The sequence below is a fragment of the Paenibacillus sp. HGH0039 genome (assembly GCF_000411255.1).
Classification (GTDB): Bacteria; Bacillota; Bacilli; order Paenibacillales; family NBRC-103111; genus Paenibacillus_F.
Genome location: NZ_KE150412.1, coordinates 834,316 through 1,064,170, shown reverse-complemented (window position 1 = coordinate 1,064,170; position 229,855 = coordinate 834,316). Strand labels below are relative to the sequence as shown.

Here is a 229,855-nt window from a genome sequence, read left to right as displayed (position 1 = left end):
GCCGGGTTTACAGCTCGCGAAGCTCTTTCAAAATTTCCGTTTTGGATTTCGTTTTGTCGTCGACTTTCTTGATGACACGGGCAGGCGTACCGGCTACGACCGTGAATTCAGGCACATCTTCCACTACAACGGCACCCGCGGCCACGACGGAACCTTGACCGATGCGCACGCCTTCGAGAATAACGGCGTTAGCGCCGACAAGAACATCGTCTTCGACTACGCAAGGCTGTGCGGAAGGAGGTTCGATCACTCCGGCTACAACCGCTCCGGCACCGATGTGGCACATGTTGCCGATTTGAGCGCGTCCGCCGAGGATGGCGTTCATGTCGATCATCGTGCCTTCGCCGATGGAAGCGCCGATATTGATAACCGCGCCCATCATAATAACGGCGTTGTTGCCGATGGAGACTTTGTCGCGGATGATGGAGCCAGGCTCGATACGCGCGTTGATGCCTTTCAGGTCAAGAAGAGGAATGGCGGAGTTGCGGCGGTCGGACTCGACCACATAATCTTCTATGTTCTGCTGATTGGATTCGATAATGGCCTGGATATCCGTCCACTCGCCGAACAGGACACCGCTTTTACCGGAAATGAAGGATTGGATGCCCGTTCCGAAATCAACGGCTTCCAGGTTTCCTTTTACATATACTTTCACGGGTGTCTTCTTTTGGCTGGTCTTAATAAACTGGATAATTTCTTCGGTATTCATCTGTGTCATACTTCCACTCCTCCTGGGGTACGTTATCCTTATCATCATAGCAGATGAAAAGCGCTTACGCGATAGATTGTCCGAAAAAACGACAGGATACGCAGGATAACATTAAAATAACAGGGGTAAACACGCGGAGAAACGCGTAAAAGCATGTTTTTTTACGGTTGACTTCTTTTGTCGAAAGTGGGATAATGGGCTTCAAGTGAATAGGGTACCTTTAAAATCAGTCCAGAGAGGCTGGCAAGGTCAACGTTTAAGCAGGAGCAGACTCCGGGGGAGAGCGTATTGCGGCGGTTAGCTGCAACTTCCTTCGGTTCCAAGCACCCGTCTGTTTCTGCACATGCGCTAACCTTCTTGCCTTCGGAGCAAGGAGGTTTTTTTATGGCCGAAATTCGAGAAACGCGTACCCGACAGAAGGAGGCAGTCGACATGAGTGAACACATGCATGTGCTGCTGGATGAAATGGCAGTAAGAAGGGCTTTGACCCGGATTGCCCACGAAATACTGGAGAAAAACAAAGGGGTCGGCAACTGTATGCTGATCGGAATCCGTACCCGGGGCATTTACCTCGCACAGAGGGTGGCGGAGAGGATTCAGGAAATCGAAGGCGTTCCGGTTCCGGTCGGGGAGATCGATATTACCTCCTACCGCGATGACCGGGTGAAGGTACGGTCCGTAGATACGGTGCCCGACGGAGACAATCTGAACATTCAGAGCAAGAAAGTCATCCTGTTCGACGATGTGCTCTTTACGGGACGCACGGTGCGGGCTGCCCTGGACGCTCTGATTGACCTCGGAAGACCGGAGATGATCCAGCTTGCCGTACTCGTAGACCGGGGACACCGGGAACTGCCTATCCGGCCGGATTATGTGGGCAAGAACGTGCCGACATCAAAGCTTGAGAAAATCGAAGTTCACCTGACAGAAGTAGACGAACATGACCGAGTGGTCATTATCCAGCAGCAGAGGGGGAACGAATGATGGGAGCCGTTAAATCACGCACAGCGAACCATTTCATCGGTCTGAAAGGGGTCAGCGCTTCTGAAATTAAAGCGATCCTGGACCGGGCGGATTTCTGGGAAAATCATCCGGATAAAGTGACGAACCGGTTGAAGGGGACCTTTGTTTCGAATCTCTTCTTTGAGAACAGCACGCGGACCCGCTTCTCCTTTGAAATGGCGGAGAAAAGACTGGGAGCCCAGGTGCTGAATTTCTCCGCGGCGGAATCGAGCGTACAGAAAGGCGAGTCGATTTACGACACGGTCCGGACCCTCGAATCGATGGGAATCGACGCGGGAGTGATCCGGCTGAAGCCGGTCGGTCTGCTGGCCGAGCTGGCGGAGAAAATCAGCGTCTCCCTGATTAACGCGGGGGACGGAAACAACGAGCATCCGACGCAGGCGCTGCTCGACCTGTACACCATGCGCAGCCACTTCGGCGAATTGCGGGGGCTCACCGTCTCCATCATCGGAGACATTCTGCACAGCCGCGTGGCCCGCTCCAATCTATGGGCGCTCCGTGAGATGGGAGCGAACGTCAAGTTCTGCGCACCGGCCAACATGCAGGCGCCCGAGCTGTCCGCTTACGCTCCATACGTATCGATGGAAGAAGCACTGCAGGCTGACGTGGTCATGATGCTCCGGGTCCAGCTGGAACGGCACGAGAAGGGCATGATCTCTTCGGCCGAAGAATACCGCGCCAAGTATGGGCTTACGATGAACCGGCTGCAGCAGATGCCGGCGCACGCGATCATCATGCATCCGGCTCCGGTCAACCGGAACGTGGAGCTTGACGACGAGCTGGTGGAACACGCCCGCTCCAAGATTTTTACCCAGATTCATAACGGCGTACCTATCCGCATGGCTGTAATCGAACGGACACTCAGCTAAAGCAGGTCTGCAGAGAACGGTAAGAGCAGCCGGCAAACGGAAACGACTTGGACAAGTTGAACATATAAATTCAGAAGCGGCAACGGCGAGAGCAAATAACCGCTTTTCTATAGAGGAGAGGACAACGGCATGGGAATGTGGATCTTAAACGGAAAAATGCTGGACGCCTCCGGTAAGGAAACGACAGGGCATGTGCTGGTGGAAAACGGCAAAATCGCGGCGATCACAGACGGACAGGAGCAGCCGGACACAACCGGACATGAGGTACTAGAAGCGGCGGGCAAGCTGGTTTCTCCGGGCTTTATCGACATGCATGTGCATCTGCGCGAACCGGGTTTCGAGCACAAAGAAACGATAGCTAGCGGAACGCGATCGGCAGCACGGGGCGGTTACACCACGATCGCCTGCATGCCGAATACGAAGCCGGTTATCGATACCGTCGAAACGGTTAAGCTCATCCAGGGTAAAGCGGAAAACGAAGGGAACGGCGTGAAAGTTCTTCCTTACGGATGCATCAGCCGCAACCAGCTCGGCCGTGAACTCACCGATTTTGAAGCCTTGAAAGACGCCGGAGTCGTGGCGTTTACGGATGACGGAGTCGGGGTACAAAGCGCCCAGATGATGAAAGACGCGATGAAGCGGGCGGCTGAGCTCGGCATGCCGATCGTCGCCCACTGCGAGGACGAGACGCTGGTAGCCGGGGCTCCGGTTAATGAAGGGACGTTCGCCGATAAGAACGGGCTTAAAGGAATTCCGAACGAGTCGGAGGCGATCCATGTAGGCCGCGATATCCTGCTGGCGGAAGCGACGGGCGTGCACTATCACGTCTGCCATGTGAGCACGGAGCAATCCGTACGGCTGATCCGGCTGGGCAAGCAAATCGGCGTGAAGGTGACGGCGGAAGTATGCCCGCATCACCTGCTCCTTTCCGAAGAAGATATTCCGGGCATGGATGCCAACTGGAAAATGAACCCGCCCCTGCGCTCCAAGCGGGACGTGGAAGCGGTGATCGAGGCGCTGGAGGATGGCACCATCGATATCATCGTGACCGATCACGCGCCGCACAGCGAGGAAGAGAAAGCCAAAGGCATGCAGCTTGCGCCTTTCGGGATCGTAGGCTTCGAAACGGCCTTCCCGCTCTTGTATACAAAGTTTGTCGCGACGGGCAAATGGTCGCTGGGCTTCCTGATCGAACGGATGACTTCCAAACCGGCCGAAGTGTTCGGACTGGAATCCGGACGGCTGCAGGTTGGAAGCGACGCGGACCTTACACTGGTCGATCTGGAAACCGAAAAAGAAGTGGATCCGGCGGCATTTTTATCCAAGAGCCGCAACACGCCGTTCACGGGCTGGAAGCTGAAAGGCTGGCCGGTGCTGACGATGGTAGGCGGCAAAATCGCCTGGACGGAAACAAACGAATAGACAACACGAAACATATAGAGAAGGAGCTGAGGGGCATGAAGGCAAAGGCAAGACTGCTGCTGGAAGATGGAACGCTTTTTACGGGTAAATCTTTCGGGGCCGAAGGGGATTCGGTCGGCGAGGTTGTATTCAATACGGGAATTACGGGGTACCAGGAGGTACTGTCCGACCCGTCCTACTGCGGACAAATCGTGACGATGACTTATCCGTTGATCGGGAATTACGGTATTTCGCGTGATGACTTCGAGTCCGTGAGACCGTTTGTTCACGGGTTCGTCGTACGCCGGCACGAAGAGGCGCCGAGCAACTGGCGCGCCCAGTACACCTTGGGCAACCTGCTCAAAGAATACGGCATCATCGGTATCAGCGATATCGACACGCGCATGCTGACCCGTAAAATCCGTCATCACGGCGTTATGAAAGGTCTGCTGACCACTTCTGACCGCTCGGTTGAAGAATTGAAGGAAATGCTGCAGACGACTCCGCTTATGACCACGCAAGTATCGACGGTATCGACGCCGCATGTATTCAGCGCGCCGGGCAACCGCGAGCGTGTAGTCCTTGTGGACTTCGGAGCGAAGAGCGGAATTGTCCGCGACCTGACGAAGCGCGGCTGCGACGTGGTTGTCGTGCCTCAGGACTCGACAGCGGAGCAAATTATGCGCCTTGCGCCGGACGGTGTTCTGCTTTCCAACGGCCCTGGGGACCCTAAAGACGTTCCTCATGCGGTTGAAACCGTCCGTCAGCTTCTGGGTCAAGTGCCTGTCTTCGGAATCTGTCTGGGTCATCAGCTGTTTGCCCTGGCCTGCGGCGCGGACACCGAGAAGCTGAAGTTCGGCCATCGCGGCGGCAACCATCCGGTGAAAGATCTCATCTCCGGACGCTGCTACATCACTTCCCAGAACCACGGCTATACCGTTAAAGAAGAATCCATCGCCGGCACGGAGTTGACTGTGACTCACATCAACAACAACGACCGTACGATCGAAGGACTTAAACATAACCAGTATCCGGCATTTTCGGTCCAATATCACCCTGAAGCGGCTCCGGGACCTTTCGATTCGAGCTACCTGTTCGACGATTTCCTGACCATGATCCGCTCGCATCAAACCGACAACCCGCAGGCTCCGCGTCAAGCGCAAATGCTTGCCGCTTGGAAAGCCGAGCAGTCTGACAACACGTCGAAAGGAGAACTTCACTATGCCCAAAAATGAGAAGCTCAAAAAAATTCTGGTGATTGGATCCGGACCGATTGTCATCGGCCAGGCTGCGGAGTTTGACTATGCTGGCACACAAGCGTGCCAGGCCCTTAAAGAAGAAGGCTTTGAAGTTGTCCTGATCAACAGCAACCCGGCAACGATCATGACCGATACAAACATGGCCGACAAAGTATACATCGAGCCGATCACGCTTGATTTCGTTACCCAGATTATCCGCCAGGAGCGTCCGGACGGACTTCTTCCGACACTTGGGGGACAAACAGGTCTGAACATGGCGGTTGAGCTTGCACGCGCAGGCGTCCTGGAACAGGAGAACGTGAAACTGCTCGGCACACAGCTAACGGCTATCGAGAAGGCCGAGGATCGTGACTTGTTCCGCGATTTGATGCGCGAGCTGGAACAGCCGGTACCGGACAGCACCATCGTAACGACCGTGCCGGAAGCCGTGGACTTCGCTAACGAAATCGGCTACCCGATTATCGTACGTCCGGCTTACACGCTAGGCGGTACGGGCGGAGGGATCTGCCACAGCGAGGAAGAACTCGTGGAAACCGTGGCATCGGGTATCCGCTACAGCCCGATTTCCCAGTGTCTCGTCGAGAAAAGCATCGCGGGCATGAAAGAAGTCGAGTACGAAGTCATGCGCGACGCCAACGATAACTGCATCGTCGTCTGCAACATGGAAAACTTCGACCCGGTCGGCGTTCATACAGGCGACAGCATCGTCGTAGCTCCAAGCCAGACGCTGTCGGACCGCGAGTACCAGATGCTCCGCTCGGCATCGCTCAAAATCATCCGCGCGCTGAACATCGAAGGCGGTTGTAACGTTCAGTTCGCCCTGGATCCGTTCAGCTTCCAATATTATGTCATCGAAGTAAATCCGCGCGTAAGCCGCTCTTCGGCGCTCGCTTCCAAAGCGACAGGTTATCCGATCGCCAAAATGGCGGCTAAAATCGCAATCGGCTACACGCTGGATGAACTCGTTAATCCGGTTACCGGCCAAACATATGCCTGCTTCGAGCCTACGCTCGATTACATCGTGTCCAAAATTCCGCGCTGGCCGTTCGATAAATTCATCAACGCCAACCGTAAGCTGGGGACGCAGATGAAAGCGACGGGCGAAGTGATGGCCATCGGCCGTACATTCGAAGAATCGATCCACAAAGCGATCCGCTCCCTGGAAATCGGCGTACACCGCCTGTTCCTGAAGGAAACCGATCTGCTGGATCAAGAAACTCTTGAGCTGCGCCTGCAGAAGCCGGACGACGAGCGTCTCTTCTTGCTGGCCGAAGCTTTCCGCCGCGGCTACACCATCGAACAGCTTCAAGAATTGACCCAAATCGACTGGTGGTTCCTGCACAAGCTGGACGGCATGATCCGGTACGAAGAAGAAATCGCTTCGGAAGAGTTTGATAACGAGGTGCTTTACGACGCCAAACGGATGGGCTTCACGGATCGTGCCATCGCCGAAATCCGCAGTCTCGCCGGCCGCAGCACATTCGTCAAAGAAGCGGAAATCCGCGAGTACCGTCTGAACCAGAACATCAAACCGGTCTATAAAATGGTAGATACCTGCGCCGCGGAGTTCGAAGCGACTACACCGTACTACTACTCCACCTATGAGATGGAGGACGAAGTGCTGGAAACCGAGAAGCAAAAGGTGGTCGTTCTTGGCTCCGGACCTATCCGGATCGGTCAGGGAATCGAATTCGATTACTCCACCGTCCATGCGGTATGGGCCATCCAGGCTGCCGGATACGAAGCGGTCATTATCAATAATAACCCGGAGACGGTTTCCACCGACTTTAACACGTCGGATCGTCTGTACTTCGAGCCGCTCTTCTTCGAAGACGTCATGAACGTTATCGAACGCGAGAAGCCGATCGGCGTCATCGTCCAATTCGGGGGTCAGACGGCGATCAATCTGGCTGCTCCGCTCTCCAAAGCGGGCGTACGCATTCTGGGCAGCGACCTGGAAAGCATCGATAAAGCCGAGGACCGCAAAAAGTTCGAAGCTCTGCTCCGCAAGCTCGATATCGCACAGCCGCCGGGCGGCACGGTTACTTCCGTGGACCAAGCGGTCGGAACGGCTGCGCAGTTCGGTTACCCGGTGCTTGTCCGTCCTTCCTACGTGCTCGGCGGGCGCGCTATGGAAATCGTCTACTCCGATGAAGAACTTCTCAGCTACATGGAGTACGCGGTGAAAATCAACCCGGAACACCCGGTCCTGATTGACCGCTATATGCTCGGCAAAGAAGTGGAAGTCGATGCGATCTGCGATAAAGAAACGGTGCTCATTCCGGGTATTATGGAACATGTAGAGCGTGCAGGGGTTCACTCCGGCGACTCTATCGCGGTCTATCCGCCGCAGTCCCTTTCGGACGCGATCAAAAATCAGATTATCGATATCACGACAAAAATCGGACTTGAACTTCAAGTAGTCGGTCTGGTCAACATCCAGTTCGTTATCCATAACGAGCAGGTGTACGTGATCGAAGTGAATCCGCGCTCCTCGCGTACGGTACCGTTCCTGAGCAAAGTGACGAACATTCCGATGGCCAATGTGGCTACACGGGTGATCATGGGCCAGAAACTTACCGAAATGGGTTACCAGAGCGGCCTTTGGCCGGAAGATAGCTTCGTGTCGGTCAAAGTACCGGTGTTCTCCTTCGCCAAACTGCGCCGTGTAGATACGACGCTCGGACCGGAGATGAAATCGACGGGCGAGGTTATGGGACGCGACGTCAATTTTGCGAAAGCTCTTTATAAAGGTCTTATCGGCGCAGGAATGAAAATTCCGGCCGCGGGAGCCATCATCGCTACCGTCGCGGACAAAGACAAGGAAGAAGCCGTGGAAATTTTCGGCGGATTCCAGCGGCTAGGTTACAAAATCATCGCGACCGGCGGTACGGCTCAGGTACTCGAAGCCGCGGGCGTTCCGGTCACAACCGTTAACAAGCTGAGCGAAGGCTCGCCGAATATTCTGGATCTGATTCGCAGCGGGGAAGCGCACTTTGTCGTCAACACGTTGACGAAGGGCAAAACGCCTCAGCGCGACGGATTCCGCATCCGCCGCGAAGCGGTGGAAAACGGCGTGGTCTGCATGACTTCGCTGGACACGGTCCGTGCTCTGCTTCATATGCTCGAAGCGATCAACTTCTCGTCCCGCTCTATGCCGGTATACGCGTAAGCGGACGGGTTCAAACCAAATCAGGGGATGTGCGCATAACCGGCCTGCAAAGGCCGGGAGCGTAACATCCCCTCCTTATGAACGCAGGAATGAAACAAGCCATTTGAGAGGGGAATGCCGGATGGAAACCGCAAGAGCACAATCTGCCGGACGGATCATGGTAGCGCTCGATTTTGCGTCAGCAGTCGAAGCGGAGACGCTCATTCAGGAACTTCGGGGAATTCCGTGTTACATAAAAGTGGGGATGCAGCTGTTTTACGCAGCCGGGCCCCGTTTCGTAGCGCGTTTGAAGGATGAGGGCTATAACGTATTTCTGGATGTGAAAATGCATGATATCCCGAACACGGTCAAAGGCGGCTCCGAAAGCGTGACGCGCCTTGGAGTGGATATGTTCAACGTCCATGCTGCCGGAGGCATCAAGATGATGGAAGGCGCCCTGGAGGGTGTGGAAAAGGCCCTGGGCGGAGGCGCAGCGAAGCGTCCGCAAGTCATTGCGGTTACACAATTGACCAGCACCAGCCAAATGATGCTGAACGAGGAAATCGGCATTGCCGGCCGGGTGGAGGATGCAGTCGTCCGTTACGCGCGTCTGGCTCGCCAGGCGGGGCTGCAGGGCGTCGTCGCGTCACCGCTGGAAGTGTCCGCCGTCAAGGAAGCGTGCGGCGCCGATTTTATCACGGTGACTCCGGGAATTCGGCCCGCCGGGGCGGCATTGGGCGACCAGAGCCGGGTCATGACGCCTGCCGAAGCTTTCGCGGCCGGAACCGATTATGTGGTAATCGGCCGTCCGATAACGGCCGCACCGGACCCGCGCCAGGCGCTGGAACAGATTTTGGATTCGCTGGAGAGCTAAGATAAGCCTCTCATTATATAAACGCATAACTTTTATACACAGGAACGGAGTGATTGGATAATGAACACAGTGCAATCGACAGAACGTGAAATAGCGGCTTCCCTGCTTAAGATCGGAGCGGTAGCTTTGCGACCGCACGAGCCTTTTACCTGGACATCCGGAATCAAATCGCCAATCTACTGCGATAACCGTCTGACAATGTCGCACCCCGAAATCCGCGATGCTATCGCAGAAGCGTTTGCGGCCAAAATCCGCTCGGAATACCCGCAGGCCGAAGTAGTCGCAGGCACGGCGACGGCCGGTATACCGCACGCGGCATGGGTAGCCCAGAAACTCGGGCTTCCGATGATTTACGTAAGGGACAAGGCCAAGGGCCACGGCAAGCAAAACCAGATCGAAGGCGCTTTGGCAGCAGGGCAGAAGGTCATCGTGATAGAAGACCTGATTTCGACAGGCGGAAGCTCCCTCAAAGCGGCTCTGGCCGTCAATGAAGCCGGGGGTCAGGCGCTGGGCGTACTGGCTATTTTCTCCTATCAGCTGGACAAAGGCATTCAGGCGTTTGCCGAAGCCGGCATTCCGCTGGATACGCTGACGAACTATTCCAAGCTGCTTGAAGTAGCCGTGGAACAAGGGGCCATCGCTCAGGCAGATCTGGAGCTGCTCCGTTCCTGGCGCGAAGACCCGGCATCCTACGGCGTGTGAAGCGGTAAGGTAGGCAGCGGGCAAGTCGGGACCGCGGACAGGGATAAACCGAGGTCCCGTGAGCATCTGCCGGCATAAAGCCGGAATAAGGCCAGCATACGCCACGGGGCTGACGGGGATCTGGGATAGGCGCTTCCTGAAGCAAAAGGAACTGTTCGCGGTGACCACCGTCATGCGACGATGCGGCGCATGGGGAACTGTTCGCGGTGTGAACCTGATTCAAACAAATAGACCTCCATCCGCCATATTGCGGCGTTGGAGGTCTATTTGTTTTGGGCCGGATCCTTGTGCACGGTTGAGGCCCGCTCCACCGGTAAGTCCCATCCGGGGGAGCGGTTTACCTGCGTCATACGATACCGCGCCGCGCCGGGTACCCGCTCTGGTTTCTACTGCCGGCTTCAGCCTACGCGTTTGCCCATAATGATCAGATCCCGCTCGATTCCGTCCAGTTCCGCGATCCGCGGAAGCTCGGCCCATTTGGCAAAGCCGTAACGGTCGAAGAGAGCAAGGCTGTGCGCATTGTGGCCGAAAATAAAGCCGAGTACGGTTTTAATGCCGAGCTCCGGACAGGCGGCGATGGCTTTCTCCAGGAGATAACGTCCCAGACCGCGGCCGCGGCACTCCCCATCGAGGTAAATGCTTACCTCGGCGGTACCGTTGTAGGCAGGACGGCCGTAAAAAGACTGGAAGCTCAGCCAGCCCCAGATCTTGCCGTCCTTTTCAAGCACCCAAATCGGGCGGGTTTCCGGATTGTGCTCGGCAAACCAGTTTTCCCGGCTCTGGACGGTTACCGGTTCAAGGTCGGCCGTAACCATTCTTCCCGGAATGGTCGAATTGTAAATGTGTACGATGGCGGGGAGATCCGCCGGTACAGCGTCTCTGAGCTTGTAAGTATCCTGCTGCATATCTGTTCCTCCGTTTTCGAGTGCGATGATTTAATTTTATCATGGTTAACGGAGTTAGGCCGCATTTTTATTGATTGGCCAATTTTTCCCAGAAGCCGCAAACGGCCTGCAAGCCCTTGTCGAAGTTGTCCAAATCGAAATGCTCGTTGGGAGCATGGAGATTTTCGTCCGGAAGCCCAAAGCCCATCATGACCACCGGCGCCTGAAGCAGGCGTTCGAAAACGTCCACGATCGGGATAGAGCCGCCGCCCCGGGTGAGCGCCGTTTTCTCTCCGTAGGCCTCTTCCAGAGCCGCCGAGGCAGCCACCATAACCGGATGGTCGGCAGGTGTCAGGAAAGGGTTGCCCTGCAGCACTCTTTTGACCGAAGCCTTCAAACCGGCCGGTGTGTGGGCCGCTACATGACGCTCGATCAGCTCGAAAATTTCATCCGGGCGCTGATCCGCAACGAGGCGGCAGGCAATTTTGGCGGACGCGCGCGCCGGAACGATCGGTTTAATGCCTTCACCGGCAAAACCGCCGCTTATTCCCGTTACCTCCAAAGTCGGCCGCGCCGTCGTACGTTCGGTGAACGTATAGCCTTTCTCGCCGAAGAGCTCGGAGAGACCGAGGTCCTCCCGGATCTTCCCTTCATCCTGCGAGACGCGGGCCAGTTCGCCGCGTTCCTGTTCCGTCAGATGGATGACACGGTCGTAAAAGCCCTCAATCGAGACGCGGCCTTCTTCGTCGTGAAAGGAATCCAGCAGGCCTGCGAGCGCATGAACGGCATTCGGCACGCCGCCGCCGTACAAGCCGGAGTGGAGATCGTTTCTGGCCGCGAGCATTTCAATCTCGACTCCGGCGACTCCGCGAAGCCCGTAAAGCAGAGCGGGTTTGCCTTTCTCCAGCATGGGCGTATCGGAGATAACGATAGCGTCCGCTTTTAGCTTCTCCGCATGCTCTTTTACGAACGGGGCGAGGGAAGGGCTCGTAATTTCTTCCTCGCCTTCGAGAATAAATTTGATGTTCAACGGAAGGCTTCCGACCGCTTGAAGGAACGTTTCCGCCGCTTTGACGTGAATCCAGAGCTGAGCTTTATCGTCCGTCGCTCCACGCGCATAAATTTTGCCGTCCCGGATGACAGGTTCGAACGGTTCCGAATGCCATTCGTTCAAGGGATCGGCAGGCTGGACGTCGTAATGGCCGTAGACGAGAATGGTCGGTTTGCCGGGCGCATGAAGCCAGTCCCCGTACACAATGGGAAGTCCTGCCGTCGGCATGATCTCCACATTTTCCAGACCGGCATGGGTCAAGGCGCCGGACAGCCATTCCGCGCAGCGGTGAACGTCTTTCTTGTGCTCGGACAATGTGCTGATGCTCGGAATTCGGAGCAGCTCTTTCAATTCTTCAAGATGGCGTTCTCTATGCCGGGACGCATAAGATTCGGTTTTGGCTTTCATGGTGACAGGACTCCTTTTTTGACAATGGGTTAAAAAAGCTTATCCTCATAACTTCCCCATTTTCATTTAAAATCCTGCAAACTCTTTCAATAACGAAAGCAACCGCCGGAACTGAGGCAGGAAAAATAATTTTTTGGCCTAAAAAGAAACTTCCTGGAGATTCAATCGTCTTACTAAGTGGAAACAGGATGGAAATCTTTTCATCCGCGTTTTGGCAACAGGCTTTTCGGCTGTATTTAAATCATGGGTTGAGGTGGAAACTATGCGCAACAAAATGGCAGCACGTGCGACCGCACTGGCGCTGATTTTAACTTTAAGCACAGGAGGAGTGCTTGCGGCGACCCCCGCTGCGGCAGCTTCCGGACAACCGGCTCTGGGCTCGGTGGCGGCAGGGGCTTCCGGTTCGTTCGAGCTTCAAAATATCCAGCTGCTGCCGGATCAGGACGGCAATATCGTCACGTTCACGGTCGGCGTCTATAATAAAAGCGCTGCCGATTTATCGCTCGTGGACTACTGGGTCCGGCTAAAAAGCAAAACAGGCCATACATATACGGTTCGATTGATGCCTCTGGACAAAGAAGTGAAGAAGATCGGAGCCAACTCTTCGGGCCAGGTATCTTACTACGCCAAAGTCGGCAGCGGCGAGAAGCTTCAGGATCTTCAGGTGCAGTTTATCAAATGGGATTTCAGCCAGCCAAACTCCGAACGCATTCTCGGACAAGTGTCCGTGCCGGCTTCTTACACGGGAGTGACGCCGACGGGACAAAATGCCGACTTCCAAGTGGGAAGCAGCGAACTGCGCGCCTCCACGGAGAAGTTTACAAACGGAAAGAACGAGAAATATTACTTGCCCGCGATAAGCCTGCAGCTTGAAAATATCGGGGCGGCGGCGGTTACCCTGCCGGAAGTCAAGTTTTCGGTTCGAACGCCCGAAGGACTTTTGTATCCGCTGGATGCGAAGAACGCCAAGGATTTGAAAATCAGCCCGAAGGAGACGAAAACCGTTCAGCTGTCGGGGGCTATTCCGCTTAAAGCCGGAGAGAAGGGCTGGGAGCTTGTCATCACCCGGATTCATCCGGAGCTGAAGTTCAACACGCTGCTGGCCGCTTACCAGCTTCCGGCCGTCAGTAAACCTGCCGGCGGCGAGGCCGGCAAGGAAACGCAGTTTATGAATAAGTCGGGACTCTACACGGCCAAGCTGGGAGGCATCTACCGTCTTCCGTGGGAAGATCAGGATATTTTGACCGCCAACGTCACGCTGTCGAACAAAGGGGAAGAGTCGCTTCCGATTCCGGATATGACGGCTTACTTTCTGCTGGATAATGCCGTGAAAGTGGAGGCTAAGCTGGTCCGTACGGGCAAAGTGATCGGCATCGATCCGGGCTCCTCTCTTTCTGTCGAGGCGCTCGGTAAAATCCCTTATACGTATGCGTTTAAGGAAGTCAAGCTGGTCATCCAAGAAAAAGAAAGCGACACGCAGGTGAACGATCTGCTGGAGCTGACCGCGAAACCCGATCTGCAGCAGCTGCCTTTTGTGGGATTAGGCGCGAAGTACGCCCGCGAAGAAATCGGCCGCAAAGCGCAGTATACGGTTGCCGAAATCAATTCCTATGAGGGCTTGAGCGGGAGCATCGTTTCGGCCGAGCTGGAGATCGAAAATGCGGAGAAACGGTTTGCGCCGGTCACCGGTTTAGTCGCTCATTTTCAGATGAAGGACGGCACCGTATTCCCGGCTTCCGTATCGGATATCAAGAAAACGGTAGCGCCCGGAGGCAAAGCGAGATTGAACGTGTGGGCCGCACTGCCGAAAGGCACGGATATGGAGAATGTCCGGCTGCTTATCGGTGATTCCGTAACGCTGGAAACCGGGGAAGGCAAGCAGGGAGAGGGTCAGCAGACCGTAAAAACCGATGCTTACGTAAGGCCCGTAACGTTCGCGCTGCCCAAAGAGAAGAAGGATGTCAAAGACAAGCTGAAAGACATCACGCTGTTCCCGTACACGGTTTCCATGAGCCGGATCAATACGTCAATCAACAACGATGTGCTGACGCTGAAATTCGATTACGATATCCGCAAGCAGCTTTTGACCGAAACGGCGCCGGAAGGGCATAAGCTCGTTCTCGTGTTTGAAGACTATAAAGGCAACAAATCGTTCGAGAAAGCGTATGAGCTGAAAAATTGGGAGCCGCGCGACGGCAAATCGGCCGAGCAGGTGACCGACAATGAGCTGAGGATCGGCAAGAAGGAGAATTTCACCATTCAGCTCCAGGATGCGGACCTGATCTTTAAGCAGCGTTTTCTCGATAAGTATCATCTCAGCGTGTATCATGAATTCCAGGGACAGCGCAAGCTGCTGGCCAAGCAAAGTATCGACTGGTTTACTTATTCGGACTAATTATATCGATAATTGAGGGTTTTACAGCAAAAGTTCCATCTCCGGATGGAACTTTTTTCACATTTATCCGTAATTGTTGAAGTGGACACCTCTTTTTTGTCGTCAAAACGGTAGGAGGCAGCGTGAAGGGAAGAAAGAGCAGAGCAATAAATCATTGCAAAAAAATAAAGCCAGTTTATATTTTTTTAACCTTTACCGTTTATGATGGGGAAAGAATGGGTATGGCTGCCAATTCCAAGAGAGATTGTTCAATCGGTGCGGAGGAGTAGAGTGGATGAACAAAATGACTAGTTTTTCAATGAAAAACGTGGCGGCGCTTTTTATTATTATGCTGCTGGTATTTGCGGGCGGCATTTTCGCCACGACTAAACTGAAGGTGGAAAGCATGCCGGATATTTCGTTTCCGATGGTGGTCATTTCCACCCAGTACACGGCACCGCCGAAAGATGTGCTTGACCAGGTTACAAAGCCGCTGGAGAAAGCGGTCGCCGGTTTTGACGGCATCAAAAATTTATCGTCTACGTCGAGCGATAATTATTCGCAAATTACGATCGAACTCGATCAGGACATCAAGCCTAAGAATGCCAAGCAGGATCTTGAGGCGCTGGTTTCGAACGTCAAGCTGCCGCAGCAGGCTGAGAAGCCTAAGGTGCTGACGGAAGGATTCTCATCCCAGCCGGTTTATTACTTGGGGGTATACGGCAACGACGGGATGAACCAGGCGGAACTTGATAAAATTTACAAAGACACGATTCTACCGGGCTTTAACACGATCAAAGGCATTGACCATGTCGACTCCGTCGGCAACCAGGAAGCGACTCTTTCCATTAAGCTCAATGAAAACACGATCAACAGCTATGGATTGACGCCGACGGATGTCTCGAACAGCATCCGGGCCGCCTTGTCCGCGAGTCCTGCAGGAACCGTTGAATTCAACGGTACGACCCAGATGGTGCGGGTGACGGGCCAGATCGACACGATTTACAGCCTTGACAACCTGACGCTGACAACACCGAAAGGCAGCGTGCTCCAGCTTAAGGATCTCGGCAAAATCGAAGCCATCAGCGAATCCCAGTTTATCACCCGTTTGGACGGCAAACCGGCTATCGGCGTGCAGCTGTACAAAACGAAGTCGGCCAACGCGGTAAACTTCGCGGACGAAGCAGACGCTTTGATGGCAAACTGGGAGAAAACGCTGCCGGGCGTGAAATTCAAAACCGTCTACAATTCGGCGGTGGAAATCAAAAAATCGATCCACGGCATGGTGCAGGAAGGCGGCATGGGCGCCCTTCTTGCCTCGGTTATGATTTTGCTCTTCCTTAGAAATATTCGAATGACCCTCATCGTTTTGGTCTCGATTCCATTATCCATCCTAATTACGCTCTTGATGATGGTGCCGCTTAATATTTCACTCAATATCATGACACTCGGCGGTATGGCTATTGCGGTCGGACGCGTCGTGGATGACAGTATCGTGGTCATCGAAAATATTTACAGCCAGCTTCAGAAAGCCCAGGAACGCGGAGAATCCGTCATCAAGCTGGCGACCGCTCAAGTAGCCTCGGCGATTACCTCTTCGACGATTACAACCGTCGGCGTATTCGGTCCGATTGCATTTGTTAGCGGAGTTATCGGCGAAGTGTTCCGTCCATTCGCCCTTACGCTGGTCGTTGCGCTTCTTTCTTCGCTTCTCGTTGCGCTAACGGTCATTCCGATGCTGGCGAAACTGCTGGTGCTGAAAAGCAAAAAACTCGGCAACCACGACGAGAATCATGTCGGCAAATTTGCGCTTGTTTACAAAAGAGTGTTGGAATGGTCCCTGAACAACCGGATCAAGACACTTTTGTTCTCCGGAATTCTCTTCATTGCCTCGCTGGTGTTGATCGTACCGCAGCTTGCCGTAACGTACATGCCGGAGGATCAGTCGGCACGGCAGATGATTTTCCAGATTAAGATGCCGAACGACACATCGATCGAGACGATGGATGAAAAGTCCAAGCAGCTTGAGCAAATGATGAGGGAAGCGAAAGACGCTTCGGGTAATCCGCAGTTTACATACAATGAGTCAATGGTGGGCTACGCATTCAGCAAGGATGTAGCGCCTTACCGGGCGATGATGTTTACCGAAGCGAACGAAAACAGCAACGCCGAGCAGGTCTTCAAAGCTTACAAAGAGAAAATCTTATACGAACTTCCCAAAGGCTCCGAGGTCGACGGTTCACTGATTGCCGCGGGCGCCGGCGGAGGCAGCACGGATTTCTCTTACTCCCTGAAAGGCGACGACATGCTGTATCTGAAGCAGGCGGCCGCCCAGGTTAAAGAGAAAATGAAAGAATTCCCCGATCTGTACGAAGTCAAGGACAGCCTCAGCGATTCCAAGACGGAAGTCGAAGTCACGGTTGACCAGAACAAAGCGCGTTTGTACGGACTGAGCTCCGCCCAGGTGCTTGAAATGGTTAACTCTTGGATCGGAGTCAGCAAACTCGGCGACTTGAAGTTTGATAACGTTACTTATGAGACCAAAGTGGAGCTTGATCCCCAGTATAAAAATTCGGTGAATAAAATCGGCACGTTCCTGCTGAAATCACCGACGGGTCAGACGGTCCAACTGAATGAAATCGCCAAGATCACGCAGATTGAGGCTCCTACAGCCATTACCCGTGAAAATCAGACCCAAACGCTGAAAGTAACGGCCAAGATCAAAAGTGCGGATAAAGGCGGAGTCAGCGGCAAGGTGGCTGCAGAATTGAATGCGCTGGAGCTTCCTGCCGGCGTAAACCGTGAGGTCAAAGGGGTATCCGACGATATCGCTTCCGGGTTCTCGGAAATGTTCGCTGCCATGGGCGCGTCCATCTTTATCGTCTATCTGGTCATGGTTCTCGCGTTCGGGAACGCCAGCGCTCCTTTTGCCATTCTGTTCTCGCTGCCGCTGGCGGTCATCGGCGGATTGTTCGGCCTCCTGGTCACGGGAGAATCGCTCAATATTACTTCTCTCATCGGATTCCTGATGCTGATCGGAATCGTCGTGACGAACGCGATCGTTCTGATCGACCGGGTACAACAGCTGCGCGAGCAGGGAGTCGAGGTCAGGGAATCCCTTATCAGTGCGGGGTTAACTCGTCTTCGTCCCATCATTATGACCGCGGGAGCGACTGTGTTTGCGCTTATGCCGCTTGCGCTCGGTTTGTCCAAAGGGACCATTATTTCCAAAGGATTGGCGGTCGTCGTTATCGGCGGGCTTGTCACTTCTACAGTACTTACGCTAGTTGTCGTACCTATCATTTATGAATTGATTGAATCCTTTAAACGCAGAAGTTCGAACGCGTTCCACCGTAAACCAAAGAAAAATAAGGTGGATACGGTCCCTGCGGCAAAATCCTGAGTCAAGCAAAGAGAAGAGGAGAGTACAACTGATGAAACGTCCTTTAGCTACGATCGTAAAGCAGAGCACGAAACTGGTAGGCATTGTCGCCCTTACTACGGCCTTGGCCGTCGGCTGTTCGAACAAACCGCTGGCTGGTCCGCAGGACACTACACAGGGCCAGGAATCTCAGATTAAGACCGTAAAGACCGTCAAGGTGACGAAAGAAAAAATATCGGACCCGCTTGAGCAGGTTGCCAATGTCATCTCTTCCGTTCAATTGGAAGTTATTTCGAAAGCAGGCGGAGACGTTCAGCAGGTCTACAAAAAGAGAGGCGACATGGTCAAAAAGGGAGAGCTTCTGTTCCGCATTGACCCTTCCGATCTGCAGCTGCAGAAGGAACAGGGGCAGCTTGGCATCAAGAGCGCCCAGGCCCAGTTGAAGCAGGCTAAGGAAGAGCTGGCCAACGCGAAGACGGACCTCGATAACAACATCGTAAAAGCGGAGCAGGGAATCCGGGATGCCGAGAAGAATTTTAATAAGATACGTAACGATTACGATGAGGGCACTGTAACGAAGATCCAGCTGGAGCAGGAGGAAACAAAGCTCAACAGCCTCAAGCTTGATCTCAGCACCCTGAAGCAGAAGCGCAAAACGCTGGACAATACGGATTCGCTCGCTGCTGCTCAAGTAGCGATCGAAACGTCCGGCCTGTCTGTCAAGAAAGCGGAACGCGAGCTGGGAAATACGGAAGTGAAAGCACCTGTAAGCGGAGTGCTTACGGACTTCCCGGTTGAGGCGGGGATGACGGTCGGGCAAGGATTTAAAGCCGGAGTCATCCAGCAGCTGAATCCGATCCTGATCAAGGCCGATTTGACGGAAGAAGCCGTTAATCTGGTGCGCGACAAGAAAGAGCTGAATTTCTATGTGCCTGGCACGACGGAATTAACGAAAGCGCCGATTAAGTATATTTCCGATGTGCTGGATTCACAGACGAAAGCTTACACGCTGGAGCTGGAAGTTTCAAACGCCGACCAAAAGCTGAAGCCCGGACAGAAAGTTCAGATTCAGCTGACCGATGAGGCGGAGCAGACAGTGGCGGCTATCCCGACGCTTAGTATCGTGAGAGAAGGCAGCGACTCATTTGTCTTCGTTCTGAACGGGGATACCGTTGAGAAACGCAAAATCCAGCTCGGCCGTTTGAAGGAAACGATGCAGGAAGTGATTTCCGGCGTAAGCGAAAACGAGCAGATCGTCATTTCCGGTCAGCATCAGCTGAAAGATAAAGAAAAAGTCACGACAGCAGCCGCAGCTAACTAACAAAGGTACACATGGAGGAGAATACCGTGAAGAGCCAATGGAAAACTACCGTATCGTCCGTCTTTCTGTCTGCCGCTCTGCTCGCAAGCGCCGTTCCGGCACTTGCGGCAGAACCGGGGAAGCCAGCACCCGCACAAGCATCGGCTTCAGCGCCGACCGCTTATAAATTAACGAACGATCTGCAAGTCGAAATGAAAAGTGTCTTAAACGAAAAAACAGCCGACGGAACCCGTCTGGGTGCCGTTGTCCGCATGAAAAACACCAGTTCGAAAGTTGTACGCGTACCCGAGTACGAAGTGCGCATGAAAACGAAAGACGGCGTGGAACTCCGCTTGCAGGCAAGTCTGGGAAGCCCGCGCTCCATTCAGCCCAAATCCCAGGTTGAGCTTAGCTACCTGGCGACGGTTGACAGCGGAGAAGGCGTAGAACTAAGCGAGCTTCGCTGGGTAGACATCGATGTTTACGTGTATCCGAAAAAAGAAACGCTCCAGCTCAGCGTACCTGTGAGCGATCTTGTGTGGAACGGAACGGAAACGTCTGAAATTCCTTCCGCTTCCGTGAAGAAATGGGGAGAAGCTTTCACCATTCCTTCTTTGCAAACGCCGCTCGAATTCAAAACAACGAGTATCAGCCGCGATACGGTCGGAACGAAAACGAACTCGGTCGTTCAGATGCTCGTAACGAACCCGTCGACCAAGCGTCAAGCCCTTCCGAACATTGCTCTGGAAGGCAAAAGCGGCCTCCAGACTTACGACAGCAACCCATCCGACGCCACGCTAACTCTGGAACCGGGCGAAAAGAAGTACATTCACTTTGTTATACCTACGGAACTGAACACAGAGCTGCAATCTTTAAATGTGGTCACCGCGGAGAAATACATTGACGCGCAGGAGAAGCCGGTCATGTACAGCGTAGGCCGCGTTCATATTATGCTGCCGGCTAAGCAGGCCGATGCCCTGCCGGTTCAGGGAGTTTACGCTTTCGGTGCCTCCATGAAAATGGACCCGCTCAACGAGACGATTCACCCGAACCTGGATGTTTCCCTTGTGGAACTTCACATGCAGCAAAATGATGAAGACGGTTTTAAAACCGCCATCGCCAAATTTAAACTGACCAATAAATCCGGTAACCCTTTGGATGTTCCAGGATTCGCAACAGATCTCGTCAGCAGAGACGGTTATACGTACAACGGAAACAGACAGGAAAAGACATCTCAGCGCGTACTTCCAAACGCATCCCATGTCGTAACTTACTCTTATGTACTGCCGGCTTCTGAAACGGGAGAAGGGCTTAAAATGGCCTTGTATGAGACTTATGGGTTGTTCGCTGCTGAAGCGGCTTCGCCAGCACCTGCAACGCCGGTAGCTTCGTATAAATCTCTTCTGACGGCCTACAGCGTTAACCTTCAACCGCAACCGGAATCGAAGGATGAACTGAAACTGTATCCTTTGACGGTGAAAGTGAATAACTGGGAAATTTCGGCGATGTTTAATCAACAGCAGAATTATAATTATCGTCTGAAGCTTTCTCTGGACATTGAGCAGGAAAAAGATGTACTCATTGACCGTACGTTCTCCCAGCTTCAGTTTGACTTGTACGATAACGGCGGTACTCTTATAAACTCGGTCAAAAGTCCGTTTGTCGGGGAAAACAAATTGCAAAAAGGCTCCAACACCATTAATTTTGGTGCGGAATCCATGCAGTTGGATTACCCGGTAATGATCAAAGTCTACGAATCCTTCGTCAATGATAAAGGCGAGACGGCGAAGCGTCTTCTGACTACGTTTAAACAGTAGTTGAAGAGCTCGGCAACTGCTTCAGACGGAGCCGCGCGAGTTATGGCGGCTCTTTCCGCCGCACATCACCTAAAAAAGGCCTTTCCGGTTAATCCGGAAGGCCTTTTTTTATTGAAGCATTCATTACCCTTGAAGCGGGAATGAGCGGATAACGGACCATTCGCCGTTTTCCTGTTTTCCGAGCAGTTGAATACTGTCCACATTGAAGGAAAAATCCACCGGCGTGTTTTTTACACTGGCCAGTACGTCATGCAGCTCATCGGCTCCCAATTTCTGTCCGATGGTCAGATGGGGATGATAGTTGTAAGCTTTTTCCGTATCCACGAGAGGGCCCGTACAAAGGTTGTCGTGAAGATCGATGACCGGTTCCACTTGTTCCAGTGCCAGGTAAATAACGTTGTTAACCGGAAAATAAGAACTGAACCGGTTGAACGTAAGCTGGAATGGAGACACGGTGCGGCTCAGATCTTCCAAATGACTGATGGCAGCCTGAAGCTGCTCTTCGGTCCATTCTTCTTTTTCACGAACCGTAATGTGGGGCGAAATCACCCTATAATAAGGATCGAACCTTTTTCTATAACTGTTGGCAAATTCCTTAATCTCTGCGGATGGAAGAATGGCGATGCCGTACATCATATGGAATCCCTCCCTAAATTATGGTCGACTAGTTCTTATTATACCGTGTTTGTATCCCGCTCACAATTTCATTTTAAGACGATTCATTGTCCGCGTACGCCCATACCCGAAAATGTGTGAAGTCATATACTGAACATATCGTGGAAGTTTAAGGGGAGAAGACCGTGAAACGACAAGTTCACAGCCGGGAAATTAAAAAAGTCGTTATGCAAAGGCTGGCAGACCGGGGAGCGAGTCTGGAAGACATCGCAGAGATCGTATACGCCATGCAGGCGCCCTATCATCCCGGTTTATCGATGGATACGTGTATGCAGTCCATTCAGGCCGTATTGGGCAAAAGAGAGCTTCAGCACGCGATTCTGGTGGGAACCGAGCTGGATATGCTGGCCGAGCAGAAAAAGCTTACAGAACCGCTCCAAACCATTCTGGACACGGATGAGAGTTTATTCGGATGCGACGAAACGCTTGCGATCGGTTCCGTTTTCGGCTACGGCAGCATTGCCATCACGACATTCGGTTATCTGGACAAGGAAAAGACCGGATTGATCAAACGGCTGGATACAAAGACCGGCGGCGCGGTGCATACCTTCCTGGACGATCTCGTAGCCGCCATAGCCTCGGCCGCATCGGGAAGAATCGCCCATAGAAGCAGGGATGAAGTAGAACGGGAAGTACCCGATGAAGATAACGAATAGGTGTAAATTGCGCACCTCGATGCTTTTTTATGAAAAATTCTGCTGACCGTGTTGGCCTACAAATAAGTGAATGTCTTTTTGGATATGCTATTTCTAGGCCAATAACATCATCAACGGAGTGAGGACATGCAGTGGGTATATTGGGTAAAGCTGTACGACAGTAAGTTTCAAGCAGGTGTCCTTGCCAAGCGGATGGAGGAGGACTGGTGGATTTACGGCTACGAATGCCCGTCCGAAGTTGAAGTTTTCAAATCGAAAAAAGGACGTTTCGGTGTCCGTTACTCGGTTTATTAAAAAAAGTGTTGACTTAACCGTACTTTGTATTGTATATTTATTTTTGTCGCTATACGACATTGCTAGTTACTGACGCGGGGTGGAGCAGCCCGGTAGCTCGTCGGGCTCATAACCCGAAGGCCGCAGGTTCAAATCCTGCCCCCGCAATTAATCAAATTTTTTTTGCCTGTTTTTAGCCATACATAACATATTCGGGCCCTTAGCTCAGTTGGTTAGAGCGGTCGGCTCATAACCGATTGGTCGGGGGTTCGAGTCCCTCAGGGCCCATTGTAAGCCGGAGTGGCGGAATTGGCAGACGCACAGGACTTAAAATCCTGCGGTAGGTGACTATCGTACCGGTTCGAGTCCGGTCTTCGGCATCTAGGCAACAACGAGGTAATAAACAGAAAACTCCCTTCTTTCACTTATGCACACCGCAGAATGAGACAAGGGAGTTTTTGTAATTTATTTTTTCCTGTTAAGAAATGCCTGTAAAACGGGTAAGGGTATAATAAAACAAATAAGCGGGGAGGCGTTACCATGGCGATACCGTTTGAGATCGTAATGGATCAAAGCAATGTCATTCGCGGAGATTTTTATCCGGCGTCTTCTATAGCAAGGGGCATTCTCATTGTCTCGCACGGTTTTAAGGGATTTAAGAACTGGGGAATGTTCCCTTACGCGGCTGCGAAACTGGCCCAGGATGTGGATGTCATTACTTTTGATTTTACACATAACGGAGTGGGAGAAGACGGGCAGTCATTCAGCGAATTGGATAAATTTGCCAAAAATACGTACAGCTGCGAATTAGACGACTTGTCGACCTTGATCTCTGTGCTGACGGACGAGTGGGACTTTAAAAACAAGCTGCTGAAATCGGATCGCTTGAAGCCCGTTGTTTTTTATCCTCATCACAGCAGGGGGATTAATCTTTCCAACGAGGAGCATCAGCATAGGGGCTCCGCTAACCCGGTCAATAAGCTTCCGGTCTTTTTGCTCGGTCACAGCCGCGGAGCGGGCGTAAGTCTGATCTACGCGCTGGATCATCCCACGGAGATTGCGGGGGTCGTCAGCTGGAACGGAATTACGCAGGTGGACATTTTCGACGAAGCCTGCAAAGAGCAAATGCGCAGCGAAGGACGCGCCTATATCGCTAATGCGAGGACCAAGCAGCAGATGCCGCTCGATAAGGTCATCCTGGACGATCTGGAGGCCCGCAAGGAAGACTTCAACATCCTGGAACGGATGCGGGGGGCGGCGTTTCCGGTTGTGCTCATACAGGGCGAGGAAGATCACGCCAACTTGAGGGCAGGCTCGGAAAAACTCGTTGAGAACCAGCCGAAAGTCCAGTGGATCCAAATTCCCGGTGCTAACCATACGTTCAACACGGTCCATCCGTTTGCGGGTACTTCCGCGGAGCTGGAGCAGGCTATTGAACACACGCTGCAATTTTTAAAAAGCAGAGTGGTGCCGACAGAGTAAACCGAAAATTTACAGGTCCCGGGAGGGACCTTTTTTAATTCAGGGATTGGGTGCAGCGGTGCCTGCGTATCTACATTTGTTTCGTTTGCACTTGGGGTCGTGGCCATCTTTATTTCTTTAGTCTTAGGAGAACTAAGAGAACGAACAAGTCAAATGTAACATTAACATGATGAAATAACAGGAATAGCCCCTACTGCGAGACAAACAGTAGGGGCTTCTTATAGTATAAAACTTAATTGTTGAGTGTATAAGACCTTCAATGAATATTGACGAACTTGGGATGACAGACTGAGTTTTCCTCAGTCCAACGTATCAAAGACGGCATTCATAAAATAGGCGACCTCTAGATCTGCCCCAGCAGCATCGAAACCAATAAATATTAAAAAGCTTTTGTACCGATTATAAATATCTGGATCATCGTCAGCACGACGATGCTGGCGGTCATAGATCAAGAAATTATTAGTCATATTACTATACATGATTATCACCTCCGATTTTATTATATAAAACAGAATTTAGTATGTATAGCTAAATATTTCAAGTTTATGTCTCAAGACTATCAACTCCTCATACCGAGCGTTTTCATAGCCCAACTAATCAGACAAGCGACCAGACGGCCAGCATTGCCGTGTACAATACGGATATGGTCAACATGAGAAAAGGACTACTGCAATCGTATCGAGTAAGCTGTTAAACGGTTGCCGCGGCTGGAGCAACGCCTGATTGAGTGCCGGTATATGGGTACAGATAGCGACTATATTACGGGACTATAACGTATACAATGAGCAACTGAACCCGCCGAAGAGTGAGACGCGTTATAGTTCCATTAGAGGTAGAGCCTTTTATAAAATTGCCCTATACCTGATCGATTCAAAAATGGGTCAAAGTATCCCAAAAGTATCCCAAATCAGCATTTTCGGGCTTGGAATGGCTAAATGTAAACACCCCGTAAACAGCGAAAAACCCTTACAGAGTAAGGGTTTTTCTAGTATGACCTGAGCCGGGCTCGAACCGACGACCCCCACCCTGTCAAGATGGTGCTCTCCCAGCTGAGCTATCAAGTCATGTTTGTAAAATCTTCAGTTGTCTTAGTGACAAGTAGTATAATATCAAGAATTTAAAACACTGTCAACAACTTTTTATAAAATAGTTATAATAAGCTTATGGAAAAAGACAAACGACTGCAGAGTACGTTTTGAACGCATTAGACGGTTATTTGGATCACGCCTGCATGTATGGGAAGACGCAAGCTTTCCGGGAGAGGCGTGTGAAATTTTAAATTATACGAGGTGTCAAATGGAACGGATCATCTCCTCACGGCTGGCAGGGAATCTCCTGCTGCTGTTAAATGCGGGCATGCTTTTGGTTCACGTTCTGATTCTGCTTAAAGTCATCCCTTCTCATTTTATTTGGGGCGGGCGCATTAACGGGGAATCCGAGCTTGTTGCTCTGGAAAGTTTGTCTGTTGTCATCCAGATCGTATTTATCGCCTTAATCGCTTTAAAAACGGGCTATTTACTGCCTGGCAGGTTCAAACGAACGGCCCGGATAGGGATGTGGCTGCTGTTCGGTTTCATGGTTCTAAACACGGCCGGCAATCTGGCCTCCATCTCCGGTCTGGAAAAGCTTTTTATGACGCCGCTGACCGTCGTACTTGCTCTTCTATCACTTAGACTGGCGGTGGAGAAATAACACCGGGCCCAGCCCCGCAGCTGTCCGAAAGAAAATAGGCGGCTCTCGGGTCAGGGGGATTCGGATTTGACGGGCACGAAGTGTTTCTTGAACTTTCATGTTCCTTTATAATTAGAGAAGGGCGGTCAAGATAAGGCCCGATTTACAAAGAGAAGGGAAGAAAGAGGATGGAACGCTGGGAATATCAGACGCTTAAATTTTTCACAAAAGGTTTTTTTGTGGGTGGAAAATTAGATCTTGACGAATTCGATCAGAACCTGAACGAAATGGGGGCTCAAGGCTGGGAATTGATTTCCTGTTTTGATACAAGCCAGTATCAAGGATCTTCCAAAGAAGTGATCTGTGTATTTAAAAGAAAGCTATTTTAACATGCTCATACGTTTATCCCAAAAAGCCCTCCTGCCGCTTTAAAACGGTCGTGGAGGGCTTTTTCAATACCGTGAAGACAGTCAGCCGGGAGCTCGGCCGGTCAACGCTTGTCCGCCGGTTTGTCGGGGGAAGAATCAGTCGAATGCTCGCCGGAAAGATTGTCCATAATCTCCTCCACGATATCGCTCACGGGATCGGTTGCGGCTTTGTCCTCACGGTCCGGAGGGGTGTTGATGCCGCCCGCTGTATTCGAAGTTTCATTATATATGCCGACATCATCGTTCGATCGCTTGTCCATGTAAGAAAACTCCCTTCGCTATAAAATGAACGTACGGTTCTTCACCGTGACAAGCCGGGTTAACCGGTTTCGTCTCTTTAAGTTAACCGTTCCGAAGCTAATTTAAACCGCCTCAATCTAATTATCTAAATTTTCAGACAATTATATTGCAATAAATGGCAGGGTGTTTTATAATGAAAACAGAAGGAAGAACAAGAGAAAGGGTGAGAAATTATGATAATGATAGTCTGGTTCATCGTAATCGCCTTTATTGTCCTTAAATTGGCCACAAGCGTGTATAATCCTCCTAAGAAGCGTAAAAACAAGCATCACTATTCTGATTCCGGCAGCAGCGGCTACACGGATTCCGGTTGGAGTTTCTGGGGGGACAGTTCCGGTTCCGATTGCGACAGCGGGAGCGGAGGAGGCAGCGATTGTTCCGGAGGAGGAGACGGGGGAGGCGGCGGTGGCGATTGAAGCGCACCGGGCGCTTTTTTTAATGTTTACGGACTTTTGACGGGAAAATCAAATAGCTCCTGATGGAATCCGCTTAAAAAAGAAGCGGTTTTTTTGCGCTGCGTAAAAAACTAAGAAAATCAGGAGGGAAACTTGCTTCGTCTATTGTTTTGTCCCAAAATAAGGACAGAAAGAAGTTTACCATACCGAGAGGGGTAGAAGAGATGGCGGTTACAAAATTGGAACACGTGGGTGTAATGGTTACGGATATGGAAAAGTCGATTTCATTTTACGAATCCGTCGTAGGGTTGAAACTGAAAGATACGGTGATCAACGGGGCGATGAAGCTGGCGTTTCTTGGCTTCGACGTAAAAGGCGAAACGGAAGTCGAGTTAATCGAAGGATACGGCGGAAGCTTAACCGAAGAGGGTCGGGTTCATCATCTGGCTTTTACGGTTGACGATATCGAAGCGGAATTTGACCGGGTCCGCAAGACGGATGTCGTGATGATCGATACGGAAATTACAACGCTGCCGAACGGATCGCGTTATTTCTTCTTTCACGGGCCGGACGGCGAATGGGTGGAATTTTTTCAAAGCACGAGAGCCTGATTTCCCATGCCTGGCCTAATTCATTCACGGCGTTTTAAGAATATCCGGAGAGTGTCGACCGGATGTTGACAGCGTTTTTATTCCGCGTTATGCTACAAGAAAGTTAATAGCTGTGACGGAGACTATGGAGATTCATACGAAGCATCGGATATTGCAATCCGGTTGGTTTGTCGTGGATCTCTTTTTTTGCGGCCTATGGCCGGAGGTCTCCGCAGCTTTGCGAATGAATGCGGCCGAAGGCCGACAAAAGGCTGTTCCGGCAGCCGGTAGGGAGGATCGGACTTATGTCATCCTATATTATGTCCATCGATCAGGGAACCACCAGTTCACGGGCGATTCTGTTTAATCACGAAGGTCAGATCGTCCATACCGCCCAGCAGGAATTCCCCCAGTATTTCCCGAAACCGGGATGGGTCGAGCATAACGCCAACGAAATTTGGGCTTCGGTTCTGGCCGTCGTTGCAACCTGTCTGATTGAATCCGGAGTAAAGCCGGAGCAGGTGGCGGGCATCGGCATCACCAACCAGCGCGAAACCGCCGTCGTCTGGGACAAAAGAACGGGTGAGCCCGTGTATAATGCCATCGTCTGGCAGTCCAGGCAAACCCAGCAAATCTGCGACGAACTCAAGCAGCGGGGAATGGAGCAGAAATTCCGCGATAAAACGGGACTCCTGCTGGACGCTTATTTTTCCGGGACCAAGGTGAAATGGATTCTCGACCACGTGGAGGGTGCCAGAGAGAAGGCGGAACGCGGAGAGCTGCTTTTCGGTACCATCGATACGTGGCTCATCTGGAGGCTGACGGTCGGGGAAGCTCACGTAACGGATTATACCAACGCATCGCGGACTCTGATGTTTAACATCCACGAGTTGCGTTGGGACGAAGAGCTGCTGGAGCTGCTGACGATTCCGGCGAGCATGCTGCCCGATGTCCGTTCCTCCTCCGAAGTATACGCGCATACGAGCGAATCCCATTTCTTCGGCGCGAAAGTGCCGGTAGCGGGCGTCGCGGGTGACCAGCAGGCGGCTTTGTTCGGGCAGGCCTGTTTTGACAAAGGCATGGCCAAAAATACATACGGCACCGGCTGCTTCATGCTCATGAATACCGGAGAGCAGGCCGTTACATCCAGCCACGGGCTGCTGACGACGATTGCCTGGGGATTGGACGGCAAAGTCCAGTATGCTCTCGAAGGGAGCATCTTCGTTGCCGGCTCGGCCATCCAGTGGCTCCGTGACGGGCTGCGAATGATCAAAACGGCCAAAGACACCGAAACGTACGCGTCGCGCGTAGAATCAACGGACGGCGTTTACGTGGTCCCTGCTTTCGTGGGGCTGGGAACTCCCTATTGGGACAGCGACGTGAAAGGAGCCGTTTTCGGGCTGACGCGCGGCACGACCAAGGAACATTTTATCCGGGCGACTCTGGAAGCGCTCGCCTATCAGACGAAGGATGTGCTCGCGGCGATGGAGGCGGACGCCCATACAAGGCTGAAAAAGCTGCGCGTGGACGGCGGGGCCGTGTCCAACGACTTCCTGCTTCAGTTCCAGAGCGACATGCTGGGCGTGCCGGTCGAAAGGCCGCTCATCAATGAAACGACCGCGCTCGGAGCCGCTTACTTGGCGGGCCTGGCCGTCGGGTACTGGAAAGACTGCGCCGAAATCGCCGCGCAGTGGTCGGTCGGCGGCACGTTTGAACCGGAAATGCCGGCGCAGCGCAGCGGACAGCTGTACAGCGGCTGGAAGAAAGCGGTGCATGCCGCCATGGCTTTTAAATAACTCCACGTCTTTCGTTATTTTTACTTCTTACAATAGGTCCTCCGGAGGTTGCGCCTGAGTAGCCGGCACCGGAGAGACCTATTTGTGCTGCCTCGAAACAGCAGCCGGGCTTCCGCGGCAAGGACGAATTTCCTGGTTTTTACCAGCGGAGTTTGACTCGGAAGACAAACCGGGTAAGAAAAAGGAAACTGCCGCGTTTAGGCAGAGACATGTTGGCATATCCTAAATTATCGGATCAGGAGGTTTCATAATGCGAAAACCAATTCTGTCCCTGCTGCTCTCTGCAGCCGCCGTAGCGGCGATGACCGGCTGCGGCGGCGGCAACAACAAAAACGCGGGCCCGAACTCCACCATCACCCCGGAAGCCCTGCCTACCGCCGCGACAGCGCCTTCCGCTTCGCCGGGCGCAACACCGTCCGGTTCGCCGTCGTCCTCGTCCGGAGTCGAGATTGAGCTTAAGAACGGAGAGGGAAGCGTGGTAGGCACGGCAAAGTTTACCCAAGAGAACAAAGGGGTACGCGTCCAGGTTCAGGCTACGAAACTTGTTCCCGGAGAACATGGCATCCATGTTCATGAAAGCGGCGTCTGCGCCGGGCCGGATTTCAAGTCGGCAGGGGGACATTTTAACCCGAACTCCAAAATGCACGGGATGGAAAATCCCCAGGGGCCGCATGTGGGAGACCTGCCGAATCTGAAAGCGGAGGCAAACGGGGAAGCGAAGCTGGATACGGTGTCGGAAGCTTTTACTCTGGAGAAGGACAAGCCGAATTCGTTGTTGAAGCAGGGAGGAACATCGCTGGTCATCCATGAAAAGCAGGATGATATGAAGTCCGATCCGGCCGGAAATTCGGGTAACCGCATCGCGTGCGGCACGATATCCGAAGGCAAATAGGCGATTAAGCTGGATGGAGGCAAGCAAGCATGATCAAGACCCAGGAACTCAAGCAGCAGATGGACGATTTGTCCAAGCAGAACGATATGCTTCTTGTGGAGTTTGAACAATTAAAAAAAATGATTATGAACGGCGGATCTCAAAACTCCGACGATAGCTCGGGCAGTTCGGGCGGCGGCCAGTATGAATCGGGCCAAAGTACGGACAACGGGCAGCAGCAAAGTCAGGATCAAAACCAGAATCAAAACCAGAATCAAGATCAATCGGGAACCGGAGGCAGCCAGTCTGCCAGACGCAGCGCTTCTTCCGGTAAAAGACAGCAGTCCCAGGACGGCCAAAACCAGCAGGATTCTTCGTCCGGCGGCGGAAATCAGCAAGCCCAAGGCTACTCCCAGCAGCAAAACGGGAGCTCCGGCAACAACGGAAGCTCTGCCGCCGTTTCGGAAATGGCGGACGATCTTTACGTCATCAAAAACATGGTCGAACAGTTGGAGAGAAAGACGTCCCAATACGTTTCCGAGCAGACGAACCAGTCCTTGACGGAGAAGGATGTCGTTAATCTGGTCTTGTATCTGATGAACGGCATGATCGACTGGACCAGTGAATTTGTGGGAAAAAACCAGTCCTCATCGGGTTCGTCGGGACCGGTGCAGTAGCGTGAAAGCCGTGAGAACGGCTTTTTTTCTTGCCAGAAAACTGGGAAATTCATTGATTCATTCTTTAGAGAATTCGACAAGATACACTTATTTACAGTTATCGGAAGTCCATATAAAGTAATGATAGTGTTGTTTACTCACAGGGGCTTGACCCGCAAGAACCGGACTATTAGAGAGGATGAGCAGGGAGAATGAGAAACATCGATATTCGAGTCATGAGCAAGCAGCTTGGATTTGGCACCGAATCCTTGGAGTCTTGGCTGGCCAAAGAGCGGCAGCAGGAACCGGAGAAACAGCCGGCTTATCGTCTGGAAAGCCTTCGTTCTTGTTACGAGAACAGGCCGTCGGATGAGTTTGTCTCTCTTTCCGTTTAACACGGATGTCAGCAGGATTCGGACCTCAACCTTCCTACTCTACCATCTTCCTTCCTACACACTCCCCCCGTCTTAGTACCTATTCGACTCCATACAAAAAAGCCTCTCCAGACAGGAGAGGCCGCGAACATCTTCATCCCGCAGCTTGCCGCTAAACGGGTGCCTGAAACATTTGCTTGGCACAGTATTCGATAATGTCACTGCGGCGCACGATTCCGATGAAATTACCTGCGTCATCCACGACCGGTACAAAGTTCTGCACCTTGGCAAGATCAATGAGATCTTCCATGTTCGCATGAATGTGTACCGGTTTATTTCTCATCCTCAGGGGAACCTCCTCCAAAGTATGCCTATGGGCGTTATCGAAGGTAATGCCCGGAGAATTTTTCAAAAACCAGAGCAGATCGCCCTCGGTTACCGTTCCCATATATTTGCCATCCTCCGTAAGGATGGGAACCGCCGTATAGCGGTGATATTCCATTCTTTCCAAGGTTTGTCTTAGTGTGGCATCAATCGTCGTTGTGATTACTTCAAGTTTGGGCAAAAGAAAAAAGGCAATATTCATGAATAATACTCCTTTGCGTAATAAGCGCAATTTATCATTTCTCACGATCTATTATACTATATCGGGGAGTCAGAAACGAATCCGCGGAAGTGGAAAGTTTGGAGTAACACCGGATGAGCCTATAGGAGAAACCGGTCGAGCGGGGGTATGTTCCGTCTGGACAAGGATGCGCGGATAAGCTATCATATCTCGTATCGTTTGGACGAAAGGGGAACAAGACAGATGGAAATTATTCGCGTTACGACAGATGAACAACTTAAAGAGTGCCTGGGCGTCCGCAAAGAAGTCTTCGTTGATGAGCAGAACGTGCCGCTGGAACTTGAAATAGACGAGCTGGACGCATCTCACCAAAGCGGTCATCATTTTCTGATCCGAGAAGGGGGGAAGGCGATCGCGGCTGCCAGGTGGAAGCCGTTTGAAGAAAACCGGGCGAAACTGCAGCGTATCGCCGTCCTCAAGGCGAACCGGGGAACCGGCCTCGGATCCGTACTCGTGCAAGCGATGGAAGCCCATGCCAAAGAACTCGGCTATAAGGGAGCGGTTCTCGATGCACAGTGCCAAGCCGAGCCTTTTTACAAAAAAATCGGGTACGAAACGATTCCCGGGGAGCCGTTCGATGACGCCGGTATCCCTCACGTAAGAATGGTCAAATCTTTATAAGCCTCACACCGCGTCCTTGCGCCGGTTAAGCGGATAGCAGGGAGACGATTCCGGTTCGGCCAGAGGAAAGGTCATAATGAACGTCGTGCCTCTGCCGATAAAGCTTTCCACTTCGATCGTACCGTTGTGATCCTGCACAATTTTGTGGCAGATGGACAGGCCAAGTCCCGTTCCGCTGTCTTTGGTCGTGAAAAAGGGATTGAAGATCTGGTCCAGCTGCTCCACGGGAATTCCGCTGCCCTGATCTTCGATTTCAAGTACGGCATGGTGATCGCGCTCATATAGGCGGATCGCCATTTTTTTATTGTCTTCCATAGATTCATACGCGTTTTTAAAGAGATTAATGAGCAGCTGCACCATTTTATCCGGGTCCATCCAAATATTCATCGCTTTTTCAGGAGGATCATACACGATTTCATGACCCAGCCGGGACATCTCGGATAAGGTCAGCGAGATGACGCGCTGTATACAAACCTGCATCGACAGCACTCTGAACTGTACGGCGTGAGGCTTGGAGAACTGGAGAAATTCGGCGGTAAGCTCGCTCATTCTGCTGATTTCGTCCATGATCAAAGGATACCAGGTTTCGATGTTGTAACCGTTCGATTTCGAGATCTGCAGGAAACCCTTGATTGTGGTCAGGGGATTCCTGATTTCATGCGCCATGCCGGAAGCGAGTTCGCCGACGATTCTAAGCTTTTCCGAGCGAAGCATATGCTCCTCGCGCTTCAGCCACATTTCCCGCTTCATACTGAACAGACTGTTTTCCGCGACGAGCACGAGATCGTCCTTCGAAGAACCGTCATCGGGCAGCACCGCGATGCCGTAAGTGATTTGAATCCCCGTCAATTTGGGGAGTTCGGATCCGAGCTGCTGATCCACATAGGCCCGCATCGTTTCTTTGTCCTCATACGTAACAGCTACCGCGAACTCGTCTCCTCCGTACCGGGAAATAAAAGCCGCCTGGGAAAACTTGATTTTCAGCAGAACCGCGATCTGCTTCAGGATCTGGTTGCCCGCTTGAAAGCCCTGCGTTTTGTTCATCGCCTTCAGATCGGTGCAGTCAATCAGGATAAACAGCAGCCGGCTTTCCTTATCGACCAAGTTATGGAGCATCGCGTGGCACGCTTCGAAATTGGGCAGTCCGGTCAGGGAGTCATGGGTCATCAACTGCCTTCTTTCCCCGGCCAGTTTGTCTCTTTGTCTAAATGTGTTGAATACGGTCAAAGCGAGCCCCATAAAGATGGCGAAGTTGCTTAAGTAGAGCAGAATCATCCAGAGAGGCGGATACACGGAAAAGGCGGGAGCGGTTATCAGCGCGATAACGGCAAAGGTGATGAGATTGAGCGTAACCAGCATCCAGACGGTTTTCCGCGACTTGGACTCGTAAACTTCCGATGCGAGCAGGAGCAAGTACAGGGTGAAGCACCAATCGGTTTGACTGCTCCAGTGGAACAGCGTAAGCAGAACCAGTTTGACGGCTGAAAAGGCGACGGAGGATCTCTTGAGGCCGAGGACGGCGGCAGCGAGGAACAGCAGGCTGAGCGGGAGCCATCCGCTAACGGACAAACCGAGCTTCCACGAAGCGATGCTGATGACCGAGGCATAGAAGATAACGAACCATTTGTATATCACACAATCCACCCCACTTGAAAAAGACCGTGCCGCGCAGCGGAGCGAGCGAACGGGGCCGGCTCACAAGCGCGAAAGGCCAAAGTTTTTGGATTAGTACTTTAGTCCTGTCTTCATTGAAAAACACGAAAACCAGGTAGGTCACCTGGTTTCTTAAAGCGGATGCGGCTTTATAAAGTATAAATTTGATGCTGCTTGATAAACGACATTTTTCCCGTTTTGCCGACATAAGCGGGCATACTGTCCCCATAGTGCATAAGCCGAATCCTGGACTGGACCGACTCGGGGAGCGTGAGCAGCTCTTCAAGCGCGGCGTGAACGACGCCGGGCCCTTCCAACTGGCAGTCGTGGAAAATATGGCGGCAGTCTCTTTGCCCGACGACTTCGTTTAAAATCAGCTCGGGCTGAAAAATCATATCCGCACTGTAGAAAATGGTGTCATTAACGAATAGGGAGAAGCTGGGCTTACCGGCGATATGAGGCGTCCGGATAATCTCGATACGGAATCCCGGATGAATTTCAGAAGGCCGGCCTTCTTCGAGCAGTTCGACGTCGAAATAATCCGCCAAGCGGTTTAAATGTTCTCCGGTGTTCTCCATTCCGCCCTTCAAGGTGTGTTCCCAGATAGGAGCCTCCAGCGCCGCGGGCAGCAGCAGTCTGAGCTTTCGCCCGTATACGTAACGCATTTGCAAGGCCAGCTCTTCAAGCCCGCCGACGTGATCGGAGTGAAGGTGCGTAATCAGGACAGCGTCCAGTTCATCCGGCTTCATATTCAGCTCATGCAGAGCGCGCGGTGCCGTATTCCCGGCATCGACCAGGAGAGCAAAGCCGCTGCAAGTCCAAAGTGCATTGTTGTTAAAATATTTCTTGGCAAACGCACTGCCGGTTCCGATCATTTGCAACTGCAAGCTCACAGAATAAGCCTCCGATCTGTAGAGTGACGTACTACCCACACTCTAGCACGGAAAAAGTTGGATTTCAACCGCTTTCATCTGTCAAATCCATGCGACATTCAAGTAAAACGGCTTCTTCCCGAAGCCAAGGAGTGGTATAATAAAGGATGAAAGAATTGCAGCGATGTGAGGGAAGGAAGGGGAAGGAGTTGGCTTTCTCAGTGGGTTCGAATTTACACGCGATTTCCCTGTTCGGAACGCTCGGTATGGCGCTTCTCGTAATTGCCATCCGGATGAAAGCGTCCAAGCGGCCTATAAACGCGATGAAAATATTAATGCCGCCAATCGGCATGAGCACGGGGTTTCTTATGTTTGTCGCTCCGTTGACGCGAATACCGGTTACTTGGGGATTGATCGCTTTTGCGGTGGGAGCGGTCGTGTTCGCCTATCCGTTAATCCGGACATCCGGATTTTCCAAGCAGGGCGATCATGTGTATCTTCATCGTTCGAAAGCGTTTTTAATCATTTTGGTCGTCCTGCTCGCCATCCGCTTATTTCTTCATTCGTATGTGGAGGAATACGTGACGGTGTACCAAACGGCTTCCATATTCTTTATCCTGGCGTTCGGAATGCTGCTTCCTTGGCGGGTGGCCATGTACGTGCAGTACCGCAAACTGATGAACAGCTGAGTCCGGCGAGCCGCTTTACGGCCTGAATAAGGTTAGGAGGCGGCCCGTTTTTTCATTTGTTCCACAATGAGGCCGTCCAACTGCTGGCTGACTTCGACGACACGCGGATGATTCAATTCGTATTTGTATTGCGCGGCCATATAAGTCAGGACGCTTTTGAGGTATTCGATTTCCAGGTCAAGTGATCGGTTCATGGTTTTGAGCACGGGAACTCCTCCTGCATGATCGGAATTTTATAAAGCCGACAACTGAGGCTGCAGACTAGATAGGGTACGGAGAGTGAACGCATTGATATGGATCGTGTGGAGCGTCCTTCTGCTCCTTTTTGCCGGTTTTCTTGCTTCGGTCGGTATTGCCGCTTATGTGGGCTGGCAGCTGACGCATCCGAAAAGGCAGCCTGTCGACGACTCGCCCGCGAATTACGGGCTTGTTTTCGAAGAGGTGGAGATACCCAGCCGTACGGGAGACATTGTGCTCAGCGGCTGGCATCTTCCTCCTCCCGATACGGCGGTCAGGCAGAACCCGATGACCGTCATTCTGTCCCACGGATACGCTGGAAACCGGCTCGAACGCGGGCTTCCGTCACTCGCGTTAGCGCGGGATCTCATTGCAGCGGGTTTCCGCGTGATTATGTTCGACTTCCGGAATTCCGGGAAGTCCCAGGGAAGCATGACCTCCGTGGGTTATTACGAAAAGTACGATCTCCTCGGCGTCATCGACTGGGTAACGGAAACGTACCCGCGGGAAGCCGTAAGTCTGATCGGGTTTTCGATGGGAGCGACGACTTCTCTTCTGGCGGCGGCCGAACACGAGAAGGTTGCCGCGGTAGTGGCTGACAGTCCTTTTCATCATCTCAAAAAATATTTGAAAACCAATTTGCCGGTATGGTCGGGTCTTCCGAACATTCCGTTTACTCCGCTTATCTTGCTTCTTTTTCCGCCGCTGCTTAAAATCGATCCCGAGGGAGTCGATGCGGTTAAGGCGGTTGAAGCGATCTATCCGAGGCCCGTTCTTTTTATACACAGCAGCGACGATCGCGCTATTCCCCAAGCTTCATCCGAAGAAATGTGGAGACGCCATCCCGATGCGTTCGATTTCTGGCGGACGGCCGGAGCGCCTCATGTGGGCTCTTACCATTTAGAATCGGCAGAATATGCCTGTCGTGTTATAGCGTTTTTGGAGAAAACGGTTTCGGAAGAGACGATAGATCCCCGTAAAGTTGCTATATCCTATAATTCCCATTAACCTCAATTGATTCCTTTTGAATCGGGTTGCCGACAATTTTGCAAAGCATGGATTTATAAGGAAAAATCCGGTGCGGACGGGCGTTTGACCTGTTCCGCTTTCCGTGATACGATACCATCGAAAGATGCAAATTTAAAACGAAACGAGGTTCTACAATGAGCGATCACAAACACGATCATGATCAGGATTGCGGCTGCGGACACGATCACGACCATGAACATGAAGAAAGCGTGTTTATTGTAACGGACGAAGAAGGCAAAGAGCATGAAATGGTCATGGTGTACACGTTTGACTCTCAGGATCAGCTGTATGCGGTACTGCTGGACAGAAACGATCCCGAAGCAGACGGTGTTATTTTCCGTATAGAAGAAGAAAACGATGACGCCTACCTGGTGAACATCGAAGATGAAGCTGAATGGGAGCGCGTCGTAGCGGTCTACAATCAGATTATCGCGGAAGAAAACCGCGAATAGGTTTCGTATCCGGCATACATACGTACGGCAAGCGTGCGTACGATAAAAAATCCCTTTTCCTGTATAAGGAGAAGGGATTTCTGCATTTCTCGTTAAAGTTTGTTATTTGCGGGGATTGAAGTACATCGTACGCCCGTTGAACAGGTCCAGTCGGGCTTTCCAGTGGCGGGCCAAATATTTCCCGAGTTCGTTGGCCTTGGACTTATCCCCGTGTGTTGCGGTATCCGGAAGAACGATCTGCACGTAATGCTGAAGGCTGTCTTCCCGCATTTCGCTTCCGACACCGAGCACGATGCTGCGGTAACGGGGCGTGGTTCCTTTCAAATAGAACCACTTGCCTTCCCCTTCGGGCTTCGTCTCCACCGTATAAGGAAAGCCGGCCGAATCGTATTCCCAGCTCAGCTGGACGCCGGTTCTGGAAAGCTGCTCGCGGTAATGCTCGAGCTGGCCCTTCAGTTCGTCCAGGGTGGGGGAAGTCATTGTGGAGCCTGTGACAAAACGGATAAATGCGCTTTGACTCATTGCTTGGCACCTCCAAAACTGCAATCCCCCACATCATAGCATCCGTGGACAATTTTGACAATCTTGCGCTGCTTCGAGCAGAATTAGAAAATCGGCTGCGTTTCCACGATGACTTTGACGAACTGGCAGCTGCGGTCTTCCGGCCCTTTTACAGGCAGCCCGACTTCCACGTGTTCCACGATGTAGTCGATGTTTTCCTGCGAGATGACTTCGCCCGGCAGCAGGATAGGAATACCCGGCGGGTATACGTAAATGAATTCGGCAATGATTCTTCCCGCCGATTCCTTTAACGGAACCACTTCCGTATCGCCGTAGAAAGCGTCGCGGGGGATCAGGGAAAGCTGCGGTATTTCCGGGATAATCACGATCAGATCGTCTTCGGCATTGCCGGTGTAGTGCTCGGCGGACAATTCGCGCAGCGCCTGCAGAAGCACGTCGATGTTATCGGAGGTGTCGCCCGGCGTGACAAGACAAAGAATATTGTACATGTCGCTCATCTCGACCTCGATGTTGTAACGGTCTCTGAGCCAGTTCTCCACATCGTAGCCGGTCAGTCCGAGATGACGGATATGAATCGTCACTTTGGTTGCGTCGTAAGCGTAAGTGGCTTCCGTGCCGAGAATTTCTTCCCCGAATGAGTACAGGCCGGGGATCTTGTTGATTTCGCTGCGCGCGTATTCGGCTAGAGCGATCGTGCGCTCAGCCAGTTCATGGCCGTTCAAGGCCAGATGGCGGCGGGCGGTATCCAGTGAAGCGAGCAGGATATAAGAAGTCGAAGTCGTCGTCATCATGCTCATGATTGTCTGAATACGCTTCGGGTTTACGCGGCTTCCCTGCACATTCAGCACGGAGCTTTGCGTTAAAGAGCCGCCGAGTTTATGTACGCTCGTAGCCGCCATATCGGCCCCGGCTTCCATTGCGGACATCGGAAGTTTATCATGGAAATGGATAAGCACTCCGTGCGCCTCGTCGACCAGAACGGGAATGTCGTAACTGTGAACGAGATCGACAATCTCTTTCAAGTGCGTGCATACGCCGTAGTAGGTAGGGTTGATTACCAGGACCCCTTTGGCGTCCGGATGCTTCTCCAGCGCGCGGCGCACGGACTTGGTCGTAATTCCGTGGTCGATCCCGAGGTTCGCGTCACGGGCGGGCGATATGAAGACCGGTTTGATTCCGGCGAAAATGATAGCGGCCAGTACGGATTTGTGCACATTCCGCGGTACGATGATTTTATCTCCTTGACCGGCTACCGACATAATCATGGTCATGATAGCGCCGCTCGTGCCCTGGACGGAGAAGTAGGTATGCTCCGCGCCGAAAGCCTGGGCGGCGAGTTTCTGGGCTTCTTCGATAACGCCTGTGGGCTGGTGAAGGTCATCCAGCGGTGCGATATTGATCAAATCGATGGACAGTGCGTTTTCGCCGAGAAATTCCCGGTACTCAGGGTCCATCCCGACTCCTTTTTTGTGGCCTGGAATATGGAACTGGATCGGATTTTTCTCTGCATGCGTGCGCAAGGCCGAGAATAGGGGTGTGCGATGTTGATCCATCCGGCAACCCTTCCCTTCTGCGTGGAATTTCTGCGAATCGCTGATACGAATCACGAGATTGAACAAACAAAATAGAGTATAACAAAAACGGACGGGCATGCAAGTATATTTTTTGAAAATAGTTTGTCCATCCTGGGGAAAACCTAACAAAAGAACGCTGCAAGAGAGGGGCGAGAGATATCATGATGAATCTGGCCGGATGGAAAAACAAGGCGGGGGCGGCCGCGCCCTTTGTCGTACAACTGCTGGTTATTATGTTTGTGGTGGAATTCGTGAAGGGGGCGCTCCTTCTGACGATTCTTCCCGTTTATATGAAAACGGTCCTGGGCGCGACGGCGTTCGTCGTAGGCTGGTCTCTGGCCGCCCAGTACATCGGGGACAACGTGTTCCGCACGCCGGTCGGATGGCTGATCGACAAAGCGGGCTACCGGTTGTCCATGCTGATCGGCATTCTGCTCTCGGGGAGCTCCGTGCTGATCATGGCGACCTTCACGCATCACGCTTGGATGGTAGCGGCATGCGCCATGCTGGGAGTCGGTACGGCTCCACTGTGGCCGGCCGTCATTGCGGGAACGACCGAGGTCGCGGGAGACAAGGCGAAAGGAACGATCATGAGCGTGGTCTACATGGCATGGCTCAGCGGCACCGGCCTTGGGCCGGTCGTGATCAATTTCTTTATTCACGGGTCCAATTACGGTCCGGCTTACCGGCTGCTGCTCATTTCTATGGGCGTTGTTTTGCTGATCGCCCTGTTTTTGCCGCGCAAACCGCTGCTTCGCGAAGGCGGGGAAAAGAGGGAAGAGAGCCGGCATGTTCCGGCTGGCGCCGCATTCCCGGCGGTTGCAGCGATGGAAGCGGGCGCCGATCCCCTCGGGGAGGCCGTCACCGCAGCCGGAGGAGGCGCGGCCGCTGCCATGCCGGCCGCGGACAGGAAGCCGCTCGGGGAACGCGTGCGCCTTTATGTGCGGGAAGTCCGCGCGTCTCTGCGGGAAATGAAAGTCAGTCGGCTGCTGTTTCCGGCCATGTTTATTCAGACGTTCGCGCTGGGAGTTCTGACTCCGATCCTGACGCTGTACGCCCGTGAAGTTCTGCATCTTTCGCCGAGTCAATACAGCATGCTGCTCATTGTCGGAGGAGGAGCGGCAGTGGCCCTGCTCGTTCCGATCGGGAAACTCGTGGACCGCAAGGGCATTAAGGGACTGCTGACCGCCGGGCTTATTTTCAGTTCGGTCGCCCTGCTGGCCCTCGGATTTATCAGGCAGCTTGCGGCCGTTTACGTAGTCGTCGGGCTGCTTGGAATCGGCTACGCGCTGATCATTCCGTCCTGGAATGCCTTGATCGCGTCCTGTGTGCCCAAGGAGAAGAGAGGCGCCGTCTGGGGCTTTTTCCTGACTATAGAAGGGCTCGGGATGATCGTGGGTCCCATCGTTTCGGGCAAGCTGTGGGATGCGTTCGGCCCGTCCGTACCCTTTACGGTGAGCGGATCGGTGCTGCTGCTTCTGCTTGCGCTCCAGTGGAGAATTTTGGCGAAGAGCCGCGGGAATGCCGCGCCCCGGACAGGCTGAACCGACCTGGGTCGCTTCTTAAGGCTCTGTTGCCGGAGCGCTTTCCCGAAAGTCCCGCACATGCTGCGGGACTTTTTTATATTGAGGCAAGCGGATTCCCGAGGGCAAGTCCCGTGATGATCCGCCTCAGGAAGAGGTGTATAAATCGGAGCAGATGCATGTAAATATCGTAAGAAAACCCATCCAGTACCAGCGAGGCGCTGTGCTATACTGAAAGCAGATCGGAGAGGGGAGGTGGGGAAAAGAAGTGGATTAAACGCCAAAAATTAAAGCGTTTTAATTTTGAATCGCCCAATTAAAAGGAGGCTATTGTGATGAAAACCAGGTTAACCCCGACAAGGCTGCTGCGTAAGAGCCTGCTGTCCGCCGTCCTGCTCGGCGCCGCGTTTGCGCCCGCCATGTATGCCGCCGTGCCCCATGAATCCGGGGTCTCGGCGGATCAATCTGCCGCCCGCATCAACGAAGAGGGCGCGGCCGCGCTTCGCACCGTATCGTGTTCGTCCGTATCGTGCCTCCAGAACGCCTTGAAAAACGCGCTGCCCGGGGACCGCATCCTGCTTGCGCCGGGTACGTACAAGGGGACGTTCTCCTCGGCTGTCAACGGCACCCAATCGAATCCGATTACGATTGAAAGCCGGGACCCGGCCAATCAGGCCCTCATATCCGGCACTTCAGCGGGAGGCGGATACTGCCTGAAAATTACGGGCGACAACTGGGTGATCCAAAATCTCAAGTTTACGAACGCCCAGAAAGGCATTATTCTGGACAATTCGAACGATACGCTAATTTCCGGGGTTGAAGTGTACGGCATCGGCTATGAAGGTGTGCACTTCCGTGACGGAAGCTCGCGGGGCATTCTCGAAAATTCGTATATTCACGACACGGGTACCGTAAATAAAGGATTCGGAGAAGGCGTATATGTAGGGTCCGCCGAAGGAGCCGGCTATAACCAAACCGTAAACGATACGATTATCCGGGGCGTGCGCATCGGGCCCAATGTGACTGCCGAGCATATCGACATCAAGGAAAGAACGAGCGGAACGCTTGTCGAGAACTGTCTATTCAACGGCACGGGCATCAGCGGCGAAAACTACGCGGACAGTTTTATCGACGTCAAAGGCAACCATGCCGTTATCCGCAACAACACGGGATGGAGAAACGGGAACACGGTGATTACCGACGCTTTTCAGCTTCACCAGATTGTGGCGGGCTGGGGCGTGAACAATGATTTCTCGGGCAATACCGTCAACCTGGATCAATCTTCGGCTTATGTCATTAACGCTTCTCAAGGGACAGAGGCCAAGGCGCACGACAATGTCAGGTATCCTGCGGGGAACCTGTACAAGGGCAATGTGACGACCTATTAAGAATCCCGAACCGGCAAAAGGGAGTGCCTCCTGCAGGCACTCCCTTTTATCGTATGGGGCTGAAGCGGTCGGGAAGTCCGCATACGGACGGGCAAGAAGTCAGGATTCCCGCGCCGGAACGCGCTGCTCGACGTATTTTTCAAGGTCCGGAGCGAGCAGGGACTGGATGCGGCTGATAAGCTGGCTTTTCGTAATGCCCTTGCTTTCGGCGATCTGCTGCAGCGATTTGCCCTGCCGGAGCTCGCGGTGGAGCTCTTCTTTGCTGATACCGATGGCCTGGGCGAGTTTTTCCTGATCCGGCTTGAGGCTGTGACGCATTTTCCCGTGCTGGTGACGGTTATGGTGGTTCAGCAGCGCCTTATCCTGCAGCATCCGCTTCAGGTGCTCCGCCATTTTCTGTTTGAGGGCAGCTGCGTGTTCCGCGTCGAGCCGTCCTTCTTTGACCGCCTGGTCGATCTTTGAGTCGCGGATCGCAAGCAGTTTAGCCGTCAGATCCTTTTCGCTGATTCCTTTTTCTTTGGCCACGTCGGAAAGGCTTTTGCCTTTGTTCAGCGATTCTTTCAAAGAAGGGACGGTGGTGCCGAGAATAGAGGCGGCTTCCTCAAGAATCGGAAGACCGGGGACGCTGCTGTCTTTCGGATTATGTGAGTCCTGGCGTCCGGGCATGCCCGCGGATGGGGTTGGCTGACTGAGGACGGCTTCGTCGGGCAGTTCCTCCGGAGAGCCGAAGGCGGCGGCCTGTCTGGCGCCTAGGGATACCGAACCGAGCAGAAAAGCGAGTGCCAGAGTACCGGCCCATTTTTTCTTGGATGGCTGTAAAAACATAGGAAGAACCTCCTTGTAGATCGGATGTCCTTCCTAGTATTTCCCAAACGGGAGCGGATTATTTGCGGGCGGCGTTTCTTTTTAAAATCGGTTCGGCGGGTTCACACTTTGTGCGGAATTGCCGATATAGGGGGTAGGAGCAGCCGATGGCTTATCCCCGGGCCGTCCGGTAGAAAGGCATCAGGGACTCGAACGTTTCCTTCGCCATCCGGGTGAATGCGTCGCCCTTTTGCAAAATCGGGTCCTGCCGGTCAAAATGCCTTCCGACGAGAAACTCGGCTTTTTTCACATCCCGAAAGCGGGCAAGAGCGTCACCGAACGTTTCGGCCGTCAGGTCGCCGGCGGGCACGCTGCGTTTTTGCATATGATCGAACGACAATACATAATGCTCCGGGATGCTCCGGTACAGCTCGTCTTGGTTCGCGAGAAGACGTCCGGCGATCGCCTGCTTGTCCGGCACCTCGTAGATCAGGGCGAACCAGAGGAAAACGTGATCGTCGAACAAGCCGATCTGGAAGTGAGGGTGCTGCTTATATCCGCGTTTATTGGCGGCGATAGCCAGCCAGGTGTCTTTGGGCGGATTCACGGTACGCCGGGCATGTTTGGCGATATGTAGGTGCATTTCGGTTCCGGCATGCAGGGCGATATCTTCGCACAGGGTTTCGCCGAGCATTTTGAATTTCGGCTGAATCCGTTCCTGGATCGCTTTCATGCGCTCGTCCAGACCTTCAATCGCAAACGTTTCGAAATCGGATGAATCAAACCCCCGGAAAGCGGGGCGAATGGTTGTGGAGTTGGACATGGGACCTCCCTAGCATGGATGCTTGTAGAATTTAAGTAAGGCAAATGAAGCGTGCTTACGTAATTTACTATACCATAAACGCTTGACATGGCCATAACGGGGAAAGTGCGGCCTGATCACAGCTGCAGGATTCAATTGAAAAGGAGAGAGAACCATGAACATTTCAAGCAAAAAAATGATAGCCGCGGCAGCCGGAGTGCTGATGAGCGTTTCGTTCGCGGCAGGCGTTTACGCCGATGACTGGATTCAGAAGGTGACGGCTTATGTCCGCAGCGATTTTAAGGTAGTCGTGAACGGGACACCGGCCAATTTGAGCAGCCCGGTTCTTATTTACGACAACAACAGCTATCTGCCGCTCAAGGAGATCGCTTCCCGCCTTAACGCGAACGTAAACTGGCAGGATTCCAACCAGACGATCTACGTGAATACCCGGTTGTACCCGCAGCAGCCTGAAACGGGCGATGTCGTGTACGATGAGATCATACTGGAAAATCCGACCGCTTATATCATGAAGTATTTGGGCGGGGATTATCCGGTGCTCGTGACGCTCAGCAAAGGGATGTACTACCGGCAGAGCGACGTGCAGAAGATGGGCATGGATACGAAGGGGCTCCGGAAAGCCAAAGAAAAGTACACGGAAGAGATCTACATCAACGAGACGGAACTCCGGAAGGTTTGGAAAGAAAACCCGATCCTCACGTACGGGGAGGAAATGCCTCCGATTATTGCCGGGGAGAAGGATGATTTTAAAATCCGCGCCATTCGGGGATACGTTAAAGACATGTCGAATTACAAAATCGGCGATACGTATTTTTTCCACAATCCGATTTTTATCGAGAAGCTTGAAGAGGCCAATACGTACCGGTACCTGCTGACAGAAAACGGCCAGTATTATCAGGTGATCCTGAAACTGACCGAGATGCAGAAAGATCTTTATATCGTAGGCAGCTCTTCCAAACAACTGCTGGGCAAAACCGCCGTAGACCCGTATTGACGGGAACGGATTCACCCACCGGAACCGGCCGGAGCATAAGATTAAGGCCGCGCCTGCTTCCAGTAGAAGATGGCGATTTGCGTCCGGTCTCTAAGCGCCAGCTTTCCTAAAATATCAGAAATGTAGTTTTTGACCGTCCCTTCGCTCAGGAATAATTCCTGGGCGATTTCTTTGTTTGAAAGGCCGTCCGCCATTTTGGTCACGATCGTCTGCTCGGTCTGAGTCAGACCGTGGGCAGACAACACCGGAGCGGGGGAAGCGGGAGCCGGTACTGGGGAAACCGTCTCCCGCTCGTTCTGCTGATTGCCGGCCTCGTGATTCTGGTCTCGATGTCGCTGTCCGTCGTGCTGTCTCTTCTCTTCCCGAACGGGGCAACCGCGAAAGCCCTGCTTCAGGTGCTCATCATCACGATGACGTTTTTGAGCGGCGGATTCTCGCCCGTGCCGGGAGAGTTTATGCGGCAGTTGAGTCTGTTTACCGTTAATCACTGGGCGTTCCAAGGACTCCTGCGGAATATGCTGGCCGGAGAACTTCCCGGGGTTATCTCCAGCATTGTGCCTTTGTTTTGGATTGCGGCGGCGTGTCTGCTGCTGATGGTGGTCGTTTATCGGAAGGTGGGATACCGTGAATAGCTTTTATATCGCCTGGAATATGGTAAAGCGGACGCTCGGCAGCAAAAAAGGATGGTTGGCTTTTCTGCTTATACCTTCTCTGGTCGTCTCCGCTGCGATCGGCTTTATCGGGAGAGAGGAAGGGCGTGTTACCGTTCTGGTCGTCAATGAAGATCAGGGGAGTTTTGGCGGGTATGTGTTAAAAGAAATGGCGGCCAGGCCGGAGTACACGGTCAAGCTGCTGGACAATGTCTGGGAGCTTAAGGAAGCGATTATCGAAAAACGGGGGCAGGCCGGATTTGTTCTGCCCGCCGATTTCAGCCGGGAATTGCTTGCCGGGGGCAGCCCTGTCATTCAATCGTATGAGCTTAACGTGAACGAAGCGACAGCGGTTATGAACGTTCATCTGGACGGGATTACGGGAAGGATGGTGTCCGCAGCGGCGGTGGCAAAAGCTTCTTCGGGCAGCGCGGACAGCCGCAGCGTTGCGCTCGCAAACATCCTTGAGCAGGCCGGGAAGCATACGGTAGGTGCAGAAACCGGCGATCTGAAGCTGGCTTCCAAGCCGGGCCTTACTACCATTACCGGCTTTACGCTAATGTTCCTGATGAGCCTCGTGCTCAGCACCGTGTCGCTTGTCCTAGAAGACCGGACGAAAATGACGATGGCCCGCATGTATACGGCTCCGGTCAAGGCTGCCGAAATCGCCGCCGGGAATTTTTTAGGCAGCTTCGTCGTGGGAAGCCTTCAAATCTTTTTTGTGCTCGTGATCACCCGTGTAGTGATCGGCTACGATTACGGGGTTCCGTTCCTGTCCCAGTTCGCGGTGTTGGCCGCATTTATGCTCGTCAGCCTCGGACTGGCCAGCACGGTGGCCGGCCTTATCAAAAATCCGGGCAACGCGAGCATGATCAACTCGATGGTCGTGACGCCGACCTCGATGCTGGGCGGGTGCTTCTGGCCGATATCCATTATGCCGGACTACCTGCAGAAGCTGTCCAACTTCATGCCTCAGACATGGACCATTCAAGCCATCGAGAAAATGGCTGCCGGAGCGTCCCTGGCCGATGTGCGTCTGCCCCTTGCGATTTTGGGTCTTATGGCGGTCGTGCTGCTCGCCGTCTGTTCGGCCATCTTGCAGCCGAGTGAGAACAAGGTGAGAATGTAGGCGGCAAACGGTTCAATCAAGTTTAAATGCGATACGCGGCATACCCGAAAAAGACGCTCTTTTCCCATCAATAAAAATTGATGGGGAGAGAGCGTTATTTTTGTTGGGAATTCGGGTAAAAAATTGTCAATATCCAAGTTGCGAAAACATATGAATCATAATAAGATAAAGTAAACCTGAAGTTGTCTGAAATTTCTGTCAAAGAAGCTAATCGAAGTCTTCGGGAGGGGATTGCCGTGAGCAAAAATCACGAAGTCGAATACTGCAATCTGGAATTAAGATTCGACCGCCGGCTCATCCGGCAGTTTATTAAAGCCTTGATTCAAGAGGGATATTCTCTATATTGGAACGAAAACGACCACCAGTTTGTCATTTCTATCCGCTCCGGAAGAAAACTAGTCAAGCTGAAATTCGAACGCATAGGCGAACGGTATAAAATCGTCGGGAACTATTCTTTTAAAGATGAGAAGCTTGCCGAAATGATGGAAAAACTGATTGGAGACACACGCGGGCATGCAGTCGTCAAGCGTTTCAAAGACCGTCAGATCCTGATCGAAAACATCATGTTCGGCGAAATTATCCGCATGGTCGAAATTTCGGGCATCGAACATAAAGTGCTGTTTCAGAAAGAACCTGTCATTACATTCGAGGAAATGCTTCAAGCTTTCCGCTCCAGACGTATCGAGGAACGGATCCCCGTCCTGCGGCTTGAGCTTGACTATGAGCTGGCCGTGTTGAACGAAGCGATTCAGAAGGGCGATGTCCAGGCTGTCGTCGATTCCAAAGAGAAGCTGATCGAACTGCGCCAAGAGATGCTTCTGCTTGAATTGTAACGGTCCGGAACGGAGGTTTATCCGAAATATAGGGGTTTTGGAAAATATTGTTGTCAGGACGGGCCGGGTATGCTATCTTAAAAAAGAACAGAATGAACCGGTGCGGAAGAACCGCCCATGAGTGTGCTTAAGTGCATGCCGTGGGCGGTTTTTTGTGCTGCGCCGGGAAAAAACAGCAAAAGGAGAGACGGCAGCGGTGAAACCCGATCGAGGCCGGCTGTATGCGGGAGATATTCTCGGCAGCCGCTACAGAATCGTTTCAACCGTCGGCAGAGGCGGCATGGGAACCGTGTATCTGGCCGAAGATTTGAAACTGAAAGGAAAGCGCTGGGCGGTCAAAGAGACTCTTCAGCAGGTGCAGGATTATCAGCGGTTCGTAGACGAAGCGGAGATGCTAATCCGCCTTCATCACGCTCATTTGCCGGGTATTGTAGATTATTTCCCCCCGGACGATGAAGGCTACAGCTACCTGGTAATGGATTATATCGCAGGGGAGACTCTGGCCGAGCGATTTAGCCGCACGGACGGACAAGTGGGGGTTGCGGCTGCGGTGAATTACGCGCTGCAGCTTTGCGATCTGTTCCACTATCTTCATGACGAGCTGCCGGTTCCGATGATCTATCGCGATCTGAAGCCTTCCAACATTATGATCGACGGCCAGGAACAAGTCAGGCTGATCGATTTCGGCATTGCCCGGCATTTCAAAAGCGGCAGACAAGCGGATACGGTCCAAATAGGAACGATCGGTTTTGCCGCCCCGGAGCAGTTTCAGCAGCTTCAAACCGACCGCAGGACCGATCTGTATTCGCTGGGCGCGGTGCTGTACTACCTGCTGAGCGGAGGGAAGTATCCGTATTCCTCCGGCTTCCCGCTCGCGCGGTTGAATGAAGAAGTCCCGCACAGCTTGTCCGTCATCATCGAGAAGCTGCTGGAGCACGATCCGGACCACCGTTATCCGAACGCAAGAGAGCTTCGGGAAGCGCTGAGCGGAGTTTACGCGGCTTTGTGCGGCGGAGAGGGGCCGCCCGCCCGTTCCGGCGGCTTTCTCGGCCCGGTTGTGATCGCGGTCTGCGGGACGGGGCGCGGTGTGGGCTGCACGCATACGGCCGTTTTACTGGCCCATTTTCTAGCGCGTAAACGCCGCACCGTGGTGTTGGCCGAGGCTAATGCATCGGCGCATTTCAGCCGCATCGAGGCCGTGTACGAAGGCTCAGACGAGCCCCTTTGCGGCAGCGCGGCATTCGACTTACGGGGGGTGCGGTATGCCAAAGCGGGCGATGGGCTGGACATGATCGGGACTTTGTCCGGATCGTACGATTTTGTCGTTCTGGATCTCGGAAGCTACGACGAAACGGAGTGGTTCGGGGAGTTTATGCGCGCCGCCGTCCAGGTCGTCGTTGGTACGGGCTGTGAATGGAAGCGCCGGGACATCGCAAAGTTCTTCCGCAGCTATCCCGTACCGGAGCCCGCCAAGTGCAGCTTGTTCGTGCCGCTTGCGTCCGCACAAACGCTGAGGGATATCCGCCGTATGCTGCCGGACGTGCGGCTGCTCGGCCTGCCGGCGCATACGGACCCGTTCTGCCATCAGCAGGTGACGGCCGAGCTGCTCGACGGGTGGTTGGGGCTCCCGGAACCGCGCACGCGGGGGAACGGCCTGTTTATGCGCCGATGGTTCCGTGCGCGAGTGCCGAAATAACGAAAGGAGAGAGAACGTGTCCATTATTCGCCAGAGAACGAAACATCTGATCTACTCGGGCCTGATAGGTGCCTTGACCGCAGGACTGCTTGCTTCGGGGGGATTTGTTTATACGGGGCTTCAGCATCGTAAAAAGCTCACCGAGCTGGAGTATCGTTACCAGGCCGACCTGTCGGAGGCTAAATCTTCGACGGCCAAGACCGAAAGGAGGAAGGTGGTTGTGTTAACCCGGGATATCGAAGCGGGAACAAGGCTTGAAGACGAAGACATTAAGTATCTGGAAATGAATGCGGCTGATGCGCCTGCCGGATCGGATCTTGATCTGCGGCAGGTCGCCGGCAGGACGTTCAAGCTTGCCGGCGTTAAAAACACGCCAGTACTGGCTTCCATGCTGTATGAGGAAGGCATGCTGCCCAAAGATGTCCGTCAGGAGGAGTTCAACGTAATCGGGCTGCCGAGTCTGCTGAAGAAAGACGATTTCGTCGATGTGCGCATCAGCTTTCCGACCGGTCAGGATTATATCGTACTGGCGAAGAAAAGAGTGGACAACGTCTCGGAAAGCACCGTGTGGCTCAAGCTCAGCGAGAAGGAGATTCTCGATATGTCGAGCGCCGTCGTCGATGCCTATCTTCATGGAGCGAAGCTCTATTCGCTTCCTTATGTGGATCCCCAGATGCAGGACAAAGCCGAGCCTACTTACCCGGTCAACGCCAAGGTGCTTGAGCTGATTCGCACGGACCCGAATGTGCTGGAGACGGCTAAGCTGGATCTGATGAAAAGTATGAGGCTGCTGCTGGATAAGGATCTGCAGAATATGGACGACGCTTCGAAGCAGAAAATAAACGCCGGTATAAACTCCGGCCGAACAGGCGGTAACCCGGCCGGAATTGGCGCCGTTCAGGGAGAGGAGCCCCCTTCGGTCTTCGGGCCTTCTACCCGGCCGTCCGCTAAACCTGAGGTGAGCGCGAAACCGGGCGGCTCCTCGCCCGGGTTAACCGGATCACCCGATAAAATGCCGACGGAAAGCGTCGGGCCCGAAACGCCTCCCTCTGAAATCAGGGAGAGGCAGGAAGATATTTTCCGGGAAGCGGTACAGCCATGACCCGCCCGGCTTATAGAGGAGAGATACGCCGATGAAGCTGCTTTGCGTGGGAGCGAAGGAACACAGTGACCTGCTGCTCGGCATTTGCCGATTGGCGGCGGTGGGGGGAAGACGCGTACTGCTTATAGACGGAACGGCATCCCGCAGGCTAAGCTGCCTCGTCGCCCCCGAACCTGTTCCTGAACTGGTTCAGTATGATGAAATTGATGTGGCCTGCCATTTCGCCAGCTTGGATGAAGCCTTGGAGCATACCGCCGCAAGCGGATCGGTTTTGGAAGAATACGACATCGTGATGGTCGATACGGACCGGGCTGACTTTCCGGGGGCCGCAGGCGCTTATCCGTTCGAAGGTCTCTTCCTGACAACGGCCTACGATAAATATACGATGAGGAGAACGGCGGAACTGATCTGTTCATTGAATGATGTCTGCCAGGTGAACATCCTCACAAGTACGGTCATCATACGGGATGCGGTGGAATGCGGCATTGACGAAGCGTATGTGGATAAGGTGCTGGCTCCGCTGCCGTTCATAACGCCTGACGAATATCACAAGCTGCCGTTCGATGAAGTGGATCTCGCTGTACGCATCGACAGTGAATATCAGGGAAAAGTCGGAATCAGGCGCATGTCCAGAGCGTACAGGAATGTGCTGCTGGCTGTTACGAACGAAATAACCGGAGAGGATAGAAGTGTTCTCAAACGGATGATCAAACAAGCCATGAGGAGGAAAACAGGATGAGTCAGGTAGCGTTTTGGGCGCCCGTACGGGGGCATGGAGCCGCAACATCGAATGTGCTCGCGGTCTCTACGATGATCGCGCTTGATTATTACGCACGGATTATGATTACTCATACGAAAAGAACAAGAACGGCGCTGGAAAACGCCTTCGGTCGGCCTTCTTCGGACGGCAATCTGCTGTCGTTCAGCGAGTACGGGCTGGATGCGCTGGAACGGCTGCTTCAAAGCGACAAGATGACGCCCGAGACGATCCAAGATTACACGAAACCGATCGTAAAGGACAGGCTGGACCTGCTTCCCGGTTCGAGGAAGCCGCTTGCAGACCCGGATTGTTTCCGGGAAGAAGCACTGCCGTACATCGTAAACAGTGCCAGCCGTTACTATGACCTTACCTTTGTTGACGTCGGAGACGGGTATAAGGAAGGCAGCTCCGAGGCTATTCTGCGTAATTCGGATTTGATCGTCGTCAATCTCAGTCAAAACCTTGAGCTGCTGGAGCGATATTTCAACAAGGAACTCTGGACGGAATCTCTGCAAAATAAACCACTTCTCCTCGTGCTGGGCGATTATGACGGAAGCTCCCGCTTTAATGCGGTTAATCTGGCCCGGAAATTCAAATGGAGGCAGCCGCTCTATACCGTTCCGCACTGCACCGGTTATTTGGATGCCTGCAGCGATAAAAATGTGCTTGAGTTTTTTTTGAGGAGCCGAAATGCGGGGCCGGGTCATCCTTCGTATGCATTCATTACGGAGGTCAGGAAGCTGACCAAAGCTCTTCTACACCGGCTGGGCCTGGATTCGAAGCTTATGCAGGAAAGGGGAGCCTAGCCCTCCATGCCCACGGACAGGTTAAATCTCGCTTTGATCTTCATGGTGGTTATTTTTGCGGCAGTGTGGTTTATTACCAAAACGGGAGGCTGGCGCGGCAGAAGACCTTCCGGTCCGAGACGGGGAAAAAGTTACTCTATCGAGGCAATGACTGCCTTCATTAAAGAAGCTTTTGCCGAGATAACGGCGGGCGGAGGCAGCGAACTCCGGTTGTCCGAGGAGGAATACCGGCGCAGCCGGAACAAAAGACTTCAGCTGAAAAGAGCTCTGAAAGGCTGCGGACACGGCGATCTGAAGGACAAACGATACGTAAAATCCGTCATGCTGGACCTGCTGACCGGTGTCTACGGACTTGGTGAAACAACAATTCACCTCTCTCTGCCTTTTCATAAGCCCGAGCAGCTCGCGACACAGGACCGGTTTGACATTCTGCTTCATCTGTATCGGAAAAAGTACGGTTACAACGGCCTTCATGAGTTAATCCGGAGGCATAAGCTGGATGCCGTTAAACATGTGATTGAAGACGGCCGCACGCCTTCTTATATCGTAACGGCGGAAGAGATTGCGCACGTATTCCGCAAGGAAGCCGGGCTGCTGTCGTTTCAGGATAAGCTGGAAATTGTCGTGCAGCGGATCTATCAACATTACAAAGGCTTCGGCGTGATCGATGCCATCCGCGAGATGAACATCGACGGTGTATCGGGAGGAGTTTCCGGAGCGCTTCCGGACAGTGCCGGGCATCGTGGAGCTCCGCTTGCGGAGAGAGAGGCTGACGGGAATCACCGGCATAGGAAAGAAACCGCGTCTTTCGATAGCGTTTGGGTTTTCTACCGGGGAAAACCCATCCACTTTTCGTTCCTAAGTTTCGGCAGTAGTGAAGAACTGCGGCGGGTCTGTCAAAACATCTACAAATATAATTATCCGGGTCAGCTTTCCGAAACGAACGGCTATAAAGTGAACGATATGAAGGACGGATCCCGTGTCGTTGTGGTCCGGCCTCCCTTTTCGGAATCCTGGGCGTTTTTCGTCCGCAAGTTCGATCTGCCCAACGCTTTGCTGGACCAGCTTGTCCAAGGCGGCAATGCCGGGCTGGCTGTGGAACTCATTCGTCACCTTGTCAAAGGCTGCCGGATAACGGCCGTGACGGGTGCGCAGGGCAGCGGGAAAACAACCTTGCTGATGGCTATGGTCCAATCTATCTCCGCGACCTTGACGCTTCGCGTACAAGAAATGGCGTACGAACTGCATCTGAGGAATTTATACCCGCAGCGCAATATTTTAAGTTTCCGGGAGACGGATCACATTACGGGGCAGCAGGGTCTCGACGTGCAGAAAAAAACGGACGGAGCCGTTCATATCCTGGGGGAAGTGGCAACCGACACGGTCGCCGCCTGGATGATTCAAATGGCTCAGGTAGCCAGCTTGTTCACCCTTTTTACCCATCATGCCAAAACGTTTGCCAGCCTGATCGACTCGCTTCGCAACTCACTGCTCAAAACGGGAATGTTCCAAGATGAAGTCATGGCCGAAAAGCAGGTTATCCGCGTGATTCATTTTGACATTCATCTGCGTAAAAGTGCCGACGGAACGCGTTTTATAGAACGGATAACGGAATGCGTTCCGCTGGATAGCGATTTATATCCGAGCGAAAAAGCGGGCATGACCGACAAGGATAGGGTTGAATTCCCGGGTTTTCTGGACGATGCTTCCGAATTTTTTCGGAGGACAACGGACCGTAAACTTTACGAACAACGAAACATTGTGGAATACCGGGACGGTGCCTACCGGGTTTGCCGGCCGATCAGTCTCCGCAATACCGAGGAAATGCTGGATCATATGACACCCGCGGATGCCCGGGCATTCGAAAGATTCTTGGAAACGCATTGGGGAGGCGATGTTATTGCCGCTTCGTGATTGGCTGCTTGCGGTCGCTTTATTCAGTGGGGGCGTCGCATGCGTAATTTGGCTTCTGTACGTATACGCGGTTAAAAGGCGGGCCAAGCTGAGCGGTTACGGGGAGGACGAGCTTCAAAAACTGCTCTCTCCTTTAAACGGAAATGGAAGAAAACAGATCGAACGGTTGTACGGGAAATGTTACGAAATTATAAGCAAAACTCCCGGGATTTCCCGTTATACACAGCGTATACGCCGGAGGATTGCTCCTTTATACTCCTACGACGAGAGCGTGATCCGAATGGAAACCGGGCGAATTACGCTGCTTGCTCTCCTGATCGGCTGGCTCACCGCGGGATTTGTTTTTCTTTTTTACCCGGATGTTTCTTACATGCTCATGATTTTGCTCGGAAGTCTTGTTCTCCACGGCATCCTCATCGATACGCTCGTCCACCGGGCCGAAGACCGGCTGCTTCGGCAAATGACCGAGTTTTTATCGGATGTCCGGCACTTTTATCACCAGCACGGGATGGTGGATGAGGCGGTTTATGACGCCGCTCAGATCGCGCCCAGGCAGTTGTCGCTCCATGCGGATGCGGTATACGGCACTTTGACCTCCGACCATCCGGAGAGCAGTCTGGAAATCTACTATGAGCATGCGCCGAACCGTTTTTTGAAAAGCTTTGCGGGCGTCTCCTTTTTAGTTAGGGAATTCGGAGACAAGCTGCTTCCGCATGGCTCCATGTATCTGCATGCCCTCAGCAAAATCACCTCTGAAATCCGCCTTGAAATACTCCGTAAGGAAAAACTCCATTATCTTTTAAAAGGACTCGCTATTATTGCCATCTCCCCGATTTTAGCTGCCAAGCCCATTGAAACGTGGGCGCGCAATAACTTCCCGGCTATGGATGAATTTTATACGGGGGCAGCGGGATTTGCAGTCAAAACAGGCATTTTCGTGCTGATCATCGTCTGCTTTGTCCTACTCAGAAAGCTTCAGGATACTGCAGAGGAAGCAGGAAAGCGCAGAACAGGCCAGAGACCGCCCGAGCAAAAATGGCTGGGTAACCGGCTTGTCAACGCGGTCACGCAAAGATTCGTCCCCGCAGAGCATTCCATGGAACGGGGCAGGCTGCAAAAGCTTCTCAGGGAAGCCAATTCCCCTTTGCTGCTTGAATGGCTTACCCTCCGCCGCCTGCTTACGGGGCTCGCTTGTTTTCTTCTCGTGCTGGGAATGTTTCTGATTATGCAGAGACTGACCCTGCAGCAGGTTTACTTTTCGCCGACCCGCAATCAGGCGATGTTCGGCAGCCTTTCTCCGCAGGAAAAACGGAAAGCGCTGGAAGCTGCGGCCTTTGACCGGAACGTCATTCAGAAATTGGAGCGGTCCGGCAGAGAGCTTCGTGAAATGATAGCCGAAGAAATGCGGCAGCAGGGATTCCAGTCCGATCCTGCCGCCCTCAACACCGCGGGAGAACGGATTAAGGCAAAACTGGACAGTATTGCGGGGGCATATTTAAGCTGGCGGGAGCTTTTGTTCTGTTTTATTTCCGGTTGGGCGGGCTACCACAGTCCGGTTTGGCTGCTGCACATGCAGAAACGAATGCGCAGGATGGAAATGAAAAACGAGGTGGACCAGTTTTATACGTTGTTGACCATCCTCGCTCATTTCGAAAGAATGTCCGTCGAGCACATGCTTGAATGGCTGGAACGTTTTGCAGTCTTGTTTCAGCCCCCGCTGTCCGCATGTCTGCTCGACTACGAAGCGGGGGCGGAGGAGGCGCTGGAAAAGCTGAAGGAGGAAGCCGCCTATGCTCCCTTTGTCCGTCTCGTTGAACGGCTCCAGGCTGCCGTTAACCATATTCCGGTCAAGCAGGCGTTTGACGATCTGGAAGCGGAGCAGCAGTATCACTTCGAACAGCGCAAGCAGGACTATGAGCGGATGATCGAAACCAAAGCCGGCTGGGGGCGCTGGATCGGTTTTGCCCCTATGTATGCACTTGTTTTCCTCTACCTGGTCATTCCGCTCGTTTATATGAGCATGCAGCAGATGAACTTGTATTATCAGCAGATCGGTAAAATTTCTTAATCACAAAGGAGCTGGATTACAATGGGAAACGCACAGAAGGCACTGATCATGGCGGCAGGTTTTTTTCTGGCCATTGCTCTGATTACGATAGCGGTGGTGATGTTTATTTCCGCACAGGATGCCACGAAAGCGGCGCAGAACAATTTTTCGGATATTCAGACGGAGCTTTCCCAGACGGCTTTTACCGTATACGACAATACCGTGGTTTCGGGGAGTCAGGTTGTAAACGCGCTGCGTAAATTTGCCGACAAGGAGCAGTTCGGGATCCAGGTTCAAACGGGAAAAAATCCGGTAGGCTCCTGGTATACGAACAAGATTGATACCACATCACCGTCAAGCAGCAATTACGGTACAGTAATCGCCTCGATATCCAGGGATGCTGTTGCGAACGCCACCTTGGAGTCTCATATGGATTACGTGAATCCGAGCGGAAAATTCAAAGCGCACATCATTAAGGATAAAAGCAATGTGATCCGTGCGATTGAATTTATGCAGCAGTAGACGAAGCGATGAATCATGCGGCACGCTCCATGCTGTTTGCCGGTGTTTCGGTCTGCATGTTCGTCTCGGCTTTAGTCACGGGCATGATGCTGCTTCAAAACGTACGGGGAGCCATTGCGGACACTTATTTATCCCGGAAGCTTCTCGATTACAACCAGCAGCCCGCAAATGCCGCGCTCGAAGAGGTTTTGGTAAAAGGATCTGATCTGATCATGTCCATGTATTTAAACGCCGGAGAACCTTACGACATTATGGTAAACGGCAAACGCTACCCGGGCGGCCGGGAGAAAGAAGAAACGGACCCAGCCGGCATAGATCCGGCTGCAGCTTATCGTTTTTATGCGGTGCGCGATACCGGAGGAACGTTAAAACGAATCGTATATACGACGCCTTGAATTGTAAGGCGTAACGGGGAGGGAGCAGGTGGATACGCTCAGCAAGGCCTTTGTCCTCATTTTAACGGTTATGCTGCTGTACATTTATCCGCTGTCGGATTCGGCGGCCAGGGAGGATGATCTTTCTCGGGTGATCGCTTTCGAGACGATGACACGTTTTGTCGACAACGTGCGCGATAAAGGACGGCTGACGCCGGCTATGTACGAACAATTTCAAAAGGAGCTGACAACCTCCGGCCAGGAGTTTGATGTCAAAATGGAGCATATGCACAAACGGTACGTGCCCGTATATGACGACCAAGGGCGGTTCGCGGAGAAGTATACGGTGGAGGACGAAGCTTTCTATAAGGCCCAGATTCTTCCCGTGCTGTTTCCCGAAAACTCGCTTCCGCCGAACCATGCGGATCGTACCTACAAACTTGGCGCCGGTGACTATTTCACTGTGACCGTGCGCAGCCCGAACCGTACACCGGCAGTTGTCTGGCAGGACGCTTTAAACGGGACGAACACGCCCGGCGGACAGCTTTACATGCCGTACGGGGGAATGGTCCGCAATGAAGACAGCTAAACTGGCCATTTTCTTTGTTCTCATTTATGTGCCCTTCGCCTGGACGAACAAATTCGATGCAAAAGCCCAGTTTCAAATGCTGTTTCTGGAGACGAAATACGATGCCGCTGTGAATGCGGCCGTCCAGGACGGCGCGGCGGCTCTTGCCGTCAATGAAAAGCAGGGGGAAGAGGCGCGGTATGAATCTTCGAAGAAGGTCCGGGTCAACCGGAAAGAGGCTGTCGATAGCTTTTATAAAACCTTCTTTTCGAATTTCGGCGTGTCGGAGAATGCGGCGGGCCGGCAGGTTCTTGATTCTTATCTTTCCGCTCTCCTCATTGTCGGCTACGACGGCTGCTACTCCTACACATTCGAATCCTATACGGGGGAAGACGGCTATGAGCGGAGCCGGAGACTGGAAGGGCCGAAAAGGCCGTACGTCTACCAGGACCCGACAGGAGAGGTTATAGCCTTTACGCTGGACGAATACGTAACCGTGAAAAATGCTTCGGGAACCGGCTGGATAGAAGGGTTCCGGAGCGAGATCCAGCCTAAAACGCAAACGGCGCTTTTAAAGCCGGGGGCACGCTTTGACGAAGTCAGGAGAGGCGCGATTATAAACACGATCCAGCGCGAGCTAGAAAATGCGATCCGGGAGCACAATATTCAGACACGCCGTTTGGGAGCTGCCTATACGTTCACGCTGCCCCTTCTGTCGGACGAAGAATGGAGCAATACGATCGACGATGTGGGGATGCTCGCTTTTGTACAGGGCATTCCGATCGGATACCGGACCTATAACAATTATGCGCTGGGAGGGGCAAGGATCGTGAAGCGGCCCGTGTTTTATGGATACCGGCAGAGCAACCTTCCTTATTTCACGAGCAGCCGGTGCCCGCGGCCCCAGGAGATTCTGGAAACCTTCACAAGCTCCAAAGCCGCTGCTGCAGCCGGTTATTACCCGAAGGAATGCGTCAACGGACGGACATAAAACACTCGTTTTCCGGACGGAACAAAGAAAGCGCTCTACCGAAAAAGATTGTCAGATAAAATTGACATCCGATCCGCGGAACGTTTATCATCAAGTCAACGATGAGTTCGATGCGGCTTCCGCACATTTGTGATGCCACGTTTCATTTATGACTGCAGTGGTTTAACGTCATAATGCGGTTCACGGGCGGAATCAGCATGTTGGGCGGTTTGACTGATCTGTGCTATCGGGGGCGCTCGGGTCCATGTTAAGAACTGGAACATGCGGCACGCGGAATCAGGCGCAGATGCTTTGGGAAATCTACGGGAATGTGGAAACCACCGGGCAATGTGCTTTTTTTCACACAAATTTTCGGCTGTTCTTACACGTGTAACGCCCCGAATTTTGATCAGCAAACGCAAGCCCGGAAGCTTTGCCTCGAGCCGTGAGCAGCGGTCCTTGCATGATCCGTAACGGAAAATGCGCCGTTTGTTCCCGAGCGGGTCGAATCCATCCTTCGGCAGCCGTTCTGACACCAAGTGGGAGCGGTGACGATCTAATACAAGAGGAAAGGGTGTTTGATTCATGTCCAAACAGCAAATTGGTGTAATCGGTCTTGCGGTCATGGGTAAAAACCTGGCGCTTAACATCGAGAGCCGCGGCTTTACCGTTTCCGTTTTTAACCGCTCGCCTGAGAAAACGAAAGAACTTCTTGAAGAGGCAACCGGTCGCAACCTGGTCGGTACTTTCAGCATGGAAGAATTCGTGCAGTCGCTCGAAACTCCGCGCAAAATTTTAATTATGGTCAAAGCCGGACAAGCGACCGACGCGACCATTGAACAACTCGTTCCGCTTCTGTCCGAGGGAGATATCCTGATCGACGGCGGAAACGCCTACTTCCCGGATACCCAGCGCCGCAACAAAGAACTGGAAGCACGCGGCATCCGCTTTATCGGCACGGGTGTTTCCGGCGGTGAAGAGGGCGCGCTTAAAGGCCCGTCCATCATGCCTGGCGGACAGAAAGACGCATACAAGCTCGTGGAACCGATCCTGACGGCGATCTCCGCCAAAGTGAACGGCGATCCATGCTGTACGTATATCGGTCCGGACGGCGCCGGTCACTACGTTAAAATGGTACATAACGGCATCGAATACGGCGATATGCAGCTGATCTGCGAAGCTTATCAACTGCTTAAAGACGTGCTGAACGTCAGCACGGAAGAACTGCACGAAATTTTCACGGAGTGGAACAAAGGCGAGCTGGACAGCTACCTGATCGAAATCACCCGTGATATTTTCACGAAATACGACGAAGAAACCGGCAAGCCGATGGTCGACGTTATCCTCGATTCCGCAGGTCAGAAGGGCACGGGCAAGTGGACCAGCCAAAGCTCCCTGGATCTGGGCGTGCCGCTTTCCATCATTACGGAATCCGTGTTCTCCCGTTTCCTGTCCGCCATGAAAGAAGAGCGGGTAGCTGCAAGCAAAGTGCTGAACGGTCCGGCGGTGAAGCCGTTTGAAGGCAAGCGCGAAGAGTTTATCGAAGCGGTCCGTAAAGCTCTGTACGCGAGCAAAATCGCTTCGTATGCACAAGGCTTCGCTCAAATGCGCGCCGCATCCGAAGAGTACAACTGGAATCTGAGTTACGGCGAAATCGCCATGATTTTCCGCGGCGGCTGCATTATCCGTGCTCGTTTCCTGCAAAACATCAAGGATGCGTACGACCGCGATCCGGAACTCCGCAACTTGCTGCTGGACGATTACTTCAAAAACATCGTGGAAAACTACCAGGATGCTTGGAGAAACGTCGTTTCCGTAGCGGTAACGCGCGGTATTCCGGCACCGGCTTTCGCCTCCGCGCTGGCTTATTACGACAGTTACCGCACAGAGCGCCTGCCGGCCAATCTTCTGCAAGCCCAGCGCGATTATTTCGGCGCGCACACGTTCCAGCGTGTGGATAAAGAAGGCACCTTCCACTACAACTGGCTCGAAAGCTAACAACGGAACCCGAACCGGCTCCGTTCCGCCTTACCGGACACTGCGTCCGTTTCGCCGGCTTCCAGTGGGGTACGGCATCGCCCGTGCTTCCTAATCGTTTGCCGGTGAGGAATCCCGCTCCGAAAGGGGTTCATTCTCGAAGAGACCGTACGAAGCTTCTTTCAGACAGCTTTTGATACGGTCTGCTTCCTGATCGAAGGCGCTTCTGCGATGGACAAGCATCATGGACACTTCGGCGAAAGATTCAAAGTTTTTCAATAGACGCGGCTGAGTGAGTTCCTTTAACCGGGGATCCTGCTCAGCCATTTTTTTGCGTATAAACTCGAGCGCCCAGACTACGTCATCTCTGCACAGCATGTACGAGGGCTGAAGCATCTGACTCAGCCGACCGGAAGTATTCCGGCCGGGATCGGGAATCCTGGGATGAGGCATCAATCGGACATCGCTCCTTGTAATCTACTGATCCTTCTACGGATTGCGTACGTACTCTCATTTTTGCTGTCTTTGAAAAGGTTTATTCACTATACCATATGAAATTGATGCGATTTGTATTCATCCGGGGCTTTTGCTGTGATATGATAGTGGAAAGTTTAAACCGAGAGAGGATCGACGGGCACGATGAGCACACAACCGAGATCAAATATAGTGCTGATTGGGTTTATGGGCACTGGTAAAACGACTGTCGGGTTAAAGTTGGCTGATCGGTTGGGTTGGCCTATGATAGATACCGATGAGGAAATTGTAAAAAAAGCCGGAATGTCGATTCCGGAGCTGTTCGCCACGCACGGGGAAGCTCATTTCCGGACTTTGGAGCGTGAGGTCATCCGGGAGACGCTGGCCGGCAGCCATCGGGTGATTTCAACCGGAGGCGGTGCCGTACTGGCGAAGGAGAACCGGGCGTGCATGAGCGAGCGGGGCTTTGTCGCGGCTTTGTCCGCAAGTTTGGAGACCATCGTGGAGCGGGTTAAAAACGACTCCAACCGGCCTTTGCTGCAGGGAAGCGGACTGGAAGAAAAGGTCCGTACGATGCTCCAGGAACGTCAAGATGCGTACAGGTTTGCCGACCTTACAATCGATACGTCACCGCTTGCCGCGGACGACATTGCCGAACACATCTTTAACGCCTGGACCAAAGAAAGGCTGAAGCGGGAAGAACTTTCAGGCTGACCGGGCCGCTCGTCAGGCGGCGGGCTTAAAGCTGTTCCCAGGCGAGCATTCCGCCCTCCATGTTTTTCAAATTCGCAAAGCCTTGGGACTCCAGGAAATCGTATGCTTTCCCGCTCCGGTTGCCACTGCGGCAGACCAGAATGACTTCGCCTTCTTTAGGGATTTCGTGAAGACGGGTGTGAATTTCCATCAAGGGAATCGATTTGGCACCGGCAATTTGACCGGCCGCGACTTCTTCGGGCTCGCGTACGTCGATAACGCACAGCGGCTCACCCGCCGCAAGTCGGGCTTTCAATTCCGAGGGTTGAATCTTATTCATATCAATCGCACCTCCTGTATTCTCGTTTTCCCTGTAACTATACAAAACCCGGAAGCACGGAGTCAAACCGTCTCCGGACTTCACCGAATCTATCTTCAAAGCAAAATACGGGACAGAATAGGTGGTTTGCCCATGAAAAGTTGGATCATCGGAACAGCCGGCGTGTTCGGAGCCCTGTCCCGGTATGGGTTATCCGTTCTATGGAACGAAGGGAATGGTTCCTTCCCGTGGGGCACGCTGGCCTGCAATATGATCGGCTGCATTCTGCTCGGTTATTTCAGCGAAGCTCTGCTGCCTAAATGGCCGCAGGAGCTGCGTACTGCCGTTACGACTGGTTTTATCGGAGCTTTCACGACTTTTTCCACCTTCAGTATGGAAACGGTCCGGATGCTTCGAGATAATCAGGTGCCGGCAGCCCTGCTTTACATCGGGGTCAGTCTGTTGGGAGGGCTTGCTGCCGTCAGTCTGGGCACGGCTGCCGCGCACCGCAGGAAGGAGAAAGCCCTATGAATGCGGGCTGGATGAATGTACTGCTGGTAGGGGCCGGAGGATTCGTCGGCTCCATCGCCAGATATAAATTAGCCGGCTGGGTCCAGAGCCGTTCGGCTTCTCCGTTTCCATTCGGCACACTGGCCGTCAATCTCACAGGATGTTTTTTCCTGGGGTGGCTGTTCGGGCATGTGACGGATGCCGCCTTGCTTATCGGGCTGGGAACAGGCTTTACCGGCGCCTTTACGACGTTTTCCACTTTAAAGCTGGACAGCTGGAAGCTGAGAAAGAAAAAACTTTTTAATCTGGATATGATCTATCTGGCCGTAAGCTATCTGGCCGGAATCGGCTTGGCTTTTGCCGGCTTTTACATATAAACAGAAGGCCGTACACAGACCACTCATCGACCAAAGGAGAGAACTACCATGAATTCCATGAAAGCCATTGTAAAAGCGACACCGAACCTGCAGGGAGAAATTCAGGCGCTGTCTTCCAAAAACTATACGACCCGTTACCTCCTTCTTGCAGCGCTCGCTGACGGTACGAGTACGATCCACTACCCGGCTCACAGTGAAGACAGTGACGCCATGCGCCGGTGCATCCGGGATTTGGGCGCGGTTATCGAAGAAGACGAGTATAAGATGGTGATTAAGGGATTCGGCAAAAACCCTCTCCCGATCAAAGAATTAAACGTCGGCAACGCGGGAGCGGTTCTCCGTTTTCTGATGTCTACGGCAGCCCTCTGCCAAAGCGAAGTTACTTTCATTAATCAATATCCGGAATCGCTCGGCAAGCGGCCGCATATGGATCTCATTGAAACGCTGGAACAAATGAACGTCCAAGTCGAACATAATGAGGGCCGTCTGCCGATAACTATTAAAGGGGGACAGCCCCGCGGCGGCAAAATTACCGTGTCGGGCAGCGTAAGCTCGCAGTTTTTGAGCTCCCTTCTGTTTTTGACTCCTCTGCTCCAAGAAGACAGTGAAATCGAAGTGCTTCACGATTTGAAGTCCAAAGTGATTGTCGGACAAACACTGGAAGTGCTCGAACAAGCAGGGATTCGCGTGGAAGCCAGCGAAGATCTTATGCATTACCGGATTCCCGGCAATCAATCCTACCGTGCGCAGGAGTATGTCGTGCAGGGGGATTACCCCGGATCCGCGGCGATCTTGGCGGCTGCGGCCGTCACCCGCTCGGATGTTACCGTTCATCGTCTCGACGAGAACAGCCGTCAAGGCGAGAAAGCCTGCGTGGACGTTCTCCGCGCCATGGGAGTCTCGCTGACTCACAAGGATGGAATCGTGCGCGTACAAGGCACGGGCAAACTTAAAGCCGGCGAATTCGACGGCGATCATTTTACGGACGCGGTGCTTGCTATGGTAGCGGCCGCGGTGTTCGCGGAAGGCACCTCGCGTTTTTACAACGTGGAGAATCTCCGCTACAAAGAGTGCGACCGGATTACGGATTTCCTGAACGAGCTGCGCAAAGCCGGAGCCGACGTGGAAGAGCGTCAAAGCGAAATCATTGTCCACGGCCGGCCGGAAGGGCTTGAAGGCGGCGTGGAAATTAACGCGCATTATGACCATCGCGTCATTATGGCCCTGTCCGTGGCAGGGCTGAGGAGCAAGCAGGGTCTTGTTATCCGTGACGCCCACCATGTGGCCAAATCTTATCCGCAGTTTTTCGATCATATGATTTCACTCGGAGCGCACATCGAATTAACGAACGAATGAATGGGTGAATAGGATGCGCATTATTTGGAGGGGCATGAAAGTAACGTTCGGTTTCTTTCTGATCCTCGGGTTATTGTTCTCAGGCGGTTTCATGTCTGTGATGCTATATGCCAAAATAAGCGGGCAAGACGTTCAGACTGTCATGGCTATGGACGCGAAATTGGAAAAACAGCCTCTGCCTGAACCTGAGCAGCCACCGGCGGCGGAACAGGTTCCAGAGCAGCGGAAAACGAAGGCTATGATCGATGCGCCCGTTATCGCGCAGAAACCGGAACTGCCGTCCGGCTGCGAAATTACTTCGATTGCCATGATGCTTCATTATAAAGGCATCAAATTGGACAAGATGCAGCTGTACGACGAAATGCCGAAGGACCCGACTCCTATCGTTTGGAACAAAGACGGGACGATTGCTTCGTGGGGCCACCCGAACATTGGCTATGTGGGAGACGGTACCGGGAAATCCAAAGGCTTCGGCATTTACCACAAGGCGCTGTTTCCGCTGTTGAAATCGCATATTCCTTCAGCCGTAGATTTAACGGGCGAGTCTTTTGACGCGTATGAAAAACAAATCGCAAACGGCCGCCCGGTTGTCGTTTGGACGACCATCGGTTTCACGATGCCGACCCGCTGGTCCGAATGGAATACCTCCATCGGTCCGATCCGCGCGACATTTTCCGAGCATGCGGTATTAATGGTCGGTTACGACGAGACGTCCGTTTACGTGAACGACCCGTGGACGGGCAGCAAAAATGTTCAGCTGGACAAAAAGCTGTTCATCGGCATCTGGGAAGCGATGGGCAAGCAGGGCTTGTCCTATACGGCTGATTAAGAACAGACAACGAACAAGGCCGGTTCTTTAAATAGCGAAAGGGAGTGTTCTCATGCCTTTTGAAAATCCGTCCAGAGACGAAATCAAAACCTTGCTGGCTTCGGCCGGCCCCATTGCCGTAGTTGGTTTGTCCGATAACCCGGAAAGGGTGTCGCACATGGTATCGGCAGCCATGAAATCACGCGGATACGAGATTATTCCGGTTAATCCGAATGCGGATGTCATTTTGGGCGGCCAAAGCTATGCCAGTCTGTCCGATATTCCGGGTAATGTGGATATCGTGAATGTGTTCCGCAGAAGCGACCAGGTCGTGCCGATCGCGGAGGAAGCGGTCCGCATGGGAGCCAAAGTTCTTTGGCTGCAGCAGGGCGTCTATAATGAAGAAGCGGCTGAAATTGCGCAACGCGGCGGGCTGACGGTCATAATGGACCGCTGCATCAAGGTGGAAGATGCGATTTTGAATCCGAGAGGCAACTGAACCGGTGCGGCACAGCTGCTAAAAGTGTCAAAACCCGACTAAAGCGCAAGCTCTAGTCGGGTTTTGTTTTTTCTGAAAAAAATTTCTGGGACGGTTCATAATTTCAGCGGCTCCTGCAAACAATAGTGGAGGCTTCAGAACAAGGAAAGACTTGTCTGGAAGACTCATTAATTTCCTTAAAGGAGGAACTCCGCATGTACAACCAGTATCAAAATCAAGCTGGTATCGGCTCCCAGTCCCAATACCAAAACAAGTTCCAGCCGACCGGTTATGTTCAATCTTCGTACGGTCAGAACCAGTTCCAAAATTCCCAATACGGCAGCTACCAAAACCCGCAATCGTTCCACACGGCTAACTACCGCGGCAACCAACCGGGTCATGACAGCTACCTGCGCTCGGATTCCCAAACTCCGGCCCAACAACAAGGCTTCGGACAAGCTTCCTACGGCCTGACTCAATCCTTCGGTTCCCAAGCTTACGGCAACCAAGGAAATCAATCCTACACGAGCCAACAACAAAGCTACGGACAATTCGCTTCCCCTCAGTCTTATCACACGGCTAACTACCGTGGCGATCAGCCGGGACACGACAGCTACCTGCGTTCGGATTCCCAGACTCCGTCCCAGCAAGGCTACGGCCAAGCTTCTTACGGGCTGAGCCAATCCGCTATCGGCCAAGGCTACGGCTCTCAACAAAATTACGGTTCCCAATCCTACGGTCAATCCTATGGCCAAGGCTACGGCACGCAAAGCTACAGCCAAGCCGCGTCTCCGCAGTCTTACCATACGGCTAACTACCGCGGCGACCAGCCGGCCCATGACAGCTACCTGACTTCGGATTCCCAAACTCCGGCTCAGCAGCAGTTCGCCGGTTACTCCAGCAGCGTTGGTTCCGCTCAATCCGGCCGTTTTAACACGGGCATTCCGTACACGACAGGTACGTTTTAATTAAAGGCTGACGATAGCTCACAGCATCGTTATGCTGCATGACGCCAACAAGCGGGTCTTCGGACCCGCTTATTTGTTTTTGACAAAAAGTGCGGCAGCCATTAGGATCGAAATAGAGAGGAGGCAGGGCTTAAGTTGAACTGGATGGGAAATTTGCAGCAATTCGGGCGTTCTTTAATGCTTCCGATGATTACGCTCCCTGTTGCCGCAGTACTTATACGACTGGGAATCCTGCCATGGGATAGTATGGGGGCGGCATGGCTCGGCGACATGATGCTGCTTGCGGGTCATACCATATTTACATATTTGCCGCTCGTGTTCGCGGTAGGCGTTGCTCTCGGTTTGACGGAGAATGCGGGTATCGCCGGACTTTCCGCACTGATGAGCTACTTTTTATTCACCGTACTGACCCAGCATCAGCTGGGCGAAGCGTTTCAACTGGGTGTCGCGGGAGGAATCCTGATCGGTCTGCTGTCGGCGGTCGCGTACCACCGGTGCAAGCGAATCCAGCTCCCCGAATACGTACAGTTTTTCGGAGGACCGCGGATGGTTCCGCTTATTATGGGAGTCGTTACGCTCGTGCTGTCCATCCTGATGATCAAGCTGGGCCCCGTCCTGGAGAACGGGATGGAGCAGTTGACGGCATGGGTTCTCAGCCTCGGCGGATTCGGTGCTTTCTTGTACGGCATCGCGCATCGTCTTCTTGTGCCTTCCGGGCTTCATTATATCCTGAACAATTTCTTCTGGTTTCAACTGGGTGCTTACAAAGAACCGAACGGTGACATGGTTTATGGCGATCTGCCCCGTTTCTTCGCGGGTGATCCGACGGCCGGGGCCTACATGGCCGGACTGTATCCGATTATGATGTTCGCGCTTCCCGCCATTGCCTTCGCCATTATCCACGAGGCCCGGGAAGATTTGAAGCCTCATGTCCGAGTGACTTTTATGACGGCGGCGCTGACTTCGTTCCTGACCGGCGTCACGGAGCCGATTGAGTTTGCCTTTCTGTTCGTCGCTCCTTACTTGTTCGTGATTCATGCCATTTTATCCGGCTTTGCCATGTGGATCGCATATGCGCTGAATATCTCGCACGGCTTCTCTTATTCCGCCGGAGCTATCGATTTTGTCATTAACGAGCATTTGTCGCGCAACGGTTGGATGCTCATTCCGATCGGACTCGTGTTCGGAGCGGTGTACTATGTCATGTTCAGGTACGCCATCCGGCGTTACCGCATTCCGACCCCGGGGCGGGAGGAAGGTTCATCGCTGGAAGAATGGGCAGGCGATATCCCTTACCGGGCGCCGCTTATCGTCCAAGCGCTCGGAGGCAAGGGGAATATCAAAAAAATCGAAGCCTGCATCACACGGCTGAGATTGACGCTCGAATCCGACCGCCTCATGGATATCGCCGCACTGAAGCACCTTGGAGCGGCCGGAGTTATCCGCTTAGGCGGCGGCAACGTGCAGGTTGTTTTCGGCACGTTCTCCGAACTGATCCGGGAAGAAATCATGAAGCTGCTGCGCAAAGACATTCAGCTTGTGCTCTTCAGTTCCCCGATGGCGGGGAGAATGATTCCGCTGGAGGACGTTCCGGACCGCATTTTCGCGGGGAAGATTGTCGGCAACGGGGTTGCTTTCATACCGGATAAAGGGGAGTTGTTGTCGCCGGTAGCCGGTAAAATCATGCACGTCTATCCGACGATGCATGCGCTCGGGATTCAGACAGAGGAAGGACTTGAAGTTCTGCTGCACATCGGCATCGACACATCCACATTAACCGGAAATTTCTTCGAGGCCCAAGTACAGCCCGGAGACGAGGTGGAGGCGGGGCAGCTGCTGATCCGTTTTAACTACAATCAGTTGAAGAAGCACGCCAAATCGCTGGCCACCCCTATGGTGATTACCAATTCGGACCGTGTCAAATCATGGAGCTTCGCCCCCTATAAATCCGTGAAAAAAGGGCAGGCGTCCGTGATGTCCGTTGTGCTGAAAAAACCGGAACAGAGCGGAGGGACTTCAAATGTTTAAAGGGATAGGAGCTTCATCGGGGATCGCCATGGGTCCCGCTTACGTGATCCCCGCCTGGGATTGGGAGTTCCCGGATAAGATGGTGGACGCCACCGATTTGTCGTTTGAATTCGAACGGCTGTATGACGGGATCCGTTCGTCCAAAGACGAATTGGAACATATCAAACAAGAGATCCGGGACGTCTTGGGCCAGGAGCAATCGTACATTTTCGACGCTCATCTGGCGATTTTGGAAGATCCCGTGTTTATGAACGAAATTCAGGGCATCATCAGCCGGCAGTACAAAGCCGCAGAGGTGGCCGTCAAAGAAGTGATCGACAAATTCGTCGAAATGTTCGACGTGTTGGACGATGATTATATGAAAGAACGGGCCATGGACATTAAAGACGTAGGCAACCGTCTTCTGAAGCATCTGCTGGGCAGCGGGGACGATACACCGCCGCCGACGGATCATTCCTACGTACTCGTGGCGAAGGAGCTTACCCCTTCCCAACTGGTGCATCTGGACCCGGCCCGCGTTCTGGGTATCGTCACGATGATGGGCGGACTGACCTCGCACACGTCGATTATGAGCCGCGCGATGGGAATTCCTTTCGTGCTCGGGCTGGAAGGCAAGCTTATCCGGCCTATTCAGAACGGAGACTTGATGATTGTGGACGGCGAGGAAGGGATCGTCTACGTGAACCCCGACAGCAGCACCGTGGAGCTGTACGAGTCGCGTAAGACGGACTGGCTCATGCACCGCGAGCGGCTGCAGGAAATCGCCCACGTCCCGTCCATGACTCAGGACCGCAAGCAGGTCCGGCTGGCGGCGAATATCAGCTCGATCAAAGAAATCGACCAGGTGCTCAAGAACGGCGCCGTCGGGGTCGGTTTATTCCGCTCGGAATTTCTCTACATGGACCGCGACTCCCTGCCGGATGAAGAGGAGCAGACCGAGGTGTATAAGCAGGCGGCGGTCAAGCTGGACGGCAGGCCGCTCATTATCCGCACGCTGGATATCGGCGGAGACAAGAAGCTGGATTATCTTCCGCTTCAGGTGGAGGAGAATCCGGCGCTGGGATGCCGCGCCATTCGGATCTCGCTGGATCGCCGCGAGCTGTTCAAAACCCAGCTCCGCGCGATTTTGCGGGCCTCGCACTTTGGTCAAGTAAAGCTTATGTACCCGATGATCTCCTCGCTAGGCGAGCTCAGAGAGGCCAACGCTCTGCTGGCGGAAGCCAAGCAGGAGCTGAAAAGCCGGGGCAAGCCGTTTAACCCCGACATTGAGGTCGGCTTGACGATCGAAGTGCCGGGCGCGGCCCTGATTGCCGACGTTCTGGCCAAAGAAGTCGATTTCTTCAGCATCGGAACCAACGATCTGATCCAGTTCGTTTTGGCGGTGGACCGGATGAACGACAGCATCGCCCATTTGTACAATCCGTATCATCCCGCCGTAATCCGCCTGCTGAAGCTGACCATTGATGCGGCCAAGGCGGCTGGTATACCCGTTGCCGTATGCGGGGAGTTCGCCGGGGATATCCGTGCGCTGCCTCTTTGGCTGGGGCTAGGCATCGAGGAGCTGAGCATGTCCGTCCAGCTCATTCTTCCGATCAAGCACCGTCTGCTGACGAGCAATCACGCCGAGTGCGAACGCCTGCTTCAGGAAGTCCTGCAGTGCGGCACCAGCGAGGAAATCGAGCAGGTGCTCCGGCAGGCGGATTCCCGGTCGAGCGCTTCTTAACCTATTCTCACTAAACCAGGAGGGATTTACTATGACCGTACAGGATTTGAAAGGCCAGCGCATACTGGCGTTTGTTGATGAGGAATTCGAGGATCTGGAAATGTGGTACCCCGTTCTTCGTTTGCGGGAAGCGGGAGCAGTCGTCGATATCGCAGGACCTAAAGCGGGCGAAATTTATCACGGCAAATACGGTGTGCCGATTACGACGGATGTCGCGTTCGGAGACGTAAGCGCGGCCGATTATGACGGGCTGTACGTGCCCGGCGGCTGGGCGCCCGATAAACTGCGCAGATATGCCGACGTTCTGCGGTTTACCCGCGAAATTCATGAGGCGCAAAAACCGATTGCGCAGATTTGTCACGCGGGCTGGGTTTTGATTTCGGCCAAAATCGTGGAAGGCTATACGATGACCTCTACGCCGGGCATCCGGGATGATCTTGAAAACGCCGGAGCGATCTGGGTGGACGAGGAAGCCGTGGTCGACCGCAATATCGTTTCGGGGCGGCGTCCTCCGGATCTGCCCGCTTTTATGAAAGCTTTTATCGAGGTATTGATTCAGAAAAAGGCCTCAAACTAGCGGTTGGCACAGAGATTACGCTGCCTTCAAAAATAAAATGAAATTTTCATAAAAAGGGAATATGTGACAGTCCCCGAAAAGCAGGAATATTATTCACCCGGATAGAAGTAGCTAGGTAAGACGAAGACAGCAAGGTTCTATCGGCTGCTAAAGGAGTGAGTGATTATGCAAAAAGGGTACTGCTGCGGACAACCGATTCATTTATGCCTGAGAACCGTCGTGTTCCAACAGAAGGTAGAGATTGAAAACGTACCCATCTACTCATGCGAAGCATGCGGGAAAAGCGTTGTTTATTCGAGCGTAAAACCTAAAGTTACGGAATTGATCGATACGTTGGGCCCGAAACCGGAAAAGCAGATCCTGCGGTTCGAAGACGTGTCCGAAATCGCCTGCCTCATCGTTCGGCTCGCCTGTTCTTCTGAGGATGGGTACGGATTTAAGCAGGCCGTGGAGGAAAGAGTCAATGAACTGCTGGATCTGCTGCTTCTGGCTACCTCTGTCGGGGATATGGGCTGGGCAGGGGAGATTCGCAGCAGGCTGGCCCAAATCAGCGAGCATATGCTGTCGGACGACCGGCTGCAGGAAGTTTTTGCGGATAGGACCAGCGGCTGATGCCCGCAGTGCCCTTTCCGTACATACCCACCCGCCGGATGCGCATGGATAGGGTTGCAGTTGATTACATAGCCAACTTGTACGATGGAATTCCTGCGGGGAGCGGGTATGAAAATCGGCGAGTTGGCTTTCATGCGTATTTTTTGCTACTATTAGGTGTGAAAGTGTTTTAATTGCGAAAAGGGAAATAATGTCGTATGATAGTCTGTAATATGGCAAGGACGACGAATATTCGAATAAATGGAGAGAGTGACCGTGACCGTTACTATTTATGACGTAGCAAGAGAAGCAGGAGTATCGATGGCCACGGTTTCGCGTGTCGTCAACAATAACCCGAACGTGAAGCCGCAGACAAGGAAGAAAGTATTCGAAGCAATCGAACGGCTCGGTTATCGCCCCAATGCTGTTGCCCGGGGACTTGCATCGAAGAAAACAACGACAGTCGGCGTGGTTATCCCCGATATTTCAAACTCGATTTTTGCGGAAGTGGCGCGCGGAATCGAAGATATTGCGAACATGTATCATTACAATATTATTTTGAGCAACGCCGACAAGAAGAAAGAGAAAGAAATCCGCGTCATCAACACCCTGCTGGAGAAGCAGGTGGACGGGCTTCTCTTCATGGGCGGCGTCGTGACGGAAGATCATATCAATGCGTTCCGGACTTCTTCCGTTCCGGTTGTGCTCTGCGGTACGGCCGACGAGCAGAACGTAATGCCGTCCGTCGATATCGATCACGAGAAAGCGGCTTACGATGCCGTGCAGCTTCTGATCGAGAGCGGCCACCGTACGATCGCCATGATCTCCGGACCTCTTCAGGATCCGGCTAACGGCTTTGCTCGCTACCAGGGCTACAAGAAGGCACTGGAGCACGCAGGCATCGAAGTGAACGAAGATTACGTAAGACTGGGCAATTACCGGTATGAATCGGGAATCGATGCGACGGATTATTTCCTGAAGCTGCCGACGCGCCCAACCGCTATTTTCTCGGCGACGGACGAAATGGCGATCGGCGCCATTCACAAAATTCAGGACGAAGGGCTTTCCGTACCGAAGGATATTTCCGTGATGAGTATCGATAATATCCGGATGGCTTCTATGGTGCGTCCTCAATTAACGACCGTGGCACAGCCTATGTACGATATCGGCGCGGTATCCATGCGTCTGCTTACGAAGTTGATGAACAAGGAAACGATGGAACTTACTCAAGTCGTTCTCCCGCATGAAATCATTAAGCGCAGCTCAGTGGCTCCTCGTTGAGCCGCTTTTTGTTGAGCGGAAAGGAAAGGTTACACAAGGATGATAAATAAAATCGGTCTGATCGGCGCCATGAATGAAGAAATCGAACTGCTTGTCGGCGGGATGAGCGGCGTAACCGTAACGAATAAAGCCGGCATTACATACAGGGAAGGCCAGTTTGAAGGCAAATTTGTTGTGGTTTGCAAGTCGGGCGTAGGCAAGGTGAACGCCGCCGTCTGCACGCAAATTCTGATTGACGGCTTCGGCGTTGATGCCGTGCTGTTTACAGGCGTTGCCGGAGCGCTGGATCCGGAGCTGAATATCGGCGATATCGTCATTTCCACAACCTGCATGCAGCATGACATGGATGTGACGCCCCTTGGCTTCCCGCGCGGAGTCATTCCTTACGAGGAAGTTTCGGTCTTCAAGGCGGACCCTCAGCTGGTCGAACTGGCGGATGCGGCAAGCCGGGAACTGTTCCAGGGAAGAACGAAGCAAGGGCTCGTTCTGTCCGGAGACCAATTCGTCGCTTCGCGCGACAAAGTGGCGGAGCTTCACCAGGAGCTCGGCGGGACCTGCACGGAGATGGAAGGCGCGGCTGTGGCGCAGGTTTGTTCCATGAACAAAGTTCCGTTCGTCGTCATCCGGTCCATGTCCGATAAAGCGGACGGCTCGGCGCACGTTAATTTCGCGGAGTTTACCAAGCAGGCTTCCGAAAATTCACACCGGATCATTGAACATATGGTGCGCTCGTTATAATGGACAGATGGGCATATGAAAAAGGCTGACGGGTTTTAAACCGGTCAGTCTATTTTTTTCAACGGATTTGTATGCAGCGCCGTCCGGCATGCACGCAGCAGCGCAGATATCACACATGAACGGAAGCAAACTCAATTAAAAAACCGCGGGGATCGCTCTTATTTCAAATAAAGCAGAGCGATCTCCACGGTTTTCTTGTTCTTCTCGGCAATAATGTCCCGGCGCGGGATGGGTTCCCAATCGTCGACGGCGTCGAGCCAAGTGGCAGGCAGCTTAACGGGGCTGCCCGGCTGGTGCTCGGCAAGCCAGCCGGCGGGCAGGGGGAGGAGCGGATTGCTCTCCAGCTCCTGAAGCAGCGGGTGGCCGGTCATGACCAGCCAGACCAGGCTCCAGGCACGCGGAACGACCCTATAGATGTCGTATCCTCCGCCGCCGAGCGCAACCCAGCGGCCGTCACACCACTTGTCGGCCAGCTCGCGGATAAGCTCGGGCATTCTTTTGTAGATCCGCATGGAACAGTGTACGTGGGCCAGCGGATCAAGGGCATGCGCGTCGCAGCCGTGCTGCGACACGATGATATCGGGCTTGAAACGCTCAATCAGCGGCACCAGAACCGCTTCAAAGCTTTCAAGCCAGGAGTCGTCTTCGGTGTACGGCTCCACCGGAACATTGACGCAGGTGCCGAAGGCTTCGCCCTCGCCCCGCTCCGTCACATCCCCCGTCCCCGGAAATAAATATTTCCCGGTTTCATGAATGGAGAACGTGCATACGCGTGGATCGCTGTAAAAGCTCCATTGAACGCCGTCGCCGTGGTGGACATCCGTGTCGATGTACAGAACCTTCGCGTTGTAGTGCTCGGTAAGATGGGCAATGGCGGCGGAAGCGTCGTTATAGACGCAGAAGCCGGCTCCCTTGCTCTGCAGAGCGTGGTGCAGGCCTCCGCCCAGATGGAACGCGCGCTTCGCTCTGCCTGACATTACGGTGTCGGCAGCCGTTATGGAACCGCCGACTACCATTGAGGTGACGTCATGCATCCAGGCGAAATAGGGCGTGTCCTCGGTGTCCAATCCGTACTTGGCCGCGCTGTTTACCCACTCAAGCGAAGGGGAGAGTTCGCTAAGCGCTTTCACGGCATCGATATAAGCGGGTTGATGGACGCGGAGAAGCTCGTCATCCGTGGCTACACGGGGAGTGACGATTTCGGAGTCGTTCAGAGCTCCGGCCTTTCTGAGAAGGTCAATCGTGAGCAGCAGTCTTTTCGGATTAAAAGGATGTTCCTCGTTGAACTTGTAGGTCGCTTCATGCTCGTTAAATACAAAAACCGATTCGTTCTTCATCTCGAGCTGTTCCTCCCGTAACCCAGGAAATGGTTCTTAATACATGAACCGTTGTTGAAAGCGGATGCGGTCGAACTGCTCGACGGAAGCCAGGGGAACTTTGCTTCCGATGCGAACCATCAGGCAGTTGGCCGGGTGCGAACATATTTCCGGATCGTCGGTGGCAAACCACACCATATCTACGCATTTCATCAGGTTTTCCATCATTTTGCGGTAATCCCACACACTGAGCCCGCTGCTTTCCAGGTCCCAATGCCAATAATATTCGGTCGTGAACGTAATGACGTTCTCCAGTTGTCCGTCCGTAAAGGCGAGCCGGATCATCTTCTTGCCGAGTCCGAGAGCCCGGTAGCTGTTGGCAACTTCGATCGCCCCAAGTTCAATCAGGTCGGGCATATTGCCTTGGGACCAGCGTTCGATTTCATCGGGATAATGGAAGGTGACATAGCCTACAATCCAGTCCCCGGTACGGGCGATAATAATGCGGCCCTCGGGAAGCTCCGCGATTTCGATCAGGGCTTCGTGCTGGTCTCTCGGCTTGCGGAAAGCGTCCAGATCGGCATGCATCTGAAGGCCTCGCAGGTGATCAGGGGATACGGGACCCTCCACGGTGATCTCCGCATCCAGGTCAGGCGGTACGAAAGAGTGCGAATGATAAATTTTTTTATGGTCCATGAGAGGGAGTCTCCTTAAAAGCGGCGTCGGTAACGCAGTTCTCTCTATACTCTCTTATATCACATTTTTCGGCAAATTGAAAAGCAATAGGCAAACATAACCTGCTGTGATATAATATACATGGTGAAAAGTGCGCTTTTCTTCCTGTCAGGCACAAAGCATTCAAAAAAGATTGAAAGCGTTTCAATTGTCGGGAGGTAGGAGAAATGAACCAATTAAAAGGTGAAGTGGTAGATGCGGTTTCACAAAACGGCAACCTAGGCAATTACGAGAAAGCCCGAGAATCGTTCAATTGGGAAGAGATAGAATCCAATTTTTCCTGGTTCGATACGGGCAAAGTGAACATGGCTTACGAAGCGATCGACCGCCATGCCGAATCTTCCAGAAAAGACAAAGTTGCCCTCTATTATAGCGATCAGAAGAGAGACGAGTCTTATACTTTCTCTCAATTGAAAACGACATCCAATCAATTCGGGAATGTGCTCCGCAAGCTTGGTGTGAATAAGGGAGACCGTTTCTTTATTTTCATGCCGCGTACTCCGGAACTGTATATGGCGCTTCTCGGTGCCATCAAGATCGGTGCGGTAGTCGGACCGCTTTTCGAAGCATTCATGGAAATGGCGGTACGCGACCGTCTGCAGGACAGTGAAGCTGTCGCCATTATTACGACACCCGCACTCGTGCACCGTATCCCAACGGCCGAGCTGCCTAATCTGAAGCATGTCATTGTCGTTGGCGAAGATCTTGATCTTCAGGAAGGCCAAGTGGATTTCCACAAGGAAATGGCGCAGGCGTCCGAAGAACTCGACATCGAATGGGTAGACCGTGAAGACGGATTGATTCTGCATTACACATCCGGTTCGACAGGTAAACCTAAAGGCGTTTTCCATGTGCATAACGCCATGGTTCAGCATTACTATACGGGCAATATTGTCCTTGATCTTAAAGAAGACGATGTGTACTGGTGTACGGCCGATCCAGGTTGGGTTACCGGCACATCTTACGGTATTTTCGCCCCTTGGCTTAACGGAGCTACGAACGTAATCCGCGGCGGACGTTTCAGTCCGCAGGACTGGTATAATACGATTCAGAAATACGGAGTGACCGTGTGGTACAGCGCTCCGACCGCTTTCCGAATGCTGATGGGTGCCGGAGACGATGTGGTCAACCAGTTTGATCTGTCCTCGCTCCGTCATGTACTGAGCGTAGGGGAGCCTCTTAACCCGGAAGTCGTCCGCTGGGGCCTGAAAGTATACGGGCAGCGTATTCACGACACCTGGTGGATGACCGAAACAGGCGGCCAGCTCATTTGTAACTACCCGAGCATGCCGATCAAGCCGGGCTCCATGGGACGTCCGATTCCCGGCGTGGAAGCCGCCATTATCGATGACAGCGGCAATGTTCTTCCGCCTAACCGGATGGGCAATCTCGCGGTCAGAACGCCTTGGCCGTCCATGATGCGCAAAATTTGGAACAACCCTGCGAAATACGAAGAGTATTTCAGATTAACCGGCTGGTATATATCCGGGGACTCCGCTTACATGGATGAGGACGGCTACTTCTGGTTCCAGGGCCGTATCGACGACGTTATTAACACCGCGGGCGAGCGGGTAGGCCCGTTTGAGGTGGAAAGCAAACTGGTCGAGCATCCGGCCGTTGCGGAAGCGGGCGTTATCGGCAAGCCGGATCCGATGCGCGGCGAGATTATCAAAGCGTTCATCGCGCTTCGTGAAGGGTTCGAGCCATCCGATGAACTTAAAGCGGACATCGCCAAGTTTGTAAAAGAAGGTTTGTCTGCGCACGCATCTCCTCGCGAGATCGAATTTAAAGACAAACTTCCTAAAACGCGCAGCGGTAAAATCATGCGCCGCGTGCTCAAAGCTTGGGAACTTAACCTGCCGACAGGGGACCTGTCGACGATTGAAGATTAAGAGAGGAAAGAGCGGCCGTCAGGCCGCTCTTTTTGCTCTGTAACTGTTTTTTTCATGGGTTCGATTTCCGTTCTTATACAAGTTCTGCGATTCCGCTTGATAGAAAAGCCAAAGAAAAGCCAAAAGAAAAGCCCGGATCTGCCAAGCAATCAAGCTTGGCAGCCTCACGGGCTTTTCTTTTTAAATTTAACCAGCGCGGTCCGCGGACTTAACGTGCCGCATATTTTACCGCGGAAGACAACCGTGACTCTCCGGCATCGTTCACGGCCGACACTTTGTAATACCCGTCGTGTTTTACGGACGAGATTGCGTATTCGGCAGAGAGAGCGGCATCGATCTTTTTGTAATTTCCGTCCGCTTTCTCGGCATAGTAGACATTGTAGCGTTTAACTTTATCTTTGGAAGAATTCTCGTTCCATTGCAGTTTTAATCCGCTGCCGCTTCCTTTCGCGGTCAGTCCCGCAGGAGAGGACGGTGTCTGCTTGGGATCCGATTCCTGGTCGGAACCGCCGTTCCCTCCGTTTTGGCTGCCTCCGTCTGTCCCGCTGCCTCCGCCTCCCGGAACTAATCCGGAGTCAATGGAGGAGTTGGAGCCCGTCGAAGAGGCTTTTCCCGGAGCGGATTCCCGTCCGGCTACGTCAACCGCCGTGACATAGTAAGATTGGGCGGAAGCCGGGCTGACACTGTCCGTAAACTTGCTGTCGCTTCCGGTCATGACAACTTTACCCGTCTGCCGGATATACGGACCGCCGTTGTCGGAACGGTACAGCCGGTAGCCGACTACATCGTTGTTCCCGCTTGGCTGGAACGTGATGACCACGGAGCCGCCCGATTTGGTTGCCGCCACTCTCGAAGGGGCGCTCGGATCGCTTCCGTCATCTTTACGCGGGTCGATCTCGGAAGGCGCGTCCTCGTCGTAATCTTTCGGTTTGTAGAAGCTGAGCGGACGGCGGTTTTTGGCCGGGAGCTTGTTCAGAACCGCGGAAAGTTCCTTCAGCAGGGAATTGACCGACTTCTCGCGGACAATGACAAACTTGGATTTTACCATGTCGCCCGGAGTCTGATCCTGTGCGATATAGTTAATGCCGTTGTATTCGATGGTGTTCATCGATTTCATGGAATTATCGACAGTTTTAGGGATGTATTTCCGGTTAAACCAATCCGTCACCACGTGTCCGGACTGCCGGTTCAAATCACTCGGAAGCTTGCCGGACACGTCGGAAACGGTCGCCTGAACGACCGTAGAAGGCCGTTTAAACGAGGTGTCCGGGAACAGCTCGGGTTTCTTCTCGACGGCCGCGTTCATAATGAGCGACCACATGTTCATGGCACGCTGAGTCCCGGCTTTGCTGAGCTTATTCACCGGAAGCTCGTAACCCGCCCACACACCGACCGTAATGTTCGGAGTATACCCCATGAACCAGGCGTCGGCGTCATCCTGCGTAGAGCCGGTTTTGCCGACCACCGGTATTTTACCGTAAAATTTAAAGCTTTTCTTGATACTTGTCGCCGTTCCTTCGGTAATAACGGTTCTCATCATGTCCGTAATCAGGTAGGCTGTCTCCTCTGAGAAGACACGAGTCGGCTTCATTTCGTGCTCATAAATCACTTTGCCGGTCGAATCCGTCATTTTCCGGATCATAAACGCTTCGTTGTACAGTCCTTTGTTGGACATGGCGGCATAAGCACCGGTCATATCCTTGACGGTCACGCCGTATTTAAGACCGCCGATTACGCCCGTTTGAGCGTTATAATCCTCTTTTTCAATCGTGGTTATTCCCAGTTTCTTGGCGAACGTCCAAGCTTCCTTAATTCCGACGGTGTCCGTGAACAGCTTGATCGCCGGGATGTTGTAGGATTGGTTCAACGCCTTGCGAGCAGTGATCAGACCGCTGTACTTGTGGTTCCAGTTCTCGGGAATGTGATAGCCTTTCGCGCCGTCCTTCAAAATTACGGGCGAATCGTCGATAATGCTGGCCGGCTGAATTTTGCCGGATTCCATGGCGGGAATGTATGCCGCAATCGGCTTCATCGTGGAACCCGGCTGCCTGACGGCCTGGATCGCGTTGTTCATCTGCGATTTGTTGAAATCGCGGCCTTCGATCATCCCGAGAACGGCGCCCGTTTTGCTGTCCATCATGACCGCTCCGACTTGTTCCTCGCCTTTTTTGGAATCAGTCGGGGAATAGTTCTTCGCTTCTTTGCCGATCGTCTGCATGGAGTCATAGATCGTTTTGTCTATGCTCGTATAAATCTGATAGCCGCCGCGCAGAAGCTGGGTATGCATAGCCTTGGATGCTTCGTTGTAAGCGGCCGCGTCTTTCTCGGGATCAAGGTCGGGATTCTGCTGCTTTAGAAGCAGATTGACGGCTTCCTTCTCGGCTTCAATCATGAGATAGGGGTAGCTGGCATATGCTTTTTGCTGGCGCTGGGCAAGAGAAGCTTCAATACCGAAGGCGAGTGCCTCGTTGTACTGCGCTTCGTTTATTTTGTTTTCCTCGCGCATCCGCTTCAGCACAAGCTTCTGGCGTGTAATCGCGTTTTTGAGTCCCGTCGGATTGGGCGCGCCGCTGCTCGTGTATGCCGAGTAGTTGCTCGGCTGTTGAGGAAGGCCGGCTAGGTATGCAGCCTGGGCGACATTCAGCTGTTTCAGATCGTCGATATTGAAGATGCCTTTGGCGGCCGCTTTAATGCCGAACAGGTTGTAGCCCGTAGCTCCGTTTCCGTAAGGGATTTTATTTAAATAGGCCAGCAGAATCTCGTCTTTGGATAAAAGTCTTTCCATCCTCAAGGACAGCAGGATTTCTTTGGCTTTACGCCCCTCATCCCGGTCCAATGTCAGAAAAACGCGTCTGGTCAGCTGCTGGGTGATCGTACTTCCGCCGGTTTGTACGTCTTCGTTCAGCAGTTTCTGCGTTACGGCACGGGATAAGCCTTTTACGTCAACCCCGTTGTGTTTGTAAAAATCGTTATCTTCAATCGCGAGGACAGCATCAAGAACGACTTGAGGAATTTCCGCCAATTCGGCAAGCCGCCTGTCTTCTTCTGTACGAAGCTGTCCGATAACGGCATCGTCGTTAAAGTAGACAAAACCCGTGATGGCGTTTTCTTCGATTTTTTTGCGCATTTCCTCTTTATTTCGGACGGGTTCGTTTTTGACCAGAGCGCTTACGTAACCGAAAGCGGCGGCTCCCCCCATAATTCCGACAACAAGAAATGCCACAAACAACCACTTAACCGTATGAAAGGTGACTTTAAGCGTCTTTCGGACTCCCGGATTTTGTAAAAAAGAGAGTTTTTTTGCCATATTACCAGGATTCCTCCTTTAATAACCGCCTCAATTATAGCACAAAGCCAAAATCTTGAATACCGCCGGGACTTTGGTCCTAAGGACTGCGGATTGACATCGTTTGTTTCTTTATGATATAAATTTAGGGAACTGGATATTAATCAAAATGCGTCGATGGACTTCAGTAGCGGGAAGATGCAGGGAACAGAGAGCCGATGGCGGGTGTGAATCGGTGCCGGTCTCCTCAGCGAAATACCGTCCGGAGCAGAGATTGTGAACACGAGAGCAGCCGGTCGTATCATCCGGAACGGCTTGACGACCGCCGCCTGGACAGGATCGAGCGGAAGTTTCTTTCAGTAGCTTTCTTCCGGGATCTTTCCCGTTATCCGAATGAAGTGAAAGCGCCTGCCCGGCCGTATGCCGATGAAGGTGCTTTAATTAGGGTGGTACCGCGAGTTTAAAGCCTTCTCGTCCCTTGTGGACAGGAAGGCTTTTTGTTATGCAGCGAAAACTACAGCGATGAGAGGGATGGAAGCAAGATGACGATGAAAGACGTATGGGAAAAGTTGTCGGCCGAGCAGAAGGCCGAAGCGGAACGCCAGGTTGAGATCCTGCGCCGCGGAGCTGTTGAAATTGTGCCGGAGGAAGAATTGAAGCTGAAAATCGCCGAGTCCCTTGCGGACAACCGGCCGCTCAAAATCAAGCTGGGTCTGGACCCTTCCGCGCCCGATATTCATGTGGGCCATACCGTTGTGCTTCACAAGCTCCGGCAGTTCCAGGAACTGGGGCATCATGTACAGCTTCTGATCGGGGACTTCACGGGCCGTATCGGCGATCCTACGGGAAAATCCGAGACGCGCAAGCAGTTGACGGAAGAAGACGTGAAGCGGAATGCGGAGACGTACAAAAAGCAGATCTTCAAGATTCTCGATCCGGAGCAGACTACCGTTTGTTACAACTCGGAATGGCTCAGCCCCCTGACTTTTGCCGATGTGGTGGAGCTGTCCGCCAAATTGACGGTTGCCCGCGTGCTGGAGCGCGACGATTTTTCCAAACGCTACACCTCCGGTCAACCTATCCACGTGCACGAGTTTTTCTACCCGCTCATGCAGGGCTACGATTCCGTTGCGTTGAAATGCGACGTGGAGCTTGGGGGCACGGACCAGAAATTCAACCTGCTTATGGGGCGCACTCTGCAGAAGGAGTACGGCGTGCCGGCCCAGGTCGCAATCATGATGCCGCTGCTTGAAGGACTCGACGGCGTAAATAAGATGAGCAAAAGCCTTGGCAACTACATCGGGATCGATGAAGCGCCTAACGAGATTTACGGCAAAGCGATGTCCGTTCCCGACGAGCTCATGCTGAAGTATTACGAGCTGGCGACGGATCTGAGCCATGACGAGCTCAGCGCGCTCCGTTCGGGAATCGAAGACGGAAACGTTCATCCCCGCGACGCCAAAATGCGGCTGGCCGCTACGTTTGTGCGGATGTACCACGGCGAGGAAGCTGCAAGTGAAGCGGAGCGCCACTTCGTCACGGTATTCCAGCAGCGTGCGCTGCCGGACGACATCGAGGAAGTCGAGCTTGCGGCCGGAGAGCTTGAAGAAGGCGGAATCCGTCTGGTGAAGCTGCTCGTAACGCTGGGCCTGCAGGCAACCAACGGAGAAGCGAAGCGCAGTATTCAGCAGGGCGGTGTCCGCTTGAACGAAGAGAAAGTAACCGACCCGAACGCGTCCGTAGAAGTGAAGGACGGCGATATTCTTCAAGTAGGCAAGCGTAAATTCGCGAAAATCAAATTAGCTTAATGCACGAGATATGCTTCCCCCGTACAAACGGGGAGAAGCACAAAAAGAGCCCCGATCCGGAGATCGGGGCTCTTTTGCAGTCGAACCTGACGGTTGACTAGGAAAGACGGTTGTAGAACTCGACAATTTGCTTCTCGTCGATCTCTTGCGGAAGCTCGGAACGCTCCGGCAGACGAACGTATTTACCTTCCAGAGCCGCTTCGTTGAATTCAACGTAAGCCGGGAGGTAGTTACGGTTAGCCAGTGCTTCTTTGATTACGGAGAGACCGCGGCTTCTTTCACGAAGACCAATCACGTCGCCGGTTTTAACCGAGTAGGAAGCGATGTCGACTTTTTTGCCGTTTACAGTCACGTGACCGTGAGCAACAAGCTGACGCGCGCCTGCACGGGAGTTGGAGAAACCAAGACGGAATACGAGGTTGTCCAGACGGCTTTCAAGAAGCTGCATGAACGTTTCGCCTGTAATCCCTTTTTGCTTCGAAGCAAAGCTGTAAAGGTTACGGAATTGCTTCTCGTGTACACCGTACATGAGACGAAGCTTTTGTTTCTCTTGAAGCTGCATGCCGTAGTTGCTCATCTTCTTGCGTTGTCCCGGGCCGTGTTGACCTGGAGGAAACGGACGCTTGAGTTCTTTGCCGCTGCCGCTCAGAGAAATACCGAGACGACGGCTAAGTTTAAATTTAGGACCTGTATAACGTGACATATGGATGTTACCCCTCTTCAAATGTTATTTTGGATAGATGGGCAGATCACGTGATAGTTTCGCTGGCGGACGCGAAGGGCGTCCTCTGAGAAGCTTGTTCAGCCGCAGGCTAATCAGCAGCGAAGCTATAGAGGGTGAGTCACGAAAATCTCCCGACAACCTTTTGTACTCGACTATTTATTTTATGCAAAAAAAGAACATATGTCAAGCGCGGCACTCTGTATAAACTCTTGGAAAAGATAGTGCATAACTACTAAAAATTTAGTATCATTAGGAGTATACTTCTTAATTATTCGGAAGTGGAAAAGGAGTTGTCTATGAGCGACAAACTTCACCACCCCTTACCGTACTATCCCGTCGAAAACGCGAAAAAGCTTGATGAATCAAGCCTGGAGCCCTATGTTCTCGATCTTGGCAGGCAGGGCGGCGTTCTATCGCAGCGCGACGAACTCTATCAGCTTTTCAAAGATTGGATAGGCCGGTCGGCTCGGTACCTGCGTAACATTAATGGTTCTTTGGAACTATTTGATTCTTTCGGTCAAATTATCGGATTTTATACCGCGGAAAATTTTTTGCATCCTCTATACCGGAACGGAACCGCATGGACGGAGGAGCTGCTCGAACAAACCGCTTTCTCGCAGTGTAAGCGCCACCAGAGACTGGTTACCGTCGACGGTTCCAAATATAACGAAGGGGCGCTGCGCGGCTGTGTGACCTGCGCCGCTCCGCTGTACAGCCCGTCCGGAGAATGTGTCGGAACGATCGGCATCCTTGCCGGACCGGTTCAAGATCACGCGCTGCTGGAGGCGCTGCTCGAGTCTCAGATCCTGTCGCTGCAGCAGTTCAGCATGAGCGGCCATTCCGCCCGCACGGCGCTCGCCTTGTCGGGGCAGGTCAACCGCAGCGAGCGGGAGCTGCGCAAATGGGAGATGCTGTTCGAGATGACGAACAAGCTGCATGCGCAGATCGACGTTAATGCCGTTCTTACGGTCGTGATCGATTGCATCCAGGAGCTGTACCCGTTCGTCATGCTGGATTTGCTGCTTTCGCAGGACCATCATAACGGAGCTCTTCCCTTCAAGCTTCTCCGCTACCAGAGCGGCGAGGAAGACATCTGCGCCAAGGCATTTCTGGAAGGCGAGCTGTTCGTCTACGAAGAAGAGTTGGGAGACGGAGTCCGCCGCAGGGAGATTGCGGCGCCTCTTTCGGGAAATCAGGGTGTATACGGAGTTCTTCATCTTAAATATACGTGCGATACGGTCGATCCGGCGGAGCTTTCCTTTATAACTCTGCTCGCGGACGCGGCCGGCACGGCGTTCGAGAACGCGAAACTCTACGAGCATTCCAATCTGCTGGTCAACGAGCTGCGGCTCATCAACGATATGACCCAAAAGCTGACCCAAAGCTTGAGCCTTCACGAAATTTTTGATTTCGCCTGCGGAGAACTTACGGATATCTTCAAAGGAGACTTCTGCTGCATTCTCCAGAAGGAAGAAGAGAAGGAGCGGCTTGTCGTCAAAGCGAGCAACTTTAATCCGCTGCATTACGAGCATCTCGAACTGGGGACAGGCTACTCGGGGCTCGTTTACGACCGGAAGGAAGCCATCATCGTTTCGGATTACGATCCGAGATTCCACGTTTCATCGAAACTGATGGACTTGTCGAAATCGAGATCGCTGATGGCGGCCCCGATTCTTGGAGGGGGAGAAGTGCTTGGCGTTATCCTGGTCGCTCACCGCGAGCCCCACTATTTCTCCTACGATAACTTCAAACTGCTTCAGGCGCTCTGCAGCCATATCGGTCTGGCCATCACGAATGCGACTTTGCATGCCGAGCTCCAGCGGCTGGTCATTATGGATCAGCTGACCGGGTTGTATGCGCGTCATTATTTGAATAACCAGGTACAGGAGATGCAGAAGAAAGATTTCTGCGGATCCCTCATCGTGGTGGATATCGATTATTTTAAACAAGTGAACGATACATACGGCCATCAGGTCGGAGACCAGATTCTTATGCAGGTCAGCGGTATTTTGGCTTCAAGTATCCGCGACACGGACATCGCTGCCCGCTGGGGAGGTGAAGAGTTGGCTGTTTATTTACCGAAAGTCGGAAAACAGCAGGCTCTTCGCGTCGCCGAAAGAATCCGGGAAAGAGTCATGAACGAGACGCGTCCGGGAGTAACCGTGTCCTGCGGGGTTTCGGACTGGTTCTGGGAAGATGATAAAATCAGCGTGGAATCCCTGTTTTACAAAGCCGATATGGCCTTGTACCAGGCCAAGCATGATGGCCGGAATCAAATCGTTATGGATCAAAGCCGCTCCTTCACCTCGTGAGGAGCGCTTTTTTTATGCCAAAAGGGACGGAGTCTAGGTGATAGGTGCCCTCTCGGCATTACATTTGTTACCATCCGAAATGCTTCGTGCGGCTATTCCGCCGGTTAAAAGGGTACATGCCGCGTAATAATGGGCCTCGCAGTTTACATCATCCCAGAAAATGTTACAATAAAAATGTCAGGAGGATGGCGAGTTTGAAATGGCTTACATTTATTCGTACCAAACGATTTGTTTATGGGATGACGATAGTGCTGGTTATCATTGCCGTTCTTTCGATCCTCTATAGAAAATCGGCCTGGAGGCATACCGGCGCGTCTATGGAGCAATTGACTCCATGGCTTATTTCGCTTGGCATGCTGGGCAAAACTCTGGGTATAGCCTTGGTCTATCTGCAAACCCTATTCCCCTTCGTACCGTTCGTGCTTATAGCGGGCGCCAACGTCGCGCTGTTCGGAATCAAATGGGGGTTTGTGGTGAATTACGTGATGTCGGTGCTCGGCAGCGTGACGGCGTTTATTATCGCCCGCTATTTCGCCCATGACTGGGTCGAAAGAAGACTGAGCTCCAAGCCGCTTGTACAGCAGTTTAACAAGAAAATGGAGCATCATGGTTTTTTGTACATCCTGATGGGGAGGCTAATTCCCGTCATTCCTTCATCAGCCATCAGCTTCGGCGCCGGTGTCACGTCGGTAACGTTTCGTCAGTTCGCACTGGGGACGACGCTCGGCAAAATTCCGATGGTGCTGCTGGAATCCCTGATTGCCCATGATTTGTTTCATTTCAAAGCGTATAAGGGCAGATTATTCGTTCTGCTTGCCATTTTTGTTATTCTGATGGTACTCGGCAGTCTATTTAAAAAACGGCTGGATGCCCGGAAGCAGGACAAACCGTCCTCGTGACCGAAGGAAATTACATAACCAGCGCTCATTTCAAGGAGGCAACGAAGTTCATGCGCGACCCGAGAATTCAACAGCTTGCGGCCAATTTGGTCCAATATTCGCTTGATGTTAAGCCAGGAGAAAATGTATGGATCGAGATGTACGGTTCCGAACGGGAACTCGTCCGCTGTCTGATCGAAGAAGTTTATGCCCGCGGCGGTAAGCCTTACGTGGATCTGATCGACCGGCGCGTCCTCGGCTCCCTGATTAAGTCCGCTACGAAGGAACAAATGCAGGAGTGGGGAGAAGCCGATCTTGCCCGCATGAAAAGAATGGACGGTTACATAGGAGTAAGAGCGGGAGAGAACGTGAACGAGTGGGCGGATGTGCCCGAAGAGCAGATGAAGCTCTACAGCCTCTACTACCAGAAGCCGGTTCATCTGGAGCAGAGAATCAAGCACACCCGCTGGGTGGTGCTCCGTTATCCGAACGCTTCCATGGCGCAGCTGGCCAGCAAGAGCACGGATGCTTTCGAAGATTTCTATTTCGACGTCTGCAATCTCGATTACGGCAACATGGATGCGGCGATGGATCCGCTGAAGGCTTTGATGGAGCGGACCGACAAGGTGCGGCTGGTGGCGCCCGGTACCGATCTGACTTTTTCGATCAAAGGAATTCCGGCGATCAAATGTTCCGGTCAAAATAACATACCGGACGGGGAATGCTTCACGGCGCCGGTCCGCGATTCCGTAAACGGGACGATCACGTTCAATACGCCGTCGATTCAGTCGGGTGTTACGTTCGATAACATTTCATTCCGTTTCGAGAACGGCAAGATTGTGGAAGCGACAAGCAGCGACACGGCGCGCATTAACGAAGTTCTCGATATGGATGAAGGCGCCCGTTACATCGGAGAGTTCAGTCTGGGCTTTAACCCTTATATCCAGCATCCGATGAAAGACATTTTGTTTGATGAGAAAATCGACGGAAGCTTGCACTTCACCCCCGGACAAGCCTACGAAGAAGCGGATAACGGCAACCGGTCCTCTCTGCACTGGGATCTCGTTCTGATTCAGCGTCCGGAGTACGGCGGCGGAGAAGTATGGTTTGACGACGTGCTTATCCGCAAAGACGGACGGTTTGTGATTCCCGAACTCGAGGGGCTTAATCCCGAAAGTCTGAAATAAGCCTTTTTGGAACGTGCAATGGAAAAAGTTGTTGCGTGTAAGGGGTTTCATCGTGTAACATGGAACTATATGACGACGTTGAACCGTATAGGAGGAATGCTTCATGCCAAGTGCCAACAATGCAGCGATTGTGGAAATTTCCCAGACTGCGAATCAGTTCAGATCTTCCATCGTACTGCAATACGATAACAAGTATATTGACGTTAAGAGCATTCTGGGTCTGTTCACGACGCTTCTGAGCTCGGGCAACTATGAGCTTCATGTTCACGGACCGGATGCGGATGAAGCCAAGAAAGCAATGGCCGAAGTATTCGCCAAGCATCAGCTGGCCATTCAAATCGTGGAAGACTAATCCGAGAAATAAGGGCGTCCCGCCTGCGGGGCGCTTTTTTATATGGTTTGAAAAGGAAGGCAAAGGCCCTTTCTCTTGTAACTTGGCTTATTTTCGTCTATATTAGACTTAAGGCGTAGGAATCTGTACAGGGGGGAAAAGAAGTATGTCTTCATCGGATTTGCTGGTGAGTATGAACCAGAAAGCACTTAATCTTCTTGAAGAAGATGCATATAAAATCGAAAAGCTGATCGAAATTCAAATGGAAAACTTGACGACTCGTCAATGCCCTTTGTACGAAGAGGTGCTCGATACACAGATGTACGGATATTCGCGGGAAATCGATTTCGCAATCCGTGCAGGACTTATTCCCGCCAATGTCGGCAAGGAACTGCTGAATAAGCTGGAGCGTAATTTGGCGAAATTGTATGAAGCCTTAAATAAAAAGTAACCCACATCAGGCGGGTTACTTTTTTTGTTGATTCTATAAGGAAGTTCACTAGACGAGGAAGAAGACCACACCGAGGATCAGGTAAACCGCCAGCAGAAGGACCCCTTCATACCAGTTGGAGGAACCGTCCTGGGAGATGGACTTCGAGATAATAACGGCTACTCCGATGGCAACCAGCTCGTAAGTGGTGAAGACGATGTCCATGGTGTTTCCCATGAAGAAGCTCGAGAAAATAAGAACGGGAGCTACGAATAAAGCAATCTGGAGCGAACTCCCGACCGCGATCTCTACGGCGGCTCCTATTTTATTCTTCAGAGCCATCATAACGGCGGCGCTGTGCTCGGCCGCATTTCCGATAATCGCAATAAGGAAGGCGCCGACGAACAGTTCGGAAAGTCCGAATTGGGAAGTGAACTCTTCCAGCGTTCCGACGAGCCACTCACTTTCGAAGCCCACCATAACCGTGGCGAGAATAAGGAAGAGGATCGACGTCCGTTTGGACCAGGCCGGCTCGCTGTGTTCGACAACTTGATCGGAGAGCTCTTTCTTGTGCGTCACCATCGAGAAAATGAGCCACAAAATGTAGGCTACGATCAGGACGCCGGCCACGATCAGGCTCATCTGCGTCGTTTCTTTCTGGGTCAGACTTTTTGCAAACACCGCTGGAATGAATAACGCGATCACGGCAAGCGTCATCAAGGAGGCATTATGCGAGGCCAGCTTGATGTTGAAATTTTGTTCTTTAAACTTCAGACCGCCCGCCAGCACGCTCGCTCCAAGAACGAGTAGAAGATTACCGATAATGGCTCCCGTTAAACTGGCTTTTACGACATCGAACATGCCGTCTTTGACGAGAAAGAAGGCAATGATAAGCTCCGCCGCATTCCCGAAAGTCGCATTCAGGAATCCCCCCATCCGATCACCAGCGTAGTGGGCGACACTTTCGGTCGCTTTTCCCAGGAATCCGGCCACAAACAGGATAGCCAGACACGAGATAGCGAACTGGATCGTCGTGCCCCAGTGCATATAATGCGCGACGGCACTAAGTGCGAATGTGACAATTAAACCGATGTTGAACAGGTTCTTTCTCAAAAGCTATCCCTCCGCTTAAGGCTAAGTATCTTACAGGTATGTACGCTTTAAATAATATACCCACAAATGGCAATGTTGTAAAATAAGATTTCTTCGCCATAGAAATAACGCTTCTTTCCGGCTGTGACGCATTCGGTTGCTTTCTCAATTGCCAGCAATTACAATAAGGATAACGATTGCTGAAGGAGTGGTTCGGATGGTCGAAGAAATTCAAACGGGTAACATACGCATTTCAGACGATGTGGTGGCTACAATTGCCGGCCTCGCCGCTTTGGAAACACCGGGAATCGCCGCGATGTCCGGCGGAATATCGGAAGGATTCGCCAAACGTCTGAGCGGTAAAAATGTTCAGCGCGGTGTCTCTGTAGAGGTCGGACAAGTGGAAGCGGCCGTCGATCTTCGGGTCATCGTCCTTTACGGAAGCAAGATCCAGGACGTATGCAGAGAATTGCAGCTTAACGTGCGCGAAGCGGTGGAGAACATGACGGGACTCCGGATCGTAGAGGTAAACGTCAAAGTGGAAGGCGTTTCTTTCAAGGAAGACGAAGCCGCCTCGCTTGACGATCCGACCCGCGTGAAATAATCCGATTCCGGTCCGTCTGCCGGGTAGCGTACATACCAAAAAAGGATGCCCCGAGGGGCATCCTTTTTTTCTTGTCGCACAGACGGTCGGATCAAGGGAGAGGATGCTTCTAGCGGTATACCCGCGTAGTCTGCGTAACCTTCTCGACCTTCTCCTTCTTCTCCAGCCGGTTCTGCTCGCGGGAAAGGCTGAGCATGATCCCCATGCTGATCAGCGTGACCATCATGGACGATCCCCCGTAGGAGATGAGCGGGAGCGTAACCCCGGTCATCGGCAGCGTTCCCGTTACCCCGCCGATGTTGATAATGGCCGTAATTCCGATCATGGTCATAATGCCTACGCCGGTCAGCATTCCGAACCGGTCCGGACACCGGACGGCAATGACCAGTCCGCGCCACAGGAAGATGATGTAGACCAGCAGGAAAAGTATGCTGCCGATCATGCCGAGCTCTTCGCCGATAATGGCGAAAATAAAGTCCGTATAGGGCTCGGGCAGATAGAGCTTCTGAATGCTCTGCCCGAAACCGGCTCCGGTAATTCCGCCATGCCCGAAAGCGTAAAGAGACTGCATGACCTGAAAACCGCTGTCCAGCACATCGTCTTTGGGATTCAAGTAAGCACTGAACCGTTTCATCCTTAGACCGACATGATCGGAAGCGGATTTAAAATTAAACAGAAAATAGAAGCCGAGAAACACCGAAGCGGCCAGTCCGCCTGCCACCCCTAAGGAAAACAGATGCTTCACACGGGCGCCTCCTACGAAGATCACCACGCTGGCGCAAAGGATAAGAATAGCGGCCGAACCGACATCCGGCTGGAGCATAATCCAGAAGGCGATAAAAGCCGTAATGAGAACAGCCGGCATTAGGCCCTTTTTCATATGCTGGATATTGTCGCCCTTCTTGCTGATCAACTGTGCCAGGTAAACGATTACAGCGAGCTTGGCAAATTCGGCGGGCTGAAGGCTGAACGTTCCGAGCGGGAGCCAGCTTCTTGAGCCGTTAATTCCTTTGAAAAACAGGACGGCTACCAGCATGGCAATCACCACGAGAAAGCCGGGCTTGACCCAGTTTTTCAGTTTGCTGTACCGGATATTCATGCAGAACAGCATCAAGAACGTGCCGATAACGGCGAATAAAATTTGTCTGGTCGCAAAATACCAAGGATTGTTGAATTTGGTCGATGCGTATACCGAGCTGGAACTGAAAACCATCACGAGGCCGAAGCAGACCAACGCGAAGGTTAGGAAAAGAAGCAGAAAATCTGGCGTTCCTCTGCGCGGGGTACTCAAGTGAGTCTCCTGTTACGCCAACAGTTGTTGAAGTTGGGACAACTTCTGCTTCGCTTTGTTCAAGATCGCGTCCGGAATCGGGGATTCATAGTCGAGACCGTGCGGGAATGTAGCTCTTCCTATGTATGCTTCTTCGATGTACAGAATCGCGTAAGGAGATTCCAGCTTGCCGGATTCGGCACGTGTGTTCACACGCAGGTAGTAGTCGGATTTTGTCGTCGGGTCTTCCATTTTCAAATCATAAGTCGCACGGGTATATTCCCACTGCCCACGTACAAAACCGAGTTTGGTCGTTACTTCGTCGAGGTGGGCGAGATCGCTTTTCAGGCCTTTAAACCCTTTGGTTTCAATAATCAATTCAGACGCCTCCAATTTCTATGCATTCTTTAACCATGATAGTATGTTTCCCAACGTCTTGCAAGTAAGAGCAAACCCGGAATCGTGTAAAATTGTTGTCGGTTTGGCGATGAAAGACGTGGGAGGATTTGGTACAATGAAAGGAAGAATCGTATCAAACACGTGGGCGGGTGATACCTTGATCAGACAGGGTGAGGAACTGGATAAAGAATGGGAAGCGATGTACGAGACGATGGTGTCTTGGAGAAGGTATCTGCATCAGAATCCGGAGCTCTCTTATAAGGAAGTCAATACGGCGGCGTTCGTAGCGGAAAAGCTTACCGAGTGGGGGCTCGATGTCCGCACGGGAATGGGCGGTTACGGGCTGATCGCCGATCTTCAGGGAAACGCTCCCGGACCTACGGTCGCTCTCCGGGCCGATATGGACGCACTGCCGATACAGGACGAAAAACAGTGCGGCTACGCATCGAAGGTTCCTGGTATCATGCATGCTTGCGGACACGATGCGCACACGTCCACTCTGCTTGCCGCCGCGAAAATATGGAGCACGAAAAAAGAGCAGCTGAAGGGCAGAATCCGGTTTATTTTTCAGCATGCGGAGGAAGTTACCCCCGGCGGGGCCGCTTCCATGATAGAGGCGGGCGCCCTTGATGGGGTGGACGTTGTATACGGTGTACATTTGTGGACACCTTTACCGATCGGGGTAGTCGGATCGAACCCCGGAGCGATGATGGCCGCAGCCGATGAGTTTCACTTTGAAATCCGGGGCAAGGGCGGCCACGGGGGAATGCCTCATCAAGCGATTGACAGCGTTGTCATCGGTTCGCACACAGTCGTGAATTTGCAGACCATCGTCAGCCGGACGGTAAGTCCTATCGAGTCCTGCGTAGTCACGATCGGTTCCATAAACGGCGGAACCAACTTCAATGTCATCGCGGAAACCTGCAAAATGAAAGGGACGACCCGGACGTTCGATTCCGTTCTGAGGCTGCAGGTGAAAGAAAGGGTCGAAGACATTGTAGCTTCGACCTGCAAGATGTACGGAGCCGAGTCGGTCATGGACTACCGGCTGGGGTATCCGCCGCTGGTCAATCACCCCGGCGAGTTCGAACGGTTTCGGGAAGTCGCCTCCGGCATGCTTCCGGAAGACCGCGTTCTTACGATCGAGCCGGTAATGGCTGCGGAAGATTTCGCGTATTACCTTCAGCAAGTGCCGGGCTGCTTTATTTTCGTGGGAGCCGGGAACGCGCAGACGGGTGCGGACTATCCGCATCATCATCCGAAGTTCGATCTGGATGAGAAGGCGATGCTGACCGCCGGCAAACTGCTGACGCGGATGGCTCTGCATGTTTTGGACGAAACGGGGACACGCTAATTCCAGCCCTAACATAACTTGCCGTCATGCAAGTGAAGGAGGAATTCTTCGTGCCTACAGTCAGAGATGTCATGTCTACCGACTGCGTAACCGTAACGCTGCAGGATAACGTCTATGAAATCGCGGTTAAAATGAAACAGCACGATATCGGCTTCATTCCCGTCGTGGAAGGAAGCAAGCTGATCGGCGTCGTAACCGACCGGGATCTGGTCGTCCGCGGCTACGCCGAGAAACACAGCGGATCCACGGCCGTTAAGAAAGTCATTTCCGAAAACTTGACGACGATCTCGCCGGAAACGGATGTCCAGGAAGCGGCCAAAGTGATGGCCCAGCACCAGGTACGACGTCTTCCGGTCGTTGAGGACGGTAATTTGGTCGGCGTTATCGCGATCGGAGACCTTGCGGTCCGGGATAAGCTGGAAGACGAAGCGGGAGAAGCGCTGAGCCGTATATCGGAAGGGCGGAGCACGTCTTCGAACAAATGAATGCTGCTTGATAGCCAGAAAAGACGCACCGGATGCCGGTGCGTCTTTTCTGGCTATCAAAATATAGGCTATCCGGCTTTGCGGAAGCCGGCCTTTTTGGCGTCGTTCTCCGTGCAGAACATTGCTTCCGCCTGTGTCTGCTCGTAGGATGAGCTCCCTGGAACGTGATATATTTTTTCTTTCTTCGAATTGATATTGCCTTTGATTTGAGGGTCGGGGCAGGCCGCCGTTTGATTGGCAGCTTCCGGATTTTTGCCGGAGCCGCCCTTTGGGGAATCGCCGGTTTTGGCGGGAGATGAAGGGCTTTTGACGCCCCAGAGGCCCTTGTTTTGGGACCGGGCTTCCCGCTCCGTTTTGACAAAACGATCGGAGAACATCACATTGGGCTGAATGGTCATCACGTTGGCATACCCTTCCTGGAGGAGAAGTTCGTTATACATGACGGACTCCCCTTCAATAAAGACGTATCGGAGCAGCCGGCCGTACTTATCGGTATCTCCGGCATCGTTGAACAGATAGACGGTTGTTCCGGTCAACCGTTTTTTCGTATAGTCGGACGCTTCCTTGCCGTAAGCTTCGACAGGGCTGTTCGGCTTGACGGTTTCAGGCGTGTTGCAGCCGATCAGCCGCACTTTATCCCCGTTTTCCAGCTCGAACGTATCGCCGTCCACGACTCTTTTGACCTTGGCTGTCGTCATTTTTTGCGTTTTCAGCTCGGGATAACGGGCAAGGACGGTTTCTTTAAACGATCCGGAATCCGTTTTTGGTTGGGCGGACCCGCAGGCCGCAAGAAAAAGGGCGGCAAGAATAAACAGAAGAAGGGCTTTTTTTGTGTTCATGAGATCAATTCCTTGTTGTGAGTTTGGATGCCCCTTTTTGGGAAAAGGAACCTAGCCATTATACAATGCTCCGAAATGGAGCACAAATGATGCAGCAACGTTTATTTCTCGGAAGTTCCCTTCATACTAGGAATAGTGAAGAGAGAATTCGGATAAAAAGGGAGGCCTCGCCGTGAATCCGGCATCTGATAATGCGCTCATCGTTCAACAGGACCTCACTGTGCTGGCGGAAGCGGATCATGAGCGCTTCGAGTCGATCCGTGCGGAATTGGCGCTTTTCGCCGATCTCGTTAAAAGTCCGAAACATCTGCATACCTACAAAATAACCCCCCTGTCCCTGTGGAATGCGGCGGCTTCGGGCCTGCGCAGCGGCGATATTATCCGTTTTCTGAAGCAGGAATCCAAAAACGGGATTTCCCGCCGCACGGAGGATGAACTTCTCTCCATTCTGGACCGGTATGGACTGCTCCGGCTCGTTTCCGACAAGGGGAAGCTGTATCTCCAATCCACAGACACGGAATTGCTGGCCAAACTGGGCGGTTTGAAAGAGTTTCAGCGGTTTTTCGACCGGGAAGACGCAGATCCCACGGAAGCCGTGCAAAGTTCCACACTCGCAGTCCGGCCGGACATGAGGGGCGTCATGAAGCAGGAGCTGACGCGGCTCGGGTATCCGGTCATTGATATGGCCGGTTATCACGCGGGAGAAGAGCTTCCGGCGGAGCTAAAGGGAGTGGAGCTGAGAGACTATCAGCGCCAAGCGGTAGAGTGCTTTCATCCGGCCGGCGGTTCGGACGGAGGCAGCGGAGTGCTCGTTCTGCCCTGCGGAGCGGGAAAAACGGTCATCGGCATCGCCGCGTTGACAAAGCTAAGCTGTGCGGCACTGATCCTGACTACGAATGTGACATCCGTCCGCCAATGGATCAAAGAGATTCTGGGCAAGACCAGTCTGGACGAATCACGCGTCGGCGAATACAGCGGGGACATCAAGCTGGTTAGACCCGTCACCATCGCGACGTATCAAATTCTTACACACCGGCGTGAAAAAGGCGGCGAACAAGCTCATATGGAACTGTTCAACAGCCGCGACTGGGGGCTCATTATCTATGACGAGGTGCATCTTTTACCCGCTCCCGTTTTCCGGGCGACCGCGGATATCCAGGCGACCCGGCGGCTCGGACTGACGGCAACCCTCGTGCGCGAGGACGGACGCGAGGAGGATGTTTTTTCGCTGATCGGCCCCAAACTGTTCGATATGCCCTGGAAGCGGCTGGAGCAGGAAGGATGGATCGCACGGGTAACCTGTACGGAGGTTGGCGTGGAAATGGAGACCGGTGAGCTGCAAAACTATTACGAGGCGGACAAAAGAAGCCGGTTCCGCATAGCCGGGGAAAACTCCCGCAAATTTCTGGCGTTAACGCGTCTTCTGGCCCGCCATGACGGAGAAGCGATTCTCATTATCGGCCAATATTTGGACCAGTTGAAAGAAGTCGCCCGGAAATTAACGATTCCGCTTATTACCGGCGAAATGCCGCAGGTGGACCGGCAGCGGCTCTATGAAGCTTTTAACACCGGGCTTGTCCGGATTCTCGCCGTTTCGAAAGTGGCCAATTTCGCCGTCGACCTTCCGGATGCTTCTGTCGCCATCCAGCTTTCGGGAAGCTACGGCTCCAGGCAGGAAGAGGCTCAGCGCCTCGGGCGCATACTCCGGCCCAAGAAGGGGAGAAACGAGGCTTTCTTCTACACATTGGTCAGCAGAGGCACGAGCGAGCAGGAGTATGCGCTTAAGCGGCGGATTTTTCTGCTCGAGCAGGGGTACGAGTACAGGATAGAGGAGGGCGGGAGCGATGAACTATGCGCAAATACTCGATAGAATGCCGCCGGCCGTTTCCAGGCAACTGCTCGGACAAGATTGGATAAAAAGCGCGGTAGCGCATGGTATGGAAGCCCGGGAAGCTTTCGGTAATGAGGAGGTGCTCAGAAAGCTCCGGGCAACTCTGCAGTCCGATGAGGAGAAGCTGCTTCGGCTGATCGTCGTCCGTTTCGGCTGCCGGCCTTTTACATCGGCCGAACTTGAGAAGGAAACGGCGGACTGGGCGGCGGCTTTGGTTAAAACGGCTCTCACGGGTCTGCGCAGACGGGGGCTGATCGCGGCGTTCCGCAAATCGTGGGGCGACCGGCTGTTCCTGCTTCCGCAGGACGGTCTGCGGGGGTGGCAGGCCGTGTTTTTTGGCCACGGCTGTAATGCAGTCGGGCACGGCGACGGAGCGGGCAGTCCGTGGAGTATCGGCAGCGGCGATAACGCCAAGCTGCGGCAGCTTTACGAGCAGGGAGACAAGCCGCGCCAGGGACTACCGCTGGACTTGTTTCTCCTGCTCAATTATGCGGATCTGCACGAGCTGCCGCTTACACAGCGCGGAGCTTTGCACAAGCGCCACGTACAGAGAATGACGGCGCTTCTCGGCTTTGACGAAACCGACCTGGCCGGCTGCGGGCTCCAGTTCGCGCATGCCGATACCTATCCGGTATCGCTGGCGGCAGCCTTGGATTTTTTGCAGCGGCTGGGGCTCCTGTACCGGAGCGGGGACCGGCTTGTTCTGCACAAGCCCCGGCTTCGTGACTGGCTCGCCGCGGACGAGGCGCTTCAAACGGACATGTTGTACCGACTTTGGACGGAACACCGTTTTCCCGAGGAAGTGGATCTGCAGCACGCGGTATGCCTGCTCGACAAGCTCGCGGCCGGCACCCAAATACGGCTGAGCCGCTTGGCAGCCGAGCTGAACAGGCGGGAAGCGTTGACCGGAGGAGAGGAGGAGGGGGCGCGTTTTTCCCTCCGGCTGGTTCAGAAATGGCTTCAGCCTCTTCGGGCGTTCGGATGGCTCGACTGGGAGCCGGAAGACAGCAGCGACGTATCGGTTAGCTGGCTTTATCCCGTACGATATGAACAGAGAGCGAATGAGGAGCGGAAAACGGCGAAACCGTCCGTCTTTTTGTATGTACAGCCGGATTTCGAGGTGATGGTCTCGCCGGAATGCCCGTTCACGGTACGCTGGGAAATCGCCCGTTTCGCGGAGCTCGTGAAAAGCGACCGTATGGCCGTGTACCGCCTGACCAAAGAAAGCGTCCAAAGAGGGGCGGATCACGGAACTCCGCCGGAACAGGCCTTGGAGCTTCTCGAAAATCATGCCCGCCACGGTGTGCCGGAAACGGTCCGGCTTACGATCACCTCATGGGGCGAACAGTACGGCCGGGTCGTGCTCGGCGGCGTGACTCTTCTGCGCTGCGCGGACGCACAGCTGGCGGAACAAATCTCGCGCCATCCCAAGATCGGGAGGCTGCTGCTTGAGAAAATCGGGGACGCTGATTTTATCGTTCCGGCAGGCAAAATGACCGACATGATGAAGCTGCTGGACGCAGCGGGCTTTTCTCCCCGACATACGGCTGATTTTCAGGACGAAGAGGAAGCGCCGGGCCCGGATGGAGAAGCGGAAACAGAGACGCTTAAAGGGATTGTGTACGATCAGGACCCTGTCCAATACCTGGAACTGGAGACCCGCCTGCCTTCCGCAGAGGAAATGTATCCCGGAATGCGGGATATTCCTGCGGTCTGGTATCGGGACAGCAGGGGATACCATGCGTCGACCATTCTTAAAATCGCTCGGCAGGCGATTTCCTGGGGAGCCCCTGTTGTGGCCGAGGTTGAAGGCAGTGCAGCGGCGGTATGGATCCCGCGCAAAGCCGTAGAACGGGGAGATGAGCTGACCATCGAATTGTCGGACGGCGCAGGCAGAAACAGAACGGTTCAAGCCGGTCGGATCAGCCGCATCCGCATCCTATTGCCCGGATTATCCGGGACTTAAATTTGTTAAACTTGATTTATGGAAAATTATGTAATATAATTTGTTTCATGCGATTCATTTCTTTATTTTTAAACACCAGGCCACCTGTAAACGATCTTTTTTTTCTGAGAAATCTCCAACAAAAGTCAGCCCGGATGCTTTTAAAAATGGAGAAAGTCCCAGGGAACTGTGATATGATAGGGGGAGTACGCAGGAAACACAAAAGGAAGTGATCGATTGTGAGTGTGGCGGAAGCCAAGACAATGGATATGTCGTCCATTCTTATGGGTGCGTATCAAGTGGGCGATCTCATTAACAACTCTGCCGAAGTGGCGGATTATCTATATTGGAAGCAGGCGGTGGAACAGGATTTCGAGGCGCAGAGGCTCGTGAGAGAGTTCAACAAAGCCAAAGATTTGTTCGAGGAATGCGAGCGTTTCGGCCATTTCCATCCCGATTACCATGCCGCACTGGAGAAAGTCCAGGCCGTACAGTCCCGGCTTGAGCAGGTGCAGAGCATAAGCAAGTTCAAGGAAGCGGAAGAACGGCTTGACCGATTGCTGTATACCATATCGAAAACAATCGCGACCGCCGTATCCGATACCATCAAAGTTCCGGGCGGGCTCGACTCCGGATCGGGCGGCTGCGGAGGCAGCTGCGGATCGGGCGGGAGCTGCTCCAGCTGCGGTTAACCTCCGCAGGGGACCGGACAAGCGGAACCGGGGGCTTAGCCCCCTCCAGGTTTCCGTACCAACAGCCTTGACAATCCGAACGTCTCTTGACGGGGACGATAATAGCCGATTTTAAAAAAAGCCGTGCCTGCGGATTATCCCCGCGGACACGGCTGCTGTTTAAGTAAGCTTGAAGTCAGCTTGAATGGAGCCTACGACGGTGCCCTGCCAATTCGTGACCTTCGGCTCGCGGAATTCCGCAAGGGCCTCCGTCTCGCGCGCATGAAGCAGGCCGAGCTGGACAAGCGCTTCGAACATCGCGCAGTAAAGCGCTCTCTGGGCGCCGTCCTCGATCTTGAGGACAAGGCCCAGTCCTTCATCGGGCACGGTAACGGCGAAGAGGCCTTCGGCGCCCATCTTCCCGATGATTCTGCCGCCGGTCGCCTCGGCCAGCCGCGTGTCGAAGCGGTCGCTTCCCGCGAGGTAGGAAGGCTCCCGCCGGATGGCCGCAATGATGCGGCGGCACGCGTCCGCGCGTTCGGCGGAGAGGCCGTCGGGCTTGCCGAGCCGCGCGTAAGCGAGCGCGAGGCGGTCGATGGCCAGCCCGAACACGGGCACGCCGCAGCCGTCTACGCCCAGAGGAATCTCCTCGGGGGCAAGGCCCGCCATTTCGGCGACGGCCTGGAGCATCTGGCGCTGCACGGGATGCTCGGGCGACATGTAATGCTCGGTGCTAACGCCGAGCTTAGCCGCCAGTGAGAGCATGCCGGAGTGCTTGCCGGAGCAGTTGTTGTGCAGGGGCGTGGGGGCTTCCCCCTCCTCGCGCATCTGCCGCGAAGTCGGCTTGTGGAACGGATAGTGCGATCCGCACTGCAGATCGTCCGCTTCCGCGCCCGCTTTGGCCAGAATGGAGCGCGCCGCGCGGACATGCCGGTCTTCCCCGTTATGGGAAGCGCAGATCAGGGCGATTTCGGCGTCCGTGAAGCCGAAGTCGGAAGCCGCGCCCGATTCGAGAACGGGCAGCGCCTGAATCAGCTTTGCGGTGGAACGCGCGAATGTAACCGCATGCGGATCGCCCAGGCTGTGAAGCAGGCGGCCCGTATGATCGACGACAGCGATATGGCCGCGGTGAATACTTTCAGTGATGGGCCCGCGAATGACGCGGGCAATGACAGCCGAAGAAGCCGACATTTAGGATCATCTCCAACCCGTAAAATAGAATTCAGTTTATCAAAAGCGAATACTGCTAAAGGAGTCAAACGACATGATAACGGAGCGAACCGGACTTATCATTTGGGTGACTGATTTGAAAGCCGCCAAAAATTTGGAGCGCTTCGGATCGGTGCACTACATGTCCAAGAAAATGCACTATGTGGTGCTGTATATTCATGCCAGCCGGTATGACGAAACCGTACGCCAACTTCAGAAGCTGGCTTACGTACGCAAGGTGGAGCGTTCTTACCGCGGTGAAATTAAAACCGAGTACGAAAGCCACGGACCGGACAAATCAAAATTTTACACACTGTAGAGCAAAAGCGCAAATCTGTTTTTTTAAATAAGCCTGTTATTTGACCGGAGGTCAGCCCTTGCCGGCGCTGCGGCTGAGAACGCATTTTGAAATCTTATTTCATCATCTTTGCAGTTTATGAGAAGATTGATTTTTTTGTTAATTTTGAATTTTCTACAGTTGTGTGACATTTTTTCTTGTGACGCGCCATATTTATAAATTAAGTGAGCGTTTTTATTTGGAAATATTTAAATATTGAGTTACAATGGTGAAAACCAGTAGGTATAAAGGCCTAAACGCTTGGAGAGGAGTTGTGATTCATGAGGGACAAAACAATGGACCGCTGGAGCACGTACGAACCTTTTTATGTTAACCTGAACGACAAAAAAATTGCGGACATTGTGATCACGAATCACGCTCGTCTCCGCTGGGTGGACCGGGTCGAAAACGAGAAAACCGGCTTCGAGGACATTTGCGATTTTTTATGGGATAAACTGAAAGACGGACGGATCGCTTCGTATTACAAGAACGAACAGGACGTTTATCTCGTGGACGACGATCTGGTGATGGTCGCCGAGTTTTCCGTCATTGAGAACGAAACCGATATTGCGGGCAACCCGCTGCATAAAATGATTATCGTGACTTTCCTAGGCAGAATGTCCGAGACCATCGAGCTGCGCGATCTGAAATCGTACTATTCGTGGCTCCGCCACTCCCGCCGGATGACGCTGATCAAGAACAGCCGTAAGCGGCGGTAACTCCGGGCAGATGAAGGATTACGGCACGGCGAAGAGCATGTCTGCATTTTGCAGGCATGCTCTTTTTTCCGTCTTATAAATGCTATAATAAATGCGGAGAAAGGGCGGCGATGACGATGGCTCTGAATTTTCACCAGCTTCACATCTTTTATACGGTAGCCGAAAAAGGCAGCTTTTCGCACGCCGCGCAGGCGCTTCATATGACGCAGCCCGCGGTAACGATGCAGGTGCAGTCCCTTGAGGATCATTTCGGAATCAAGTTGTTTCACCGCTCTACCAAAAAAATTGAATTGACGGAAGCGGGGAGGACGCTGATTCCCTACGCCCGCAAGTGCGTCGAACTCATCCGGGAAACCGAGAACGCCATGACAGGCTTTACGGCCATGGCCGAAGGACGGCTGCAGCTCGGAGCCTCGCTGACGATGGGGGAATATATCCTGCCCCGCCTGCTGGGACCCTTCCGCAAAGAATACCCGAATATTTCGGTTGCGATGAAAGTAATGAATACGACGCAAATTTTGGACGAGATTTTTGCCCATCAGCTGACGTTCGGCCTTGTTGAGGCTCCCATCCAGCATCCGGATGTCCACACGGAAGCCATTTTGAGCGATGAGCTGAAGCTGATTGTCCCTGCAGGGCATCCGCTGGCGGAGATGGATACGATCCGTATGGAGGACGTTTTCCAATATCCGTTCGTCCTTAGGGAAGAAGGCTCGGGAACCCGGCGCGTCATGGAAGAGGAGCTGGAGCGGAGGGGCATCGCGTGCAGCGGAATGGACATTGTCATGGAACTGGGTAGTACGGGAGCGATTAAATCGGCGGTAGAAGCCGGTCTCGGCGTTTCCATTTTGTCGCAGTCGTCGGTTAAACATGAGGTCCGGCTTGGTATATTAAAGATAAAAGAAATCGAAGGCGTGTCTTTTTCGCGCAGTTTCTACGCGATTTATTTGAATTCGACCCTTCTGCCGTTGTCGGCTGTTAGTTTTTTGAATTTTATGCGACGAGACGATCTGGTCAAATGGCTTTAGAAACGGATAGAAACGGGCGTTACATCCCTATAGAGATGACCGGATACACTTTGCCGGAGAAAAAGGAGGGGCACCATCTATGACTCAATGGGCCGATTTGCATACGCACACGACGGCGTCGGACGGCACACAGGCGCCCGAGGACAACGTCCGGCTGGCTAAGGAAGCCGGGCTTGCGGCCGTAGCAATAACCGATCACGATACGGTATCCGGCGTTAGGGCGGCGCAGCTTGAAGGCAGGCGGATCGGGATCGAAGTCGTTCCCGGCGTCGAGATCAGCACGGTGGCCGGCGGGCAGGATATCCATGTGCTCGGTTACTACATCGACACGGAGTCGGAAAGCTTTCTGGAGCGTCTGGAAGAGCTCCGGAATACGCGCAACAAGCGCAACGAGATGATGCTGGCGCGTCTGAACGAGCTGGGTCTAGCCGTTTCGATGGAGGAAGTCGTCAAACATCTGGAGGCCGGCAAAAGCGAAGAGGACACGATCGGCCGCCCTCATATCGCAAACGTTCTGCTTGCCAAAGGCTATGTAAGCTCGATGAACGAAGCGTTCGAGAAATATCTGGGCAAAGGCGGAGCCGCCTATGTCAATCCGCCGCGCATCCGTCCCGTCACGGCCATCGACTGGATTAGAGAGGCCGGCGGAGCCGCTGTGCTTGCCCATCCGGGTCTTTACGGCGATGAAGACATCGTGCGGGAACTCATCGCATATGGTTTAGATGGCATCGAAGTCAGCCACGCCGATCATACGCCGGAGCAAGAAGCCCATTACGGGCGTCTGGCCCGTGAACACGGGCTGATCGCAACGGCAGGCTCGGATTTCCACGGCGTTCGCGCCGGTCAGGTATTTCACGCTCCGCTCGGTTCCAAGCGCACTCCGCTGGAAACCGTGCGGAAGTTACAGGAACGGAGGAACAATCGTGAAAATTCGTAAAGCGATCATTCCCGCGGCCGGTCTCGGAACGCGTTTTCTGCCCGCCACCAAGGCGCAGCCCAAGGAAATGCTGCCGCTGGTGGATAAACCAGCCATTCAATACATAGTCGAGGAAGCCATCGAATCCGGGATCGAGGATATTCTAATCGTCACGGGGCGTAACAAGCGCGCGATCGAAGATCATTTCGACAAATCCGTCGAACTGGAAATGATGCTCGAGGAGAAGGGGAACGACGAGCTTCTTTCCCTAGTGCGTACGGTCACCAACCTGGCCGATGTGCACTATATCCGTCAAAAGCAGCCGCTTGGCCTGGGCCACGCGGTTTACTGCGCCCGCAAATTTATCGGGAACGAACCGTTTGCGGTACTTCTCGGAGACGATATCCTTCGTTCGTCCAAACCCGCTCTGCGCCAGATGATGGACGTGTTCGAGGAGACTCAGACGTCCGTCATCGGCGTCCGTGAAGTTCCCTGGGAAGATGTGAGCAAATACGGAATTGTCGCGCCCTCGGACGAAATTACAGCTTATAAGAAAATTGCGGATCTCGTGGAGAAACCGGACCGCGGTGATGCGCCTTCCAACCTGGCCGTAATCGGCCGCTATCTGATTATGCCGGAGATTTTCGATATCTTGGAGAAATGCGAGCCCGGTCGCGGAGGTGAAATCCAACTGACGGACGCGCTGCGCATTTTGAACGAAAAGCAGCCGATGGTCGCCTATCCGATCGAGGGGAGAAGATACGACGTCGGCGATAAATTCGGCTATATCCAGGCCACCATCGAAATGGCTTTGGAGCGGGAAGGGCTGCAGGAGGAACTGCGCTCGTATTTAACGAACCTCGTCCGTCACGAGTTTCATATCGGATAAGGAGGAGAATCTTGAATGGAGCGCATTGCCGTTATTGGGACGGGGTATGTCGGGCTCGTTACCGGATGCTGCTACGCCGAAATCGGGCATGAAGTCATCTGCGTAGACATCGATCCCGATAAAGTCCGCCGTCTCAGCCTTGGCGAAATTCCGATTTACGAACCTGGGCTGAGGGAGCTTGCGGCCTCGAACCAGGCCGCCGGCCGGTTGTCTTTCACGACCGACCTGGCAAGAGCCGTGCAGGACTCGTCCATCCTATTCATTGCGGTAGGAACGCCTACGCTTGAAAACGGGGAAGTCGACATGGAACAGGTCCGCGGCGCGGTGGAGACATTGGCGCAGCAGATGGACGATTATAAAATCATCGTGATGAAAAGCACGGTGCCCGTAGGAACGTCCAGGCGCATCCGGCAGTGGATGGAAGAAGGGCAGCAGCGGCCCGTTCCCTTTTCCGTGGTGTCCAATCCGGAGTTTCTAAGAGAAGGGACGGCCATTCACGACACGTTTCATCCCGACCGGGTCGTGATCGGGTCCGACGATGCGGATGCCGCTCTCCGCGTAGAGAAGCTGCAGGCCGCGTTCGGCGGCGAGGTTGTGCGGACCGACCCCGAGAGTGCCGAACTGATTAAATATGCGTCCAATGCCTTCCTGGCCGCTAAAATTTCATTCATCAACGAAATGGCGAACGTATGCGAGAAAGTAGGTGCGGACGTCAGTCTCGTTGCCCGGGGAATGGGGCTCGATAACCGGATCGGGCCCAAGTTTCTGCAGGCGGGAATCGGTTACGGCGGTTCCTGCTTCCCCAAAGATACGAGGGCCCAGCTGAAAATCGCCCAAAATGCCGATTATGATTTCCGCATTCTGCGGGCGGTCATCGAGGTCAACACGCTTCAGCGCGAGCGGTTTGTCGAGAAGGTGACGGCCGCTTTGGGCGGAAATGCGACAGGCCGGAGCATTACGGTATGGGGGCTTGCGTTTAAGCCCAACACGGATGATCTCCGCGATGCTCCTGCGCTGGATATTATCCGTTCCCTGCAGGAGCGGGGAGCGGTTGTGACGGCATACGATCCGGCTGCGGCTTCCAAGGCGTCTGTTCTGCTTCCCGGTGTACGCTGCCTGACCGATCCTTATGAGGCCGCGGAAAATGCGGAAGCCGTTGTGATCGCAACCGATTGGGAAGACCTGCGGCGTATCGATTTCGATAGGCTCCGCAGCCTGGTCAGAGAGCCGCTGATTATCGACGGCCGCAACATGTTTGCCCCCGCCGAGATGGCGGAGAAAGGCTTTACTTATGTGTCCGTCGGACGCCCCGCATTCCCCGGAGCGGTTTAAACCGTTCATTGTCTAAGCTTTGTAAATGGTCTATAATTGGGGCATGTTCAAGGTTAGCCGGGGGTACAAAGACATGAGCCGACTTTATACAATCAAGGAAGCTTCGATGCGTTCCGGGCTTTCCACCCAGTTGATCCGCAAATGGGAGGAACGTTACGGCGCCGTCCAACCGGACCGTTTTCCGAACGGATATAGAGGCTACACGAATCATGATATAGAAACATTGATATGGCTGAAAAGCAAGGCGGATTCGGGTGTTCCCATCGGTCTCGCCGTTCAGGAACAACAGCTGCAGCTCGAAAGCTCGGCCTCGACCGAGACATTCTCTCCGGCCGAGGCCGAGCTTCCGTTTATCCGCAGCGAACTGAAAGAGTATCAGGAGAAGCTGCTGGGTTTCTTTCTTCATCTGGATCCGGCGGGCGCCCAGCGGTTTTTCGACCAGCTTGCGGCGCTGCACCAGATGGACTTTATTCTGCTTCAAGTTCTACAGCCGACGCTGATCCGAGTCGGAGAGATGTGGGAACGGGGAGAAATCTCCGAATATCAGGAGCATTTCGGGAGTCATTTTATCCGGGAACGTCTGTTGGCGTTAAAGAACTTATTTTCCGTTCCGCCGGGCGGCCCCAGATTGATTACCGCCTGTTCGCCTTACGAGCGTCATGAACTGGGGATTCTGTTTCTGGGTTATTTCGCGCTGCAAAACGGCTTTCAGACGCTGTATCTCGGAGCTTCGCCTTCGGAGAAAGGCATCTTCGATTGTCTGGAACAGAGCCGTCCCGCGGCGTTCGCCTTCGGTTCTTCGATGAAGTCGATGCTGGACGAAGCTTATCCGTTCTATGCAAAGCTGGACCGGAGAATCGGGGAACTCGGCAGCCGGACCAAAGTGTTTATCGGCGGAAACGCGATCGAATGCGACGAGGTGCTTCGCGGCACGAAGCATATTTACCTGCTTTCCGGCGATGCTCGTGAATGCGCGCTTAAACTGAAAAAGCTGACAGCCTATTGAGCTGTCAGCTTTTTTTGTTCGGCGTCCCGGCGGAGTTTCCGCAGCCTAGCCCCGGACGCGAGTTCCGGAACTGCGTTACTCGCCGGGAGCGTTGTCCTTGTTTTTAAGCCTTCACGGTCTGCGGCATCTGCTTGATCAGCTGATCGTCCGGGGTCACAAACAGCGTCTTCTGCTGTTCGTAAATGACGAATCCCGGCTTGGCGCCGCTCGGCTTATGCACGTGGCGGATGAGGGTGTAATCCACGGGAACCGAGCTCGATTCCTTCGCCTGGCTGAAATAAGCGGCAAGCTGGGCCGCCTCGTGCAGGGTGGCTTCGCCGAACGACTGGCTGCGGATCACGACGTGCGAGCCCGGAATATCCTTCGTATGCAGCCAAGTATCTCCGGCGCTCGCAAGCCGGTTCGTCACATAGTCATTCTGGGTATTATTCTTGCCGACGTAGATCGGAACGCCTTCGCTCGACGTGAAGCAAGCCACGGACGGCTTATCGGATTTTTTCTTGCGCTTGCCTTTCGTATGGCGCTCACGCACATAACCCTGCTCCGCAAGCTCATCCCGGATTTCCGCGATATCCCGCATCGAGGCGGAACCGAGCTGCTGCAGAAGCGAGGAGAGGTACTGGATCTCCATCTCGGTCTGGCTCATCTGCTCTTCTACGTAAGCCAGACTGTTTTTGCTTTTTGTATACCGTTTAAAATAGCGCTGCGCATTCTCCGAAGGATTAAGCAGGGGATCGAGCGCTATGCTCTGCTGCGGCTGGGCCTCCTCGTAATAGTTGACTACAACGGCTGTTTTATCCCCTTTGCGGATTTGATGCAGATGGGCCGTAAGCAGTTCTCCCATAATGCGGAAACGGTCCGCGTCTTTCGCTTCTTCCTTCGTCTCCTGAAGTTTATCCATTTTCTTGATATTTTTGGCTTTCTCGTTCTGCAAAAGCTTAACGAGATCGGCGGCACGCTGCTTGACGGTGTCGCGCTCCGCCTTGTCCCCGAAGTAACTTTCCAGGCACTCGCTGACGGTAGGGAACACGCGGGACTCGCCTTCGATCTGGGTCAGTTCCATGACCGAGAAGAAAAGCTTGCCCGTCTTCGTTTCTTCAACGATGACGGGGGAATACCGCCGCTCGCGCACCGCGTCTGTCACGCTGCGGAAAGACTGCCACAGCGGGGCGAGCGCGTCCTCGCCGTACGGCACGCCGAGCCGGGTTCCGCTGCGGTAGACGATTTCCCGCGCCGCAAGGGGGCTCAGGCCGCTGAAGGAAGCGAGCATCTGCTTCTCCGGAGCGGCGTCTTCCCCGATTCCCGCGCTCATGCTCCGGCGGAACACGGCTTCGCTCGTATCCAGCGGATTCGTTTTGTCCTGAGCCGGCGGCTCCACGTAGGCGCTGCCGGGCATGACGATGCGATAAGAGCTGATGGCCGGCGTCACGTGATGAATGCCGTCCAGGATGGTGCCCGTGGAAGGGTCCATAAGAATCAGGTTGCTGTGTCTGCCCATGATCTCCACGACGATGGTTTTCGTGCTCACATCCCCGAGTTCGTCGCGCTGGCGCACACGGAAGTGAACGATCCGCTCCAGCCCGACCTGCTCGATGGAGTCGATGATGCCGCCTTCGCAGTGCTTGCGGAGCAGCATGCAGAACATGGGGGCTTCCTGAGGATTCAAGTACTGCCCTTCCGTCACGTGCATCCGCGGATAGGTAGGGTTCGCGGAGAGAAGAAGTTTAAGCGAACGACCGCGGGCGCGGATCTGCATAACCACGTCACTGCCCGTAGGCTGATGTATTTTATTTATCCGGCCTCCTACACATTCCTGCAGCTCGTGCACGATTGCATGGAGGACCAGTCCGTCTAATGCCATGATGAAAGTCTCCTATCCAAGTTCATTACATTCTATCATGCCATAAATGCGAGGAAATTTTAAGTTCTTTCTTTAGAAGCGCCGTACAAGCTGGGATATTTTGCGGCTTGTCTGAATACATTTAGCAAGAGAAGCGGGTCTTGCACCTGAAAGTAACCGGGAGGGGAAACGGTGATGAGTCAGAAAGAATGGTACCAGATGACGGCGGATGAAGTCCTGCAGACGCAGCGCGTTCATCCGTCCGAAGGTCTGTCATCGGCAGAAGCGGACAACAGGCAGACCGAAGCCGGCCGCAATGAACTGTCCGAAGGAAAAAGCGTTTCGCCAGTCACTTTGTTTTTAAACCAGTTCAAAGACTTTATGGTTCTCGTATTGATGGGCGCCACACTCGTATCGGGACTGCTCGGCGAATTTTTGGACGCGATAACCATCGTCGCCATTATCATCATGAACGGAATTCTCGGGTTTATACAGGAATTCCGCGCGGAGCGTTCACTCCGTGCCTTGAAAGAACTTTCGGCGCCGGGAGCCAAGGTAATGCGCGGAGGCGAACTGCATACGATCCCCGCCCGTGACCTGGTTCCCGGAGATATCATCCTCCTGGAGAGCGGAGACCGGGTTCCCGCGGATATCCGGCTCATCGAAGCGAACAGCTTCTACGTGGAGGAATCCGCCCTGACGGGCGAGTCCGTTCCGGTCGGAAAAACCGTCGATCCCTTAAGCTCCGATACCGTGACGATCGGCGATCAGCGGAATCTCTCATTTATGGGCACGATGGTTACGCGGGGGACGGGGAAGGGCGCGGTCGTGCGGATCGGCATGGAGACCGAAATGGGGAAGATCGCCGACCTGATCCAAAATACGGAGACGCTTGAAACCCCGCTGCAGCACCGGCTGGAGCAGCTCGGCAAGATCCTGATCGTCGTAGCGCTCTGCTTGACGGTCATGGTGGTTGTCGCCGGTATCGTGCACGGACAGCCTCCTTATGCGATGTTTCTCGCGGGAGTCAGTTTGGCCGTAGCGGCCATTCCGGAAGGACTGCCCGCCATTGTTACGATAGCTTTGGCCCTTGGCGTACAGCGCATGATCAAACGCAAGGCGATCGTCCGCAAGCTGCCCTCCGTCGAAACGCTCGGCTGCGCTTCCGTGATTTGCTCGGACAAGACGGGGACGCTGACCCAGAACAAAATGACCGTGACCCATCTGTGGGTCGGCGGCAGCCTGCTGGAAGTGAGCGGAGACGGGTACACGCCGGAAGGCGAGATCAGCGACGGCGGCACAAGAGTCAATCCCGCCAAAAATTCGATGCTGCGCCAGTTTCTGCACGTATCGGCTTTGTGCAGCAACGCCGTCCTTTATAAAGAGGAAACGGAACCGGTCAAGAAAAAGCGCGTCAAAGACGAACTGCCGGATACGGTATGGAACGTAAAGGGAGATCCGACGGAAGGCGCTCTTGTCGTATTGGCCGCTAAAGCCGGCGTTACGCACGAAGTCTTGAATCCGCAGTTTAGCCGGCTGGCGGAGTTCCCTTTCGACTCCGAAAGAAAGCGGATGTCGGTTATCGTCTCCGGCGGAGGCCGCAAGCTCGTGATGACCAAAGGAGCGCCGGATGTGCTCATGCAGCACTGCTCCTACATTTTATGGGACGACAAGGTGATTCCGTTCACATCCACGCTGAAAGCCAAACTGATGGCCGCGAACGAAGGGATGGCGCGTTCGGCGCTCCGTGTGCTCGGAACGGCTTACCGGGAGCTGAAGCCGACGGAGTCGTGCGAGGATCACGAGGATGCCGAGCGCGGGCTCGTCTTCGTAGGCTTGGCCGGCATGATCGATCCGCCGCGCCGCGAAGTCCGTGAAGCGATGGCCAAATGCCGCAAGGCCGGCATCAAGACGGTGATGATCACCGGGGATCACCTGACGACCGCGGAAGCCATCGCCAAGCAGCTCGGGATGCTCCCGGCCGGGGGGATGTGCATCAGCGGCCACCAGCTTGCGGCCATGGACGACGAGGCGCTCGAAAGCAAAGTAGACGATATCTACGTCTACGCCCGCGTTTCGCCGGAGCACAAGCTCCGCATCGTCAAAGCGCTCCAGGCCAAAGGCCATGTCGTCGCGATGACGGGCGACGGAGTCAATGACGCGCCGGCCATCAAGGCGGCGGATATCGGCATCGCCATGGGAATAAGCGGCACGGACGTGACGAAGGAAGCGTCGTCCCTGGTGCTCAGCGATGACAACTTCTCGACGATCGTGGCGGCTATCGAGGAAGGCCGGGGAATTTACGAGAATATCCGGAAGTTCATCCGGTATCTGCTCGCTTCCAATGTCGGCGAAATCCTGACGATGTTCCTCGCCATGATGGCGGGGCTCCCGCTGCCGCTTATCCCGATTCAGATTTTGTGGGTCAATCTGGTGACGGACGGCCTGCCCGCGATGGCGCTTGGCGTCGATCAAGCGGAAAAAGACCTGATGCAGCACAAGCCCCGCTCGGCCAAAGAAAACATTTTCGCACGCCGTCTGGGATGGAAAATCATTTCCAGAGGATTTCTTATCGGCATCTGCACGCTGGGCGCTTTCTGGCTCGTGCTGCGGGAAAATCCCGGAGATGCCCAGCATCTCGTCAAGGCGCAAAGCGTTGCCTTCGCGACGCTCGTTATGGCGCAGCTCATCCATGTGTTCGACTGCCGCAGCTCGCGCTCCATTTTTCACCGCAATCCGCTTCAGAACAAATATCTGGTCTTGGCGGTCCTGTCTTCGCTCGTTCTGATGCTGGGCGTGATGTATACCCCGCAGCTGCAGCCTATTTTCAAAACCGTTCCGCTCGGCTTCAAAGACTGGATCATCGTGCTGATTGCGGCAGGTATTCCAACCTTCCTGATGGGACTGGGGAGCGTCATGCAGAATCCTTCCAAGAAAAAAACGTCGAAGTACAGCTCCAAGCCGAGCTTCCGGTAATCCCCGCGAGCCGGATCGCCCGGGAAGTTTTCAAACCCGTTAAACGGCCGAGGCCGTCACGGGTTTTTCTTTTTTACGGGAAACTGGCGATAGCCAGACATATTCTTTTACGCTATGATAAAGGGAATGACATTACATCGATTTAGCGAGAGGGAACCCTTATGGAATTTACGAAAATGAACGGTCTGGGCAACGATTTTATCGTGCTGTCCGGCTATAAAGAACTTCCTGAGAATGTAGCGGAACTCGCTGTCCGCTGGTGCAACCGGTATTTCGGGATCGGCGCCGACGGGCTGGTGTTCATTCTGCCTTCCGAGAAAGCGGACGTGCAGATGCGCATCATCAATTCGGACGGAAGCGAACCGGAGCAGTGCGGCAACGCGATCCGCTGCGTCGCCAAATATGTGTACGACCGGGACCCCGGCAAAAGAGAAGCCATCACCGTCGAAACGCGCGGAGCCGGCGTGCAGCAGGTGCATGTGACGGCGGAGAAGGGCATCGCCAAAGCGATTCGCGTCGATATGGGAGAGCCTGTGCTTCAAGGTCTCGAAATCCCGACGACGATCGACGCCGAGCGGGTGATCGACCAGCCGATCGAAGCGGGGGGGCGGACCTTCACGTTTACGGCGGTTTCGATGGGCAATCCGCACTGTGTCATCGACGTGGAAGACGCGCCGAGCTTCGATCTGGCCGCCTGGGGGCCTCTGCTGGAGCAGCATCCGCTGTTTCCGAACAAGGCCAACGTCGAGTTTGTGACGGTCCGCTCCAGAGATTACGCGGATATGCGCGTATGGGAAAGGGGAGCGGGGCCGACGCTGGCCTGCGGAACCGGAGCGTGCGCTACGCTCGTCGCTCTCGTTTTGACGGGCAAAACGGATCGGACCGCCACGATTTCGCTTAAAGGCGGCGATCTGCTGATCGAATGGAACGAGGCTGACAACCGGGTGTATATGACCGGGCCGGCCGCGGAGGTTTACAAAGGAAAAGTCGAAGAGTAACGGCCGGCGGCGCGAAGCCGCCGGTTTTACTTTAGAACGTAAAAAGCCTTTAAGTTTGCCGGTCGTTTGTGTTAAAGTAAATGTACTATTTTGATGGGGTGGGAAGAACATGAAACCGGAACTCCGCCAGGTGCTTGCGCAGAAGATCCTTATCGGGGACGGAGCGATGGGGACCTACTTATATCAGCAGGGCTTTCCCGTCGGAATTTCCTACGAGGAGCTTAACCTGATTCAGTCTGAAGTGGTTGCCGACGTTCACCGTCGCTATTATGAAGCCGGTGCCCGGCTTATTGAAACGAATACTTTCTCCGCAAATAGGGAAAAATTATCCAAATACGGCCTTGAGCAGGAAGTCGAGGCCATCAACAGGGCCGGCGTCGAGCTGGCCCGCAGTTCGGTCGGCGAGGATGCTTACGTGGTCGGAGCGATCGGCCCGATCCGGGCGGGCATGCGCAAGAACGTCCGCACGGCGGATGTCGAGGATGCGCTGCGCGAACAAATTCTCGTGCTGCTTGATACTCAGGTGGACGGGCTGCTGCTGGAGACGTTCTACGATCTTGAGGAGATGCTTATCGCGCTGCGTCTGATCCGTCAGCTCAGCTCGATTCCCGTCATCTGCCAGTTCGCTACCGAAGGAATCAACACGACGCACGACGGTATTTCCCTGCAGGACGCGTTCCTCCGCCTGAAAGAGGAAGGGGCCGATGTGATCGGATTTAACTGCCGCACGGGTCCCAACGGCATTCTGCGCTCCCTCCAGGGAGTCGCCCAACTGAGCGACATCCCGTTCTCGGTATTCCCGAACGCGGGTATTCCGGACTACGTGGACGGCCGTTATTCGTATGCCGCGACGCCGGAGTATTTTGCCGAAAGCGCGCTGCGCTTTGCCGATTTAGGCGCCAGGATCATCGGCGGCTGCTGTGGAACGACACCGGAGCATATCGCGGCTATGGTCAAGGCTCTCCAGGGCTACGAGCCTAACCGGAGCGAAGTGTATGCGGCGGAATCCGTTTCCGCAGCGGAACGGGCCGTCGTGACCGAAGCCGCTCCGCAGACGTCCGTCCGGGAGGCGGATGTCGAACCTACTCTGGTCGACCTTGTGAAACAGCGCCATACGGTTATCGTGGAGCTGGACCCTCCGCGCGACCTCGATATCGGCAAGTTCATGGAAGGGACGAAAGCTCTCCAGGACGTGCATGTGGACGCCATTACGATGGCCGACAATTCACTGGCCGTGACGCGGATGAGCAATCTTGCGCTCGGCATGCTGGTTAAAGAACAGCACGGGGCGCGTCCGCTCATTCACATCGCCTGCCGCGACCGCAACAGCATCGGCACGCAGTCCCACCTGATGGGCCTGCACGCGCTGGGGATCGATCACGTGCTCGCCGTGACGGGAGATCCCGCGAGATTCGGCGATCTGCCGGGCGCAAGCTCCGTCTATGACATGACTTCGTTCGAAATGATCCGCATGATCAAACAGCTCAACGAAGGCATCGCTTTTTCGGGCAAGCCGCTCAAGAAGAAAGCCAATTTCATTGTCGGCGCGGCTTTTAATCCGAACGTGAAATATTTGGACAAGGCGGTCCAAAGACTGGAACGGAAGATCGAGTCCGGCGCCGATTATATCATGACCCAGCCTGTCTATGATCCGAAGCTGATCGAACGCATGCACGAGGCGACCAAGCATCTGGACGTTCCCGTTTTCATAGGCATCATGCCTCTGGCCAGCGGCCGGAACGCGGAGTATTTGCACAACGAGGTTCCGGGTATCCAGCTTTCGGACGAAGTGCGCGCCAGAATGACGGGACTCGAAGGGGAAGCGGGGCGCAAAGAAGGCGTGGCTATCGCCAAAGAACTGCTTGATGCTGCAATGCCTCTGTTTAATGGCATTTATTTCATGACACCGTTCCTGTTTTACGACATGAGCGTGCAGCTTACACAGTACGTCTGGCAAAAAGCCGAGCGCCGTGAATTGCTCTTGTCCCCCCTTTTAAAATGAATTACAATAGGTTAATGGATGTGAGCCCCTATATGATACGAAGTATGACCGGATTCGGGCATGCCTCGCTTTCTTCGCAAGGCTACCGGGTGTCGATTGATATCAAAACCGTGAATCACCGCTATTGCGACATCTCTGTGCGTATGCCGAAAGAATGGATGGCCTACGAAGACACCATCAAGAAAACGGTGCTCCGCTTCATTAAACGCGGCCGTGCCGATTGCTTTGTGACGATTGAGCGGGACTCCGCTTCTAATAAATCGGTAACAGTCGACTGGGCGCTCGTGGACGGATACATGCAGGCTGCCGAGCAGCTTCGCCAGAAGCATGGCTTAGCCGGGGAGCTGCATCTGTCGGATCTCCTCAAACTGCCGGATTTGCTTGCCATTTCCGAGCAGCGCGAGGGAGACGACGATGCGCTCGCCGATCTTTTGGTTGCCTGCACGGAAGGAGCGCTGGCCGAGCTGAACGGCATGAGGGAGCGAGAAGGCTCCCACCTGTCGGAAGATTTGACCGTCCGGCTGACGATGATTGAAGATCTCAACGTCGAAATGAAACGTTACGCCCCTGAAGTCGTCCGGGAATATGCCGTGAAGCTGCGGCAGCGGATTCAGGAGCTGCTGACGGATCAAGTTCCGGTAGATGAACAGCGGCTCGCAGCCGAGATAGCCTTGTTTGCGGACCGCTCCAATGTGGACGAAGAGATGACCCGGCTGCACAGCCACATCAGCCAATTTAGGCAGCTGCTCGGTTCCCGGGAACCTGTCGGTCGCAAGCTCGATTTTCTCATTCAAGAAATGAACCGCGAAGCAAACACCATCGGCTCCAAAGCGGGACACATTGAAGTGTCAGGCAGGGTCATTGAGCTGAAAGCCGAATTGGAGAAAATGAGAGAACAAATACAGAATATCGAGTGAACCGCTGACGGTGTCACGAGGAGGAAACTCAATGGCCATCAAATTGATCAACATCGGGTTCGGTAATATTGTTTCGGCAAACCGTATCATTTCGATCGTAAGCCCCGAATCCGCTCCGATTAAAAGGATCATTCAGGAGGCGCGCGACCGCCATATGCTGATTGACGCGACTTACGGGAGAAGAACCCGCGCCGTCATCATTACGGACAGCGACCATGTGATCCTATCTGCGGTTCAACCGGAGACCGTTGCTCACCGACTTTCTAACAAGGACGATGATCATGACGAGTAATACAAATACACTGGAACGGGATAGAGGAATTCTGATCGTGCTCTCGGGCCCTTCGGGCGTCGGCAAAGGAACCGTGTGTTCCGCGCTTCGCAAGATGTCGCCGGAGCTGGTCTATTCTGTTTCCGCCACAACCCGCAAGCCTAGAGAAGGCGAAGTGGAGGGTGTCAATTATTTTTTCAAATCGAAAGACCAGTTCGAACAATTAATCGCTTCCGACGAGATGCTGGAACATGCCGAGTACGTGGGCAATTATTACGGCACTCCTCGCCGCTTTGTGGAAGAAACGCTCGCCTCCGGCAAGGACGTTATCCTGGAAATCGAAGTGCAGGGCGCTTTGAAGGTCAAGGAGAAGTTTCCTGAGGCGACTTTTATCTTCCTGATTCCGCCTTCTCTGGCCGAGCTGGAGAACCGTATCGTGACTCGCGGTACGGAAACGAACGACATTATCCGCAGCCGCATGTCCGTGGCTGTCGACGAGATTCGTTTGATGCGGCATTACGATTATGGTATCGTCAATGACGAGGTACACAAAGCTTGCTACAAAATCCAGTCCATTCTTATGGCTGAACATTGTAAGTGCGACCGGATTTTACCCAGATTGGAACAATGGATCGGAGAGTGAACGACAAGTATGCTGTATCCTTCAATTGATAAACTGCTCGACAAAGTGGATAGCAAATATTCGCTCGTAGTTGCCGCCGCTAAGCGTGCGAGATCTCTTAGAGACGGTACGAATACCCACCTGCAGGATATTAAATCCCACAAGCAGGTTGGAGTGGCCCTAGAAGAATTGTACGGAGATCTTGTGAAGTACGAGAAGATCGAAACCAAAGAAGACGAATAGGATCCCAAGCGGTCCGTTCGGCCCAAAGCGGCAGTCCCTGTGACTGCCGTTCTATGTATACAACCGGATGCTGCGATCCTGAATAAGAGCGGGGTGCAAGTATACCGGATATCAGGACAACCCATTGCGGTTGTTATTTTTTTCTAGCCGGGAGGGAACTGCCGATGTTATCAGGTAAAACAATCGTAGTCGGCGTATGCGGGGGAATAGCCGCTTATAAGGCGGCTGCGCTTTGCAGCAAGCTGAGTCAGGCAGGGGCGGACGTGCGGGTGATTATGACGAAGTCCGCGGTCGAGTTTATTACGCCGCTGACTTTCCAGTCGCTGACCCGCAAGCCTGTAGCCGTCGATACGTTCGACGAGAAGGAAGCGGCCGTTATTTCCCACATCGATCTGGCCGACCGGGCGGATTTGGTTGTGGTCGCTCCGGCGACGGCGAACATGATCGGGAAAATGGCGCACGGGCTGGCGGACGATATGCTCAGCACGACGCTTCTCGCTACGACGGCCCCGGTGATGGTGGCTCCTGCCATGAACGTGCACATGTACACGCACCCGGCGGTCGCGGGCAACATGAAAGTGCTGCAGGAAAGAGGCGTTCTGTTTGTGGAACCCGGAACCGGCCAATTGGCATGCGGGTATGTCGGGAAAGGACGTTTGGCCGAACCCGAGGAAATTTTCGGGCGGATCGCCGCGTATTTTCAGCCGGACACACCGCTTCAAGGCCGGAACGTGCTGGTGACGGCCGGAGGGACGGTCGAACGCATCGATCCCGTGCGCTACATTACAAACGATTCTTCCGGCAAAATGGGCTACGCTATTGCGGAGGCGGCCAAGCGGCTCGGAGCCAACGTCACGCTCGTCAGCGGACCTTCTTCACTTCCCGTGCCTCCGGGCGTCGAAAGAGTATCCGTCACATCCGCTCTGGATATGTACGACAAGGTGATGGCTCGTTTTGAGAAGACGGATCTCGTTTTCAAAGCGGCTGCGGTCGCCGATTACCGTCCTTCGGAACAGCGCGAGCAGAAAATGAAAAAAACCGGGGAAACCCTTACGATCGAACTTGTTAAAAATCCCGACATCCTTCAAGCTCTCGGAGAAGCCAAAACCCGTCAGTTCGTGGTCGGCTTTGCGGCGGAAACCGAACGGGTGGACGAGTATGCGCTCGATAAGCTTTTGCGTAAAAAATGCGACCTGCTTGTCGCCAACGATGTCTCCATGCAAGGAGCGGGTTTCGGAACGGACACCAATGTGGTGCGCATCTTCGATGCCGGCGGTCTTGTGGAAGCGCCGCCCATGATGACCAAGGATGCCATAGCCGAACATATCGTCCGGCTGGCGGCCAGCCGTCAGCAGATGCGGCAGCAGGGAGCGGAACCTCCGGAACCGGACGCTGAGGAACCGGGGGCAGACAAAGGGGAAACGCCATGTTCGCCAAAGTGATAGTCGATGTCCCCGCCAAGCAGACGAACCGGGCATTCGATTATTCGGTGCCCCCGTCTCTGCAGGGCTGGGTTGAAGTAGGAAGCCGTGTCGGCGTTCCTTTCGGTCCCCGTGTGCTCCAGGGGTTTGTGGTGGAACTTCACGAAACGACAACGGTCGATCCCAAAAGACTGAAAGCGATCCGTCATGTGCTGGACGCCGCTCCTCCTCTGACGGAAGAACTGGTACAGCTGGGGCACTGGATGAGCAGCACGTATTTGTGCCACGAAGTAACCGCTCTGCAAGCCATGCTTCCCGGGGCGCTGAAAGCCAAGTATGAACGCTTCGTTCAAGCCGCGGAAGCAGGAAGCGCGGGCGGAACGGAGCTTCTGCTTTTGCTGCCGGCCCAGGAGAACATTTTGAATTATTTGCGCTCAAAAGGAAAAGCGAAGATGGAAGACCTTCTGGATGCCTTTCCGGAAGACGGCGGGCTGATCCGTCAAATGCTGGACGAGGGTCAGCTTGTCGAAACCCAGGGGATGAAGGACAGGCTCGCGACGAAGAAAGCTCTGACGGTATTTTCGTCCGGAGCCCCCGAAGTCTCGGAAGCCGCGATGGAAACCCAAGCTGCCGGGACGTCCGGCAACGCTCCGGGATCGGGCGGTTCCGCCGATTTGCTGGCCATCGCGGAAGAACTTCCTGCCCGTTCCCATAAGCAGAAAGAGGTTCTGCGCTATTTGCATGAGAACCCCCGGCCGATCCGCCTGACGGAACTGATGGACAAGCTCCAGGTCGGCGCCGGTACGGTGAAAGGACTCGCGGACAAAGGCTGGATTGGCCTGCGTGAAGTAGAAGTGATGCGGGACCCGTATGCGAACCGCCATTTTGAAGAAACGAAGCCGCTGCCGCTGACGCGGGAACAGCAGTCCGTTTATGACGACATTGCCGCCACGCTGGACAGCCGCAGCCACCAGGTTTACTTGCTCCAAGGGGTAACAGGCAGCGGGAAGACGGAAGTGTACCTGCAGGCCATCAGCCGCTGTCTGGAACAGGGACGGGAAGCGATCGTGCTCGTGCCGGAGATTTCACTGACTCCCCAAATGGTGGAGCGGTTTAAAGGCCGCTTCGGAGATGAGGTCGCCGTGATGCACAGCCGGCTGTCGCTGGGAGAGCGTTTCGACGAATGGCGCAAAATTATGAGACGCCAGGTCCGGGTTGTCATCGGGGCCCGTTCGGCCGTGTTCGTCCCGTTCCGGAAGCTGGGTCTGATTATCATCGATGAAGAGCATGAATCTTCATACAAACAGGAAGAGAGCCCGAAGTATCACGCACGGGATATCGCCGCCTGGAGAGCCCGTTATAACGGAGCGGCCGTGATACTGGGATCGGCGACTCCTTCGCTTGAAAGCATTCAGAAAACGAAGGTGGCCCCCGGCGGCAAGCCGGAATACAAGCTGCTCAAAATGAAGTCCCGGGTGGCCGGACGCCCTCTTCCGCCCGTGCATATCGTCGATATGCGGGAGGAACTGCGCAGCGGGAACCGGTCCATGTTCAGCCGGCTTCTTCACCGGGGGCTGGAGGAACGGCTCCTCAAAGGCGAACAGACGGTTCTCCTGCTAAACCGCCGGGGATACGCGACATTCGTCATGTGCAGGACGTGCGGCTATGTAGCCGGCTGTCCGCACTGTGATATCTCGCTGACGTATCATCAGGTGTCGCGGACGCTGCGCTGCCATTACTGCGGCTATGCCGAAAGGCAGATGGAGCTGTGTCCCGATTGCGGGTCGGAGCATATCCGGCATTTCGGAACCGGAACCCAGCGGGTCGAGGAAGAGCTCGTGAAGCTCTTTCCCGGCATCCGCGTCATCCGGATGGATGTGGACACGACGACGGAGAAAGGTTCTCACGAGAAGTGGCTGACGATGTTCCGCAACAAACAGGCGGACGTCCTGCTCGGCACCCAGATGGTCGCCAAAGGACTGGACTTCCCCGATGTTACCCTTGTCGGCGTTATCGCGGCCGATACAGTGCTGAACCTGCCCGACTTCCGTTCCGCCGAGCGAACCTTCCAACTGCTTACGCAGGTGGCGGGGCGGGCTGGGCGCCATCAACTACCCGGCGAAGTGTTCGTCCAGACGTATACGCCGGAGCACTACAGCGTCATTACGGCGAGCCACCACGATTACGAAGGTTTCGTGGAGGAGGAGCTTCCGCACCGCCGGAAGCTCGGCTATCCGCCGTACTGCCGGCTTATTCTCATCACCTTGACCCACGAGCAGGTGCCGCTTCTGGTCCGGACCGCGGAAGCGGTGGCCCAGCGTCTCCGGGAGCTCGGGGCCGCCGAGCAGGAGAACGTTTTTGCGTCCAGTACGGGGGAGGACTTTTTTATGAATGTGCTGGGTCCGGTCGCTTCGCCCATTCCGAGGATCAAGGATAGATATCGGTTCCAATGCGTGGTAAAATATCGTGGGGAGGCGTCCGCTTCCCGTATTGTGGCCAAGGTTCTGGATGAATTTGCCGAGAGGACGACGAAAGATAAGCTGACGATCAGCGTGGATGTCGATCCTCAAATGCTCATGTAGTCCGCGTGTTCCGGAACGGAAAGCCCGGTGTAAGACAGAACCGGATGGATGCCCGTGCCGATTAACGCGTATATAAGCGGCGGGAAACTCATACGGATCTCTTAAACCCATTCAAGGGCTAAGGCCCTTGCCCTCATAGAATGACTTTAAAGAAAGCAGGTGGATGGAATGGCCATTCGCATGATTGTTAAAGAAGGAGACTCTGTGCTGCGGGAAACCGCCAAACAGGTAACGAAATTTAATTCCAACCTCCATAAACTGCTCGACGATATGGCGGATACGATGTACGATGCGCCGGGCGTCGGCCTGGCCGCCCCGCAGGTGGGCATTCTCAAGCGTGTCATCGTGATGGACGTGGGAGACGAGAACGGACTGATTGAGATCGTCAATCCGGTCGTTGTCGAACAAAGCGGCGAGCAGATCGGACCGGAAGGCTGCCTGAGTATTCCGGGACTTGAAGGAGAGGTCAAGCGCCCCTTCAAGGTAAAAGTGAAAGGCCAGGACCGCAACGGCGAAGAGTTCGAACTCGAAGGCGAAGAACTGCTGGCCCGCTGCATCATGCACGAAGTGGACCACTTGAACGGTGTCCTGTTCACGGATCTGGCGATCCGTCTGTACCGCCCTGAACTCGAAGAGAAAGAGGACCACTGACCGTGAAGCTGATTTTTATGGGAACCCCGGACTTCGCGGTTCCTTCCTTGAGGACGCTTATCGAGGGCGGCTATGAAGTGACTGCCGTCGTTACACCGCCGGACCGGCCGAAAGGGCGCAAGCGCGTGCTGACGCCGCCTCCCGTCAAAGTAGAGGCCGAGAAGCACGGCATCCCGGTGTTTCAGCCGGAGAAGCTGCGCACATCCGACACGGTCGATGAAATCCGGAGAATTGCTCCGGATCTTATCGTGACGGCCGCATACGGCCAAATTCTGCCCAAGGCGGTGCTCGACATTCCCCGCCTTGGCTGCATCAATATCCATGCCTCCCTTCTGCCGAAATACAGGGGGGGCGCTCCGATTCACCATGCAATCATACAGGGCGAGCAGGTGACGGGCGTGACCATCATGTACATGGCGGTGGGGCTGGATACGGGAGATATGATCAGCAAGATTGAAGTTCCGATCGGGGATGACGATACGACCGGCACGATGTTCGACAAGCTTAGCCTGGCGGGCGCAGATCTGCTTAAGCGCACGCTGCCCGAATTGATTGCGGGTACGGTCCAGGCTGTTCCGCAGGATGATTCGCAAGCGGTATACTCGCCGAATATCAACCGCGAAGACGAGAAAATCGACTGGAACCGGTCTTCCAAGGATATCTGGAATCTGGTTCGCGGATTAAATCCTTTTCCGGGCGCTTATACGACCTGGAACGGGGAAATCCTGAAAGTATGGGTGTGCAAAAAGCCCGAAGACCTCGCGCCAAGCGCGGATAGAACGTCGGAAAGCTCGACCGGCGCAGGGCTTAAGCCAGGCACGGTTATCGGAGCGGACGAAGACGGGATCGAAGTGGCTACGGGCGATGGAAGCCTGAAACTGCTGAATGTCCAGCCTGCCGGCAAGAAGGCCATGGAAGCGGCTCAGCTTGTACGGGGAAGTTCCATGGAGAAAGGCACCGTTTTGGGTGAATAGCAGACGCGTGGCACGCAATGCGCAGGAATTTTCGGTAAATGACCGACGGTTCCTGCGTTTTTCCGTAAACGATGCATAAGTCCCTGCCAAGCGATGATTCTAAAGCGGGAGCCGCATACGTACGATTTTAATAAGCAAAGGATGTGTGCAAGTCCCGTGAAAAAAAATGAGCCGGATAACCGGAAGGGACAAGCCGGGGGCGCCAGCGGTCCGGCAAGCCGTTCTCGGACCGACCGGAGAAACAGCCAGGCCGCAAAACCGAAACGAGAGAATGTAAAAAAAACGGCGCGCGACGCTGCGCTCAGCGTGTTGACAGGCGTCGAGGAAGCGGGTTCCTACAGCAACCTCAAGCTGAATCAGATACTGCGCGAAGCGGATCTCCCGCGTCCGGATGCCGCTCTGGCTACGGAAATTGTGTACGGAACGATCCAGAGACGGAATACAATCGACTATTACTTGGCGAAACTGGTGACCAAGGGGCTCGGCAAGCTTCAGCCCTGGGTACGCAGTCTGCTCCGGATGAGCTTGTATCAGCTCCTGTATCTGGAACGTGTGCCCGACCACGCGGTTGTCAGCGAAGCCGTTAACATAGCGAAGCGTCGTGGCCATCAGGGCATCTCCGGCATGGTCAACGGCGTGCTGCGCAGCGCTATCCGCCAGCGTGCGGAGCTGACGCTTCCGCAAGGGATGACGGACACCCAGCGCATTTCGCTCGAACATTCCCATCCCGAGTGGCTGGTCCGGCGCTGGACCCTGCAGTACGGCGCCGAAGCGTGCGAGCGCATTTGCAAGGCGAACAACGAACCGCCGCACATCAGCATCCGCGCGAATACACGCCGCCAGCATCCCGATGCGCTGCTGGAGCAGCTGCGGCTGGGCGGATTCGACGCCGAGCCTTCGGCACTGTCCCCCGCTGGCATTGTCGTATCCTCGGGCGGAAACATGGCGCTGACGCCGGGCTTCGGCCAGGGCGACTACTCCATCCAGGACGAAAGCTCCATGCTCGTTGCCGAAGCGCTTCGGCCGGAGGCAGGCATGACCGTCCTGGACTGCTGTGCCGCTCCGGGCGGCAAAACGGCGCACATCGCGGAGAAGATGGACGACACCGGCACGGTGTGGGCCTGCGACCTGCATCCTCACAAAAAGCGGCTGATCGACGAACAGGCCCAGAGGCTGGGCCTGAAGTCGGTCCATACCTTGGTGAAGGATGCCAGGGAACTTGCCGGGGAATTCGAGCCGGCTTCGTTTGACCGCATCCTGCTTGACGCTCCCTGTTCGGGCTTCGGCGTCATCCGCCGGAAGCCCGACCTGAAATGGGGCAAGCGGGAGGAGGACATCGCCGGGATCGCGGCCGTCCAGCAGAGCATCCTGGAGGCTGTTCACGGTCTGCTCAAACCCGGCGGTGTGCTTGTCTACAGCACATGTACAATCGAGCGGACGGAGAACGAGGACGCGGTGGCCCGCTTCTTGGAGGCTCATCCCGATTTTGTCCTTGATCCGATTCCGACAACAGGCTGGCCGGAATCCGCGCCTCTGGAGCAGGCGGCTTCGGGCATGATCTCGATTATGCCGGACCAGTACGGGACCGACGGCTTTTTTATCGCCCGGATCCGGCGCTTGGCGTAAGCGGCGGATAAAAAGAACGGGATGGGTGAGGAAGCAGCCCCGATCCGCATTGCGATATCGTTCGGGAGGAGCCGTCCGCAGGCTGTTCTCCCTCTGCCGTCCGGCTCATCCGTTTGGCGATTTTGCATCGGGCAGCCGGATGAACCCGCTAAACGCTCCGTCCGCAGCTTCGCACGCTAGGAGGGGGCAGCTTCTTCCGCTGCCTACAAGAGACACTGGACTCGCACGCCGAGCTCTAGTGTGTTCAGCCGTCTTTTATGCTAAAATAGGAAGGATTCGGCTGGATAACCCATTTTTTTATTTGGAAAATAAGTTAGGTGTGATTACTGTGAAAAATAAAACCTTGCAAGTAGATAAACCTTTTGTGTACGACTACAGTCTGGAAGACTGGAAGCAGTGGACCGAGGAGAACAAAGAGCCGGCCTTCCGTGCCGGACAGATTTTCGATTGGCTGTATGTGAAACGTGTCACGGACTTCGAGGAAATGACGAATTTGTCGAAGGCGCTTCGCGATAAATTGAAGGCCGGCTTTTCCTTCGTCACGCTGACCGAAATCGCCAAGCAGCAGTCGAAGGACGGAACGGTGAAGTTCCTGTTCGAGCTGGCGGACAAAAACGCGATCGAGACCGTGATCATGAAGCACAGCTACGGCAACAGCGTATGTGTGACGACTCAAGTCGGCTGCCGAATCGGCTGCACGTTCTGCGCCTCCACACTCGGCGGATTGAAGCGTGATTTGCGCGCGGGCGAAATCGTCGCCCAGATTGTCAAAGCGCAGCAGCTCCTCGATGCGACCGGAGAGCGCGTGAGCTCCATCGTCATCATGGGAATCGGCGAACCGTTCGAGAACTACGATGCGATGATGAAGTTTCTAAACATTATGATTCATCCGAAGGGCCTGAATATCGGCCAGCGCCACATCACCGTTTCGACCAGCGGTATCGTGCCGAACATTTACCGGTTTGCGGACGAGGATACGCAGATCAATTTGGCGATTTCCATCCATGCGCCCAATGATGCGCTCCGTTCCAAGTTAATGCCGGTTAACCGCCGGTTCCCGTTCGCCGATCTGATCGAGTCGTGCAAATATTACATGGCCAAAACGGGCCGCCGCATCACGTTCGAGTACGCTCTGATGGGCAACGTGAACGACCAGGCCGAGCATGCCGAGGAACTCGCCGAAGTTCTGAAGGAACTGCCGATGTGCCACGTTAACCTGATTCCGGTCAATTACGTGCAGGAGCGGGATTACGTGCGTACGACGCGCGACGATATTTTTAACTTCCAGCGCATTCTGGAACGCAACAAAATCAACGCGACCATACGCCGTGAGCAGGGCAGCGACATTGCCGCCGCCTGCGGACAACTGCGGGCCAAGCATATGGAAGCGAAATAACGGAGTGAAATGCGGATGAAAATGGTGAGTGTGACAGATACCGGCCGAGTCCGGTCCGTAAATGAAGACAGAGCCGTTATTCAGCATGACGTCGGAGGGTATTCCCTGGCCATTGTGGCCGACGGAATGGGCGGTCATCAGGCGGGCGACGTCGCCAGTCAGATGACCATCGATATCATCCGGGAAGAACTCAAATCCCTGAGTTCCTCGATGACGGTCGAAGAGTGCAAGCTTGCCGTGAAGGAAGCGATCCGTTCGACCAACCGCAAGGTGTTCGAATATGCCTCCGCCAGGGAAGAGCTTCAGGGAATGGGCACGACCGTCGTCGTTCTCCTGGCATCCGGACAGCTGGCCGTCCTGGGGCATATCGGAGACAGCCGCGCCTATAAAATAAGCGGGCCCTCTATTCTCCGTTTGACGGAGGATCATTCTCTGGTGAACGAACTTTTGAAGAACGGCCAACTGACACCGGACGAAGCGGAGCGCCATCCGCGACGCAACGTACTTACCAGGGCGCTGGGGACGGAACCTGATGCGCAGCCAGACGTTCAGCATCTGAGCCTGGAGAGCGGAGATATTCTCCTTCTTTGCAGCGACGGATTGAGCGGAATGGTCGACGACCAGACGATCCTGTCGATCGTGCGCGGGGAATCCGAATTGGAAGCCATGGCTCAAAGCCTGCTTCAGGCTGCTCTGGATGCGGGCGGAGACGACAACATCACGATCATTCTTGCGTCGGGAGACTCAGGACCCGCTTCGGGAGGGGATCCCGCATGATTGGAACGAAGCTTGGTGGCCGCTACGAAATTCTGGAACGCATTGGCGGCGGAGGAATGGCTCTTGTCTACAAAGGGCTCGATATCCTGCTCCACCGCAAGGTGGCCGTCAAAATGCTCCGCCAGCAGTACGTGAACGACGAAGAGTTCATCCGCCGTTTCCGCCGGGAAGCCCAGGCGGCGGCTTCGCTTTCCCATCCTAACGTGGTCAGCATTTACGACGTGGGTCAGGAAGGCGATCTCCATTACATCGTGATGGAATATATCGAGGGGAAGACGCTGAACGAAATTATCAAAGAGCGGGCCCCGCTGCCTGTCGAGGAAGCCGTTCATTATGCGGCCCAAATCTGCGATGCTCTGGAGCATGCGCATCATAACGGAATTATTCATCGGGACATTAAACCTCATAATATTCTGATCGGAAAAAACGGTCGCGTCAAAGTGACGGATTTCGGAATCGCCCGCGCGGCTACTTCTTCTACGATCACACAGACGGGTTCCGTCGTCGGCTCGGTTCACTATTTCTCGCCGGAGCATGCGAAAGGAACCAATACGGGAGAAAAATCGGATCTGTATTCGCTTGGGATCGTGATGTATCAAATGCTGACGGGCGAGCTTCCGTTTCACGGCGAAAGCCCGATCAGTGTGGCTTTGAAACATCTGCAGGAAGACGCTGAGGATCCGAGGCGGATTAATCCGATGATTCCGCAAAGTCTGGAGAATATCATTCTCAAAGCGGTGCGCAAAAAGCCCGATGAGCGGTACCAATCCGCCCGCGCCATGATGGAGGATCTGGAAACCTGTCTGCAGCCCGAACGCCGCAACGAACCTAAAATAAGCTTTCATCACGACGATCATGACGATGACGAGAACACGCTCGTTCTCCCCGCCATCCGTCCTAATCAGCAGGTGCAAATATTCGATGACGAGGATGATGCGGAGGAATCGGAGGTCAAGGGCAAAACGGAGCCCGCCGCATCCAAATCGTCCCCGCCCCCGAAGAAAAAGAAAAAGACAGGCCTGTGGGTCACGATACTCGTCCTGATCGCTCTGCTGCTGGCCGGCGCTATTTATTACGTACAGGGGAAAGTAGTCGTTGCCGAGGTTCCGGTCCCTAACGTCAAAACAGATACGCTGCAGAAGGCCCAGGAAAAGCTGACCGCCGCCAAGCTCGGTTACGAAGTGGAAGAGGTCGCCGACCCGCAGCCCGCGGGAGTCGTTATCGACCAGAATCCGCAGGCCGGGATGAAAGCCAAAGAGCAGACGAAAGTCAAACTCAAGGTCAGCAAAGGGCCTGAATTAAAGAAAATGATTTCGGTGGTCAATCACAACGTGGATGACGCCAAGGCTCAACTGATCCAGGGGCTCGGTCTCAAGGAGGATCAGATCTCGATTACGTACCGGTACTCCGAAGACCAGGAAGCGAATACGGTTCTGGAGCAGACCCCGCGCGAAGGCGAAGAACTGAATCCGGCCGCGGCCGCAGTCAAGCTGATCGCAAGCAAAGGCAAAGAAACGATCAAGATGCCTGCACTTGTCGGCCTGTCGAAGGAAGAAGCCATCAGCCGGATTAGCGTCAGCAAGTTAAAGGTGGGAGCGGTCACCGAAGAGCCCAGCTATAAAGTCGCCAAAGGCAAAGTCATCAAGCAGTTCCCTTACGAGCCGGATAACGACGTTCCCGTCGGCCAGGCCATCGGCTTGATCGTAAGCTCCGGCATGCCGCAGGAAGCGGGACAGATGGTTGTCAACGTGCCGCTGGTTCCTTCGTCGGAAGGAAAGAAATCCACGTTCAAGGTGCTTGTGAGCGACGCCCAGGGCGACAACCGCGAATACCGGACCGAGACCATCTCCTCGCCGTCGGCAGTCGATGTTAAAGTGATCGTGGCACCGGACAAAAACGCCGTCATCACCGTCAAGGAAGACGACAAGGTCGTCAATGTGACGACGCGGACTTACCAGGATTTCTTGAACCAGCAGGCCGGCAGTCCCTCGCCTACACCGACTCCTCAGCAGACCGGAGGGCAGACTTCGATGCAGCAGAACGGAGGCTCCAAGCTTGTTTCCGGCGGCGGAGAAGAGAAGGGCAAAGGCAAGGAGAAAGACAAAGACAAAGACAAGGATAAAAACAAAGATAAAGATGACTAGAACCGACATCGGGATTCAAAAAGGAGGACGAGATCCGCAATGCCCCAAGGTTTGATCGTAAAAGCGCTCAGCGGGTACTACTATGTCCTACCGGAGGGAAGCCGGCTCGGCTCCGATTCTCTCGTGCAGTGCAGGGCCAGAGGCGTTTTCAAGAAAAGAGGGATTTCACCGCTGGTCGGAGACCGGATAAAGTACGAAGCGACGGAGAACGGCGAAGGAACGGTGACGGAGATCGACCCGCGGACATCCGAAATGATTCGCCCGCCCATCGCGAACGTGGACACGGCCATGCTCGTCTTCTCGGTTGTGGAGCCGGATCTGAACCTGCAACTGCTGGATAAGTTTCTCGTCCACATCGAGAATACGGGACTGCATGCGGCTATTTGCTTGACCAAAGCGGATCTGGTTGATCTTGCGGATGACTCTTCTGAAAAAAGTGCCGCTGAAAGTGCGGAAGAGGGCGAAGCTGTCCAACTAACGGCTTCATCCGCTTCCGCCGGCCTTGTCGCTCCGCCCATGCCCGGCTGGCTTACCGACGCGGTCGAGCTGTACCGCAAGATCGGTTACCCCGTCATGCTGACGAGCTCGCGGCAGGGTGAAGGCGTCGACCAGGTTGCGGAATACCTGGACGGCAAAATCAGCGTATTCGCCGGGCAGTCCGGGGTCGGCAAGTCGTCCATGCTGAATGCGATCGTAGCGGGTCTGGATCTTCAGACCAACGAGATCAGCCACCGGCTGGGCCGGGGAAAGCATACGACGCGGCATGTGGAATTGATTCCGCTCGCCAAGGGCGGATATGTCGCGGACACGCCGGGCTTCAGTCAGCTTGACTTTGTCGAACTGGAAGCCGAAGACCTCGGGTCCTGCTTCCGCGAATTCCAGTCTTATGCCGAAACGTGCAAGTTCCGGGGCTGCCTGCATCTTCACGAACCGGGCTGCAAAGTCCGCGACGCCGTGGAGCAGGGAGAAATCGCCGCAAGCCGTTACGAGCATTATTTGCAGTTTTTGCAAGAAATGAAAGAGAAAAAGAGGAGGTACTAAGATGCTGCGCATAGCTCCATCCATTCTGTCCGCCGACTTCGCCAAGCTTGGTGAAGAAATTCGCGAGGTTGAGAAAGCGGGCGCCGACTGGATACATGTCGACGTCATGGACGGTCACTTCGTGCCGAATATCACGCTGGGCCCTCCTATCGTATCCGCGATCCGGCCTCATACGTCGCTAACGCTCGATGTACACCTGATGATCGAGCAGCCCGAAAGATATATCGCAGACTTCGCCAAAGCGGGCGCAGATTTGATCTCCGTGCATGTGGAGACGTGTCCTCACCTTCACCGCACGCTTCATCAGATCAAGGAGCACGGGGTCAAGGCCGGAGTCGTCCTGAATCCCGCCACTCCTTTGTCCGCTATCGAACATGTGCTGGAAGACTATTTGGACCTGGTCCTCATCATGACCGTTAACCCGGGCTTCGGAGGGCAGTCCTTTATACCGGGCATGCTTTCCAAAATCCGCGACCTTCGCGGCAAGCTCCGGGAACGTGGACTGGATCACGTGGAGATCGAAGTGGACGGCGGAATCAACGAAAAGACCGCACCGCTGGTCGCTGAGGCAGGCGCTACCATGGCGGTTGCCGGCAATGCGGTGTTCGGCCGGCCCGACCGCGCGGAAGCGATCCGCCTGATCCGCGAATCCGCGGGAAATTAAAGCCCGCCGCATTTGTCCGGCGGCCGCTGCAGAACGGACGTGTCATAAATCCCCCGGCGGGGGCATACACTTGGTTACGAGAATTTAAGCATTCTTGTAACCTTTTTTTTATGGGATAAAAGGATGCCAGGATGCCCACGCAGCAGGGGAGTGAAAGCCGCGTATTCGTTTTCGGGGGCAAGCACATTTTCGGGCATGTGCGAATATACTGGAATCGATGAGAGCGGTTTGCCGGCAATCATGAAGGAGGGGTAGAGGATGAAATTCTACACAGTCAAGCTGCCGAAATTTTTGGGCGGTTTTGTCAAGGCCGTACTGAACACGTTCAGCAAAAATTAATAGCTGCAGCCGTTGCGCCTGTTAAAAGGCACGAAAAAAAGCACCCGTTACGGTGCTTTTTGTCTTTCGCTACAGCGATCGTTATACGCGTTCCACTTTGCCGGATTTCAGGGCACGGGTGCTGACGTAAACGCGCTTCGGTTTGCCGTCCACCAGGATGCGTACTTTTTGTACGTTAACGCCCCATGTACGCTTGTTTTTGTTGTTCGCGTGGGAAACATGGTTTCCGGATTTCGGGGATTTGCCAGTAATATAGCATTTGCGAGACATGAATGACACCTCCTTATAAGTATACGAAACTGCCAGCATGGCAAGCCTAAACCTAACACACAGCAAGGCAGCTTTTGTTAGCATGTGGCTCGTCGGCCTGTTTAAGTTCAGGGCATCGGTTTGCTTCGTTCTACCGCATTCAATAAACACACTTAAATATAATAGCACAGCGAAAAAGAGATAGTCAACGAATAGGCGCCATTTTTGTCATTTATTTATTCCATAGGTTATAGTACAATGAGGATTAGTCCTATTGACCCTTTTTGAAGGAGTTGGTATTTTCATGCCAATCGAGGTAAGCAACGAATTAGGTAAAATTCATGTAACCGATGAAGTGATCGCCGTACTTGCGGGTTCCGCCGCATTGGATTGTTACGGTCTGGTCGGTATGGCTTCGCGCAAACAATTAAAAGATGGCATTGCAGAATTGCTCGGACGGGATAATCTGGGACGGGGTGTGGAAGTACGCCGCGAACAGGACCGCGTAGAGATTGATCTATACATTATTGTAAGTTACGGAACCAAAATATCCGTGGTGGCGCACAACGTCCAGACCAAAGTGAAGTATGTATTAAATGAAGTAGTGGGTCTGCATGTAGATGAAGTTCACATATTCGTTCAAGGGGTTAGGGTATCCCGGTAATCAGGAAGGAGAATACCATTGAGTAAGCGCTTTAACACAATAAATGGAAATGATTTTATGCAGATGGTGTTTGCTGGAGCTGACAACCTTCGCAGAAATGTGGACAGGGTGAACGGTTTGAACGTTTTCCCGGTCCCTGACGGAGATACCGGAACGAATATGAACCTGACGCTTACGTCGGGCGTAGAGGAACTGAAACGCAAGCCATCCGCACATATCGGTAAAGCGGCGGAAGCTTTGTCCAAGGGATTGCTGATGGGTGCGCGGGGCAACTCAGGCGTGATTCTGTCTCAGCTTTTCCGAGGCTTCGCCAAGTATACGCATGATATGGAAGCGGTCGATGTGCAGCAGTTTGCCGCGGCTCTGCAGCAGGGCGTGGACACCGCGTATAAAGCGGTCGTCAAGCCCGTGGAAGGCACCGTACTGACCGTTTCCAAGGAGGCGGCGAAGCATGCCGTCGCCTCGGCAAGACGCTGTGCGGACGTCACGGAGCTCGTGGAAGAGGTGCTGAAGCAGGCGAGCGAAACCTTGTCCAAAACGCCGGACATGCTTCCTGTCCTCAAACAGGTAGGTGTAGTCGACGCGGGCGGACAGGGCCTGGTCTGCATTTACGAAGGATTCGTTTCCGCACTGAACGGCGAGCAGCAGGAGGATACGTCCTCCTTTATCGTTGCGGATGCGCCCGTACTGGGACAGACCGCCAAGGACAAGGACATTGCAACGCTCCAGCTCGCTCCCGAGGCCCATCACATGGACCGCACGGGTCCCGCACAGCTTCATATGTCTACGGATGACATCGAATTCGGCTACTGTACCGAGTTTTTGCTGAAGGTCGTTCCCGGCAAGACGAAAGGCCTCGAATTCAACGAAATTAATTTCCGCAGCCAACTGGGCAAGCATGGGGATTCGCTGCTTGTCGTGGCGGACGATGAGCTTGTCAAAGTTCATATTCATGCGGAATATCCCGGACAAGTCATGAATCTGGCCATGGAATACGGAGATCTGACCCGGATCAAAATCGAGAACATGCGCGATCAGCATTCGCATATCCTGGAAGAAGCGGCTGAGGTTTACGAGCGTGCCGCCGAAGAGGAAGCGCAGCGCTCGGTGGTGCCGGCCGCCAAAGAACTCAAGCCGTACGGATTCGTGGCCGTGGCTCTGGGCCAGGGCATTACGGAGATTTTCACAAGCGTAGGCGTGGATGTCGTTTTGTCCGGCGGACAGACGATGAACCCGAGCACGGAAGACGTTGTGAAGGCGATTGAGCAGATCGATGCGGAAACCGTGTTTATTCTGCCCAATAACTCCAATATCATCATGGCCGCGAAGCAGGCGCAGGATCTTGTGGAAGACAAGCGGATTATCGTCATCCCGACGAAGTCGATTCCGCAGGGCTTGGCCTCCATTCTGGCATTCCAAGAAAAAGCAGGCGCCGACGTCAACGAACAAACCATGAATGAAGCGATTCGAGGCGTTCGTTCCGGTCAGGTTACCTTTGCGGTTCGCGATACGTCCATCGACGGCATCGAAATCAAAGAGGGCCATTTTATCGGCATTGAGGACGGCAAAATCGTCGTATCCGAACCGGAGCTTGTCGAAGCGAGCCGGAAGCTTCTGGATCATATGATCCGCGAAGCCGAGATCGTGACGATCCTGACGGGCGAGGATGCCGGCGACGAGCAGACGGAGCAGCTTACCGCTTATATCGAAGCCCAGTATCCGAATGTGGAGATCGAGCTTCATCCGGGCGGACAGCCGCTGTACGCCTATATATTTTCCGTAGAGTAAGAGAGGGGTTTGCATATGAGCCGTGTTCGTATTGTAACGGACAGCACGTCGGATATTCCGAAAGCTACCCGTGAAAAACTCGGTATTGAAATGGTTCCGCTCAAAATCCACCTCGACGGAGAAACTTATCTGGATGCGGTTACCCTGGATGCGGAGCAGTTTTATCATAAGCTGGTCGCCGCTCACAGCATGCCGACAACCTCTCAGCCTTCGCCCGCGGAGTTTCTTGCGCTCTATGAGAAACTGCTGGCCGAAGATCCCGAGGTCACAATTTTGTCCATCCATCTGTCGTCTGCCATGAGCGGAACGTACCAATCCGCCCTGCTGGCCAAGTCGATGCTGGACGAGGAAGACCGCGTACAAGTGATTGATTCCAAAACGGCGTGTTACGGAATCGGCGCCCTTGTCGTGGCCGCCGCAGAAGCGGCCCGGGAAGGCAAAAGCCTGGAAGAATGCGTGGAGATCGTGCGGAAAATCCGCGAATCGTTCGTCATCTACTTCCTCGTCGACACGCTCGAATATTTGCAAAAAGGGGGCAGAATCGGCAAAGCGTCCGCTTTGATCGGTTCCTTGCTCAACATTAAGCCGATTCTGTCCGTAGATCCCGAGGGAGAAATCGCTTCGGTGGATAAAGTGCGCGGGCAGAAGAAGGCGATGGCCCGGATCATCGAAATGATGCGACGGGACATTCCCGGCGGGGACATTCACATCAGCGTGGCACACGCGAACAACACGGAAGCGGCGGAAGAGCTGTACCGCCTTATCGAGCAGAACTTTACGATCAAGAGCATGCAGTATATCACCATAGGTCCGGTTATCGGAACCCATGCGGGACCGGGAACCGTAGCTGCATTCGTGAGTCCGGCCTGACATGGAACTTAACGAAATTCCGGTTACGGAAGTCCGCGGAATCGGCGGACAGAAGGCCGAAGAACTGCAGGCTCTTGGCATTACCCGTGTTGCTCATCTGCTCGAGTACTACCCGTTCCGCTACGAAGATTATTCCATCCGCGATTTGACCCAGGTCAAAGACGGAGAGAAAATTACCGTGCAGGGCAAGATCATGTCCGAGCCTGTCCTGCAAAGATACGGCCGCAAAAACAGGCTTAGCTGCAAAGTGGTCATTGACCACTTTTTTGTTACCGCCGTCTGGTTTAACCGGCCGTTCCTGAAAGACCAGCTTGCTCCCGGGCGTGAAATTGTCCTGACGGGCAAGTGGGACCAGCGCCGTCATCAGATGACGGTTTCGGATTCCGAATTTCCCGATAGGGGAACTTCCAAGACCGGCACTTTGCAGCCGGTCTATTCCGTTGGAGGCTCCCTTACTCAGCATTTTATGCGCAAGGCGACGGCTCAGGCTCTTACTCAGTACAGCGCCATGGTAAGCGAGATCGTGCCGGCGGAACTGCTGCGCAAATACCGCTTGCTGCCCCGCAGAAGAGCCATGGAGATCATTCACCGCCCCCAGGGAACGGAGGACGGGAACGAGGCCCGGCGCCGGATGGTGTATGAGGAGCTGTTCCTGTTTCAGCTCAAAATGCACGCCTTCCGGGCCATCACGCGTAACCGCGCCGACGGGCTCGCGCAGCAGGTGGATCTCCCGAAGGTGCGCGCCTTCGTGCGCGGCCTGCCGTTCACGCTGACGCCCTCGCAGAAGAAGGTCATCGCGGAGATCCTGCAGGACATGCAGGAGCCTTACACGATGAACCGCCTGCTTCAGGGCGATGTCGGAGCGGGCAAGACGGTCGTCGCCGCGGCGGCGCTCTACGCGACGGTAACGGCCGGCTGCCAGGGCGCTCTGATGGTGCCGACGGAGATCCTTGCCGAACAGCATAACCGCTCGCTGACGGCCATGTTCGAGCCCTACGGGCTGCAGGTCGCCCTGCTCACCGGAAGCACGACCGCCCGCCAGCGGCGGGAGCTTCTCGCGTCCCTGCAAATGGGCATGCTCGACATTCTGGTCGGCACGCATGCCCTCATCCAGGAAGACGTCTTCTTCCGCAAACTGGGGCTTGTCGTCACCGACGAGCAGCACCGGTTCGGGGTAAACCAGCGCAGCATTCTGCGGCGCAAAGGGATGAACCCCGACGTGCTTACGATGACGGCGACGCCGATTCCCCGGACGCTGGCGATTACCGCGTTCGGCGATCTTGACGTCTCGACGCTCCGGGAGCTTCCGAAGGGGCGCAAACCGATCAAAACGTATTGGGTGCGTCACGAGATGTTCGACCGGGTGCTCGGCTTTATCCGCCGGGAAGCGGATGCGGGCCGCCAGGCTTACGTGATCTGCCCGCTGATCGAGGAGTCGGAGAAGCTGGACGTGCAGAACGCGATAGACGTACACGTCCAGCTTCAGCAGGCATTCCCCGATCTAAAGGTCGGGCTGCTGCACGGGCGGATGGCCGCGGCCGAGAAGGACGAGATCATGCACCGGTTCAAGGACGGCGAAATCCACACGCTCGTATCCACCACGGTCATCGAGGTCGGTGTGGACGTGCCGAATGCGACACTCATGGTCGTATACGACGCGGACCGGTTCGGCTTGTCGCAGCTGCATCAGCTGCGGGGCCGGGTCGGACGCGGGGAGCACCAGTCGTTCTGCGTCCTGATCGCCGATCCGAAAACCGAAGTCGGCAAGGAGCGGATGCAGGCGATGACGGATACGACGGACGGCTTCGAAATCGCCCGGCGGGATCTGGAGCTTCGCGGGCCCGGAGATTTCTTCGGCACGAAGCAGAGCGGCCTGCCCGACTTCCGGATCGCCGACATGATGGTCGACTTCGAAACGATGGAGCTGGCCCGTGACGATGCGGCCGAGCTTGTAGCGCGGCCGGAGTTTTGGACGGCGGCGGAGTATATTCCGCTTCGTGACTTTCTCCAGCGAGAGCTTATTTTTGACGGGGATATTATGGACTGATAAACGGCTTAGATAGACAGAAACCGACCGGCAGCTGCCGATCGGTTTTTTTTGTGCCGCGTGATGCTTCCGGCGCATCGGGGTCTGACGTCGTCACATGTGGTTGACCACTGTTCCTGCCGTAGTCGAATCGCTTCTTTGCTGCGTGAGGCGGCCCGTGTTTGGTGACCGGGGTCGGAAATTCCGGTGAGTCGTCTTTCTGAATGAGACTTAGACGAGAGTGCGATCCCGCGGGGTACGGGCCGTAAGCTTTTCCACCCATAAAATCTAGGCACATCCGGGCCGCTGCCGACATATGTTAGCAGGGATGGATAACGGGGAGGTGTTCAAGTGAGCTATCAGCAATATGGTATCGATCCGGCTCTGGTCGAACGCGTGAAATGGAAAATGAAAAACCCGGAAATTAAAGAACGCGTTAAACGACTGCTGGAAGGGGTCACGAAGTACGATCTGCAAAACCGTCAGAAAGTCGCCGCTTTCGTCGCCCAGTTTTCCAAAGTGCTGGGCGAACCGCTTACCCAGGCCCAGTCGTCGTCTCTGATCGATTTTGTCATCGCCCAAAAAATCGACCCCAACAACACGTTCCATTTATTAAAGCTGTGGGGAATGTTCCGTTAAAAAAAGCAGGCCGCTCCTGCAGAGGAGTAGACACGGAAGGTTCCGTTATTTTTCGTGCCCATCTACAAAAAAACCGCCTATTCTTCGATAAAGAAGAGAGACGGTTTTTTTACTTTTTCATTTGTTGCCGCAGATTTGTCCGAAAAGCCTTGCTTTAATCCTAGTATTCTGAGCAGTTATTCCAGATTTTACTTTGTCCCCGGAAACCGGGCTTTTAATCGCTGATTTTGAGAATATCGTCAAAAGCGAGCCGGCGCACATTTCCCGGCGCTTCAAGATGGATTTCCTGTTTCAGAGGGTCGATGCGCCGGACGATCCCGGTTATTTCCTCGTCCTCGAAAGGGCCGTATACCGTCAGGGTAAGCACCCGCCCTGTTGTCTTCGCCCGGGCCAGAAGACTGCCTATGCGCTGGCGCTCTTCGTCTTCCAGCGACGGGTGAGCCCGGCGGTTCAGTTCCCGCTGGTGGCGCAGGTAGGCTTCCTTGTGTTCGGGCAGCATCATGCGGGACGATTCATACAGGCCGTTTCCCTGAAGTTTCTTGCCTGTCTTGGAACCGGCCGAAGAAGATTTCACTTGTAATGCCCTCCGATCTTATGGGATCTGTCTTTGGCCTGGCCGGCCGGAGTGGCGGAAACCGCACGCATAATGGCGGTGCTTCCGAACCGCTGCCGGATCGTATCGGTTGCCCGCTCCAGAGCGATTTTGCGCTCCTCGTCTCCGAACATCAGCAGCTGGTACTGATCATCGGGCACGAGGTCTCCCAGCGTGACTCCGACCTTGCGTACGGGGAGGCCGTCCCAATGCTTGCGGAACAGCAGCTGGGCCGTTTCGTAGACCGTATCGGTGAGCTGCGTCGGGTCCGGCAGCTTCATCTGGCGGTAAAAACCGCTCGGATGGTCGTAATCCGCGCCCTGACAGCCGACGGAGACCACCTGGCCCTGACAGCCTTTGGCCCGGCAGCGCTGGCATACCAGCTCGGAGAGCTCGAGCAGCACGACTTTGATTTCTTCGGCCGTGGCATAGTCGCGGGGCAGCGTCATCTGATGGCCGACGGCCTTCTGTCCCTCGTGAGTCTGAGGGGTTACCGGAGAAGGATCGATGCCGTTAGCTACCCGCCAGATGACTTCCCCGTTGATTCCCCAGCGGGCGCGCAGACGGGCCAGCTGGGTTCCGGCCAAGTCGCCGACGGTAAGGATGCCCATGCGGTTAAGATGCCGGGTCATCCGGGAGCCGATCAGATACGTTTTGCTGACGGGCAGCTCCCAGAGATTGGCGATTTCGCTTTTGGGCAGCTCGTAGATGCCCTCCCGGTTTTTCTTAGCGAAATTGTCGCAGGCCATTTTAGCGAGCACTTTATTTTCGCTGATGCCGATCCGCGTCCATATACCGGTTTCCTGCAGCACCTTTTGCTGGATATCTCTGGCGATTTCCACGGGCGTGCCGAAGAGATGCAGGCTCCCCGTCACATCAAGGTACTGTTCATCAATGCTGAACGGCTCCACGAGATCGGTGTACGTTTGAAGAATGGCCGTAATCTGCATGGAGACTTTAATGTACTCTTCCATGCGAGGACGGATGACTACGGACTCGGGACATTTCCGGAGGGCCTCGCCCAGCCTTTCGGCCGTGGTGACGCCGTGCGCTTTAGCGAGGGGGCAGGCGGCCAGAATAATGCCGGAACGGCGGGCGGGATCGCCCGCTACGACGACAGGCTTATCGCGGTATTGGGGATGGGCGGCTTTTTCCACGGATGCGTAAAAAGACTGGCAGTCCGCCAGCATGATTACGCGCTTGCCTTGCTCGGGGAAGGCGGTCATCGGTAAACACCTGCCATTTTGTCGGAATGAGAAAATGAATTTGAACAAAGGGAACTTATGTTCTCGTCTATCATTAACCATACACGAACGTTTATTCGGTTAACAACCGGTAATGTTTGCCTGCCCGGTGTTTTCGGTGTCCGGCCCGGCGGCAGGATCCAGGTACACCTCCAGTGCGGTAACGACTTCGGCGCGGATCAGTCGCCACAGCAAAGAAAACCGGTGGTGATACCCGCGGCATATGTAAGCGACGTTCAACCCATCTGTCGTGCGCCTTTCCTCGTAAATCCGGATGCCCCGCCGGCGGAACTGCTTGCGCAAAAAAGCCATGTCGGCCGTGACGCGATCTTGGATCAGGCGAAGATGGCCGATCAGCGGCTCTGGAAGTTTGCCGGAGCTTTCCAGCAGCGAAATGTTTTTTTCCAGTACGTCTAACAGAACCGGAAGCAGCACATACCGCTTAACGAGCATCGAATCGTCACGGGTTTGCAAAGGCGGCTGCATGATGTCTCACTCCTTGGATATGGAAACGTATGTTCTTATGTAGTATATTCAGAATACCGAACATATATTCGATTTTCAAGAAGAGAATTATTTGGAATTTTTGAGTGAAATTCGCCAGTTTAGCGATCCTTTTGCGTGCATCCGTAATAAAAGAGCTCATGTACAATAAAAAGAGAGTAACATGCCATTGATTGGGAGAGGGGACGCATTTTGCGAACATATACATACCGGCGGCTTCTGTTGGCTCTGCTCCGCAATTACTTGATCGGCTCCGCCATTGCGGTGCTGGGAGTAGGCAGCGTTCTGATCTATTCCGCACTGCGGGCGACGAGTCGCGAAATGTCCGTCATGCTGGTTATCTTAGGCGTTTCGCTCCTTGTGATGATAGGGGCCGAGCTGACCGTATTTGCCCGTCAGATGAGGCCGGTCCGTGCGGTTTTTCTCAAACATAGTCCCGCTCTCGACGAAATAAAGGAAGCTTATATACGCCTTCACCAGCTTCCGGTGCTGGCGGTCAAACGAATTTTCGGACCGCACTTGTTCGGAATGGTTCTGCCTGCCGTCGTGCTGGCCGTGGGCGCGATCCGTATGAGCCTGCTGGAGATCAGTTATTTTGACCTGACGCTCGCCGTGCTCGGCGCTTTGCTTGTGGCGTGCATGCATGCGATGATCGAATTTTTTCTGACCGCCTATTCCATCCGTCCGGCGCTCCGGCATTCGCACGATCTTGCTCTGCGGCTGCACGGCGCGGAGGTGTCTCTGGACGGCAGAGTGTTGTTTTCGATCCGGAAAAAGTTCCAGTGGAGCGCGTTTCTGATCGGTACCTTCCCGCTTTTCCTGTATTATTTGACCGTTCAGCTTCGTCTGGTCCGGGAGGATACGTCTTTGCTGATGGATTACTGGAACTGGGATGCCATGATTATCCTAATGGGCATTCTGTTCGCTTCGCTCGGCGCCTGGCTGCTTTCCCGGGATATCGAGCATCCCATCGGACAGATCCATAAAGTCATGGGAGAAGTCCGGGCCGGAAATCTGGCTATTCATGCGCCGGATCTTTATCCCGATGAGTTTTCGCGCCTGGTGGCGGGCTTTAACCACATGGTGGAAGGACTCCGGGAGCGGGACCGGATCAACCACGAACTGATTTCGGGCTATTTTGCCGCGCTGGCCGCCGCGCTGGATGCCAGAGACGCTTACACGGCTGGACACTCCGAAAGGGTCGCGGGCTATTCCGTCCGGATCGGCAGTCTGGCCGGGTTTTCCGAACACGACCTGGAGGAACTGCGCAAAACGGCGCTGCTGCATGACATCGGCAAAATCGGAATCAGCGACACGGTGCTGTTAAAAGAGGGGAGGCTCACGGACGACGAGTTTGCCCAAATTCAGATGCACCCCGCGCTGGGAGAACGAATCCTGCGGCAGATCGAGCCGCAGAGCTTGATGGCTCCGTTCCTGCCGGGAGTCCGTTCCCATCATGAACGATTTGACGGCCGGGGCTATCCGGACGGTCTCAAGGGCCTGGATATTCCGCTTTTCGGCCGGGTAATTGCCATTGCCGACGCTTATGACGCGATGACCTCGGACCGCCCCTACCGCAAAGGCATGTCCGCGGAGAAGGCGCTGTCCATTTTGAAAGAAGGAAGGGGCACGCAGTGGGACCCCCACTTCGCCACCTTGTTTATCGGCTGGCTGGAAGAAGAAGGCGGGCTGGATAAATCCGCCGGAGCCGAAAGAACGCGCGAACATGCCGGCTGACTTACCGGAAGGCGGAAATCCACTTTTTACAGTCATCTCACAGATAAATACGACCTTTTGGAAAAAATCGTGAACCGGCATGCCTGTTCGTTCAAACAAGAAATTGCCCTGCGTTTGAGTCTATGCAACAGCGCAATGCCGCTGAAGTCATTGAAATGATTATAGATCAGGCAGCAGCCGATAAAACGGAGCTTGCGACCCTGTTAAACGTCCATGTGCCTTTGGCGGATTTGCGTGCGCAGTTTGAGGGGATTTTATACGACCCCTGTTTTTCTTATCTGGACAAAGAACCGGCCGTGCGAACGTTCCGAGCGACTATCTGGCCCGGCTGTACGCGGCGAATGCGATGGTGCTTATACAGTGGACTTTACAAAACGGTAAAGACGCGGGTACGGTTGATCTGGCTCATAAATGCAGCAGCCTATTTTTGATCGTATTCATAAATGAGCATGTGGGGAAGGCTGCCGGGAGCAGGGGACACCCAGAACTTGGTCCCTCGAAGGCTTCGTTTTTATTTGAATTCAACCCGCCGTTGTATTAGGCTGTACATAACCTTGTGTGAATAAGGAGGAAATGTCCATGTGCGGACGGTATACGATCACGGTAACGGTAGAGGAGCTTATGGCCCGCTTCGGCCTTTTCGATGCGCCGGGCATTCCTTATCATAGACCGAAATATAACGTAGCTCCCGGTCAGATGGTGCTTGCCGTCGTGAACGACGGCCGGAATAACCGGATCGGCGAGCTGAAGTGGGGATTGATTCCGGAGTGGGCCAAGGAAGAAAGCGTCGGCGCCAAAATGCTGAACGCCCGCGCGGAAACGGCGGCGGACAAACCCGCTTACCGCATCCCGCTGCGCCGCAAGCGGTGCCTTATTCCGGCTGACGGTTTTTACGAATGGAAGCGGGAGGGGGGGCTTAAGCAGCCGATGCGAATCCGGCTGAAAGACGGCGGGTTGTTTGCGATGGCCGGTCTCTACGACACCTGGCTTTCGCCCGACGGCCGGCGCGTCAGCACCTGCACTGTGCTGACGACGGCGCCGAACCCGCTCGTGGCGGATATTCACGACCGGATGCCGGTTATTTTGCGGCGGGAGGACGAGGCTTTCTGGCTGGACCGGCAGGTTCAGGATCCCGCCGATCTGCTGTCCTTGCTCTGGGCCTATCCAGCCGCAGAGATGGAGGCGTACCCGGTTTCGCAGCTGGTCGGGAACGTGCGCAATGACAGTCCGCAACTGATCGAGCCGATCGTGCCGCCGGACAGCCCCGTACAGGAAGGGTGGCTGCTGTAAGAAGCGGCCCGGGCAGGCCGGAAGAGCCGGTGCGGCAGCAGCGAAGCGGGGTCGCCGGTTCTGTCTGTTGCCCTGTGCAATCAGGCAGGTGTGAATTAGCCTGACCTGAAATGAACTGATCTGATCTAACTGAACTGGCCCGCCCGGGTTTAAAAAGCGCTTAGCAGCCCCGTCCGTTAAACACCAAAAAAACCGGGATCCTCATGTGAAGGATCCCGGTTTTTTTGGTGTTTTACTCCGCGGCGGGTTCGGCTTTGCCTGCCGGATCCGTTTTTTTTCGCTCGGTCAGTTTGATTTTCGGTACGGCAACCGTCAGCACGGCTCCCAGTACGATGAAAATCAGTGCGAACAAGTAGACGGAGTGCAGAGAAGAGACGAGCGAATTTTTCAGAATCGGAGCAATGGTCTTCAAGAACTCCGCGGGCATCTCCTTCATGGCTTCCGGGCTGAACAGGAACGTATACAGCCCTTGCGGATTCGTATGAATCATTTCCGTAAATTTGGTCGTCAGTTCTTTGGCCTGCTCGGGCAGCTTTTGCAGCACGGGGACAAGCGTATCCGTCAACTGGCTGGTCGATTTATGATTCATAATCGCCCCGAGGATGGTCATCCCGAACGTTCCGCCGATGGAACGGAAGAACTGGCTTGACGATGTGACGACCCCTAGTTCCGATTTCGGGAACGATTCCTGGAGAACGAGTGTTAGGATCGGCATCACAAGCCCCATGCCAAGTCCGATTATGAGCATAATCAAAGTAGCGGTAAGTTTCGTCGTATCGATGCTCATCGTCGTCAGCAGAAGGAATCCCGCCGCCATCACGATCATGCCGATGCTGATCTGGACTTTCGGCCCGATTTTGTAGACGATCTGCCCGCCGATGATACTGGCAATGATCATGGTAACCATCATCGGGGTCATAATGGTGCCGGACGCCGAGGCGCTGACACCGACAACCCCCTGCATGAAGAGCGGCACGAAAATAATGGCGCCGAACATGCCGATGCTCATCAGGAAGCCGATGCCGTTGAGCACGGTGAACGTACGGTTTTTAAACAATCGCACCGGAAGGATCGCTTCCTCCGTACGGGATTCGATAATAATGAAAGCGGTGATGGCGATAACGGCCAGAACGAACAGGCTGATAATCTGCCAGGACAGCCAAGGGTACTCGCTGCCCCCGAAGCTGAGACCGAGCAGGAGACTGACGACCCCGACAATCATGGTGAACATGCCGGCTACGTCGAACTTGACGGGCCCTTGTGTTTTGTGCTTGCTGAGGCCCATGGCGATAAAGATAACGGCGATAATCCCGACGGGCAGATTGATGTAGAACACCCATCTCCAGTTGAGTCCGTCCACGATCCAGCCGCCGATTTGCGGGCCGATCACGGAAGCGAGCCCGTAGAGGCCGCCGAAAACGCCCTGCCATTTGGCGCGCTCCTTGCCCGTGAACAAGTCCCCGATAATAATCATCGCCATCGGCATCATAATACCGCCGCCGATACCTTGGATGCCGCGGTACACGATAAGCTGGGCCATGCTGTCCGTCGTTCCGCAAAGCGCCGAGCTCACCATGAATATGATAAGTCCTGTCACATAAACGACGCGGCGGCCCAGCAGGTCGGCCAGTTTACCGGCAATCGGCACAACCGCGGTGGAAGTCAGCATGTAGGCGGTAGTCAGCCATGTCATATAACCGAGACCGCCGAGTTCTCCGACGATCCGCGGCATAGCCGTGCCTACGATCGTTCCTTCCAGGGCTCCGAAAAGCATGGCGATAATCAGACCCGCTATCAGCATGCCCCGGTGTTTGGTCATTTCTTGCCCGTCTTGCTTCAGTTTAAGTGGTTCTCCCATTGTTTAAACTCCGTTTCTCTATGATTTGCAGCATTTTCCGTTTGTGTCATCTTCATTTCCGGCGATATTTTGTAGCTTCTCGGAAATTTTCATCAGCGACTCCAGCTCGTCCTGGTCGAGCCGAGAATAATACTGTTTGATAACTTCGAAAGATTTAAGCTTCGCTTCTTTAAGAACGCTCTGTCCGTGTTCCGTAAGGGATACCATGACGACACGGCGGTCGTTCTCATCGTGATGCCGGACGACAAGCTTGTTCTGTTCCATCCGGTCGATCATGACGGTAATGGCGCTGGGTTTCACTTCCATCATTTCGGCCAACTTGGTGATTTTACCCGGCCCTGTCTCCGAGATCCAGTTCAGCACGTGAAATTGCGGGCCGGTCAGCCCCATTTCTTTAAAATGAGACATCTGAGGCCCGATCCGTCGGTAAAAGGACATCGTGGCCCGCAAAATCCGGGCTACGTAATCTTCGTTATCAAGCACGGAAGATAGTCTCCTCCTTTCAAATTCGAAAAATTATTTTCACTAGTTATTATTTAAACTATATAAATATTAAGTTGTGTATATAAAAAAGTCAATCCTTCTGTTTACAAAAAACGGAGCGCTCTGCCGGAAAAGAAGCAAAACGCTATCCCGATGTGCTACAATGAAAAAAGCAGGTATAGTTGCGGAGGGTATAGATGAGAACGACGATAAACCAACACAGAAAACCGGTATGGATCGGCTCCCTGCTGGGCCTGCTGACTGCCTGCATCCTAATCGGACAAGCGTACGCTTTTCTCTGGACGGAGCAGCAGAAGGCAAACAGCCGGAACCATCTGTTCTGGGATTCGTATTTAAATGCCATGTATGGCGTCGATAAAAATTGGTCTTCCGTAATTAAACAGTTAAAAGAAGATTCAGACCCGCAGCGCTTGGCCGGAGAAGCCGGTCTTCGCCTGTACAATGCCGATCAGAAGCTGCTCTTCGACGCGGCTGCATCGTCTTCTTCCGATAAGGAAGACCCTGCAGCCGGCCGCATTGACCTGCGAACCGTTAAGGACGGCAACCGGACTCTGGGTTATTATAGCTTGCCCGCCGCGCCATTCCATCATCCGGAGCCGCCGTTTTGGGCCGCCGTTCTGGCGGGCTCCCTGCTCGTCGGAGCTGCAGCCGGCCTCTATCTGAAACGGGGGGACAACCGGCTTCAAGCGGTGCTCGACCGTATCCTTTTCCGTCTTGCGGTTCTTGCGAGAGAAGACGGATCGGAGCCCTCCTTCAGGCGGGGCAAAGAAAACGGCGGCACGGACATAAACGCCAGGACGGCGGAAGCCGATGCCCTGCTTACGGGCATCGAGGACAAGCTGAGGCAGATGGAAACCGTGCGGCCGCGCATGGTCGCCGATCTGACCCAGGAGCTCAGGCGTCCGCTTACGGTGCTCCGCTCCAGCCTGGAGCAGGCGCAGATCGAAGAGAAGAGACTGACGACCGATAAGGCGGCGGCACTCTTCGAAGAAGTCAGCCGCATGTCGGCGCTCGTGAACGACATGCAGCAGCTCATGCTCGCCGAATCCGGCCACCTGGAGCTGGAACGGCAGTGGTTCTCGCTGCGGGCGAGCCTCGATCCGCTGATCGCCCGCCTGGAGACGGAAGCGCGCGCCTCCGGCATCGAGCTGCGCTACTCGCCGTCCAGGGAGGTCAGCCTTTACGGCGATCGCCACAAGCTGGAGCAGGCGTTCGGCCATCTGCTCGGGAATGCCGTACGGCTGGCTCGTTCGTCGGCCTCCGTATCGGTCACCGTCAACGATCTGGAAGTGACCGTCACCGTCCGAGACGACGGAGCCGGCCTTACACACGACGAGATTCCGCATCTGTTCGAGCGCTTTTACCGGACCGCTTATCCGTCAGCCGCCGCGGCTTCCGAACCGGGGCTGGGCTTCGGGATGGCTCTGGTCAAACAGTATGTGGAGGCCCACAACGGAAGTGTCCGGGTTACAAGCGAAGCGGGTCAGGGAACGTCTTTTACCGTCCGTCTGCCTATATTTACCGGAACTTAACCGGATAGAATAAGGGCTGCGGGCATACCTTCAAATGAGGAGGGACGAAGATGAGTTACCTTAAACTGCTGCAAATTTATGAAAATGACGGTATGACGCCTAAACGCGCCACCTCATTCCGATACGATCAAATGCTCGGAACCATCCTGCAAGAAATGAAACCCACGGAAGTGGGAAGTTCCATGGTACTCTGCCGGGTGGACGATTTCCGGTCTTTCCAGACAACCCGGGTTCAAGCCATCGACCGGGACGGAGCGGAGTTCCGGGTGCTCACCCGGAACACGATCTACCACTTCGAGGTCGTGGAAAGCCGGAACGTTTCCCCGGCTTCACGCCGCGCGTTATGCGAGACTTCGTGAAGCTTGCACCGCGCGCCGGAAGCCTTGCACGCATGCGGGTGCCCGGTCATGCGACGCTGCACCGCGTAAGCGGAAGCTTGCGCGCGGTGTGCAAAAACGCCTCTCAGCCGATTCTAACGGGCTGAGAGGCGTTTTTTTGTGTCAGGCGCAAATTACTCGGCGGTATTCCGTGCCGCGGCAGGGGCGCTCTTTTCGCTGAAAAAGAGCTTCATCATCGGCGGGGTGACGATAGTTGTCACGAGAACGACCACGACAATGACCGCGAACATTTCTTCGGAAAGCAGTCCGGACTCCTGACCGATGGCGGCAATAATCAAGGCGACTTCGCCGCGGGATACCATGGCTGCACCGATGGCTAGAGAACTGCGCCACTTGAATCCGGCAAGTCTGGCGCCGATGGCGGAACCGGCCAGCTTCGTCGCGATGGCAAGAAGACTGAGGATCACGATAAGCCCGATCGAAGAGGAGATTCCCTGAAATTGCACGGTAATTCCGATGGACGTGAAGAAAACGGGAACGAAGATGGAGTAGCTGATCGTCTCCACTTTTTCGAACACTTCGTGCTTGTAATTCGTCAGGCTGATGGCGACTCCGGCGATATAAGCGCCGATAATGGCCGCAACTCCGGCATATTCCGCAAAATAGGCGTAACCGAAGCAGATGATAAGAGCGGCGGAGAGTACCGTCTCCGTGACACGAAGGGGAGCGAATTTTTTCAAGATCCAAGGGACCGCCTTCCAGGCGAAAAGAAGAGCGGCCGCGAAGAAAACGACTTTTTTCACGACAATCAGGCCTAAATTAACGTCTCCGCCCGCCATGCTCATCAGAAAAGCGAGCGCGATGATGACCAGCACATCGTCGATGACAGCCGCTCCGAGGATGGTCGTTCCTTCTCTGGACTTCAGCTTGCCCATCTCCTTGAGCGCCTGGACCGAGATGCTGACGCTGGTCGCGGACAGGAGAAGGCCGAGAAACGAAGCTTCCAGCGGAGATTGATTCAGCAGGATGCCGGCGAGATAACCGAGGCCGAACGGGACGATAATGCCGGCGATTCCGACGTAACCAGAGGCTTTGCCCGTACGTTTAAACTCCTCCGTATCGGTTTCGAGGCCCGCGATGAACATCAGCAGAATGACCCCGATTTGACTGATTTCCTGCAGCACATCCGTATTCGACACAAGTCCGAGAAGATTAGGTCCCAGCACAATCCCGATAAGAAGCTTTCCGAGAACCGAAGGCTGACCCAGCCGGACACTGATATCCCCGGCCAGTTTCGACGCGAGCAAAATAATAGCCAGTTGAAAAATTAGCACGTACCGCCTCACACTCCTTGCTTTCTTATTGTAGTCCCGGAATCCGTAAAAGCATGCAAAAAGAGCCCGTTACCAAAACCCGCTATGTAGACATAGCAAGGCCTTGGTGACAGGCTCCTCCGGGAACTGCAATTTTAAGTTGCTACAATTATACACCAGGAGGGCGGGTGAAAGCAATGGAAACAGGTGGGGATAGACAGACGAAGTACCGGTGCGCCGTTTTTCGCAAGATGCCTAAGAGCGTGGTATAATTTAGGGAATAAGGTTTAGAAAGGAAGATGTCTTAGTGAAAATTTTCAAGGAAGCGATGGGTTGGGCCGGGTCTATCGGCGTTTCGTTTGTCCTCGTCCTGTTTATCGGTATTTTCGTTTTCCAGCCCTACAAAGTTGACGGGCATTCCATGGAGCCCACGCTTCAGGACGAGGAGCGCATTTATATCTCCAAACTGGTGCATACCCTTGCTCAGGAACCGGCATACGGGGACATTGTCGTCATCGACAGCCGGGTGGACCGTCCGCGTACGTTTAAGGACAGCTTTATGGAACAGCCGGTCATTCAGCTGATTACAGGAAGCGCGAATGAGAGAACCTTTTACGTCAAAAGAGTGATCGGCAAAGCGGGGGACGTTCTGGAGTTCAAAGATCATCAGGTGTACCGGAACGGTCAAGTGCTCGAGGAGCCGTACATAAAAGAAACGATGGAGTTCGTTTCCGATCATAAGTGGACGGTGCCGGAAGGCCATGTTTTCGTGATGGGAGATAACCGCAACCACAGCGATGACAGCCGGAAGATCGGGTTTATCCCGCTCGATCATGTGATGGGTGTCAAAAAACTGCCTTAACTGTTTGCGGAAGCATCGGAAAAGGTCCGCTTGCGAATGGCGGCTGAGACCGGAAAGGGGGTTATTATGAGAACACCTACGGACGATCAGGCATGGTACAGTTATCCGGGGATGGTTGCCGTCGTGACTTCACGCCATGGAGGCCGGCAAAATGTGATGGCTTCCGGCTGGCACACGTACATAGGTTCCTCTCCCGGCATATACGGGATTTCTTTAAGGAAAGAGACCCATACCTACTCTCTAATTGAAAAAAGCGGCGTGTTCGGGGTTCATTTTCTTCCGGGTTCCCGGTCGGAGCTCATACAGGCGGTAGGAACGTTCAGCGGAAGAGACATGGACAAGTACAAGGAGTTCGGCATTGCTTATGACGACGGACTTGCGGCTGATATTCCTGTTTTGAGGGATGCGTACTATGCCTACGAGTGCAGAGTCATGGAGATCCGGACTTACGGGGACCACGAATGGATCGCCGGAGAAATTCTCCAGCGGTACAAGGACGAGGAATTGTTTTTGGACAATGGCCTGCCTGATTTGGGCAAACTTCAAATTCCCTTGTATATGGGAAGGTCTACCTATCGTATCGTGCAGGAGAACACGAAAGAAGCGCAGCATCTGTTCGGATAGACCCGTTCGTGCATAAGAGAAAAACAAACCGCCCCGTTTAGCGAGGCGGTTTTGTTCGGTTTGCGGTTGTTGCAGGAGCTACCCCCGTCGTCCGGGAAAATACTTAACTGACCGTCTTTTGAAAAAAGCTGATGTAAAAATCCGGTGCGACTTCCAGGTCGCGTTCATGCTTGTAGCCGTTTTTCAAATACAAATTTTTCGCCGGAACGTTGTCCTTTCCCGTTGCTACTTTGAATAGGGGGACGTGACCCATGTCGGACTCCAGCGTGTTTAAAAGCTGCTGGGCGATGCCCTTCTTGAAATGATCCGGGTGGACGACCATCCGGCAAATCGTGACCGTTTTCTCCTCAACCGTACAGGAAACGGCTCCCGCGAGCTGATTGTCAAGGAAATAACCTCTAAACTCTTCGCCGCATGTCAGAAATTCTTCGAAAGTCTCTTTTAACGGCGGAATCTCATAGAAATCGATAAGTTTAGCTTCAATCAAGTAAGAGGCCCGCTGTAATTCATACAGACTGCGTACGAGCTCCGTGTCTTGAAAATCTAGGGTTGTAATAAAGCCTTCGTTCAAAATAGTCACCTCATGGGATCGTTTGGATTAGTCTCTATCATACGGAGCGGGGATTTTAAATTAAAGAGGAACGTTTCATTATAACCAATCTTTCCGTCCAAACCAAAAGAGACCCCGTTTTGCAACTAAGTTCTTGCTCATTTAACCCTCCGAACGGGGTTTGGAACACGATCGCGAGAGCGGCGGCAACAGCTATCAGGAAATAAAAATCGGCCCCCGTATCACTACGAGGGCCTTTCATGGGAGAGGAGAAACCGGACGAAGAGCTTATGGGGAAACGTAAGTCTTCTCCGCGGTTGTCTACGACACTTTTGATGTCGATAATTCAATCATATCCGAAAAAAAGACAGGCTATACACGGACAGGAAATTTTTTTCAAAGCCTTTTTGTGCAACGAACAAAGATTGTGGTACGATAACAGAAAACCGACAAGAACATTACAATGGGGAATTCAGCGTATGAGAGTGATTTCTGGAAGTGCCCGGGGCCGTTCTTTAAAGGCCGTACCCGGGATGAGCACGCGTCCGACGACCGATAAGGTCAAGGAGGCGATCTTTTCGATGATCGGGCCTTACTTTGACGGGGGTACGGGACTGGATCTGTTCGCCGGAACCGGCGGCCTCGGGATAGAGGCTTTGAGCCGGGGGCTGGACACGTGCATATTTATCGACCTGGAGAAAAAAAGTCTGGATACCGTGCGCCACAATCTGGAGGTTACCGGATTGACGGATCGTGCGGAAATATACCGCAATGATGCGGGACGGGCACTGAAAGCTCTGGAGAAACGGGGTAAGCAGTTCGGGCTTGTTTTCCTGGACCCGCCTTACCGGTTTAAAATTACCGGAGAACTTATGCAAAAGATGAAGGGATTGGGACTGCTCGAGCAGGGGGCGACGATCGTGGTGGAACATGACGCCGCGGATAAGCTTCCTGAGGTTTTCGAGGGTTTTGTCATGCAGCGGCGTGCCGATTACGGGGATACGGCTGTGACCTTGTACACCTTTGAAGACACCGGGCTGAACTGAAACCGAACATGAAGAAGGAGCTGACACAGCTGTGCATCAGGAAAAACCACGATTGAAAATAGCGGTTTATCCGGGAAGCTTCGATCCCGTGACGAACGGCCATTTGGACATTATCCGCCGGGCGGCGAAAGTTTTTGATAAATTAATCGTAGCCGTCCTGAATAACACGTCGAAAAATCCTTTGTTTTCATTGGAAGAACGGATTGAGCTTCTGACGAAAGTAACGAGGGACATTCCGAACGTCGAGGTGGACGGGTTCCGGGATCTTCTGATCAACTACATGGAGTCCAAAGATGTACATATTATTGTCCGGGGACTTCGGGCGGTCTCCGATTTCGAATACGAGCTGCAGTTGTCGACGATGAACAACAAATTAAATGAAGAAGTCGAAACGTTCTTTATGACCTCTTCGCCGCAGTATTCTTTCCTCAGCTCCAGCATCGTAAAAGAAATTGCCCGTTTCCACGGTCCGGTTTCCCATTTCGTTCCCCGGGAAGTGGAAGAAGAGCTGAAATTGAAATTTGCCGCAAACACACGGCAACCGTAGGTCCAGGAAGGCTGCCGGGCGCAGGCTTCCTCCTTCTTTTAAGGGCCTGTCAGGCTTTAGGGCCCGTATGGAGTCTTCGCTGCGCAAATGCATGCAGTGCATAGGACAGAATGCAGCCTGCAGCCAGCACGAGCAGAAGAAAGCCAAGCTGCGCGAAGGCAGGCATCCAAATGCTCAAGGAAGAAAACAAAGCCCCTTCTCCTGTCCTAGCTATAGGGGACAGAGTTCCCGAGACTTCGAGCGTTTGCCGTCCGGAAGGCACAGATGGAAACAACCCGCTTGTGAAACGCCATAACAGGAGAACAAGCAGGTACGAAAAGCAGGCATGAAGCAGACGCGCCATCAGAAAAGGGAGATACCGCAGACCGGCGCCGTAGGCGGCGCTCAGGGCCTGTGCGTGGGAAGATAATCCGCCGAAGCCGAGAAAAGCTGCGATTAAGGCGAGTTTGATGCCTTGTGGAAGCGCCTGCTCACCCGCCGCGGCATGAGCGCCCAAGTGAAGCTCGAACAAGCCGGAGGCCAGATGATGCAGCAGGTCCGGCCCTACGGGCAGTCCGAGGAGCCCGCCTGCGGCTTGGAGCATATCCGGCATAGTCAGCATGTGAATGATGACGGAGAAAATCATAATATAGCCGCCGATGACCATCAGCGACTGCACCGAAGCTGTCACGGCCTCGCCGAGCAGCTGGCCGAACGCGCGGCCGTCCTCGCTGCGGGCGCGGACCAGGCTGCCTGCGGCCTGCCGCCACAGGGGAGCGCCGGAGGCACCGCTTCCCGCCCCGCGGCGCTTCACGGGCGGCGCCTCGCCGCCGGGCGCAGGCGCGTCCGCCCGCACGGCACGCCCCCGCGCGTCGCCCGAGCCCGTGTGCGCGCGGGCAGGCTCCGCGGCGGACCCGCCGGCGGCTCCCCCCGAATCCCCGGCTCCGTCCGCGGATTCAGGCTGCCCCGGCGCAGGCGCGCCCGCCGGCTTCTTCTGCGAAGGCAGCACGAAGCCAAGCAGCAGTGCGCCGCCGTAATGCACGCCGGCCAGCAGAAGCCCCAGGCGCGGGCTGTGCAGGAACCCGGTGCCGATCACGGTGACGATCAGCACCGGGCTTGCCAGATGCGACAGCGCCAGCAGGCGCTCGCCTTCGCCGCGCGTAAGCAGCTTCCGGCCGCGGAGCTTGGCCGTGAAGAGGGCGCCGCTCGGAAATCCGCCCAGGGCTCCCGCGGCGAGCGCCAGACCGCCCGTGCCCGGCAGGCGGAGCAGGAGCCGCGCGAGCGGCTCCAGCAGGGTGCCGAGGGCGTGAACGACACCGAAACCGAGCAGTAGCTCGGTAAGAATCATAAACGGCAGCAGCGCCGGAAATACGATGTTCCACCAGATCGTGATGCCCTCCAGAGATGCCTGGAGCGCCTTGTCCGGAAAAGCGATAATCGACGCGACCAGGGCGGCCGCAAGACTGCCGAGCAGAAGCGTGGTACGATACCCGCCGCCGCGGTGCGTTAGGGATTTCGGCATGTAAACACCTCGATTCGTTTGCTACATGTGTACGCCGGACCGAAGATGTTTAGACCAAGCCCGCCCCGCATACACTAACAAACATCCATTCTCCGATTTTCGGAAACGGAACGGGAGGGAACCCTTGAAATGAACGACAAAGATCATGAAAACCAGCGTTACAACGACGAACAGGGACAAGAAGAACGCGAACGGGAAACCGGCTTCGAGAACGGGGACAATGTCCGGGAGAGGCCCGTCATCCGCCGGGCGCATCCGCAGAGGCGTTCCAGGCGTTTTTTTACGTCGCTTCTTGTCGGCTTTCTCTGTTTTGTTATCCTGTTTTACGTTCCTCTGCCTTTTTTTATTTATATGCCCGGTACGGCTGAGGCCGTGCACCCGATGGTCAGCGTCCCCAAGAGCGACAATACCGATGAGAAAGGCTCGCTTATGCTCGTTACGGTCCGGGTGGCCAATGCGAACGTAGTGACGTATCTGTGGTCCTTGGCCAACAAATACGACGAACTTCAGCTCAAGAAAGATGTCCTCCGGGGGATGTCCGAGAAAGATTACAGCCAGCAGCAGCAGTTCGTCATGCTGACTTCCCAAAGCGACGCGATCCAGACCGCTTACAAGAAGGCGGGCGTTCCTTTCCATATAAAAGGAGAGGGCGTCATGGTCACGGGCCTCTCGCCGGGTCTTCCCGCGGAGAAAGTGATGCAGGCCGGAGACAAGGTCACCAAAGCGGACGAGAAGAAGATCCAAACTTCTCAGGATCTTTTTGCCTTTCTGGAAAACAAGAAAGAAGGAGACACCGTTACGCTGACCTTCATCCGCGGAAATAAAGAGATGACGGCGCCGCTCACGCTGGCCAAGCTGCCGCCCGATAAAGACACGGGCAAGAGCCGCGTGGGAATCGGGATTACGATGGCCGAAATGCAAAGTGTCCAGGCGGACGATCCCTCCAAGCAGGTTACCATTAAAGCGGGCGAAATAGGCGGACCGTCGGCAGGTCTGATGTTTTCCTTGGAGATTTACAACCAGCTGCTCCCCGAGGACATCACGAAGGGGCACAAAATCGCGGGAACCGGAACGATCGACACGGACGGCAAAGTAGGCGTTATCGGCGGTATCAAGCATAAAATCATCGCGGCCGACCGCGAAGGAGCCGAAATCTTTTTTGCTCCCCAGGATCTCAAAACAGACAAAGGTACGATCTACAATTACACGGATGCTTTGGCCCGCGCCAAGGAAATCGGAACGAAGATGAAGATCGTTCCCGTCGCGACGATGGACGACGCCCTAAAGTATTTGGCGGAGCTTCCTCCGAAATGATTGACAAACCGGAAGAATAATAGCTATAATTATCTTTGTTTGTTTGAGGTGATAAAAACATGTGGATTCAACTTAAAGACATCATGGCCAAAGGACAGCCTGTTGCCATCCGCGAATCGCTTAACAGCGAAACGCTGCTGAAGGGCCGCAAGGATATTTTGTCCGCAGGACCGATCGTTACGGATCTGGAGGCGAAAGCGGCGTCCGACGTCGTGGAAGTAACCGGCCGTGTTTCCGTCGAGCTTGAGTTTGGCTGTTCCCGTTGTTTGACTCCGTTCAAGCAGACGTTGAACATTCCCTTTCGGGAAATTTTTACTTCGAAACCGGAAGTGGAAGCGCAGGCTTCCGAGGATGAGGAAGAGATCGTTCATCTGGTTCGCGAAGATAAAGTGGAATTGAACCCTTACATTGAAGAGAATATACAGCTTGAGCTGCCGCTGGCGCCGGTTTGCCGGGAAGACTGCAAAGGGCTTTGTCCCGAATGCGGAACGAACCGCAACGAACGCGACTGCGGCTGCAAGAACGAACGGATCGATCCGAGACTGGCCGGTCTGGCTGATTTTTTCAACTCGTAGGGATATGGGGATTACGTTAAGGAGGTGGAATTCATGGCAGTACCGTTCAGAAAAACATCCAAAACCCGCCGCGACAAGCGCCGTACCCACTTCAAATTGGAAGTTCCGGGCATGGTTAAGTGCGAGCAGTGCGGAGAACTGAAGCTTTCTCACCGCGTTTGCAAAAACTGCGGCACATACAAAGGCAGAGAAATCGTACAAGCTTAATTTGATTAAGCTGACAAATAGTACTTCATCTTAGGTGAGGTGCTATTTTTTTTGTCCAAAAGCTGTAAGCGGATAAGGTAGAGGGAGGAGCGGGGCGGATTTATCCGCAAGGCTTCCCTTTTGCACGCAAATTATATATACTACTTTTAGTACTAGGTAATAAGAGGAGGCCATATTACCGGCCGTCTCCACAAGCAGGGTGGTGCTTGTCATCGAACGTCTTCCGAAACGCACTCGTCAGCAGCAGCTGCTGCAGGCAATTGAAGATAATCCGTTTCTGACGGATGAAGAATTAATGCGCAAGTTTCAGGTTAGCATTCAAACCGTTCGACTGGACCGTCTCGAGCTGGGGATACCCGAGCTGCGCGAACGGATCAAGCATATGGCGGAACGTTCCTACGACCAGGTGCGTTCCCTGCCCATTGATGAAGTGATCGGGGAAATCATCGATTTGCAGCTCGACAAGAGCGGCATATCCATGTTTGAACTGACCGAAGACCATGTTTTTTCCCGTACGAAAATCGCGCGTGGGCATCATATTTTCGCCCAGGCCAATTCACTCGCCGTTGCGGTCATCAACGATCCGATCGCGCTTACCGCTTCGGCCGACATCCGGTTTATCCGTTCTGCCATGCTGGGCGAGAAATGTATCGCAAAAGCGTACGTCAAGTCCCTGTCGAAGGGGAAGGCCAAGGTGGATGTGCAGACGTTTATCGGAGACGAGGTTGTTTTCGAAGGCAGCTTCGTCATCTTTCACTCCAAGAAAGAACAACTACGAACAGAAGGTGGGCAAGCCAATGCGGATCGCAATTGACGCAATGGGCGGCGACCACGCCCCGGCAATCGTCGTGGAAGGGGCTCTGGCGGCAGCCAAGGAATGGACCGATGTCGAGCTTCTGCTCGTCGGCGATTCGGCCAAGATCGAGGCGCTGCTTACGGAGCGCCCCTCGAATCTGCGTGTCATCCACGCCTCCGAGATCATCGAAGCCGAAGACGAGCCTGTCCGGGCCGTACGTCGCAAGAAAGACGCCTCGATGGTCGTCGCGGGCCGGCTGGTCAAGGAAGGCGAAGCCGACGCGATGATTTCGGCCGGCAACACCGGCGCCCTTATGACGACGGGGCTTCTCGTCGTCGGCCGGGTACCCGGCATCGAACGCCCGGCTCTCGCGCCGATGATCCCGACGCTGGACGGCAGAGGTGTTCTCGCGCTTGATCTGGGAGCGAACATGGACTCCAGTCCCGAAAACCTGCTCCAATACGCCATCATGGGCAGTATATACAGAAGCAAGGTTCACGGCATGGACCGTCCCCGCGTGGGTCTGCTGAACATCGGCACGGAAGCGATGAAAGGGAATGAGCTGACGAAGGCGGCGTATCCGCTGCTGGAGCAAGCTCCCGTAAATTTCGTGGGCAACGTCGAGTCCCGAGACGTTCTCCGCGCCGAATACGACGTTATCGTGTGCGACGGATTTGCAGGTAACATTATGCTGAAAACGCTGGAGGGGACGGCATTGGCTGTTTTCTCCGCTTTGAAAACCGAACTTACCCGTACGACGCTGACCAAACTGGCCGCGGCCGTGCTGAAACCGGGCTTGTCCGCTTTCAAGGAAATGTTCGATTACACGGAGCACGGAGCGGCTCCGCTGCTCGGATTAACCGGGCTCGTGCTGAAAAGCCACGGCTCGTCCGACGCGAAGGCGATCAAGAACGCCGTGCGTCAGGCGAGAACAGCGCTGCAGAACGACCTGGTTGGCGCAATCGCTACTGAAATCAAGAACGGGAAGTGAGTGGTCCTAATGAATGGCATTCCTGTAGGCATTCTGGGCGCGGGTAAATATGTGCCTGATCGGGTTTTAACGAATCAGGAACTGGAATCTATGGTGGAGACGAACGATGAATGGATCGTGACGCGCACCGGAATCCGGGAACGGAGAATGGCGGCTCCCGAGCAGGCAACCTCCGATTTGGCGCTTGAGGCTTCACGCATTGCGCTTGAGAAAGCCGGAATTACGGCGGATCAGCTGGATTTGATCATTGTGGCTACCGTTACGCCGGATATGGCGTTTCCGTCGGCTTCGTGCATTCTGCAGGAGAAGCTGGGCGCCAAGAACGCGGCGGCCTTCGATTTGGCCGCAGCCTGCGCCGGCTTTATCTACGGCCTCGCCAATGCGTCCAATTTTATCGCTAACGGTATTTACAAATATGCCCTCGTCATAGGAGCGGATACCTTGTCGCGGATCACGGATTACACGGACCGCAACACGTGCATTCTGTTTGGCGACGGAGCAGGTGCCGTCGTGATCGGCGCGGTGCCGGAAGGACGCGGATTCAAGTCCTTTGAACTCGGTGCGGACGGCTCCGGTGCGGAGCTTCTTAAGATCGCCGGCGGCGGTTCCCGCAATCCGGCATCCCCCGAAAGCCTCGACCAGCGCCTTCACTACATCTATATGGCAGGCAGCGAAGTGTTCAAATTCGCGGTCCGCATCATGGGATCGGCCGCGGAAGAAGCGCTTCGCAAAGCGGGACTTCATAAAAACGATATCGATCTTCTGATTCCGCATCAGGCGAACATCCGGATTATCCAATCCGCGCTCAACCGTCTGGAGCTGACCGAGGACAAATGCATGATCAACCTGGACCGTTACGGCAACATGTCGGCCGCTTCCATTCCGGTAGCGTTGGCGGAGGCTGCCGAGCAGGACCGTCTTAAAGAAGGCGACACGACAGTGCTGGTCGGCTTCGGCGGCGGTCTGACTTGGGGAGCGTCCGTGCTGGTCTGGTAAAAAAGTGGAAGGGGAATCCTGACGTTTATGGGCAAGATAGCTTTTGTATTTCCAGGACAGGGAGCCCAGTCGGTCGGCATGGGGAAGGATGCTTATGACGCTCATGAAGGAGCGAAACGCGTCTTCGACGAGGCCGACAAGGCACTAGGCTACTCCTTATCTTCTCTCGTATTCGAGGGACCCGAGGACGAACTGAAAATTACGTATCATACACAACCCGCTCTGCTTACCGCGAGTGTGGCTTATCTGGAAGTGTTCCGCCAAAAAGGCATCGTGCCGGACTTTACGGCCGGGCACAGCCTGGGCGAATATTCCGCGCTGGTAGCCTCCGGCGTGCTCGGCTTCGAGGATGCCGTGCGCACCGTGCGTGCGCGCGGCGAGTTTATGGAACAGGCCGTGCCGGGCGGGCTTGGCGCGATGGCTGCCGTACTGGGAGCCGAGCGCGGGGCGCTGGACGAGCTTTGCCGCTCCGTCAGCGCTGAAACCGGCGCAGTCGAGTTGGCCAATATCAACTGCCCGGGCCAGATCGTCGTTTCCGGCACCCGCGAAGGCGTGCAGGCGGTCGTGGACCGCGCCAAGGAAATCGGCGCGAAACGGGCGATTCCGCTCGAAGTGAGCGGGCCGTTCCACTCCTCGCTGATGAAACCGGCGTCGGAGAAGCTGGCGGACGTGCTTGCGGGCCTCAGCCTGCAGGAAGCCGCCGTGCCCGTCGTGGCCAACGTTACGGCGCGTTCGGTCACTTCGCCGGATGAGATCCGCGACCTTCTGGTCCGCCAGGTGTATTCTCCGGTGCTGTGGGAAGACACCGTCGCTTGGCTGATCGAGCAGGGTGTCGACACCTTCGTCGAGATCGGCTCGGGGACGGTGCTCGCCGGTCTGATCAAGAAAGTCAGCCGGAGCGTGAAAGTCGTTTCCGTCAACAACCTGGAAGCGGCGCTTCAGGCCGAGATTTAAGCGTCACACAAATTCATGATGTAGTGGGAGGACAAGCCATGCTGAGTGGTAAAGCGGCGCTCGTTACCGGAGCTTCCCGCGGAATCGGCCGCGCGATTGCCCTGGAACTTGCCGCAAGCGGGGCCGATGTGGCAGTCAACTATGCAGGCAGCGAACAGGCTGCGGAAGAAGTCGTTAAAGAGATCGAGGCGATGGGAAGACGCGCGGTTAAGCTCCGCGGCGATGTAAGCAAATCCCAGGAAGCCGAAGATCTTGTCAAGCAGACGATTGAAGCCTTGGGCAGTCTGGACATACTGGTGAATAATGCCGGAATTACCCGGGATAATCTCATTATGCGGATGAAAGAGGAAGACTTTGACATCGTCATCGCGACCAATCTCAAAGGCGTTTTCAACTGCACCAAAGCGGCGACCCGCCCCATGATGAAACAGCGTTCGGGCCGCATTATCAATATCTCGTCCGTCGTGGGCGTGCTCGGCAACCCCGGGCAGGCCAATTACGTGGCGGCGAAAGCGGGCGTCATCGGTCTCACGAAGGCGTCCGCCAAGGAGCTTGCGTCCCGCGGGATTACCGTCAATGCGGTAGCGCCTGGCTTCATCTCCACCGATATGACCGACAAGCTGCCGGAGGAGCAGAAGGCAACCCTTCTGCAGCAAATTCCGCTCGGCAAGCTCGGCAAGCCGGAGGATATCGCGAAAATCGTCCGTTTCCTCGCTTCGGACGAAGGTTCCTACATGACCGGCCAGACGCTTCACGTCGACGGCGGCATGTACATGTAAGACGCCCTACGGGGCCCGTGCCGCAGTCGGCGGTTGTCCCGCTTAGACAAGTATGGCATTTTGATTCGTATTCTCGTATAATACCAAGGAGGAGGTGAGCCGGATGTCCGACGTACTAGATCGCGTAAAGAAAATTATCATCGACCGTTTAGGGGTAGAAGAAACTGAAGTTACCCTTGAAGCGTCTTTCAAAGAAGATTTAGGTGCTGATTCTCTCGATGTTGTAGAATTGGTTATGGAACTTGAAGATGAATTTGATCTGGAGATTTCCGACGAAGATGCTGAGAAGATTACGACTGTGGGAGAAGTAGTGAATTACATAAAATCTCATACGTAAAAATCTTTGGAGTCCCGTTCTAAAAAGAGTCCCGTTCTCATAAAGGCGGGACTTCTCCTCATTTTCTGAACGTAGAAAAAGCGAGAGAAAACACCCTTAATTCAGAGGTGGTACACGTGAATAGAGTTGTTATTACAGGACTTGGAGTTATGAGCTCCCTGGGTCAAGAAGTGGATACTTTCTGGGGCAATCTGCTTGCGGGCAAATCCGGTGTTAGCGCTATCGAAAGCTTCGACGTAAGCGAGTATCCGACGCGCATCGCCGCATCCGTTAAAGATTTCAACCCCGAAGATTATATAGATAAACGTGAAGCAAGAAGAATGGACCGCTTCGTGCAGTTTGCGGTTGCGGCCAGCATCAACGCCTTGAAGAGCTCCGGCTTGAACATACAGGAAGATACGGATCCCGAGCGGGTCGGCGTTTATGTCGGTTCCGGAATCGGCGGCCTGTCGACTTGGGAAGAACAGCATAAAATTCTGCTTGAAAAAGGACCGAAGAGGGTCAGCCCGTTCTTCATTCCGATGATGATCGCGAATATGGCTTCAGGCCAAATCTCGATGATTACCGGAGCGAAGGGTCCGAACAGCACGGCGGTTACCGCTTGCGCGACCGGAACGCACTCCATCGGAGATTCGTTCAAACTCATTCAGCGCGGAGATGCCGATGTGATGATTTGCGGCGGAGCCGAAGCGACCATCAGCCCGACGGGCGTTGCCGGCTTCTGCGCGCTCCGTGCGATGTCTACCCGCAACGACGAGCCTGAGAAGGCGAGCCGTCCTTTTGACACGGGCCGAGACGGCTTCGTGATGGGTGAGGGTGCGGGTGTCCTCGTACTGGAGTCGCTTGAGCACGCACAGAAGCGCGGCGCCCACATCTACGCCGAAGTCATCGGCTACGGAATGAGCGGTGACGCGCATCATATGACGGAGCCCGATCCGGACGGAGCGGCCCGCTGCATGGTCAAAGCGATCAAGGACGCAGGCATCGCGCCGGAAGAGATCGACTACATCAATGCGCATGGTACGAGTACGCCGGTCGGGGACAAGTCCGAAACAACGGCCATCAAGAAAGCGCTGGGTGAGCATGCTTACAAAGTCGCTGTCAGCTCGACGAAATCCATGACCGGTCATCTTCTGGGTGCAGCCGGCGGCGTTGAAGCCGTTATTTGCGGGCTTACGCTCGAAAACGGTATCATTCCGCCGACGATTAACCTGGACGACCAGGATCCGGAATGCGACCTGGATTACGTGCCGAACGTTCCCCGCAAGAGCGACGTTCAGGTGGCCATGTCCAACTCCTTCGGGTTCGGCGGACATAACGCAACGATTATTTTGAAAAAATATCAAGCCTAACAACCGGCCGGTGGTGAGAACATGAACCGAGACGTCAACCAGCTTCTAGCCGACATGGAGATCCGCTTTCAAGACCTCGATTTGCTTAGGCAGGCTTTTACGCACTCTTCCTATGTGAATGAACACCGGATGGCGAATTACCAGGACAATGAGCGTCTTGAGTTTTTGGGTGATGCCGTTTTGGAACTAACGGTGTCGGAATACTTGTATTTCAAGTATCCGCACCGCACAGAGGGAGAGCTAACGAAGCTTCGGGCGTCGATCGTTTGTGAACCTTCGCTAGTCAACTTTGCGGAGAAGCTCAATTTCGGGAGTTACGTACAGCTCGGCAAAGGAGAGGAAATGACGGGAGGCCGTTCGCGTCCCGCGCTTCTCGCCGATGTTTTCGAGTCTTTTATCGGAGCGCTGTACCTGGACCAGGGGCTTGAAGCGGTTAAGCTCTTTTTGCAGCAGCATGTGTTTCCCTATGTATCAGCGGAGGGCAAGCTGCTCGTGATCGATTATAAGACGCAACTGCAGGAACATACCCAGCACCACAATATGGGGGCGCTCGAATACCGTATCGTGGAAGAGCGAGGTCCGGCTCACGAGAGAGAGTTTGTGGCTGAGGTCTATATGGATGCCAAACAGCTCGGCAAAGGGGCCGGACGTTCCAAGAAAGAAGCGGAACAGCAGGCGGCTTCCCAAGCATTGACGAAGCTGAATGTGCCCATGGAGCGTTAGAAGCGAAGCAAGATGGCTGACGCGGCGGAGTATCGTCTCCGAGCGCGCCGTCCTATAAAGCAGAGAAAGAGCAGCCCAGGAGCTGCTCTTTTCTTTTGCGCTCTATTTTGAACGCGGGATATGGTACAATAGAGGCTGAGTTAGCGCCGGGCCGCGCTCTTCTACAAGGGGATAAATCCCCCGGTTTGATAAAAAACGCCGAGAGATCGGATACCGGACAGGCTGTCAGAGGGGCCGGTAAAGCCGAACGGCTTCGGGGTGCCTTCTCCGGCCGTAAGCTTAGGCAGTTAGGACAGCCGTGAACGCAGCCCGCCAATCCTTACAAAGCGGCTTTTCTTGCGAAAAGCTGAGCATGCTTATGAATAACTTTTCTTGCGAAAAGTTTTGTGACGCTTACGAAGTAACTTTGCTACCCGCAAAGTTTAGCAGTCCTTACGAAGTAACTTTTCTAGCGAAAAGTTTTGAGGTGAAAAGAATCTATGTTTTTGAAGCGGATTGAATTATCCGGATTTAAATCGTTCGCGGACCGCACGGAGCTGGAGTTCGTCAAAGGAATCACGGCTGTAGTCGGTCCGAACGGCAGTGGGAAGAGCAACATTTCAGACGGCATCCGCTGGGTGCTCGGGGAAACGAGCGCGAAGAGTTTGCGCGGCGGCAAGATGGAAGATGTGATTTTTGCCGGCAGCGACGCGCGCAGAGCCGTTAATTACGGCGAAGTATCGCTCACGCTCGACAATACGTCCCAGTCGCTGCCTCTCGATTACAACGAGGTGACGGTCAGCCGGCGTGTGCACCGGAGCGGAGACAGCGAGTATTTTATAAACAAGCAGTCCTGCAGGCTGAAAGACATTACCGAACTGTTTATGGATACCGGAATCGGAAAAGAGGCGTATTCGATTATCGGCCAAGGCCGGATCGAAGAAATTTTGAGCAATAAATCGGAAGAGCGCCGCAGTATTTTTGAGGAAGCATCCGGAATCGTCAAATATAAATCGCGCAAGAAGGAGTCGGAGAAGAAACTCCAGGAAACCGAGCAGAATCTTCTGCGCATTCATGACCTCGTTACGGAGCTGGAAGATCAGATCAATCCCTTGCGGGAGCAGGCCGAGAAAGCGATCCGCTACAAAGAGCTGAAGGAAGAACTGAAGCATAGCGAAATCGCCGTATACGTTCACCAGATCGATCAGATCTATGTCTCCTGGTCGGAGACAAACGAGAAGCTTACCGCTTTGAAAAAGGAGCAGCTCAGCTTGTCCACGTTTGTCAGCCAGCACGATGCCCAATTGGAGAAACACCGCTGGGAAACGAAACGGCTGGAGGAAGAACTGGAGAAGCTTCAGGAAACCCTGCTGCAAATCTCCGAGGATTTCGAAAAATGCGAAGGCCACGGCGAGGTGCTCAAGGAACGGAAGAAAAATTTCGCTTCCAACGAACAGCAGTTGGAGCAGACCATCGTTCTTCAGGAAACGAGATTTTCGGAGAAAGAAGCGGAGCTGGCCGGGCACCGTGAGAAAATCGTACATATCGGCGCGCAGCTGTTCGAGTATCAAGCCAAGCTGTCCGAAGAGGAGAATCGTCTCCAGGGGGTCAGCGGCGGCTTGAATTCGGGCGTGGAGGATCAGCTGAAATCCGAGCTTCTCGATAAAATGAATGCGATGGCGCAGTGCCGCAACGAAATCCGTTATGCGGAGCAGCAGCTCGAATCGTTGGCGCGGCGGCTTCAAAAGCTGGAAGAAGAAGGGCAGAAGAGGACCGCTTTGCAGTCCGATATCGCCGCCCGCAAGAAGCAGCTTGAAACAAAACTGGAGCAGACCCGTAAAGAAGTCGAGAAGATCCGTTCCGCTTATCTCGATTTGAGCGAAAGTCTCAAGAAGAAGCAGACGCTGCTGGAAGAATCGTCCGGCATGCTGCGCAAATGGGAGCAGCGGATCGACGCGCTCACATCCAGACGCGACACAATGAAAGAAATGCAGAACGATTACGACGGCTTTATGCACGGCGTTAAGGAAGTGTTAAAAGCCAAGAACCGTTCCGACGGGCTCAAAGGGATTCACGGGGCCGTAGCGGAGCTTGTCAGCGTGCCGGCGGAAATCGAGCTGGCCGTGGAAACGGCTCTCGGCGGAGCCCTGCAGAATATCGTCGTGGCGACGGAAGCTTACGGCCGCGAAGCGATCGCTTTCCTGAAGCGCCGGCAGATGGGGCGCGCGACGTTTCTGCCCATGGATGTCATCCGGGGACGTTCGATCGGTGAAAGTGAGCGCGGTGCGCTGACGTCTTCGAACGGGTTCGTGGGCATCGGGGTTGACTTGATTAAATTCGACCCGCAGTATCACAATATTTTTTCCAGTTTACTGGGTACGGTTATTATTGCGGAAACGCTGGAAGATGCGAACCGGATTGCCGCCAAAGCGCATTACCGGTACCGTGTCGTTACGCTTGAAGGAGATATCGTTAACCCGGGCGGTTCCATGACGGGCGGGAGTCTTCAGAAAAAAAGCTCCAACCTGCTCGGCCGCCAGCGGCAGATCGAGGAGCTTGACGGCGAGATCGAAGCTTCGGAGACGCAGCTTCAGCAGCTCAAGACGAGGGCTTCTCAGGCCCGCAAAGAGATTGTCGAAGACAACGCGAATCTGGAAGAACTGCGGGGGCGCGGTGAGCAGAAGCGGATCGAAGAACAGCAGATCCGTGCGGATCTGGCTCCGCTTGAAGCGGAAGTGCGCCGCATGGAGGAGCAGCTGACGCTGGAGCGCGACGACCGTTCGACGCTGCTTGAGGAACGCGGCCAGCAGGAGCGCAGCATCGAAGAAAACCGCCGGCAGCTCGAAGAGCTGCAGCAGGAAGAGGAGGCGCTTCAGCAGGCCATCCGGGATGCCGAGTCTTCGCGCAAAGCGAACGAATCGGCGAAGGAGGAATTGCAGAACCAGCTGACGGATCTCAAGGTTCGCGTCGCTTCCGCTTCGCAGGAGAAGCAGTCGCTGCAGGATCAGCAGCGGAGGCTCCAGCAGGATCTCGCGGAAGCGAAGCAGGAGCTGGAGATGAATCGCCGCCAGTTGTGGCAGCTTCGCGCGGAGATGGAATTCCATGCGGAAGAAAGCGTGAAGCAGGTGGAATTGCTCAATACGCTGAAACTTCGCAAGCAGAAATGCACGGAGGACATCGAGTTCAAACGTTCCGAACGCGCGGGGTGGATGGACAAGCTCCAGCAGGCCGAGAACGAAACCCGCCAACAGCGTACGCAGCTCAAGCAGGTGGAGGAGCAGTGCCTGCAGCACGAGGTGCGCGTGAACCGGCTGGACGTGGAGCTGGAGAACCTGCTCAAAAAGCTTGGCGAAGAGTACGAAATGAGCTACGAACTCGCCAAAGAACGCTACCCGGTGCCGGAAGATATCACCGGCGCACAGAACAAGGTTCGCGATCTGAAGCGCTCCATCTCTTCGCTGGGCGATGTCAACCTGGGCGCGATCGAGGAATACGCCCGCGTGTCCGAGCGTTACGATTTCCTTTCCGTCCAGAAGGACGATCTGGTGGAGGCGAAAACAACGCTCTACACCGTGATCCGGGAGATGGACCAGGAAATGTCGAAGCGCTTCAAAACGACCTTCGATGCGATTCGCTCCCATTTCGTGGTCGTTTTCGTGAAGCTGTTCGGCGGAGGCCGGGCGGATCTGATTTTGTCCGATCCGGAAAACTTGCTGGAGACGGGCATCGAGATCGTAGCCCAGCCTCCGGGTAAAAAACTGCAGAACCTGCAGCTGCTCTCCGGCGGGGAAAGAGCGCTCACGGCGCTTGCGCTGCTGTTCTCGATTCTGCGCGTCAAGCCCGTTCCGTTCTGCGTGCTGGACGAAGTCGAGGCGGCGCTGGATGAAGCGAACGTGACCCGTTTTGCCGAGTATTTGCGCGAATTCTCCGAAACGACCCAGTTTATCGTGGTCACGCACCGCAAGGGAACGATGGAGGAAGCGGACGTGCTTTACGGGGTTACGATGGAAGAAGGCGGCGTTTCCAAGCTTGTATCCGTACGGCTTGAAGACGAGGAAGCGATGATTTCCGCCTCTTGACGAGAAACGGCGATTCCGGAAACAAGTATCGTCCGCGTCCGAGAACCCTGATTTCACGGGCGGTAAATCCGGTTATATAAACGTGTATTTTCGATCAGCCACTTTTCAGGCTCTTTAAGAGCCATTTCAGAAAGCGAGGAACAGCTTCAGATGAGTTTTTTTAAACGGTTAAAAGAGAGCATTTCGAGCAAAACCGAGGCGGTAACGAATAAATTTAAGGAAGGTCTCACCAAAACGCGCGATGTCTTCGTGGACCGTGTGGACGATCTCTTCAGCCGCCGCAAAAAAATCGACGAAGAATTTTACGAGGAGCTGGAAGAAATCCTGATCGGCGCCGACGTCGGCGTGAGCACGGTCATGGAGCTGATCGAGCAGCTGCGCGGTGAAGTGCGCAAACGTAAAATCGAAGATCCGAACGACCTTCAACCGGTGCTGTCCGAGAAGCTGACGGAGCTCCTGAAGGGCAGCGAAGACAGCAGCATCAGGCTGGCTCCGGGCGGGCTGAGCATTATCTTGTTCGTCGGCGTTAACGGCGTGGGCAAAACGACCACCATCGGTAAAATGGCGCATATGTACAAATCGCAGGGTAAAAAAGTCATCCTGGCCGCAGGCGATACGTTCCGGGCCGGCGCGATCGAGCAGCTCGAAACGTGGGGACAGCGTGTAGGCGTGGACGTCATCAAGCAGCAGGCGGGTTCCGACCCGGCGGCTGTCATGTTTGACGCCGTGCAGGCCGCGAAAAACCGCGGGGCGGACATTCTGCTTTGCGATACGGCGGGACGTCTGCAGAACAAGGTGAACCTGATGGAGGAGCTCAACAAGATTTACCGGGTGATCCGCAGGGAAGTTCCCGATGCTCCGCATGAAGTGCTTCTCGTGCTGGACGCCACGACAGGTCAGAATGCCCTTCAGCAGGCTAAAATGTTCGGCGACAAAACCGGTCTGACCGGCCTCGTCTTAACGAAGCTGGACGGTACGGCGAAAGGCGGCATCGTGGTTGCGATCCGGCAGGAGCTGAACATTCCCGTAAAATTCGTGGGACTGGGCGAGAAAATGGACGATTTGCAGCCGTTTGATTCCGAGCAGTTCGTTCATGCGCTGTTCGGCAAATGGATCGCCGAGGAAAAAGCGGAGGCTTAAGGGGCCTCCGACCCGAGCTGAACCCCGTGCGGTCGGCATTGTTCTTTACTTGAAAGGTACTTGTGCGCGAGCCTTCTCGAAGGAGGTATTTCGCAGCGCCGCGAATTTTTTAGCTGACAAGGTGAAGGACTTGACATCCCATCCGACATCCTTTAATATAAGGACTGTTGCTGGTGTAAAGTGCATAACCTTGACGGAGGCGGGCCCTATGACGGAAGATCGCATTCTGGAGAAAACGAACCGAATTAATCTTCTGTTTGATTTCTACGAGCCCATGCTGACGGACAAACAGCAGGCTGTGCTTAAACTGTACTTTCACGACGATTACTCTCTCGGAGAAATCGCCGAGCAATTCAAGATCAGCCGCCAGGCTGTTTACGAACATGTGAAACGCGCGGAGCAGATGCTCGAAGATTACGAGAGCAAACTTCTGCTGCTGACGAAACACGAACGCCGCTTGAAGCTTCTGAGCGAGGCGGAGGAGTTGCTCCTCCAGTCGCCGGGCGACCTTGCGGACCGGGCCGCGGATTACATGCGCCGGATCGTTCATACGGAATAGAACGAATAGCTCTGCCGAGGCAGAGACCCATACATGTTAAGAAGACGTAAGTTCAAAGCAATTGAAACAAGCAGGAAGGAGGCGGTTTAGATGGCATTCGAAGGATTAACCGGCAGGCTGCAGGGCGTATTCGACAAGCTCCGGGGCAAAGGCAAGCTGACGGAAGAAGACGTGAGCGAGGCGCTTCGCGAAGTGCGTCTGGCTCTTCTGGAAGCCGACGTTAACTTCAAAGTAGTCAAAGACTTCATCGCCAAGGTGAAAGAGCGCGCGGTCGGACAAGACGTGATGAAAAGCTTCACCCCCGGCATGGTCGTCATCGACATCGTAAACAAAGAGCTTACCGACCTTATGGGCGGAACGCACACGAAGCTGGCCAAAGCGAACAAACCGCCTACCGTTATTATGATGGTCGGTTTGCAGGGTGCGGGTAAAACGACAACGTCCGGCAAGCTGGCTAAAATGCTGCAGAAGCAAAATCACAAGCCGCTGCTGGTTGCCTGCGATATTTACCGGCCCGCTGCCATCAAGCAGCTGCAGGTGTTGGGCGATCAGCTGAAGGTTCCCGTGTTTTCCATGGGCGACCAGGTCAGTCCCGTCGAAATCGCGAAGAACGGGCTTCAGTTCGCCAAGGATAACAACAACGACTACGTGATCGTCGATACGGCCGGACGGCTGCACATTGACGAAGCGCTTATGGATGAGCTGAAAAATGTGCGCGAAGCGGTCGGCCCGCACGAAACGCTGCTGGTCGTCGACGCGATGACGGGGCAGGATGCCGTCAATGTGGCTGAAAGTTTCCACAAGCAGTTGGAACTGACGGGTGTCGTCCTGACTAAGCTCGACGGCGATACGCGCGGCGGTGCCGCACTATCGGTCAAAGCCGTTACCGGCTGTCCCATCAAGTTCGCCGCAATGGGCGAGAAAATGGACGCGCTGGAGCCTTTCTATCCGGAGCGGATGGCTTCGAGGATTCTCGGCATGGGCGATATGCTCACCCTGATCGAGAAGGCGCAGGCGGGTATCGACGCGGATAAAGCCAAGGAAATGGAACGCAAGATGCGCAATGCCGAGTTCACGTTCGACGATTTCCTCGAACAGATGGAACAGGTGAAGAAGCTCGGTCCGCTGGACCAGCTGCTGGATATGCTCCCCGGAGCCGGCAAAATGAAAGGCATGAAAGACCTGAAAGTCGATGATAAACAGATGGGCCGTGTCGAGGCCATCGTTAAATCGATGACGAAGGAAGAGAAACGCAAGCCTGAAATCATTAATGCCAACCGGCGCAAACGCATCGCGCTCGGCAGCGGCAATTCCGTTCAAGATGTCAACCGGCTGCTGAAGCAGTTTGAAGATATGCGCAAAATGATGAAGCAGTTCTCGGGCATGATGAATCCCAAAGCCATGAAGAACATGAAGAAGCTGGGCAAAGGGTTCAAGTTTCCGTTCGGTTAACGGCCGGCGGTTTCGATACAAGGCGTTTATTCTATGTGGGAGGTGATATTCATGGCAGTTCGTATTCGTTTGAAGCGTATGGGTGCTCACAAAGCTCCTTTTTATCGTGTAGTTGTTTCCGATTCCCGCTCTCCGCGTGACGGACGTTTTATCGAGGAGATCGGTTACTATAACCCGGTAGCTCAACCTGCAGTCGTTAAAATCGACGAGGAGAAAGCACTGAAATGGCTCCAAAACGGCGCGCAAGCGTCCGATACGGTTCGTTCCCTGTTCAGCAAAGCAGGTCTTATGACCAAGTTCCACGAGTCTAAGCTGAAGAAGTAATCCTACCCAGGCATTTCGGAGGTCTTTATGAAAGAGGTCATTACCGTTATCGCGAAGGCACTCGTGGATCATCCGGAAGACGTGCGTGTGAATGCGGTGGAAGGCGAGAACAGTGTCGTTTATGAACTGTCCGTACACCCGGGTGATGTCGGTAAAGTTATCGGCAAACAGGGGCGTATCGCCAAAGCTCTTCGCACAGTCGTCACGTCAGCTGCAGTTAAGGAAAACAAACGGGTTACCGTTGAAATTATGTCATAGAGGAAAAGGTTAGGATCATTCCTAGCCTTTTTCTTGCATCTGAACACGAGAAACCGTTTCCTGCCGGAAGGGCGTCCGAGGAAACAAGACCGGACAGGCGGACGGAACCCGGTTTTGAGCATTTTCGGCGTCCGGGATCGGAACAAGTATGGAAACGGGACAGAGGTGGAAAAATAAAGGATATGAGCGATAAATTATATACGGTCGGGACCATAGTCAACACGCACGGTCTGCGAGGAGAACTGAAAGTTGTGCCGCACACGGATTTTGCCGAGCAGCGCTTTGCAGACGGCAGCAAGCTGGTCATCGAGGATGCCAAAGGTAAACTTACACCGGTGACCATTAAAAGCACACGGCTGCACAAAAATATGTACATCGCTCAGTTCAAGGAGTTTTCTCACATCAACGAGGTTGAAATTTTCAAGAGCTCCCTGCTGCGGGTGGAAGAAAAATACCTGGAAAGTCTGAACGAGGACGAGTACTATTATCACGAGATTTTAGGCTGCCGGGTCCTCACTGAAGAAGGTGAAGAACTCGGCACGATTCAGGAAATTCTGACGCCGGGCGCGAACCATGTCTGGGTAGTAGGCAGACCGAATAAAAAACAGCTGCTTCTCCCTGTGATCGACGACGTAGTGCTGGATGTGAACGTGGAAGAGAAGATCGTAACGGTTCATCTTCTGGAGGGGCTGCTCGATTTATGAACATAGACGTACTGACTCTGTTTCCTGCCATGTTTGAAGGCGTATTTACGTCGAGCATTTTGGGCAAAGCCCGGGAAAAAGGCATCGTGAATCTGTCCACCGTAAATTTCAGGGATTTTGCAGGCAACAAGCATAACACGGTGGATGACTATCCCTATGGCGGCGGCGGGGGAATGGTGCTTAAACCGGATCCGATCTTTGCGGCGGTAGAGTCCCTGCTTGATGTGCCTTCGAGCGGCTCGGAAACGGCCGGAGAGCCGGTTTCGACGGGTGCCAGGCCGCGTGTCATTCTGATGTGCCCCCAAGGCGAGACGTTTACCCAGCGGAAGGCCGAAGAGTTGTCCCGGGAAGAACATCTTATTTTTATTTGCGGGCACTATGAAGGCTATGACGAACGGATACGGGAGCATCTCGTGACGGACGAGCTGTCTATCGGCGACTATGTGCTCACGGGCGGAGAGCTTCCGGCCATGGTGGTGATCGACAGTGTCGTGCGTCTGCTTCCCGGCGTACTGGGCAACGAGCAGTCGGCGGTGACGGATTCCTTCAGCACAGGCCTCCTGGAGTATCCGCACTACACGCGTCCCGTTGAGTTCAGGGGATGGACCGTCCCGGATGTGCTGATTTCGGGCCATCACGCGAACATTACCGAATGGCGCCGGCTGCAGTCGCTTTACCGCACGTTCAAACGCAGGCCCGAACTGCTTGAGAATGCCGAGCTGACGGACAAAGAGAAACGCTGGCTGCGTGAGAAAATGGCCGAGGAAGAGGGACAGCAGGGCTGAAAATCACTCGAAATCCGGGATTTTTTACAGCTGTTTCGAATCTTTTCTACCAAAACAGAAAATACGAACGATTTTGGTTGTTTTTCTGTTGAACGTATGATAGAATATCCAATGTTGTGTTGTTCGAATCGGGTGGTCCTCTACGCATACAAACATGGTTTGACAGCTAAGAGATGGCGGAATGAACACCTATTGTGGAAGGAGGGAATCTTAAATGAATCTCATTCAGGAAATTACGAAAGAACAATTGCGTTCTGATATCCCGAGCTTTCGTCCCGGCGATACTTTGAAAGTATTTGTAAAAGTAATCGAGGGATCCCGCGAACGCGTTCAGCTGTTCGAAGGTGTCGTGATCAAGCGTCGCGGCGGCGGAATCAGCGAAACGTTTACAGTTCGTAAAATTTCTTACGGCGTTGGCGTGGAAAGAACACTTCCGCTTCATTCTCCGAAGATTGAAAAGATTGAAGTAGCTCGTCGTGGTAAAGTTCGTCGTGCGAAACTTTACTACCTGCGCGGTCTTCGCGGTAAAGCGGCTAGAATTAAAGAAATTCGATAATAAAGACCGAGGGGGCTTGTTTTCAAGTCCCCTTTTAGTTTCTTAAAAGCTCATGTTCATTTGATCAGGAAATGGGGTTTGGATGATGGAGAGAAGAGAGCAGGAAGTTTCGGCCGAAACCGAAAATGCGGCAGCTCCGGCGAAAAATCCCGTAAAAAAGGAAGCGTGGGAATGGATCAAAGCCCTGCTGATCGCTGCCGTTCTTGTATTTTTGATTCGTTGGCTGCTGTTTGCCCCCTTCATCGTCGAAGGTCCCTCCATGGAACCGAACTTTCATACGGGTGAACGGTTAATCGTAAATAAGATCAAGTATAAATTCAGTGAACCGAAACGGGGCGAAGTCATCGTACTTCATGCGCCGGAAGGCATTGATTATATCAAGCGGGTCGTGGCTACGCCAGGAGAAACGATCAAGGTGGACGGCGACAAGGTATACATCAACGATAAGGTCATTGAAGAGCCTTACATAAAAGAAGCCATAGATAATGCGGTAAAAGAAGGGCATGCTTATAACAGGCGCAATTTCCCCGAAGCGGGCAGCGAGGGCACAACGGAGATTAAAGTGCCGGACAAGTCCGTATTCGTTATGGGAGATAACCGCTCTAACAGTAAAGACAGCCGTTTCGCAGAACTCGGGTTTGTTTCATACGATAAAATAGTCGGCCGTGCGGATCTGGTGTTCTGGCCCCTAAATAAAGCAGGTTTCGTGCACTTCTGATGAAGAAGTGCTCGTTTTGTATGCAGAGGTGATAGGATGACGATTCAATGGTTTCCCGGCCATATGACCCGGGCAAGAAGACAAATCGAAGATAAATTGAAGCTCATCGACGTGGCTATTGAGCTGCTCGACGCGCGGATTCCGATGTCCAGCCGCAATCCCATGGTCGATGATATTCTGAAGGGAAAGCCGCGCCTCGTTCTTTTGAATAAGGCGGATTTGGCGGACCCCGCGATTACGGCGGAATGGGTGAAGTATTTTACGGACCAAGGCTTGAAAGCTTTGCCGATTGATGCTTCTTCCGGTACGGGAGTGAAAGAGATTTTGCCGAGATGCAAAGAACTCATGAGCGCCAAAATCGAAACCCAGCTTCGTAAAGGCATCAACCCTCGGGCCATACGGGGACTCATTGTGGGAATTCCGAACGTGGGGAAATCCACTTTGATTAACCAGTTGGCAGGGCGGAAAATTGCGAATACCGGTGATAAGCCGGGCGTCACGAAAGGCCAGCAATGGATTAAATTCGGAACGGATATGGACCTTCTCGATACACCGGGAATTTTGTGGCCGAAATTCGATGACCAGAACGTGGGCATGAAGCTGGCGGCAACGGGTGCGATTAAGGAAGAAATTCTGCATCTTGACGATATCGCCTTTCATACGATCCGTTACATGACCGAGTACTACGGTGAACGTCTTAAGGAGCGCTACGGAATCGAGGAGCTTCCCGCGGACAGCGAGAATCCTAACGAAGTCATCGAGGTGATGGAGACCATCGGCCGAAAGCGCGGAGCTATAATCAGCGGCGGACGCGTCGATCTCGACAAGACCTCCCTGCTGTTTTTGCGCGAACTTCGTTCCGGCAAGTTAGGGCGGGTTTCGCTGGAAGTGCCGGAAGAGTATCTGTAAGGTGCCGGCTGTCTTTTACAGCCATGTGATAGGACAAAGCAGCTAAACGTGCACAGTCTTCTTCGAAAACGAAGAGGATTGGTCGCACGTTTTTTGTTGTTTACAGGGGACAATGTGTCGTTTCTTCCGGTATAATGGAGAACGGGAGGAGATTGCAGCCATGCTTCAGGAAGAAACAGGATTATGGGAGAAAGGCTACTCCCGCATAGCGGGTGTGGATGAAGTCGGACGCGGCTGTTTATTCGGAGATGTCGTTGCGGCCGCCGTCATTATGCCCCAGGGCTTAATTCTGGAAGGCGTGGACGATTCCAAAAAGCTTTCCGAGAAAAAACGCGAAGAATTGTATGATGTGATCATGAAAGAAGCGATTGCCGTGGGCATCGGTACGATAGATGTAAAAACGATTGAAGAAATCAACATTAAACAGGCTTCCAGGCTGGCCATGAAACTAGCGGTGGAGCAGCTTAACCCCGCACCCGATTTTTTACTCGTCGACGCGGAAAAAGTGGATCTGAACACCCGGCAGATGGCGATCATTCACGGGGATGCGACGAGCCAGTCGATTGCGGCTGCCTCGATTATCGCCAAGGTTACCCGGGACCGGATGTGCCGGGAATGGGATAAGCTTCATCCGGAATACGGCATTGCCAAGCACAAGGGATACGCGACCCGGCAGCATAGGGAAATGCTGATCGAATACGGGCCGACGCCTCTGCACCGCAAGCTTTTTATCCGTAATGTCCTGGTTATGCAGCAGGAGTTATTTTAATCGAGGTTCCGGCCGATATATACATAAAGAACGCGAAAACGAAAGGCGGGTCGGCGTGAACATTAGCGGATTGATTCGTGGTTTGGCCGGCGGCATGCAGGCGGCGGAGCCCAAAACATTGGAGTTGAAGCCCGGACAAGTTGTCAAGGGTGTGGTTTTGCAGGTTTACGATAATCAGGAAGCCCAAATGTCCATCGACGGCGTACAAGTGAGGGCCAAGCTGGAGACTCCCCTGGCGCCCGGGCAGACCGCGTGGCTGCAGGTGCAGCCGGAAAGCACGGGTGGACAGGTCGTTCTTAAACCGGCAGCGGGGCCGGCTGTGCCGGCGACACAAGAAGAGATCGGACAAATGCTGAAGCAGACGGGGTTAAAAGATACGGCGGTGAACCGCGAGCTTGTCCAGATGATGAAGCAGCAGGGTATCCCGCTGACGAAGGAAGCGGCAGCGCCGCTCCAAGACATTATGAGCAGGATTCCGGCTTCCGTGAAGCCCGAGCAGTGGGTGCAGGCTGTGGGCGTGGCCGTAAGCAAGGGCCTGCCCTTGACAGCGGACACGGTAGGAGCCATTCACCAAGCTTTATTCGGCAAGCCGTTCGGAGAAACGCTGCAAAATCTGGCTCAGACATTAAGCGGGCTGCTGCAAAACGGCGGCCTGGCCGAAGGAACAAACGGCAGCGGAGAAAAATTGCTCCGGCAATTAGCCGATGTTCTGCGGACGATGCAGGATACAACAGCGGAGGTGGGGGGGAAGCCGGCTTCGAACGGAACAGCGTCCTCTTTGGAAAACGGAACCGGCAAGCCGGGACTTGCGGCGGGAACGCCTACGGCAAATTCCGGAGGCGGTACGGGAACCGCCGGGCAGGCGGATACACGCCAGCCGGGAGGAATTCGCCCCGATGGAAGCGGGGGTACTGCGCAGGCCGCCGGTCAAGGCCGCCAGGTGCTGCCGGGGACATCGGGCTTGCCGCAGACTGCGGCAGGAGTGCCCGCTGATGGAAGCGTACGGCTGACGCCGTCTGCCGGGGGTATGCAGGCTGGCGCTGCCGCAGAGCTGCCGCAAGGAGCGGACCGGCCTGCTGCGGGTGCATCCGCGCCAGGTACGCAGGCGCAGGCTGCCGGCGGCACGCCCGCCGGGCAGACAGCGGCGCAAGCGGGCGGTGGCGCTCCAGCCGCAGCTCCGGGCACGCCTGCCGGCGGTCCGGCAGGGCTGGCGCCTGCCCCGGGACGCCCTGCAGCAGGCGGGGAGCCGCCTGCACAGGCGTCGCCCGGCACGGCTGCCGCCGGCGTCGCGCGGCCTGACGGCGCGGCAGCCCAGCCGCAGCCCGGGCTGCCGGCAAGCGCGCCGCGTGCGGCGGCTGATTCCTATGCGGCGCAGCCAGCCGCCAGTCCGGACGGCGCCGCCGAGGCGGACGCCGCACGTGCGGCCGCTGCGGGCGATCAGCGCCCGGCGGCCGGCAGCGGCTGGGTGCGCGAGCTGCTGCGGGCGGTGGGCGTCGACCACGAAAGCCGCCTCCTGAGGCAGCCGGGCAACCCCGCGCACGCAGGCGGGGCACATTTGGCCGCGGCCGGCGAAGGGCAGGCTGCGGCGCTCAAGGCGGACAGCGCCGAGACGCTCAAGAGCCTGCTGCTCCAGCTGACGGCGGCCGACGATCTCCCGGCTCCGATCCGGGAGTCGGCACAGCAGGCTCTGCAGCAGATCACCGGGCAGCAGCTGCTGCTTTCGCCGGACCGCAGCGGGGTGTTTACGCATGTGACGCTGTTTGTCCCGCTTCTCAGCGCGGACGGGCAGCCCACGGCAGCCGTTCACATCCAATCCCGCAAGGGCAAACGCGGAGAACTGGATGCGGAGAACTGCCGTCTTTTGTTCGACCTACAAATGAAATCGATGGGCCACACACTGGTGGACGTCGGTGTAATGAATAGAATGGTCAGTCTTCAAGTGTTTAATGACGAGCCGATAATCGGCGAGCTGCTGAACGGCTCCAAAGAAGAGATTGCAGCGGCCTTGGATAAACTGGGTTATCAGTTTCTCTCTATGAAAACAGCGGAATATCCGAAGGCGTCGGGAAGTTTCACGGGCGGGGATTCCGGCTCTTCCCTAAGCGCGGTTATGATGGATACCATCGTGCCGGGAGAAGCCTACCGGGGAGTGGATCTGCGCATATGAATTTTTCTGCCAAGCGAGGCCAGACTCCGTCAAACTCAGGTCCCTCCAAGGAAACGGCTGAAGGAGAAGGTGCGGGAACCCATGCGATCCGCAAAGCGGTTGCCCTGAAATATGCGCCCGGAGAGCAGAAAGCGCCAACGGTCATTGCGAAAGGGAAAGGCAAAGTCGCCGAGGCGATTGTCGAGAAGGCAAGGGAGAGCGGAGTTCCCGTACAGGAAGACGCTTCACTTGTGGAAGTACTCTCGAAGCTGGAGCTCGATCAAGAAATACCGGGGGAGCTCTATCAGCTTGTCGCCGAGGTGCTCAGTTACATTTACCGGTCGGACAACCGGATGAAGGAAATGAGAGACAGTCAGCGGAAGGGGCTGTAACATGGCGTTTTCGCCTTTATCCCGAAAAGATCTGGGGCGGTACGGCGAGCAGAGGGCGGAAGAGTATTTAGCCGCTCAAGGTTACGGTATTGCAGCCCGCAATTGGCGCTGCCGCTCGGGTGAGATCGATCTTATAGCCGAAGCGGACGATCAGCTGGTTTTTGTCGAAGTGCGTACGCGCAGGCTTACGGGACGGTTCGGTACGGCGAAAGAATCCGTGGACGCCCGGAAACAGCTGAAAGTGCGTCAGATCGCACAAATATACCTGTATGCCGCCAAGCAGAGCGAACGCAAGGTGAGATTTGATGTGATCACGGTCGAGCTGACACCTGAAGGAGAGTTTAACCGTCTGGAGCACCTGACGGGAGCGTTTTGAATGAACGGTTTGAAAGTTCATAAGTTCGGTTAGAAACTGCAGGCCGGACATACAGGATGATCGTGAAAAAGGGCGCCCGTCGCTTGAACGGGCGCCTTTTCTTGTTTTCGTACCGTTTGAAATTCCCGTGGGTTAGATGAAACGCCGCATGACGGTGATCAATCACAAGTTGTTTTGCATGCGGGTAAGGGATTGCAGCGAATTTTTGTCGCGTATTGGAGCTTCGTTTTTGCGGTATTTTTGCGCGATTTTGAAATGACGGCTGTATCGCGTTAGAGTCTCTAAAGAGCCCCTCCCGTTCCGGGACGATTTCTCGCTTGCACCGCTAGAGGGAATAAGATTTGTCCAGATTTCTATATTGGATCGCTTCGGCGATGTGTCCGTAAGTAATCCCGTCGCTTGTTTCCAGATCCGCGATCGTCCGCGCGATTTTCAAAATCCGGTCATGTGCCCGCGCGCTTAAGCGGAGCCGGTCGAATGTCTGCCGGAGAAGGTCTTCGGCTTCGGGCGGCAGTACGCAGTATTTACGAAGCCATTTGCCGCCGAGCTCTGCGTTAAAACGCATAAAACTGCCTTCATAACGAAGCTGCTGCCTTCGGTGAGCGGCAAATACCTGCCGGCGCATGTCTTCAGAGGAAAGCGAAGGGCGCTTGTCAGTCATGGCGGTATAATCCAGCCGGGGAACTTCTACATGCAAATCAATCCGATCAAGGAGAGGTCCTGAAATGCGGGCTCTGTACTGTCTGATTTTAAGCGGAGAACAGATGCAGCTTTGTTCGGCGGTCTCGGTTCCATAAAATCCGCACTGGCAGGGGTTCATGGATGCGGCAAGCAGGAACCCGGACGGAAAGGTGAAGGAGGCGCGTGCCCGCCCTATGGTTACCTTGCGGTCTTCCAACGGCTGGCGCAGCACTTCCAGCACGCTCCGCGAAAACTCGGGAAGCTCATCCAGAAAAAGGACGCCTTGGTGAGCCAGGCTTACCTCGCCGGGCTTCGGTACGGAGCCGCCGCCAATGAGACCGGCCGCCGAAACGGTGTGATGAGGCGAGCGGTAGGGCCTTTGCCGCATAAACCGGCTGATCGTGCCCAATTTTCCCGACACGCTGTAAATTTTCGTCACCTCGAGCGCTTCTTCGTCGGACAGAGGCGGAAGTATACCGGGAATCCGGCGGGCCAGCATCGTTTTGCCCGTGCCGGGGGGACCGATAAATAAAAGATTGTGCATACCGGCCGCAGCAATCATGATGGCTCTCTTGGCGTGATGCTGTCCGATTACATCGGCATAATCATCGGAGGCCGCCACGGGGGCATGCATCTCGGCAGGGACACCGGGCCGGGCGGGAAGAGTTTCGCAGGGGAAGGATACTGAAGCGGAACCGGTTTCCGATAGGGATGCCCCGTCTGCTGTCACGCCGCGATTGCAGGGGTCCCCCAGCTCGCTCAGACTGCTTATCCCCTGGACTTCAGTTCCTGAAATCAGGCGGGCTTCGTCCACATTGGCCAAGGGCAGCAGAACGCGCCGGATTCCTCTCCGGCGGGCGGCATCGACCATGGACAGCACCCCCGGTACGGGGCGGAGGCCGCCGTCAAGCGCCAGTTCTCCGACGAGCAGACAACGGTCTATGCCGGGCAGCTGAATCTGGCCGCTGGTCAGCAGAATGCCGGCCGCAATGGCCAGGTCGAAGGAGGCGCCTTCTTTTCTCAGGTCGGCCGGGGCCAGATTGACCGTAATACGTTCAAGAGGAAACTGAAACCCGCAGTTTTTGATGGCGGAGCGTACACGGTCGATCGATTCTCTGACGGCGGTGTCGGGAAGTCCGACCACGTTGATTTGGGGGAGCCCGTTTGCGATATCGATTTCCACCTCGATGCAGATTCCGTCGATTCCGTGCAGGCATGCCCCGGTTACTTTACCATACATGTAAAAACACCTTCTCCCTTCACAGTGGACAGGTCAAAGGTGCTTCCTTATGATCCGTTTCGTTGTAATTCATGGTTATTTGGTTAGTATACCAAAAATACCCAGACATGAAAATGTTCTTTTAGCTGCGAATAATTGGTCATACTAACTCCGAGGTGATTGATATGCAGGATAAACCGTATTTCTGCCCGAACTGCCGCTCCAACCGGGTCAAGTTCAGTCTGATGACCAGCTATTCGCAGCCTTTTGTGAAAGACGCCCTCACGGGAGTCGTCACGGAATCCAGTGAAGCTAACGCGATTGCCGAGAGCGAGCCGACGATACAGTGCCAGGTATGCAGCTTTGTCGGTAACGAGATGCGATTCGTCAAGCAGGCGGAGCGGGAGCCCCGCACTGTGACCCAGGTCAACCCGACTTACGTATAGGCAGTTGTGCATTCAAGCGCTTCCGGAACCGGACGGGGATGGAAGTGCTTTTTTCATGAAGAGGGTGGAAGAAGAGTTAACGATTTCCTGAGCAATTAGAAAAAACGATTTCTTTTTTAAAAAGAGAGGAAACTGTCGACAAAAAGTGATACAATTATCGATGGCAAATGTTTGTCCGGACCCAAAAAGAGCCGGGCAGGATTTCCCCTGTCAAACGGCGAATACCCTACGTTGATTATGCGGATAGATTCGAAGCTTGAATGAGGTTTCGTGCATACAGGGAGAAACAATACGTTTAGGAGGATTTGCAAATGAATATCCATGAGTATCAAGGCAAAGAAGTCCTGAAGCAGTACGGCGTTGTCGTACCCCAGGGCAAAGTGGCGTTTTCCGTGGATGAAGCGGTCGAAGCAGCTAAAGAGCTGGGCACTCAGGTCGTAGTTGTCAAAGCGCAAATTCATGCAGGCGGCCGCGGTAAAGCGGGCGGCGTGAAAGTAGCTAAAAATCTGGACGAAGTCCGGACTTATGCGGAGCAAATCCTGGGCAAGGTGCTGGTCACTCACCAAACCGGTCCTGAAGGCAAGGAAGTTAAACGCCTGCTCATCGAGCAAGGCTGCGATATCAAGAAAGAGTACTACATAGGCGTAGTTGTCGACCGTGGAACGGGCCGTGTTACGATGATGGCTTCCGAAGAAGGCGGTATGGACATCGAGGAAGTGGCGGCTAACACTCCGGAGAAGATTTTCAAAGAAATCGTCGATCCGGCAATCGGCCTGCAAGCTTTCCAAGCTCGCAAACTGGCTTATGCCATCAAAATTCCTCAAGAGCTCGTGAATAAAGCGGTTAAGTTCATGCTTGCCCTTTACACCGCGTTCGTTGAAAAAGATTGCTCCATTGCCGAAATCAATCCGCTCGTCGTAACCGGCGACGGTAACGTAATGGCGCTTGACGCGAAACTTAACTTCGATTCCAACGCACTGTTCCGTCATAAAGACATTCTGGATCTGCGCGACCTCGAAGAAGAAGACGAGAAGGAAATCGAAGCTTCCAAATATGACCTCAGCTACATCGCCCTGGACGGCAATATCGGTTGTATGGTTAACGGTGCAGGACTTGCCATGGCTACGATGGATATCATCAAGCACTACGGCGGAGACCCGGCTAACTTCCTTGACGTAGGGGGCGGTGCTACGAAAGAGAAAGTTACCGAAGCGTTCAAAATCATTCTTTCTGACTCGAAAGTAAAAGGCATTTTCGTCAATATTTTCGGTGGAATCATGAGATGTGACATTATTGCCGAAGGCGTTGTCGCCGCAGCCAAGGAATTGGGTCTGGACCGTCCGCTTGTCGTTCGTCTGGAAGGCACCAACGTGGATCTCGGCAAGAAAATCCTGAATGAATCCGGACTGAACATCGTTTCCGCGGATTCGATGGCTGACGGCGCACAGAAAATCGTTGCGCTCGTTAAGTAATTCCGGTCATTGAGTACAAGCTTTCTTTTCTTCAAAAAATTCAGGGGATGTGAATAATTACCATGTCTATTTTGATTGATAAAAACACAAAAGTCATTACCCAAAACATGACGGGTAAGACCGGTATGTTCCATACACTCGGCGGTCTTGAATATGGTACGCAAATGGTAGCGGGCGCGGTTCCGGGAAAAGGCGGCACGCAAGTCGATTTCACGCTTGAAAACGGCTCTACCGTTACTCTTCCGGTTTATAACACCGTACAAGAAGCGAAGGACGCAACAGGTGCCACGGCATCCGTTATTTACGTTCCTCCGGCTTTCGCGGCCGATTCCATCATGGAAGCCGTTGACGCGGATCTTGATCTTGTCATCTGTATCACCGAAGGTATCCCGGTTCTCGACATGGTGAAAGTTGCCCGTTATATGGAAGGCAAACGCACCCGTCTGATCGGGCCGAACTGTCCGGGCGTTATTACGCCGGGCGAATGCAAAATCGGCATTATGCCGGGCTACATTCATACTCCGGGCCACGTGGGCGTAGTATCCCGCTCCGGTACCTTGACGTATGAAGCGGTTCACCAGCTTACAACCCGCGGCATCGGCCAGTCTTCCGCAGTAGGTATCGGCGGAGACCCGGTTAAAGGCTCCGAGTTTATCGACATTCTTCGACTGTTCAACGAAGATCCGGACACCTATGCAGTCATCATGATCGGTGAAATCGGCGGTTCCGCTGAAGAAGAAGCGGCCGAGTGGATTAAAGCGAACATGACGAAGCCGGTTGTCGGCTTCATCGGCGGTAAAACAGCGCCTCCGGGAAAACGTATGGGCCACGCAGGCGCCATCATTTCCGGCGGTAAAGGTACGGCGGCTGAGAAAGTGGCGACACTCGAAGCTTGCGGTATCCGCGTAGCGGCGACTCCTTCCGAAATGGGCTCCACTCTTGTGAGCGTCCTGGAAGAAAAAGGCCTGCTGGAAAAATGCATCACTAAAAAATAATAGAGCCGCCGGTTTCGGCGCTTTTATGGATGGTAAGCAACCTTCCAGTTCCCGTTGGGAATTGGAAGGTTTTTTTGTTTAGCTCTGTAAAATTTGTGAATGACAAGGGAGTGTTTTATACTATGGAGAATCGCTCTGTACTTATCGGGCTTCACGGCATAACCGGAGTGGGATGGAAGACCATTGATCTGCTGGTCCGCTCATGTTCCGATTTGAAGGATTTGCTGCTCTGGTCAGCCGGCGAATACGCCAGGCTTGGCCTTCCGGCAGCCAGAATCCAGCGGTTAATAGATGAATTGACTCCATTTAAAATTGAAGCTTCATTAGAAAAGTACGAGTCGCTCGGCATCGGCATTCTGACCCGCTTCGATCCCGGCTACCCGCGGCTGCTCGAAGAAACCGCTCAGCCTCCGTGGGTCCTCTACTGCAGGGGCCGGCAGGAGGTTCTGCAAAGACCGGCCCTCGCGGTCGTCGGCACGCGGACACCGACCGCCTACGGGCGGAAAGCCGCGCGGGAACTCAGCCTGGCTTTGTCGGCCGCGGGCTTTGTTGTCGTAAGCGGTTTGGCGCGGGGCATTGATGCGGAGGCTCACCACGGGGCCAAAGACGGAGCGGGCGGAACGGTTGCCGTGCTCGGTGTGCCGCCGGACCGGATTTATCCGCCGGAGCATACGAGGCTGCACGAAGAAATCATCGCCTGCGGAGGTATCGTCGTGTCCGAGTACCCGCTCGGTACAGTTCCGCACCCGGGATTATTTCCGATGCGCAATCGGGTGATTGCCGGCGTCAGTCTGGGTGTGATCGTGGTGGAGGCGGCCGAGAGAAGCGGCTCCTTGATTACAGCGGATCTCGCCCTGGAGGAATCAAGGGATGTGTTTGCCGTCCCGGGTCCCATCCATTCTCCCAAGAGCAGAGGAGCGCTATCGCTTATCAAGCAGGGGGCCAAAATGGTGACGGACCCCCGGGACGTTTACGAAGAATATATGCATTTGATGTCCTCCCTGAGTGGACAATTGGGAGTCTCGGCTCAGCAGGCTTCCATGCCGTCACTGGAACGACAGCTGACAGAAGACGAGGCGATTCTTTATCGATTGCTGTCGAGCGTGCCTGTCCCCATTGACGTCCTCCTGGAGCAGACTCAATTTACGTTTGGACATTTGCATTCAGTTCTGATATCCTTGCTATTGAAAAAGGTGATAGCGGAGCTTCCAGGCTCTTCTTACGTTTCTATATGAAATTTCTATTAAAAACGATGATGATATACATGCAGCAGCAGATGACACTGAGGGGAGGAGCATTCGACCGATGGCAGACTCATTAGTGATTGTAGAATCACCGGCTAAGGCCAAAACGATCGGTAAATATTTGGGAAGTAAATATATTGTAAAAGCGTCGATGGGTCACATTCGGGACCTGCCGAAAAGCCAGATCGGTGTGGAGGTTGAACGCGACTTCGAACCGAAATACATTACGATCCGCGGTAAAGGCTCCGTTTTGAAAGAATTGAAGGATGCCAGCAAAAAAGTGAAAAAAGTTTATCTCGCAGCTGACCCGGATCGCGAAGGAGAGGCTATCGCCTGGCATCTGGCGCACTATCTGGAGTTAAACGATACCGATAACTGCCGCGTCGTATTCAATGAGATTACGAAGCAGGCGGTTAAAGACGCATTCAAAACACCGCGGCCGATTAACATCGATCTGGTGAACGCGCAGCAAGCCCGGCGTATACTTGACAGGCTTGTGGGATACAAGATCAGTCCTCTTCTATGGAAGAAAGTCAAAAAGGGCTTATCCGCCGGACGCGTCCAATCCGTAGCCGTCAAACTCATTATGGACCGGGAAAACGAAATCAAGGCTTTCGTTCCCGAAGAGTACTGGACCATTACCGCCATGCTCGAGGCAGGCAAAGCCCACTTCGAAGCGAAATTTTACGGCATGGACGGCGCCAAGAAAGAGCTTGGTTCCGAGGAAGAAGTTCAAGCGGTCCTGAAAGCGATTGAAGGAGCCCCTTTTATCGTGAAGGAAGTGAAGGAAAAAGAACGGCTTCGCAATCCATCGCCGCCATTCATTACAAGTTCGCTTCAACAGGAAGCGGCCCGGAAACTCAATTTCCGTGCGGCCAAAACCATGTCCGTAGCGCAGCAGTTATATGAAGGGATCGACTTGGGCAAGGAGGGTACGGTCGGTTTAATTACTTATATGCGTACCGATTCCACGCGGATTTCTCCGGTAGCCCAGGAAGAAGCCAAGGAATACATCTTGGGTAAATACGGGGAAAGCTTTTACCCGGAAACCCCACGCGTCTATACGAAGAAGGGCTCCAACACTCAGGATGCGCACGAAGGGATTCGTCCTTCTTCCGTAACGAGGGATCCGGATTCCGTTAAGGAATTTTTGTCACGGGATCAGTTCCGCTTATACAAGCTGGTGTGGGAACGTTTCGTTGCGAGCCAGATGTCGTCCGCCGTACTGGACACGATGACCATCGACTTGAACGTCGGAAACACGGTTTTCCGGGCGGTCGGCTCCAAACTCAAGTTTCCAGGATTCATGAAAGTATACGTGGAAGGCAACGATGACGGTACGACGGAAGAAGACAAACTGCTTCCTCCGCTTAAATCCGGTGATCAGGTCGTTTCCGATGAAATCCAACCGAAACAGCACTTCACCCAACCGCCTCCGCGATATACGGAAGCCCGCCTCGTACGCGCTCTCGAGGAACTGGGCATCGGCAGGCCGAGTACATACGCCCCGACGCTTGAAACGATCCAGAAGCGGGGATATGTAGCCATTGAGGAAAAGAAGTTCGTGCCCACCGAGCTGGGAGAACTGGTTATTCAACTGATGAGCGAGTTTTTCCCCGAGATTCTCGATGTGGAATTTACCGCACAGATGGAAGAAGAGCTTGACCACGTAGGCGAAGGCAAAGAAAACTGGGTCAAAGTTCTCGACGAATTTTATAGTTCTTTCGAAAAACGGCTGGAGTTCGCCGAGGAAGAAATGAAGGAAATCGAAATCCAGGACGAAGTTTCGGATGAGATTTGTGAGAAGTGCGGTAAACATCTGGTTTATAAAATGGGACGCTTCGGCAAGTTTCTTGCCTGCTCCGGTTTTCCGGACTGTCGCAACACCAAACCGATCGTCAAGGATATCGGCGTCACATGCCCGAAATGCAAAGAAGGTAAAGTCGTGGAACGCCGCAGCAAAAAGGGCCGTATTTTTTACGGCTGCGACCATTATCCCGAATGTGACTTCGTGTCTTGGGACAAACCGGTTGCCCAGCCTTGCCCGAACTGCGGCTCGATGATGATCGAGAAGCGGACGAAAACATCCGTCAATCACCAGTGTGTAGAGTGCGGATTTAAAGAAGAAGTAAAAGATGAAGCAAACGACGAAGGCTGATCGGATTGCTAACGATTGAACTAGAGGTGTGAACATTGACAGCAGGACAAAAAGTAACCGTAATCGGTGCCGGACTGGCAGGAAGTGAAGCGGCTTTTCAAATCGCCAGCCAGGGAGTGCCCGTTGAATTGTACGAAATGCGTCCGGTTCGGAAGACACCGGCGCACATTACCGATAAATTCGCCGAGCTTGTGTGCAGCAACTCGCTGCGTGCGAACGGTCTGACGAACGCGGTAGGCGTTCTGAAGCAGGAGATGAGGGAGCTGAACTCACTCATCCTCTCCAGTGCCGACAAGCATGCAGTACCCGCTGGAGGCGCTCTGGCGGTCGATCGTGACGGCTTCTCCGGGGAGATCACGGATACCCTCCGCAATCATCCTCTCATTGAAGTGCGCACCGAGGAACTTAAGGAAATTCCGGACGGCATTACCGTTGTGGCTTCCGGGCCGCTTACCTCCCCGGACTTGTCTGCAAGCCTGCAGGCGCTCATGGGCGAAGAATATTTGTATTTCTATGATGCGGCCGCGCCGATCATCGAGAAAGACTCCATCGATATGAGCAAAGTGTATCTGGCTTCCCGGTACGACAAGGGAGAAGCCGCTTATCTGAATTGCCCGATGACGGAGGCGGAGTTCGATGCTTTCTACGAAGCACTGATCACGGCCGAAACGGCACCTGTGAAGGAGTTTGAGAAAGAGATCTATTTCGAAGGCTGCATGCCGATCGAAGTGATGGCCAAACGCGGCAAACAAACCGCTCTGTACGGCCCGATGAAGCCGGTAGGTCTTATCAACCCGCATACGGGTGAGCTTCCTTACGCGGTCGTTCAACTTCGTCAGGATAACGCGGCCGGCACGCTGTACAATCTTGTCGGGTTCCAAACGCATCTGAAATGGGGCGAACAAAAGCGGGTTCTGCAAATGATCCCGGGTCTGGAAAACGCCGAGTTCGTGCGTTACGGGGTTATGCACCGCAACACCTTTATCAACTCCCCCCGTCTGCTGAAACCGACTTATCAGTTCAAAAACCGGGATAATTTGTTCTTTGCCGGACAGATGACTGGAGTAGAAGGTTATGTCGAATCGGCCGCATCCGGCCTGATCGCCGGTATCAACGCCGGAAGATTGGCACAGGGGCTGGATTGCCTGCAGTTCCCGCTGGAAACCGCACTTGGCAGCATGGCGCAGTATATTACGACTGCGGACACCAAACATTTTCAGCCGATGAATGCTAACTTCGGTCTTTTCCCGCCGCTGGGCGAAAAAATCCGCAATAAAAAAATGAAGTACGAAAAGCTTGCGGAACGGGCAATTGAGACTATTCAGAATTTTTCGCAAAATACAGTCCAGTCAACTTGTAAGTGAAAGTGCGGCTGTGTTACGATTAAGTTGTTTTGAACGACGCTGTACACAACCACTTTAAATCAAACTCCGGAAGCAGCATCAAAACAACCTTTTGCTGCTGCTTCTTATTTTCCGTTCTCTCGCAGCAAACAGCTTCGGAAAAGAATCGAGAGGTGAACTATGGATCCGACAAATGCGACTTTTCATGCCACCACGATATTCGCCATCCGTAAAGACGGCCGCGGGGCGATAGCCGGAGACGGCCAAGTGACTTTCGGCAACAGCATGATTATGAAGAATACAGCGAAGAAAGTGCGGCGTCTGTACCGGGGAAAAGTGATTTCCGGGTTTGCGGGGTCTGTCGCGGATGCGATTACCTTGTTTGAGAAGTTCGAAGGCAAGCTGGAGGAACATCACGGAAATCTTCAGCGGGCGGCCGTAGAACTGGCGAAGGAATGGAGATCCGACCGCGTTCTGCGCAAACTGGAGGCTATGATGATCGTGATGGACGAACACGGGCTTCTGCTTATTTCGGGCAACGGGGAAATTATCGAGCCGGATGACGGCATCGTTGCAATCGGTTCGGGAGGCAGCTTTGCCCTGGCGGCAGGTCGCGCCCTCTCCCGTTACGCAACCGACATGAGCGCAGCCGACATTGCGAAAGCATCGCTTGAAATGGCCGCGGATATTTGCGTGTTTACGAATCACAATATTATTGTAGAAGAAATATAACGCCGACCGACGAGCAATAGGCAGGTAAGGCTTGCAACCAAGTCTTATCGGGCACTATATGAAGGAGGGGTTCCTTTTGAGCACAAGCTCCCTTACACCTAGACAAATCGTGCAAGAGCTGGACCGGTATATTGTCGGTCAGAAGCAGGCCAAGAAGTCCGTAGCCGTAGCCCTGCGTAACCGTTTTCGCCGCAGCAGACTGGAAGAATCCATGCGTGACGAGATTGTGCCCAAAAATATCCTGATGATCGGGCCGACAGGAGTGGGCAAGACGGAGATAGCAAGACGACTCGCTAAACTGGTCGGAGCCCCCTTTGTGAAGCTGGAAGCTACAAAATTTACCGAGGTCGGTTATGTGGGCAGGGATGTGGAGTCCATGGTCCGGGATCTCGTTGAAACGTCGATACGTATGGTTAAGAGCGAACGTACCGAAAGTGTGAAGGAACGGGCGGAAGAGCTTGCCAACGAGCGTCTGGTGTCCATTCTGGCGCCAAGCGCGAGCCGTCCCAAATTTCAGCGCAATCCGCTGGAGATGATTTTCGGCAATCAGCAGGGCAACCAGGAACCGGATGAGGAGGATAAGGATCCTCAGCTGGCAACGAAGCGCGCGCAGATCAAAGAACAGCTTAAGCGCGGTGAACTCGAAAATTACATCGTTGAAGTCGATGTGGAAGATAATTCTCCCTCCATGCTGGATATGCTGGCTGGCCAGGGGCAGGATCAAGCCGGCATGAACATGCAGGAAATGTTCGGCAGCCTCCTGCCGAAACGCACGAAGAAGCGGAAACTTCCCGTTAAAGAAGCGAGAAAAGTGCTTACCCAGGACGAAGCGCAGAAACTGATCGATATGGATGAGGTTATTCAGGAATCCATCCGGCGTGCCGAACAAAGCGGAATCATTTTTCTGGATGAGATCGATAAAATCGCGGGCAACGGCCGTGGAAGCGGCGGACCGGATGTTTCTCGCGAAGGCGTCCAGCGCGATATTCTCCCGATCGTGGAAGGCTCCACGGTCGTAACGAAGTATGGGCCTGTCAAAACGGATTATATTCTGTTTATTGCGGCCGGGGCTTTTCATGTTTCCAAGCCTTCCGATCTGATACCGGAGCTTCAGGGTCGTTTTCCGATTCGGGTAGAACTCAGCAATTTAACGCTTGAAGATTTTGTTTCCATTCTTAAGGAACCTAAAAACGCGTTAACCAAGCAGTACACGGCTTTGCTGGAAACCGAAGGAATCCGGATTGATTTCAGCCAGTCCGCGATCGAAGAGATTGCGCGCATTGCCGTTGAAGTCAATCAGAGCACGGAAAACATCGGTGCGCGGCGGCTGCATACCATTTTGGAGAAGCTGCTGGAAGATTTATCGTTCGAAGCTCCGGAATTAAATCTGGAGGAAATGGTAATCACGCCTGAATACGTCCGCGAGAAGCTGGGCGATATCGTTCAGAACCGGGATTTGAGCCAATATATTTTGTAAACCGGAAGGCGTTGCCCGCCTTCGGTTTTCTATTCTTGGGTATAAGATTGTAGGAGGCAAGCCAATGACCTTGTTGAACAAAACGAGAAGGCTTAACCGTCTGCTCCAGAAGGAGGCGGTGAGTGCTGTCAGTTTTATGGATATGGCCGAGGTTTTGCGGGACACCATTCACTCCAATGTGTATGTGGTCAGCAGACGAGGCAAATTGTTAGGATACGCGACGACGAATGAACTGCCGACTTCGGCAATCAATCGAATCGTGGCGGATGAGAAAAGATTCTCGCCGGAATTCAATCATTTTCTTCTAAAAGTGGATGAAACCACTTCGAATTCGGATGCGCTTGAAATGTTTCCGACTTTTGTGGAAGAAATGAAGAACTTAAGAGAATATACCTACTTCACCATTGTGCCGATTTTGGGTGGCGGCGATAGACTTGGGACTTTAGTCCTATGCAGAACACACTCTGCCTTCACAGATGATGATTATATCTTGGCAGAGTATGGGTCGACAGTCGTGGCAATGGAAATCCTTCATATGCGGGCGGAAGAGGTTGAGCAGGAGGCAAGAAGCAAGGCAGTGGTTCAGGTCGCCATCGGTTCTTTGTCGTTCAGCGAGCTGGAGGCAGTGGAGCATATTTTCGAAGAATTAGAAGGAAAAGAAGGACTTCTCGTTGCAAGCAAGATTGCAGATCGTGTCGGAATCACTCGATCCGTGATCGTAAATGCTCTCCGTAAACTGGAAAGCGCGGGTGTCATTGAGACGCGTTCTCTTGGTATGAAAGGAACGTACATTCGTATATTGAATGATCAATTGATGCAGGCGATTGACCAAGTTAAGTCTAAAATGTAACAAAAATTTCATACTTATGTATGAACCAAACGAAGGCCCATCTTCCTAAAGATAGGGCTTTTTTCTCATTGTCTATTTCCAGACTTTTCTTCATGATAATTTTAGCAACATTATTCTACATAATGTACACACTTCGAATAATCCTTGTGTCGAAGTTAGGAGGAATGTGAAGTTTCATTATGGAATTTAGTTTCATAAAGACATAAAAGGTGGGGTAACCATGTTCTTGCTAAACCAAGCCGGATTTCAGTGGATGGAGAAATCACTGGATGCATCAGCCCTTCGGCAGCGGGTGATTTCCAACAATGTGGCCAACGCCGACACTCCTCATTTTAAAAGGTCAGACGTTCTGTTCGAGGAATTACTCCAAGAGAAGATGACCGGAAACCAGCCGGTATTGGAAGGCAGACGCACAAATTCGAGACACCTGCAGATTCCATCTAATACCAACTTACCCGGCCAAGCGGTTGTTGAATCAGATCCGAACAGTTTGATGAACAACAATTTAAACAACGTCGACATGGATTACGAGATGTCATTGATGGCCAAAAATCAGCTTAAATACAACACGATGGTACAAGAGATGAATAACGAGTTCCGTAAACTGAAGATTGCGATGGATGGGAGAAGATAGTGGATGAGAATTACGAATAGCTTTGACATCAGCGCATCGGCATTAACGACGCAGCGTTTAAGAATGGATGTCATCTCTTCGAATATCGCGAATGCGGATACGACCCGGGCGTCATTTGTGAACGGGCAGTGGACACCCTACCAGCGTAAAATCGTTTCGGTCGAACCGAAAAACCAGCCCACGTTCGCTCAAATGCTCAACTCGGCAATGACGGATGGGACGGGGCAGGGGGTTCGGGTATCCGGTATTTCCGGAGATACGACGCCGTTCAAGCAGGTTTACAATCCTTCGCACCCGGATGCCAATCAGCAGGGGTACGTCATGATGCCGAACGTCGATGTCGCCAAGGAAATGGTGGATATGATTTCCGCCACAAGGTCTTATGAAGCAAACGTAACGGCTCTTAACGCAAGTAAAGGCATGATTAGCAAAGCGCTTGAAATCGGCAGATGATAAAAGATAAAAAAGGAGAATGAGTGTGGTAAACCCGACTTATCTAAATGCATTTTCTCCGGTGCAGACAATAAAGCAGCCGGTGGGGAGCGAGCCTGCAAGTGCCTCCCAATTTACAAAGCAGTTTTCCTCATTTCTCAGCGAGGCCATGAACGGGTTGAATTCGGATCAGCATACGGTAGACGGACTCAACCAGCAGTTCGCCAAAGGAGAATTATCGGACGTCCATCAATTGATGATTGCTTCCGAAAAAGCATCGCTCGGTTTAGAGTTCACCGTCCAGGTGCGCAATAAAGTCGTGGAAGCTTATCAGGAAGTCATGCGGATGCAGCTCTAACGGCGGCTGAACCATGATCGACATTGATTGAATCGGATGGGGTGACATTGTGAACGAAAGATTGCTCCAATATTGGGAGAAAGCCAAACAGTATTGGAATCAATATAGCAAAACGACCAAGCTTACTTTTGTAGCTGCATTGTTCGTTCTCCTATTGACTATTGGAATCATCAGCTACAATCTCGCGAAAACCGAGTATTCACTGGCGTATACGAATCTCCAGCCGGCAGATGCCGCTGCGATTAAAGGGTACCTGGACACGGCGAAAATCCCTTATAACCTTAGTTCCGACGGGAAAAGCATTGAAGTGCCGAAGAACGAAGTCGCCAATGTCAAGCTGGGCATTGAATCACAAGGCTTGAACAAAGGAAGTTCGATCGGTTACGACGCGTTCGCTTCGGACAGTGCCTTCGGAATGACGGACAACGAGTTTAAAGTGAAATATTTAAGCGCGGTGCAGGGAGAGCTTCAACAGCTTATCAACTCCAACGAAGCGGTGGATAAATCGAAGGTTCTGATCTCGATGCCGGATGAGACGGTATTTCTCGCCAATCAGAAGCAAGAAGCCACGGCGTCGGTTGTACTGAACGTGAAGCAGGGCTACTCGCTGGATCAGGGGCAAGTAGATACGATTTATAACCTCGTTTCACACAGCGTCAAAAATTTGCCGCTGCAGAACATAACGATTTCCGACCAGTACGGACAGTTCCTGGCTTACTCGAAGGAAACGAACGGCGGTCAAAGCACTTCAGGTCTGGTTCAGAACCAATTCGACATCAGACGCAAGTTTGAAACAAGTGTACAGGGAAATATTACAAATCTTCTCAACAAAATGCTCGGTCCCGACAAAGTGGTTGTCAGTGTTTTCTCGACGATGAACTTCGACCAGAAGAAAACGACGGAAAATCTGGTTACGCCGCCTAATGTGGAAGACAAGAAGGGACTTGAAATTTCTACCCAGGAATCCTCCAAAACTTCTACGAGTACGGGAGGAAATACGGGGGGAGTGGCCGGAACCGGTCAGACGGACGTGCCTGGTTATCCGGGAGGAGCCGCATCCGGTAATGCCAACTCCGAAGAAAGCAGCAAAACGGTCAATTACGAAATTAACCGCATCACGAACGACATTATCCAGACGCCTTATGTCGTCAAAGATATCAGCATCAATATCGGATTTGATTCAACCGGGAAAGACCAGGCCGCGGTAGCGGAATTGAAAGGTCTCATCGAAGGGCAAATGGCGAACATTGTTCGTGCGTCGCTTGCCGACAACAAGGTGGAATACACGCCGGCTCAAATTCAGGACAAAGTGAAAGTAGTTCCTCAAACATTCGTAACACCATCCGGAATTGCGGGTACGAATTGGCAGCAATATCTTCTGTACGGCGGAATCGGTTTGGCTGCTCTGCTGCTTGGTGCGCTCGGGATGTACGCCATCAGAAGAAAGAAAAAAGCTGGAGAAGAAGAGGATGAGCTTGACCTTCCACCGGCAAAAGTGGAATATCCTACGATCGATATCGAGAATGTCTCCAACGAAAATCAAGTACGCAAGCAATTAGAGACGCTAGCCAAGAAAAAGCCGGACGAATTTGTCAATTTGCTTAGAACCTGGCTGGTGGATGAATAGAGGTGTGGGTGTTTGGCAAGAGGAGCAATACATCAGGGGTTAACGGGAAGGCAAAAAGCGGCGATTCTGCTTATCAGCCTCGGACCGGAAGTTTCTGCTCAAATTTTCAAGCATTTGCGCGAAGATGAAATTGAGCAGCTTACCCTCGAAATCGCAAATGTACGCAAGGTAGACGCATTAGAGAAAGAATCGATTTTATCGGAGTTCCACCAAATTTGCCGGGCTCAAGAATACATCTCCCAAGGCGGTATCGCCTATGCGAAAGAAATTCTTGAAAAAGCGCTCGGTTCCAACAAAGCCGTCGATATTATTAACCGGCTGACGGCTAATCTGCAGGTAAGGCCGTTCGATTTTGCCCGAAAAGCGGATCCTGCACAGATTTTAAACTTTATCCAAAACGAGAATTCGCAAACCATTGCACTCGTCTTGTCTTATCTGCAGGCGGAACAAGCCTCGATCATATTGTCCTCCCTGCCGCAGGAGAAGCAGGCGGATGTTGCGAAACGGATCGCTCTAATGGACAGCACGTCACCGGAAGTGATCTCTCAAGTGGAGAGAGTGCTCGAACAGAAACTCTCGGCCACCGTTACACAGGATTACACATCGGCCGGCGGTATTTCTTCGATCGTTCAAATCTTGAACGGAGTAGACAGAGGTACGGAACGCACCATTCTGGATTCGCTCGAAATTCAAGATCCCGAACTCGCCGAAGAAATCAAGAAGCGGATGTTCGTTTTCGAAGATATCGTCAATGTGGACAACCGTTCCATTCAGCGCATTGTCCGCGATATCGAGAATGCCGACCTTCAGCTTGCGCTCAAAGTGGCGAGCGAGGAAGTCCGCGAAGCTATTTTCCGCAACATGTCCAAACGGATGGCGGAGACGTTCAAAGAAGAAATGGAATTTATGGGCCCGGTTCGGCTGCGCGATGTCGAAGAAGCGCAAACCCGGATCGTATCAACAATTCGCCGCCTAGAAGAATCAGGAGAAATCATCATCGCACGCGGTGGAGGAGACGATATTATTGTCTAACGTCCTAAAGCCTTTCCATTATGCTCCTGCGGATGAGACAAACGCTTACCGGGTACCGGTCAAACCGATTTATACGCCTCAGGCTGAGCTTCCGGAAGATGAACCGCGGTTCACTCCAGAAGAAGAAGCGCAGCTGAGCGAAGCGGAAAGCTTAAAACGGCATATTCTCGAGGATGCTGAATCCTTCGCGCAAACCCATATGCAGCAGGCGATCCAGGAAGTATCCGAACTGAAAGAACAGACGGAAGCCGAAATCGAAGCTTGGTGGATGCAGCGGCGCGAAGAAGATGAGCAGCATCAGGAGCAGGCCCGGACAACCGGTTACGAAACGGGTTATCAAGAAGGCTTGAATCAAGCCCGGCAAGATGTCAGCCAGCAGTACGATGAGATGTTATCGGAAGCGCGGCAGGTACTGCAGCAGGCTTACCAGGTAAAACAGCAGGTCATTCAGGAAGCGGAACCTTTTCTCATCGAATTAAGCTGCTCCATTGCGGAGAAAATCATTTCCAAGCAGCTGACCGTATCGCCCGAATGGATGATCGAAACGATTCGCAGCGTGCTGGTTCGTCGAAAAGAGAGCGGAACGATCACGCTCTGCGTAGCACCCCGCTACTTCGCTTACATTCAGGATGCCCGCGAAGAACTGCTGTCGGCAATCGACTCGCAGGCCGAGCTGGAAATTATCCCGGATGCGAGTGTTCAGGACGAAGGCTGTGTAGTCCGTTCCACGTTCGGAAGCATTGATGCCCGCATCGATACGCAGCTTCACGAGATCAAGCTGGCCTTGCAGCGAATTGCCCTTCACGGTGAAGGTGATGAATCATGAGTCAAGGAAGCCCGAATGCAGGCAAATATGTAGACTTTCTCAGGCAACTGGATCCTGTCCGGGTAAACGGCAAAGTGACGCAAGTGATCGGTTTGACCGTTGAATCGGAAGGTCCGGATGTAAGTATCGGCGAGTTATGCCACATCTATCCTCATAAATCCAATCAACCGCTGATGGCGGAAGTTGTCGGATTCAGAGGCAATAAGGTCATTCTGATGCCGCTTGGCGAACTTGAAGCGATCGGCCCCGGCTGCGATGTGGTCGGAACTGGAAAGCCGCTGACGGTGCAGGTCGGTCACGAACTGCTGGGTAAAGTATTAAACGGTCTCGGCCAGCCTTTGGACGGTTCGTTCTTACCCTCAAGAATGGCCCATGTTTCTACGAACAATGTCCCCAGCAATCCTTTGTCGAGACCGCGGGTTCAAGAGCCGCTCGGCGTCGGTGTCCGGGCAATCGACGGGCTGCTTACCGTAGGCAAGGGACAACGGGTCGGTATTTTCGCCGGTTCCGGGGTGGGCAAAAGCACTCTGCTCGGCATGATCGCGAGAAACACGTCGGCGGACGTCAACGTGATCGCGCTTATCGGAGAACGGGGCCGTGAGGTTCTCGAATTCGTCGAGAAAGATCTCGGGCCGGAGGGCCTGGCGCGTTCTGTCGTCATTGTCGCTACGTCGGACCAGCCGGCGATGGTCCGGATCAAAGGAGCTTTTATCGCAACGAGCATTGCCGAATATTTCCGGGATCGCGGGATGAACGTCATGCTCATGATGGACTCCGTAACCCGCTTTGCGATGGCTCAGCGTGAGGTCGGTCTGGCGGTCGGAGAGCCTCCGGCGACGAGAGGGTATACGCCTTCGGTTTTCGCCCTTCTGCCCAAGCTGCTTGAACGGTCCGGAACCGGGTTGAAAGGCTCGATTACTGCTTTCTACACGGTACTGGTGGACGGTGACGATATGAATGAGCCTATCGCGGATGCGGTTCGTGGTATTCTTGACGGTCATATCGTCTTGGACCGGAATATCGCCAACAAAGGCCAGTATCCCGCCATTAACGTTCTTGCCAGCGTAAGCCGGGTGATGAAAGAAATCGTTACCCAGGAGCAGCTCGACGCTGCGTCTCATCTCAAACGAATGCTTTCTGTTTATAAGGATTCGGAAGATTTGATAAATTTGGGGGCGTACCAGAGAGGATCAAATCAAGAAATTGATATTTCACTTCAGTATATGGATGAGATCCTTGATTTTGTTAAACAAAAAACCAATGAAAAAGTGACGTTGGAAGAAGCCCAACAGCGCTTGATCGATCATTTTTCGTTAGGATGAGGCTAATATGAAATTCCAGTATGCGTTTCAGCAGATCGTAAATTTGAAAAATAATGAGCGTTCGCAGGCGGAGTGGAATCTTTCTACTGCCATCGGCAACCTGAATCACGAAGAAAGCTCTCTCCAGGAGCTGATTCGTCTCAAAAACGAAGCCCAGGAGAAAATGCTGGAAACTTCCATGCGGCCGGTTTCCATGTTGGAGATTCGTCAGCTGCAGTCTTATGTGGATCACATCGAGCATCTGATTGCGCGCAAACGTCACGACGTCTCCAAAGCCCAGCGCCATGTGAATCACAACAGGGACCTCCTGAACGACAAAATGGTCGATGAGAAAGTCTGGACGAAAGCGCGGGATAAAGCGTTGGAGCAGTTTACCGGTTTTGTTCTGAAAAAGGAACAAGAGGCGCTGGACGAAATTGCATCCAATCGGCATATCCGGTTGTCCTATCAGTAAACCCGCACGAAAGGAGGAGGCGTCATGGAAGAAGCAGGCACAGAGTCGTCCTCGGGCGGTAAATTGGAACGTTTTCTGGTCTGGTTTCTGATCCCGTTCGTGTTTACGGCCGTTCTTCTTGGTGTTCTTCTATCCGTTTTTGATTACGATGTGATGAAAACTGTCCAGCGGACGCTGAACAAAATCCCGATCGTGGGGGAAATGATTCCCCTGCCGAAAGAGGATGCGCAAAGCACCCCCGCAGCTAAAGGGACGGAAGAAGATGCAGTAAAGACGAAAACCAAAGAAGTCGAGCAGTTGAACAGCAAGGTGCAGGAGCTTAAAACAGAGCTGGATAAAGCGGATCAGACGAGTGCCCAGAAGGACAAAACGATTCTGGACCTCAAGCAGCAAAAGGCGGAGCTGGAAGATAAAGAGCTGGCCAAACAAGATGAAGAGTACGACAAGAAAGTGCGGGAACTTGCTTCGGTTTATGCGAAGATGATGCCGAGTAAGGCCGCTCAAATCATTCAAAACCTGAGTCCGCAGGAAACGATTCTCGTTCTGAATGCGATGAAAACAGACGAACGGGTAAAAGTGCTTGAAAAAATGGATCCGAAGAAAGCGGCGGACGCTTCGATCGCGCTCAAGGATCTGACAACTTCTCAGGATCAAAAAATCGCGGCTCTCCAGGATCGTCTCGTTCTCCAGCAAAAACCGGATTCCGCGCAAAAGAAGATGACTTCGGCTGAGCTGAGCCAGACGTTCGCATCGATGGATGCGTCCAAAGCCGCGAAAGTATTATCCGATATGTACGGGAAGAACTCGGCTCAGGTGTTAACCATCCTAAGGGAAATGGACACGAGCAAGCGTGCCGCATTAATGGGCGAAATCGCGGGCATCAGCAAGGAAACCGCGGCTTCCATTACCGGTAATCTGGTTCCATAAATCTTTAATGAAAGGAGGTGAAAATAAACAATGGAAATGCCAGTAGCAAGTACGCCTTCGTCCACACCGTCAGCAGGGTCTACGGCGGTTAAAGCGGGAACGGCAAAGACTACAACAGCGGCTGCAACGTTAGCAGGAAACGGCAAGAGCGATGCGGGAACTTTCCAAGAGGTGATGAACGGCCAGCTTCAGAAGGAAGCGGGTGAGGAAAATGCCGGCTCCGTCGACTCCATCCTGGCCGGCCTGCTTCAAGTGATTCCTTTCCTCCCGGCGCCTGTCCAGGAAGCTCTGAGCGATATGGAAGGGCAAACGGGAACGGAAGGAATGGCGGACCTTTTGCTTAGCACTATACAGAGCAGTCCGGAGCTATTCAGTAAGCTAAGCCAGTCCGATGCCATGCAGCAGTGGGCGAATGATGCTTCAGCTCTGCTTCAGCTGTTAAGCGGCACACAGCAAACCGGATTGCAGGCCATTCAGCTTGACAGCGGCGATGCTTCGCTGAAACTTCAGAAGACGATTTTGGATTTGACGGCCATGCTTAAGCAGCAGCCGGATCATCCGCTTCTGCAGCAGCTGTCGGCCGAATTCAAGCAGCTGGTGGAAACGGCACTGCCGTCTCTTGTAAACCAGCAGCTGGCAGGTGCAACCGGTAAAGCAACGGCTAAAGCGGCCGAAACGGAATTGACGCTGCCTACTAGCGCAACTGACAGCAAACTTGACGCCGCGGAGCCGGTAATGACCGTCACAAAGACAGGCAGCGTCAAAGCTTCATTGGAATTGCTGGCTGCAAGAACCGGAGTCTGGAACTCGGTGAGACAAGCGGCTCATGAAACCGTTGACGCGGTACAGACATCCACTACCCCGGCATCCGAAAACGAGCCGGCAGCGAATGGTTTGACAGGCCTTCAAGAAGGAATGAAAACAACTCTTCCGGAGCAGGCGGCCAAAGCGGCAGCTCCAACGATTTCAGCTCAAAACTTCGCTCAAGAACTAAGTCAGTTCATGGTGAAGCGCATGAGCCTGAAAATGGGGAACGGTTTCTCGGAAGCCAAACTTTCGCTCCGTCCGCAGCATTTGGGAACCATTGATGTGGTCCTTACGATGCAAAACGGTCAGTTGGTTGCCCAGTTTACAGCGGATACGGCACTGGGAAAAGAACTTCTCGAAAGCCAACTCGCACATTTGAGACAGTCTCTGCACAGCCAAGGCGTTCAGGTAGACAAGATGGAAGTCGGCCAAAACACCATGTCTTCCACGATGTTCCAAGATTCCAGACAGCAGCAGTCTTCGCAGCAGTTTCTCCAGCAGCGCGGCGGCGGAGGTAATCAGGACAGCTCGGAAGAGCTTACGGAATGGAACGAAGAGTTGAAAATTTTGGAGGAAACAAGAAAAGCGGCTTTAGGAAATTCCTTCGAAACCTCGGCTTAATCAAGAGTGAAATGACAGACTCAGCTTAGATAGGAGGTGCAGCAATGGCAGAACTTTGGGGAGATTTGACCAAAACGGGCTCTACGACGAACACGGCAAGCGCAGCTTCGAAAGCCAAGGAGAAGAAGGACGGTTCGATTCTCGGCAAGGATGACTTTCTTAAAATTCTGATCACCCAGCTTCAAAATCAGGATCCTATGCAGCCTATGCAGGATAAAGAGTTTGTGGCGCAAATGGCCCAATTCACTTCGGTCGAACAGCTGTCAAACATGGCTTCCGAGATGAAATTGCTCCGGTCTTCGCTCGGATTCACTTCGAGTCTGATCGGGAAGGATATCAGCTGGATGGGCAAAACGGACAGCGGGGAAACGGTGATGAAGAATGGAGTCGTCGAATCCATAATCGTCCGGGACGGTGTGCAGTATGCAACGGTAGACGGGAAAGAAGTCAAGCTGGAGGAAGTCCTCAAAATTGAGAATCAGAAGCCGGCGGTTCCTGCGCCATGACCGAACGTATAACGGTAGGAAGACTATATCCCACTCCTCCGGCACCCCTTCAGCGAAACGGTGGAGCCCGACCGGCTGCCGGACGGTCCGAATTCGATCAGCTTCTGCAAAGCGAACTGGTCAAGTTCAGTCATCATGCGGAAACCCGATTGAAACAACGGGGGATTCAGATCGACAACGAGCAGTTGGCTAAGCTTGAAAACGCCATTGACAAAGCGGCCGCCAAGGGTGCCAAAGATACATTGATGGTGCTGGGTGGAACGGCCCTTATCGTGAACGTCCCGAACCGGACGGTGATCACGGCTCTGGACGGAGCCAAGCTGCAGGATCAGGTTTTTACGCAAATAGACAGTGCTGTCATCATTTCATAGGAACATTACCCAACAAAGCGGGCCGGACCTAGGCAGGAGGCCCTGATAGCTGCGGACCGATAGAAGCGGCTTTAAAGGAAGATGCCCACCCAGGCGGGCAACATAAGAGGAGGAACGACAAATGTTAAGATCCATGTACTCCGGTATTTCGGGCATGCGCGGTTTTCAGACAAAGCTCGATGTAATCGGCAATAACATTTCCAACGTGAACACGGTAGGTTTCAAAAAAGGCCGCGTCATGTTCCAGGACATTCTGAGCCAGACGGTAGCAGGGGTAACGGCACCGGACGGCGCAGGCACGCAGGGCGGTGTCAACGCCAAGCAGGTTGGTCTGGGCGTGGGAACTGCGGCTATAGACACCATTCATACAGGCGGCAGCGCGATGACTACGAATGTTCCAACTGATCTGCGTATTGACGGGAACGGATTCTTCGCGGTTGGATCGGCTGCAATGGGTGATGTCCCGACCTACTATACTCGTGCAGGGAACTTTACGGTAGATGCGGATAATTTCATCGTGAATCCGGATGGATTGTATCTGTTATCCACTGCCGGAGAGCCCATCCAATTGGACGCGGCAGCTACTAAGTTTTCTATTTCCCAGGACGGAAAAATTGTACAGGTAATTAACGGAGTTCCTGAGGTTTCCGATTATAACATTGCAGTCGTAAAGTTCGCTAATCCTGGTGGCTTAACGAAAGCCGGCGGCAACCTTTATGAATATTCTCCGAATGCCGCTATGGAACCTATTACTGATTTGACTGAATGGACGCCGGCTAATGAAGCAACAGGCACTGGCTCCATCATCGCCGGTCAGCTTGAAATGTCCAACGTGGATCTGACCGAGGAGTTTTCCGAAATGATCGTTTCCCAGCGTGGTTTCCAGGCGAACTCCCGGATTATCACCACGTCGGATGAAATTTTGCAAGAGATCGTTAACCTGAAACGCTAATAACAGGCAAAGGTAAAAGGTAAGGGGGCCTGGTCCCCCTCCTGGAACCTATGGAGGGAACCATGGTACGTTTGACCCGAATGAACGGCAAGCCGTTAGTGATCAACGCGCTTATGATTGAAATGATGGAAGAAACACCGGACACCGTGATTACATTGATTAACGGAAAAAAAATTATGGTCCTTGAACAAGAGGCAGTGGTCACAGAGATGGTGGAACAATTTTTGAAACGGATCGGTGCGGTTCAAGCAACGATCAAGTCGGCGAATACGGAGGGCTTGTAGTGCTTAAAAATCGATTTTTTCTGATGTTGGTTTCCATTCTTGTCGCCATCACATTAGTTCTGACGGCTGCATTTGTGTTATGGACGGTTATGGACAATAAATCGGAATCGGCCGGTGAGGAAAAGGCGCAGACTTCGGCAGAGATCAAAGAAAACACCGTCATTATGAAAGATATTACGACAAACCTGGCCAGTCAGGGCAGCTTCGTTAAAATCAGTCTGGCTTTTGAGCTGGAAAACAAAAAGGCAAAAACGGATTTCGAAAATCTGATTGATTCCCGCATCAAAGGAACAATCATCCGGACTCTTTCTGACATGAATTCCGATCAGATTTCAGGCAGCAAAGGGCAGGATAACTTGACCAACACGCTGATCAGCAAGCTTAATCCGCTTCTTAATGAAGGAAAAATAAGGCGCATAAATATTACCGACATTGTACTTGAGTAGCCTTTTACATAGATCGGATACGCACAAAGGGGGTGACTCTTATGGTTGATGTTATGTCACAGAATGAAATCGACGCTCTTCTGGCAGCTCTCTCTTCCGGTGAAATGGACGCAGAAGAACTCAAGAAAGAAGATACGCAGCGAAAAGTTCGATTGTATGATTTCAAACGGGCCGTACGCTTTTCCAAAGATCATATCCGGAGCTTAACGCGGATTCATGAGAACTTTGCCCGGTACTTGACGACTTATTTCTCGGCACAGCTAAGAACGTTTGTCCAGATCAATGTCGTTCAGGTCGAACAGCTTCCTTACGATGAGTTTATCCGCTCGATTCCCAAAATGACGATCTTGAACATTTTTGAAGCAGAGCCATTAGAGGGAAGAATGGTTTTGGAAGTCCATCCGAACGTGGCGTACGCGATGCTGGACAGGCTTCTGGGCGGTGTCGGCGTGTCTCCGCAGAAAATCGCGGCTTTGACCGAGATCGAGACCATCGTCATGGAGCGGATTTTCAGCAGGGCGTTTGAGAGCCTCCAGGAAGCATGGAAAACGATCATTGATCTGTCTCCACGGCTCGAAGCTCTGGAAACGAATCCGCAATTTATGCAGATCGTTTCTCCCAATGAAACCATTGCCCTGATTTCGTTAAGCACCAAAATCGGCGACACGACCGGGATGATCAACCTTTGTATCCCGCATGTCGTTATCGAGCCGATTATGCCCCGTCTGTCGGTGCACCACTGGTTTGTGTCCCAGAAGAAAAGCCGGGCTCCCGAGGAAGTCGAGATTTTGCAGGACAGGCTGACGCAGGCCAAGCTTCCCATTATCGCGGAACTGGGAGAATCGCAAATCACAATTCACGAGTTTCTGAATCTGCAGTCCGGGGATGTCATTACACTCAACAAGCCGGTAAACGAGCCTCTGCATATCAAAGTCGGCGAGAAGCTTAAATTTACAGGCAGCGCAGGTACAACCAAGAGCAAAATGGCCGTTCAAATCGGCGAAATTGTAAACGAAGGAGCAGAAGAACATGACGAGTAAAGATTATTTGTCGCAGGAGGAAATAGACGCGCTGTTGAAGCAGGCGGTAGATGAGCGTTCCGACGATAATCCATCTTCTTCTCATTCTTCGAATATCGATGATTACTTATCCTCGCTGGAGCAGGATGCACTGGGGGAGATCGGCAACATCACGTTCGGAAGCGCAGCGACCGCATTATCCACTCTGCTCGGCAAGAAAGTGGACATCACGACACCTAAAGTATCGTGCATTCCGCGCGTACAGCTGGTTAACGAGTTTCCCAAACCGCACGTTGCCGTTCACGTCAACTATGTAGACGGCTTTGACGGCATCAATCTGCTCGTGATCAAGACTCGCGACGCTCAAGTCATTGCCGATCTGATGATGGGTGGAGACGGTCATGTGGAGGGCGACGAGCTGTCCGAAATTCACGTCAGCGCCGTTCAGGAAGCCATGAATCAGATGATGGGTTCGTCCGCGACTTCGATGTCTACGATATTCAACCGGTTCGTGAATATCTCTCCTCCGGGAATAGATATTTTGAATCTGTCGAATGGAGAAGGAAAACTGCCGAACGAAGACGTATTTATAAAGATATCCTTTAGACTGACAATCGGGGACCTTATCGATTCGACCATCATGCAGCTTCTTCCCGTCGATTTCTCCAAAGAAATGGTACACATCCTGATGGGCGGGGGTTCCGAAGAGGTTTACGAAGAAACGGCAGCCGCAGTCAGCGAAGAAGTTCCGCCCGCTGTCACCAACCAGGTGCAAGCGGACACGAACGCTCAAGCTTATCAGCAGCCGGTTCCGGAACCGCCTTATACCAACCCGGCAGAAGCGCCGTACACGAATCCTTCGATGGGGGGCAACCCGATGCCTATGAATCAACCGCCTGCACAACAGTCATACGCGCAGCAGCCGATGAATCATGCACCACAGGGAGGAAATTACGGAGGAATGAACAGGAATGTAAACGTACAACCGGTACAGTTCTCCAATCTTCAGCAGGGAGGATACAACCAGACAGACGACACGAACCTGAATCTGCTGCTTGATATCCCTTTGAAAGTAACGGTCGAGCTGGGAAGAACGCAGAAAGTGATCAAGGATATCCTGGAGCTTTCGCAAGGCTCGATCATCGAGCTGGATAAATTGGCCGGTGAACCGGTAGATATTCTGGTTAACAACAAACTGATCGCCAAGGGAGAAGTTGTCGTAATTGATGAGAACTTCGGCGTTCGCGTCACCGATATCGTCAGTCAGTGGGATCGCATTCAAAAAATACAATAACTATCTTTTGGGAGGACTATTTTATCATGGGGAACAGAATTTTGATCGTAGACGATGCAGCATTTATGAGAATGATGATTCGCGATATTTTGACGAAGAACGGGTATGAGGTTGTCGGCGAAGGCAACGACGGCGTACAAGCCGTAGAGAAATTCAAAGAGCTGCGTCCCGACCTCGTAACGATGGATATCACCATGCCGGAGATGGATGGAATCAATGCACTGAAAGAGATCAAAAAGATTGATCCTAATGCCAAGGTTATCATGTGCTCGGCGATGGGACAGCAGGCGATGGTCATCGATGCGATCCAAGCCGGCGCCAAAGACTTTATCGTGAAACCTTTCCAAGCGGACCGTGTTATCGAAGCCATCAAGAAAACAATGGGCTAAGCGTAAGCTTTTAATAAGGAAAGGAATGTGAAGCTTGAAGAAACAGGCAGGAAAGCTGCTTCTGGCAACGGCAGGACTGATCGTTCAGCTGCCGTTCTGGACTTCCGTTTGTTTTGGGGCACCTGAGCTGGGCGACAACACTGGGCCCGGTTCGGGAACGGGAGAGACGGGGAGTATCGATTCGATCGTGATGATCGGAAAGGTGATTTTCTTTCTCCTTCTTATCATCGGTCTTTTTTACGGCATTATGAAGATGTTGTCGAAAAAAAGCGGATTCCGCTTCGGACGTGCCATGCAGTCGCTGGGTGGGGTGCCGCTCGGCCAAAACAAGTCGATCCAAGTCGTCGAAATCGGTGATTCGCTGTACATCGTCGGAGTTGGAGATAACATCCAGCTTCTCGAGAAAATAGCCGATGCGGGCGAGGCGGCGAGGCTGAAAGAGCAGATCACGGCACAGACCCGGGCGGCAACGGAATTTATTACAGTCGGCAAATGGCTTGAAAAAATACGCAAGAAGCCGGGTGAAAACAACGTGGTGGAAGAAGAAGAGCTTTCGCCGAATTTTCACCAGGTCTTTCAGGACAAACTGCAGAATGTCGCCCAGCGCAACAAAAGCGTGGAAGAATGGCTGCAGGAAGAAAACGAACAAGATCGGTTGAAGTCAAATGAGCAAAAATAAAGGAACTCTTATTATTCTGCTTGCTTTACTTGTGTTCATGGGATGGGCAGGGAATACGGCTTATGCCGCCCCGGACCCGCAAAATCCGATTCCCGGCATTAGCTTCAACGTAGATTCGGGAAGCGGAGCTTCCGGAGCCTCAAGCACGATCAGCGTCATTTTGCTGTTAACGGTTCTGAGTCTGGCGCCCTCGTTTCTGATTCTGATGACCAGCTTTACGAGAATCGTCATTGTGCTGGGGTTCGTGCGTACGTCTCTAGGGACGCAGCAGATGCCGCCCAACCAGGTATTGATCGGACTGGCCCTGTTTCTCACCCTGTTTATCATGGCCCCGACCCTTGGGCAGATCAACGATACGGCCGTTCAGCCCTACATGAAAGGGGAATTGAATCAGACGCAGGCTCTTCAAAAAGCGTCCGTTCCCATCAAGCAGTTCATGTGGAATCATACCCGGCCTAAAGATTTAAAGCTTTTCCTGGATTACACGAAAGCGGAGGCTCCCAAAGGAGTCGAGGATACACCGCTGACAGCCCTCGTTCCGGCTTATGCCATCAGCGAGCTGAAAACGGCGTTTCAAATGGGTTTCATGATTTTTATCCCTTTCCTGGTTATCGATATGGTTATCGCCAGTACGCTAATGGCTATGGGGATGATGATGCTGCCGCCCGTTATGATATCGCTGCCGTTCAAAATCCTGCTGTTTATTCTGGTGGACGGTTGGTATCTGGTCGTTAAATCGCTGCTCCTCAGTTACAGTACATGAACGCGGAAGCTGGAGGTCGCCTAACATGAGTTCGCAATTTATCATTAAGCTGGCCGGCGAAGCGGTCTATACGGTTCTGAAAGCCAGCGCTCCGATGCTGGTGATCGCCCTGGCGGTCGGTCTTATCATCAGTATCTTTCAGGCTACGACTCAAATTCAGGAGCAGACGCTTGCATTCGTGCCGAAAATCGTGGCGGTTCTGCTGTCAGTCTTAATTTTCGGACCCTGGATTTTGAACACGCTGGTCGACTTTACATTCAATTTATTCAACAATCTTCATCAATATATCGGGTAGGCGGCCATGGAGCTTTTGGTTCAACTTTTACCCAACGCTATGCTGATTTTTTGTCGAATGACCTCGTTCCTTGTCGTCGTACCGCTGTTTTCGTCCCGAAATGTGCCCAGTATGTTCAAAATCGGACTCGCTTTATTTCTGACTCTGATCGTGACGGCGGCTCAAGGGACGTCCCAGCTGGTTCCGATGGACGCGCAGTATGTACTACTGGTCATCCGGGAAATAATCGTCGGCCTACTGCTCGGTTTTATCGCCTATCTATTTTTTACGGCCGTACAAATCGCGGGTTCCTTTATCGATATGCAGATCGGACTCGGGATGGCCAATGTGATCGATCCGATGTCGGGAACTACCGTACCCTTGATGGGCAATTTGAAGTACATGCTTGCCATGCTGCTGCTGCTAAGCTTCAACGGTCACCATTTTATGCTGCAGGGTATTATGAACAGCTATGAATGGATTCCGCTGTCCAACAATTTGTTTGCCCAGCTCTACGGGGGACAGATTACCGAATTTCTGGTGAAAACCTTCTCGAGTGTTTTCTCACTGTCGATGCAGTTGGCGGCTCCCGTTGTCGCAGCGATGTTTTTGACGGACCTCGGTTTGGGTTTACTGACGCGTGTCGCTCCCCAATTCAACATTTTCGTAGTCGGGGTGCCGCTGAAGATCATCATCGGATTTTTCCTGATCGCCCTGTTAATGCCCGAGTTGATCGGTTTATTTCACCAATTGTTCGACCGGATGTTCGAAGCGATGCAAAAGCTGCTTAACCTAGTGGCCGGCAAAGCGCTTGAAACACCGTAGCACCTGTACGGGAAAGGAAAGGATACGTATGGAACCGCTCCGTTTGAAGCTGGACCTGCAGTTGTTCTCGCAAGAGAAGACGGAACCGGCGACACCGAAAAAGAGGCAGGACGCCCGTAAAAAAGGCCAAGTGGCGAAAAGTATGGAGCTGCCTGCTGCTTTTATCCTGTTTTTTTCATTTTTATCGTTTTACATGATCGGCGGATTTATGAAGGAACGTCTGATGGATCTGTTCTCGGGTACGCTGAGGCACGATTTGTTGATGGATGTGACCATGGCGAATGTGCGGATGTTATTTTACCGGCTGTTAATTCATTTTCTGGTTATGCTGGCTCCCATCATGATCTTGACGATGGTCATTGCACTGGCGGGAAACTACCTTCAGATCGGAATACTTTTTACAGGCGATCCGCTCAAAATGAAATTGAGCAAACTGAATCCCATCGAGGGGTTCAAAAAAATATTTTCGATGCGTTCGGCCGTTGACTTTTTGAAGTCCATGCTGAAAATGAGCGTGATCGGAATCGTTGTTTATATGACGCTGTGGGACGAAAAAACGCAGCTTCTCAGCCTTAGTCATGTACCGCTGGAAAAATCGCTTCATTATATATGGTCGCTGACGCTGATGTTGGGCATGAAAATCGCTTTAATTCTGGTCGTGCTTGCCTTGTTCGATTACCTGTACCAGAAGTATGAATTCGAGAAAAGCATACGGATGTCCAAGCAGGACATCAAAGACGAATATAAGAAAATGGAAGGCGATCCCCTTATTAAAGGGAAGATTCGCGAAAAACAACGCCGGATGGCCATGCAGAGGATGATGCAGGAGATTCCAACGGCGGATGTCATTATTACAAACCCGACGCATTTCGCGGTGGCCATCCGGTATGATTCGGCCAATATGCAGGCCCCTAAGGTGGTTGCGAAAGGGACGGATCACGTGGCTTTGAAAATACGTGAAATTGCGAAGGAACACGGCATTATGATTATGGAAAACAAGCCGCTTGCACGGGCGCTTTACGCTCAGGTCGATCTCGAAGAGTCGATTCCGGGCGATCTGTTCCAGGCCGTAGCCGAAGTGCTGGCTTATGTATACAAAATTAAGGGCAAAGTGAAGAACGCATAGAAAGGGGGGCCGTACATGAAACCAAAAGATTTAGTTGTACTGATCGGGGTAATCGGGATTATTTTGATGATGGTGGTGCCGATTCCAACCGCCCTCCTCGATTTTTTGCTCATCATTAACATTACGATCTCGCTGATGATTATTCTGGTCGGGATGAACACGCAGGAAGCTCTGCAGTTTTCCATTTTCCCGGCCCTGCTGCTTGTGACGACCTTGTTCCGCTTGGCTCTTAACGTTTCGACGGCTAGAAATATTCTGGCTCATGCCGAAGCGGGAGCCGTGGTCGAGACGTTCGGTAACTTCGTGGCGGCGGGTAATATCGTAGTCGGATTTATCGTGTTTCTTATTCTGGTTATCGTGCAGTTTATCGTCATCACGAAAGGTTCGGAGCGCGTAGCCGAAGTAGCGGCTCGCTTTACCCTGGATGCGATGCCCGGCAAGCAGATGAGTATCGACGCCGATTTGAACGCCGGCATGATCAATGAGCAGCAGGCGCGCGAGCGCCGCAGAAAAGTAGAACGCGAAGCCGACTTCTACGGAGCCATGGACGGAGCGAGTAAATTCGTCAAAGGAGACGCGATTGCCGGAATTATCATCTTGCTGATCAACCTGGTCGGCGGACTGATCATCGGGATTTCGATGAAAGGCATGTCGTTCGGAGAAGCCGGACATACGTATTCGATTCTTACCATCGGCGACGGGCTGGTCAGTCAGATCCCGGCCCTGCTCATTTCAACCGCTTCCGGTATTATCGTTACGCGCGCTTCTTCGGAAGGAACGTTCAGCAACGATATCGTCGGTCAGTTGACCGCTTATCCGAAGCTGCTGTACATCGTGGCGGGAACGATTGCCTTTCTGGGAATTTTCACGCCGATCCATTGGTATACGACCATTCCTATTGCGGTTCTACTCGTTTTCGCGGCACGGAAGATGCAGCAGAACTTGAACCGGAAACAGGTTGAGGAAGAACAGATGGTGGAAGAACAGCAGATTGAAGAAGTACGGAGTCCGGAAAGCGTGATCAGCCTGCTGCAGGTGGATCCGATCGAATTCGAATTCGGTTACGGGCTCATTCCGCTGGCCGATGCCCAGCAGGGCGGAGATTTGCTCGACCGGATTATTCTGATCCGCAGACAATGTGCGCTGGAACTCGGTATCGTGGTTCCGGTTATCCGGATCCGGGATAATATTCAGCTTCGGCCTAACGAGTATATCATCAAAATTAAAGGCAATACGGTTGCGGGCGGCGAATTGCTGCTTAACCACTACTTGGCCATGAGCCCGGGATTCGAAGACGAATCCGTCACGGGAATCGAGACGACCGAACCTGCGTTCGGACTGCCGGCCCTGTGGATCGATGAGATGACCAAAGAGCGGGCGGAATTGTCCGGATACACCGTGGTGGATCCGCCTTCCGTAGTCGCTACGCATCTCACGGAAATCATCAAGAAGCACGCCCACGAGCTTCTGGGACGTCAAGAAACCAAGACGCTTATCGACAACGTCAGAGAAGCGTACCCGGCTCTCGTGGACGATCTGATACCGAATGTCCTGTCCATCGGCGACGTGCAGAAAGTGCTTGTGAAACTGCTCCGGGAAAAAATTTCCGTACGCGATCTGGTTACGATCCTGGAAACGCTGGCGGATTACGGACCTTACTCCAAGGACCCGGATATTTTGACGGAGTATGTGCGGCAGTCTCTTTCGAGGCAGATCACGCTGCAGTACTCGTCTCCGCAGGATTCGCTCCGCGTCATTACCGTAGGACCGGGGCTGGAGAAAAAAATCGCGGATTCCGTTCAGCAGACGGATCAGGGATCTTATCTGGCTATCGACCCGTCTTCCTCGCAGGTCATTTATCACAAGCTGGGTGAACAGGTGAGTAAAATGGTCCAGTCCGGCCACCAGCCGGTTATCCTGGCTTCACCCACGATCCGTATGTATTTGCGCCAGCTTTTGGAACGTACCATGCAGGACATTCCGGTTTTGTCTTACAGCGAGCTTGAACCGAGTGTAGAAATTCAAAGCATGGGAGTTGTCAACTTGTGAGAGTGAAACGTTACATTGTCGATTCAATGCCGGACGCTCTTCATAAAATCCGAACCGATCTCGGTAAGGATGCCGTTATTTTAAGCACGAAAGAAGTGAAGACCGGCGGGTTTTTGGGACTCTTCGGAAAAAAACGCATCGAAGTGATTGCAGCTCTCGAGGAAGGTCAAGCCGGTTCCGGTAAAAACGCTCTTGAAGGCGGCGCTCAGGCCCGTCCGTCCTCTAAAGCGGCCGCCGCCGCAGCGGTAACCGCTGTTGCCAAAGCGCGGCAGGAAGAAGCGGAGAAGTCGGCCGATCAGCCCCGTACCAATAAAGAGCAGGAGCTGAGGCAGAGAGAATTTGCGGAACTTCTGCTCAGGCAATCCGCCTTGCAGAATGAAGCGGTTCCGACTTACGGAACCGGCGCCGCCGAGGAGTTGACTGCAAGGGAGACAAGCCTTCTCAAAAAAGAAGAGACCTTGCACGTTAAGACCGGTTCGGAAACTTCCGCGGTTTCTGCCGATGGGCAGTCGTCAAGCGCAGTGAGGGGAGCAGGCTCGGACCAACATGAGGTACCGGGCCAGCGGTCCTCGCAGCCATCTCCCGCGGTCCTCGACCGTCCGAGCGGCAGCCCGGCCGCAGAGGAAGCGCTGCCCGTCATTCCGCAGCGCCCTCCGGCGGCTGCCGCAGCCGCTTACGCGCAGGCAAGGCCGGCCGCCGCCGAGCAGCGGCAGAGCCTGCCGGCCCAAGCGGGGCCGCTCGTTCCGCCGAAGGCGGAAGCGCCGGCCGAGCCGGCTGCCGCAGCGCCGCAGAGCGGCGGCTTCGCCGACGAACAGGCCGAGGCGCTGCGCGCCGCGCTGGCCTCCTCCCGCGCGGAGGCGGCGGCAGAAGCGGCCGCTGCGCAGAGCGCGGCCCGCGAGGACCTGATGCTGGCTGAACTCCAGCATCTCAAGACCATGATGGCCGGCCTTGCCCGGCCATCCGCACAGCCCCAGCTGCCGCCCGTATGGGGGCGGCTGGAGGAGCATCTGCTGGCGCAGGAAGTACAGCCGGACTTGGTCCGGCAGCTGATCGAAAGCGCCAGAAGAGATCTTGCCGCCTCGGCTGACGAGGCGGAAGCGCGGCAGGCGGCGGAAGCGGTCCGCAAGCGGATGCTTGCGCTGTTCCCGCCGCCGCAGGGCAAGCCGATCTCGGCGGACTCCAAGATCGTTCATATCGTCGGACCGACCGGTGTCGGCAAGACGACGACGATCGCAAAGCTGGCCGCCGATCAGGTGTTGAAGCAGCGCCGCAAAGTCGGACTGATCACTTCCGACACCTACCGGATTGCCGCGATCGAGCAGCTTCGCACGTATGCGAATATTTTGGACGTTCCGGTGGAAGTGGTGTTTTCCCCGGCCGATCTGACGAGGGCTCTGCACAATTTGAGAGAGGCCGACGTGATCTTCATGGATACGGCCGGACGCAATTTCCGCAACGAGATGTACGTATCCGAACTCAATACGCTGATAAGGCACCAAGGGCCGAGCGAAACGGTTCTGGTGCTGAGCCTTACGTCGAAGTACAGCGACATGAAAGCCATTACCGCTAACTTTTCCAAGTTTAAAGTAGATAAAGTCCTTTTTACCAAAATGGATGAAACGTATTCTTACGGCGCCATGCTGAATTTGCTGGATGAATTCCCGATCCGACTTTCCTACGTGACGGACGGACAGAACGTACCCGACGACATCATGGTAGCGGACGAGAACCGGATTGTCGATGCGGTGCTGGAGGGTTACTCGTATGAGTGACCAGGCCCAGGAACTGCGTAAACTGATCCGCCTGAGGCATGAGAAGGATACGCCGTCCCCGGGATCCGCGCTAACCGGACAACCGGAGCGAAAGACGCGGATTATTACCGTCACAAGCGGCAAGGGCGGGGTAGGCAAATCGAATTTCACCTTGAATTTTGCTCTCTGCCTGCAGGCCCGGGGATACAAGACACTCATTTTCGATGCCGACATCGGGTTTGCCAACATTGACGTGCTCATGGGGATTTCCTCCAAAGCCAACCTCCTTCATTTAATTAAAGGAGAAAAAACGATCGGGGAGCTCGTTCAGACTGGACCTAAAGGCCTGCAGTTTATCGCAGGGGGATCGGGGCTTTACGATCTGGTGAGGCTGTCGGACTCCGAAGCGGATTCTTTTACCGACCAGATTCAGGAGCTTGGCGGAATGGCCGATTTTATCCTGTTCGATACGGGAGCCGGGCTTTCCAAAGAAACCCAGCGGTTCATAGCCGCTGCCCAGGAAACGCTCGTGGTTACGACGCCGGAGCCCACGTCCATCACGGATGCGTATGCCCTCATTAAAATGGTTCGCAACGAAGATCCCGATGTGGCCTTCAAGCTCGTGGTCAACCGGGCCGCTCACAGCCGGGAGGCAAAGGAAACGGCCGAGAAGATCGCTATGGTGGCCCGCCGCTTTCTGTCCGTCGAACTCCAGACACTCGGATTCGTGGAAGACGATCAGCATGTATCCCGGGCCGTTAAGGAGCAGACTCCTTTTACGATTGCTTATCCGAATTCTCCTGCCGCCAAAAGTATGAATGTCCTTGTCGATCAATTTCTGGGCCAGCAGCCCAAAGCAGATTCAACCGGCGGATTTAAAGGTTTCCTCAGCCGGCTGATCGGCCGCTAATTTATTCACATCTAGAGCCAATTCAGGAGGGACCCTATGGAGCCGTACCGTATTCTGGTAGTCGACGATTCGGTGTTCATGAGGAAGATCATTACGGATCTGATCGAAGAAGACCCCAATTTCCGTGTTGTAGCCGTCGCAAAGAACGGTGCGGAAGCCGTAGTCAAGACACAAGAGCTGAAACCGCACGCGGTTACGATGGATATTGAAATGCCTGAAATGAACGGGCTGGAAGCGCTGGAACGCATTATGGCCGCCACTCCGACTCCCGTTATTATGCTTAGTTCGCTGACTATGTCGGGAGCGGTTGAAACGATCCGGGCCCTTGAACTCGGCGCGATCGATTTTATCCGGAAGCCGTCCGGTTCGATTTCGCTGGATTTATTCAAGGTCAAGCAGCTTTTGCATGAGAAGCTGAGGATTGCGGTCAAAACACGCATGCAGCCGCAGCCTCGGATAGAACCGGCGAAACGGCCCGAACGCTTCGTTCAGCCGTCCGCTCCGTTCGTGAGGCCGTCGGCAGCGGAGATTCCCAAGAGAACTGCTGCGGCGACGCAAGAAACGGGGAAACCCGCGAGCGGTGTCGGCACTGGCAGTTCCAAAGGTTTTCGGGATCTCGTGGCGATCGGCACATCGACCGGGGGACCCAGAGCGCTGCAGAAGGTACTGAGCGGCCTGCCGGCGGATTTTCCGGCCCCTGTTCTTATCGTCCAGCATATGCCTCCGAATTTCACCAAGTCGCTGTCTCAGCGCCTTAACGACCAATGTGCCGTTCGGGTCGTGGAAGCGGAGGAAGCCCAGGTGCTCGAACCCGGTACGGCATATGTCGCTCCCGGCGGACTGCACATGACCGTCGTCAGGGCCGACGACAAGAAATACCGGATTTCTTTGAGCAAAAGCGAGCCGGTATCCGGACACCGTCCTTCCGTAGACAAGCTTTTCCAATCCCTGCTTCCCTTAAAAGAGCTGACCCGGCACGCCGTTATTATGACAGGGATGGGCAGTGACGGAGCGAGAACGATCGGAGAACTCCGAAAGGACGGAGCGGCGACCACGATTGCCGAATCCGAAGAGACATGCGTCGTATACGGCATGCCGCGAGTCGCGGTGGAGAACGGAGCCGCCATGTTTGTCCTTCCTTTGGGGGATATCGCTCCGAAGCTTGTCGAACGGGTGACGGATAAAAACGGCAGCCGCTAAAGAAAGTACTCGTTAAATTGACGGAGGTGCAGTTCTGTGGAGTTGAACCAATATTTATCGATGTTCATCGACGAGTCGAAAGAACATCTGCAGGCTCTTAATGACAACATGCTCAGCCTGGAAAACAGTCCCGACAACATAGATATCGTTCATAATATTTTCCGCTCGGCACACACACTTAAAGGCATGTCCGCGACGATGGGATTCGAAGATCTCGCTTCGTTGACTCACGAAATGGAAAATGTTCTGGACCTGGTCCGCAACTTGAAACTGAAAATGGACCCCTTCATTTTCGACAGTCTTTTCCAGAGTCTGGACGCTCTCGATTCGATGGTCGAGGATATCGTTCAGGGCGGAACGGGCAAGGCCGATGTTACGGCTATTGTCACCGCATTGAAATCCATTGTAAGCGGGGATTATCTCAAATCCGCTCCATCCGCCGGGGGCGCCGGAGCGGAAGGCAAGGAAGAAAGCGTTATTGCCCTGGACCAATTCCAGCTCTCGGTTCTCCAGCAATCGATTGATGCCAACATGCAGGTGTTTTATGTCGAGGTTACCGTCCGGGAAGATTGCGTACTGAAAGCGGCCCGTGCTTATATGGTGTTCGAAATTTTGGAGCGTTCCGGGGAAGTCATCAAAGCCACGCCTTCCGTTCAGGAGATCGAACAGGAGAAATTTGACCGTACCTTCTCCGTGTATTACATAGCTAACGTCGGGAAAGCCGATCTGGAGAAAGAAATTTCGAATGTTTCCGAAATCGAGCATGTACAGATCATCGTACTCGATCGCGAAACGCTGGACGAGATGACGGGAAGCGGCGCAGCCCAGGCGGAGGTCAGGGCGGGTGAAGCCCAGGCTGCAGCGGCTGCGGCACCCGCTCCGGCAGCCAAAGCGGCGCCGGCCAAGGAAACCGGCGGAGCTGCCAAACCGGCAGCGGCTGCAGGCGGCGGGCCTGTGGGAACCCGTACCATTCGGGTAGATATCGAACGTCTGGATTCCCTGATGAATCTCTTCAGCGAACTGCTCATCGACCGGGTCCGCCTGGAGCAGCTGGCAAGCGAAATCAAGCGCAATGAGCTGACGGAGACGGTCGAGCATATGGCCCGGGTCAGCAGCGATTTGCAGAATATCGTTCTCAAGCTGCGGATGGTGCCGGTCGATACGGTCTTTAACCGGTTCCCGCGGATGATTCGGGATATCGCCAAATCGCTGGACAAAAAAGTCGATCTCGTCATAACCGGCGCAGAAACCGAGCTGGATCGCACGGTAATCGACGAAATCGGCGATCCGCTCGTGCATCTGCTTCGCAACGCGGTAGACCACGGACTCGAAACCGTGACCCAGCGTGTGGCGAAGGGCAAAAGCGAGAGCGGAACCGTTCATCTCCGCGCTTATCACAGCGGCAACAACGTCTTTATCGAGATCGAAGACAACGGTAACGGCATTAACCGGGAGAAAGTGCTTGCGACCGCAGTGAAGAAAGGGATTGTCGCGCCTGAGATGGCGGACAAAATGAGCAATTCCGATATCGATCAGCTGCTATTCGCATCCGGTTTCAGTACCGCGGACGTAATCTCGGACATTTCCGGCCGCGGTGTAGGCTTGGACGTTGTTAAAACGAAAATCCACTCGCTCGGGGGACATATTCATGTCGAATCCAATCCGGGCAGCGGTTCGATCTTCTCGATTAAACTTCCGCTTACGCTCTCGATCATCTCGGCCATGCTGGTCAAGATCGGCAGCGAGAAATATGCGATCCCGCTTTCTTCGATTGTGGAGACGGCCCTTATCCAGCAGGCGCAAATCCGTTCCGTGCAAGGAAACCGGATGATCGATTTCAGAGGCAGCATGATTCCGCTCGTTTCGCTCAGCTCCGTACTCGATATTCCCGATTACAGCGAAGCCGACGAGACTGAAACCGAAGTTGTGGTTGTGCGCAAAGGCGAGAAAATGGCGGCGCTTATGGTGGAGGAGTTTATCGGTCAACAGGAGATCGTCCTGAAAACATTGGGTAAATACTTTACAAAGCTGTTCGCGATTTCGGGAGCGACCATTCTCGGTGACGGTCAGGTCGCATTGATTCTCGATACGAATGAACTCATTAAATAAATCAGGCAGGGGAGGCCGTTCAAATGGCTGAAGATAAAAAAATTATCGTATTTGCGCTGGCACATGAGGAATACGGAGTAGAAGTGGATAAGGTCAAAACGATCGAACGGATGCAGCCGATGACCCGCGTTCCGAAAACGCCCGCTTTCGTCAAAGGCGTTATTAATCTCAGAGGCGTGGTCGTGCCGGTTATCGACCTCCGCTCCCGATTCGGGCTTCCGGAAACCCCGTATTCCGATAATACCCGTGTAATCATCGTAGCGGTTAACGAACTCGAAGTAGGGCTTATTGTAGATTCCGCTAACGACGTTATTGACTTGAACGAAGACAACATCGAGAATCCTCCCGAAGTTGTCGGCGGCATCAAGGCGAAATATCTGCACGGCATCGCTAAAATCGGAGAAGACCGTCTCCTGGTCCTGATGAACCTGGAACAGGTTTTGAACAGGGACGAAGTCATCCAGTTGGAAAAGATCGAGGCCTAAGCAAGTGGATACGTTCAGGCAGTTGGCGGATTATCAATTGGATGTACTTAAGGAAATCGGCAACATCGGTGCCGGTCATGCGGCCACTGCTCTGTCCACCCTGCTGGACAAGCCTGTGGATATGCTCGTTCCGAAAGTTATGGTTCTTCCTTTCGAGGAGATTCCTGAAATCGTGGGCGGAGCCGAGGAAGTCGTACTCGCTATTTTTCTGCGGGTGGTCGGGGATGCTCCGGGCAATATGTTTTTTATTCTGAATCTCGAATCCGCCAAACGGATGCTGTTTTCCCTGATCGGGATGGAGCTTTCCGACAGCGGTGAGTATACGGAACTGGAAATTTCGGCCTTAAACGAAATCGGGAACATTTTGGCGGGATCGTACTTGTCCTCGCTGGCCGATTTTACTCGGTTGTCTATGTTTCCGACCGTACCTTCCCTGGCAATTGATATGGCGGGAGCCATTTTAAGTTACGGCTTGCTGCAGTTCGGGGAGATGGGGGATCAGGCACTGCTGATTGACACGAAGTTTCTGGAAGGAAACGAAGAAGTGCAAGGAAACTTCTTTCTTATTCCGGACCCGGAAACGTTTGGGAAATTATTTGCGGCACTAGGGGTAGAGGCACATGAATCAACAGACGATCATTAAAGTCGGTATGGCGGATCTTAATGTCGGCATGCCGGGGGGCGTGCTTAAAACGACGGGACTCGGTTCCTGCGTCGGGCTTACCTTATTCGATGACTTTGCCAAAGTCGGCGGAATGGCGCACGTCATGCTGCCGACATCCGAAATCGCCCGAGAAGGCACCGTCAATATTGCTAAATATGCGGATACCGCCATTCCCGAATTGATCGACCGGATGACCCGTCTTGGTGCCTCAATTAATCGGATGGAAGCGAAACTGGCAGGAGGAGCTCAGATGTTCGCTTTTGCCGGAGGGGGCGATACGATGCGAATTGGACCTCGTAATGTAGAGGCTTGCAAAGAAATGTTGGTCAGATACAAGATCCGAGTCAAAGGTGAAGATACGGGCCAGAACTATGGAAGAACGATTGAACTTAACTGCGATACGGGCGTGCTGACGATTCGAAGCGTACAGCACGGCTTGAAGGATTTGTAGAGATGGCGGGAACGATTCGTTGGAATTTCATAGTCGGTGCCGTCTCCTTTGTCCTCACCTTTCTCCTTTCGCTGGGCAGCAACGTTTGGCTGACCACGCTGCTGCGAAGCGTTTACAGTTTTGTCATTTTATTTGCCGTCACATTCGGCTTTCGGTTTATTATGGGCCTGCTCCTATCCGCTAAAAGCCCTGCCGTAAATGAAACGGCAGCCGCCGCCGCAGAAGGCCCCTCTCCAAACAAGAATCTCGGCCAGCATCTCGATTTGACTACTCCCGACGAAACCGCGCAGAAAACGGCGGACGGAGTGGACAGGGAGGAAGCGGAATTTGCGCCGCTGCTACCCACAAAGCTAGTTACCCGGAAGCAACCTGACACCGAGCAATCGGTCAGAGCCCTTCGTCAAATGTCTGAAGAATAAGGACGGTGTACAGCCATGATTGATAAAAAACCTAATCTGGCGCATTTCGATACGTGGAGACAGTGGAAGCAGGGCGGTTCCAGAGAAGCCAAGCAAACGCTGATTGAAACGTACCTGCCTCTTGTCGAATACGTATCGGGCCGTTTGGCGATTGGTCTCCCCAAGAACGTTTCCAAGGAAGACCTAGGAAGCTTCGGAATCATGGGTCTGATCGACGCCGTCGAGAAGTTTGACTACGAACGCGGTCTGCAGTTCGAAACTTACGCGTCCTGGCGCATACGCGGGGCCATTATCGACGGCCTCAGACAAGGGGATTGGGTTCCCCGTTCCGTACGCGAGAAGGCTAAGAAAATTGAGGAAGCGTATCAGAAGCTGGAGCAGAAGTATCTTCGGACCGTGACGGATGAAGAGATCAGCGATTATCTCCAGGTTACGGAGGACGAGTTTCAGCATATGCTTCAGGAAATCGCCGTAACCTCGATTTGTTCCATAGACGAACCGATTCGTGAAGAAGAATCCGAGACCCGGCTTTCGCTTCTGGTGGACGAGCGTGCCAAAAATCCGGAATTTACAGTTAACGAATTTTACCTCAAAGAAACTCTTGCGCGGGCGATAGAGAAATTAACGGAGAAAGAACGGATCGTCGTTTCCCTATTTTATTTCGAAGAACTTTCCCTGAGCGAGATTGCGGAAGTGATGAGTTTGTCGCCTTCCCGCATTTCTCAGCTTCATTCCAAAGCCATGCTGCGATTAAGAGGAGTTTTGAGTCGATATAAAGTTCAGTTGTTTGAAAAATAGAAGTTGCCGGGAAAGGTTGTCGATACAGGATGGACCGGATTTTGGAGTTGGACCAAATCATTAGGATTTCCGTCACGGACGATAAGTTGACATCCTTGCTTAAGTTTGCCGATGTCGGAGATGATTTTACGGTCACGTTTGACGAGCTTCAAGGATTGGCCAGAGCGAACAGCATCGTCCATGGACTCGATACGGAGGCGCTGCTCCGCATAGCGATAGATCCTCAGCCTTATCTGCTCGCCGAAACCGTGATCGCCCAAGGCACCCGTCCCGTTAACGGAACCGACGGATACGTCGATTATTTGTACGGGCGCAACAACGATACGCATAAGCCTGTCGAGACGGAAGACGGACGCGTTGATCTCAAAGAAGTATCCACCTTGAACAATATCAGAAAAGGCCAGATCATCGGCAAAAAGGTTCCCCCGACCGAAGGAACACCCGGCAAAGCCGTAACCGGGGAGTCGCTGCCGGCACGCGAAGGCAAGGAAGCCAGGTTTAAACTGGGAAAAAACGTCGTAACGGATAACGAGGAGAACGCCATTTACGCCGCTATCGACGGACTCGTCACCTACACGGACCGGAACAAAGTAAACGTGTTCCCCGTATACGAGGTGAACGGAGACGTGGATTACCGGACGGGTAACATCGATTTCGTCGGAACTGTCGTCATTCGCGGAAACGTAAGCCCCGGTTTCAAGATCAAAGCTTCCGGGGATATCCGCATAGTCGGCGGTGTGGAAGCGGCCGAACTCGAAGCGAGCGGTTCCGTTGAAATAACCGCCGGTATCGTGGGCAGGAACAAAGCCGTAATCCGGGCCGGGAAGAACGTGAAATCTTCTTTTATCCAGGATGCGACAGTAGAAGCGGCGGATACGATTACCGTTTCCCAAAGTATTCTTCATTCGACAATACGTGCGGGTAAAACCGTCGCTTGCAACGGGCCCAAAGGGCTGATCGTGGGCGGAACCGTTCAGGCCGGGGAGAAGGTTATCGCCAGAACGATCGGAAATTCCCTCTCCAATGCGACTGCAATCGAGGTGGGGGTGCTGCCGGAGCTTCGCAATGAATTGATTCAGCTTCGTTCCCAGCTCAAAGCGCTTGCGGATAATCAGTCCAAGACGGACAAAGCCCTTATTTTGCTGGACCAGTTGGCAGCGTCCGGCCAGCTCGGACCGGACAAAGTAGCGCTGCGAATTAAGCTGAATCATACAAAGCGCCAGGCCGGAGAAGAACAGCGTGAGCTCCGTGAACGGATTTTTGAAATGGAGAAATCGCTCGAAGACAGCGAACGCTCTAGCGTAGAAGTGATCTCTACCGTATACGGAGGAGCCAAAATCGTGATCGGCCGCTACACGAAGTTCATCAAAGATCCGATGAGCCATGTCGTGTTCCAGCTTGTTGCAGGCGATATCGGGCACAGCGCCTATATGCCTAAGTAAAGGCTTCCTGGTCAAGCCAATAACCAGCGATAATGACGAGGTGGAACTTTTATGGATATGAAACCGGTCGATTTGCAGTTCGCGGTTCACAAGAACGATCAGGCCGGCATCCGGCAGCAGCAGTTGAACCACAAACCCGAGATGGATCAGGTCCTGTTGGGGGCGGAAAATGAGAAGAACGCCGAACATAACCGGAAAGCCAGCGAGAAAATCGGAGAGAGCGAAGAGGCTCAAATCCGCAAAGAGGGCCGGCAGAACGGCGGTCAGGGCGGACGGGGCCGGCAGCAGAAGAAGGCTCCTCCGTCTCAAGAAGCGGAGCCGCCAAAGGCGGTTCACCCTTTTAAAGGCTCGCATATCGACTTGAGTCTATAAAGGAAGATTTGAAAGTACAGGTGATGTTAAAATGGAACCTTGGCAGATGATTGTTCTCCTCGGCCTCGTGATTGTGGTGTTTGCGGGAGTGATTCCCCGTTCGGCTGCAAAAAGAGGCGGACAGGGGCCTTCGGCCCAGCTCGTGAAAGAGCTGGAAGAGAGCATGGCTCACTTTGCGTCCGATCTTGAGCTGCAGAACCAGGCGCTCATCGACCTGTTCAAAGAGACGCAGAGGGAGCACAAGCTCGAGGTCGCCAAATTGACCGCCAGGCTTGAAGTGCTGGAGCGCCGCAGCATGGACGGAAGCGGGGCGGCGGTGCAGGCCGGCCGCCAGTCCGCGCCGGATCTTTCCCGGCAAGGGTCCCGGAGCACGGAACCGCATGTCTACGCGGAGCCTGCCGTTCAGACGCACGGATCTGCACTGCCAACGCCCCGTCTTACGCAGACGGAGGAGTTCGCGGCCGCAGATGCTGCCGCATCTGTTCAGTCGCAGGAAGCTCCCCGAACGGAGCCGGAGCTCTCCGTGCGCGCCCGGTATGCCGCTCTTTTTGAGCTGCATGACCAGGGAAGATCCACGGAGCAGATCGCCAAACAGCTCGGGATGAACAAAGGGGAAGTCATGCTGATCATGCAGCTGGCCAAACGGGAGGGACATTCCGATGAAAGTAAATAAAACGCTGCTGGCCGGAATCGGCATCGGTATGATCGCGGGCTCGGCTCTTCTTCAGTTGATGATATCGGCGGCCCAGCCCGTCCAGCCGTTGTCGCAGAATTCGGCCGTTTCCATCGAACAGATGGACATGAACAAGCTGAAAACCGAAGCCGGGAAGTACTATCAGGTTTTTGACAAAAACCAGCCCGTCTTCACGAAAGAGCAGCATGAACAGGAACTGCAAAAGCAGTTGGAGGCGGAGAAAGCGAAACCACCGTCCGCCCAGCCCGCTCCTTCGGCGCAGCCTCAAATAACCGCCGTCTACATCGCACCGGGAATGAAGTCCAGCCAGGTGGCCAAAATCGTTTCCGTGAGCGGGTTAGTCGAAAGCCAAGAACAGTTTGAGCAGGCGATGGCGGCTAAGGCGGCGACCGGAAAGATCAAGTCGGGCGTTCATAAATTTACAGGCAAACCGACGCTGGACGAGATCATTCAGAATTTGACCAGCAAGCCGGAATAAAAATAGGGCTCTTGCATTGCGCGAGGGTCTTTTTTTGCGTGCGGACGGGAACAATAAATAACGATCAGCGAAGGGCTTTTCGCGGATTAAAAATCTTGCCGAAAGTTGTCTCCAAATGCTGTTGCATCCCGCATGCGACTTGTGGTATAGTTATTGACGGTGTTAAAAACACACGACAGTTAATTCGTATAACGGTGCTTGTCCGGGCCTTGCGCACGGCGAGTTTTATACGGAGATGCGGCTGTCGGAGGAGCATTACACTAAAACCATTTTATTGAGGAGGTGTGTGAGGATGGCAGTAATTTCCATGAAGCAGCTTCTAGAAGCTGGGGTACACTTCGGTCACCAAACCCGTCGTTGGAACCCGAAAATGGACAAATACATCTTCACTGAAAGAAACGGCATTTACATTATCGATCTACAAAAAACGGTTAAAAAGGTTGAGGAAGCTTACAACTTCGTTAAATCGGTCTCTGCTGAGAACGGTACGATCATGTTCGTAGGCACCAAAAAACAAGCTCAAGACTCCGTTAAAGAAGAAGCGGAACGTTGCGGCATGTTCTACATCAACCAACGCTGGCTCGGCGGCACGCTGACCAACTTCCAAACGATTCAAAAGCGTATCAACCGTCTTAAAGAGCTTGAAAAAATGGAGCAGGACGGCACGTTCGAACTTCTTCCTAAGAAAGAAGTTATCATCCTGAACAAGGAAAAAGATCGCCTCGATAAATTCCTCGGCGGCATCAAAGGCATGAAAGGCCTGCCTAGCGCCCTGTTCATCATTGATCCACGCAAAGAGCGTATTGCGGTTGCAGAAGCTCGCAAACTTGGTATCCCAATCGTAGGTATCGTTGATACGAACTGCGATCCGGACGAAATCGACTATGTTATCCCAGGTAATGACGACGCGATCCGCGCTGTTAAATTGCTGACCGGTAAAATGGCCGACGCTGTGATCGAAGCTAACCAAGGCGAACAAACAACGGCTTAATCGACATAAACGAACGTAACAGGAAAAGGGTGGTCTGAAGGCACTTAAGCCTATCACCGCCCTTTTTTTAAAATACTTACAATCTTAGGGAGGTCCCTATTATGGCAGTAACAGCTGCAATGGTAAAAGAATTGCGTGAAAAAACAGGCGCAGGCATGCTTGATTGCAAAAAAGCGCTGGACGAAGCAAACGGTGATCTGACGAAAGCAAGCGAAATCCTTCGTGAGAAAGGCCTTGCCGCTGCAGCTAGCAAAGCGGGCCGCGCAGCTACCGAAGGCGTTGTGGAATCTTACATTCATGCCGGCGGACGTATCGGCGTTCTGGTCGAAGTTAACTGTGAAACTGACTTCGTAGCCAAAACGGACAACTTCCGTGATTTCGTAAAAGGTATCGCGATGCAAATCGCCGCTGCGAACCCTTCCTACGTTCGTCGTGAAGAAGTTCCGACAGAAGAGCTTGATAAAGAAAAAGAAATTCTTCGCAACCAAGCGCTGAACGAAGGCAAACCTGCTCACATCGTGGACAAAATGGTTGAAGGCCGCATCAGCAAATACTACGAAGAAATTTGTCTGATGGAACAATCCTACATCAAAGATCCGGACAAAACGGTATCCGTCCTGCTGAACGAAATGATCAGCACGATCGGAGAGAACATTTCCATCCGCCGCTTTGCTCGCTTTGAGCTTGGTGAAGGTCTCGAGAAGAAAGTCGACAACTTCGTTGAAGAAGTAATGGCACAAGCTAAAGGCAACGCCTAATACCGAACAGACCAAAAGCGGGAACACATTGTGTTCCTTCTTTTATAAACAGAAACGGTACAAGAAAGATAGAAGCACGCTGATTTGTCAGAACGGAGGGTACCAAAGTTGGAGCGACCTTTGTATAAAAGAGTAATCTTAAAGCTGAGCGGTGAGGCTCTTGCCGGACAGCAAGGATTCGGGATCGAATCGGACATCATTTCTTCTATCGCCCTGCAGGTGAAAGATGTGGTCGATCTCGGGGTGGAAGTTGCTATCGTCGTGGGCGGAGGCAACATCTGGCGCGGGATTGCAGGCAGTGCCAAAGGCATTGACCGGGCTACGGCAGACTACATGGGCATGCTTGCAACGGTCATGAATTCCCTGGCTATGCAGGACGCGCTGGAGAATATTGGCGTGCCGACCCGTGTGCAAAGCTCCATTTCCATGCAGCAGGTAGCGGAGCCGTACATCCGCAGAAGAGCGATTCGTCATCTGGAGAAGGGCCGAGTCGTCATCTTTGCTGCCGGAACAGGTAACCCTTATTTTTCCACGGATACGACGGCTGCGCTTAGAGCGGCCGAGATTGAAGCGGAAGTTATCTTGATGGCCAAGAACAAAGTAGACGGAGTTTACTCCGCGGATCCTTTCAAAGACGAAACGGCCGAGAAATACGAGACCCTCACTTATCTAGAGGTGCTTAACAAAAATCTCGGCGTGATGGATTCAACCGCTTCCTCGCTGTGCATGGACAACAATATCCCGCTTATCGTATTTTCGATCACAGAAAATGGCAACATTAAACGGGTAGTCCTCGGCGAAAAAATCGGTACCATTGTCAAAGGGAGTGTATAATCGTATGCCGCAATCGATTAAAAAGAATGCAGAAGAGCGGATGAGCAAGGCTATCGACGCACTCAAGCGCGATCTGGCCACTCTGCGTGCAGGCCGCGCAAACCCTGCGCTGCTCGATAAAATCCAAGTGGAATACTATGGCGCGATGACTCCGGTTAACCAGTTGGCTAACATCTCCACGCCGGACTCCCGCACGCTGATTATTCAGCCATGGGATAAAAGCTCCATGGGAGCTATTGAGAAAGCTATTCTCAAGTCCGAACTGGGCTTGACTCCGGCTAACGACGGTACGGTGATCCGACTGGTCATTCCGCCGCTTACGGAAGAACGCCGCAGCGAGCTGGTTAAACTGACCCGCAAATACGGGGAAGAGGCCAAAGTTGCGATCCGTAATATCCGCCGCGATGCCAATGATGACATCAAGAAGCAGGAGAAAAACGGTATTTCCGAAGACGAGTCCCGTCGTCACCAGGACGATATTCAGAAATTTACGGACAAATTCACGGCCGAAGTCGAGAAAGTCCTGACAGGTAAAGAAAAAGAAATTATGGAAGTGTAAACGGCTATCGTCGCCCCCTGAAATACCGGGGGCTTTTCATCTTTCCATAGTGGGGGAAAAGAGATGTTCAATCAACTGAAAAAATGGCTTGGAAACGAGTCTGCACAGGACGAGAAGTCTCCCCATTTGGAGTTGGACAACGTTCCGTCTCATATTGCCATTATCATGGACGGAAACGGACGCTGGGCGAAACAGCGCGGACTTCCCCGTGTGGCCGGGCACCATTCCGGTATGAAGAATGTGAAGAAAATCACCATTGCAGCGGACAGCATCGGAGTCAAGGTGCTGACGATGTATGCCTTTTCCACGGAAAACTGGAAGCGCCCTAAAGAGGAAGTCGAATTCCTCATGAAGCTGCCCCAAGAGTTCTTTCCGCTGGAGATTGAGGAACTGATCGAGCGTAATGTGCGGATCCGTATGACCGGCTGGAAAGAAAGCCTGCCGGATTACACACTGAATGCCATTGAAGATGCAATCGAGCGCACAAAGAATAACACAGGCCTCATCCTAAACTTTGCTCTGAATTACGGTGGCCGCAAGGAACTTCTCGCCGGCGTTCAGGATGTGTTGAGGGATGTCCAGGAAGGCAAACTTCGTCCGGAAGAATTGTCGGAGGAAACATTTTCTTCGTATATGCTCACTTCCGGGCTTCCTGACCCCGACCTGCTGATCCGGACGAGCGGAGAGCTGAGGCTTAGCAATTTTCTGCTGTGGCAGCTCGCCTATAGCGAATTATGGTTTACGGAAGCTTACTGGCCTGAATTCTCGGAAGAGCATTTTTACCGGGCCGTTGCCGAATACCAACGACGGGCAAGACGATACGGAGGCTTGTAAGCATCGGTTTGGAGGAATGAAGCGTTGAAGCAGAGGATTCTGACGGGAGCGATAGCCGGAGCCGGATTTTTGGGACTGCTGGCTGTCGGCGGCAACTGGTTTGCCGCCCTAATCGTACTAATGGCCATAATCGGCTTTGATGAGTATGTGCGAATGAACAAGTTGAAAGACCACCGGATCACATGGTTGGTCGGCATGATCGCCTTGATTCTGCTTACCCTTCCATGGGAAATGCACCGGTTTACCTATGAGCTCAACGAGGTCGGCCTGATCTGGGGAGCCGCCTTCGTGTTGATGGCCGCTACGGTCTTGTCCAAGAACAAAATTACCATCGACATGGTGTCGCTTCTTTTTCTCGGAGTCGTGTACATAGGTGTCGGATTTCATTATATGATCATGACGCGGTGGATACCCGAGCATGGTTTGTTTTGGACGCTTCTTATTTTTGTCTGCATTTGGGCGACGGATTCCGGCGCGTATTTTGTCGGATCGAAATTCGGCAAACACTTGCTGTGGCCGGTAATCAGTCCTAAGAAATCGGTCGAGGGAGCCCTCGGCGGAGTACTGATTGCTATTGTAGCGGGACTCTGTTTTTCCCTGGCCCGTCCCGAACTACTGTCTCCGGCTCGCGCGGTGCTGATCGGTGTCGTTATTGCCGTGTCGGGGCAGCTCGGCGACCTTATGCAATCCGCCTACAAGCGGGTGAAGGGGATTAAGGATACGGGGACCATCCTGCCGGGTCATGGTGGAATTCTCGACCGTGTGGACAGCTGGCTTATCGTTTTTCCGCTTGTCCACTGGCTTGCACTGATTCCGTCCTGAACCCGTGTACCCGTCCATCAGACAGAATCGGCTCAGGCTCATCCAACGGGGGAGAATATGAATAAACGAATAGCGATACTTGGCTCCACCGGATCGATCGGTACGCAAACGCTTGATGTCATTGCCCATCATCCGGATCAATTTACCGTAGAGGCTCTTGCCGGCGGACGGAACGTGGAGCTTCTAGCCGAGCAAATCCGCCGGTTCAAGCCGAAACTGGCTTCCGTGGCTACCCGCGAACTGGCGGATCGGTTGTCCGCTTTAGTACCCGCAGGTACGCGTATTTTGTTCGGTGAAGAGGGTCTTCTGGAGACGGCAGCCGGAACCGATGCGGATTTTGTCGTAACGGCCGTAGTCGGCAACCAGGGGCTGGAACCGACGATCGCCGCGATTGAAGCGGGCAAAACGATCGGCCTTGCGAATAAAGAGCCGCTTGTGAGCGCGGGGCATCTGGTAACGGAAGCCGCGAAACGCAAAGGTGTGCGGCTGCTGCCTATCGACAGCGAACATTCCGCGATTTTCCAGTGTCTGAACGGCGAACGCCGGGAGGAGATCAGGAAAATTACCATTACGGCTTCCGGCGGTTCTTTCCGGGACCGTAGCCGGGCGGAGCTGGAAGGCGTTACGGTCGAGCAGGCGTTGAACCATCCGAACTGGTCCATGGGTGCGAAGATTACGATCGACTCGGCCACGATGGTCAACAAAGGGCTTGAAGTCATGGAAGCCCATTGGCTTTTTGACCTGCCCTACGATCAAATCGGCGTGCTTTTGCATCCGGAAAGCATCATCCACTCTTACGTTGAGTTCAAGGATAGCAGCATCATAGCCCAGCTCGGAAACCCGGACATGCGCGTGCCGATCCAATATGCGCTGTCCTACCCGAACCGGCTGCTTTCTCCTGCGAAATCCCTGGATTTGGCGGAAATCGCTACACTGAATTTCCGTCCCATGGATTTCGACCGGTTCCCGTGCCTCCGGATGGCTTACGAAAGCGGCCGGACCGGAGGCACGGCGCCAACCGTGTTCAACGCGGCTAACGAACAAGCCGTTGCGAAGTTTTTGCAGGGAGAGATTCCTTTTCTCCGCATTGAAACCATCATAGAAGAATGTCTGCAAAGACACTCGGTCATGAGCAGTCCCCAGATCGGTGATATTTTGGAAGCCGACCGGTGGGCGCGTGAAACCGCGTCTCTGCTCGGCTGAGCCTCGATGAAGGATAAACCGACCGCTCTGGAAATTTTCCGGACGGCCGGTTTTTTAGTCTATGAGCTCCATGTTCCTGCGTATACTTACATAGGCGATTGCTTGTATTAGGCCGCTCAATAATGGTACATTAGGAACATACGTAAGCATAAACGAGACGGCTTTCAGGAGAGAAAGCGCCGGAGGAGGCAGATGCGGGTTGGGAAGCATTGAGACAGGACTGAAAATCGTCCTTATGTTCTTCGTCCTCGTTACGATTCACGAGTGGGGACATTTTTATTTTGCGAAACGGGCCGGAATTTTGGTGCGTGAATTCGCTATCGGGTTCGGACCAAAATTGTTTTCATATAAAAAGGGCGAAACTCGTTATACCTTGAGATTGCTCCCGTTCGGCGGCTATGTCCGCATGGCGGGCGAGGATCCGGAAATCGTTCAAATCCAGGACGGACAGACGATAGCCGTAAAGTTAAACAAGGACAATCAAGTCACTAAACTTTATTTGGACCAGCTTGACCAGCGGGCGAATGTCATCCAAGGTGCCGTGCAGCAGATCGATCTGGAAAAAGACCTTTTTGTAAAGCTTGAAGTGGGAGACGAGCAGGTCCGTTACCCTGTTCAGCCGGATGCCCTCATGGTTACCCGCGGTGTGGAGACGCAGATTGCGCCGCTTGACAGGCAGTTTGGCAGCAAGACGGTGGGGCAGCGTTTCCTGTCCATCCTGATGGGGCCGGTTATGAACTTTTTGCTGGCCGCGGTACTGTTTCTTACCCTCGTTATTATGCAGGGAGTTCCGACGAACGTAAAAGTTGACAAGTTGGAGCCAGGCCGTCCGTCCGAGAAAGCGGGACTTATGGCCGGAGACATCATCGTTTCGGTGAATCAGGAAACGATCGGGGACAACCGCGAGAAGTTTATGAAAGTGGTCGGTTCCTCCCCTAACCAGAAAATGAACTGGGTGATCCAGCGGAGCGGCGTAGAGAAGAAAATCGAAATCACTCCGGATGAGAACGGCAAGGTCGGGGTTTATATCACGGGAGACAAGCGTTCGGCTTCCTTCGGCGAGACGTTGAAGGGCACCTACAACTACGTTTCGACCTCGACGGTAGGTATTCTCGACGGATTCAAGAAACTTGTGCTCGGGCAGTTCAAAATGGACGACCTGGGCGGTCCGGTGCGCATCGTGCAGGTAACCGGCGAATTCGCCAGCCACGGCAGTGAATCGTACATTTACTGGGTCGCGCTGCTCAGCCTGTATTTAGGGCTCTTTAACCTGCTTCCGTTTCCTGCGCTGGACGGAAGCCGGCTCGTATTCCTCGCCATCGAAGCGGTTCGCGGCAAGCCGGTTGATCCCAACCGCGAAAGCATGGTTCACTTTATCGGCTTTGCCATGCTCATGTTATTGATGGTCGCCGTGACCTACAACGATATTTTACGTTTAATTAAAAGCTAATCTGTATTATGATAGATAGATGTAACCGTTAGGTGAAACGATGCCTGTCCGTCCGCCCGGGCGAACCTTGCGTTTGCCCCGCCGGACGGACTTCCGTAGGAGGATCCGTATGTCCAAAGATAAACAGTTTGTCCGGGAAATCACGCCGCAGGGTGAAGATTTCTCCCAGTGGTACATTGATGTTATCAAAAAAGCCGATCTTATGAGCTATTCCCCGGTTCGCGGGTGCATGGTCTTCAAGCCGGACGGCTACGAGATTTGGGAAAATATCCAGCGTGAGCTGGACAAGCGTTTCAAGGAAACCGGGCACCGCAACGCCTACTTTCCGCTTTTCATCCCGGAGAGCTTTTTCCAGAAAGAGAAGGAGCACGTGGAAGGCTTCAATCCGGAACTTCCCTGGGTAACCGAAGCGGGAGGAGAGAAGCTCGAAGAGCGTCTGGCCATCCGTCCGACTTCCGAGACGATGATCGGCCATATGTACGCGGAATGGATCAATTCCTACCGTGATCTGCCGCTCCTTATCAATCAGTGGGCGAACGTGGTCCGCTGGGAGAAACGTACCCTGCCATTCCTTCGTACGACGGAGTTTTTATGGCAGGAAGGGCATACCGCTCACGAAGACGAAGAAGATGCTCGCCGCGAAACGATGCAGATGCTGGAAATTTACAGAGACTTCGCCGAGAATTTCCTTGCCATGCCGGTCATTATCGGTCAGAAAACACCTTCCGAGAAGTTTGCCGGAGCGGTGGATACCTTCTCGATCGAAGCGATGATGAAAGACGGCAAAGCGGTACAAGCGGGTACTTCGCATTACCTGGGCACTAACTTTGCGGTTGCTTTCGATATTAAATATTTGAACCGGGAAAATCAGCACCAGTTCGTGCACACTACCTCCTGGGGAGTAAGCACACGTCTGATCGGCGCGACGATCATGGCGCACGGGGACGACCGCGGACTGGCACTGCCGCCTAAAGTAGCTCCTACACAAGTGATCATGATCCCGATAGGTCCTCCTAAAACGAGGGAGCAGGTCGTGGCCCGCACGGACGAGCTGTTTGACGAATTGAAGCAGGCAGGTGTCCGGGTAAGAGTGGACGACCGTGCGGATCTGAGCCCGGGCTGGAAATTCAACGAGTACGAAATGCGCGGCGTTCCTATCCGTGTCGAGCTGGGACCGCGCGATATGGAGAACGGTCAGATCGTTCTCGTTTCCCGGATTACCGGAGAGAAGAAAATCGTCCAGCAGGTCAACTTCGTTCAAGAAGTTCAGCAGCTTTTGGAAGAGATACACCAGGAGATGTTCAATCGTGCGAAGCAGCACCTCGAAGAACATTTGATCGCGGTAGACACGCTGGATGAGTTCAAACAATACTTGGAAACGAACCGCGGGTTTGCGCTTGCAGGCTGGTGCGGTTCGGAAGCTTGTGAAGCCCAGGTCAAAGAAGAGGCGGGAGCAACGAGCCGTAACATTCCGTTTTCGCCGCGGGAATCGAAAGAAACCTGTCTGGTTTGCGGAGATAAAGCCAAACACACCGTCGTTTTCGGTAAATCTTATTAAGCACGATTACAATGAAGGGCAAACGAGATTACTTTCTCTCTTTGTCCTTTTCTTTTTCCGGCCGGGTGAGAGTAAGGCGGCAATCGGAGCAAACCGGAAGCTTGGGGGAGGGAAGACATGAGTCAGACACCGGATAAAAGGCAGCGGTTCGAGCTTCTGATGAAGCAGGCGGACAT

General features: G+C 53.7%; 225 protein-coding genes, 4 tRNA genes, 1 pseudogene and 1 other annotated feature (1 of these 231 cut by a window edge). Of the genes and pseudogenes, 192 read left to right on the top strand and 38 right to left on the bottom strand.

The window, feature by feature from the left end; all coding sequences use genetic code 11:
* Window positions 1–7 precede the first annotated feature (7 nt).
* Window positions 8–718 carry a 2,3,4,5-tetrahydropyridine-2,6-dicarboxylate N-acetyltransferase gene (gene dapD, locus HMPREF1207_RS04585; RefSeq protein ID WP_009671804.1) on the bottom strand — a complete coding sequence of 237 codons (711 nt, stop codon included), beginning with the start codon at window positions 716–718 and terminating at the stop codon, window positions 8–10.
* Between the two features lie 423 nt (window positions 719–1,141).
* On the opposite strand from dapD, the gene pyrR reads away from it, so the two are divergent.
* The 7 genes from pyrR to pyrE all read left to right on the top strand — a co-directional run bounded on the left by pyrR (window position 1,142) and on the right by pyrE (window position 9,988).
* A complete protein-coding gene (gene pyrR / locus HMPREF1207_RS04580; RefSeq protein ID WP_009671814.1) occupies window positions 1,142–1,693 on the top strand; it encodes a bifunctional pyr operon transcriptional regulator/uracil phosphoribosyltransferase PyrR in 552 nt (183 codons plus the stop codon).
* Window positions 1,690–2,601 (top strand): aspartate carbamoyltransferase catalytic subunit, encoded by a 912-nt coding sequence (locus tag HMPREF1207_RS04575; protein WP_009671808.1) that lies wholly within the window; start codon window positions 1,690–1,692, stop codon window positions 2,599–2,601. The genes pyrR and HMPREF1207_RS04575 overlap by 4 nt, the downstream gene beginning before the upstream one ends.
* A 129-nt stretch (window positions 2,602–2,730) precedes the next feature.
* On the top strand, window positions 2,731–4,023 hold the full coding sequence (locus HMPREF1207_RS04570; RefSeq protein WP_009671809.1) for a dihydroorotase: 1,293 nt from the start codon (window positions 2,731–2,733) through the stop codon (window positions 4,021–4,023).
* 35 nt (window positions 4,024–4,058) lie between these two features.
* A complete protein-coding gene (gene carA / locus HMPREF1207_RS04565; protein ID WP_009671792.1) occupies window positions 4,059–5,237 on the top strand; it encodes a glutamine-hydrolyzing carbamoyl-phosphate synthase small subunit in 1,179 nt (392 codons plus the stop codon).
* Entirely contained in the window at window positions 5,224–8,433 is a 3,210-nt protein-coding gene (gene carB, locus HMPREF1207_RS04560; protein ID WP_009671803.1) for a carbamoyl-phosphate synthase large subunit, read from the top strand. The genes carA and carB overlap by 14 nt, the downstream gene beginning before the upstream one ends.
* A 121-nt stretch (window positions 8,434–8,554) precedes the next feature.
* On the top strand, window positions 8,555–9,286 hold the full coding sequence (pyrF, locus tag HMPREF1207_RS04555; RefSeq protein ID WP_009671773.1) for an orotidine-5'-phosphate decarboxylase: 732 nt from the start codon (window positions 8,555–8,557) through the stop codon (window positions 9,284–9,286).
* Between the two features lie 60 nt (window positions 9,287–9,346).
* Window positions 9,347–9,988: an orotate phosphoribosyltransferase gene (gene pyrE, locus HMPREF1207_RS04550; protein ID WP_009671783.1), complete on the top strand. Its 642-nt coding sequence runs from the start codon at window positions 9,347–9,349 to the stop codon at window positions 9,986–9,988.
* A 398-nt stretch (window positions 9,989–10,386) separates the two neighbouring features.
* On the opposite strand, the gene HMPREF1207_RS04545 is transcribed toward pyrE, so the two are convergent.
* Both HMPREF1207_RS04545 and HMPREF1207_RS04540 read right to left on the bottom strand, forming a co-directional pair.
* Complete coding sequence (locus tag HMPREF1207_RS04545; protein ID WP_009671829.1) at window positions 10,387–10,893, bottom strand: GNAT family N-acetyltransferase; 507 nt, start codon at window positions 10,891–10,893, stop codon at window positions 10,387–10,389.
* Window positions 10,894–10,960: 67 nt separating this feature from the next.
* Window positions 10,961–12,331: a dipeptidase gene (locus HMPREF1207_RS04540; RefSeq protein ID WP_009671795.1), complete on the bottom strand. Its 1,371-nt coding sequence runs from the start codon at window positions 12,329–12,331 to the stop codon at window positions 10,961–10,963.
* Window positions 12,332–12,593: 262 nt separating this feature from the next.
* Here HMPREF1207_RS04540 and HMPREF1207_RS04535 point away from each other — a divergent pair, with 262 nt between their 5' ends.
* The 4 genes from HMPREF1207_RS04535 (at window position 12,594) to HMPREF1207_RS04520 (ending at window position 21,204) form a co-directional block, all read left to right on the top strand.
* Window positions 12,594–14,726 (top strand): hypothetical protein, encoded by a 2,133-nt coding sequence (locus HMPREF1207_RS04535; RefSeq protein ID WP_009671794.1) that lies wholly within the window; start codon window positions 12,594–12,596, stop codon window positions 14,724–14,726.
* A 274-nt stretch (window positions 14,727–15,000) separates the two neighbouring features.
* Complete coding sequence (locus HMPREF1207_RS04530; RefSeq protein WP_009671819.1) at window positions 15,001–18,108, top strand: efflux RND transporter permease subunit; 3,108 nt, start codon at window positions 15,001–15,003, stop codon at window positions 18,106–18,108.
* A 31-nt stretch (window positions 18,109–18,139) separates the two neighbouring features.
* Complete coding sequence (locus HMPREF1207_RS04525) at window positions 18,140–19,408, top strand: efflux RND transporter periplasmic adaptor subunit (protein WP_009671834.1); 1,269 nt, start codon at window positions 18,140–18,142, stop codon at window positions 19,406–19,408.
* 26 nt (window positions 19,409–19,434) lie between these two features.
* On the top strand, window positions 19,435–21,204 hold the full coding sequence (locus HMPREF1207_RS04520) for a hypothetical protein (protein WP_009671853.1): 1,770 nt from the start codon (window positions 19,435–19,437) through the stop codon (window positions 21,202–21,204).
* A gap of 123 nt (window positions 21,205–21,327) precedes the next feature.
* On the opposite strand, the gene HMPREF1207_RS04515 is transcribed toward HMPREF1207_RS04520, so the two are convergent.
* Window positions 21,328–21,840: a 2'-5' RNA ligase family protein gene (locus HMPREF1207_RS04515; protein ID WP_009671850.1), complete on the bottom strand. Its 513-nt coding sequence runs from the start codon at window positions 21,838–21,840 to the stop codon at window positions 21,328–21,330.
* A gap of 164 nt (window positions 21,841–22,004) precedes the next feature.
* Between HMPREF1207_RS04515 and HMPREF1207_RS04510 the strand changes: the two genes are divergently transcribed.
* From HMPREF1207_RS04510 to HMPREF1207_RS04490, 6 genes are all read left to right on the top strand, one after another.
* Window positions 22,005–22,535 carry a phosphatidylglycerophosphatase A family protein gene (locus HMPREF1207_RS04510; RefSeq protein ID WP_009671807.1) on the top strand — a complete coding sequence of 177 codons (531 nt, stop codon included), beginning with the start codon at window positions 22,005–22,007 and terminating at the stop codon, window positions 22,533–22,535.
* 126 nt (window positions 22,536–22,661) lie between these two features.
* The gene (locus tag HMPREF1207_RS29640; RefSeq protein WP_009671780.1) at window positions 22,662–22,829 is read left to right on the top strand and encodes a hypothetical protein; all 168 of its coding nucleotides are present in this window, start codon (window positions 22,662–22,664) and stop codon (window positions 22,827–22,829) included.
* A gap of 73 nt (window positions 22,830–22,902) precedes the next feature.
* Window positions 22,903–22,976: transfer RNA gene (locus HMPREF1207_RS04505), tRNA-Met, on the top strand.
* Window positions 22,977–23,022: 46 nt separating this feature from the next.
* A tRNA-Ile gene (locus HMPREF1207_RS04500) sits at window positions 23,023–23,096 on the top strand.
* 6 nt (window positions 23,097–23,102) lie between these two features.
* Window positions 23,103–23,188, top strand: a tRNA-Leu gene (locus tag HMPREF1207_RS04495).
* 160 nt (window positions 23,189–23,348) lie between these two features.
* Window positions 23,349–24,290: an alpha/beta fold hydrolase gene (locus tag HMPREF1207_RS04490; protein ID WP_009671770.1), complete on the top strand. Its 942-nt coding sequence runs from the start codon at window positions 23,349–23,351 to the stop codon at window positions 24,288–24,290.
* 299 nt (window positions 24,291–24,589) lie between these two features.
* Here the strand turns inward: HMPREF1207_RS04490 and HMPREF1207_RS04485 are convergent, their stop codons facing one another.
* On the bottom strand, window positions 24,590–24,769 hold the full coding sequence (locus HMPREF1207_RS04485; RefSeq protein WP_009671779.1) for a hypothetical protein: 180 nt from the start codon (window positions 24,767–24,769) through the stop codon (window positions 24,590–24,592).
* Between the two features lie 512 nt (window positions 24,770–25,281).
* Window positions 25,282–25,354: transfer RNA gene (locus tag HMPREF1207_RS04480), tRNA-Val, on the bottom strand.
* A 232-nt stretch (window positions 25,355–25,586) separates the two neighbouring features.
* Between HMPREF1207_RS04480 and HMPREF1207_RS04475 the strand changes: the two genes are divergently transcribed.
* The gene (locus HMPREF1207_RS04475) at window positions 25,587–25,982 is read left to right on the top strand and encodes a hypothetical protein (protein ID WP_009671852.1); all 396 of its coding nucleotides are present in this window, start codon (window positions 25,587–25,589) and stop codon (window positions 25,980–25,982) included.
* A 167-nt stretch (window positions 25,983–26,149) separates the two neighbouring features.
* Window positions 26,150–26,350: a DUF4177 domain-containing protein gene (locus HMPREF1207_RS04470; protein WP_009671799.1), complete on the top strand. Its 201-nt coding sequence runs from the start codon at window positions 26,150–26,152 to the stop codon at window positions 26,348–26,350.
* A gap of 101 nt (window positions 26,351–26,451) precedes the next feature.
* Here HMPREF1207_RS04470 and HMPREF1207_RS04465 read toward each other — a convergent pair whose 3' ends face one another.
* Window positions 26,452–26,649 (bottom strand): hypothetical protein, encoded by a 198-nt coding sequence (locus HMPREF1207_RS04465; protein WP_009671793.1) that lies wholly within the window; start codon window positions 26,647–26,649, stop codon window positions 26,452–26,454.
* 213 nt (window positions 26,650–26,862) lie between these two features.
* On the opposite strand from HMPREF1207_RS04465, the gene HMPREF1207_RS04460 reads away from it, so the two are divergent.
* The 6 genes from HMPREF1207_RS04460 to HMPREF1207_RS04435 all read left to right on the top strand — a co-directional run bounded on the left by HMPREF1207_RS04460 (window position 26,863) and on the right by HMPREF1207_RS04435 (window position 31,392).
* Complete coding sequence (locus HMPREF1207_RS04460; RefSeq protein ID WP_016423471.1) at window positions 26,863–27,105, top strand: hypothetical protein; 243 nt, start codon at window positions 26,863–26,865, stop codon at window positions 27,103–27,105.
* A 203-nt stretch (window positions 27,106–27,308) separates the two neighbouring features.
* Window positions 27,309–27,695 carry a VOC family protein gene (locus HMPREF1207_RS04455; protein WP_016423470.1) on the top strand — a complete coding sequence of 129 codons (387 nt, stop codon included), beginning with the start codon at window positions 27,309–27,311 and terminating at the stop codon, window positions 27,693–27,695.
* Between the two features lie 284 nt (window positions 27,696–27,979).
* On the top strand, window positions 27,980–29,470 hold the full coding sequence (gene glpK / locus HMPREF1207_RS04450) for a glycerol kinase GlpK (protein ID WP_009671839.1): 1,491 nt from the start codon (window positions 27,980–27,982) through the stop codon (window positions 29,468–29,470).
* Window positions 29,471–29,720: 250 nt separating this feature from the next.
* On the top strand, window positions 29,721–30,362 hold the full coding sequence (locus HMPREF1207_RS04445) for a superoxide dismutase family protein (protein WP_009671788.1): 642 nt from the start codon (window positions 29,721–29,723) through the stop codon (window positions 30,360–30,362).
* A 29-nt stretch (window positions 30,363–30,391) separates the two neighbouring features.
* Entirely contained in the window at window positions 30,392–31,018 is a 627-nt protein-coding gene (locus HMPREF1207_RS04440; RefSeq protein ID WP_009671851.1) for a hypothetical protein, read from the top strand.
* A 191-nt stretch (window positions 31,019–31,209) separates the two neighbouring features.
* Window positions 31,210–31,392, top strand: a complete 183-nt coding sequence (locus HMPREF1207_RS04435) for a hypothetical protein (RefSeq protein ID WP_009671846.1) — start codon at window positions 31,210–31,212, stop codon at window positions 31,390–31,392.
* A gap of 151 nt (window positions 31,393–31,543) precedes the next feature.
* Here HMPREF1207_RS04435 and HMPREF1207_RS04430 read toward each other — a convergent pair whose 3' ends face one another.
* Window positions 31,544–31,957 (bottom strand): CBS domain-containing protein, encoded by a 414-nt coding sequence (locus HMPREF1207_RS04430; RefSeq protein ID WP_009671848.1) that lies wholly within the window; start codon window positions 31,955–31,957, stop codon window positions 31,544–31,546.
* A gap of 222 nt (window positions 31,958–32,179) precedes the next feature.
* Here HMPREF1207_RS04430 and HMPREF1207_RS04425 point away from each other — a divergent pair, with 222 nt between their 5' ends.
* Window positions 32,180–32,617, top strand: a complete 438-nt coding sequence (locus HMPREF1207_RS04425; protein ID WP_170318601.1) for a GNAT family N-acetyltransferase — start codon at window positions 32,180–32,182, stop codon at window positions 32,615–32,617.
* Between the two features lie 3 nt (window positions 32,618–32,620).
* Here the strand turns inward: HMPREF1207_RS04425 and HMPREF1207_RS04420 are convergent, their stop codons facing one another.
* Window positions 32,621–34,252, bottom strand: coding sequence for an ATP-binding protein (locus tag HMPREF1207_RS04420; protein ID WP_009671825.1), 1,632 nt, complete (start codon window positions 34,250–34,252; stop codon window positions 32,621–32,623).
* Window positions 34,253–34,419: 167 nt separating this feature from the next.
* Window positions 34,420–35,163 carry an MBL fold metallo-hydrolase gene (locus HMPREF1207_RS04415; RefSeq protein WP_009671775.1) on the bottom strand — a complete coding sequence of 248 codons (744 nt, stop codon included), beginning with the start codon at window positions 35,161–35,163 and terminating at the stop codon, window positions 34,420–34,422.
* A gap of 200 nt (window positions 35,164–35,363) precedes the next feature.
* Between HMPREF1207_RS04415 and HMPREF1207_RS04410 the strand changes: the two genes are divergently transcribed.
* Entirely contained in the window at window positions 35,364–35,831 is a 468-nt protein-coding gene (locus HMPREF1207_RS04410; RefSeq protein WP_009671771.1) for a CcdC family protein, read from the top strand.
* A 32-nt stretch (window positions 35,832–35,863) separates the two neighbouring features.
* Here the strand turns inward: HMPREF1207_RS04410 and HMPREF1207_RS04405 are convergent, their stop codons facing one another.
* A complete protein-coding gene (locus HMPREF1207_RS04405) occupies window positions 35,864–36,037 on the bottom strand; it encodes an aspartyl-phosphate phosphatase Spo0E family protein (protein WP_009671838.1) in 174 nt (57 codons plus the stop codon).
* 73 nt (window positions 36,038–36,110) lie between these two features.
* Between HMPREF1207_RS04405 and HMPREF1207_RS04400 the strand changes: the two genes are divergently transcribed.
* Window positions 36,111–37,076 (top strand): alpha/beta hydrolase, encoded by a 966-nt coding sequence (locus HMPREF1207_RS04400; RefSeq protein ID WP_231392008.1) that lies wholly within the window; start codon window positions 36,111–36,113, stop codon window positions 37,074–37,076.
* Between the two features lie 155 nt (window positions 37,077–37,231).
* Window positions 37,232–37,549: a DUF1292 domain-containing protein gene (locus HMPREF1207_RS04395; RefSeq protein WP_016423469.1), complete on the top strand. Its 318-nt coding sequence runs from the start codon at window positions 37,232–37,234 to the stop codon at window positions 37,547–37,549.
* Window positions 37,550–37,651: 102 nt separating this feature from the next.
* Here the strand turns inward: HMPREF1207_RS04395 and HMPREF1207_RS04390 are convergent, their stop codons facing one another.
* Window positions 37,652–38,071 (bottom strand): DUF1885 family protein, encoded by a 420-nt coding sequence (locus HMPREF1207_RS04390; protein ID WP_009671843.1) that lies wholly within the window; start codon window positions 38,069–38,071, stop codon window positions 37,652–37,654.
* Between the two features lie 83 nt (window positions 38,072–38,154).
* A complete protein-coding gene (locus HMPREF1207_RS04385; RefSeq protein ID WP_036739487.1) occupies window positions 38,155–39,624 on the bottom strand; it encodes an aminotransferase class I/II-fold pyridoxal phosphate-dependent enzyme in 1,470 nt (489 codons plus the stop codon).
* A 182-nt stretch (window positions 39,625–39,806) separates the two neighbouring features.
* Between HMPREF1207_RS04385 and HMPREF1207_RS04380 the strand changes: the two genes are divergently transcribed.
* Complete coding sequence (locus tag HMPREF1207_RS04380) at window positions 39,807–41,189, top strand: MFS transporter (protein WP_009671833.1); 1,383 nt, start codon at window positions 39,807–39,809, stop codon at window positions 41,187–41,189.
* A gap of 314 nt (window positions 41,190–41,503) precedes the next feature.
* A complete protein-coding gene (locus HMPREF1207_RS04375; RefSeq protein ID WP_009671827.1) occupies window positions 41,504–42,556 on the top strand; it encodes a right-handed parallel beta-helix repeat-containing protein in 1,053 nt (350 codons plus the stop codon).
* A 99-nt stretch (window positions 42,557–42,655) separates the two neighbouring features.
* On the opposite strand, the gene HMPREF1207_RS04370 is transcribed toward HMPREF1207_RS04375, so the two are convergent.
* Both HMPREF1207_RS04370 and HMPREF1207_RS04365 read right to left on the bottom strand, forming a co-directional pair.
* On the bottom strand, window positions 42,656–43,381 hold the full coding sequence (locus tag HMPREF1207_RS04370) for a hypothetical protein (protein WP_009671798.1): 726 nt from the start codon (window positions 43,379–43,381) through the stop codon (window positions 42,656–42,658).
* Between the two features lie 151 nt (window positions 43,382–43,532).
* Window positions 43,533–44,183 carry a YktB family protein gene (locus HMPREF1207_RS04365; protein WP_009671821.1) on the bottom strand — a complete coding sequence of 217 codons (651 nt, stop codon included), beginning with the start codon at window positions 44,181–44,183 and terminating at the stop codon, window positions 43,533–43,535.
* A 154-nt stretch (window positions 44,184–44,337) separates the two neighbouring features.
* Between HMPREF1207_RS04365 and HMPREF1207_RS04360 the strand changes: the two genes are divergently transcribed.
* Window positions 44,338–45,177: a stalk domain-containing protein gene (locus HMPREF1207_RS04360; protein ID WP_009671805.1), complete on the top strand. Its 840-nt coding sequence runs from the start codon at window positions 44,338–44,340 to the stop codon at window positions 45,175–45,177.
* A gap of 41 nt (window positions 45,178–45,218) precedes the next feature.
* Here HMPREF1207_RS04360 and HMPREF1207_RS04355 read toward each other — a convergent pair.
* Window positions 45,219–45,419, bottom strand: a pseudogene (locus HMPREF1207_RS04355) (response regulator transcription factor); the annotation flags it as partial.
* Here HMPREF1207_RS04355 and HMPREF1207_RS04350 point away from each other — a divergent pair.
* The 14 genes from HMPREF1207_RS04350 (at window position 45,408) to gndA (ending at window position 60,546) form a co-directional block, all read left to right on the top strand.
* Window positions 45,408–45,809 carry an ABC transporter permease gene (locus HMPREF1207_RS04350; protein ID WP_009671813.1) on the top strand — a complete coding sequence of 134 codons (402 nt, stop codon included), beginning with the start codon at window positions 45,408–45,410 and terminating at the stop codon, window positions 45,807–45,809. The pseudogene HMPREF1207_RS04355 and the gene HMPREF1207_RS04350 sit on opposite strands and share 12 nt — an antisense overlap.
* Window positions 45,802–46,956, top strand: a complete 1,155-nt coding sequence (locus tag HMPREF1207_RS04345; RefSeq protein WP_016423467.1) for an ABC transporter permease — start codon at window positions 45,802–45,804, stop codon at window positions 46,954–46,956. The genes HMPREF1207_RS04350 and HMPREF1207_RS04345 overlap by 8 nt, the downstream gene beginning before the upstream one ends.
* Window positions 46,957–47,192: 236 nt before the next feature.
* Window positions 47,193–47,789, top strand: coding sequence for a hypothetical protein (locus tag HMPREF1207_RS04340; protein ID WP_009672643.1), 597 nt, complete (start codon window positions 47,193–47,195; stop codon window positions 47,787–47,789).
* Window positions 47,790–47,985: 196 nt separating this feature from the next.
* A complete protein-coding gene (locus HMPREF1207_RS04335; protein WP_016423466.1) occupies window positions 47,986–49,485 on the top strand; it encodes a serine/threonine-protein kinase in 1,500 nt (499 codons plus the stop codon).
* A gap of 16 nt (window positions 49,486–49,501) precedes the next feature.
* Entirely contained in the window at window positions 49,502–50,587 is a 1,086-nt protein-coding gene (locus HMPREF1207_RS04330) for an SAF domain-containing protein (protein WP_009672605.1), read from the top strand.
* Window positions 50,588–50,618: 31 nt separating this feature from the next.
* Window positions 50,619–51,326 carry a hypothetical protein gene (locus HMPREF1207_RS04325; RefSeq protein WP_009672648.1) on the top strand — a complete coding sequence of 236 codons (708 nt, stop codon included), beginning with the start codon at window positions 50,619–50,621 and terminating at the stop codon, window positions 51,324–51,326.
* Complete coding sequence (locus tag HMPREF1207_RS04320; RefSeq protein WP_009672653.1) at window positions 51,323–52,153, top strand: hypothetical protein; 831 nt, start codon at window positions 51,323–51,325, stop codon at window positions 52,151–52,153. Before HMPREF1207_RS04325 ends, HMPREF1207_RS04320 begins: the two co-directional genes overlap by 4 nt.
* Window positions 52,154–52,159: 6 nt before the next feature.
* The gene (locus HMPREF1207_RS04315; RefSeq protein ID WP_009672663.1) at window positions 52,160–54,067 is read left to right on the top strand and encodes an ATPase, T2SS/T4P/T4SS family; all 1,908 of its coding nucleotides are present in this window, start codon (window positions 52,160–52,162) and stop codon (window positions 54,065–54,067) included.
* Complete coding sequence (locus tag HMPREF1207_RS04310) at window positions 54,054–56,135, top strand: hypothetical protein (protein ID WP_009672598.1); 2,082 nt, start codon at window positions 54,054–54,056, stop codon at window positions 56,133–56,135. The genes HMPREF1207_RS04315 and HMPREF1207_RS04310 overlap by 14 nt, the downstream gene beginning before the upstream one ends.
* Before the next feature lie 21 nt (window positions 56,136–56,156).
* Window positions 56,157–56,636 carry a hypothetical protein gene (locus HMPREF1207_RS04305; RefSeq protein ID WP_009672600.1) on the top strand — a complete coding sequence of 160 codons (480 nt, stop codon included), beginning with the start codon at window positions 56,157–56,159 and terminating at the stop codon, window positions 56,634–56,636.
* 8 nt (window positions 56,637–56,644) lie between these two features.
* A complete protein-coding gene (locus HMPREF1207_RS04300; protein WP_009672661.1) occupies window positions 56,645–57,031 on the top strand; it encodes a hypothetical protein in 387 nt (128 codons plus the stop codon).
* Window positions 57,032–57,059: 28 nt separating this feature from the next.
* A complete protein-coding gene (locus HMPREF1207_RS04295) occupies window positions 57,060–57,599 on the top strand; it encodes a hypothetical protein (protein WP_009672658.1) in 540 nt (179 codons plus the stop codon).
* Window positions 57,586–58,569, top strand: coding sequence for a hypothetical protein (locus HMPREF1207_RS04290; protein ID WP_009672579.1), 984 nt, complete (start codon window positions 57,586–57,588; stop codon window positions 58,567–58,569). The genes HMPREF1207_RS04295 and HMPREF1207_RS04290 overlap by 14 nt, the downstream gene beginning before the upstream one ends.
* 564 nt (window positions 58,570–59,133) lie before the next feature.
* Complete coding sequence (gene gndA, locus HMPREF1207_RS04285) at window positions 59,134–60,546, top strand: NADP-dependent phosphogluconate dehydrogenase (RefSeq protein ID WP_009672647.1); 1,413 nt, start codon at window positions 59,134–59,136, stop codon at window positions 60,544–60,546.
* 90 nt (window positions 60,547–60,636) lie between these two features.
* On the opposite strand, the gene HMPREF1207_RS04280 is transcribed toward gndA, so the two are convergent.
* Window positions 60,637–60,978: a hypothetical protein gene (locus HMPREF1207_RS04280; RefSeq protein ID WP_331271671.1), complete on the bottom strand. Its 342-nt coding sequence runs from the start codon at window positions 60,976–60,978 to the stop codon at window positions 60,637–60,639.
* A gap of 186 nt (window positions 60,979–61,164) precedes the next feature.
* Here HMPREF1207_RS04280 and HMPREF1207_RS04275 point away from each other — a divergent pair, with 186 nt between their 5' ends.
* The gene (locus tag HMPREF1207_RS04275; RefSeq protein WP_009672659.1) at window positions 61,165–61,713 is read left to right on the top strand and encodes a shikimate kinase; all 549 of its coding nucleotides are present in this window, start codon (window positions 61,165–61,167) and stop codon (window positions 61,711–61,713) included.
* Window positions 61,714–61,738: 25 nt separating this feature from the next.
* On the opposite strand, the gene HMPREF1207_RS04270 is transcribed toward HMPREF1207_RS04275, so the two are convergent.
* On the bottom strand, window positions 61,739–62,032 hold the full coding sequence (locus HMPREF1207_RS04270) for a rhodanese-like domain-containing protein (RefSeq protein ID WP_009672581.1): 294 nt from the start codon (window positions 62,030–62,032) through the stop codon (window positions 61,739–61,741).
* A gap of 132 nt (window positions 62,033–62,164) precedes the next feature.
* Between HMPREF1207_RS04270 and crcB the strand changes: the two genes are divergently transcribed.
* The 12 genes from crcB to HMPREF1207_RS04210 all read left to right on the top strand — a co-directional run bounded on the left by crcB (window position 62,165) and on the right by HMPREF1207_RS04210 (window position 73,446).
* A complete protein-coding gene (crcB, locus tag HMPREF1207_RS04265; protein WP_009672614.1) occupies window positions 62,165–62,542 on the top strand; it encodes a fluoride efflux transporter CrcB in 378 nt (125 codons plus the stop codon).
* Window positions 62,539–62,898 (top strand): fluoride efflux transporter FluC, encoded by a 360-nt coding sequence (locus HMPREF1207_RS04260; protein WP_009672635.1) that lies wholly within the window; start codon window positions 62,539–62,541, stop codon window positions 62,896–62,898. Before crcB ends, HMPREF1207_RS04260 begins: the two co-directional genes overlap by 4 nt.
* A 57-nt stretch (window positions 62,899–62,955) precedes the next feature.
* Window positions 62,956–64,254: a 3-phosphoshikimate 1-carboxyvinyltransferase gene (gene aroA, locus HMPREF1207_RS04255; protein WP_036739800.1), complete on the top strand. Its 1,299-nt coding sequence runs from the start codon at window positions 62,956–62,958 to the stop codon at window positions 64,252–64,254.
* Window positions 64,255–64,288: 34 nt separating this feature from the next.
* Entirely contained in the window at window positions 64,289–65,083 is a 795-nt protein-coding gene (locus tag HMPREF1207_RS04250) for a C39 family peptidase (protein WP_009672611.1), read from the top strand.
* A gap of 52 nt (window positions 65,084–65,135) precedes the next feature.
* On the top strand, window positions 65,136–65,561 hold the full coding sequence (locus HMPREF1207_RS04245; RefSeq protein ID WP_009672637.1) for a CoA-binding protein: 426 nt from the start codon (window positions 65,136–65,138) through the stop codon (window positions 65,559–65,561).
* Between the two features lie 194 nt (window positions 65,562–65,755).
* Complete coding sequence (locus HMPREF1207_RS04240) at window positions 65,756–66,508, top strand: hypothetical protein (protein ID WP_009672650.1); 753 nt, start codon at window positions 65,756–65,758, stop codon at window positions 66,506–66,508.
* A 135-nt stretch (window positions 66,509–66,643) separates the two neighbouring features.
* A complete protein-coding gene (locus HMPREF1207_RS04235; RefSeq protein ID WP_009672615.1) occupies window positions 66,644–68,536 on the top strand; it encodes a glucose PTS transporter subunit IIA in 1,893 nt (630 codons plus the stop codon).
* Window positions 68,529–70,259, top strand: a complete 1,731-nt coding sequence (ptsP, locus tag HMPREF1207_RS04230) for a phosphoenolpyruvate--protein phosphotransferase (protein WP_009672651.1) — start codon at window positions 68,529–68,531, stop codon at window positions 70,257–70,259. Before HMPREF1207_RS04235 ends, ptsP begins: the two co-directional genes overlap by 8 nt.
* A gap of 31 nt (window positions 70,260–70,290) precedes the next feature.
* On the top strand, window positions 70,291–70,836 hold the full coding sequence (locus tag HMPREF1207_RS04225) for a type 1 glutamine amidotransferase domain-containing protein (protein ID WP_009672636.1): 546 nt from the start codon (window positions 70,291–70,293) through the stop codon (window positions 70,834–70,836).
* Window positions 70,837–71,001: 165 nt separating this feature from the next.
* Window positions 71,002–71,448, top strand: a complete 447-nt coding sequence (locus HMPREF1207_RS04220; RefSeq protein WP_009672657.1) for a hypothetical protein — start codon at window positions 71,002–71,004, stop codon at window positions 71,446–71,448.
* A gap of 240 nt (window positions 71,449–71,688) precedes the next feature.
* Entirely contained in the window at window positions 71,689–72,708 is a 1,020-nt protein-coding gene (gene ccpA / locus HMPREF1207_RS04215) for a catabolite control protein A (RefSeq protein WP_009672618.1), read from the top strand.
* A 39-nt stretch (window positions 72,709–72,747) separates the two neighbouring features.
* On the top strand, window positions 72,748–73,446 hold the full coding sequence (locus HMPREF1207_RS04210; RefSeq protein ID WP_009672625.1) for a 5'-methylthioadenosine/adenosylhomocysteine nucleosidase: 699 nt from the start codon (window positions 72,748–72,750) through the stop codon (window positions 73,444–73,446).
* 158 nt (window positions 73,447–73,604) lie between these two features.
* Here the strand turns inward: HMPREF1207_RS04210 and HMPREF1207_RS04205 are convergent, their stop codons facing one another.
* Window positions 73,605–74,783, bottom strand: a complete 1,179-nt coding sequence (locus HMPREF1207_RS04205) for an acetoin utilization protein AcuC (RefSeq protein ID WP_009672644.1) — start codon at window positions 74,781–74,783, stop codon at window positions 73,605–73,607.
* 36 nt (window positions 74,784–74,819) lie between these two features.
* Window positions 74,820–75,458, bottom strand: a complete 639-nt coding sequence (locus tag HMPREF1207_RS04200) for a GNAT family N-acetyltransferase (RefSeq protein WP_009672639.1) — start codon at window positions 75,456–75,458, stop codon at window positions 74,820–74,822.
* Between the two features lie 206 nt (window positions 75,459–75,664).
* Between HMPREF1207_RS04200 and acsA the strand changes: the two genes are divergently transcribed.
* Window positions 75,665–77,389 carry an acetate--CoA ligase gene (gene acsA / locus HMPREF1207_RS04195; protein ID WP_009672629.1) on the top strand — a complete coding sequence of 575 codons (1,725 nt, stop codon included), beginning with the start codon at window positions 75,665–75,667 and terminating at the stop codon, window positions 77,387–77,389.
* A 208-nt stretch (window positions 77,390–77,597) separates the two neighbouring features.
* Here the strand turns inward: acsA and HMPREF1207_RS04190 are convergent, their stop codons facing one another.
* Window positions 77,598–80,696, bottom strand: a complete 3,099-nt coding sequence (locus HMPREF1207_RS04190; protein WP_009672641.1) for a transglycosylase domain-containing protein — start codon at window positions 80,694–80,696, stop codon at window positions 77,598–77,600.
* 144 nt (window positions 80,697–80,840) lie between these two features.
* Window positions 80,841–81,157: a binding site (T-box leader), on the top strand.
* A gap of 60 nt (window positions 81,158–81,217) precedes the next feature.
* Here HMPREF1207_RS04190 and tyrS point away from each other — a divergent pair.
* Window positions 81,218–82,483, top strand: coding sequence for a tyrosine--tRNA ligase (gene tyrS, locus HMPREF1207_RS04185; RefSeq protein WP_442950126.1), 1,266 nt, complete (start codon window positions 81,218–81,220; stop codon window positions 82,481–82,483).
* 97 nt (window positions 82,484–82,580) lie between these two features.
* On the opposite strand, the gene rpsD is transcribed toward tyrS, so the two are convergent.
* Complete coding sequence (rpsD, locus tag HMPREF1207_RS04180; RefSeq protein WP_009672646.1) at window positions 82,581–83,186, bottom strand: 30S ribosomal protein S4; 606 nt, start codon at window positions 83,184–83,186, stop codon at window positions 82,581–82,583.
* Window positions 83,187–83,503: 317 nt separating this feature from the next.
* Between rpsD and HMPREF1207_RS04175 the strand changes: the two genes are divergently transcribed.
* From HMPREF1207_RS04175 to HMPREF1207_RS04155, 5 genes are all read left to right on the top strand, one after another.
* A complete protein-coding gene (locus tag HMPREF1207_RS04175; RefSeq protein WP_009672632.1) occupies window positions 83,504–85,519 on the top strand; it encodes a diguanylate cyclase in 2,016 nt (671 codons plus the stop codon).
* A gap of 194 nt (window positions 85,520–85,713) precedes the next feature.
* Window positions 85,714–86,418, top strand: a complete 705-nt coding sequence (locus tag HMPREF1207_RS04170; RefSeq protein ID WP_009672604.1) for a TVP38/TMEM64 family protein — start codon at window positions 85,714–85,716, stop codon at window positions 86,416–86,418.
* Between the two features lie 50 nt (window positions 86,419–86,468).
* Window positions 86,469–87,584 (top strand): aminopeptidase, encoded by a 1,116-nt coding sequence (locus HMPREF1207_RS04165; protein ID WP_009672609.1) that lies wholly within the window; start codon window positions 86,469–86,471, stop codon window positions 87,582–87,584.
* Window positions 87,585–87,687: 103 nt separating this feature from the next.
* Entirely contained in the window at window positions 87,688–87,936 is a 249-nt protein-coding gene (locus HMPREF1207_RS04160; protein ID WP_009672583.1) for an HPr family phosphocarrier protein, read from the top strand.
* Between the two features lie 145 nt (window positions 87,937–88,081).
* Window positions 88,082–88,366, top strand: a complete 285-nt coding sequence (locus tag HMPREF1207_RS04155; protein ID WP_009672628.1) for a YlaN family protein — start codon at window positions 88,082–88,084, stop codon at window positions 88,364–88,366.
* 48 nt (window positions 88,367–88,414) lie between these two features.
* On the opposite strand, the gene cax is transcribed toward HMPREF1207_RS04155, so the two are convergent.
* Window positions 88,415–89,458 (bottom strand): calcium/proton exchanger, encoded by a 1,044-nt coding sequence (gene cax, locus HMPREF1207_RS04150; RefSeq protein ID WP_009672652.1) that lies wholly within the window; start codon window positions 89,456–89,458, stop codon window positions 88,415–88,417.
* Between the two features lie 196 nt (window positions 89,459–89,654).
* On the opposite strand from cax, the gene HMPREF1207_RS04145 reads away from it, so the two are divergent.
* Complete coding sequence (locus HMPREF1207_RS04145; RefSeq protein ID WP_009672597.1) at window positions 89,655–90,041, top strand: Asp23/Gls24 family envelope stress response protein; 387 nt, start codon at window positions 89,655–89,657, stop codon at window positions 90,039–90,041.
* Window positions 90,042–90,150: 109 nt separating this feature from the next.
* Here HMPREF1207_RS04145 and ftsW read toward each other — a convergent pair whose 3' ends face one another.
* Both ftsW and HMPREF1207_RS04135 read right to left on the bottom strand, forming a co-directional pair.
* Window positions 90,151–91,332: a putative lipid II flippase FtsW gene (ftsW, locus tag HMPREF1207_RS04140; RefSeq protein ID WP_009672593.1), complete on the bottom strand. Its 1,182-nt coding sequence runs from the start codon at window positions 91,330–91,332 to the stop codon at window positions 90,151–90,153.
* Window positions 91,333–91,344: 12 nt separating this feature from the next.
* A complete protein-coding gene (locus tag HMPREF1207_RS04135; protein WP_009672640.1) occupies window positions 91,345–91,689 on the bottom strand; it encodes a YugN family protein in 345 nt (114 codons plus the stop codon).
* Between the two features lie 136 nt (window positions 91,690–91,825).
* Between HMPREF1207_RS04135 and HMPREF1207_RS04130 the strand changes: the two genes are divergently transcribed.
* Both HMPREF1207_RS04130 and HMPREF1207_RS04125 read left to right on the top strand, forming a co-directional pair.
* A complete protein-coding gene (locus HMPREF1207_RS04130; protein ID WP_009672662.1) occupies window positions 91,826–93,064 on the top strand; it encodes a M20 metallopeptidase family protein in 1,239 nt (412 codons plus the stop codon).
* Window positions 93,065–93,114: 50 nt separating this feature from the next.
* Window positions 93,115–93,549, top strand: coding sequence for a CBS domain-containing protein (locus HMPREF1207_RS04125; RefSeq protein ID WP_009672601.1), 435 nt, complete (start codon window positions 93,115–93,117; stop codon window positions 93,547–93,549).
* 68 nt (window positions 93,550–93,617) lie between these two features.
* On the opposite strand, the gene HMPREF1207_RS04120 is transcribed toward HMPREF1207_RS04125, so the two are convergent.
* The gene (locus HMPREF1207_RS04120) at window positions 93,618–94,388 is read right to left on the bottom strand and encodes a thermonuclease family protein (RefSeq protein ID WP_009672582.1); all 771 of its coding nucleotides are present in this window, start codon (window positions 94,386–94,388) and stop codon (window positions 93,618–93,620) included.
* Between the two features lie 172 nt (window positions 94,389–94,560).
* On the opposite strand from HMPREF1207_RS04120, the gene HMPREF1207_RS04115 reads away from it, so the two are divergent.
* The 3 genes from HMPREF1207_RS04115 (at window position 94,561) to HMPREF1207_RS04105 (ending at window position 98,916) form a co-directional block, all read left to right on the top strand.
* Window positions 94,561–96,258 carry a DNA repair helicase XPB gene (locus tag HMPREF1207_RS04115; protein ID WP_009672627.1) on the top strand — a complete coding sequence of 566 codons (1,698 nt, stop codon included), beginning with the start codon at window positions 94,561–94,563 and terminating at the stop codon, window positions 96,256–96,258.
* A complete protein-coding gene (locus HMPREF1207_RS04110; protein WP_009672624.1) occupies window positions 96,233–98,245 on the top strand; it encodes a helicase-associated domain-containing protein in 2,013 nt (670 codons plus the stop codon). The genes HMPREF1207_RS04115 and HMPREF1207_RS04110 overlap by 26 nt, the downstream gene beginning before the upstream one ends.
* 218 nt (window positions 98,246–98,463) lie before the next feature.
* The gene (locus tag HMPREF1207_RS04105) at window positions 98,464–98,916 is read left to right on the top strand and encodes a YlbF family regulator (protein WP_009672603.1); all 453 of its coding nucleotides are present in this window, start codon (window positions 98,464–98,466) and stop codon (window positions 98,914–98,916) included.
* Between the two features lie 159 nt (window positions 98,917–99,075).
* Here HMPREF1207_RS04105 and HMPREF1207_RS04100 read toward each other — a convergent pair whose 3' ends face one another.
* Entirely contained in the window at window positions 99,076–100,086 is a 1,011-nt protein-coding gene (locus tag HMPREF1207_RS04100) for an asparaginase (RefSeq protein WP_009672589.1), read from the bottom strand.
* Between the two features lie 73 nt (window positions 100,087–100,159).
* On the opposite strand from HMPREF1207_RS04100, the gene HMPREF1207_RS04095 reads away from it, so the two are divergent.
* The 7 genes from HMPREF1207_RS04095 to HMPREF1207_RS04065 all read left to right on the top strand — a co-directional run bounded on the left by HMPREF1207_RS04095 (window position 100,160) and on the right by HMPREF1207_RS04065 (window position 106,331).
* Complete coding sequence (locus HMPREF1207_RS04095; protein ID WP_009672616.1) at window positions 100,160–100,423, top strand: YlbG family protein; 264 nt, start codon at window positions 100,160–100,162, stop codon at window positions 100,421–100,423.
* Window positions 100,424–100,722: 299 nt separating this feature from the next.
* On the top strand, window positions 100,723–101,160 hold the full coding sequence (locus tag HMPREF1207_RS04090; protein ID WP_009672645.1) for a hypothetical protein: 438 nt from the start codon (window positions 100,723–100,725) through the stop codon (window positions 101,158–101,160).
* A gap of 116 nt (window positions 101,161–101,276) precedes the next feature.
* A complete protein-coding gene (locus HMPREF1207_RS04085) occupies window positions 101,277–102,188 on the top strand; it encodes a selenium metabolism-associated LysR family transcriptional regulator (protein ID WP_016423462.1) in 912 nt (303 codons plus the stop codon).
* 79 nt (window positions 102,189–102,267) lie between these two features.
* Window positions 102,268–103,125, top strand: a complete 858-nt coding sequence (locus HMPREF1207_RS04080; RefSeq protein ID WP_009672617.1) for a PHP domain-containing protein — start codon at window positions 102,268–102,270, stop codon at window positions 103,123–103,125.
* Entirely contained in the window at window positions 103,112–103,993 is an 882-nt protein-coding gene (gene galU, locus HMPREF1207_RS04075; RefSeq protein WP_009672630.1) for a UTP--glucose-1-phosphate uridylyltransferase GalU, read from the top strand. Before HMPREF1207_RS04080 ends, galU begins: the two co-directional genes overlap by 14 nt.
* Window positions 103,994–104,008: 15 nt before the next feature.
* A complete protein-coding gene (locus tag HMPREF1207_RS04070; protein ID WP_009672660.1) occupies window positions 104,009–105,325 on the top strand; it encodes a UDP-glucose dehydrogenase family protein in 1,317 nt (438 codons plus the stop codon).
* Window positions 105,326–105,398: 73 nt separating this feature from the next.
* Window positions 105,399–106,331 (top strand): MerR family transcriptional regulator, encoded by a 933-nt coding sequence (locus HMPREF1207_RS04065; RefSeq protein ID WP_009672591.1) that lies wholly within the window; start codon window positions 105,399–105,401, stop codon window positions 106,329–106,331.
* Window positions 106,332–106,434: 103 nt separating this feature from the next.
* Here HMPREF1207_RS04065 and HMPREF1207_RS04060 read toward each other — a convergent pair whose 3' ends face one another.
* The gene (locus HMPREF1207_RS04060; protein ID WP_009672612.1) at window positions 106,435–108,192 is read right to left on the bottom strand and encodes an Rqc2 family fibronectin-binding protein; all 1,758 of its coding nucleotides are present in this window, start codon (window positions 108,190–108,192) and stop codon (window positions 106,435–106,437) included.
* Window positions 108,193–108,366: 174 nt separating this feature from the next.
* Between HMPREF1207_RS04060 and HMPREF1207_RS04055 the strand changes: the two genes are divergently transcribed.
* From HMPREF1207_RS04055 to spoVM, 18 genes are all read left to right on the top strand, one after another.
* Window positions 108,367–111,147 (top strand): calcium-translocating P-type ATPase, SERCA-type, encoded by a 2,781-nt coding sequence (locus tag HMPREF1207_RS04055; protein ID WP_009672626.1) that lies wholly within the window; start codon window positions 108,367–108,369, stop codon window positions 111,145–111,147.
* 161 nt (window positions 111,148–111,308) lie between these two features.
* Window positions 111,309–112,145 carry a diaminopimelate epimerase gene (gene dapF, locus HMPREF1207_RS04050; protein ID WP_009672613.1) on the top strand — a complete coding sequence of 279 codons (837 nt, stop codon included), beginning with the start codon at window positions 111,309–111,311 and terminating at the stop codon, window positions 112,143–112,145.
* A 109-nt stretch (window positions 112,146–112,254) separates the two neighbouring features.
* Window positions 112,255–114,147, top strand: coding sequence for a bifunctional homocysteine S-methyltransferase/methylenetetrahydrofolate reductase (locus HMPREF1207_RS04045; protein WP_009672606.1), 1,893 nt, complete (start codon window positions 112,255–112,257; stop codon window positions 114,145–114,147).
* 32 nt (window positions 114,148–114,179) lie between these two features.
* Complete coding sequence (locus HMPREF1207_RS04040; protein ID WP_009672587.1) at window positions 114,180–115,064, top strand: YicC/YloC family endoribonuclease; 885 nt, start codon at window positions 114,180–114,182, stop codon at window positions 115,062–115,064.
* 31 nt (window positions 115,065–115,095) lie between these two features.
* Window positions 115,096–115,356: an extracellular matrix/biofilm regulator RemA gene (gene remA, locus HMPREF1207_RS04035; protein ID WP_009672664.1), complete on the top strand. Its 261-nt coding sequence runs from the start codon at window positions 115,096–115,098 to the stop codon at window positions 115,354–115,356.
* Window positions 115,346–115,978 (top strand): guanylate kinase, encoded by a 633-nt coding sequence (gmk, locus tag HMPREF1207_RS04030; RefSeq protein ID WP_009672638.1) that lies wholly within the window; start codon window positions 115,346–115,348, stop codon window positions 115,976–115,978. The genes remA and gmk overlap by 11 nt, the downstream gene beginning before the upstream one ends.
* A gap of 9 nt (window positions 115,979–115,987) precedes the next feature.
* Window positions 115,988–116,200, top strand: coding sequence for a DNA-directed RNA polymerase subunit omega (rpoZ, locus tag HMPREF1207_RS04025; protein WP_009672654.1), 213 nt, complete (start codon window positions 115,988–115,990; stop codon window positions 116,198–116,200).
* Window positions 116,201–116,364: 164 nt separating this feature from the next.
* Window positions 116,365–117,642 (top strand): bifunctional phosphopantothenoylcysteine decarboxylase/phosphopantothenate--cysteine ligase CoaBC, encoded by a 1,278-nt coding sequence (coaBC, locus tag HMPREF1207_RS04020; protein ID WP_009672656.1) that lies wholly within the window; start codon window positions 116,365–116,367, stop codon window positions 117,640–117,642.
* A complete protein-coding gene (gene priA, locus HMPREF1207_RS04015) occupies window positions 117,627–120,203 on the top strand; it encodes a primosomal protein N' (RefSeq protein WP_009672623.1) in 2,577 nt (858 codons plus the stop codon). Before coaBC ends, priA begins: the two co-directional genes overlap by 16 nt.
* 168 nt (window positions 120,204–120,371) lie before the next feature.
* Window positions 120,372–120,854, top strand: a complete 483-nt coding sequence (gene def / locus HMPREF1207_RS04010; RefSeq protein WP_009672622.1) for a peptide deformylase — start codon at window positions 120,372–120,374, stop codon at window positions 120,852–120,854.
* A 2-nt stretch (window positions 120,855–120,856) separates the two neighbouring features.
* Window positions 120,857–121,828, top strand: a complete 972-nt coding sequence (gene fmt / locus HMPREF1207_RS04005; protein WP_009672596.1) for a methionyl-tRNA formyltransferase — start codon at window positions 120,857–120,859, stop codon at window positions 121,826–121,828.
* 141 nt (window positions 121,829–121,969) lie between these two features.
* Window positions 121,970–123,454 (top strand): 16S rRNA (cytosine(967)-C(5))-methyltransferase RsmB, encoded by a 1,485-nt coding sequence (rsmB, locus tag HMPREF1207_RS04000; protein ID WP_016423459.1) that lies wholly within the window; start codon window positions 121,970–121,972, stop codon window positions 123,452–123,454.
* A 328-nt stretch (window positions 123,455–123,782) separates the two neighbouring features.
* Window positions 123,783–124,850: a 23S rRNA (adenine(2503)-C(2))-methyltransferase RlmN gene (gene rlmN, locus HMPREF1207_RS03995; RefSeq protein WP_009672584.1), complete on the top strand. Its 1,068-nt coding sequence runs from the start codon at window positions 123,783–123,785 to the stop codon at window positions 124,848–124,850.
* Window positions 124,851–124,865: 15 nt separating this feature from the next.
* The gene (locus HMPREF1207_RS03990; RefSeq protein ID WP_009672585.1) at window positions 124,866–125,627 is read left to right on the top strand and encodes a Stp1/IreP family PP2C-type Ser/Thr phosphatase; all 762 of its coding nucleotides are present in this window, start codon (window positions 124,866–124,868) and stop codon (window positions 125,625–125,627) included.
* Window positions 125,624–127,771, top strand: coding sequence for a Stk1 family PASTA domain-containing Ser/Thr kinase (gene pknB / locus HMPREF1207_RS03985; protein ID WP_009672631.1), 2,148 nt, complete (start codon window positions 125,624–125,626; stop codon window positions 127,769–127,771). Before HMPREF1207_RS03990 ends, pknB begins: the two co-directional genes overlap by 4 nt.
* Before the next feature lie 39 nt (window positions 127,772–127,810).
* The gene (rsgA, locus tag HMPREF1207_RS03980; protein WP_009672649.1) at window positions 127,811–128,812 is read left to right on the top strand and encodes a ribosome small subunit-dependent GTPase A; all 1,002 of its coding nucleotides are present in this window, start codon (window positions 127,811–127,813) and stop codon (window positions 128,810–128,812) included.
* A 1-nt stretch (window position 128,813) separates the two neighbouring features.
* Window positions 128,814–129,476: a ribulose-phosphate 3-epimerase gene (gene rpe, locus HMPREF1207_RS03975; protein ID WP_009672633.1), complete on the top strand. Its 663-nt coding sequence runs from the start codon at window positions 128,814–128,816 to the stop codon at window positions 129,474–129,476.
* Between the two features lie 258 nt (window positions 129,477–129,734).
* The gene (gene spoVM, locus HMPREF1207_RS03970) at window positions 129,735–129,815 is read left to right on the top strand and encodes a stage V sporulation protein SpoVM (RefSeq protein WP_036739476.1); all 81 of its coding nucleotides are present in this window, start codon (window positions 129,735–129,737) and stop codon (window positions 129,813–129,815) included.
* A gap of 81 nt (window positions 129,816–129,896) precedes the next feature.
* Here the strand turns inward: spoVM and rpmB are convergent, their stop codons facing one another.
* Window positions 129,897–130,085: a 50S ribosomal protein L28 gene (rpmB, locus tag HMPREF1207_RS03965; protein WP_009672666.1), complete on the bottom strand. Its 189-nt coding sequence runs from the start codon at window positions 130,083–130,085 to the stop codon at window positions 129,897–129,899.
* A 283-nt stretch (window positions 130,086–130,368) separates the two neighbouring features.
* Between rpmB and HMPREF1207_RS03960 the strand changes: the two genes are divergently transcribed.
* The 5 genes from HMPREF1207_RS03960 to HMPREF1207_RS03940 all read left to right on the top strand — a co-directional run bounded on the left by HMPREF1207_RS03960 (window position 130,369) and on the right by HMPREF1207_RS03940 (window position 136,051).
* Window positions 130,369–130,728 carry an Asp23/Gls24 family envelope stress response protein gene (locus HMPREF1207_RS03960; RefSeq protein ID WP_009672588.1) on the top strand — a complete coding sequence of 120 codons (360 nt, stop codon included), beginning with the start codon at window positions 130,369–130,371 and terminating at the stop codon, window positions 130,726–130,728.
* Window positions 130,729–130,746: 18 nt separating this feature from the next.
* Entirely contained in the window at window positions 130,747–132,516 is a 1,770-nt protein-coding gene (locus tag HMPREF1207_RS03955) for a DAK2 domain-containing protein (RefSeq protein WP_009672595.1), read from the top strand.
* Between the two features lie 15 nt (window positions 132,517–132,531).
* Window positions 132,532–133,386 carry a DegV family protein gene (locus HMPREF1207_RS03950; RefSeq protein WP_009672634.1) on the top strand — a complete coding sequence of 285 codons (855 nt, stop codon included), beginning with the start codon at window positions 132,532–132,534 and terminating at the stop codon, window positions 133,384–133,386.
* 1 nt (window position 133,387) lies between these two features.
* Window positions 133,388–135,433 carry an ATP-dependent DNA helicase RecG gene (recG, locus tag HMPREF1207_RS03945; RefSeq protein ID WP_009672599.1) on the top strand — a complete coding sequence of 682 codons (2,046 nt, stop codon included), beginning with the start codon at window positions 133,388–133,390 and terminating at the stop codon, window positions 135,431–135,433.
* A gap of 330 nt (window positions 135,434–135,763) precedes the next feature.
* Window positions 135,764–136,051, top strand: coding sequence for a stage VI sporulation protein F (locus tag HMPREF1207_RS03940; protein WP_009672620.1), 288 nt, complete (start codon window positions 135,764–135,766; stop codon window positions 136,049–136,051).
* 214 nt (window positions 136,052–136,265) lie between these two features.
* Here HMPREF1207_RS03940 and HMPREF1207_RS03935 read toward each other — a convergent pair whose 3' ends face one another.
* The 3 genes from HMPREF1207_RS03935 to HMPREF1207_RS03925 form a co-directional block, all read right to left on the bottom strand.
* On the bottom strand, window positions 136,266–136,625 hold the full coding sequence (locus HMPREF1207_RS03935; RefSeq protein ID WP_009672590.1) for a YolD-like family protein: 360 nt from the start codon (window positions 136,623–136,625) through the stop codon (window positions 136,266–136,268).
* Window positions 136,622–137,869: a DNA polymerase IV gene (locus tag HMPREF1207_RS03930; RefSeq protein ID WP_009672594.1), complete on the bottom strand. Its 1,248-nt coding sequence runs from the start codon at window positions 137,867–137,869 to the stop codon at window positions 136,622–136,624. Before HMPREF1207_RS03930 ends, HMPREF1207_RS03935 begins: the two co-directional genes overlap by 4 nt.
* A gap of 99 nt (window positions 137,870–137,968) precedes the next feature.
* A complete protein-coding gene (locus HMPREF1207_RS03925) occupies window positions 137,969–138,373 on the bottom strand; it encodes a hypothetical protein (protein ID WP_009672602.1) in 405 nt (134 codons plus the stop codon).
* Window positions 138,374–138,583: 210 nt separating this feature from the next.
* Here HMPREF1207_RS03925 and HMPREF1207_RS03915 point away from each other — a divergent pair, with 210 nt between their 5' ends.
* Window positions 138,584–140,128 (top strand): HD domain-containing phosphohydrolase, encoded by a 1,545-nt coding sequence (locus HMPREF1207_RS03915; RefSeq protein ID WP_016423458.1) that lies wholly within the window; start codon window positions 138,584–138,586, stop codon window positions 140,126–140,128.
* 579 nt (window positions 140,129–140,707) lie between these two features.
* Complete coding sequence (locus HMPREF1207_RS03905; RefSeq protein WP_009672592.1) at window positions 140,708–141,418, top strand: SOS response-associated peptidase; 711 nt, start codon at window positions 140,708–140,710, stop codon at window positions 141,416–141,418.
* A 232-nt stretch (window positions 141,419–141,650) separates the two neighbouring features.
* On the opposite strand, the gene HMPREF1207_RS03900 is transcribed toward HMPREF1207_RS03905, so the two are convergent.
* Complete coding sequence (locus HMPREF1207_RS03900; protein WP_009673014.1) at window positions 141,651–143,276, bottom strand: MDR family MFS transporter; 1,626 nt, start codon at window positions 143,274–143,276, stop codon at window positions 141,651–141,653.
* Between the two features lie 18 nt (window positions 143,277–143,294).
* Window positions 143,295–143,759, bottom strand: a complete 465-nt coding sequence (locus HMPREF1207_RS03895; protein WP_009673009.1) for a MarR family winged helix-turn-helix transcriptional regulator — start codon at window positions 143,757–143,759, stop codon at window positions 143,295–143,297.
* A gap of 197 nt (window positions 143,760–143,956) precedes the next feature.
* On the opposite strand from HMPREF1207_RS03895, the gene HMPREF1207_RS03890 reads away from it, so the two are divergent.
* Window positions 143,957–145,312, top strand: coding sequence for a sensor histidine kinase (locus HMPREF1207_RS03890; protein ID WP_009673017.1), 1,356 nt, complete (start codon window positions 143,957–143,959; stop codon window positions 145,310–145,312).
* A 50-nt stretch (window positions 145,313–145,362) separates the two neighbouring features.
* The gene (locus HMPREF1207_RS03885) at window positions 145,363–145,671 is read left to right on the top strand and encodes a hypothetical protein (protein ID WP_009673019.1); all 309 of its coding nucleotides are present in this window, start codon (window positions 145,363–145,365) and stop codon (window positions 145,669–145,671) included.
* A gap of 152 nt (window positions 145,672–145,823) precedes the next feature.
* Here the strand turns inward: HMPREF1207_RS03885 and HMPREF1207_RS03880 are convergent, their stop codons facing one another.
* Window positions 145,824–146,984, bottom strand: a complete 1,161-nt coding sequence (locus HMPREF1207_RS03880) for a cation:proton antiporter (protein WP_009673012.1) — start codon at window positions 146,982–146,984, stop codon at window positions 145,824–145,826.
* A gap of 307 nt (window positions 146,985–147,291) precedes the next feature.
* Between HMPREF1207_RS03880 and lepB (HMPREF1207_RS03875) the strand changes: the two genes are divergently transcribed.
* Together lepB (HMPREF1207_RS03875) and HMPREF1207_RS03870 are read left to right on the top strand one after the other, a co-directional pair.
* A complete protein-coding gene (gene lepB, locus HMPREF1207_RS03875; protein ID WP_036739796.1) occupies window positions 147,292–147,825 on the top strand; it encodes a signal peptidase I in 534 nt (177 codons plus the stop codon).
* A 66-nt stretch (window positions 147,826–147,891) separates the two neighbouring features.
* Entirely contained in the window at window positions 147,892–148,449 is a 558-nt protein-coding gene (locus HMPREF1207_RS03870; protein ID WP_009673010.1) for a flavin reductase family protein, read from the top strand.
* A gap of 103 nt (window positions 148,450–148,552) precedes the next feature.
* On the opposite strand, the gene HMPREF1207_RS03865 is transcribed toward HMPREF1207_RS03870, so the two are convergent.
* A complete protein-coding gene (locus HMPREF1207_RS03865; RefSeq protein WP_231392006.1) occupies window positions 148,553–149,029 on the bottom strand; it encodes a GNAT family N-acetyltransferase in 477 nt (158 codons plus the stop codon).
* Window positions 149,030–149,478: 449 nt separating this feature from the next.
* Here HMPREF1207_RS03865 and rsmD point away from each other — a divergent pair, with 449 nt between their 5' ends.
* Both rsmD and coaD read left to right on the top strand, forming a co-directional pair.
* On the top strand, window positions 149,479–150,045 hold the full coding sequence (gene rsmD / locus HMPREF1207_RS03860; RefSeq protein ID WP_036739794.1) for a 16S rRNA (guanine(966)-N(2))-methyltransferase RsmD: 567 nt from the start codon (window positions 149,479–149,481) through the stop codon (window positions 150,043–150,045).
* A gap of 31 nt (window positions 150,046–150,076) precedes the next feature.
* Window positions 150,077–150,592, top strand: coding sequence for a pantetheine-phosphate adenylyltransferase (gene coaD / locus HMPREF1207_RS03855; RefSeq protein ID WP_009673015.1), 516 nt, complete (start codon window positions 150,077–150,079; stop codon window positions 150,590–150,592).
* 49 nt (window positions 150,593–150,641) lie between these two features.
* On the opposite strand, the gene HMPREF1207_RS28435 is transcribed toward coaD, so the two are convergent.
* Entirely contained in the window at window positions 150,642–152,093 is a 1,452-nt protein-coding gene (locus HMPREF1207_RS28435; protein ID WP_016423456.1) for a sporulation integral membrane protein YlbJ, read from the bottom strand.
* Window positions 152,094–152,222: 129 nt separating this feature from the next.
* Between HMPREF1207_RS28435 and HMPREF1207_RS03840 the strand changes: the two genes are divergently transcribed.
* From HMPREF1207_RS03840 to HMPREF1207_RS03710, 26 genes are all read left to right on the top strand, one after another.
* On the top strand, window positions 152,223–153,407 hold the full coding sequence (locus HMPREF1207_RS03840; RefSeq protein WP_009673379.1) for a SepM family pheromone-processing serine protease: 1,185 nt from the start codon (window positions 152,223–152,225) through the stop codon (window positions 153,405–153,407).
* 59 nt (window positions 153,408–153,466) lie between these two features.
* Complete coding sequence (locus HMPREF1207_RS03835) at window positions 153,467–153,982, top strand: YceD family protein (RefSeq protein ID WP_009673378.1); 516 nt, start codon at window positions 153,467–153,469, stop codon at window positions 153,980–153,982.
* Window positions 153,983–154,015: 33 nt separating this feature from the next.
* Window positions 154,016–154,189: a 50S ribosomal protein L32 gene (rpmF, locus tag HMPREF1207_RS03830; RefSeq protein ID WP_009673368.1), complete on the top strand. Its 174-nt coding sequence runs from the start codon at window positions 154,016–154,018 to the stop codon at window positions 154,187–154,189.
* A 199-nt stretch (window positions 154,190–154,388) separates the two neighbouring features.
* Window positions 154,389–155,003, top strand: a complete 615-nt coding sequence (gene fapR / locus HMPREF1207_RS03825; protein WP_036739470.1) for a transcription factor FapR — start codon at window positions 154,389–154,391, stop codon at window positions 155,001–155,003.
* A complete protein-coding gene (plsX, locus tag HMPREF1207_RS03820) occupies window positions 154,987–155,976 on the top strand; it encodes a phosphate acyltransferase PlsX (protein WP_009673369.1) in 990 nt (329 codons plus the stop codon). Before fapR ends, plsX begins: the two co-directional genes overlap by 17 nt.
* A gap of 9 nt (window positions 155,977–155,985) precedes the next feature.
* A complete protein-coding gene (locus tag HMPREF1207_RS03815; RefSeq protein ID WP_009673372.1) occupies window positions 155,986–156,972 on the top strand; it encodes a beta-ketoacyl-ACP synthase III in 987 nt (328 codons plus the stop codon).
* Between the two features lie 27 nt (window positions 156,973–156,999).
* Complete coding sequence (gene fabD / locus HMPREF1207_RS03810) at window positions 157,000–157,926, top strand: ACP S-malonyltransferase (protein ID WP_009673366.1); 927 nt, start codon at window positions 157,000–157,002, stop codon at window positions 157,924–157,926.
* A gap of 38 nt (window positions 157,927–157,964) precedes the next feature.
* Window positions 157,965–158,705, top strand: coding sequence for a 3-oxoacyl-[acyl-carrier-protein] reductase (gene fabG / locus HMPREF1207_RS03805; protein WP_009673376.1), 741 nt, complete (start codon window positions 157,965–157,967; stop codon window positions 158,703–158,705).
* Between the two features lie 103 nt (window positions 158,706–158,808).
* A complete protein-coding gene (gene acpP, locus HMPREF1207_RS03800) occupies window positions 158,809–159,042 on the top strand; it encodes an acyl carrier protein (RefSeq protein WP_009673355.1) in 234 nt (77 codons plus the stop codon).
* A gap of 116 nt (window positions 159,043–159,158) precedes the next feature.
* On the top strand, window positions 159,159–160,394 hold the full coding sequence (gene fabF, locus HMPREF1207_RS03795) for a beta-ketoacyl-ACP synthase II (RefSeq protein ID WP_009673365.1): 1,236 nt from the start codon (window positions 159,159–159,161) through the stop codon (window positions 160,392–160,394).
* 21 nt (window positions 160,395–160,415) lie between these two features.
* On the top strand, window positions 160,416–161,117 hold the full coding sequence (rnc, locus tag HMPREF1207_RS03790; protein ID WP_009673364.1) for a ribonuclease III: 702 nt from the start codon (window positions 160,416–160,418) through the stop codon (window positions 161,115–161,117).
* 479 nt (window positions 161,118–161,596) lie between these two features.
* The gene (gene smc, locus HMPREF1207_RS03780; RefSeq protein WP_009673371.1) at window positions 161,597–165,175 is read left to right on the top strand and encodes a chromosome segregation protein SMC; all 3,579 of its coding nucleotides are present in this window, start codon (window positions 161,597–161,599) and stop codon (window positions 165,173–165,175) included.
* 150 nt (window positions 165,176–165,325) lie between these two features.
* The gene (gene ftsY, locus HMPREF1207_RS03775) at window positions 165,326–166,315 is read left to right on the top strand and encodes a signal recognition particle-docking protein FtsY (protein WP_009673370.1); all 990 of its coding nucleotides are present in this window, start codon (window positions 165,326–165,328) and stop codon (window positions 166,313–166,315) included.
* A gap of 208 nt (window positions 166,316–166,523) precedes the next feature.
* Complete coding sequence (locus HMPREF1207_RS03770) at window positions 166,524–166,874, top strand: putative DNA-binding protein (protein ID WP_009673356.1); 351 nt, start codon at window positions 166,524–166,526, stop codon at window positions 166,872–166,874.
* A gap of 90 nt (window positions 166,875–166,964) precedes the next feature.
* Entirely contained in the window at window positions 166,965–168,326 is a 1,362-nt protein-coding gene (ffh, locus tag HMPREF1207_RS03765; protein WP_009673360.1) for a signal recognition particle protein, read from the top strand.
* A gap of 51 nt (window positions 168,327–168,377) precedes the next feature.
* Window positions 168,378–168,650: a 30S ribosomal protein S16 gene (gene rpsP, locus HMPREF1207_RS03760; protein WP_009673359.1), complete on the top strand. Its 273-nt coding sequence runs from the start codon at window positions 168,378–168,380 to the stop codon at window positions 168,648–168,650.
* A gap of 27 nt (window positions 168,651–168,677) precedes the next feature.
* Window positions 168,678–168,908 (top strand): KH domain-containing protein, encoded by a 231-nt coding sequence (locus HMPREF1207_RS03755; protein ID WP_009673354.1) that lies wholly within the window; start codon window positions 168,678–168,680, stop codon window positions 168,906–168,908.
* Between the two features lie 182 nt (window positions 168,909–169,090).
* Entirely contained in the window at window positions 169,091–169,612 is a 522-nt protein-coding gene (gene rimM / locus HMPREF1207_RS03750; RefSeq protein WP_009673377.1) for a ribosome maturation factor RimM, read from the top strand.
* The gene (gene trmD / locus HMPREF1207_RS03745) at window positions 169,609–170,397 is read left to right on the top strand and encodes a tRNA (guanosine(37)-N1)-methyltransferase TrmD (RefSeq protein ID WP_009673357.1); all 789 of its coding nucleotides are present in this window, start codon (window positions 169,609–169,611) and stop codon (window positions 170,395–170,397) included. The genes rimM and trmD overlap by 4 nt, the downstream gene beginning before the upstream one ends.
* A 214-nt stretch (window positions 170,398–170,611) precedes the next feature.
* Window positions 170,612–170,953, top strand: a complete 342-nt coding sequence (gene rplS, locus HMPREF1207_RS03740) for a 50S ribosomal protein L19 (RefSeq protein WP_009673374.1) — start codon at window positions 170,612–170,614, stop codon at window positions 170,951–170,953.
* An 82-nt stretch (window positions 170,954–171,035) separates the two neighbouring features.
* Window positions 171,036–171,671 carry a signal peptidase I gene (gene lepB, locus HMPREF1207_RS03735; RefSeq protein WP_009673361.1) on the top strand — a complete coding sequence of 212 codons (636 nt, stop codon included), beginning with the start codon at window positions 171,036–171,038 and terminating at the stop codon, window positions 171,669–171,671.
* Window positions 171,672–171,707: 36 nt separating this feature from the next.
* Window positions 171,708–172,580: a ribosome biogenesis GTPase YlqF gene (ylqF, locus tag HMPREF1207_RS03730; protein ID WP_009673373.1), complete on the top strand. Its 873-nt coding sequence runs from the start codon at window positions 171,708–171,710 to the stop codon at window positions 172,578–172,580.
* A 112-nt stretch (window positions 172,581–172,692) separates the two neighbouring features.
* Window positions 172,693–173,349 (top strand): ribonuclease HII, encoded by a 657-nt coding sequence (locus HMPREF1207_RS03725; RefSeq protein WP_082211295.1) that lies wholly within the window; start codon window positions 172,693–172,695, stop codon window positions 173,347–173,349.
* Between the two features lie 55 nt (window positions 173,350–173,404).
* Window positions 173,405–175,516 (top strand): hypothetical protein, encoded by a 2,112-nt coding sequence (locus HMPREF1207_RS03720; RefSeq protein ID WP_016423455.1) that lies wholly within the window; start codon window positions 173,405–173,407, stop codon window positions 175,514–175,516.
* The gene (locus tag HMPREF1207_RS03715) at window positions 175,513–175,887 is read left to right on the top strand and encodes an EscU/YscU/HrcU family type III secretion system export apparatus switch protein (protein ID WP_009674482.1); all 375 of its coding nucleotides are present in this window, start codon (window positions 175,513–175,515) and stop codon (window positions 175,885–175,887) included. The genes HMPREF1207_RS03720 and HMPREF1207_RS03715 overlap by 4 nt, the downstream gene beginning before the upstream one ends.
* A 1-nt stretch (window position 175,888) precedes the next feature.
* A complete protein-coding gene (locus HMPREF1207_RS03710; RefSeq protein ID WP_009674473.1) occupies window positions 175,889–176,263 on the top strand; it encodes a YraN family protein in 375 nt (124 codons plus the stop codon).
* A 325-nt stretch (window positions 176,264–176,588) separates the two neighbouring features.
* Here the strand turns inward: HMPREF1207_RS03710 and HMPREF1207_RS03705 are convergent, their stop codons facing one another.
* On the bottom strand, window positions 176,589–178,184 hold the full coding sequence (locus HMPREF1207_RS03705; RefSeq protein WP_009674467.1) for a YifB family Mg chelatase-like AAA ATPase: 1,596 nt from the start codon (window positions 178,182–178,184) through the stop codon (window positions 176,589–176,591).
* A gap of 164 nt (window positions 178,185–178,348) precedes the next feature.
* On the opposite strand from HMPREF1207_RS03705, the gene HMPREF1207_RS03700 reads away from it, so the two are divergent.
* The 56 genes from HMPREF1207_RS03700 to HMPREF1207_RS03425 form a co-directional block, all read left to right on the top strand.
* Complete coding sequence (locus tag HMPREF1207_RS03700) at window positions 178,349–178,609, top strand: hypothetical protein (protein WP_009674469.1); 261 nt, start codon at window positions 178,349–178,351, stop codon at window positions 178,607–178,609.
* Between the two features lie 311 nt (window positions 178,610–178,920).
* Window positions 178,921–180,081: an ADP-forming succinate--CoA ligase subunit beta gene (gene sucC, locus HMPREF1207_RS03695; protein ID WP_009674470.1), complete on the top strand. Its 1,161-nt coding sequence runs from the start codon at window positions 178,921–178,923 to the stop codon at window positions 180,079–180,081.
* Between the two features lie 62 nt (window positions 180,082–180,143).
* Window positions 180,144–181,076 (top strand): succinate--CoA ligase subunit alpha, encoded by a 933-nt coding sequence (gene sucD / locus HMPREF1207_RS03690; RefSeq protein WP_009674484.1) that lies wholly within the window; start codon window positions 180,144–180,146, stop codon window positions 181,074–181,076.
* Window positions 181,077–181,198: 122 nt separating this feature from the next.
* A complete protein-coding gene (dprA, locus tag HMPREF1207_RS03685; protein ID WP_009674475.1) occupies window positions 181,199–182,311 on the top strand; it encodes a DNA-processing protein DprA in 1,113 nt (370 codons plus the stop codon).
* A gap of 70 nt (window positions 182,312–182,381) precedes the next feature.
* Window positions 182,382–184,478, top strand: coding sequence for a type I DNA topoisomerase (gene topA, locus HMPREF1207_RS03680; RefSeq protein ID WP_009674480.1), 2,097 nt, complete (start codon window positions 182,382–182,384; stop codon window positions 184,476–184,478).
* A 35-nt stretch (window positions 184,479–184,513) separates the two neighbouring features.
* Window positions 184,514–185,842, top strand: a complete 1,329-nt coding sequence (gene trmFO / locus HMPREF1207_RS03675; protein ID WP_009674472.1) for an FADH(2)-oxidizing methylenetetrahydrofolate--tRNA-(uracil(54)-C(5))-methyltransferase TrmFO — start codon at window positions 184,514–184,516, stop codon at window positions 185,840–185,842.
* Window positions 185,843–186,001: 159 nt separating this feature from the next.
* The gene (gene hslV / locus HMPREF1207_RS03670; protein ID WP_009674471.1) at window positions 186,002–186,553 is read left to right on the top strand and encodes an ATP-dependent protease subunit HslV; all 552 of its coding nucleotides are present in this window, start codon (window positions 186,002–186,004) and stop codon (window positions 186,551–186,553) included.
* A gap of 76 nt (window positions 186,554–186,629) precedes the next feature.
* Complete coding sequence (hslU, locus tag HMPREF1207_RS03665; RefSeq protein ID WP_009674474.1) at window positions 186,630–188,030, top strand: ATP-dependent protease ATPase subunit HslU; 1,401 nt, start codon at window positions 186,630–186,632, stop codon at window positions 188,028–188,030.
* A 64-nt stretch (window positions 188,031–188,094) separates the two neighbouring features.
* Window positions 188,095–188,880: a GTP-sensing pleiotropic transcriptional regulator CodY gene (codY, locus tag HMPREF1207_RS03660; RefSeq protein WP_009674483.1), complete on the top strand. Its 786-nt coding sequence runs from the start codon at window positions 188,095–188,097 to the stop codon at window positions 188,878–188,880.
* Window positions 188,881–189,100: 220 nt separating this feature from the next.
* A complete protein-coding gene (flgB, locus tag HMPREF1207_RS03655; protein ID WP_016423454.1) occupies window positions 189,101–189,514 on the top strand; it encodes a flagellar basal body rod protein FlgB in 414 nt (137 codons plus the stop codon).
* 3 nt (window positions 189,515–189,517) lie between these two features.
* Window positions 189,518–189,967: a flagellar basal body rod protein FlgC gene (gene flgC, locus HMPREF1207_RS03650; RefSeq protein WP_009674481.1), complete on the top strand. Its 450-nt coding sequence runs from the start codon at window positions 189,518–189,520 to the stop codon at window positions 189,965–189,967.
* 25 nt (window positions 189,968–189,992) lie between these two features.
* A complete protein-coding gene (fliE, locus tag HMPREF1207_RS03645; RefSeq protein WP_009674468.1) occupies window positions 189,993–190,304 on the top strand; it encodes a flagellar hook-basal body complex protein FliE in 312 nt (103 codons plus the stop codon).
* 49 nt (window positions 190,305–190,353) lie between these two features.
* Window positions 190,354–191,931, top strand: coding sequence for a flagellar basal-body MS-ring/collar protein FliF (gene fliF, locus HMPREF1207_RS03640; protein ID WP_009674479.1), 1,578 nt, complete (start codon window positions 190,354–190,356; stop codon window positions 191,929–191,931).
* A 12-nt stretch (window positions 191,932–191,943) separates the two neighbouring features.
* Window positions 191,944–192,963 carry a flagellar motor switch protein FliG gene (fliG, locus tag HMPREF1207_RS03635; RefSeq protein ID WP_016423453.1) on the top strand — a complete coding sequence of 340 codons (1,020 nt, stop codon included), beginning with the start codon at window positions 191,944–191,946 and terminating at the stop codon, window positions 192,961–192,963.
* The gene (locus HMPREF1207_RS03630; RefSeq protein WP_009676780.1) at window positions 192,956–193,789 is read left to right on the top strand and encodes a FliH/SctL family protein; all 834 of its coding nucleotides are present in this window, start codon (window positions 192,956–192,958) and stop codon (window positions 193,787–193,789) included. Before fliG ends, HMPREF1207_RS03630 begins: the two co-directional genes overlap by 8 nt.
* Window positions 193,786–195,111 carry a flagellar protein export ATPase FliI gene (gene fliI, locus HMPREF1207_RS03625; protein WP_009676765.1) on the top strand — a complete coding sequence of 442 codons (1,326 nt, stop codon included), beginning with the start codon at window positions 193,786–193,788 and terminating at the stop codon, window positions 195,109–195,111. The genes HMPREF1207_RS03630 and fliI overlap by 4 nt, the downstream gene beginning before the upstream one ends.
* Before the next feature lie 7 nt (window positions 195,112–195,118).
* A complete protein-coding gene (gene fliJ, locus HMPREF1207_RS03620) occupies window positions 195,119–195,565 on the top strand; it encodes a flagellar export protein FliJ (protein ID WP_009676776.1) in 447 nt (148 codons plus the stop codon).
* Between the two features lie 24 nt (window positions 195,566–195,589).
* Window positions 195,590–196,492: a MotE family protein gene (locus HMPREF1207_RS03615; protein WP_009676790.1), complete on the top strand. Its 903-nt coding sequence runs from the start codon at window positions 195,590–195,592 to the stop codon at window positions 196,490–196,492.
* A 30-nt stretch (window positions 196,493–196,522) separates the two neighbouring features.
* Window positions 196,523–197,920 carry a flagellar hook-length control protein FliK gene (locus tag HMPREF1207_RS03610; protein WP_009676756.1) on the top strand — a complete coding sequence of 466 codons (1,398 nt, stop codon included), beginning with the start codon at window positions 196,523–196,525 and terminating at the stop codon, window positions 197,918–197,920.
* A gap of 44 nt (window positions 197,921–197,964) precedes the next feature.
* The gene (locus tag HMPREF1207_RS03605; protein WP_009676787.1) at window positions 197,965–198,426 is read left to right on the top strand and encodes a flagellar hook capping FlgD N-terminal domain-containing protein; all 462 of its coding nucleotides are present in this window, start codon (window positions 197,965–197,967) and stop codon (window positions 198,424–198,426) included.
* Window positions 198,423–198,797, top strand: a complete 375-nt coding sequence (locus HMPREF1207_RS03600; RefSeq protein ID WP_009676749.1) for a TIGR02530 family flagellar biosynthesis protein — start codon at window positions 198,423–198,425, stop codon at window positions 198,795–198,797. The genes HMPREF1207_RS03605 and HMPREF1207_RS03600 overlap by 4 nt, the downstream gene beginning before the upstream one ends.
* A gap of 121 nt (window positions 198,798–198,918) precedes the next feature.
* Window positions 198,919–199,749 carry a flagellar basal body rod protein FlgG gene (gene flgG, locus HMPREF1207_RS03595; protein ID WP_009676750.1) on the top strand — a complete coding sequence of 277 codons (831 nt, stop codon included), beginning with the start codon at window positions 198,919–198,921 and terminating at the stop codon, window positions 199,747–199,749.
* A 62-nt stretch (window positions 199,750–199,811) separates the two neighbouring features.
* Entirely contained in the window at window positions 199,812–200,033 is a 222-nt protein-coding gene (locus HMPREF1207_RS03590; RefSeq protein WP_009676773.1) for a flagellar FlbD family protein, read from the top strand.
* Window positions 200,033–200,479, top strand: a complete 447-nt coding sequence (locus HMPREF1207_RS03585) for a flagellar basal body-associated FliL family protein (protein WP_009676757.1) — start codon at window positions 200,033–200,035, stop codon at window positions 200,477–200,479. Before HMPREF1207_RS03590 ends, HMPREF1207_RS03585 begins: the two co-directional genes overlap by 1 nt.
* 41 nt (window positions 200,480–200,520) lie before the next feature.
* Window positions 200,521–201,519, top strand: coding sequence for a flagellar motor switch protein FliM (gene fliM / locus HMPREF1207_RS03580; protein ID WP_009676786.1), 999 nt, complete (start codon window positions 200,521–200,523; stop codon window positions 201,517–201,519).
* Window positions 201,509–202,792, top strand: a complete 1,284-nt coding sequence (gene fliY / locus HMPREF1207_RS03575) for a flagellar motor switch phosphatase FliY (protein WP_009676782.1) — start codon at window positions 201,509–201,511, stop codon at window positions 202,790–202,792. The genes fliM and fliY overlap by 11 nt, the downstream gene beginning before the upstream one ends.
* 26 nt (window positions 202,793–202,818) lie before the next feature.
* Window positions 202,819–203,181, top strand: coding sequence for a response regulator (locus tag HMPREF1207_RS03570; protein ID WP_009676759.1), 363 nt, complete (start codon window positions 202,819–202,821; stop codon window positions 203,179–203,181).
* 34 nt (window positions 203,182–203,215) lie between these two features.
* Window positions 203,216–203,860 (top strand): flagellar biosynthetic protein FliO, encoded by a 645-nt coding sequence (fliO, locus tag HMPREF1207_RS03565; protein WP_009676761.1) that lies wholly within the window; start codon window positions 203,216–203,218, stop codon window positions 203,858–203,860.
* Window positions 203,847–204,623, top strand: coding sequence for a flagellar type III secretion system pore protein FliP (gene fliP, locus HMPREF1207_RS03560; protein ID WP_009676758.1), 777 nt, complete (start codon window positions 203,847–203,849; stop codon window positions 204,621–204,623). The genes fliO and fliP overlap by 14 nt, the downstream gene beginning before the upstream one ends.
* Before the next feature lie 25 nt (window positions 204,624–204,648).
* Window positions 204,649–204,918 (top strand): flagellar biosynthesis protein FliQ, encoded by a 270-nt coding sequence (gene fliQ, locus HMPREF1207_RS03555; RefSeq protein WP_009676755.1) that lies wholly within the window; start codon window positions 204,649–204,651, stop codon window positions 204,916–204,918.
* Window positions 204,919–204,924: 6 nt separating this feature from the next.
* The gene (gene fliR / locus HMPREF1207_RS03550; RefSeq protein WP_009676752.1) at window positions 204,925–205,722 is read left to right on the top strand and encodes a flagellar biosynthetic protein FliR; all 798 of its coding nucleotides are present in this window, start codon (window positions 204,925–204,927) and stop codon (window positions 205,720–205,722) included.
* A gap of 28 nt (window positions 205,723–205,750) precedes the next feature.
* Window positions 205,751–206,848, top strand: coding sequence for a flagellar biosynthesis protein FlhB (gene flhB / locus HMPREF1207_RS03545; protein ID WP_009676760.1), 1,098 nt, complete (start codon window positions 205,751–205,753; stop codon window positions 206,846–206,848).
* A gap of 15 nt (window positions 206,849–206,863) precedes the next feature.
* Window positions 206,864–208,897 (top strand): flagellar biosynthesis protein FlhA, encoded by a 2,034-nt coding sequence (gene flhA, locus HMPREF1207_RS03540; RefSeq protein ID WP_009676772.1) that lies wholly within the window; start codon window positions 206,864–206,866, stop codon window positions 208,895–208,897.
* Window positions 208,894–210,669 (top strand): flagellar biosynthesis protein FlhF, encoded by a 1,776-nt coding sequence (gene flhF, locus HMPREF1207_RS03535; RefSeq protein WP_009676753.1) that lies wholly within the window; start codon window positions 208,894–208,896, stop codon window positions 210,667–210,669. The genes flhA and flhF overlap by 4 nt, the downstream gene beginning before the upstream one ends.
* Window positions 210,662–211,558 carry a MinD/ParA family protein gene (locus HMPREF1207_RS03530; protein WP_009676768.1) on the top strand — a complete coding sequence of 299 codons (897 nt, stop codon included), beginning with the start codon at window positions 210,662–210,664 and terminating at the stop codon, window positions 211,556–211,558. The genes flhF and HMPREF1207_RS03530 overlap by 8 nt, the downstream gene beginning before the upstream one ends.
* A 36-nt stretch (window positions 211,559–211,594) precedes the next feature.
* Entirely contained in the window at window positions 211,595–212,758 is a 1,164-nt protein-coding gene (locus HMPREF1207_RS03525) for a protein-glutamate methylesterase/protein-glutamine glutaminase (RefSeq protein WP_009676778.1), read from the top strand.
* 36 nt (window positions 212,759–212,794) lie between these two features.
* Window positions 212,795–214,867 (top strand): chemotaxis protein CheA, encoded by a 2,073-nt coding sequence (locus HMPREF1207_RS03520; protein WP_009676762.1) that lies wholly within the window; start codon window positions 212,795–212,797, stop codon window positions 214,865–214,867.
* A gap of 23 nt (window positions 214,868–214,890) precedes the next feature.
* Window positions 214,891–215,352 (top strand): chemotaxis protein CheW, encoded by a 462-nt coding sequence (locus tag HMPREF1207_RS03515; protein WP_009676766.1) that lies wholly within the window; start codon window positions 214,891–214,893, stop codon window positions 215,350–215,352.
* Between the two features lie 4 nt (window positions 215,353–215,356).
* The gene (locus HMPREF1207_RS03510; protein ID WP_009676767.1) at window positions 215,357–215,995 is read left to right on the top strand and encodes a chemotaxis protein CheC; all 639 of its coding nucleotides are present in this window, start codon (window positions 215,357–215,359) and stop codon (window positions 215,993–215,995) included.
* On the top strand, window positions 215,973–216,467 hold the full coding sequence (locus HMPREF1207_RS03505; RefSeq protein WP_009676751.1) for a chemotaxis protein CheD: 495 nt from the start codon (window positions 215,973–215,975) through the stop codon (window positions 216,465–216,467). Before HMPREF1207_RS03510 ends, HMPREF1207_RS03505 begins: the two co-directional genes overlap by 23 nt.
* 2 nt (window positions 216,468–216,469) lie before the next feature.
* Window positions 216,470–216,886 (top strand): hypothetical protein, encoded by a 417-nt coding sequence (locus HMPREF1207_RS03500; protein WP_009676788.1) that lies wholly within the window; start codon window positions 216,470–216,472, stop codon window positions 216,884–216,886.
* Window positions 216,887–216,901: 15 nt separating this feature from the next.
* Window positions 216,902–217,684 (top strand): FliA/WhiG family RNA polymerase sigma factor, encoded by a 783-nt coding sequence (locus HMPREF1207_RS03495; protein ID WP_009676771.1) that lies wholly within the window; start codon window positions 216,902–216,904, stop codon window positions 217,682–217,684.
* 29 nt (window positions 217,685–217,713) lie between these two features.
* A complete protein-coding gene (locus tag HMPREF1207_RS03490) occupies window positions 217,714–219,126 on the top strand; it encodes a DUF342 domain-containing protein (protein ID WP_009676769.1) in 1,413 nt (470 codons plus the stop codon).
* Window positions 219,127–219,177: 51 nt separating this feature from the next.
* Window positions 219,178–219,498 carry a hypothetical protein gene (locus HMPREF1207_RS03485; protein ID WP_009676781.1) on the top strand — a complete coding sequence of 107 codons (321 nt, stop codon included), beginning with the start codon at window positions 219,178–219,180 and terminating at the stop codon, window positions 219,496–219,498.
* 31 nt (window positions 219,499–219,529) lie between these two features.
* Window positions 219,530–220,171, top strand: a complete 642-nt coding sequence (locus HMPREF1207_RS03480) for a DUF6115 domain-containing protein (protein ID WP_009676784.1) — start codon at window positions 219,530–219,532, stop codon at window positions 220,169–220,171.
* Entirely contained in the window at window positions 220,158–220,670 is a 513-nt protein-coding gene (locus HMPREF1207_RS03475; RefSeq protein WP_009676791.1) for a hypothetical protein, read from the top strand. Before HMPREF1207_RS03480 ends, HMPREF1207_RS03475 begins: the two co-directional genes overlap by 14 nt.
* A 292-nt stretch (window positions 220,671–220,962) precedes the next feature.
* A complete protein-coding gene (rpsB, locus tag HMPREF1207_RS03470; protein ID WP_009676777.1) occupies window positions 220,963–221,661 on the top strand; it encodes a 30S ribosomal protein S2 in 699 nt (232 codons plus the stop codon).
* A 101-nt stretch (window positions 221,662–221,762) separates the two neighbouring features.
* The gene (gene tsf / locus HMPREF1207_RS03465) at window positions 221,763–222,419 is read left to right on the top strand and encodes a translation elongation factor Ts (RefSeq protein WP_009676775.1); all 657 of its coding nucleotides are present in this window, start codon (window positions 221,763–221,765) and stop codon (window positions 222,417–222,419) included.
* A gap of 108 nt (window positions 222,420–222,527) precedes the next feature.
* Entirely contained in the window at window positions 222,528–223,253 is a 726-nt protein-coding gene (gene pyrH / locus HMPREF1207_RS03460; protein WP_009676779.1) for a UMP kinase, read from the top strand.
* A gap of 4 nt (window positions 223,254–223,257) precedes the next feature.
* On the top strand, window positions 223,258–223,812 hold the full coding sequence (gene frr, locus HMPREF1207_RS03455) for a ribosome recycling factor (protein WP_009676785.1): 555 nt from the start codon (window positions 223,258–223,260) through the stop codon (window positions 223,810–223,812).
* A gap of 63 nt (window positions 223,813–223,875) precedes the next feature.
* Window positions 223,876–224,646 (top strand): isoprenyl transferase, encoded by a 771-nt coding sequence (locus HMPREF1207_RS03450; RefSeq protein WP_009676763.1) that lies wholly within the window; start codon window positions 223,876–223,878, stop codon window positions 224,644–224,646.
* A gap of 24 nt (window positions 224,647–224,670) precedes the next feature.
* Window positions 224,671–225,468 carry a phosphatidate cytidylyltransferase gene (locus HMPREF1207_RS03445; protein WP_009676789.1) on the top strand — a complete coding sequence of 266 codons (798 nt, stop codon included), beginning with the start codon at window positions 224,671–224,673 and terminating at the stop codon, window positions 225,466–225,468.
* A gap of 57 nt (window positions 225,469–225,525) precedes the next feature.
* On the top strand, window positions 225,526–226,671 hold the full coding sequence (locus HMPREF1207_RS03440) for a 1-deoxy-D-xylulose-5-phosphate reductoisomerase (protein ID WP_009676774.1): 1,146 nt from the start codon (window positions 225,526–225,528) through the stop codon (window positions 226,669–226,671).
* Between the two features lie 199 nt (window positions 226,672–226,870).
* Window positions 226,871–228,121 (top strand): RIP metalloprotease RseP, encoded by a 1,251-nt coding sequence (gene rseP / locus HMPREF1207_RS03435; RefSeq protein WP_009676770.1) that lies wholly within the window; start codon window positions 226,871–226,873, stop codon window positions 228,119–228,121.
* A 109-nt stretch (window positions 228,122–228,230) separates the two neighbouring features.
* The gene (gene proS, locus HMPREF1207_RS03430) at window positions 228,231–229,679 is read left to right on the top strand and encodes a proline--tRNA ligase (RefSeq protein WP_009676754.1); all 1,449 of its coding nucleotides are present in this window, start codon (window positions 228,231–228,233) and stop codon (window positions 229,677–229,679) included.
* 117 nt (window positions 229,680–229,796) lie between these two features.
* Window positions 229,797–229,855: the 5' end (the start) of a PolC-type DNA polymerase III gene (locus HMPREF1207_RS03425; RefSeq protein WP_016423452.1), read on the top strand. Its footprint extends 4,246 nt past the window's final position; 59 of the gene's 4,305 nt are visible here — the first part of the coding sequence; the start codon lies at window positions 229,797–229,799; the stop codon falls past the right edge of the window.

What these genes read in the sequence shown, in the direction of transcription:
- HMPREF1207_RS04545 (WP_009671829.1), bottom strand. Translation starts at nt 10,893, where the DNA reads ATGCAGCAGGATACTTACAAGCTCAGAGACGCTGTACCGGCGGATCTC.
- plsX (WP_009673369.1), top strand. Translation starts at nt 154,987, where the DNA reads ATGCGGATCGCAATTGACGCAATGGGCGGCGACCACGCCCCGGCAATC.
- HMPREF1207_RS04300 (WP_009672661.1), top strand. Translation starts at nt 56,645, where the DNA reads ATGAATCATGCGGCACGCTCCATGCTGTTTGCCGGTGTTTCGGTCTGC.
- rpsP (WP_009673359.1), top strand. Translation starts at nt 168,378, where the DNA reads ATGGCAGTTCGTATTCGTTTGAAGCGTATGGGTGCTCACAAAGCTCCT.
- topA (WP_009674480.1), top strand. Translation starts at nt 182,382, where the DNA reads ATGGCAGACTCATTAGTGATTGTAGAATCACCGGCTAAGGCCAAAACG.
- ptsP (WP_009672651.1), top strand. Translation starts at nt 68,529, where the DNA reads ATGTTTAAAGGGATAGGAGCTTCATCGGGGATCGCCATGGGTCCCGCT.
- HMPREF1207_RS03705 (WP_009674467.1), bottom strand. Translation starts at nt 178,184, where the DNA reads ATGTATGGTAAAGTAACCGGGGCATGCCTGCACGGAATCGACGGAATC.
- lepB (WP_036739796.1), top strand. Translation starts at nt 147,292, where the DNA reads ATGGGTTGGGCCGGGTCTATCGGCGTTTCGTTTGTCCTCGTCCTGTTT.
- HMPREF1207_RS04080 (WP_009672617.1), top strand. Translation starts at nt 102,268, where the DNA reads ATGACTCAATGGGCCGATTTGCATACGCACACGACGGCGTCGGACGGC.
- codY (WP_009674483.1), top strand. Translation starts at nt 188,095, where the DNA reads ATGACCTTGTTGAACAAAACGAGAAGGCTTAACCGTCTGCTCCAGAAG.
- HMPREF1207_RS03610 (WP_009676756.1), top strand. Translation starts at nt 196,523, where the DNA reads ATGGAAATGCCAGTAGCAAGTACGCCTTCGTCCACACCGTCAGCAGGG.
- HMPREF1207_RS03475 (WP_009676791.1), top strand. Translation starts at nt 220,158, where the DNA reads ATGAAAGTAAATAAAACGCTGCTGGCCGGAATCGGCATCGGTATGATC.
- rpoZ (WP_009672654.1), top strand. Translation starts at nt 115,988, where the DNA reads ATGCTGTATCCTTCAATTGATAAACTGCTCGACAAAGTGGATAGCAAA.
- flhB (WP_009676760.1), top strand. Translation starts at nt 205,751, where the DNA reads ATGGAACCGCTCCGTTTGAAGCTGGACCTGCAGTTGTTCTCGCAAGAG.
- HMPREF1207_RS04325 (WP_009672648.1), top strand. Translation starts at nt 50,619, where the DNA reads ATGAAGCTGCTTTGCGTGGGAGCGAAGGAACACAGTGACCTGCTGCTC.
- HMPREF1207_RS04390 (WP_009671843.1), bottom strand. Translation starts at nt 38,071, where the DNA reads ATGAGTCAAAGCGCATTTATCCGTTTTGTCACAGGCTCCACAATGACT.
- ylqF (WP_009673373.1), top strand. Translation starts at nt 171,708, where the DNA reads ATGACGATTCAATGGTTTCCCGGCCATATGACCCGGGCAAGAAGACAA.
- HMPREF1207_RS28435 (WP_016423456.1), bottom strand. Translation starts at nt 152,093, where the DNA reads ATGCCGAAATCCCTAACGCACCGCGGCGGCGGGTATCGTACCACGCTT.
- acsA (WP_009672629.1), top strand. Translation starts at nt 75,665, where the DNA reads ATGAACCAATTAAAAGGTGAAGTGGTAGATGCGGTTTCACAAAACGGC.
- HMPREF1207_RS04370 (WP_009671798.1), bottom strand. Translation starts at nt 43,381, where the DNA reads ATGTTTTTACAGCCATCCAAGAAAAAATGGGCCGGTACTCTGGCACTC.
- fliM (WP_009676786.1), top strand. Translation starts at nt 200,521, where the DNA reads ATGGTTGATGTTATGTCACAGAATGAAATCGACGCTCTTCTGGCAGCT.
- HMPREF1207_RS29640 (WP_009671780.1), top strand. Translation starts at nt 22,662, where the DNA reads ATGCAGTGGGTATATTGGGTAAAGCTGTACGACAGTAAGTTTCAAGCA.
- HMPREF1207_RS04515 (WP_009671850.1), bottom strand. Translation starts at nt 21,840, where the DNA reads ATGATGTACGGCATCGCCATTCTTCCATCCGCAGAGATTAAGGAATTT.
- HMPREF1207_RS03450 (WP_009676763.1), top strand. Translation starts at nt 223,876, where the DNA reads ATGTTCAATCAACTGAAAAAATGGCTTGGAAACGAGTCTGCACAGGAC.
- HMPREF1207_RS04530 (WP_009671819.1), top strand. Translation starts at nt 15,001, where the DNA reads ATGAACAAAATGACTAGTTTTTCAATGAAAAACGTGGCGGCGCTTTTT.
- glpK (WP_009671839.1), top strand. Translation starts at nt 27,980, where the DNA reads ATGTCATCCTATATTATGTCCATCGATCAGGGAACCACCAGTTCACGG.
- rnc (WP_009673364.1), top strand. Translation starts at nt 160,416, where the DNA reads ATGAACCGAGACGTCAACCAGCTTCTAGCCGACATGGAGATCCGCTTT.
- HMPREF1207_RS03590 (WP_009676773.1), top strand. Translation starts at nt 199,812, where the DNA reads ATGGTACGTTTGACCCGAATGAACGGCAAGCCGTTAGTGATCAACGCG.
- HMPREF1207_RS03525 (WP_009676778.1), top strand. Translation starts at nt 211,595, where the DNA reads ATGGAGCCGTACCGTATTCTGGTAGTCGACGATTCGGTGTTCATGAGG.
- HMPREF1207_RS03570 (WP_009676759.1), top strand. Translation starts at nt 202,819, where the DNA reads ATGGGGAACAGAATTTTGATCGTAGACGATGCAGCATTTATGAGAATG.
- flgC (WP_009674481.1), top strand. Translation starts at nt 189,518, where the DNA reads ATGAGAATTACGAATAGCTTTGACATCAGCGCATCGGCATTAACGACG.
- HMPREF1207_RS04175 (WP_009672632.1), top strand. Translation starts at nt 83,504, where the DNA reads ATGAGCGACAAACTTCACCACCCCTTACCGTACTATCCCGTCGAAAAC.
- pyrF (WP_009671773.1), top strand. Translation starts at nt 8,555, where the DNA reads ATGGAAACCGCAAGAGCACAATCTGCCGGACGGATCATGGTAGCGCTC.
- HMPREF1207_RS04260 (WP_009672635.1), top strand. Translation starts at nt 62,539, where the DNA reads ATGAATGCGGGCTGGATGAATGTACTGCTGGTAGGGGCCGGAGGATTC.
- HMPREF1207_RS03930 (WP_009672594.1), bottom strand. Translation starts at nt 137,869, where the DNA reads ATGACCGCCTTCCCCGAGCAAGGCAAGCGCGTAATCATGCTGGCGGAC.
- HMPREF1207_RS04085 (WP_016423462.1), top strand. Translation starts at nt 101,277, where the DNA reads ATGGCTCTGAATTTTCACCAGCTTCACATCTTTTATACGGTAGCCGAA.
- spoVM (WP_036739476.1), top strand. Translation starts at nt 129,735, where the DNA reads ATGAAATTCTACACAGTCAAGCTGCCGAAATTTTTGGGCGGTTTTGTC.
- HMPREF1207_RS04120 (WP_009672582.1), bottom strand. Translation starts at nt 94,388, where the DNA reads ATGAACACAAAAAAAGCCCTTCTTCTGTTTATTCTTGCCGCCCTTTTT.
- HMPREF1207_RS03505 (WP_009676751.1), top strand. Translation starts at nt 215,973, where the DNA reads ATGAATCAACAGACGATCATTAAAGTCGGTATGGCGGATCTTAATGTC.
- fliI (WP_009676765.1), top strand. Translation starts at nt 193,786, where the DNA reads ATGAGTCAAGGAAGCCCGAATGCAGGCAAATATGTAGACTTTCTCAGG.
- HMPREF1207_RS04455 (WP_016423470.1), top strand. Translation starts at nt 27,309, where the DNA reads ATGGCGGTTACAAAATTGGAACACGTGGGTGTAATGGTTACGGATATG.
- HMPREF1207_RS03905 (WP_009672592.1), top strand. Translation starts at nt 140,708, where the DNA reads ATGTGCGGACGGTATACGATCACGGTAACGGTAGAGGAGCTTATGGCC.
- carB (WP_009671803.1), top strand. Translation starts at nt 5,224, where the DNA reads ATGCCCAAAAATGAGAAGCTCAAAAAAATTCTGGTGATTGGATCCGGA.
- HMPREF1207_RS03485 (WP_009676781.1), top strand. Translation starts at nt 219,178, where the DNA reads ATGGATATGAAACCGGTCGATTTGCAGTTCGCGGTTCACAAGAACGAT.
- HMPREF1207_RS03495 (WP_009676771.1), top strand. Translation starts at nt 216,902, where the DNA reads ATGATTGATAAAAAACCTAATCTGGCGCATTTCGATACGTGGAGACAG.
- HMPREF1207_RS04535 (WP_009671794.1), top strand. Translation starts at nt 12,594, where the DNA reads ATGCGCAACAAAATGGCAGCACGTGCGACCGCACTGGCGCTGATTTTA.
- HMPREF1207_RS04250 (WP_009672611.1), top strand. Translation starts at nt 64,289, where the DNA reads ATGAAAGTAACGTTCGGTTTCTTTCTGATCCTCGGGTTATTGTTCTCA.
- HMPREF1207_RS04190 (WP_009672641.1), bottom strand. Translation starts at nt 80,696, where the DNA reads ATGGCAAAAAAACTCTCTTTTTTACAAAATCCGGGAGTCCGAAAGACG.
- HMPREF1207_RS04465 (WP_009671793.1), bottom strand. Translation starts at nt 26,649, where the DNA reads ATGGACAAGCGATCGAACGATGATGTCGGCATATATAATGAAACTTCG.
- HMPREF1207_RS04375 (WP_009671827.1), top strand. Translation starts at nt 41,504, where the DNA reads ATGAAAACCAGGTTAACCCCGACAAGGCTGCTGCGTAAGAGCCTGCTG.
- HMPREF1207_RS03515 (WP_009676766.1), top strand. Translation starts at nt 214,891, where the DNA reads ATGGCTGAAGATAAAAAAATTATCGTATTTGCGCTGGCACATGAGGAA.
- HMPREF1207_RS04395 (WP_016423469.1), top strand. Translation starts at nt 37,232, where the DNA reads ATGAGCGATCACAAACACGATCATGATCAGGATTGCGGCTGCGGACAC.
- smc (WP_009673371.1), top strand. Translation starts at nt 161,597, where the DNA reads ATGTTTTTGAAGCGGATTGAATTATCCGGATTTAAATCGTTCGCGGAC.
- gndA (WP_009672647.1), top strand. Translation starts at nt 59,134, where the DNA reads ATGTCCAAACAGCAAATTGGTGTAATCGGTCTTGCGGTCATGGGTAAA.
- HMPREF1207_RS04320 (WP_009672653.1), top strand. Translation starts at nt 51,323, where the DNA reads ATGAGTCAGGTAGCGTTTTGGGCGCCCGTACGGGGGCATGGAGCCGCA.
- trmD (WP_009673357.1), top strand. Translation starts at nt 169,609, where the DNA reads ATGAACATAGACGTACTGACTCTGTTTCCTGCCATGTTTGAAGGCGTA.
- HMPREF1207_RS04165 (WP_009672609.1), top strand. Translation starts at nt 86,469, where the DNA reads ATGCGCGACCCGAGAATTCAACAGCTTGCGGCCAATTTGGTCCAATAT.
- HMPREF1207_RS04360 (WP_009671805.1), top strand. Translation starts at nt 44,338, where the DNA reads ATGAACATTTCAAGCAAAAAAATGATAGCCGCGGCAGCCGGAGTGCTG.
- HMPREF1207_RS04155 (WP_009672628.1), top strand. Translation starts at nt 88,082, where the DNA reads ATGTCTTCATCGGATTTGCTGGTGAGTATGAACCAGAAAGCACTTAAT.
- HMPREF1207_RS03815 (WP_009673372.1), top strand. Translation starts at nt 155,986, where the DNA reads ATGAATGGCATTCCTGTAGGCATTCTGGGCGCGGGTAAATATGTGCCT.
- fliY (WP_009676782.1), top strand. Translation starts at nt 201,509, where the DNA reads ATGACGAGTAAAGATTATTTGTCGCAGGAGGAAATAGACGCGCTGTTG.
- tyrS (WP_442950126.1), top strand. Translation starts at nt 81,218, where the DNA reads ATGACGATGAAAGACGTATGGGAAAAGTTGTCGGCCGAGCAGAAGGCC.
- fliR (WP_009676752.1), top strand. Translation starts at nt 204,925, where the DNA reads ATGGAGCTTTTGGTTCAACTTTTACCCAACGCTATGCTGATTTTTTGT.
- HMPREF1207_RS04200 (WP_009672639.1), bottom strand. Translation starts at nt 75,458, where the DNA reads ATGGACCATAAAAAAATTTATCATTCGCACTCTTTCGTACCGCCTGAC.
- gmk (WP_009672638.1), top strand. Translation starts at nt 115,346, where the DNA reads ATGACGAGTAATACAAATACACTGGAACGGGATAGAGGAATTCTGATC.
- rpsB (WP_009676777.1), top strand. Translation starts at nt 220,963, where the DNA reads ATGGCAGTAATTTCCATGAAGCAGCTTCTAGAAGCTGGGGTACACTTC.
- crcB (WP_009672614.1), top strand. Translation starts at nt 62,165, where the DNA reads ATGAAAAGTTGGATCATCGGAACAGCCGGCGTGTTCGGAGCCCTGTCC.
- HMPREF1207_RS03990 (WP_009672585.1), top strand. Translation starts at nt 124,866, where the DNA reads ATGAAAATGGTGAGTGTGACAGATACCGGCCGAGTCCGGTCCGTAAAT.
- HMPREF1207_RS04100 (WP_009672589.1), bottom strand. Translation starts at nt 100,086, where the DNA reads ATGTCGGCTTCTTCGGCTGTCATTGCCCGCGTCATTCGCGGGCCCATC.
- HMPREF1207_RS04280 (WP_331271671.1), bottom strand. Translation starts at nt 60,978, where the DNA reads ATGCCTCATCCCAGGATTCCCGATCCCGGCCGGAATACTTCCGGTCGG.
- HMPREF1207_RS03700 (WP_009674469.1), top strand. Translation starts at nt 178,349, where the DNA reads ATGCAGGATAAACCGTATTTCTGCCCGAACTGCCGCTCCAACCGGGTC.
- rsgA (WP_009672649.1), top strand. Translation starts at nt 127,811, where the DNA reads ATGCCCCAAGGTTTGATCGTAAAAGCGCTCAGCGGGTACTACTATGTC.
- HMPREF1207_RS04045 (WP_009672606.1), top strand. Translation starts at nt 112,255, where the DNA reads ATGAAACCGGAACTCCGCCAGGTGCTTGCGCAGAAGATCCTTATCGGG.
- HMPREF1207_RS04475 (WP_009671852.1), top strand. Translation starts at nt 25,587, where the DNA reads ATGGAACGGATCATCTCCTCACGGCTGGCAGGGAATCTCCTGCTGCTG.
- HMPREF1207_RS03925 (WP_009672602.1), bottom strand. Translation starts at nt 138,373, where the DNA reads ATGCAGCCGCCTTTGCAAACCCGTGACGATTCGATGCTCGTTAAGCGG.
- flgB (WP_016423454.1), top strand. Translation starts at nt 189,101, where the DNA reads ATGTTCTTGCTAAACCAAGCCGGATTTCAGTGGATGGAGAAATCACTG.
- HMPREF1207_RS04305 (WP_009672600.1), top strand. Translation starts at nt 56,157, where the DNA reads ATGGGAAACGCACAGAAGGCACTGATCATGGCGGCAGGTTTTTTTCTG.
- HMPREF1207_RS04220 (WP_009672657.1), top strand. Translation starts at nt 71,002, where the DNA reads ATGCAAAAAGGGTACTGCTGCGGACAACCGATTCATTTATGCCTGAGA.
- HMPREF1207_RS03770 (WP_009673356.1), top strand. Translation starts at nt 166,524, where the DNA reads ATGACGGAAGATCGCATTCTGGAGAAAACGAACCGAATTAATCTTCTG.
- HMPREF1207_RS03725 (WP_082211295.1), top strand. Translation starts at nt 172,693, where the DNA reads ATGTGTCGTTTCTTCCGGTATAATGGAGAACGGGAGGAGATTGCAGCC.
- remA (WP_009672664.1), top strand. Translation starts at nt 115,096, where the DNA reads ATGGCCATCAAATTGATCAACATCGGGTTCGGTAATATTGTTTCGGCA.
- HMPREF1207_RS03605 (WP_009676787.1), top strand. Translation starts at nt 197,965, where the DNA reads ATGGCAGAACTTTGGGGAGATTTGACCAAAACGGGCTCTACGACGAAC.
- priA (WP_009672623.1), top strand. Translation starts at nt 117,627, where the DNA reads ATGTTCGCCAAAGTGATAGTCGATGTCCCCGCCAAGCAGACGAACCGG.
- dprA (WP_009674475.1), top strand. Translation starts at nt 181,199, where the DNA reads ATGGAGAATCGCTCTGTACTTATCGGGCTTCACGGCATAACCGGAGTG.
- fliJ (WP_009676776.1), top strand. Translation starts at nt 195,119, where the DNA reads ATGAAATTCCAGTATGCGTTTCAGCAGATCGTAAATTTGAAAAATAAT.
- HMPREF1207_RS03480 (WP_009676784.1), top strand. Translation starts at nt 219,530, where the DNA reads ATGGAACCTTGGCAGATGATTGTTCTCCTCGGCCTCGTGATTGTGGTG.
- HMPREF1207_RS03440 (WP_009676774.1), top strand. Translation starts at nt 225,526, where the DNA reads ATGAATAAACGAATAGCGATACTTGGCTCCACCGGATCGATCGGTACG.
- rpsD (WP_009672646.1), bottom strand. Translation starts at nt 83,186, where the DNA reads ATGTCACGTTATACAGGTCCTAAATTTAAACTTAGCCGTCGTCTCGGT.
- HMPREF1207_RS04525 (WP_009671834.1), top strand. Translation starts at nt 18,140, where the DNA reads ATGAAACGTCCTTTAGCTACGATCGTAAAGCAGAGCACGAAACTGGTA.
- HMPREF1207_RS04365 (WP_009671821.1), bottom strand. Translation starts at nt 44,183, where the DNA reads ATGTCCAACTCCACAACCATTCGCCCCGCTTTCCGGGGGTTTGATTCA.
- HMPREF1207_RS04290 (WP_009672579.1), top strand. Translation starts at nt 57,586, where the DNA reads ATGAAGACAGCTAAACTGGCCATTTTCTTTGTTCTCATTTATGTGCCC.
- rplS (WP_009673374.1), top strand. Translation starts at nt 170,612, where the DNA reads ATGAATCTCATTCAGGAAATTACGAAAGAACAATTGCGTTCTGATATC.
- aroA (WP_036739800.1), top strand. Translation starts at nt 62,956, where the DNA reads ATGAAAGCCATTGTAAAAGCGACACCGAACCTGCAGGGAGAAATTCAG.
- HMPREF1207_RS04440 (WP_009671851.1), top strand. Translation starts at nt 30,392, where the DNA reads ATGATCAAGACCCAGGAACTCAAGCAGCAGATGGACGATTTGTCCAAG.
- HMPREF1207_RS04575 (WP_009671808.1), top strand. Translation starts at nt 1,690, where the DNA reads ATGATGGGAGCCGTTAAATCACGCACAGCGAACCATTTCATCGGTCTG.
- HMPREF1207_RS04060 (WP_009672612.1), bottom strand. Translation starts at nt 108,192, where the DNA reads ATGGCATTAGACGGACTGGTCCTCCATGCAATCGTGCACGAGCTGCAG.
- HMPREF1207_RS04055 (WP_009672626.1), top strand. Translation starts at nt 108,367, where the DNA reads ATGAGTCAGAAAGAATGGTACCAGATGACGGCGGATGAAGTCCTGCAG.
- proS (WP_009676754.1), top strand. Translation starts at nt 228,231, where the DNA reads ATGTCCAAAGATAAACAGTTTGTCCGGGAAATCACGCCGCAGGGTGAA.
- rsmB (WP_016423459.1), top strand. Translation starts at nt 121,970, where the DNA reads ATGTGTGCAAGTCCCGTGAAAAAAAATGAGCCGGATAACCGGAAGGGA.
- HMPREF1207_RS03950 (WP_009672634.1), top strand. Translation starts at nt 132,532, where the DNA reads ATGAGCCGTGTTCGTATTGTAACGGACAGCACGTCGGATATTCCGAAA.
- HMPREF1207_RS04130 (WP_009672662.1), top strand. Translation starts at nt 91,826, where the DNA reads ATGAAAGGAAGAATCGTATCAAACACGTGGGCGGGTGATACCTTGATC.
- HMPREF1207_RS04095 (WP_009672616.1), top strand. Translation starts at nt 100,160, where the DNA reads ATGATAACGGAGCGAACCGGACTTATCATTTGGGTGACTGATTTGAAA.
- HMPREF1207_RS04040 (WP_009672587.1), top strand. Translation starts at nt 114,180, where the DNA reads ATGATACGAAGTATGACCGGATTCGGGCATGCCTCGCTTTCTTCGCAA.
- HMPREF1207_RS03710 (WP_009674473.1), top strand. Translation starts at nt 175,889, where the DNA reads ATGGCGTTTTCGCCTTTATCCCGAAAAGATCTGGGGCGGTACGGCGAG.
- pknB (WP_009672631.1), top strand. Translation starts at nt 125,624, where the DNA reads ATGATTGGAACGAAGCTTGGTGGCCGCTACGAAATTCTGGAACGCATT.
- sucD (WP_009674484.1), top strand. Translation starts at nt 180,144, where the DNA reads ATGTCTATTTTGATTGATAAAAACACAAAAGTCATTACCCAAAACATG.
- HMPREF1207_RS03890 (WP_009673017.1), top strand. Translation starts at nt 143,957, where the DNA reads ATGAGAACGACGATAAACCAACACAGAAAACCGGTATGGATCGGCTCC.
- HMPREF1207_RS04430 (WP_009671848.1), bottom strand. Translation starts at nt 31,957, where the DNA reads ATGAATATTGCCTTTTTTCTTTTGCCCAAACTTGAAGTAATCACAACG.
- HMPREF1207_RS04205 (WP_009672644.1), bottom strand. Translation starts at nt 74,783, where the DNA reads ATGAAGAACGAATCGGTTTTTGTATTTAACGAGCATGAAGCGACCTAC.
- HMPREF1207_RS04270 (WP_009672581.1), bottom strand. Translation starts at nt 62,032, where the DNA reads ATGAATAAGATTCAACCCTCGGAATTGAAAGCCCGACTTGCGGCGGGT.
- HMPREF1207_RS03715 (WP_009674482.1), top strand. Translation starts at nt 175,513, where the DNA reads ATGAATTTTTCTGCCAAGCGAGGCCAGACTCCGTCAAACTCAGGTCCC.
- coaBC (WP_009672656.1), top strand. Translation starts at nt 116,365, where the DNA reads ATGTTATCAGGTAAAACAATCGTAGTCGGCGTATGCGGGGGAATAGCC.
- HMPREF1207_RS03500 (WP_009676788.1), top strand. Translation starts at nt 216,470, where the DNA reads ATGGCGGGAACGATTCGTTGGAATTTCATAGTCGGTGCCGTCTCCTTT.
- flgG (WP_009676750.1), top strand. Translation starts at nt 198,919, where the DNA reads ATGTTAAGATCCATGTACTCCGGTATTTCGGGCATGCGCGGTTTTCAG.
- ccpA (WP_009672618.1), top strand. Translation starts at nt 71,689, where the DNA reads ATGGAGAGAGTGACCGTGACCGTTACTATTTATGACGTAGCAAGAGAA.
- HMPREF1207_RS04570 (WP_009671809.1), top strand. Translation starts at nt 2,731, where the DNA reads ATGGGAATGTGGATCTTAAACGGAAAAATGCTGGACGCCTCCGGTAAG.
- HMPREF1207_RS03870 (WP_009673010.1), top strand. Translation starts at nt 147,892, where the DNA reads ATGAGAACACCTACGGACGATCAGGCATGGTACAGTTATCCGGGGATG.
- HMPREF1207_RS04225 (WP_009672636.1), top strand. Translation starts at nt 70,291, where the DNA reads ATGACCGTACAGGATTTGAAAGGCCAGCGCATACTGGCGTTTGTTGAT.
- dapD (WP_009671804.1), bottom strand. Translation starts at nt 718, where the DNA reads ATGACACAGATGAATACCGAAGAAATTATCCAGTTTATTAAGACCAGC.
- HMPREF1207_RS03885 (WP_009673019.1), top strand. Translation starts at nt 145,363, where the DNA reads ATGAGTTACCTTAAACTGCTGCAAATTTATGAAAATGACGGTATGACG.
- sucC (WP_009674470.1), top strand. Translation starts at nt 178,921, where the DNA reads ATGAATATCCATGAGTATCAAGGCAAAGAAGTCCTGAAGCAGTACGGC.
- HMPREF1207_RS04090 (WP_009672645.1), top strand. Translation starts at nt 100,723, where the DNA reads ATGAGGGACAAAACAATGGACCGCTGGAGCACGTACGAACCTTTTTAT.
- HMPREF1207_RS04485 (WP_009671779.1), bottom strand. Translation starts at nt 24,769, where the DNA reads ATGTATAGTAATATGACTAATAATTTCTTGATCTATGACCGCCAGCAT.
- pyrR (WP_009671814.1), top strand. Translation starts at nt 1,142, where the DNA reads ATGAGTGAACACATGCATGTGCTGCTGGATGAAATGGCAGTAAGAAGG.
- fliQ (WP_009676755.1), top strand. Translation starts at nt 204,649, where the DNA reads ATGAGTTCGCAATTTATCATTAAGCTGGCCGGCGAAGCGGTCTATACG.
- HMPREF1207_RS04445 (WP_009671788.1), top strand. Translation starts at nt 29,721, where the DNA reads ATGCGAAAACCAATTCTGTCCCTGCTGCTCTCTGCAGCCGCCGTAGCG.
- HMPREF1207_RS03835 (WP_009673378.1), top strand. Translation starts at nt 153,467, where the DNA reads ATGTGGATTCAACTTAAAGACATCATGGCCAAAGGACAGCCTGTTGCC.
- HMPREF1207_RS04380 (WP_009671833.1), top strand. Translation starts at nt 39,807, where the DNA reads ATGATGAATCTGGCCGGATGGAAAAACAAGGCGGGGGCGGCCGCGCCC.
- HMPREF1207_RS03960 (WP_009672588.1), top strand. Translation starts at nt 130,369, where the DNA reads ATGCCAATCGAGGTAAGCAACGAATTAGGTAAAATTCATGTAACCGAT.
- pyrE (WP_009671783.1), top strand. Translation starts at nt 9,347, where the DNA reads ATGAACACAGTGCAATCGACAGAACGTGAAATAGCGGCTTCCCTGCTT.
- HMPREF1207_RS04385 (WP_036739487.1), bottom strand. Translation starts at nt 39,624, where the DNA reads ATGGATCAACATCGCACACCCCTATTCTCGGCCTTGCGCACGCATGCA.
- HMPREF1207_RS03600 (WP_009676749.1), top strand. Translation starts at nt 198,423, where the DNA reads ATGACCGAACGTATAACGGTAGGAAGACTATATCCCACTCCTCCGGCA.
- HMPREF1207_RS04245 (WP_009672637.1), top strand. Translation starts at nt 65,136, where the DNA reads ATGCCTTTTGAAAATCCGTCCAGAGACGAAATCAAAACCTTGCTGGCT.
- HMPREF1207_RS04210 (WP_009672625.1), top strand. Translation starts at nt 72,748, where the DNA reads ATGATAAATAAAATCGGTCTGATCGGCGCCATGAATGAAGAAATCGAA.
- HMPREF1207_RS04070 (WP_009672660.1), top strand. Translation starts at nt 104,009, where the DNA reads ATGGAGCGCATTGCCGTTATTGGGACGGGGTATGTCGGGCTCGTTACC.
- HMPREF1207_RS04425 (WP_170318601.1), top strand. Translation starts at nt 32,180, where the DNA reads ATGGAAATTATTCGCGTTACGACAGATGAACAACTTAAAGAGTGCCTG.
- HMPREF1207_RS04065 (WP_009672591.1), top strand. Translation starts at nt 105,399, where the DNA reads ATGAGCCGACTTTATACAATCAAGGAAGCTTCGATGCGTTCCGGGCTT.
- HMPREF1207_RS04315 (WP_009672663.1), top strand. Translation starts at nt 52,160, where the DNA reads ATGCCCACGGACAGGTTAAATCTCGCTTTGATCTTCATGGTGGTTATT.
- HMPREF1207_RS04435 (WP_009671846.1), top strand. Translation starts at nt 31,210, where the DNA reads ATGAGAAACATCGATATTCGAGTCATGAGCAAGCAGCTTGGATTTGGC.
- ffh (WP_009673360.1), top strand. Translation starts at nt 166,965, where the DNA reads ATGGCATTCGAAGGATTAACCGGCAGGCTGCAGGGCGTATTCGACAAG.
- HMPREF1207_RS03530 (WP_009676768.1), top strand. Translation starts at nt 210,662, where the DNA reads ATGAGTGACCAGGCCCAGGAACTGCGTAAACTGATCCGCCTGAGGCAT.
- dapF (WP_009672613.1), top strand. Translation starts at nt 111,309, where the DNA reads ATGGAATTTACGAAAATGAACGGTCTGGGCAACGATTTTATCGTGCTG.
- rpmB (WP_009672666.1), bottom strand. Translation starts at nt 130,085, where the DNA reads ATGTCTCGCAAATGCTATATTACTGGCAAATCCCCGAAATCCGGAAAC.
- HMPREF1207_RS04240 (WP_009672650.1), top strand. Translation starts at nt 65,756, where the DNA reads ATGTACAACCAGTATCAAAATCAAGCTGGTATCGGCTCCCAGTCCCAA.
- HMPREF1207_RS04110 (WP_009672624.1), top strand. Translation starts at nt 96,233, where the DNA reads ATGAACTATGCGCAAATACTCGATAGAATGCCGCCGGCCGTTTCCAGG.
- HMPREF1207_RS03755 (WP_009673354.1), top strand. Translation starts at nt 168,678, where the DNA reads ATGAAAGAGGTCATTACCGTTATCGCGAAGGCACTCGTGGATCATCCG.
- rpmF (WP_009673368.1), top strand. Translation starts at nt 154,016, where the DNA reads ATGGCAGTACCGTTCAGAAAAACATCCAAAACCCGCCGCGACAAGCGC.
- rsmD (WP_036739794.1), top strand. Translation starts at nt 149,479, where the DNA reads ATGAGAGTGATTTCTGGAAGTGCCCGGGGCCGTTCTTTAAAGGCCGTA.
- HMPREF1207_RS04490 (WP_009671770.1), top strand. Translation starts at nt 23,349, where the DNA reads ATGGCGATACCGTTTGAGATCGTAATGGATCAAAGCAATGTCATTCGC.
- acpP (WP_009673355.1), top strand. Translation starts at nt 158,809, where the DNA reads ATGTCCGACGTACTAGATCGCGTAAAGAAAATTATCATCGACCGTTTA.
- HMPREF1207_RS04470 (WP_009671799.1), top strand. Translation starts at nt 26,150, where the DNA reads ATGGAACGCTGGGAATATCAGACGCTTAAATTTTTCACAAAAGGTTTT.
- fabG (WP_009673376.1), top strand. Translation starts at nt 157,965, where the DNA reads ATGCTGAGTGGTAAAGCGGCGCTCGTTACCGGAGCTTCCCGCGGAATC.
- recG (WP_009672599.1), top strand. Translation starts at nt 133,388, where the DNA reads ATGGAACTTAACGAAATTCCGGTTACGGAAGTCCGCGGAATCGGCGGA.
- lepB (WP_009673361.1), top strand. Translation starts at nt 171,036, where the DNA reads ATGATGGAGAGAAGAGAGCAGGAAGTTTCGGCCGAAACCGAAAATGCG.
- HMPREF1207_RS03615 (WP_009676790.1), top strand. Translation starts at nt 195,590, where the DNA reads ATGGAAGAAGCAGGCACAGAGTCGTCCTCGGGCGGTAAATTGGAACGT.
- HMPREF1207_RS04160 (WP_009672583.1), top strand. Translation starts at nt 87,688, where the DNA reads ATGCCAAGTGCCAACAATGCAGCGATTGTGGAAATTTCCCAGACTGCG.
- rimM (WP_009673377.1), top strand. Translation starts at nt 169,091, where the DNA reads ATGAGCGATAAATTATATACGGTCGGGACCATAGTCAACACGCACGGT.
- def (WP_009672622.1), top strand. Translation starts at nt 120,372, where the DNA reads ATGGCCATTCGCATGATTGTTAAAGAAGGAGACTCTGTGCTGCGGGAA.
- HMPREF1207_RS04460 (WP_016423471.1), top strand. Translation starts at nt 26,863, where the DNA reads ATGATAATGATAGTCTGGTTCATCGTAATCGCCTTTATTGTCCTTAAA.
- ftsY (WP_009673370.1), top strand. Translation starts at nt 165,326, where the DNA reads ATGAGTTTTTTTAAACGGTTAAAAGAGAGCATTTCGAGCAAAACCGAG.
- flhA (WP_009676772.1), top strand. Translation starts at nt 206,864, where the DNA reads ATGAAACCAAAAGATTTAGTTGTACTGATCGGGGTAATCGGGATTATT.
- HMPREF1207_RS04145 (WP_009672597.1), top strand. Translation starts at nt 89,655, where the DNA reads ATGGTCGAAGAAATTCAAACGGGTAACATACGCATTTCAGACGATGTG.
- fliP (WP_009676758.1), top strand. Translation starts at nt 203,847, where the DNA reads ATGAGCAAAAATAAAGGAACTCTTATTATTCTGCTTGCTTTACTTGTG.
- carA (WP_009671792.1), top strand. Translation starts at nt 4,059, where the DNA reads ATGAAGGCAAAGGCAAGACTGCTGCTGGAAGATGGAACGCTTTTTACG.
- HMPREF1207_RS03490 (WP_009676769.1), top strand. Translation starts at nt 217,714, where the DNA reads ATGGACCGGATTTTGGAGTTGGACCAAATCATTAGGATTTCCGTCACG.
- HMPREF1207_RS03900 (WP_009673014.1), bottom strand. Translation starts at nt 143,276, where the DNA reads ATGGGAGAACCACTTAAACTGAAGCAAGACGGGCAAGAAATGACCAAA.
- frr (WP_009676785.1), top strand. Translation starts at nt 223,258, where the DNA reads ATGCCGCAATCGATTAAAAAGAATGCAGAAGAGCGGATGAGCAAGGCT.
- tsf (WP_009676775.1), top strand. Translation starts at nt 221,763, where the DNA reads ATGGCAGTAACAGCTGCAATGGTAAAAGAATTGCGTGAAAAAACAGGC.
- HMPREF1207_RS04275 (WP_009672659.1), top strand. Translation starts at nt 61,165, where the DNA reads ATGAGCACACAACCGAGATCAAATATAGTGCTGATTGGGTTTATGGGC.
- HMPREF1207_RS04540 (WP_009671795.1), bottom strand. Translation starts at nt 12,331, where the DNA reads ATGAAAGCCAAAACCGAATCTTATGCGTCCCGGCATAGAGAACGCCAT.
- hslV (WP_009674471.1), top strand. Translation starts at nt 186,002, where the DNA reads ATGGATCCGACAAATGCGACTTTTCATGCCACCACGATATTCGCCATC.
- rpe (WP_009672633.1), top strand. Translation starts at nt 128,814, where the DNA reads ATGCTGCGCATAGCTCCATCCATTCTGTCCGCCGACTTCGCCAAGCTT.
- HMPREF1207_RS03840 (WP_009673379.1), top strand. Translation starts at nt 152,223, where the DNA reads ATGAACGACAAAGATCATGAAAACCAGCGTTACAACGACGAACAGGGA.
- fabD (WP_009673366.1), top strand. Translation starts at nt 157,000, where the DNA reads ATGGGCAAGATAGCTTTTGTATTTCCAGGACAGGGAGCCCAGTCGGTC.